The organism is Terrimonas alba, from assembly GCF_042434975.1.
Classification (GTDB): Bacteria; Bacteroidota; Bacteroidia; order Chitinophagales; family Chitinophagaceae; genus Terrimonas_B; species Terrimonas_B alba.
In genome coordinates, this window is the sequence record NZ_JBHMQM010000001.1 from 837009 (window position 1) to 1067694 (window position 230686).

Below are 230686 nucleotides of genomic sequence, written 5' to 3' on the forward strand. Positions count from 1 at the left end.
TTACCGATGCCAAATGCAAGCAGGATAAAAATAATGATCCCCACAAATCGGAGGGTGTATATCGGTGTCATAAAAAAAATTTGAACCCTGTTCCCTTTTCTCAGGCCCTTTGTCGTTCATGGCCGTTGATCAGTTTTACATAGCGTTTATTCGCCTTCAGCATTTCAAGACCATCTGTCATTTTCATATAGGGCTTTTCCAGGAGACGGTGATTGATACGGCTGATCCGGGATAAGATGTTCCAATGTCGGATAATTTCTTTCCAGGCAAAAAAGATGCTATGCCCCGGGTCATACATATGTGTAGGTTCGCTACCGGCGCCGTTTAGTTCTATGATTGAAAAATTTTTTCCTTCCCTCAATTCTTCCAGGGTATTGTAACGAATATCCAGGCGACCAAAATAAAAGCCCTCTACCTGTTGACAAACTTCGTCAATCACTCCGCGGAGTTTCTCGTCTGCCAGGTGACTTGAATCCAAAAATTTAGCACCCCGAACGTGGTTGCCATAGGGCACCAGCAGGAATTTTTCGCCATGTGGCAACACCTCATTTAATTTTCCACCATAGGTTTTTCGCAGCACATCCAGTTGGAGCACATATCGTTTTTCTTTTCGTAGTAATGTTTCAATACTCGAAATGCCGTCACCGGTAACAGATAAAAATTCTTTTTCTACAATGCCGGAAATATGACCCCGGGTTTGGTCCGGATACCGATAATAAAAAATCCCCAACTCATTTTCATACGGTACAAACTCCTGAACCAAAAAATCAACTTTTGAATACGATGCATAAGCAAAGAGTTCGCTGGCATTGTGCAACTTTTTGACGGCCTTACCCTGCATGCCAATATCGGGTTTACCTACCAGTGGAAACCGGAGCTGCTGTTCGCTGATCGTAAGTAAAATATTTTCTTCGCTGGCACCAGCCTTAAACAATATGGTTTTAGGATAATAATTCCCTGGTATCAGATCGTAGATCGCCTTTTTAGATTCCATCAGGAAGCCCCCATTGATGATCGATGGATTTGCCGTATTGAAAAAAAAGAAAGAGCGGGACCTGGCGCAAAGCATCAGCCAGTAAACATAAATGGGTCCATACACCACATGAAAGGGCCAATATTCCCAATGCATCAGGCGTATAAAAAAAGGCCGGTGTAAAATTTTTCGGATCATACCATTTCCATTGTGTTGAGAAGTTCAATCTTGCGTTCTGTTGTACGATTGTTTTTTATGTCAATATATTTCATGCTGGCCCGGTCGCTTGTTAATAAAATATTGGTGATACTTACTGTTGAAAACATACCATCTCTTTCCATCAGCAGGTTATTATCCGAATCTCCATCACCGGCAAAATGATGAAACTCCAGGATATCTTTCTGTGTTGGCTCTCTATGACGTTTTAAAAAATCAGCGAACCATTTTTCTCTTTTCCTTATTGTATCACCGTCGTATAAAGTCACAGAAGACCAGATATAGGGCCGGTGTTTTTTTAACTGCTTGCTGTACTTGTCAGTGCCATCCCACCTGCATTCGTGTAAATGATGCTTGTCGAGAATAATAATAGTAAACGGCTCGATTCCTGATAAATCAACCTCCTGGAAATGTAAAACCGGTTTTTGGGCAGCAACAATGGTCAAAAAAGCCTGGCCACGACTCTGCCTGTAGGGCGGAGCTGGCTCATGCTTCTCAAATGCACCGTTCAATAAAACGGCGGTACTACCATTTTCATCCAGAGCAATCCAGCTTCCACCGGCATCCGCATCTTTGGGAAAGATGAGTTTTCGCTGGTTGATCTCATAAACCACTGGTGCTATCGCGGTGCTGCGGCTATATTTCTCATCCCGGTTAGAAGTGATGAAATATGTTTCCCTGCACGGTATATAGGTCACTGTGCACATTGTTTCCTGAATTTTATAGTCGAGTAAGCAACACCAAAATCCTGTGGCAGTTGAATCGCTGAAACTTCGTTGATGCCTACCCGGATCAGTGCCATGTGATGGATGGTATGTTCCAGGTTATAGGCTATTTCCCTGTAATAGTTGCTGGGGATAGCAATCACTGTTTCGCTATCCTCATAGTCTTCCGCTTCCATCACCAGGTCAATATTCGGTCTGTCGATCCGGTGATAAATGTCTTTCAGCAATTCGGCCGCGATACCCTTATTCGTTTCGATCTGGTAATCTCTTTTCCTTTTTTCATAATTCACCACGCCGGTTTCGTAACCTTTTTCCAGGCAAAGAAACAGTTCAATAATGTGCCGCACATGTTGCCCGATGCTGGCATTAAATAATATTTTGCTCGGTTGTGAATATTCGGCATCCGATAATTGGTGCAGCGATTCTGACAACTGGACAAATACATTTTGGATGGGTTGTTTTAGCAGCATACCAGGAAGTTTTTGGTTTAAGTTTTTTTGTTTGCCTCTCGCAAAACTGATTTTTTTATTTGTCGATTCTTCATCTTTGCTACTTCAACTCTGCACTGCCGAACAGATGATTATATCGTTTGCAATGAATCAATGCATATTTAAACTGAGTAAAATCGGGACTTCCCGGAATGAGGTACAATTGATTGCCCCTGGTGGATTGCAAACCTCCCAGGTCAATGAAATTTACCGGTTGCACTTCTTTTGAGATATAAACATGAAGGTCGGGTCCATTGGAGATAGACATATTGGTTAAAGCAAGCACCAGGGAATCATTCTTTCTATAGACAGTTGCCATACCCGATACAGAACCATACGGCCCGTTCATGAAGTTACCGTTATTCTGTGGTATTGCAATCGTAGTGTCCACGTTATTATCCAAAGGAATCTCGGGTGTATTTTCTTTTACACAGGCACCTAAAAAAAGGACTGTACACAGTATCGTCATTAAAATCCACTTCATATATTCATATATTAATTGTCCTATTAAAAACTATTTTCAAAATATTATTCAGCTCTTTTTTGTAAATGATCATTAAAGCAATACAGCTTATAAAAACCAGCAATGCATAAATAAATAACTGGCCGCCGTCGCCTCGTACCGCAATACCCAACTTTGCCAGGTGAAAGAACAGGGCGCCTGCCATCAGTCCTGCGCCCAGGGCCGCTCCAATAAAAGTTGTCCTGGGATACAAAATGAGCACGGAAGCTATCAGCTCCAGTACGCCCGTGCCAATTCGGCCCCATGGTTCCATGCCCAGCGTAGAAAAAATATATATTGATTCTTCAGCACCGGAAAACTTAAAAAATAATGTTTGTAAAAGGATCAGGGAGGCAAGTATTCGCAAAGCCCATATCCCGGCGATAGTCCAGTTCATTGATTGTGGTATTGAATGATTAATGATAGATTTTTTTCCAGTTCTTATCCGCTTCGGTCTTCAGGTGTGCTTCATCCTTATTCCAGCTCTTCAGCGTATTGTTGAGAAAGCTATTGTAAAAAAGATAAAGCTTACCGTTGACGATCTTATATGTGGCGGGGTCTACACTTACTTTTTCTCCCTTTGCACCCATAGCATAGGCGCACCAGCCGCCATATTCCGGTTCGTAACGTCCTGGTATTTTTTTAAACTCCTCTTTGTTTTCAGCGGAAGCAAAATAATAGATCACTCCCTGGTGGCTGACCGCAAATTCTTTTTTGCCTTTAACAGCCTTGTTGTTTTTGAAATAAGCTACAGGATCATAACCCTCTATTGCAATGTTATCCTCCAGGTTAAACTGCTTTTTACGCAGCGCAGAGGGATCCTGGCCAAAAATGGAAGAAAAAATGGCTGCCAGGATCAGTGTGAAATAAATTCGTTTGTTCATGTCTGATTTTTATTTCTCAAAACTAGCAATCGTTGTTCCCGTCTGCTGTCGGCTGATTGACAAGCCCCGGATTTTTAGTTGTTAAATGAATTAAGAGCTGAAAGACAAATCATATATCTAATACGATTTTTTTAGTCCCCGGGATTTCCGGTTGTAGAACTAAAAAAAATCCTCCCAACAGGGGCTCCCAATATTTCAGGACAAATCCCAAAATGTTGGGAAAAACAGGGCGTAGTTGGCCTGGATAAATTTTCCGGAAAAAATCCTGAAATCATTTGCAGTAAAGGATTTCAGGAAATCTGTCGAAGCATACATTTTTTTCTGGCACGCCGGTTGGCTAATAGCCATAGTCAAAACAAAAACGCATGAATAAAATGATCACCAGGAAAGCCTTCAAACAGGAAGTAGTCAACAGCACCGGATTAACATTGGTACAATTTAAAATAGAATGGAACGGCGCCTGCCAAATCATTTCCCCGATCTATGAAGAGCTGGCAAAATCTTATAAGGGACAAGCTGATTTTTATACCGTGGATGTAGAAAAAGAAACCGGTATCGATCGTGAATATGGTGTAATGGAATTTCCCACCATTCTTTTTTTCCGCCGTGGCGAAGTAATCGACCATGTAACGGGTCTTACACCCAAAAATGTAATGATCTCTAAAATTGAAAATGCATTAACCACTTACTAAATATTTATTGAAAATCTTAAAACCACTTTACCATGTCTGACGAATTGAAATATTTTTATCTGAAGAATCATCCATTACTGGCTTCTTTACCAGAACAAAAATTACAGGCTGCCGCCTCGCTGGCAAAAATGAAAATCGTGTACCGCGGTGAGGTCATCGGCTATGGCGAAACAGGTTTTACCAAAATACATTTCCTCGTAAAGGGAAAAGTCAAGATCACTGATAGCGGCGCTATGGAAAATGAATTGATAAAAGATATCCTTACTGAGCCGGACATCTTTGGTGATCTTGGACTGGAAGGTCATCTTAGCAGCGATGAGTGTGCTGAAGCATTAACTGCTAATACAGTCATTTGCACGTTTCATGTCAGCGACTTCAGGCGCATACTGGAAGACAACCCACAGATGGTACTGAACTATGCTAAAAAAGTAACCAGTAAATTACAACGCCTGGAAACCCGTCATGCCGACCTGGTTTTCCTTGATACAAAAGACAGGCTGATACGCTTTATAAAAAACTGGGCCCGCACCGATGGCAACCGCAAGGGCGATAAGATCATCCTCAACAATTATCTTACACATAGCGATATCGCCGGCTTTATTGCTACTTCCCGACAAAGCGTAAATATGCTGTTGAATGAACTCCGCAGTTCCGGTCTTTTGTGCTACAATCGCAAATCAATTGAATTGAATAACCCTGTTGCGTGGAACTAAAAGGGAGATGTGAATAGTGAGAAGTGAGAAAAATTAGCAAGCAATATTGTTAGGAATGTAAATAACACGACAGCGGATCTGTTCATATGGTATTAGTTTTACGTTGACAAGTGATGAGAAAAAAGAAGGTAGTAAGTAACATCCCTGCCCCAAAAATTACACCCCGTGATCCCGTTTACTACACTATCGAATGAGTGAGCAGATTTTCAGGTAAAGAACTTCCCTGTTCTCAGCATTCACTACTCAACACTCACAATTCCTATTTCGTAGTTAAAATAAATCGAATGACCCCGGTATGCTTATACTTCAAAGTGCATCAACCTTATCGTCTTAAAAAATACGAGGCGAAGGATATTGATGCCTGTCATTGCTATGAAGACGCCGCCGCAGACGAGGAAAACATCAACCGGCTGGCTGATGAATGTTGGCTGCCGGCCAATGAAATTATCTATGATCAAATCATAAATCACAATGGCAGGTTTCGCTGCAGCTTTTCAATCAGCGGTACGGTGCTGGAACTTACTCATAAGTACAGACCCGATGTAATAGACTCGTTTAAGCAACTTGCCACTACCCGGTGCGTGGAATTTACTGCAGAAACCTATTATCATTCTTTAAGTTCGCTTTATTCCATGGCTGAGTTTCAACGCCAGGTTCAAAAACACTGTAACCTTATCAATGAACTGTTTGATATCGACCCAATAATTTTCAGAAACACAGAGTTGATCCATAATAACCGGATCGCCGCTTTGGTAGCCAGCATGGGATTCAAGGCTATTTTATGTGAGGGAGTGGAAAGAATATTGAAGGGTCGTGACTGCAACCAGGTATATGCAGCTCCGGGTAGTGAAGACCTGTACCTGTTGTTGCGCAATGCAACATTATCCGATGATATTGCTTTTCGTTTTGGCGATCCAAACTGGTCAGAACATCCACTGACCGCCGATAAATTTGCTGAATGGCTGCATCATCATCCTGAGGATACCCGTGTGATCAATCTTTTTATGGATTATGAAACGTTTGGCATTCATAAAAAAAAGGAAACGGGCATATTTGATTTCCTGGCTTCATTGCCGGCCGCGGTATTAGCAAACGACAATTTTATTTTCTCCACTCCTGCCGGGATAGTCGAAGAAAAATTCCCCGGGGGATTGTATGATGTTCCGCAAACCATATCCTGGGAAGATCGTGCGGATAACAGTTGCATATGGTGCGAGAATGTGATGCAAAATAATACACTGAAGAAAATTTACAGTATCGAAAACCTGGTACTGCAGTCAACCGATAAACAGGCGGCTGACACCTGGGGCCGTTTGCAATCGGCAGACTATTTCTATTATATGGCTGATGACAGCCGCAAGGAAGGTGCTGCCAAATATGTTACCGACTGCAGTGCCAAAGAAGTATTTCAACATTATACCAACCTGGTAGCAGATTTTGAAATCTCATTGATCAAAAAAGTAATCGAAGGAAAAAAGAATTCCTCCAGGCATATTCCTTTCAACATTCTAAGCAATTAAAGTCAATAAAAATAAAATGAAACAAAAACTAGACGGACAGGTAGCGATCGTAACAGGCGCCAGCAGCGGCATTGGTGCGGGCTGTGCCAAAGAGTTGGCAAAAGCCGGCGCTACAGTCGTAGTAAACTACCCGGTTGCTTCTACCAAAGCAATGGCGCAACAGGTGGTGGATGAGATAGCCGCCAATGGCGGAGTGGCTATCAGCTACCAGGCAGATGTGAGTAAAGAAGCAGATGTTCAACAAATGTTTGCCGATGTGATCGGCCAGTTTGGAACGGTAGATATACTGGTGAACAATGCCGGCTTACAAAAAGATGCGCCATTTACGGAAATGACATTGGATCAATGGAACTTTGTGCTGGGCGTTAACCTTACGGGGCAATTCTTATGTGCGAGGGAAGCCATCAAAGAATTTTTGCGCCGCGGGGTCAATGGTAAATCAAAAAGCGCCGGAAAAATTATTTGTATGAGCAGTGTGCACGAAGTAATTCCCTGGGCGGGTCATGCCAACTACGCCGCCAGCAAAGGCGGTGTAAACCTGATGATGAAAACCATTGCACAGGAATTTGCCCCGAAGAAAATCCGTATCAATTCCATTGCTCCGGGTGCTATCGCAACACCCATCAATCATGATGCATGGGATACCGCGGAGCATTTACAAAATTTGCTAAAGCTGATCCCGCAAAAAAGAGTGGGGCAAGTGGAAGATATTGGTAAAGCGGCCGTGTGGCTGGCCAGTGATGATGCTGATTATGTAAATGGCACTACGTTGTTTGTTGATGGTGGTATGACATTGTATCCGGGGTTTGAGGATAATGGGTGAAGCGGCCCCTCTAAATCTCTCCGCCGCGGCGGAAGACTTGCAAAACACAGCCCCTGCCTACCGGACAGGCAGGCTTGCTTTTCGGCGACTTAAAAAATTATCCGGGTCTTCGAAAATGTTGAATAGAGAGATAATGATGATGTGGTAGCTATAAAGTTTGGATTAGTAATGAAGTTCCGCTCCCTCTCTTTGGGAGAGGGAGAAGGAGGGTGAGGCCGAATAGCGAACAGGAAGTACAAGTGTGCGACCCCGAGTTCCGTCGCTTCGCTCCTCGTCGGCAGGCGCAACTAAACTGAATAGAATAACTGAAGCCGGCTCCATAAAAATAAAAAATCATTTATCATGAATGCCGAAGAAAAAAGATTGAGCGAGGTTTACTCCTCCCACACTGGGGGAGGTCGGGAGGGGGCCTGGAAAAAATGGGGACCCTATCTCAGCGAACGTCAATGGGGTACCGTACGGGAAGATTATAGTGAATATGGAAATGCATGGGGCCATTTTCCGCATGACCATGCAAGGTCGAGAGTATATCGCTGGGGCGAAGACGGCATTGCCGGTATCAGCGATGAAATGCAGCGCATTTGTTTTGCACTGACCTTGTGGAATGGAAAAGATCCCATATTGAAAGAAAGATTGTTTGGACTGACGGGCAATGAAGGTAATCACGGCGAGGATGTGAAAGAGCTCTATTATTATTTGGATAGCACACCGACCCATTCCTATATGAAGCACCTGTACAAATATCCGCAGGCTGAATATCCCTATGCAGACCTGGTAAACACCAACCGCAACCGGTCACGGTATGAACCGGAATATGAATTGTTGGATACCGGCGTTTTTAACGGAGGCAAATACTTTGATGTATTTACAGAATATGCAAAAAATAATGCAGAAGATATTGGCATCCGCATTACTGTTCACAACCGCGGTAGCGAAGATGCTTATATAGCTTTGTTGCCCACTTTGTGGCTGCGCAACCTGTGGAGTTTTGGGTTGATGAAAAAGAAACCATCAATCCGGTTAGCTGAGTTAACGAATGAACATGGTACAGTAACTATTACGCATGAACAAAGTGGTCACTACCACTTTTATTTTGAAAAGACTGATCATTGCCTGTTTACGGATAATGAAACCAACACGGAGCGATTATACGGTCAGCCCAATCCGTCTCCTTTTGTAAAAGATGCTTTTCATCATGCTGTCATCCATAAAAATTTCGATTGGTTGCAGGAAAGAAAAGAAGGCACCAAATTTTCTCCTGTTTATGAATTCAATATTCCCGGCCACTCATCCGCTTCTATTCATTTGCGTTTGACAAAAGAAGAATTAAAAGAATCACCGTTTGGAAAAAAATTTGATGAGCTGTTTCAACAACGAATGGAGGAAGCGGATGAGTTTTATGCAGGCATTACGACAGCGAGCGACAAAGACCTCATCAATATCCAGCGGCAGGCTTTTGCCGGTATGCTTTGGAGCAAACAGTATTTTAATATTGATATACCCCGATGGTTAAATGGCGATCCCGGCCAGCCAGCACCACCGGAGTCAAGAAAGACAGGTCGCAATCATCACTGGCACACCCTCAATAATGAAGACATTATTTCAATGCCCGACAAATGGGAATATCCCTGGTACGCGGCATGGGACCTGGCTTTTCATTGCGTGCCACTCAGCATGATCGATCCGCAATTTGCCAAAGAACAGTTGATTCTTTTTTTGCGGGAATGGTATATGCATCCCAATGGTCAACTACCCGCTTACGAATGGGCCTTTAGTGATGTGAATCCGCCGGTACATGCCTGGAGTTGTTTGCAGGTGTATAAAATGGATAAGACAAAAACAGGAAAGCCCGATATTGAATTTTTAGAAAGAGTATTTCAAAAACTGCTGATCAATTTTACCTGGTGGGTGAATCGAAAGGATCATAAGGGCAATAATGTTTTTGAAGGCGGATTTTTAGGCCTGGATAATATTGGTGTGTTTGACCGCAGCAATATGATACCCGGTGGTGGCACACTGGAGCAGGCAGACGGAACCAGTTGGATGGCGATGTACTGCCTGAATATGCTGGAGATGGCGTTGGAAATTGCGCAGCACAATCCCAGCTATGAAGACGTGACCACCAAATTCTTTGAGCACTTCGTTTACATTGCAGAATCGCTTAACCGCATTGGAGAGAATTGGACCGGCGCCTGGGATGAAGACGAAGGATTTTTCTATGATGTGCTTTCATTACCGAATGGACGGTATGTTCCATTAAAAGTGCGAAGCCTGGTAGGCCTGTCAACTTTGTTTGCTGGAATGGTGCTCAAAAAAGATTTGCTGGAAAAACTACCCGATTTTCATCGCCGGTTGAAATGGTTTCAACGTTACCGGCGGGACAATGACCAATATCTCGTCATTGAAGAATTAAAAAATCATGATGACATCTTGTTATCCCTGGTACCAAGGCAAAGACTGGAAAAATTATTGAAAGCATTATTAGATGAGCAGGAGTTTTTGAGCAAAGCAGGCATTCGCTCCATTTCCAAACTGCATGAAACACCCTACTCCATAGATATCGATGGACAACAGTTTGGCCTGAATTACCAGCCGGCTGAAGGCAACAGCAATTTATTTGGTGGCAACAGCAACTGGCGCGGCCCTGTATGGATGCCCATGAATTATCTACTAGTCAACGCTATTAACCATTATGCTGAGTATTACAAAGATGAGCTGACAGTTGAGTTGCCAACCGGGTCAGGCAATCAAATGAATTTGCAAAAAGTGGCGGACGACATTTCAAAACGCCTGGTTTCTATTTTCCGTCAAGATGAAACAGGACACCGACCGGTTAATGACTATTTCACTATTTATCGTGATGATCCGCATTTCAAGGACCTCGTCCTTTTCTATGAATATTTCCATGGTGACACGGCAAGGGGTGTGGGAGCTTCGCATCAAACAGGATGGACCGGTGTGGTAGCTGAGTTAATCAATAGGATCAGTGAACCTCTCCCTCGTTCTTTGTCCGAAGGAGAGGGAGGCCAGGCAGCGGTTAAACAATCATCTGTTGTCCTAACACATCAACTGTAGTTCTCTTCTCATCGTTAAAATTTAAAAAATGAAATCCTTTGGTGATTTTCAAAAAGGTTTGGAGGCGGCCGAGTGGCTGGAAACAAACGGGCTTGGTGGCTGGTCGGGATCATCCATTACCGGCTGCAATACCCGCCGCTATCATGGCTTACTGGTAGCTGCCATCGTGCCGCCCACAGAAAGGATGGTTTTACTTTCCAAACTGGATGAAACTATTGTTACCGGTGACAACAGAATTGAATTAGGAACAAATCTTTACGCCGGTGATATTATTCATCCAAACGGTCATCATTATCTCGTCAGCTTCAGCAAAGAAATTTTTCCCGAATGGATGTACGAGGTAAATGGTATTCGTTTGAAAAAGACAATCGGGATGATACGCGACGAGAATACTATCGTTATTCGTTATGAAGTGTTGGAAGCAACAGATCCGTTCACCATGGAACTCTTACCGCTTGTTGCAGCAAGAGGATACCATTCACTGCAGCAAGCCGGTCCCCAAATGCATTGGGATGCTGACTTTAATAATGGATTGTTGCATGTAATGCCCGATGGCAAAACAAATTTATATCTTCAATTATCCGGTTCTGTTTACCAGCATTCACCACGATGGTTCAACCATTTTCAATACAGCGTAGAGCAATACCGCGGACTGGATTACACCGAAGATCTTTTCAATCATGGAATTCTTTCCGTCTCATTACAGCAGGGTGATTCGGTGAGTATTATTGTATCAACTGAAAATCCAACAGATCGTAATGCAGATGAAATGATGGAAAAAGAAAAGCAGCGAAGAGAATTACTACTCACTAATCAACCGCATGACGAAACAATAAAGCAACTGGTCCTTGCTGCTGATCAATTCATTGTAAGACGCAAAATACAAATAGCGGAGTCTTCGCAAGTCCCCTCCACGGGAGGGGATTTAGAGGAGGCCGCCACCATCATCGCCGGTTATCATTGGTTTACTGATTGGGGACGTGATACCATGATCAGCCTGCCAGGCCTTTGCCTCAGTACCGGACGTTATGAAGATGCCAGGAAAATTTTATTGGCCTTTGCCAGGAATACAAGCCGTGGCATGCTGCCCAACCGCTTCCAGGATAATGGTGAAGAGCCGGAATACAACAACGTAGATGGAACGCTGTGGTATTTTGTAGCCATCTACAAATACCTGCAGGCTGCCGGGGACAAGGAGTTTATCTTAAAAGAAATATTACCGGTACTAAAAGAGATCATTGACTGGCATTTCAAAGGCACGAGGTATAATATTAAAGTGGACACCGATGGTTTGTTGTATGCAGGAGAAGAGGGACAACAATTAACCTGGATGGATGCGAGGATCGGCGACTGGGTAGTGACCCCAAGAATGGGCAAAGCCGTGGAGATACAGGCCCTCTGGTACAATGCCTTAAAAATATTTGCGGAATTATTACGACTCAATCAACAGGAGCATGACGCCTTTGTGGTAAACGGTAGCGCTGAAAAAGCCAAAGACAGTTTTATCCGTCAATTCTGGAACGAAACAGGAAATTACTTGTACGATGTCATTGATGAAAACGGTGAAGCAGATGCAACTTTAAGACCCAATCAACTATTGGCGATCAGCCTGCCCTTTGCTTTGATCGAAGGAGAAAAAGCCAGGTCAGTACTACAGGTGGTGGAAGAAAAATTGTACACGCCTGTTGGTTTAAGAAGTTTACCGGCTGAAGATATTCATTACGTACCGAAATATGGCGGCGACCAATGGCACAGGGATTCAGCGTATCACCAGGGTACTGTGTGGAGCTGGTTGCTGGGGCCTTACGTAGATGCATTGATGTCTGAACCGGGATTTGTGGGATTAGATGGATTGATGGGAAAAAGCAAGGCCAAAAAAATAATCGCAGACTTTAGTCATCACCTGGCGGAAGGATGTATTGGTTCCGTGTCTGAAATATTTGATGCTGAACCGCCGCATCATCCAAGGGGCTGTGTGGCCCAGGCCTGGGGTGTGGCAGAAGTGCTGAGAGTGATAAAGGAATATGGATTGTATAAAATGGAAGAAATAAAAAAGAAAATGGAATTGGAGGGAGCATAAAAGTAAACTATTGCCATACATAAAGTTGCATAAATAATCGTTGTTACTGGGTTAGCGAGCAATTATTTTACTTTTGTCCACCATTCACCATTCACGTACTGATAGGCAACAATACCTTGATCGTCGGTCATGAAAATTTTTGCAATAGAGTTAGAATCTTCTTGCTCTGCATAATTATAAGGTCGAAACGAGTAATAATTTGAAAATGAAAAGTCGTTAACAATCACCGTATCCTTGTTATGGCGAAAGGGTTCACCTGGGTTTATCCCGTAAAAGTCTTTTAGTCTTAAATTGAAATATATTGAATCTTCATCAGGATATTTCGTTATCAAAATCAGGTTATAGTCATCATATCCTCTTCTTGAATTTGTTATTTCATGACAAGCGATTGAAATGTCTTTATACTCTCTTGCATTCATAAAGAAGCCTCGCTCATTATGTAATGAAGAATCGATCCGCAAAATCAGGTAGAGAGCAAGATTTCTTTTGCTGTCCTTGAATTTCAATGTATCGCCCGCTTTGTAAGAAGCTATTAAATCTCTGTGGAGTTTGGGAATTGCGTACCTCTCTGCTGGATATTTCCTCCAACCGCATGAGCACAAGAAACAGATAACTGAAATTATGATGGCTGATCGCATATCCAAACTTAACAATTATCGAATATCATTCATAAAGAAACAAACTCATTCCGTCCACAATGTTCCCATCGAATACGTTCTCGCATGCCCGGCAATCAATACCCGGTCTCCCTTATCCTCACAAAATAATTTGCCGCCCCGCTCAGAGAGCTGGCGGGCTATCATTTTTGTCTTGCCCAATCTCTTGCTCCAATAAGGTATCAGGCTACAATGCGACGAACCCGTAACCGGGTCTTCAAAAATGGAAGCCTGTGGTGTAAAAAAACGGGATACAAAATCGCATTGCTCACCTTTGGCCGTAATGATGATTCCACCAGGATCGAGGTTAACCTGGTCCAACACCTGCCTGTTTATTTGAATCTCCCGGATCGCCTGTTCGCTTTCATATACGAGCATATAATCCCTCGACAACCAGGTTTCCGTAGGTTGTATACTCAACGAAGCTTGAATGATAGCCGGCAATGCTACCCGCGCCGGCATCCGCGACGGAAAATCCATCGTGTACAGTTCATTTGCTATCGTCACCTGCAATTCACCGCTTTTCGACTGAAAAATAATATTGTCACTCTCCGGCGAAAGATGTTGTTTTAAAACATGAGCGGTCGCCAGTGTGGCATGGCCGCAGAGATCCATTTCGATCTCCGGGGTAAACCATCTTAATTCAAATGCATCGCCAGAAGGTATAAAAAAAGCGGTTTCCGGAACAGCGTTTTCTTTTGCAATCTTTAGCAGCAGTTCATCAGGCAACCATTCATCCAGCGGTACGACGCAAGCTGGATTACCGCCAAAGATGGCATCCGTAAAAGCGTCAACCTGGTAGTAATTTAGTTTCACGTTCTATTTGTTTATCGTTCCTTTTTGATTGCTCAAACAATATTATTCAACTTCGCATATTGTAAAAGCATAATCGTTTTCCCGTCTTTGATCTCACCGTTACCGATCATGTCAAAGGCCTCGTCCATCGGCAGCTCCAGCACTTCAATATCTTCCTGCTCATGTCCCATCCCGCCGCCATCATGCACTTTCATCTGCGGTGAATATTCCGCGATGAAAAAATAGATCAGCTCCGTTACCGAACCCGGCGACATATAGGCTTCAAATATTTTGCGGACGTCCGATACTTTATAACCTGTTTCCTCTTCGGTTTCCCGGCGGATGCAATCTTCCGGGTTATCCTGGTCCAGCAAACCGGCACAGGCTTCGATCAGCATGCCGGTTTCATTGCCATTGATAAAAGTAGGCAGGCGAAACTGGCGGGTCAGTATCACCGTTTTCTTTTCTTTATTATAAAGCAGGATGGTGGCGCCATTGCCACGGTCATAAGCTTCCCGTTGCTGTGTTTGCAGGTCGCCATTGGTTTTTTGAATTTGATAAGTGAGTTTTTTGAGCGTATACCAGTTGCTGGAAAGAATTTCAGTGCTAATGATCTTTACTTTTTCATTCATCAGGAAGGTTTATTTATAGTTGCAGGGTTAAGCAGTGCATTTAAAAGTTTCACTAACTGCCAATCTATGTTTTCTCTATGCCTATGTGGCAACAAATTTGAACCACAATAGAAACACAGGCACATAGATATAAACACATAGCTATTCTTATAACGAAAATTGGAAATGCGTCAATCAAAATTTACAACCATGTAATTTATGATTTTGTTCTAACCTTTCACGCTATAAACCCGCCATCCGGGAAAATTAAATTGACAGTTGCTTTTAAGCCTATCCCTTATCCTTTTTATCCTTTACACCCGGCCAGTTCCTGTCAGCCTTTTCAATTCTTTGTTGCCGGTCCTTGTTCCACTCCTCTCTTACTTTTAAATTATAATTGAGATAAAGTTTTCCCTTCTCAATAGTCCATGCATCAGCAGAAGTAGGCGCCTTATAGCCATTCGATAAACCATAGGCGCAATAACCACCGTATTGCGGCGCATATTTTCCAGGATCTGCTTTAAACAACTCCAGGTTTTCCGCCGAAGAAAAATACCAGTTGGCATTGTTCCATTGGTAAACGAGTTTATCATTTCCTTTCACGGCTTTGCTTTGGGTAAAATAAGCAACAGGATCATAACCGCGGATCGCTTTTCCGGATTCAATAAACGTAGCAGATGTCTGGGCTTTCAATGAAAGATTAGACATAAGGGCAAGGATGAGTAACCATTTAATCTTCTTCATACAAACGAATTTTGGTCAAAGTTGTCACCCGCTCCCGGCGCTAACTGTAAAGCCACCGACAGATTTTCTATTTTCTATTATTAAAAAAACCGCAAGTAATAGCTTGCGTCATTTTCCCGACAAAGATTTTCTTGTTTTCACCTTCTCTTTGTATCACAAACATTGAACATGGTCAATCATTATGATATCATCATCATCGGTACCGGCAGCGGTGGCAGCACCATGGCTTATAAACTGGCGCCGACCGGCAAAAAAATATTAATACTGGAAAGAGGTGGCTTTATTCCCAAAGAAAAACAAAACTGGGATCCGCATGAAGTGGTAACACTCGGCCGCTATCGTCCCAAAGAAGATTGGTATGACAAAGATGGAAAGCCTTTCAAACCCTATATCCATTATAATGTTGGTGGCAACAGCAAAATGTATGGCGCTGCTTTATTCCGCTTCCGTGAATCCGACTTTGAAGAAGTACAACATTATGGCGGCTCTTCACCGGCCTGGCCATTCGGTTATCCTACTCTGGAAAATTATTATACCCAGGCCGAGCAGTTATACAGTGTTCATGGCAAAAGAGGTGTTGATCCCAGCGAGCCACCTGCCAATAGTGAATATCCCTTGCCGCCGCTGCCCTATGAGCCATTGATCATGGACCTGGAAGAAAAAATGAAAACCCTGGGATTAAAACCATTTCCCCTGCCAATGGGTGTGCGGTTACCACAGGACTATACCGAAACGGAAGCGCCATTGGTATTGGAAAATTTTGATGGCTTTCCTGATCTCACCGACAGCAAAGCCGATGGACAGGTAAGATGCCTGCGTCCCGCACTGATGAATAAAAATGTTACGCTGCTTACGCATGCCTATGTAGAAAAACTGGATACGAATGAGGAGGGAACTAAAATAACCAGGGTGATTGCCGATGTAAAAGGCGAACGCATTGTATTTAATGCCGGCATGGTGATCGTGGCTTGCGGCGCAGTAAACTCAGCTGCATTGTTATTGCGTAGTGCCAATGCAAAACATCCAACGGGACTGGCCAATTCATCTGACCAGGTGGGAAGAAACCTGATGTTGCATCACAATGGCTGCCTCGTGGCTTTTACCAAAAAGAAAAATGATTGTGTCTTTCAAAAAAGTTTAGGGCTCGCCGATTTTTATCACGGCGCTGATGACAGCGAGTATCCGCTGGGCGAAATACAATTGATGGGAAGAAACGATCCCGATACTATTTTATGGATGGGTGAAACATTATTCCCGGGAAAAACTTATGAGGAACTCAAAGAGATGAGTATTGATTTTTGGTTAACTGCGGAAGATCTTCCCAACAGGGATAATCGTGTCACTCTTCGGGATGATGGAAGCATCCAGGTGAATTACGCCCGGAATAACTACACCGCTTATGAACGATTAAAAGAAAAATTGAAAATCATTTTTGAAAAACTGGGTGAAAAAGATGCGGATTATAAAGATGTCAAATGGGGTGGCTATGACCTGGACATTAGCGGCATGAGCCATCAGAATGGAACACTTCGCTTCGGCACCGACCCCTCGTCATCTGTATTGGATATAAATTGCAAAGCGCATGACCTGGAAAATCTCTATGTCGTAGATGCGAGTTTTTTCCCAAGCTGCGGTGCTTTTAACCCGGCCCTCACGATTGCGGCCAATGCACTAAGAGTCGGTGATCATATCATCAACAATGTACTTAACAAACATGCAAACAAAACAGAAAAGCAGACGGCCTTTAAACGAGTCCTTTCTTAACGCTCTCTCATAACAGTTGGTTTGGTTTGGTTAATCGCCCCTGTCCCACCGAGGGATATGGGGCTTTCTTAAAAAATGATGGAAGAAATTGCAAAAACAATAACGGTTTGTATCAGTCATGGACTGGAAATAATGGCAGCGGCAATAATTGGCATCGCTGTTTTAAAATTATTATACCATTATGTGGGTTTTAATTTTAAAAAAAAGTTTTTCAATAATCCTCCTCAGCGGGCAGGTTTAGAGGGGCTTAGAGTAAGATTTGGCAGTGCAGTGGCTGTATCCCTGGAATTGTTGTTGGGCGCTGACGTATTAGCCACTGCTATTGCACCAAGCTGGGATGATATCGGCAAATTGGCGGCCATCGCTATATTGAGAACCGCATTGAATTATTTTTTGGGGAAAGAATTAAAAGAGATCGGGATAGCAGGTAGTGAACAGCGAGTGCTAAGTGGACAGAAATAGTCCCGAAATAATCTTCACTTTTGAATTTTCACTTTTCACTAATTCGACATTTACAACGCTCCTCTCACAACTTCCTTTAACCAGATTCAAGTACAAAGAACATAGTCTTAAAAGCTTCAATGCTAAAATTGTCTATCTTTTCAAGGCCATGCGTTTATTTGAATTTGAAGACCTCGATTGGTTTCCCAATTTTTTAAGGGAGAGCATGACCGACTACTTACGGTTCATTCTTAATGCTGTTAATTTTTATTATCCTGCCACAACGCTTATCAAAGAAGGCCTTGAAAATGCCGAACATTTTACAATTATTGATTTATGTTCCGGGGGTGGCGGCGCAATTAAAAAAGTTCAAGAAAATTTCTACAACACTTATTCCCTCAGTTTACCGGTAATCTTAACCGATAAATTTCCAAACGTTGAAGCATTCTATTTGCTTAAAAAAGAAAGTAACGGAGATATTGGCTTTGCCGATCACCCCGTTGACGCCATGAACGTGCCACCGGAGTTAAAAGGATTAAGGACCATTTTCTCAGCTTTCCATCATTTCGATAGAGACCAGGCAGGGTTGGTGTTGCAGGATGCTGTAAAAGCCCGCCAACCCATTGCTGTTTTTGACGGTGGTGATAAAAATATTTTTGCGGCATTGGGGATTATCATTTTTCACCCGGTTATTTTTTTTCTTTTTACTCCATTTTTCAGGCCATTCAGATTTTCCAGGATCATATTCACTTACCTGGTTCCGCTTATCCCACTTTGCACCATTTGGGATGGAGTAGTTTCTATCATGCGGTTATACAAACCGGCTGAGCTGTTAAGGATTGCCAATTCTGTCAATAATCATTCTTTTACATGGAAGGCGGGGAACCTCAAAAACAAATTTGGAATGAAAGTGACTTATTTGTTGGGCTATCCCAAAATGAGAACTTAAGTCAATTACCCGACAGCATCGCCCTTTACTATTTCTTCTCTTTGCATCATGAGAGCAATGCCCATACAGGTGTTGACCGGCACAACCGGCATGAAGCAGCTAAAAGCCGCTTTCCGGAAAAACCGGAAGCATTACCTGCAGGAGGCATTAGGCCTCGCCATCTTTATGGTCTTGGCTTGCTTTTTTAATGCGATGATCTTTTCAGAAAAAAGTAAATGGCATAATGCTATCCCTGGTGAAATGGCGAAGAATGTGTTGATGGGATTGATCATGGGATGTACGGCACTGTTTATTTTTTATTCTCCCTGGACAGCGCCAAGCGGTTCGCAGATCAATCCTGCCGTTACGCTTACTTTTTTACGACTGGATAAAATGTGCCGCTACGATGCCATGTTCTTTGTCATCTTTCAATTCATTGGTGGCTTGGCAGCAGTTTTTATCATGCAGGCATTGATGGGAACTATTTTAACCGATCCGCCGGTGAATTCATCCGTTACCATTCCGGGCAAATGGGGACCAGGCTATGCATTGCTCACAGAATACATCATTGCCTTTATCACGATGAGCATGGTACTATTCACTTCGCATCATGAAAAGTTGAAAAGATATACCCGGATCGTTTCCGCTATCCTGGTTTGCTGCTGGGTAATAATTGCCGGACCCATCAGCGGCTTTGGTATGAACCCGGCCCGCAGTTTTGCAACGGCACTGCCTTCCGGCATTTGGACATCTTTTTGGATCTATCTCTTTATTCCTTTTGCAGGCATGTTAGCAGCCGCCGAAGTTTTTCTCTTCATCCGGCGAAGAAAGAACCCTACAAAACCTTCCGCCGCCGAGGAAAGGCTTAACAAGAGTCATTACGAAATGAGTCACTAAATAATATTGAAATGAACCGAAGAATATTATGCGTCTTTGCTTTAATCAAAGCTATTCTTATTTCCATTGTTTCTCTTTCACAGGTGAGCAAAGTGGAAGCGATTGGAATGACGGTAAAGGACATGGATCGTTCTGTGCAATTTTATACTGAAGTATTGGGTTTTAAAAAAATCAGTGATACGGAGCGGAGTGGCGAAAAAGTTGAAAAGCTAAATGGCCTGTTTGGGTTAAATGCAAGAGTGGTTCGCCTGCAGTTGGGAGATGAATTCCTTGAGCTGACAGATTACCTGACCACCGGTGGCCGCAGCATTCCCGAAGATGCCAAAAGCAATGATCTTTTTTTTCAGCATATCGCTATCGTGGTAAGTGATATGGAAAAAGCATATCAGCAATTAAAGAAATATAAGGTGGAACATGTATCCACTTCGCCGCAAACATTACCCAAATCTATACCTGCGGCTGAGGGCATCAAAGCATTTTACTTTCATGACCCCGATAAGCACAATCTGGAACTGATATTTTTTCCAAAAGGAAAAGGTCTTGCAAAATGGCAACAAAGAAACGGTAAACTATTTCTCGGCATCGACCATACTGCCATCGGGGTAAGCAATACCGAAAACAGTCATGTCTTTTACAGGGACATCCTGGGCATTGAACGAAAAGGTGATAGCTGGAACAAGGGTGTAGAACAGGAGCACCTCAACAATGTAGAAGGAGCATCATTGCATATTACCGGTTACCGTGCCGCACAAGGACCGGGCATTGAGTTTTTGCAATACCTCGTGCCTGGACCCGGCAAGCCTTATCCCGCAGATTCAAGAACCGATGATGCCTGGCATTGGCAAACTGAGCTGATCGTGATGGATGCAGAAGCATTGTACAATAAATTCAAAACCATCCATGCAAAATTTGTTTCAGAAGAATTGATACAACAGCATGTCAATGGTGTACAAAGCAAATCCTTTATTGTCCGTGATCCGGATGGACACGCCATTCAAATAAAGGAATATTTCTCTAACAATTGAACATTGAAAATTGAACATTGAGCATTCATTTAGTAGAAAAAGAAATGTTCTCCCGATAGCTATCGGGATCAATGCTCAACGCTCAATGTCCAATTAAAAAAACGACAACAATGAAAAGAATATTCTCGCTACTGACTCTTGTAACCATCATTTCAATCCAATCAAATGCCCAGGGCTGCAGCGATGCCGGTGTTTGTACACTGCATTCTATCAAAAACAATGCGGAAGCCCATAAATCAAAAGAGGGAAAGAAAAATGATATTTCAATTGGCTTTGCCTTTGGCAAGGGTGAACGGTCAACCGATAACTATACCGGCTACGTTGAGTATACCAGGAGTATAACCGACCAAACATCCGTAACGGGAAAACTGGGCTATTCATTTATCAATGGAGAATTAGCCAATACCAATGGCTGGACCGACTTGTTTCTTTCCGTGAACCATGCTTTTGACCAGCAGGCCGGCAAGAAAGACGCCAATAAAAAATGGCAGAAATCTTTTGTAGTAGGTTTGAAATTGCCCTTAGATGGCGCTGATATGGTAAAGAATGGTATTCACTTACCCATGCCCTATCAAACCAGCCTGGGTACGATTGACCTGGTGCTGGCGTTGAATTATAACCGGAAAAATTTTGGCGCCACCCTGGCATTGCAACAGCCGCTGAAAGCAAGCAATGAAAATAAATTCCTGCCGGGTGATTACCCGGCTACACCACTCACCTTAAAGTATTGGCCAACCAATGAATTTGAACGAAGAGGAGATATTGTTGGAAGAGTTTCTTATAGCTTTGAAATAAACGAACGATTTTCGATACGGCCAAGCCTGTTGGGCATTTATCATTTGGGCAATGACAGCTATGCGGATGACAATAAAACCAGGCGGAAGATTTATAATTCTCTCGGGCTTACGCTGAATGGAAATGTATTCGTTGATTACCACCTGAAAAATGGAAATGGTTTTGAACTTTCAATTGGTGCGCCATTTGTCATAAGAGATCAACGCCCTGATGGGTTGACAAGATCGTTTGTGGCAAGTTTGGAGTACCAGTTTAGCTTTTGAAATCAATCAGGCGACATCGTCTTTCAAGGTCTTTATTGAATTGACTAGAAATGCTTTTGCTTTTTGCTCCTCTTATATGTCAAAATCGTCCTGAAGACCCGGTCAGAATTTGGCAGTTTCTGCTAACGAACAGGTATTGCTGTACTTCTGCTGTATCGCCAAATAAAATACCATGTAATTAAAATTTGAAAAAGAACAATTGATGGAAGGATAAAAGGATATTGTTCAAAAGGCTTCAGCATATCGCCATGAGCTAACATTATGGGCAAGTCACTAATATTAAACACAACAATGACTGTGAGTAATGCTTTGCTGCCTCTAAAATACCACCAACAAAATATTCCATACATAAACTCAATCGTAAAATTCAAAAGCGGATAATCAATAATTCCCAAACCCCAAACGGGTGTATCTGAAAATGGTGAAAGGCGAATGTCCTTTTCGTGAAATATCATGTCAATGATGATATGCGATAAGACACCAATTGAAAAAGCAATTGCAAGTTTTTGGTTTTTGTAGGCCCAATTGATAATGGCAAATGAAATGAATGCTGCCACTACACCTGAAAATACAGAGTGGGAATAAGGCAGAAAATCAAGATGCAGTTTTCCGTTTGAAACGGAAAAATGCTCCCAACCGAGGTAATTAAAAATTACCCAAAATATTTCTACCAACTGAACAGAAACCAGCAATAGTAATACAGGGGCTGTTGGCTGCTTTTTCTTAATTAACAAGGCTGTTGCCGCATGATTTATTGCATACATAAAGTGTGATTTTTTATGTGCAAAGATGCAACGGCTATTTTCTGTATGCTTGTATGATTTGGCTATTCTTTAAAAGTGTGGAAGGGTTGAGACCAAACATTCTCTTGAAAGTTCTGTTAAAGTGGGGTGCGTCGGAGAAACCTCCTTCTAATGCCGCCTGTGTAATATTTTTTGTAGTAATCATTTCTTGCAATGCAATTAAAAGCTTTCTCCACAAAATATATTTCCGGATTGGTATTCCAACCTGGTCAGTAAATAAATGAATGAGACGGTTGGGTGAAATAAACACTTTGCTTGCAAGGTCATTAATTTTTATGGGAACATCATTTTGCTGATTCAATAGTTTGAGGACATCTAAAATACGGTCATCAAAAATTCTTGTTTCTTCTGTGTAAGAAAGTGCATGAAGAAATTGCTGTGTGATTGAAAAAATTTCATTGCTGTGTTGTGTCCCTTTCAATTCATTTTTTAATTTGCCAATAAATTCAGAAGCTTTTTCAGCTGACAATTCTGCAATTTTTTGATTTGCGAGATAAATTTTTTTTAAAGCGATTCCAATTTTAGTTTCAGGAGCAATGTTTAAGAGCAGAAATGTATTGTCATAAGTTCTGCACTCATGCGGTTGGTCTGAATCAATAATTGCAGCTTTGAATTTGAATGATGAATCAGGCAGGTTTATTTCAATTGCTTCATCAAAACTAATAGTAATTTGAACTGCATGGTGGTCGTGTATGGAAGTATCAACGGCTTTACCAATGTACATAAACTGTCCTGTCCAGAAGAAAAGGGAAGCATTTTTTTGATTTCTGCCCGTAATAGTTGCTCTATCAATACTCACTTTTGTAAAGTTAGTTTTTTGCTAAGGAGTACGGATTCGGTTTTGCTCAAATTGTTCAGTCGCCTCATTGTATGTCTGTTAGCTCGGATTAACACTGTCGCCAATAAGGTCGCCGATAATGTCCAGAAAACTTGGCGAAGTGCCGGTAGTCCGTGTTACTTCTACTCGGCCTGATGTTGAATAAAGATATAAAGCTGAAGTTATATTCCAAAGCTCATCCGTGATTCTAAAGCCGGAACTAAAGCCGAGCAGCGATATGACCCGAGCATTTATTCTGAAGCCGGCATTTCGCCAAACTCAATGTTAGCGGTTCGGCATTTGCTGCTTACGTGTTTGAACTGTGTCGTCCTATTCTATTGTGTCGCCAAACAGCAATGACCTTTGTGTCTGCATGATGTTCTCCTGGATTATTTTCGAACAGTCTCTTCTTAACATCGTAGGCATAATCATAGTCATCTATAAGCCCAAATTTGTTAAGGTTTGTAGGCAAAAAGGTTTCATCAAACCCGCCGCAATTAACCAAGGCACTTATAGAGTAATCTCTATCCAACAGGTCATATCCAATAAAGTCAAATTCATCAAGTATGATATTTTTACAGTTCTCTGTTGGTTCAATAGTAACTGCGAGAAGATTGAACCTCGTTGTGAGATTTACTCTATTTAAAACATATTCAAGAGTCCGAAAGAAACCAGTTTCATATTGATCATCTGTTATTATTTCGTACCAGTCGTCCGCGTTTGTACGATCTGGTTCGATTAGAACTTCGTTTAGCATGCCGTCGAGCGATACAAGTTCTATCAATTGTTTTAGTCTACTCCAATCAATGTAGCTGTCCCAAGACATTACCTCAGACTGATAGTTCTTATCAAATGGCCTTCTTGGAGTGTAATAAAACGTCATTTGAAATGGATAACTGTTGCTGTGCTGACCGCTAACGTGTGTATTGTCGAATATACGAACTAAATGATTTTCGCAAATACAACCCATAAAGACTGATTTGCGAAGTCTTGTACTTCTTTTCACCCCATCCGTCACCCACCCGACACCCAAAATTTTCAATCCATCGTTGCTTTGCATTAGCATGAGCCAAACTGCTACCATACGATGCCCGCTTTGCAACGACCAGGTCGATAAATTGCTCTACCGTTATCATTTCGATAATGAAAGAGCAGTGCTGGAAAAGATCAAAGCGAATAATCCCGGCTGGACGGTGAACGATGGCGCTTGCAGCCGCTGCGTAGATTATTATCATGCAGAGCTGGTGATGCAGCAAAGAATACTGCCGGAGATCGGCCCGCATTTCCCCATTAAATCGGCCGATGATTTTATCATCCTGCCAACAGGTTTGCGCTTGAATGCTGATCCCCGTTTTACCGGCAAAGGCGTCACCATCTGTTTTATCGACAGCGGCTTCTACCCGCACCCTGATTTGACTGCACATAAAAACCGCATCAAAGCAATCATAGACATCCCCAACAATAAGACTCTTTCTCAAGTCTCTCCGCCAACTGGCGGAGGAGGTTTGGAGGGGGCCGCCTGGCACGGCACCATGACCTCTGTCGTTTGCGCCGGCGATGGTTATCTCAGCAAAGGTTTATACAAAGGCATTGCCAGCGATGCAGAACTTGTATTGCTGAAGGTATCTGAAGCCTCTCCGCCAGCCGGCGGAGGAGGTTTGGAGGGAGCTATCACAACAGAAAATATGGTAAAGGCTTTTCGATGGGTTCTGCAGCATCACCGCGAATATGATATCCGCATTGTCAATATCAGCCTTGGCGATGATGAAGCCCTCTCCTACAAGCAAAGCCCGGTGGATCAGCTGGCGGAACAACTCATTGAAGAAGGCATCGTGGTAGTAGCAGCCGTGGGCAATGATGAAAACGGCCAGGTCAAAGCACCGGCCAACTCACCCAATGTTATCGCCGTGGGTGGTATGGATGATGACAATCAACTGGCCGTTCCCGCCGGCAAGCTCTATCATTCTACGTTTGGAAAAACTGCCGACGACATCATGAAACCCGAGCTGGTAGCGCCGGCCATCTGGATAGCAGCGCCGATACTACCCGAAACAAGGGAGCAACGGGAAGCTGAAGCGCTGCATTGCATCCTGCAAACAGGCGACATATACACAGCCTTTGAAAAATTATCCGGCGATATACAAATCAATCCGGCAATTTTGCAATCAGGTGATGCAGGTTTAATAAAAGACTCCGTACTGCAGCGCATCCAAACGGGCAAGTATATTTCTCCGCATTATATGCATGTTGACGGAACATCCTTTGCCGCACCCATTGTCAGTTCCATCATTGCTCAATTGCTGGAGACCGATCCAACGCTAACGCCGGTTATGATCCGTCACCTTCTATTCAGTACCGCGAAACGGATACATAATTTTCCTGCCGAACGGCAGGGATTTGGAACAGTGCAGCCGAAAAAAGCAATCCTGAAAATCGTAAACAAACCAGTCATGATCAAGCCGGAAATTTCGCCGCTTATCAACAGCCAGCAAAAGACGATCGGTTTCTATGTGCAGCATAGCTGTGCCTCACAGATCTCGCTGGCAGGTTCGTTTAATCATTGGGAGCAGGATTCACTGCTGCTCGAACCCGGCACTAATGGCGTCTGGAAAATTGAGATTCCCATGCTGCCGGCTGGCCGCTATCTCTACAAATTTTTTGTAGACGACCGGTCGTGGATGGAAGACATTAACAACCCGTACCGCGAGCCTGATGGCTTCAGCGGTTTCAACAGCATCTTAATCGTCGACAATCAATGACCATTGTTTATATCATATTGATCATCGTCGCCATTTATCTTTTTGCGGGCCTGGTATTTGCCATTCCGTTTGTGATAAAAGGTGTTACGCAAATTGATGAAGGCGCCATCGGTTCCAAATGGGGTTTCAGGGTGATCATCATACCGGGAGTGATTGTGTTCTGGCCGGTATTATTAAAGAAGTGGAGAGAAGAGATATCACGCAAAAGCACAAGGGAGCAGTGAACGCAAAGTATCGTTGCATCTTTGCCTCTTAGCATTCTTTGCGTGAAATGACCTGGATCTAAAAAAATAACAGGCTGTCAAAATGATCAAACCATTACGAAAAAGACATTTACAAATCTGGACGACACTCGCTGTAGTGTTGCCATTAGGAATTATTTTCTCCTGGCTGGTAATATCCAATCCTGTACCGGTAAAAATAATAGAAACAGAAGGGCCTGCGCTATTACCGGTTATCCAGGCAAAGAAAGAAACACTTTCTTATTGCATTAATATCCGAACCGATGAAACAAAAACCAACTGGCAACTGGAATGGAAAAATAAACTGGCCTTAACGGTACCGTCCGCCGTTATTTATAAAGCCCTCCTAAATCCCCCCGGTGCGGGAACTTTTGGGTCATTTACCCCAGGTAGTTCAGAATTGGTTGGCAGAATAGAAGCAAGAGGTGATTATATATTTCCATTGAAACATGATACATCAGAAAATAAAGAATTGAATCTTGTAGTATACGATTTCATTCATGATAAGATAATTGATTCTCTAAACTTTAAAATTCTCCGCCTTTCGGCGGATTAGGGTATGAGTGCATCTTATTCGGCCGTAGGCTGGAACCGGCAAAAGAAAATATATGACTGGCTGATCGCAGGATTTTGTACCAGCTACCTGGCTTTGTTCATTTCATTGACATTATTGTTCAATGAAGAAGTAACGTTTGAAACATTGCTGATTCGCAGCACTTCTACCTTAGCGATACTCATCCTGCATGTGATATTAGCCATCGGGCCCTTATGCCGGTTGAATAAAAAATTCCTTCCGCTTTTATACAATCGTCGTCATCTGGGAGTAACGATGTTTTGCTTTGCAGCAATCCATGGGATATTCAGCATCATCCAGTTTCATTCGTTGAGTAATACCAATCCCATTGTATCGCTATTTACCTCCAATACCAACTTCGGTTCATTGCCGGCCTTTCCGTTCCAGGCACTGGGATTTTTTGCGTTGATTATTTTTTTCCTGATGGCTATTACCAGTCATGATTTCTGGCTGCATAACCTGTCGCCGGGGGTTTGGAAAACGCTGCACATGTTTGTTTACCTCGCTTATTTGCTGGTGGTAATGCATGTGATGCTGGGCGTGATACAATATGAAAAAAATCCTGTTTTTGTCATCATTCTTTTTGCCGGCACTACGACACTCGTCACTCTTCATCTATTAGCCGCTTTTAAAGAAAGAAAGGTTGATAATGCAAATTTCAATTTGACAAAAGATGGTTTTGTGATCGTATGCGATGTGAATGAGATGGAAGAAAACCGGGCGAAAATATTTTGTATAGATAAAGAAAGAATTGCTGTGTACCGGCATGAGAACAAACTCTATGCAATCCATAATGTCTGCAAGCACCAGGGCGGACCGCTGGGCGAAGGGAAAATTATTGATGGTTGTATCACCTGCCCCTGGCATGGTTATCAATACCTGCCGCATAACGGCCAATCTCCCCCACCCTTCAAAGAAAAAGTAAGTACCTACGATGTAAAAGTAATAGACAATAAAGTGTGGCTGAATCCAACACCGTACCCGGAGGGAACAGTGAGAACCCCTCCAAACCTAACCTGAAGGGAAGGCTTACCAGCTCACAAACCAGATGATTGAAAAATATATAATTGATATGTCAGAACAGAAGATGAATACAAACGAGTTTTATATAGGCTGGATGCCAAATGCACCGGATGGTTTTGTAAAACATATCCGCAAAGCGATCATTGCATTGATCATTCTTGTCATCGTGGGGGGAGTTGTATTGTCATTGCAACAAAAAAAATTCTCCACCTCCAATTTTGAATTTGGCCAATCAACAGAAGTAAAAGGAATTTATCAACAGTTCCCTGTTCCTTCGTTGAAAGTAATGACAAAACAGGATGCATCTGGAAACGCATCCTATATCACTATGCCATTGGTGGGCTATGGAAAATTCGGCGCCGAAGGAGTGATAGCTGACCTGGAAAAAGAAAAAAATATTGTCCTGGATAAAAAAGAAATAATGCTGAAGGGAAGCCTCATTTATAACGACGGAAAAACATTGTTGCAAATTGATAAAAATGATCAGCCGTTGTTGGCTATTGGATCCGCTACCGCTGTAAAAAACGAGATAAAAGAATTAGGTACGGTTCAATTAACCGGCGAAATACTCGATCCCAAATGTTATTTCGGTGTCATGAAACCCGGTCATGGTAAACCACATCGTGATTGCGCCATTCGTTGTATTGCCGGAGGCATGAGCCCTGTTTTTTGGGTACGCAATGAAAATGGGGAAACAAATTATTACCTGCTGCTGGATGAAAATGGCAGCAAAATGAATGAAGCCATAAAAGATCATATTGCCGAACCGGTATCACTCACCGCCAGGGCTGTACAGCATGATGACTGGATCGTGTTATACGTTAATAAAACAAGTATCAAAAGAACCGGCGGCTTAAGCTGGTTTAAGCAGCAGGACAAAACTATTTCCTGCGGGACTTCCGCCCGATAACTTCGAATTTTAAAAAAATGAGAGTAGTACTTGCCAATAGAAAGTCTGATAAACTTAAAACTACTAGATAGACATATAGAACACATAGAAAAAACATTGATAAATAGGAATAATTTCTATATGCCGCCGTCGCTATGATCCTATATGGTGAAAAAACAAACGGGCAACCATTATTGCCCGCCGTTCTTTAGTCACCGTCCAGTTATTATTTTGTATGCAATAAACTAAACACATTTTGTCCCACTTTTTTTCCCTGCACATTTCCTGTCTCCGTGGAGAGCTTAAAGTGTATTCCTCCATACACCCGGAAAATACCCGCTTCTTTTCCTGCAGCATCAAAACTTGCAAAGGTTCTCGGGCTCATCCCAATTGCATCATACGTGTGATCGGTAAAAGAATAGTTTTTGCCAAATACCGATTCCAGTGCAAAAGCCGCTGAAGAAGAAATGGTCGCATGAGCGGCAGAATATTCCGGGTGTGGCGGAGTGGTGATGAATGAATTCCATTCCGGGTGCCCCATGTATTTACGGATATAAGTTATGGGGCGCAACTGGTGATAATTGTACTTTGCTTTCCAGCAACTGATCGTAGCATCATTCATGGTAATGCCCAGGAGCAGGTAAGCTTCTGCTGCATCCATCAACTTTGTTTTTTCTTTCAGCAACACCTGCCGGAGTATATTGAACCAATGCCCGAAGACAGTAACGTACTTTCCATTGGGGGCATCGTCCCAAAAATTGGCGATTGCTTTTTGTTCATCCGTGAGTGCCTGCGACACGTCATACAGCTCTTTTGCCATGGCATAAAATGGAGAGCCGGCCTCTTTCGAAAAACTTAACGGCGCAATGGGCATAGTACCTTCTGTACTACCTGCAAAAAAAGTCCTGTTGTTTTTCCATCCCGGAACATTGGCAGCAGCCAATGCAGGAGGTGTCGGCTCCCAATAGCCTTCACCCAAGGGGGTATAAGCAATGGCAGCATCGGCGGCGCCATCCAGTTTGCTCCATTCAATAACAGCTGAGGCCATTTGTTTGCCATAAGCAATGGCAGCATCCAAATCCGTTTTGCTTTTGATCGCCAGTTCAAATTTTGTTTCATAAATTCTTTCCAGCGAATCAATACTGGCAATACCCGCAGGCTTATTGTAAAAGAAGCGTAGCATGGCTGCAATGGCTGCATTAGCTGATGCAGGATAAAAAACCTTGTTGCCTTTGTTTAATACCGGCAATTGAGGACTACCGTTCAAATGTGTCGCTATGCTTCTATACTTCGAATCGCCGCTGGCAAGCGTTTCATACAATGCCACACCCGTATACGAGAAGTGACGTGAAAAAGCTACATGTGTCACCCCGGTTGTGCTCCTGATGAGTTGTAGTTGCAGGTTTATCCAGTCAGTGATCAACCGGCTGTCCTGTTGGTCGGAATGAATAAATGAATCATTTTTTTTACAGGACATTGACACCAATGCAATAAGGATTATACTATGAAATATACTTTTCATTTTGATTAAGGTTTAACAGTTAATAATTTAATTGATTATTTCTCTGCAATAAAGAGAAGGAACTGGTTTTGCAGGTGGTAAAAGTCGTCCGCCACATGAAAGGCCTGGATGGCTTCGGCAATAACTTCTCTTACCGTTATTTCATCGGCATAGTTGCAGGCGGCTGCGGCGGGACCGGTACCCATAAAGCTCTTAATGCCTTCAGACAAATTGTGATAAAGGATCGGGCATCCTATAGTTGTTTTATAAACCAGGTTTAATCCGACCTTTTGAAGAATAGCTTCTATAGCACCATCTTCTGATAGGGCAAACGGACCTGGCGTACCCGGCGGCGGCGGTGGCAGCAGGCTGCTGATCGCTTTGAGAACGGTAGTGGCTTCACTCCATTCTGGTTTATCCCAAATACCAATGACGAGCCGGCCATCTTTCTTTAATACTCTTTTGGCTTCACGGATTGCATTTTCAAAATTGCCGGCATACTGAAAGGAATTAAAACCTGTCACGATATCAAAACTTTCACCCGTGAAGGGCAATGCCTCCAGGTCTTCTTCCAAAAAATTGTTGGCAGGGTTTCTCTGGCGGGCCACTTTCAATAATCCCGGCGCTGCATCAACACCAATAACCTGCGCTCCGCTACGAATCGCCATGGAACTGAAGAGGCCGGCGCCACAACCGGCGTCCAGCAACATGGTAGTTTCTGAAAGCTTCAACTGCTCCAATGTTTTTTTATACATCGGCAGAAAATAGGGTTCGAAATGTTGCGACCAATAGGTTGGTGCTACGCTCCATAATTTACCCTGGATTTGTTTTGTACTCATTTGAATTAAGGTTTGAAATGATTAAATGATTAACAACACAAATCTATTCGTGCCTTTCAAAAGAGCTTTTGCTGAAACGTCCAGAGATATGACTAAAAAGTTCAGACAGCAGATTGCAGCCTGGCGGAACCGGGAGCCACGCCAAAATGCTGGCGAAATGCCCGGCTGAAATGAGAAGGATTTTCAAAGCCACTTTCAAAGGCGGCTTCGCTTACAGTTTTATTCATATTGGAAAGAAGGTGCATGGCATGATTGAGTCTTTTTTCCAACAGCCATTTACCCGGTGTGGTATCAAATTGTTTTTGAAAATCTCTTTTGAAAGCAGAGAGACTCCGGTTGGTCAATTGCGCATACTCCTCCAACCGCAAGTTGTAACAATAATTATCATTCATGATTTGTTGGAGCGATACTGCCTGTGGCTGATTGAGCAGGGAACTAAAAAATGATTGCAGCTCTGAATTGCCGGGATTGTCGGCTATTGTAAGGATGATCTCACGAAATTTCAATTCAAGCAGTGAAGGATCAGGATGTTTGGCACTCCCGAAATAAGGCATCATGGAATAAAAGAAAGCATCGATAGCTTCATTCCTTTCCACTGGCATAATGGTTTCAAATTTCCTGCCTGCTTTGGTTAAAGGTGTGGCTTTACTTTTAAGCACATCGCACACAAATTCATCGGAAACAAAAAATAAAACAATACAGAAAACCGACTCAAAAAATTGTTCAACAATACAGGCTCCTTTCCGGACAAAAACACAGGACCCTTTTCGCAAATCATAAGAACCATGTGCCGTGTGCCAGATCTTTCTGCCCTCCATTACGTATGCAATGTAATTGTGCTGGCTCCAAATACCCTGCATTTTATTATCCAGCGGACAATTATACTTTGTGATCAACCGATCACCACAGCTTAGCTGCCGATGATAAATAGGGTCGCTTACTATTTTTTCATAAAAGTTGAACATGGCTGCAATTTTCAGGCGTTCAAGCTAACAAAAACAGACCCGTCTAAAATAGGCAACCTCGCGAAGTATATGAGATCTTGATTTAACAGGCGGTTTTCTTGAGTAGGACCAAATACCTCCCACCCACTGATCAGGCATTGCCGTACACCTTGATTATTGGTTCGCGGAGTGCTTTTGCTTCGGCTGAACAATGGTAGCTGATAATATTAGCGATATCTTCCGCTTTTACCCAGTTATCAAAATTGGCATCGGGCATTGACTTACGATTTTGTGGTGTATCAATCGTGCTGGGAACAATCACATTGGTAACCACGTTATGACCCTTTGCTTCGTCATTCATTAATTCAGCTAATCGGAAAATTAGAGACTTGGCCAAGCCATAGGCAACCATTCCTTTACCACTCTTTGCATCCAAACCGGGACGGGAACCTATCAAAAAAATGCGGCCATACCCCTGCTGTAACATTTGGGTAAATACGGGCCGGGCAATATTATAAGCCGTTTCAAAATTGAGTTGATATTGTTTTAAAATATCAGCCGTTGGTGTATCGACGATCTTACCTGCCGCAAAACCACCGACCGTCAAAACAGCCGCATCAACCGATTTATTTTTTTCCAGTACGGACTGCACAAAAGTAGCAGCACCAGCTTCACTGGACAGGTCAACTACTTTCGCTTCAAAACGGCCGGCTGGAAAGTCCATTACCGAAGCATCATTATGCAAAATCGTACCTGTCACATAGAAACCATTTTCAATAAATTTTTTCACCACGGCTTGTCCTAAATTACCCGAGGCTCCGGTCACGATAGCTGTTTGCATACTTATGATTTTATTATCAATTTACGTAAATAGAATTTGCTGAAACTGCCGGAGCTCATTTCATGGTCATACGAAGCCCCAGGAACAATGACACACCACTCAATTTTGATCCCTGTACAGTTAATGGTGAACGCCAATATGATCCGTCAAAATAGATTGTTTGCAACAATTTCAATTTTGTTTTGTAAGCGATCCTCGTTCCTGCCTTACCAAAAACTGATCCTTTGCGGCTCACTTCCTGCCGGATGGTGGTCTCATTATCCTGCAATAATCTTGGCTCACCAATATTTAAATAGCCGGCGCCGGTATACAGGGAGGCAAACCATTTTCTCTCGTTCCAATAGAAGTTTTTGCCACCATTTATTGCCAGCATGATCAATGAGCTGCTCGTATTTTTAAACAAGTAGGGTGATCCATCTTCCTTAATGCGCTGATTATACTTTAGCGAATTAAAATCAACGGTGCCCTGCACAAACCAACCTCCTTTATTCACGAGCTCCAAACCGGAATTGAAAGCAATGGAAGGATGTAGAACATGACTCAAAGCCCCGGGGGATTTTATTATTCCTGCCCCGGTTGTAACAAAAACTTTGGTACTATCCTGGGCATTGACCGAATGTACAGCTGCACTAACTGTGACCAGTAACAAATATTTTACTATCTGCATGATACTATTTTTTGTAAGAATTATAGATAAGTATTACTGCCATGAAAATTTACCGCCCGTATTAATCCTGATTTTGTATAAGCTGGTGTGAGCAGTCATATACAATGTTTTTCCATCTTTATCACCCCAGGCCATATTGGCCGGCCGCTCCGGCGTTACAATCTTACCCACTATTTTTCCTTCGCTGCTTAATATCCACAACCCACCCGGCGCTGATACAAAAAGATTTCCTTCTTTGTCCACTTTTATTCCGTCTAATGCTTCATCGTCTTCTGTAAAATTGAAATCGAAGAATATTTTTCCATTCTTTAGTGTGCCATCAGCCTGCACTTCATAACGCCATAATGTTTTTGTATGATGGATATCACGGATGTCCCAGTTGGTAACGTAGAGATATTTTTCGTCGGGAGAAAAAGCCAGCCCGTTGGGCCCGCCCAAATCTTTTGATACAACCTGTGTCTTTCCCTGCCCGTCCGGCAGGCGGGCATTTTTTATCATAAACACTCCCTGGTAATCCAATTCTTTTTTCGGATCATTAAAAAAGCCGGGCAGACCATAAGGCGGGTCGGTAAAATAAATCGTGCCATCACTTTTCAGCACAAGATCATTGGGACTATTGAATCGCTTACCATCAATTTTATCAGCAAGTACGGTAACAGGCCCTTTCTTCTCAATACGAACCACCCGCCTGTTACCATGCTGATCAATGATCAATCTACCCTCGTTATCGATCACTAAGCCATTACTGCCCGGCTGTCCATATTCACCAATGTCAGCACCGGTGTACCCACTATGACTCATGTACACTGTTACATTATGACTGGCGGGATTGTAGCGATAAATAGTATTGGTATTCGGGTCGCTGAACAGTAAATACCCATCGGGATGCCACACAGGACCTTCGGTAAAAGAAAAACCGTCGGCTACTTTTTCAACCGTTGTACCGGGAGCAATGATGGCGTTTAATTTTTCATCGAGTGTATAGATCTTGCCGATATTCTTCCAGGAAGCATTAACGGGTAATCCATTTTTATAAAAATCAACTACAGCATTTCTTACCCAGATATAATTATCAGGCAACTTGCCGACCGGACCATTTATTCCCAATATATAAACCAGGAATTTTTCACCGGCTTTGGCATGATCAGTAAGTATAACACGATTTCTTGTGTTGTACCCGCTGATCAATCCATTGCCAGTTTGTCCAAAACCTGACTGTTGTTTACCATTTACCCATATCTCGCTGTAATCATCTACGACTATTTCAAAAACGGCCGTTGTCCCATCCGTCTTCAATTTTCCTATTGCTTCCGGAATAGTGAGTTCAACTTTGTACCAAACGAAGGAAAGCAAACCAGTGCCCTGGCGGCTCTCCAGTTCGTTTGGATTTAATGATACAAATCCTTTTTCAAAATCGGCGGCGCCGGGTTGCGGATACAGGTTTTGTGTTTGAATCGTCTTTCCGGTCGGATACAATAACAAAGCATCGCCACCACCTTTTTCAGGACCCGGCCGGTAAAATTCTTTATCCCTGATATGCGCGGGTTGCACATACCATTTTGCATTCACAAGGGTCGCTCCTTCTATTGTTTTCAAATCGGCGATGGCCTGTGGTTTATCAACTGCCAGTTGTCTTGTTTCCTGGCTGAAGACCGCTACTGCCAACAGCAATGCCAGCAATACCAGTAAATACAGTTTCAAAAAATCATATATCCTGCTCATGACTTCTATTTTTATGTCCGCTTTTATAACTTCCCTTTAGGGGTTGGGGGTTTCAAATTTTGCCTTACTGCCGGCGATGGCAATTTCTTCATCTTGCTGTGCACTTGACGCACCGCTCACACCAATAGCACCAATCACCTGTCCGTCTACTATGATGGGAATACCGCCTTGCAAAAAAGTATGGCCCACGGTAATCAAAGCCTGTCGCCCACCATTGATAGAATTTTCGAGTTTCACCGAAGGTGCTTTGAATAAGGCAGCCGTATTGGCTTTTTTAATGGACACTTCGGCTGAGGCTGCGAAGGTGCCATCCAGTCTTTCGAGATAAACCAGGTTGCCGCCATTGTCTACTACTGCTATGGCGCCGCCCGGGGCATTATTTTCTTTTGCATACTTAAGAGCAGCACCCACTACTTTTTTGGCGCCCTCGAGTGAAATACTTTTGGTTGCGATGGTCTGTGATTTAGCACACGTGGCCATCATGATCATAGCGGCAACTGATAAGGCAGCGGCTATTTTATTTGTTTGCATATTTTTTGTTTTTATTGTGTCAGCTTCAGTAATTCTGTTCGGCTTAGTTGCGCCTGCCCCGACGAGGAGCGAAGCGACGGAACCCGGGTCGCACTCTTGTACTTCCTGTTCGCTGTTCGGCCTCACCCTCCGACGCTTCGGTCGGAGTCAGACATTTATCGTCTGACCTCCTGCTACCTCTCCGATCCTTCGACAAGCTCAGGACGAGGGAGCGGTGCTGCATCTCTTTACTCAACTTCCGATCTACCACATCTGCATCATACCTCTATTTAGCATTTTCGGAGTTACTGATTGCTATCAACGTTTCCGAAAAGCGAGCCTGCCTGTCCGGTAGGCAGGGGCTGTGCTCTGATGGCCCCGACATTTCGTCGGGATCGGGAGGAGGTCTTACTCTGCATTTTCGAAGACTCCGAATTATTTGCGAGACTACAAAAGTCAAGGCTTGTGTGTTGGCGGTCCCGACATTTTCGTCGGGATCGGGAGGAGGCCGGCTTTTTAATTAGCAGCAACCGTCTCCATTGGCTTCGCCGGTTTATCAAACTTTACTCTCTTGCCCGCATGTTTCTTTACCTGGCCCGGCCAATTGCGATCAGCCCTGGCAGTTAAACCCGCAACATCTTTGTGAAATCTGTCATAAGCATCTTTTGAATGTTGTAATATCAACCGGCCATCTATTACATCAAATATTTCGGGGTCGATCGGCCGGAGTTTATTCAAAGCCATGGCATAGCCACAGAAAGCGCCATATTGTGGTGCAAACATTTCGGGATGATCTTTAAACATACCGGCATTGTCCCCGGAAGAAAACCAATACGTAGCACCATTGTAGCGGGCAGCATATTTAGGATCTCCTTTTACCGCTTTCATTTGGGTGAAATAAGCTACTGCGTCATATCCCTGCAAAGTGACACCATCCGGATCGGTGTTATTTAGAAATGATTTTTCTGCATCGGTAGTTATTTGTTTGCCTCCTTTCTCTGCCACCTTTGGCCAATACTTATCGGCTAAAGCCAGGTTGCCCTGTACATCCTTTTTCCAGCCATTCACTGCCCTTTGATTATGTTGAATTACCAACCGGTCATTCACAATTGAAAATGTATTGACATCAATCGGCGCCACTCGTCCCAACGATACCGCATAAGCACACCAGGCGCCAAATTGCGGCTTGTATTTCTCCGGCATTGCCTTGAAAAGATCGAGATGTTCCTGCGATGCAAACTGGTAGATAGCATCTTCATACTTATACTGAAACTTCGCATCACCTTTTACCGGCTTATTATCGGTGAAGAATGCCACCGCATCATAACCATCGAGTATTACACCGTTTGCATCTACATTATTAAAAACTATTTTTCCATTTCCCTGTGCAAAAGATCCCGTTGTCATCAGCATTGCAAAAAACAACAGCATGGCGGCAAATGTGCAGATGAATAATCTTTTCTCACCGGCTTTCCTTTTTTTAATTTGCTCTATCCGCAGAGCTTTTATTCTTGTATCCATTTTTATTTTTTTTTGAATAACAAAGAAACCCATGCTCATGACGACCAGGTGTCTGGTTTTTTACAAATACAGGCATATCAAAATAAAAAAGAGGGCCATGTGTCGGGCTGTTTACAAAAAGCCGGGCTGTGTATGCCGGGCGCATACAAATTGATGGAATCAGTAATTGAGTGGTACCAGCTATAGTGTTGCTTTCTTCCTCTCCTGGCATGTTATTATCGTCAGGGAGTCGAAGGGTCCTTGCTCCTGGCTTAATAATGAATATAACCGCACAGCCTTGTAAACAGTTCAGGTGAATTTCATTCTGCTACCTGCTGTTTATTTTGTTCATACTCATGGACCAAAAGTGTTTAACACCTATTCACCCGTGCAGCAGCGATCAGTATGTATGCTCTAAAGAAGTATTGATGAAATGAGCCGTAAAAATTATCGGGCAATTTATGCCAACCGCGATGATAATTTTTATGGCGAACCTGTCGGCCGACAGCTAATCGTTACCCAAATTTTTATCCATGCTTATTACATTATAGTTTGATCATGTATCTGTTTCTCGATTATTTCTTTCGGATAAGCAGACTCCGTTTACTTTCTTTTTCTTAAAAAAAAGAAAGTAACAAAGAAAATTCAAGGCCAATTCCCTGTCTGCCGTCAGGCAGGTATGCGGTACATTTCCTTATGTCAAAATTTCCGCTGCAGAATTGGCCGATGAGAACAACATGAAATTTGAAAAACCTACAGAAACAAGACTCCGCTGCGTGCTATAAGTAGCCGCTGGAGGCGGCTGTGTTTTTCGCTTGCAGTCTTTTGAAATTAGGTGACCAATAAATCGGCGAAAAACAAGGCGCTGGAATATTCCCTATACCGGTCTATTAAAGCAAAAACCTAAGGGAGAGATTTGGGTAACGATTAGCTGCCGACAGGCAAGATTCCATTGGGTCCAAAAAAACAGAAAACATACAAATGAAAATAATAAGATGTTCTTATTGTAAATGATTTACCTTGCCGGAGCTGTATGCTTTTTTCGTTTAGAATTTTAGACCTGCTCAATTGAACTCACTTTTAATGAACACAAAATATTCCAACTATTACACTAAGCATGAGCAGAAATCATTTCCTGACTCAAAACAAATGATTACGTACAGTTTCAACGAAGAGGAACGAACCATCATTGGAATAATGGAAGAAAAAGAAGGCCTTATTTACCTTTATGAATACCGTGGAAAATTTGTTGGAATTGAATTTTTTATATCCTTTTCAAAACAATCTATTTCTTATAAACTCCTGAAAGTGAACGACGAAAATTCAGACGTATAAATGGTGGTTTTTTTTATTCCATTTTTATATCTCAACCATTTTCTCTGCCCCTCCTATGTCATCTGCCATTATGTAACTGTTATATTTCTACCACCACAGAGTCCCCTCCTACTCCCAAGTCAGATAGAATCTTTTGCACGGCATCCATCATAGGCGGAGGACCACAGAGATAATATTTCCGACCAGCAGCCGGAAGATGTTGCTTTATAAAATCTTCCGTGATAAATCCGTGGGCATAACCTTCCACCGCTTCATCGGATAGAATATTGACAAACCGGTCACCTAACATTTTTTTAAATTCATCTTCATGGATGATATCGGCCTTTCTTTTATTGGCAAAAACCAGTTTGTTGTTCCCAACCCGGCCGGTGGAATTCAAATAACGGAAAATAGAAAGAAAAGGAGTAATGCCGGCACCGCCTGCGATAAATAGTCCTTCACCTTTATAGGAAATGGCGCCCCACACATCGTGCAATATTAATTCATCACCTGGTACCAAAGACAATAACTCGTTGGTAACTCCATGGCGTGATGGATATGTTTTGATCGTAAACTCGAGATAATCATCAGTAGGTAAACAGGTAAAAGTAAACGGTCTTCTTTCCTCCTTCCATTTTTCTTTGTTAATCGCTACCTCGGTTGCCTGCCCGGGAACAAAATTATAGTTATCCGGCTTTGGCAAAACTATCCTTACTACATCATGTGTTACTTTACCAATTGATTCTATCTTCAATATATGCGATTCCATTTTTCAATCTTGAAAAAGTGAAGATGATGTTTATTGCTTATTAAAGCTACTAAGGCTGCATAAGATGGCAAAAAGCTTATTGCCATTCCTTGTTTATAAACTTCTGCTTATCGCATATTCCACACCACGCAATTCGGCAAGTCCACGCAGCCTTCCAATAGCCGAATAACCGGGGTAAGTTGTTTTCTTCAGATCATCCAGCATTTGATGACCATGATCGGGACGCATGGGTATGGAAATATTTCTGCGTCTCATTAACAAAACAATTTCTTTGATCACAGCGTACATATCTACATCGCCATCGAGATGATCGGCTTCAAAGAAGTTACCTTCCGCATCACGTTTGGTACTTCTTAAATGAATAAAATGAATATGATCACCCAACCTTTTGACCATGCCCGGCAAATCATTATCAGGCCTCACACCATATGAACCGGTGCAGTAACATAACCCATTAGCAAGTGACGGAGCAGCCGCCAGCAATTCATTCGCATCCTGCTCGGTGCTGACAATTCTCGGCAACCCTAACAATGGGAATGGAGGATCATCGGGGTGAATGGCCATCTTTAACCCACATTCTTCAGCCACCGGTACTACCTGCTGTAAAAAATAAAACAAATGTTGCTTCAGTCTAGCTGCATCAATATTTTCATAAGTCTTTAATGCGGCCAATATCTGCTCGGGTGTAAATCTTTCTTCGCTTCCCGGTAAGCCTAATAAGGCATTGCGGTAAAGAATTTCCTCTTCTTCATCCGTCATTGACTTTAAGCGTTGTTGCGCTTTTTTTATTTCTTCAGCGGTATAATCTTTTTCAGCGCCGGGACGCTTCAATAAATAAAGATCGAAGGCGATAAAAGCAGATTTCTCAAATCGCAGTGCTTTGCTTCCATCCGCCACCGTATAATAAATATCCGTTCTCATCCAATCGAGAATGGGCATAAAGTTATACGTCACCACCTTTAATCCACAGGCGGCAACATTGCGCAGGCTTTGCTTATAATTTTCGATGTATTCAGGATATTTCCCGGTTTGCTTTTTTATGTCTTCATGAACGGGTAAACTTTCGATCACGGTCCATGTCATACCGGCTTCCTCTACCACCGCCTTCCTCTTATTGATTTCATCGACAGTCCATACCTCACCTACCGGAACATGATGGAGAGCGGTCACTACACCCTCACAGCCTGCCTGGCGTATATCTGATAAACTAACGGGGTCATTGGGTCCGAACCATCGCATAGTTTGATGCATCAACATAGATCTTCGCTATTTTTTTGTAAATGAATTAATAAGGCCACCCATCGTGACGACATATCTCACTGATCGGATCGCTCCACCAGGACTGTTAGCCGGCAAAACTAATCATTACAAAGGCTACTATTGCAATAACAGCCAATGAAAGAATAATGTCCCAAACATTATAGCTGGCCCGGTTGGCAGCTTTTTGCTCCGGAGATAGTGTTGCGTAGGTAAGACCGTTAACATGCTCAGGTGATGGCGGTTTTGTGAAAAGGCTCACAGATACGCATAACCCCACGCAAAACAGGAAGAACCAGGCAGCAAAAGTGAGAAAGTTGGTCGTTGCAATACTGTGTAATGCAGTCCCCGGCTCCAATGAATTGCGGCTCAGCTCCAACGCTATCCTCACTATTGCCATGATTAATCCTACTATCAAGGTAGTGATAGCACCTTTGCTGTTAATTCGTTTACTAAAGATCCCCAATAGGAAAACCGCTGTAATCGGTGGCGCAATATAGGCCTGTACAGATTGCAGGTACTCATACAAGACCCCGGAAATATTCTGCATGATCGGTATCCATAAAATGCCAAGGATCACGACCACCGTTGTGGCCACCCGACCTATTCTCAACAGTTTTTCTTCGGGATCATTCGGCCGGAGCTTTTTATAAATATCTACCGTAAACAAAGTAGAACAGGAATTGAATACGGAGGCAAGCGAACTCATTAATGCCGCTAATAAACCCGCAGCTACCAAACCCCTGAGACCAGCAGGCATTTTATTCATCAACAAAGAAGCAAATGCCTGGTCAGCGGTATCCCAGCTTAATTCACCCTTATTTTTTAAGGCCAACGCTACGACACCGGGTATTAAAAAAAGAAATACAGGTAATAATTTCAGCAAGCCGCCGAAGATGGTTCCCCTTCTTCCCTCTTTAATATTTTTTGCAGCCAGCACTCTCTGTACGATATACTGGTCAGTGCACCAGTACCAGGTGCCGACGATAGAACTTGTAATCACCAGTGGTAACCAGGGAAAATCTGGATCACTGTTGGGCCGCCACATATTTAAATACCCCGGTGCAAGATTTGCTTTTACTTCACTCCACCCACCTGCTGCATCAATTCCAACAAAGGTCAACGTAGCAGCACCCAGTACTAATATTACCGTTTGAATGGCTTCGGTATAGGCGACAGCTCTCATTCCACCCAATACGGTATATACACCTGTTATTACCACCGTAACCAAGGCACCTGTCCAGAAATCAATATGCAATAAAGATGAAATAACAATGCCTCCCGCATATACAGTAACAGACACTTTTGTTAATATATAAGCCAATAAAGAAAACACACTTAAAAACCAACGTGTACCCGAGCTGAAGCGTTTTTCTAAAAATTCTGGCATCGTAAATACACCGCTTCGTAAATAAAATGGAAGAAACACCCAACCGAGGGTAATCACCAGCCAGGCATGTAATTCATAAATCAATAAAGGCATCTTTCCCCCGGCCCCGGCACCTGCCAGGCCGACGACATGTTCTGACCCAATGTTAGAAGCAAAAATCGATGCCCCGATTACAAACCAGCCCAGGCTACGACCTGCAAGGAAATAATCTTCGGTATTCTTTTGTTTGCGGGTAACAACCCAGATGGCTACACCTATCAATACTGCGAAATAGCAGGCGATCACTACCCAGTCGAGCGTTGCAAATCTTTCCATTTATATAAATTTTAATCAGCTTAGATATATCTGTTAACAATATTCTCCAGGTATTCCTGCCTGCCACTTTTCGTTGCAGGTTCACCATTGTCAATAGCAAACGAACGCAAATCTTCCAATGATAATTTTCCTTCTTCAAACTCTTTGCCCTTACCACTGTCATAAGACGCATATCGCTCCTTCCTGATTTTTTTGTAGTCAGATTTCTGCAAAATATTATCGGCAGTGATCAACGCCCTGGCAAATGTATCCATGCCGCCGATATGTGCGTGGAACAGATCTTCGGGATCAGTAGAGTTGCGGCGAATCTTTGCATCGAAATTGATACCACCTCCTTTGAAACCACCTGCCTCCAATATTATCAGCATAGCTTCTGTCAGTTCATTGATATCATTGGGAAATTGGTCAGTGTCCCAGCCATTCTGGTAATCACCCCTGTTAGCATCGATGCTTCCAAGCAAACCTGCATCAGCTGCCACCTGCAACTCATGGGTGAATGTATGACCGGCCAGCGTAGCATGATTGACTTCAATATTCAAACTAAAATCATTCAGCAGGTCATGTTGTCTCAGAAAGCCCATCACTGTTTCGCAATCATAATCATATTGATGCTTGGATGGTTCGCAAGGTTTTGGTTCAATAAAGAATTTTCCTTTAAAGCCATTCTTTCTTGCATAATCTTTTGCAGCATGTAAAAATTTAGCAAGATGCTCTTTTTCTCTTTTCATGTTGGTGTTGAGCAAACTCATATACCCTTCACGGCCGCCCCAGAAAACATAATTTTCTCCGCCTAAAGCTATCGTGGCGTCCAATGCAGCTTTTACCTGGGCCGCACCATGTGCCAATACATGAAAATCAGGATTAGTGGCCGCCCCATTCATATAGCGGCGATTGGAGAAAAGATTCGCTGTTCCCCACAACAATTTTACACCACTCTCTTTTTGCTTATCAGCGAGATAAGACGTCATAGCATGCAAGCGACTGTCATTCTCTGTGACATTATTGGAGTAATCCACTACATCCACATCATGAAAACAATAGTACGGCAGCCCAAGCTTTGTAATAAATTCGAAAGCGGCATCGGCCTTATCTTTTGCCCGTTCTACCGCATCACCTTTATCATTCCATGCAAATAAATGCGTTGATTCGCCAAAAGGATCAGCACCGCTGCCACAGAAGGAATGCCAGTAAGCACACGCAAAACGCAAATATTCTTTCATCGTTTTACCGGCAACCATTTTATTTTCATCGTACCATTTAAATGCAAGCGGGTTATCACTTTCTCTTCCCTCAAATTTTATTTGAGAGATCCCTTTAAAAAACTCTTTTTGACCTGTTGTAACTGGCATTTTTTTCGTTGTTAGGTTAAATAATTAAGATAAACTCAAGGACAAACTGTTCGGTTGATTTATTTTTCGCAACTGATCATTCAGTCGTTCTTTCCATTGTTGATAGAACTCCTCGTATTGACTGGAGCTTTCAGGTGAAACTACGCCGACGGGCTTCCTGTTCTGCAACGCCGTTTCTGCCGATTGATAAATACCGGCTCCAATACCGGCACCGATCGCCGCCCCAAAACTTCCATCGCCCTCATAAAATTCAAGCGACACATCATTCACATTGGTAAATGTCCGGGCGAATACGTCACTTAAAAAAAGATTGGCCCGGCCGGCACGTACTACTGTTGGGTTGATACCATTTTCCCGCATGATGTCCAATCCATACCGGAAGGAGAAAGCAATACCTTCCTGCACCGCTCTTACCATATGTGCTGCACCATGAATATTAAAATCCAAATTGTGAAAATGGGCACCGATAATTTTATTATTGAGCATCCGCTCTGCACCATTGCCAAAAGGCAAGCTTAAAAGGCCGGCAGACCCAACCGGGACTTTAGCAGCGGCTTCATTCAAGGCCTGGTAGGATTGATTGGGTCCGACCATGTTTTTTATCCACCGGTTAAAAATGCCCGTGCCATTTATACAAAGCAAGATTCCAATCCTTCTTTTATGGCTATCATGATTGAGATGAGCGAAGCTATTGATGCGGGATTGCTGATCATACGATAATTCATCACTCACTCCATAAATGACACCGGATGTGCCAGCTGTAGTAGCTACTTCACCGGGGTTCAGCACATTTAATGATAAGGCATTGTTGAGCTGGTCACCAGCTTTGTAGGCAACAGGAATCCCTTTCTTTAATGATAAAGCTGATGCTACATCTTCTTTCAACTCACCGTGTGGTGAAAACAAAGAATGTATTGCCGGAAACAAGTCACTGTGAAATCCAAACTGATTGATGATATCATCAGAAATTTTATCCTGGCCAAAATCCCAAAATACACCTTCTGATAAAGCAGAGCTTGTTGTTGTAATACTGCCTGTCATTTTCATGGCGATAAAATCGCCGGGCAGCATCACCTTATCTATTTTTTCATACAAGGCCGGTTCATTTTCTTTTACCCAGGCTAGTTTGCTTGCTGTGAAATTACCGGGTGAGTTTAACAAGCATGACAGGCATCTCTCCTCACCAATAGCATGAAATGCTTTTTCACCGATTTCTACCGCACGGCTGTCACACCAGATAATAGAATGACGAAGAACCTGTTGTTGCCGGTCAACCAGTACCAATCCATGCATCTGGTAAGCAATACCAATAGCAGCAATCTCCTTTGGATTATACTTGCCGGTTGCATTACATTTTAATATGGCTTGTTGCACATATTCCCACCAGCCATTAGGATCCTGCTCTGCCCAGCCGGGTTGTAGGGAAATAATATCGGCTTCCGTTTCGGGATAGGCAGCGGAAGCAATGCACTGTTGAGATTGTGCATCGAGAATGGAAATCTTTATCGAGGAAGTGCCAAGATCAATACCCATCAAAAGCATACGGCAAAAAATTTTCGTTAGTTAAAAACTGCACCGAAGGTATTAGTGATTTAAACAAAAAACTTCCACTTTATTTTCAAAAACATAAACTATTTTAATAAAAACAGTAATTTGAACCCTCCTAAAAGGTTAAAATAGTATTTTATGAAGCCCATGATTGAAAAACTGCCCCGCAACCGGAATAACTCTTTCCTGGCCTGCACCTTCCGTACCCCTGACTTTGAAGTGCCCTGGCACCAGCACGAGGAGTACGAACTCATACTTTTTAAGGAGGGTGAAGGAAGTAGTTTCATTGGGAATTACGTGGGTGACTTTAAAACCGATGATATATTTTTCCTGGGCGCCAACCTGCCGCATACATTTCAGAAAGCCGGGAAAAACATGATGACCAGTGCCGTGGTAGTCCAGTTCAAAGAAGATTTCTGGGGTAACGATTTTCTCGGGATGCCTGAATGCCGGTCTATCTGCCGCTTGTTCGATAGGTCCGTAAAGGGACTTAAACTACTCGGTAACACCAAAAAAAAATTAGCTCCCCTGATCTGCCGGCTGGAAACATTAACGGGCCTTCGCCGTATTACCTGCCTGTGCGATTGCCTGCAGCTCATAGCTGATAGTAAAGAATTTGAAACTCTTTCGACACACGAGGTAAAATCATTCACACCCAAAACACAGGAACGCATTGATAAAATCTTTCGCTACACCATTGATCATTTCCAGGATACCATTTCATTGAACACCATCGCTGACTATGCTGGCATGAGTGTGCCGGCTTTTTGCAATTACTTTCGAAAGAGTACAAAAAAAACCTATATCGATTTTTTAAACGAAATCCGTATCAGCCATGCCTGCCAGTTGTTAATTGACACACAAAAAACAATCCTGGATATTTGCTTTGAAAGCGGATTTAATACCGTGGCTAATTTTAATAAGCAATTTTTAAAATTGAAAAACACAACTCCCTCTTCCTTCCGCAAAAATTTTACTGCCGAGCTTTGGAAACCGGTAAAAGTTTAGTCGTTTGGTACTATCTATCTATTTGCTTTTTATTTCCATTGTCGCCATTTTCAAACCCTCTGATGATGCGCTGATTTTTATTGTACCAGGCTTGCCTTTTTGGGATCGAACAATCGCCAATACCAGTCCGAAATAAGCCTCACGTTGTTTTGATGCAAAAGATTCCAGGTTCGCAGGGTCGCCATTATCGGTGGCTACAATTTCTCCCGGACCTTCAATAGTAAAGCTTACTTTATTGTTTGCTTCCGGTACTGTTAACCCATTTTTATCTGTGACACCAACTGTTATAAAGGAAAGGTCTTCGCCATCTGCATTAATCACATTTCGGTCTGCACTTATTTTTAATTGTGCGGCATTATCGGTAGTTCGTACAATTTGCTCTGCCCATCGTTTCCCCCGTCCGACCAGGTCGTCCGGGCGGGCGTTTTTGTAAGCAATAACTTTCAATTCGCCGGGTTCATATTTCACGTCATCCCAACGCAGCCTGTATTCAAATGCTGCTTTTTTCTTTTTGCCCAATGAACGGCCATTTAAAAAAAGCTCCGCTTCATCACCCGAGGTGAAAACATGTACGGGTGTAATTTTCCCAATACGATCAGGCCAGTTCCATTGCGGCAGAATATGCACCATTGGAAAACCAGGTCGCCAACGTGATTGATACAGGTAAAAACGATCTTTCCTAAACCCGGCCAAATCGATAATGCCAGAATAGGAACTACGTGCAGAATAATACGGGGTAGGCTCACCCAAATAATCCCATCCCGACCAAACAAATTCCCCTGCTACATAAGGATGCTTGTCCTGTGAAGCAAATACTTTATCAGCGGATGATCCGAACGCAGCCGTATACAATTCATAGGCACTGACATATTTTTTTTGCGGATCACCTCCGGTACTGTCGCTTACAGGAGCACTTATACCATCATATACCGGGAAGATATAACTGCCACGGGTGCTCAGTGCTGATGCTGTTTCGCTGCTAACAATTAATTTACCAGGAAATGCTTTTTGAAATGCCGGATACAGCGGCGATGTTCTGATTCCTTTGAGATGTGCATAAGCCGGTGCATCACGTATGCCTTCGCCCTGGTAATTCAAATTTAAAATATCCATCACTTTCGGAAAAGGCATATCCGGTTTAGCAAAATTCATAGATGCGGTAGCGGGTCTGCTATTGTCTTCTTCGTCAACAATATCTTTTAGTCTTTTTGCGAGTACTGCACCCGTGTCAGCCGTATATTGTTCTCCTACTTCATTACCAAAACTCCAGGCGATGATAGATGGATGATTTCTATCCCTTCTGATAAAAGATCTTGTATCCGCTTCATGCCAATCGGGAAAAATCAAATGAAAATCAAGCGGCGTTTTTTTTCTTTCCCAGTTGTCAAATATTTCATCAATTACGAGGAAGCCCATGCGATCAGTTAAATCCAGCAATTCAGGCGCAGGCGGATTGTGCGCCATACGAATGGCATTGCATCCCATTTCAGCTAAAATTTCGAGTTGTCTTTCCGCAGCCCTGGTATTAAATGCAGCGCCTAATGCTCCCAGATCATGATGCTGATTCACGCCCTGCATACGCACAGGCTCACCATTAACCAATAAGCCTTTCAAAGGATCAAATTGCAATGAACGGATTCCGAAGCGGGTTTCATATTCATCAATAGGTTTTCCATCTGCATACAACCGGGTAACAGCTACATAGAGATTGGGTTTTTGAGAAGGCGGCGGTCCCCAGAGCAATGGATTTTTTATAATCATTGAGTCTTCAAGTTTCATTTTTTTTCCGGCCTGTATAGTTGAAACTGATTTAGGGAAAGTCGCTACATTTTTTCCTGTTCTATTGGGTTGATCATCTAAAGCAAAAACTTCAGTAACAACTTCAATGTTCTGATCAGTCTTTGATTTGTTTTCAATATTAACCTTAATATCAATGGTGGCTGATGATGCGGATACATTTTTCGTGGTAATAAATGTTCCCCACTGTGCTACATGGACGGGATTTACTTTTGTAAGCCATACATTCCGGTAAATACCACCACCCGGATACCAACGTGATGAATTAGTTGGATTGTCCAGTCTTATAGCTAATTGATTATCGCCGCCAGGTTTTATATAAGGAGTAAGATCAAGACGAAAAGAATTATAACCATATGGCCATCCGCCAACGAGATTACCATTCAGCCAAACCATAGCGTATGACATAGCGCCATCTATATCGAGATAAATTTGTCTATCCTTATCAGCAGGAGCTATATCCAGTTTCCTTCGATACCATGCCACGCCATGAACGGGAAGTCGTCCCATTCCGCCGCCAACTATTGCATTGTCTTCTTTATAAAACGGGCCTTGGATGGCCCAGTCATGCGGCAGGTTCACTTGCTCCCATGCCTTGTCATTGAAATTGTTTTGTACAAAAGGAAAATCACTCCCGGGATTGCCAACAGGGCGTTGATGATGCTTTGGCGGATCTTTGATAAAATCATTGGCTGTTGGTAAAATCCATTTCTTTAAAACTTTCTCTGAAGAACCTACGACTACAGCTTCCGTAGGCTTGGTATCTGCCACAACGTTATCATTTCGGTCAGTAACCTCGGGTCGTATATCGTACATCAATTTGTCCGGCTCCGAATTATATCGCATAAACTTCCAGCCTTCATTGATGCTGATACGCTGCCTGTAGGACAATCCTGTTTGTTTTATATTTCCGGAGTTTGCAGACGATTTGGAACTCTTACAACCCATCTGCATGAATGAACTCAGCAGGGTCAGTAAACATATACTCCCGTATGAAAAACGAGTCACTGAGTTAAATAAACAAACAGGCATGTATCTCATCACTATCGGTTTCTAAATTTTTTTGACACAAAAAGTCATTAAATGTTGTATTATTCTTTAAAAATAAGGAGAGATGATTGCATCTCTCCTTTTGTCTGCCTAACTGCTGGTGTAACTGCCTTGCTATGTCAAAAAGAAATTATTCGAATTTATTTTACCCGGATCAATAACCCGGATTTTGGTCAAGTACTGCGCCCCGGTTTCTTTCAATTTCTGACTGAGGTATTGGCCAAAGATTATATTTGGGATCTGCCGATGATGCATAAAAAGGATTGCATTTTATAATCCTGTCATACCATTTTCCTAAGCGCATTAGTGTCAATAGCCTTTTTTCCTCTGTACCCAGTTCCCTGATTCTTTCATCGAGAATATAATCAATATTAACATCACCTGCAGAAACCGGTGCTGCGCCAGACCTTGATCTCACTGCATTAATATCGTCAGCCGCAGCGGCTGCATTTCCGGCACCTAATTGAGCCTCTGCCCTCAGCAAATAAGTTTCAGCCAGTCTAAACATGTACTGATCCTGGTAGGTAAATCCTGCACCGCCCTTTAACGCCATTGGATAAGCACCTGAATAAAGATTTGCAGGATGATTTCCAGGGTCAGTGCATTTTGTCTGGTAGGGGTAAAGCGCCCTGCTTGGTACACCCGAGGTTAAAACAGCTCCGCTTGTACCCTTTGTTCCGGCAGGCAGATTATGAAAATCAATCTCCGTATTGTAATAAGGGCTTGCAGGGTTACTAGCCTTGAATTTCCTTACAAAATTGTGATTAGCATTCCTGATATCATTAACCGGATCAGATGCATAAACGCTGTCAATAAAGTATTTTGAAGGAGCAAAAAATCCTACTCCTCTTCCACCTGTATAATCACTGGTTGGCCACCGGAACGCAGCTATATTATCAATAGTTAAATCGCGTACAAGAGGTGCATGCACCCTTTCCAGCGAGAAACCATCGCCGCTTGCAAAACTGGTTGCTGTAGTTGCTGCTCCACCAGGTACATCAGCCTCAATCTGGACTACCCAGATAGCTTCCGTATTACCAGCTTTCCTGTTCTGATTGCCCCGGCGGAATAAATCCCAATAAACATCACCAGGGTTTTCATTCTTACGGGTACCGAACCTTGCTTTCATAAGATCTGTAGCAGGGTCATCAATGACAGCGGATGCGGCAGTTATCGCATTCTGAAATTGTCCGTCGGCCAGGTAAACTTCCGCCAGCAGATGTTGTGCAGCAAGGTTGGAAATTTCTCCGTCGAGTTTTACTGTTGTAATGCCTGGTAAATTGGCTACAGCGAAAGTCAGGTCTTCAATCACCTGTGTATATACGTCCTTACGGCTTGCTCTTACATAATCAACTTTTGGCTCTGTTACCTCTTCGGTTACCAATGGAACGCCGCCCCATATATAGGCCAGGCTTCTATAGGCAAAAGCCCTGAAGAAACGTCCCCTTGCTTCAAACAATGTTTTGTCTGCATCTGACATTTCTGATGCCGGAATACGACTTATAACTGTATTAGCTTCTGACACTATTTTATAAAGTGCCCGCCAATGCCGCTCCATGATACCTGAGGTTGGGCTGATTTCGCCGGAAAGATTCGCCGGAAAAGCAGCCGGAACATAAAATGCGATATCTGTTCTGTACTGGTATTCCATCGGATCATTATCATTTACTGTATAGAATTCGGCACGCACTAACCGGTACAGGTTATTAACTGACGCATTAAAATCGGCGGCTGTTTTAAAAGCATTTGTTGAACTTAAAAAGTCAAGCGGCGTTTCATCTAAAAATTCTTTCTTACACGAAAATGTTCCGGTAAGGAGTAAAGACAGTATTAAAAATGATTTTATTTTTTCCATATAGTAATTTTTACCGGTGTTTTAATTAAAAGGTTATATGAGCTCCGACCGTAATTGCCCTTAGCGCCGGCCTTCCGTCTAATAAAAGCCCGTCTGGAACATCAATAGTCCTGCCATCCCTGAAAACAGGAACAAGGGATTCCGGATCCCAACCTTCCCAATCGGTCCATGTCGCAAGGTTTTTTCCGCTCACATAAATATTGATCGCCTGTGCTTTGATTTTGTCAAGAATTTTAGGAGATAAGCTATAAGAAAGAGAAACATCCTGTAATCTTACAAAGCTTCTGCTTTCATAATTATTACCAGCTACTTTAGTCCGGCCGCCTGAGATGTTCCTGGGATATTTGCCGCCAGGATTCCGGGGTGACCAGAAATCAACTCCATTCAGTTCATTATTACGAACCGAATTGTCTTCACGAAAATACTCCCGTGTATTATCACCCAGGTATCCATCTTTTCCTCCCTGTATTGAGTTGAAGAAAAAGCTTAAAGAAAAATTCTTATAGGAAAGTGTATTGTACCAGCTCATCCGGTAAGCAGGCTCCTGCCGGCCAAGAAACATCCGGTCGGCAGCAGTAATGTCATTGTTTTTATCAAGATCAACGATCCTGTTACTACCAACCGGGAAGCCTGGTAATCTCGTATCATTTAGCTGGTAAATGTCATCAACCTTGTAATTAAAAATAGTTTGGATGGACTTACCAATGAACAGACCAGTTGACACAAGATCATCTTCTATGCCATCACCGTTTGCATCCACGCCGGTAAGTTTTTTGATTTTGTTTGTATTGGTCCAGAAATTAAATGTGGAAGACCATGTAAAATCTTTTTTGTCTATTATTTTATAAGTGAGTCCGGCCTCAAACCCCTGGTTATTAATTTTTCCAACGTTTGAAGCTATAAGGAGAAAACCTGTAACGGAAGGAATAGACACATCAAATAATAAGTCTTTGGTGTTATTATTATAATAATCCAGGGTACCTGTTACGCGGTTGTTCAAAAGGGTAAAGTCCAGGCCAAAATTCATACCTTCTGTTTTTTCCCATTTTAGGTTCGGGTTCTCAAGGGAATTTACTTGTTGACCAAATGCTGTACCACCACCATCACCAAAAACATAGGAAGAATTTGTACCAACACGGGAAAGTGACTGATACCTTTGGGTTTGGTTGCCAATTGCTCCATAACCGGCTCTTAACTTAAGAAAGTTCACAGCATTTACATTGGCCATAAACTTCTCACTTGAAATAATCCAGCCAAGAGCCACAGTAGGAAAAACCGCACTCTTAAAGTTTTCGGCAAAGCCAGAATATCCGTCCCTGCGTACCGTGGCTGTTAACAGGTACTTGTCATTATATTTATAGTTCACCCTTCCCATTTGATAGTTCAGGGATTCAGTATTTGCATTGGTAGTTATATTCTTGGTGGTGGCGCTTGAAAGATCGTTATAACTAAGGTTAAGCCGTGAAAAGCCTATCCCTTCAGCAAAAGTTCTGCTGTATTTTCTTTCAATGGCACCGTATAAGGCTGTAGCAGTTATATCGTGCCTGCCAAAACTTTTGGTATAAGTAAGGATGTTATCAAATGTATAATCATAATAACTCTGGTTTTCTTTATAGGCACGGCCCTGCAATCCGCCATCAAATTTGCTGGCGAAATAATGCTGGTCAGTCCTGTAGTTGTTTCCAAAATTCATTCTATAGTTTAACCCCTTAATAAAAGGAATATCCAGGTCAGAATAAATATTGGCAAAATAGTATTGGTGCCTGTCGTAATCATCCACATAATAAGTATTAAAGGGATTGGGCACTACGGTATTGGTTGGAAATGGTATTACATTGCCTGCTGAATCAAATGGCACCAGTACCGGCGATGCAATAGTCAAATTACCTAACGAAGGCTCTGCCCCATCCTGGTTAACGAAAGAACCGGATGATACCAACCCCACTTTCCACCAGTTCACCGGCCTCACTTCCAGGTTGGCCCGGATTGATTTTCTTTTAAACTTATCATTGATTATATGGCCTTTCTGATCTACCAGGCCACCAGAAAGGAGATAGGTAACCTTATCACCACCGCCTGAAAAGCTAAGGGTGTTTTCAAAAATAGATCCAGTATTAACTCCGGCATCCCACCAATCAAAATCATTGGGCAGTACTTCTGTTCTTGTTGCATTAACCATTGTTGGATCCATTACGGAAGCAACATTAAAGCCTGGATTGGGTGTTGTATAATCGGGACCCTGAAAAGCCTGGGTATAAAATGCATCTTTAAATTGTTCCAAATACTCGTCATGGTTTAACGGTCTCAGATCAACAGTTGGGTTTTGAGTAGTATAAGCAGTTGAAAAAGCTATACGCGGTTTTTGATTATACTTGCCTTTTCTGGAAGTAATAAGAATAACCCCGTTTGCCGCCTGTGCGCCATATACGGCTGTTGAACTGGCGTCTTTCAGCACATCAATTGATGCAATATCATCGGGGTTGATGGAAGATAATGAACCGGTGTATTGAACACCGTCAATGATGATTAAAACATTCTGACTGCCATTAATTGTAACCCGGCCACGAATGGAAATAGGAGGAGTGCCGCCTGCAAACGTTGATAACCCTACATTGAGACCAGGTACCGTTCCCTGGAGAAACTGGCCGATATTAGTATTAGGTGCATTGCCCATTGCTTCAAGATTAACTCTTGTAACGGAACCAGTAACATCTATTTTCTTCTGGGTTCCATAACCGACAACGATTACTTCAGTTTCTGTTTTTGCCAGGCTTACGAGGCTTACATCCAACGTTTGCCTGTTATTAATTCCGATCTCTTGTGGGGTATAATTAATAGCGGTAATTATTAATGTACCATTGGAAGGTACCGTGATCTCATAGTTACCATTCTCATTGGTTGTGGTGCCGGTCTTACTTCCTTTAACAGTAACAGAAGTATTTGGTACAGACTCACCACTCTCATTGGTAATCCGGCCCTTAACACGAATGTTGCTTTGGGCTGACAGAGGCATCGACTCAAAAGCAAAAAGGATACATAATAACCAAGTTATTGTTCTTTCGAATAACCGGCTTTTCTGCAGGCAGATTTGTTTTAAATTCTCTTTGAATAAAACTTTCATAAACAGCAATTTTTTTTGAGTTTAAGTTTGGAAAGTTGGTAACCAACTTGTCAAAATTTTTACTGGTAGCTCTTTTTCATCGGGATGGAATCATTTCAGCCAACCATTAGCGGCCTAAGCCGTCGCAGCGGGTAACTGAGCTGTAGCCGCTCAAGTCCGGCGATTGCGCTAAAAACAAGTAAGAAAAAAAGGAAAAGACCCCGGATGAAAATGGGGAGAGGAACGAAACCCTGTTTCGGAAAGGGTTTCAGCTCATTCAACAGATTTCTCTTTGTAGTTATGGCAAGCATGAAATTGAATTGGCAATCCGAATGTAAAGACATTTTTTTAAAAATTGCAACCGATTGCAATTTTTTTTTCAAATAATGCTTCCGTTATTTGTAAAACAATGGACTAAGCATGGCGGATGAAAGAGAAATAACGATCTATGATATTGCAAAACACCTGAACATTTCGGCTACCACCGTTAGTCGTGGTCTAAAAGATCATCCTGCCATTAATAAGCATACAAGAAAGAAAATAGCCGATGCCGCCAGCTTTTTAGGCTATCGCTCCAATACATTTGCCAGCAGTTTGCGTAGCAAGAAAACCCACACTATCGGGGTAATAGTACCGAGGCTAAACAGTTATTTCATGTCGTCTGTATTGGCGGGTATGGAAAATGCAGCAAGCCAGGAAAACTATAACCTCATCATCAGCCAGTCGCTTGAAAAACTGGAAAAAGAAGTATCAAATGTGCAGACCATGTTCAACAACCGGGTGGATGGATTGCTGGCATCATTGGCTTATGACACAAAGAATATCGATCATTTTGAGCCTTTCTTTAAGAAAGGCATCCCGGTTGTTTTCTTCGACCGGGTCTACCCACACAATGACAGTACCAGCGTAGTAATTGACAACTATAAAGCGGCCTACGATGTCACGAAACACCTGATAGATCAGGGTTGCAGCCGACTAATGCATCTTGGCGGCAATACGTTGCGCAATGTGTATGCCGACAGGCTTCGTGGCTTTAAACAAGCCCTGGCTGATCACCACCTGCCCTTCGATGAAAAGAAATCGGTTTTTATCAGTACCCTGAGTGAGGATGCCGGTAATAAAGCGGCGGAACTGATTTTGAAAATGGCGAAGAAACCCGATGCTGTTTTCTCTGCCAATGATACGGCTGCTGTTTTTTGTATGAAGAGATTGAAGGAAGCTGGTATAAAAATACCGGCTGATATCGCTTTTGCCGGCTTTAACAATGACCCCATCAGCAAAATCATCGAACCCAACCTTACTACGGTTAATTACTCCGGTTATGATATAGGCCAGGCAGCTGTTACCAGTTTGATAGGTCATCTTGCCGGCATCTCCAATGTAAAAACAACTAATACCATCATCCTCCGTGCGGATCTTATCATCCGTGCCTCATCATTAAAAAATAAAAATTTGTAATTGATCATTTTTTTTCGATTTTTATGCAACCGATTGCAAAATGAAACCAAAGAAAGACGTTACTATTTATGATATTGCCCAACAGCTCGACCTTTCATCAGCAACCGTAAGCCGTGCTTTACAGGATCATCCCGCTATTAATAAAAACACCCGCAAAAAAATAAAAGACACCGCTAAGGAGCTGGGTTACCGGCATAATAATTTTGCCAGCAACCTGCGCAAACAAAAAACAAACACCATCGGTGTTATTGTACACGAATTGAACAGTAACTTCATTACCTCTGTACTCGCCGGTATTGAAAAAGTGACAACAGATGCAGGTTATGATTTGATCATCGCCCATTCATCAGAAAGCTATGAGAAAGAAGCCGCCAACGCATTGAATCTTTTTCATAAACGGGTTGATGGGGTGATCGCTTCGCTGGCATTTGATACAACCGGACTTGATCATTTCAAGCCGCTTGAAGACAAAGGCATTCCCGTTATCTTTTTTGACCGCGTGGAAGAAAGCAGTGAAACAACCAAAGTCGTCATTGACAATTATAAATGCGGCTATGAAGCCACACAGCATTTAATTGATCAGGGTTGTAAAAGAATAATATTGGTCACTGCAAACCTGAAGCGAAATGTGTATGCGCAGCGGCACAGGGGATATATGGAAGCTCTGCTTGATAATGGCATCAGCTATGAAAAAGACCTGGTGCTGATAAAAGACCTTAGCGAACAATGCGGCGTTGAGGCAGCCCTGCAAATTTTAAAAATGAAACCAATGCCCGACGGAGCTTTTATCACCAACGACTTTTCAGCAGCGGTTTGCATGCAGACATTGAAAGATCATGGTGTACGCATCCCGGGGGATATAGCAATAGCAGGCTTTAACAATGATGCGATCAGCAAAATCGTGGAACCGCAGCTTACCACCATTCACTATCCGGGTATGGATATGGGAGAAATAGCGGCCCGCAATTTAATTAGTCACTTAACAGGACGATCCAATATCAGGCATACACAAACCATCGTGGTGAGATCGGAACTGATCATCCGGAAGTCATCGTTAAAAAAGCAAAACCATTTTAAACATAGCTGTTCACTATGAAAAAAACATTTCTTTTCATATGGTTGCTTTGTACTATCACTGTCAATGCAGAGGATGGTTACCGGCTATGGCTTCGCTATGATAAAATAGATAATGCTGCACTGCTTCAACAATACCGGAATACGATTTCAGGAGTTTTGATCAATGCCACTACTGCTACTTTAAAAGCGGCCAAAGAAGAATTATACAATGGCTTGAGTGGCTTGCTGGCAAAAAAAACGATTGGCTTGTCATCAATAACAGATAAATGCATTCTAGCCGGAACGCCGGCCTCATCTCCTGCCCTTCAATCACTCGTATCCGCTAATGACTTACAAAAACTCACTGGTGAAGGATTTCTTGTTCAAACTAAACTAGCAGGCAGGAAAAAAATAATTGTTATCGCGGGGAATACTGATAAAGCCGTTTTATACGGCATATTTCATTTTCTACGCCTTCTACAAACACAACAGTCAATCACCCAACTTGCTATTGTAAGCATACCTAAAATAAAAAACAGGATATTAAATCACTGGGACAATCTGGATCGCACCGTAGAAAGAGGTTATGCCGGTTTTTCCATTTGGAACTGGCATACCTTACCAGGGTATATTGATCAACGCTATATTGATTATGCAAGAGCTAATGCATCCATCGGCATCAATGGAACAGTGCTTACCAATGTAAATGCCAATGCCTATCTATTAAAAAAACCATGGCTCGAAAAAGTGAAAGCACTGGCGGATGTGTTCCGGGTATATGGTATCAAAGTTTATCTCACTGCCCGCTTTAGTGCACCGATAGAAATAGGCGGCTTAAAAACAGCTGATCCATTAAATGATACGGTGCAGCAATGGTGGAACAATAAGGTGAAAGAAATTTATGAACTCATCCCCGACTTCGGTGGTTTCCTGGTAAAGGCAAATTCCGAAGGACAACCAGGCCCGCAAAACTATCACCGCACACATGCTGACGGCGCCAATATGCTGGCCGATGCTTTGGAGCCATTTAACGGTATCGTGATGTGGCGTGCATTTGTGTATGGAGAACAATCGGATGATCGTTTCAAACAGGCTTACGAAGAGTTTCAACCCCTGGATGGAAAGTTTAAACAAAACGTATTGGTGCAGGTAAAAAATGGCCCGATAGATTTTCAACCTCGGGAACCTTTCTCTCCATTATTCGGCGCGATGAAAAAGACACCCGTGATGATGGAATTCCAAATCACGCAGGAATATCTAGGGCAGGGAACGCACCTGGTGTATGAAGCACCGATGTTTAAAGAAGTGCTGGATGCCGATACCTGGTCAAAGGGCAAAGGTTCACTGGTTTCACGGATAGTAGATGGAAGTTTATATACCTTCTCGTTGAATGGAATAGCAGGGGTTGCTAATATTGGCAACGACAGGAATTGGACCGGTCACCTGTTTGGTCAGTCTAACTGGTATACCTTTGGCCGGCTTGCCTGGGATTATACACTCAGCGGCGAAACAATAGCGGATGAATGGATACGACAGACTTTCAATAACAATGCAGATTTCATTGCAGCAACAAAAAAAATCATGTTAGCCTCGCATGAAACCATGGTAAACTATATGACGCCATTGGGCCTCCATCATATCATGGGTAACGGCCATCATTATGGGCCGGCACCCTGGAGCAATAATTTACCCAGGCCCGACTGGAATCCTGTTTATTATCATAAAGCAGATTCCACCGGAATAGGCTTTGATCGTACGGCTAAAGGTTCTAATGCTTTAGCGCAATATGCCCCGGAAGTAAGAAAACAATTCGAAGACCTTAACACCTGTGATGAAAAATACCTGTTATGGTTTCATCATGTGAGCTGGAAACATCCGATGAAATCCGGCAGGTCGCTGTGGGAAGAACTCTGCTATCATTATTATAAAGGAGTTAACGATATCCGAAACATGCAGCAGCAATGGAACTTATTGGAAAAATATCTTGACGCCGAACGATTCCGCCAGGTGAAAATGTTACTGGCTATACAGGAACAGGAAGCAGTATGGTGGCGAAATGCCTGCCTGCTTTACTTTCAATCATTCAGCGGCATGCCAATACCTGGCAAATATGAACAACCTGGCAAAACATTAGAGTATTATAAAAAATTGAAATTTCCTTATGCACCGGGAAACTGATTCTATCCAGAACAGTCCGGCTACAATTAGAAATGTATGAGTACAGAAAATAACAAGGTCGCTGTTATTACCGGGGGTGGCTCCGGGCTTGGTTTTGCTATGACGAAAAAGTTTGTTGAAGAAAACATTCATACCATCATCATTGGCCGCGATGAAAAAAAATTGAACGCCGCAAAAAATGAGTTGGGAAATAAGTGTTACCCGATGATATGTGATATCACTGATCTAAAATCCATTCCAGGTTTGGTCGCGGATATTATTAAGAATTTTGGCCATATCGACATTCTCGTTAACAATGCGGGCATCAACATGAAAAAGGCTTTTACAGAAGTAAGCGATGAAGAATTTCAACGAGTGCTTACCACCAATCTTTGTTCCGTGTTTGCTATTTCCAGAGAAGTGAGTAAGCACATGCTGACCAAAGGAAAAGGTTCTATCATCAATATCAGTTCTATGGCGGCACAGTACGGCATACCACTGGTAGTAGCTTATAGTGCCAGCAAAACAGCCATCGAAGGAATGACAAGAGCCATGGCAGTGGAACTTTCGCCGAAAGGTATTCGGGTTAATGCCATTGCTCCGGGCTTTATCGTAACGGCAATGACGGATGCAGCCCTAAACGCGGACCCGGAAAGAAAAGCAAAAGTATTCAGCCGGACACCGATGGGCCATATGGGCCAGCCAGCTGATATAGCAGAAACAGCTTTTTTCCTGGCCAGCGACTCGGCAAAATATATCACCGGCGTGGTATTGCCCGTAGATGGCGGCAATAGTATCGGGTTTTAAAAAAAACCCGCCCCTAAAGGGGAGTCATGGAAACAATACTTAATTGAAAAACGCTTAATAAAACAACAAAAATGAAACCAACATTCCGATTGCTGTCAATTATCGTCGCTGCCTCGCTGGCAAGCTGCAATAACGAATCAAAAGAAAATAAGGAACAAACTGCTGCTGATACAACAAAGCAGCAAACGAAGAAAGAATATCTTTCTCAGCCATTGGTATCGCATATCTATACTGCTGATCCATCAGCCCATGTATTCAATGGCCGCATTTATATTTACCCTTCGCATGATACGGCTACCGGCACCAAAGAAGATGATTTAGGAAGTCATTTTGATATGCGGGATTATCATGTGTTGTCAATGGACTCAATTGGCGGGTCGATAACGGATCATGGCGTAGCGTTGGATATTAAAGATGTTTCCTGGGCGGGCCGGCAAATGTGGGCTCCTGACGCAGCTTTTGCCAACGGAAAATATTATTTGTATTTCCCGGTAAAAAACAAACAGGATGTTTTTCAAATTGGCGTGGCTGTCGGCGACAAACCCGAAGGGCCATTTACTGCAGAGAAGGAGCCTATCAAAAATAGTTACAGTATCGACCCAACCGTGTTTAAAGATGACAACGGAAAATATTATATGTACTTCGGCGGCATCTGGGGCGGCCAACTGCAACGCTGGAACAATAATAAATATGATTCAGCTGCCGGCAACCGGAAACCAGAAGAGCCAGCCATCTTACCAAGAATAGCAAGGCTGAATACAGATATGAAAAGTTTTGCTGAACCCGTAAAAGAAATCAAGATCGTTGATAAAGATGGCAAACCTTTTACAGAGAAAGATAATGATAAACGTTTCTTTGAAGCAGCCTGGATGCATAAGTATAACGGCAAATATTATTTATCATATTCAACCGGTGATACACATTTTCTTTGTTATGCCACCGGTGACAATCCTTACGGACCTTTCACTTACCAGGGTGTGATTTTAAATCCTGTAGAAGGATGGACCAATCACCATTCCATTATTGAGTTCAACGGCAAATGGTATTTGTTTTATCATGACACGCAATTATCAGGCAAGACTCATCTGCGAAATGTGAAGGTAACTGAATTAAGATATAATGCAGACGGAAGCATACAGCCATTGACAGCACAGAAATAGTTTCTACCGCAAAAATTAAAGCAAATGAAAAAGGTTTTTTCAACATCCCTTTTGATTACGCAATTCATTTTCTGCTTCGCACAGCAGCAGGAAAAAGGATTAAAAGATTATTACAAAGACTATTTCACCACAGGTGTGGCGGTATCTCCCCGGGCCTTGCAAACGGATGAAGCTTCGCTGATTGTGCAGCAATTCGGGAGCATGACTCCTGAAAATGCGATGAAGATGGGCCCGATTCACCCCGAGGAAAATAAATATAACTGGGCAGGCGGCGATTCGATCGCTGCCTTTGCCAAAAGAAACAACATGAAGTTGCGTGGACATACTCTGTGCTGGCACAACCAAACACCACGCTGGTTTTTCACCACTGCAACTGGCGATACCGTTACCAAAGAAGTTTTGTTGCAGCGGCTTAAAGAGCATATTACTACTGTTGTAACAAGGTACAAAGATGTGATCTACGCCTGGGATGTAGTAAATGAAGTTATCTCTGATAACCCCAATGAGTTTTACAGAAATTCTGCCTTGTACCGGATATGCGGTGAAGAGTTTATTGCCAAAGCATTCGAATATGCACATACAGCTGATCCAAAAGCTTTGCTTTTCTACAATGATTACAATGAAATCAACCCCGTAAAACGAGACAAGATTTTTAAACTGGTAAAAGGTCTGAAGGATAAAGGTGTCCCTATTCATGGCGTCGGGTTGCAGGGACATTGGTCCATCTATGAACCAACGGAAGAAGTGCTGACAGCCACGCTGGAAAAATTCAAAGGACTCGGCTTACAGGCACAGGTAACAGAGCTCGATATTTCTGTTTACCCCAAAGAGCATAGCCGCAGGGAAAGAAAGTCGGAGGATGCCGATGCAAACTATACTGCAGAGCGGGAAGCCAAACAGGTGGAAATGTATAAGATGTTATTCCGCGTATTCAGGAATTATAAAAATGTATTGACCAGTGTTACGTTCTGGAATATCAGCGACCGTACCAGTTGGCTGGATAATTTTCCCGTGCCGCAAAGAAAGGATTATCCATTATTGTTTGATAAAGAGTTGAAACCGAAGAAAGCTTTTTGGGAAGTAGTGAAGTTTTGAGTGCATTGAAATAAAATTATTCAACTAATAAGAAGTGTCAATTGCCAGGCTTAAAAAATACTTTGATGAAAAAAAACCTTTTTCTTTTTTTGTTTAGTTTTTCGCTGCTCATTGCAAGATCACAGTCATTCCAAAATCCAATACTGGCAGGCTACTACCCCGACCCCAGTATATGCCGTGCCGGCGAAGACTATTATATTGTCAATTCTTCCTTTGCCTATTACCCGGGTTTACCGATTTTCCACAGTAACGACTTATTGAATTGGAAACAGGTTGGCTATGCCATGGACCGGCCGGAGCAATTGAATCTTGATGGCGCAGGTGTATCAAGAGGTTTGTTTGCCCCTGCTATTACCTATCACAACGGCACCTTTTATATTGTTTGTACCGAAGTGAGCAAGCTGGGCAATTTTGTCATTACAGCAAAAGATCCCAAAGGACCATGGAGTAACCCGGTAAAACTGCCACAGGTAAATGGCATCGATCCCTCCATTTTTTTTGATGATAACGGCAAAACCTACATCGTATTCAACAGTATTCCGCCGAATAACATTTCACTGCACAATGGGCACCGTACTATCCGCATGTTTGAATTTGACCCTGTAAACCTCAAAACAATTGGTGAAGAAAAGTTATTGATAAACGGCGGCACAGATATGGCCAAAAAACCGGTATGGATAGAAGCACCGCATATCATAAAAAAAGATGATTGGTATTACCTGATCTGCGCAGAAGGCGGCACCGGTTACAATCACTCTGAAGTAGTATTCAGAAGTAAGTCGCCGGAAGGCCCATTTGTTTCTTATGAAAATAATCCAATACTTACCCAACGCCAGCTTGATCCTAACAGAAAAAATCTGGTGACCACAGCCGGGCATGCCGATTTTGTGGAAGGAAAAGATGGCAAATGGTGGGCCGTGTTTTTAGCTTGTCGTCCCTATGAAGGGGATTATTATAATACAGGCAGGGAAACATTTATGGCGCCAGTTATATGGAAAGATGGCTGGCCAGTATTTGACCTTGGCGGTGAAGAGGTAAAATACTCTTACCCCATCAATGCTGTTGCAGACCCTAAAGGAGAACTATTCAATGGCAATTATCTTTTCCATGATGAGTTCAATAGCAATAACCTCAACATCCGCTACCAGTTTTTAAGAACAGTGCGGGAACAATGGTATAACCTCACCGACAAACCAGGTTCCCTGACGTTGAAGCTTCGTCCCGAAACCTGCGATGGAAAAGACAATCCTTCCTTCGTCGGCTTTCACCAACCGCATCTGAAAGGTTATGCTGCCACCTCGTTGAGCTTTGTTCCGAAAGCGGAAAACGAAAAGGCGGGCCTGTTACTTTTTCAAAATGAACAAACCTATTACTACCTGTGCAAATCAATAAGAGATGGAAAGCCGGCAGTGGAGCTATATAAAGGAACAGAACTGGTAAGCAGCAAAATTCTTGATGAGAAGGATAAGGATATTGATTTTAAGATAGAGGCAAAAGGACACCAGTATGCCTTTTATTATGCACTGAAAAAAGATAAATGGCAATTACTGTTGGATAATGTCGATGCAAAATACCTGAGTACGAAATCGGCTGGAGGTTTTGTAGGCTGCCTTTACAGTATGTATACAACATCCAATGGCAAAACTTCCGATAATGTTGCCGCGTACAATTGGTTTGAAATTAAAAATGATGATGACGTTTATAAATAATTTTCACTTCTGCATATGAAAAAAATTATAACGATTGCACTATTGCTGGTCTTTACCAAGGCCCGTACGCAGGATTACAAATCGTTCCCGATGTGGAATCACCGGCTGCCTGTTGAACAGCGGGTGAATGATTTGGTCGGCAGGCTAACCTTAGAAGAAAAGGTGGCGCAAATGATGAACCATGCACCGGCCATTGAAAAACTTGGCATACCGGCATACGACTGGTGGAATGAAGTATTGCACGGGGTGGCCAGAACACCGTACCGGGTCACTGTCTTTCCGCAGGCCATTGGCATGGCTGCAACCTGGGATACAACATCCTTTTTTAAGATGGCTGATTACGCAGCATTGGAAGGAAGAGCCGTTTATAATAAAGCCGTACAACAGGGCCGTGCAGGTGAACGTTACCTTGGATTGACTTACTGGACTCCGAACATCAATATATTCCGTGACCCCCGCTGGGGCCGCGGACAGGAAACATATGGAGAAGATCCTTTTTTAACAGCTAAGCTCGGTGCAGCATTTGTTCGTGGATTGCAGGGCGATGATCCGAAATACTTAAAAGCGGCTGCCTGCGCCAAACACTATGCTGTGCATAGCGGGCCGGAGCCCTTACGGCATGTGTTCAATGCAGATGTGAGTGATTATGACCTGTGGGATACTTACCTGCCTGCGTTCAAGGAATTGGTAACAAAGGCAAATGTGGCGGGTGTAATGTGTGCTTATAATGCATGGAAAAAACAACCCTGCTGCGGAAGTGACCAGTTAATGGTTGATATCCTCCGCAAACAATGGAAGTTTACCGGCTATGTTACATCTGACTGCTGGGCAATAGATGATTTTTATAAAAATCATAAAACACATCCCGATGCCGCAACAGCAAGTGCAGATGCGGTGATGCATGGCACCGACGTGGATTGCGGCACTGCTTCATTCCTTGCTCTGGTGGATGCAGTAAAAAAAGGTTTGATAAAAGAAGAACAGATAGATATCAGCATCAAACGACTTTTTATTATTCGTTATCGCCTTGGTTTGTTTGATCCTGTCAGCGAAGTGAAGTATGCGCAAACACCACAACGTGTATTAGAGAGTGCGCCACACAAAGCACATGCACTGAAGATGGCGCGGCAAAGTATTGTACTCCTGAAGAATTCAAACAATACTTTACCATTGTCAAAGAAAATAAAAAAGATAGCCATCATTGGGCCGAACGCCGACAATAAGATAGCGGTACTGGGAAATTACAATGGTATCCCTTCTGAAATAACAACCGTGCTCGAGGGGATAAAACAGAAGTTGGGGAATGAAGTCGAAATCGTTTATGAAAAGGCACTCAATTTTACCAATGATACGCTATTGGCTTATGCGGATGTCAACAACCAATACTCCATCGATGGCAAAAAAGGTTTTAAAGCAGAATACTACAATAATGTCAACCTGCAGGGCGAAGCCATCACGACGATGGAAAACAATCTAGATAAATCCTGGCAGGAAGGTGAAGCAGTAACCGGCAATATAAGAGCCAATAATTTTTCTGCAAGATATACTTCGCATTACACCGCTGATAAAGACGGTGAAATTAGTTTTGAGATAGAAGCCGATGATGGTTACAGAGTTTTTATTGATGATAAAGAAGTATTGAATGCCTGGCTGCGTAATCGCTGGGGTGCCCGTACACATCGCCAGCCTATACAAAAAGGAAAACAATACAAAATTGTAGTAGAATACTGGCAGGGCGAGGGCAAAGGCAATGTAAGATTGAGCGCAGGGAATTTTGAACGTTTTGATCTAAGCAGCTTCATCAACCGCATTAACGATGCAGATGCGATCATCTATGTCGGCGGCATCAGCCCGCAACTGGAAGGCGAAGAAATGCAGGTAAATTATCCGGGTTTTAATGGTGGCGACAGAACTTCTATTTTATTGCCGCAGATACAAACCGATGTGATGAAGGCATTGCATGCAACAGGTCGTCCAGTTGTATTTGTGATGATGACCGGCAGTGCAATAGCGATCCCTTGGGAGAATGAAAATATTCCCGCCATTATCAATGCATGGTACGGCGGGCAAAGTGCCGGCACTGCCGTTGCCGATGTATTGTTTGGCGATTATAATCCTGCAGGACGTTTGTCGGTGACATTTTATAAAAGCGACAGCGACCTTCCTGATTTCAACAGCTACAATATGGCCAATCGCACCTATCGTTATTTTAAAGGTGAAGCATTGTATCCGTTTGGTTACGGATTGAGTTATACAAATTTTACCTACAGTAATCTAACGGTTCCTTCGACAAGTAAAACAGGAAAAAATATTACAGTCAGTGTCAGGGTTACCAATACCGGCAAACTAAACGGAGAAGAAGTAATACAACTTTATGTTTCCAACCAACCCAATACTATTCAGGCACCCCTGAAAGCACTCAAAGGATTTAAAAGAATTTCATTGCAAGCCGGCGAAAGCAGGATAGTTCAATTTCAACTAACGCCTGAAGACATTTCCGTCACGGATGGCAAAGGCGGATTGAAACCATTAAAGGGAAAAATTTCTATCAGCGTTGGTGGCGGGCAACCGGGAGTAAAAAATAAAACAACCAGCAATGTACTTGTCAAAACCATTTCAGTTTTATAACCATGATGAACCGAATTACCTTACTATCACTAATTATTACCTGCTTTTTAACCCCAAAAAGCCTGGCTCAAAAAATGGAGCTGAATGATAACAATGGCACCCTCACCTTTCGTACAGGCAATAAAGATCTGCTGAGCTACCAGTATAAAACTGTGTATCCGCCTGCGGGCCAGGATACCAATTATAAGCGAAGTGGTTTTATCCATCCGCTTTATACGCCGCATGGCCAGGTGCTGACAAGAATACAGCCACCAGATCATTATCACCACTATGGTATATGGAATCCCTGGACACATACCCTGTTTGAAAATGACACCGTTGATTTCTGGAACATAAAAGGCCGGCAAGGAACTGTTCGCTTTGCAAAATTTATTTCGAAAACGAGGGCATTGGAATTTTCTGAGTTTACGGCTTTACATGAACATGTGGTATTTAAAAAAGATGGTTCCGAAAAAGTTGCTTTAAATGAATTGCAAACAGTACGGGTTTATAATCCGAAACCCGACAGTAATTATTATATCGTTGATATTACTTCTAAAATGAGTTGCGCTTCACAAAGTCCTTTGTTGATCCTTGCTTACCGTTATGCCGGTTTGGGATGGAGAGCCACGGAATATTGGGATAAAAACAATTCGGAAATGCTCACGTCTGAAGGAAAAACGAGAGACAGTACGGATAACACAAAAGGGAGATGGATCGTAGTGTATGGCGCCTTACCGGGTAACGATGAAGGTGGTATCGTAATGGTATCGCATCCTTCGAATTATAATCATCCCGAGCCCTTGCGTATCTGGGACAAGAAAGCAAATGGCGGAAGGGGCGATGTGTTTGCCAATTTTGCACCGACAAAAGATAAGGATTGGTTATTGGAACCGGGAAAGACTTATACGTTGAAATATAGATTGATTGTATTTAATGGAAAGATGACAAAAGAAAAAGCGGAAAATGCATGGAGGAGTTTTGCAAACCCCCAAACCCCCTAAAAGGGGCTTGCTGTGCACAGGCCTCGCTTTTCGACGATTCAAAACGTCATCAGAGTCTTTGAAAACGTTGAGTGGCGACCTCACCTAACCTCTCCAAAGGAGAGGAACAACGCACAAACCTCGCTTTTCGAAAACTTCGAAATTAATCGGAGTTTTCAAAAGTGTTGAGTAGAAAGATAAAGTTGATGTGGTAGTTATGAAGATTGGATTAGTAATGCAGCACCGTCCCTTCTCTTTGGGAGAAGGGATAAGAGGGATGAGGCCGAATAGCGAATAGGAAGTACAAGTGTGCGACCCCGAGTTCCGTCGCTTCGCCCCTCGTCGGGGCAGGCGCAACGAACGATGAGCAGAATTACTGACGCTGGCTACATAAAATAATTCATCACATAAAATAACAGGATGAAAAAAAGCAAACAAACCCGCAGGCAATTTCTTAGTAATACGGCAAAGACTGCTTTAGGCACTTCCATTGCCATGAGTCTTCCATCAATTGTTCCCGCCAGCGTATTTGGCAAAAATGCACCAAGCAATCGCATCAATATAGCAGCAATCGGTACTGGTCGCATATCCCGCGGCCATGACATGCCGGGTGTATGGCGGCATGATTATGCACAGTTGATGGCTGTATGCGACGTTGATTCCAAAAGAGCTGAAGAAGGCAAAATTTTAGTGAATGAATATTACAGCAAAAGAGATGGCAAATCCTACGATGGTGTAAAGGTGTATACCGACTACCGTGAACTGCTGCGCAATAAAGACATCGATGCCGTGCTCATCAGTACACCGGATCATACGCATGCCCTGATTGGTGTGGCAGCGGCCAATGCCAAAAAACATATCTATCTGCAAAAGCCTGCGTCATTAACGATCCAGGAAGGAAGAGTGATCAGTGATGTAGTGCAGCGCAGCGGAGTGAAATTCCAGATCGGGAGTCAGCAACGTTCCGCAGAACAATTTCGCTATGGTGCAGAACTGGTGCGCAACGGACGAATTGGTAAATTGAAAACGGTGTATGTTGGTTTACCCGGTGATCCGCCCGGCGGCAAAACAGCAGAGATGCCTGTGCCGAAAAATCTGAACTATGATATGTGGCTGGCGGGCACACCGATGGTATATTACACCGAAGATAGGGTGCATCCGCAAGAGGGATATGGACGGCCCGGTTGGTTGCGTTGCGAACAGTTTGGAGCAGGTATGATCACGGGCTGGGGTGCTCATCATATCGACTCGGCGCATTGGGGCATGGGGATGGAACGCAGCGGCCCTGTGGAAATATGGTGTGATAAAGCCGAGTTTGCAACCGGTGGTTTATGGGATGTGCATGGTATCTTTAAAACCCAGGCTTTATATGCCGATGGTGTAAAGATGATTGTAAGTAATGAATTTCCAAACGGGATAAAGTTTGAAGGCACGGATGGCTGGATCTTTGTTTCGAGAGGTGACTACCAGGCAACGAGCAGCGATCCCGGTGCCGGTGCTGCGCAGGCAAAAAAGATTGACACCAGCGACCCGAAGATTCTTACTTCGGTGATTGGTGAGAAAGAATTTCATCTTCCTGTTAGCAAAGATCATCATGGCAATTGGCTGGAAGCTATTCGTGATAATAAAGCAACGATCGCACCAGCCGAGGAAGCCCATCGTTCCTGTTCGGCCTGCCTGTTACATCACATATCGATGAAGCTGAAAAGAAAAATATATTGGGACCCGGTAAAAGAGCAATTTAAAAATGATGAGGAGGCAAATAAAATGCTGAGCCGTACGCAACGAAAGGGATATGAAGTGAAGAGTTAGAATTCTTATGTTGCCAGCGAAAGTGCTGCTATCATCACCTGTTGTTAAGCGCAGCGAAATCCCGCAGAATTGCGGGACGACGCTCTTTCATCGTACTGTTCGTTATTGAGCTTTTATAATGCAGGGACTAAAAATTGTGAGGAGTTGAATAAGCTAATAAGGTTGATTTCTTTTAATAATTGTTGTTACTAAGGTAATAAGGTTTTAAATCGATCGTAATCAACCTTATTACCTTAGTAAATGGAACGAAAAGCAACACTAACCTTATTACCTTAAATGAACTATACCCGTTTTCAAATTATCGTGGAGTGATTTCTATAAGTCACAATTTTATCGCTTGCCCCAAAGAAAAATTCTTCAAACGCTTAAAAAATAATTAATCCCAAAATGAAAGCTTTAAAAAAAATCATTGTTCCCGTACCCTTCCGTATTATAAGCTGTGTCATAAGCATTCTATTTTTAGCTTCCTGTACAAATAACAAAATGACCACAACCAAACCTGTTCAGCTCATCACACTCGATCCCGGGCATTTTCATGCGGCGTTGGTTCAAAAGACAATGTATACAGATGTAGATTCCGTTGTCCAGGTGTATGCCCCGGAAGGCAACGACCTGAAACTGCATCTTGACAGGATCAACGCTTACAATACAAGAAGCGAATCACCCACCCGCTGGAAGGAAAAAGTGAATACCGGCAATGATTTTTTTGAAAAGATGATTGCGGAAAAGAAAGGGAATGTGGTAGTCTTATCAGGCAATAATCAAAAAAAGACCGATTATATTTTAAAATCTTTGCAAAATGGGTTGAATGTATTTGCCGACAAACCTATGGTGATCGATGGTAAAGGCTTTGACCAATTGAAAGAAGCATTCAACGTGGCAAAGAAAAACAATTTGCTGCTCTATGATATCATGACCGAACGGTTCGAGATCACGACCCTGTTGCAGCGGGAACTTTCCATGGTACCGGAAATATTTGGCCAGCTTGAAAAAGGATCACCGGACAATCCTGCTATCACCAAAGAAAGTGTGCATCATTTTTACAAATATGTTTCCGGCAATGTATTGACACGGCCAGGCTGGTTCATGGATGTATCGCAGCAGGGCGAAGGTATCGTGGATGTAATGACGCATTTGGTGGACCTGGTACAATGGGAATGTTTCCCCGAAGAGGCCATCGATTACATAAAAGATATTTCCATCAGTACAGCTAAGAGATGGACAACAGCAATGAACCTTTCCGAATTTAACGCCATCACAAAACTGGATAGCTTTCCCTCCTACCTGGCTAAAAATATTTCCAGCGATTCAATATTACAAGTGTATTGTAACGGCGAGATTGACTATACCATCAAAGGCGTGCACGCAAAAACATCTGTTATCTGGAACTATAAAGCTCCGGAAGGAACCGGCGACACCCATTACTCCATCATGCGGGGAACCAAATCCAATTTGGTGATACGACAAGGCAAAGAGGAAAATTACAAACCTGTACTCTACATTGAACCCGTAAGCAGCGATGGATCGTATGCAGCAATACTGGAAGAACATTTCAAAAAAATAAGTGCAAAATATCCCGGCGTTGAATTATACAAGACTGCGAAAGGATGGAGTATTAAATTGCCGGCACAATTGATAGAAGGACACGAGGCGCATTTTGCCAGAGTGACTGAAAAGTACCTGGATTATCTTAAGAACAAAAACATGCCGGCCTGGGAAGTGCCGAATATGCTGGCGAAATATTATACGACGACGAAAGCTTTGGAGCTTGCTTTAAAAAATAAATAATGAAATATTCCCTTCCGGCTGTATTGTTACTGACTGTCTTTTCAACAGAGGCGCAGCAAAAAGACTCTTTAACCCCAGCCGTATATCAATGGAACGATTTAATATTGCAGAAAGAGGGTGATGATCTGAAACGTTCAATATTTAAAGGGAGTACAACCACACTTAGTAATTTCGAAGTAGCATCTTATATATTACCACCCGATAAAGGCTTAGCTTCTTATTTCAAACATGATGACCTGGAAGAATTGATGATCCTTAAAGAGGGAAACTTTAGGATTACGATCAATGGAAAGAGCAGAACGCTTGGTCCGGGCAGCGTTGCATTTGTAATGCCAGGCGATGAACATGCCATCGAGAATATAGGAAATACAGATGCTGTTTATTATATTTTGAAATATAAAGGCAAATCGCCTGATCATGAGAGAGGAAAAAATAAGGGTGGCTCCTTTATGCTCGACTGGAATGACCTAAAAACAAACAATACCGGTAAAGGCTATCGCAGGGACTTTTTCAATCGGGCCACATCGCAACTGGCGCAGTTTGAAATGCACAGCACGGCATTGAATGCCGATTCGGTAAGTCATTCGCCGCATACCCATGTGCAGGAAGAAATTATTTTGATACTGCGGGGTAATGTAACCATGCATATTGATGGAAAATTATTTCCTGCATCACCGGGTGATTTGGTATTTCTTCCTTCCCGCATTCCGCATGCTTTGCTGAATACAGGGAAAGAACAATGCGAATATTTCGCTTTTCAATGGAGAAACTAATTGCCAGACTTTAATATAGATGGTATGAAAAAAACAGTTTTACTTTTTATCACAGTTATCTGCATGTTGCATTGCTTTGCACAAAAGATGGGCGTTTTCGAAAACCATGAAGATGTAGGCAATCCCAAAAATCCGGGCAGTGTCGTATACAACACCTACACACAGGAATACATCATGCGTGGCGCCGGAATCAACATGTGGGCCGCGGCAGACCAGTTTCATTTCTTATGGAAAAAGGTCAAAGGTGATTTTATTATCTCGGCCACCATTCGCTTTATCGGCAAAGGCACTGATGCGCATCGCAAGATTGGCATCATTGCAAGAGATAAACTCACAACCGATTCACGCTATGCAGATGCCTGTGTACATGGCGACGGGTTGACATCATTGCAATACAGGCAAGCCGATGGAGCAGAGACAGAGCAGGTCACCCTAACATCCAACAATCCTGTTCATATCGAATTACAGCGTACTGGAAATGTATTTAACTTTTCCGCAGCCACGCCCGGAGAAAATTATAAGTCTGCTTCCAAAGAAATTGAATTGAATGAAGAAGTGTATGCTGGCCTGTTTATCTGTTCTCATAATGAAGATATAACCGAAGAAGCCGTTTTCAGCAATGTCCGCATCATCATACCTGCTCCAAAAGACTTCAAGCCTTACAGTGATTATATCGGCAGTCATATGGAAGTAATGGAGGTGTTTACCGGTCTCCGGAAAATTTTGTACAGCGCATCCAATTCATTACAGGCGCCCAACTGGACAAAAGATGGCAAGCATCTCATTTATAACTCCGAAGGCTTGTTGTACAAACTCGATCTTTCCACCAATACGGTAAGTAAACTAAATACCGGTTTTGCCAACCAGAATAACAATGATCATGTTCTTTCATTCGACGGAAAGCAATTGGCCATCAGTCACCATGTCGGTGAAAAAAGAACTTCAACCTTATTTACATTACCCGTAACCGGTTCAGATAATCCCGCACAAATTACTTCACCTGAGTCGGGTCATTCCTATTTGCATAGCTGGTCACCGGATGGAAAAAAACTAATTTTTACTGGACAAAGAAAAAATCAATTCGATATCTGGGCCGTTGATATTGCAACCAAAAAGGAAACACAATTGACCAATACACCCACACTGGATGATTCGCCGGAGTATGGCCCTGATGGCAAGTGGATTTATTTTAATTCAGCCAGAACAGGAACGATGAAACTCTGGCGTATGAAACCGGATGGCAGCAACCAGGAACAGGTAACTTTTGATGAATACAACGATTGGTTCCCGCATTTCTCACCGGATGGCAAATGGATTGTTTATCTGTCTTATCCGAAGGATGTCAGTGCAACGGACCATCCCTGGTACCAGAAAGTTTATTTGCGGCTAATGCCTGCCAGTGGTGGTGTTCCAAAAACCATTGCTTATGTCTATGGCGGGCAGGGTACCATCAATGTACCATCCTGGTCACCGGACAGTAAGCGAATTGCATTTGTAAGTAATAGCCAATATCCCTAACCCAAAAGAAGGTGCGTTTAGATAGATAACATTATAGCCACGTAGTGGCGTCCTGTTTATTAGGAAAACATTGTTTCATTTCTAAGAGACTCCGTAAGAGTCACCTAAAATAAAACAGGAGGCTCCGATGGAGCCTATGCCGGCTAAATAAAATATTTTTTTCTAATAAACAGGAAGCTCCTGGTGGAGCTTAACTAAATGACATTACCTAAAAGAGAATAATTAATTCCACTTTATGAAGCTTGTCATAATAAATACAACTATTGTCTTCTTCCTGCTCAACTCCTCTTTAACTTTTTCGCAGGCAAGGCTGCCGCAAATCGTAAGGGATAGCATGATCCTGCAAAGGGATACCAAAGTAAATATCTGGGGCTGGGCTGCTGTCAATGAAAAAGTAAATGTTAAGTTCAATGGCAAAACTTATAAAACAAAGGCGGGTGCAGATGGTAAATGGTCAGTGATACTTCCACCAACAAAAGCAGGCGGCCCTTATACCATTGATATTGCTGCCAGCAACAAGATCACATTAAAAGAAATTCTTTTCGGCGATGTATGGTTTTGCAGTGGCCAGTCGAATATGGTGCACCAGCTGAATATTCATGATGTGACCTATGCAAAGGATATAGCCGAAGCGAACTATCCGCAAATAAGACATTTTTGGATTCCCACATTGACCAACCTGCAAACACCGCAAAATGATTTGCCTTTTGGCTATTGGAAGCCTGCAGTGGGTGAAGATGTAAGACCATTCTCAGCCGTTGCCTATTTTTTTGCAAAGTACCTTTATGATAAATACAAAGTGCCTATTGGCCTCATCAATGCCAGCGTAGGCGGCACACCCATTGAAGCATGGACCAGTGAAGAAGGATTGAAAGATTTTTCTTCGTTGATCAATACGATTCAAAAAAATAAAGACACCTCTTATGTTAATAGCACAACCAGAGCCGCGGCTGCCTATAATGCCGGCCGCCCTAAAGAAAATGACTTGGGAATGACCAGCGATAAAAAATGGTTTGATGGTTCTTATATTCCGCCGGCGGGCGGATGGAAAACAATAAATATTCCGGGTTATTGGGAAGACCAGGGAATAAAAGATCTGAATGGGATCGTTTGGTATAGACGAGAAATAGATATTCCGGCATCAATGGTTGGTAAACCGGCAAAAGTTTTTTTAGGAAGAATTGTTGACGCTGATGTTTTATACATCAACGGAAAAGAAGTTGGCAACACAACTTATCAATATCCGCAAAGAAGATACAATATACCGGCAGATGTGTTGAAAGCTGGCAAAAATCTTTTTGTCATACGTGTCATCAATACTGCAAACAAAGGCGGTTTTGTTCCTGATAAACCTTATTGCATTTTTTCAGGCAATGATACAATTGACTTAAAAGGGGCATGGAAGTATAGGGTTGGCGATGTTTTTGTTCCACGTTCACCGGGACCATTTGCTATTTCTGCACAAAATCAACCAGCAGCTTTATACAATGCAATGGTAGCACCTATTATCAATTATACTATCAAAGGAATATTATGGTACCAGGGCGAAAGCAATGCGGGCCGGCCGGACGAGTATGCAAAGTTGTTGCCGGCGCTGATACATGACTGGCGCAGCAAATGGAAACAGGGAGAGTTGCCTTTTCTCTATGTGCAGCTTCCGGGTTTTATGGATTACAACTATCTGCCTTCGGACAGTAAATGGGCTGTATTGAGAGAAGCACAACTGAAAGCATTATCTGTTCCCAATACAGCAATGGCTGTTGCCATTGATCTTGGCGAATGGAATGACATTCATCCCGACAATAAAAAAGATGTAGGTGAACGATTAGCATTGACTGCTTTGAAAATTGCTTATGGGGAAAACATTGTTCATTCCGGTCCCGTTCACCAGTCATCAGTCATCGAAGGAAATAAAATCATCATCAGCTTTACCAATACCGGGAGCGGACTGATTACAAATGACGGCGAAGACCTAAGCGAGTTTGCCATTGCAGGGGCAGATAAAAAATTTGTTTGGGCCAAAGCAACAATCGAAGGAGACAAAGTCATCGTATGGAATGATGACGTGCCCGATCCATTATATGTTCGTTATGCATGGGCTGATAATCCTGTGAATCCGAATTTGTATAATAAAGAAGGATTACCGGCATCGCCATTCAGGACAGATGACTAACAATTACTACCTATCATAAAACAAAAAAATGAAGCGACTTTCTTCACAAATTTTGTATATGTCAATAAGTGTTAAGTTGACAAGTATTCCAAATTTAGAAATGGATGCTTGTCCACTTTTTATATCCCATTATAAACTTTTAAAAGAACAGCTAAGATGAAACCGATTGCCTCCCTATTTTTAATTACATTATCCTTATCTGCCAACTCACAAAATTCTACCAAAACAGCCCCGAGCGGTTTTGACTCGCTGCGGGCAGACATACCACATGGCAAAGTTGATACAATCACTTATGCATCAAAAACAGTTGGTACCAATCGGAGGGCAATAATTTATACGCCGCCGGGTTTTTCAAAAAAGAAAAAATATCCCGTTTTATATCTATTGCATGGGATCGGTGGAGATGAAAAGGAATGGCTCAATGGTGGTAAACCGCAGGTGATTCTTGATAATTTGTATGCACAGAATAAAATAGCGCCGATGATTGTGGTAATGCCCAATGGCAGAGCCATGAAAGATGACCGGGCTGTCGGAAATATTTTTGACAGCGTTAAAGTAAAGGCATTTGCCACTTTTGAACAGGACTTACTGAATGACCTGGTACCTCATATCGAAAAAAAATTTCCTGTTTTAAAAGACCGTGAGAGCCGTGCCATTGCAGGTTTATCTATGGGTGGCGGGCAATCCCTGAATTTCGGTCTGGGCAATCTAGACAAGTTTGCATGGGTAGGCGGCTTCTCCTCTGCGCCTAATACCAAAAGACCGGAAGAATTGGTTCCTGATCCTGAAGCAGCAAAAAACAAATTGAAATTGCTTTGGATTTCCTGTGGTGATAACGATGGGTTGATCAGATTTAGCCAACGCACCCATGATTATCTCTACGAAAAAAATGTTCCGCATATTTATTATATCGAACCCGGAGTACATGATTTTAAAGTTTGGAAAAACGGGTTATATATGTTCTCTCAACTCCTATTTAAGCCGGTTGATGTTTCGTCGTTTTCCAAATACACGATCCTGGGCGCACCTGCATCTACCAACGTAAGACCGGCTAAGTATCCTCAAATTCTGCCTGATCACCGGGTGATATTTCGTGTGAAAGCACCCGATGCACAAAAGCTGCAGATTGATTTAGTCAAAAAATATGACATGGCAAGAGACACGGGCGGATATTGGACAGTGACCACCGATTCAATAGGTGAAGGGTTTCATTATTATTCGCTGCTGATAGATGGTGTTGCTGTTGCAGACCCTGCCAGCGAAACATTTTATGGTATGGGCCGGATGGCAAGCGGTATCGAAATACCATTTGCCGGTGGCGGCTACTATGCGCTTAAAGATATTCCGCATGGAGAGATAAGAATAAAAAGATATTATTCATCGGTCACCAACTCGTGGCGAAGGTTTTATATCTATACGCCTCCGGGTTACGACATAAATACAAATGAAAAATATCCGGTACTGTACATATTGCATGGCGGCGGCGAAGATGAACGGGGCTGGGCCACGCAGGGCAAAACAGATCTGATTCTTGACAATCTTATTGCAGAAAAAAAAGCGAAACCCATGCTTGTCGTCATGCCTGATGGAAATATGGGCACCGGCGGTCTCGCTGGATTTAATGAAAATGTTCTAAGGTCTTTTGAAAATGAGTTGAAGCAAGCTGTTATCCCTTTTGTTGAAAATAATTACCGGGTAGAAACGGATGCAAAACACAGGGCACTTGCCGGGCTGTCAATGGGCGGTTTACAAACATTGTATGCAGGAATAAAGAATACAAATATGTTTTCTTATCTCGGTGTATTTAGTTCGGGTTGGTTTGCCAACCGGGTCGAACTTTCCAACCCTCAGTATGAATTTATGAAAGTCAATGCGGCAATGATTAACAGCAATCTGAAATCCCTCTGGATTGCCATGGGTGGCAAAGAAGACATAGCATATCCCAATTGTAAAGCCATGCTTGCAAAATTTGATGAAATGGGAATAAAATACACTTATAGCGAGTATCCCGGTGGTCATACCTGGCCGGTATGGAGGAACAACCTTTACAATTTTGCCGGTTTGATTTTTAAAGACTAAAAAAGACTAACATGAAAAAAATATTACAGGCAATTACATTACTGTTTTCAATCGGTACAACGTGTCTTGCTCAAACTCCTGACACAGCCGGAACAATACGTCCTTTCTCCAACACACCGGGATATGATTTTCCCCGGATTGATAAAGAGAACAGGGCTATCTTTTTGTTAAAAGCGCCTAACGCTCAAAACGTGCAGGCTGACCTGGGCAAGCGGTACGACATGACTAAATTAAATGACAGTATGTGGACAGTGACCACCCAACCACTGATGCCCGGCTTTCATTATTATTTCTTGTTTATTGATGGTGTGAGAGTGGCAGATCCTGCCAGCGAATCATATTTCGGAACTGGCAAATGGACCAGCGGAATTGAAGTACCAACTCCCGGGGAAGATTTTTATATGCCAAAGCAGGTACCACATGGGGAAGTGAGGGGAGTTTATTATTACTCTAATACGATGAAAGAAACACGTCGTTGTTTTGTTTATACACCTCCCGGGTACGATGCTGATACAAAAAAAAGATACCCGGTTCTTTATTTACAACATGGCATGGCCGAAGATGAAACAGGCTGGTCAAACCAGGGACACATGAATTATATTCTTGACAACTTGGTTGCCGAAGGAAAAGCAAAGCCAATGATTGTAGTAATGGAAAGCGGAAACATTGAAGTGGCATTCAGGCCGAAACCGGGTGAAGATGTAGCAAAGGCCCGAAGTGAATATGGTTCTTCGTTTACGCCAATGCTGTTGAATGATGTGATACCCATGATTGATTCCAAATTCCGCACACTTACTAACCGCGAAGGCAGGGCGATGGCCGGATTGTCGTGGGGCGGATTTCAAACCTTTACTATTACACTCAACAACCTGGATAAATTCGCCTATATCGGCGGGTTTAGCGGAGCAGGTATGTTTAATCCTCAAACAGATTTGAAAACAGTATATAACGGTGTGTTCAGCGACAGCGCAGCTTTCAATAAAAAAGTAAAAGCATTTTTTTTAGGTATTGGTACAGCTGAAGGCCAACGGATGAAAGGATTGAGCGATGCATTAAATGGAGCAGGAATCAAACATGTGTATTATGAGTCGCCGGGTACTGCACATGAATGGCATACCTGGCGCAGATGCCTTTACCAGTTTGCACCATTGCTTTTCAAATAACTCTTTACTCCGTTAAAGACATTGGTCAAGGCAAAAACACAATTAACGGAAAGACCCATGCTTTTAAAACGAAATAGAAATATCATCATTCACCATAAAAAATATGAAAGTAAAAAATCAGTTATGCAGAAAAAACTTCTGACAGGCTTTGCAACATTTTCCTTCACGTTTTTTGTCATTCAAATTTCTGCCCAAGTAAACCAGGCACATAACCCGGTTATTTACGCAGATGTTCCGGATATGGCTATGATCCGTGTGGGTGATACTTATTATATGAGCAGCACCACTATGCACATGAGCCCCGGTGTTCCTATCATGAAATCAAAAGACCTGGTGAACTGGCAACTGGTTAACTATTGTTACGATACTTTGGTCAGCAATGATGAAATGAACCTTGAGAACGGAAAATCTACCTACGGAAGAGGCTCGTGGGCCAGCAGCATTCGTTACCATAATGGCATCTATTATGTAACCACATTTGCTTCAACAACTGGCAAAACTCATATCTATACCACAAAAAATATTGAGAAAGGCCCATGGAAAGCAATTTCCTTCCGTCCCAGTCTGCACGACCATTCTCTTTTTTTTGATGATGACGGAAAAGTGTACATGCTTTATGGCAACCGGAAATTAACTCTTGTTGAATTGAATGCAGATCTGTCCGGTATAAAAGAAGGCGGCATCAACCAGGTGGTCGTTGAAAATTCAACACTGCCTACACAGCATGTTGGCAACAGCGGTTTAGGCGAAGGTTCGCAACTGTTTAAAGTAAATGGCAGGTATTATCTTTTTAATATCACATGGCCGAAAGATGGCATGCGTACTGTTGTTATTCATCGTGCTGATAAAATAACAGGCCCCTACGAAGGAAGAATTGGGTTGCAGGATTTAGGCGTGGCACAGGGCGGATTGATTGATACACCCGATGGCAAATGGTATGCATACCTGTTTCGTGATTTTGGCGCTGTTGGCCGCATTCCTTACCTGGTTCCTGTTAAGTGGGAAGATGGCTGGCCTGTTTTAGGCGTTAACGGTAAAGTTCCAGAAACACTGAATCTTCCTGTAAACAAAAGCCTGCTTACCGGTATTGTTGCATCAGATGAATTTAATCGAAAGAGAAATGAAGCTGCATTACCATTGGTTTGGCAATGGAATCACAATCCGGATAATAAACTTTGGTCTGTTACTGAAAGAAAGGGCTATCTCCGTCTTAAAACCGGGAGAATTGATACATCTGTTTTACTAGCAAAAAATACATTGACACAACGAACCATCGGTCCTGTATGTACAGGCAGCACTTCACTTGATGTGTCGAACATGAAAGATGGTGACTTTGCAGGCTTATGTTTGTTGCAAAAAAATTATGGATTGATTGGCGTGAAGGTGAACGGTAGCAATAAAACTATCGTCATGATCAATGCAAGCACAGGAAAACCGGAAGAAGTGCAATCTGTTCCGCTGGATCAAAATGTGGTTTACTTTAAAGCTGAATGTGATTTTACAGATAAAAAAGATATTGCTAATTTCTTTTACAGCCTTGATGGTAAAAATTGGAATGCCATCGGCACACAGCTTAGGATGGCATATACCCTACCTCATTTTATGGGTTACCGGTTTGGCCTATTCAATTATGCCATTAAAACAATTGGCGGTTACACTGACTTTGATTTTTTTCATATAGAAGACAAAATACCCAAATAAAATAAGTAACGGACGGATTAAATGAAAGATCATTTTAAAAGCAAGCTAGTAAACAACGCTCCCGTAGAAACTATTTTTAATCTGTTCCTTCAGAGAACCAACTCCTGTAAAAAAACAGGAGTTGGTTGAATAATCTTATTTTACTTCAGAGAGGTCGCTATGGATCAGGTTAAATGAATTCAACTTTTAATACTAATGATGTCCTCCGTGACCATGTCCATGTCCATGCCAGCCGGCATAACCATTAAATTTTTCTACACCTCTTACATTCATCTTCAGCGAAAATATTTTGTCTATTGCCGTAATAAATAATGTTTTTTCATTGGGGCCTCCAAATACAACATTGGTGGCGCCACTGCCGGTAGGAACATTGAATATCTTATTGCCCTCCGGATCAAAGGCAGTTATCCCTAATCCATTGGCTATATAAACATTTCCGCGTTCATCCATTGCCATCCCATCGCCGCCCATATCGGAAAACTTTTTCATGTTATGAAGCGTTCCGTCATGTTTAACATCAAACACCCAGGTACCGCCCATGTTGTCATAATACCATTTATTTACATAGAGTTTTTTCCCATCCGGAGTACCGACCACACCATTTGGCCATGAATCGGCATCCCACTCAGGCATCGTTGTCACTCTCACCAGTTGTTGACTTCCGGGAGCAAGATAATATACATGCCCGCCTTTACCGGTTGCCGCCTGTTCGGACCGTGTTGGTTCCCACGGTTGCTGCCGGGGATCGCCGGGATCCCAATATCCTCTTGGAAATATCGGATCAGTAATATACATGCCGCCATTCTTTGGATTGATCCATACGTCATTGGGCCCATTCAAAAGTTTTCCGTTGTAATTATTGATAAGTACTTCGTGACTGCCATCCGGGAATATTTTTCTGAGTTCACCATACATATCAGCACAGGCGATAAGGTTTCCCTTTTTGTCAAAAAACGTTCCGTTGGCCCGACCCGTTCCCGTTAAAAAGGTAGTGATGGCCCCCGTGTTTGCCGACCATTTATATATCTTATCATTAGGCTGATCTGTAAAAAAAACATTGCCGCGTTTATCAACAGCGGGACCCTCTGTGAAACTAAAGCCCTCTCCTAATGTTTTCAATTGCGCATGAGGCGCAACAAGGTAAGTGGGATCAAAAATAGAAGTGCCACCCTGCTTTGCACCCCTTAATGCAAAAACACATTGTTCACCGGATTCAACAACTGATTGGTCTGAATTCTTAGCTATATCTTTTTTGCAGGAATAATACAAGAAAGTACATAGCATTGCCCAAAGAAATGGTAAAACTCTTTTTTTCATGACAAGCGGTTTTAGATTTTTTAAAATAAAATGCAAACACCATTCGTTCCGTCAGGCAAAAAAATGCCCACGGAAGTTTTCCTGCTATAGCAATATTTTATCAGTTTAAGTTAATTCCTGCGGGTAAGAGACTTTTTAAAAAGGCTGTCGAAAGTATTTTAAATTCTCAACCAAAACTTCCAAAAAAACAAACCGTAGAATATTATACAAATTCCTGAACCTTCCTTAGTAATATAGCCGAAAGAAAAGTTGAGATCCGCAATGAGTGTATCCACGAAGCTCCTGTGTTGAACGGCAGATTAAAGATCTCAGCCTCTCCGTAAATCATGGCGCTGCCTATTTTGTATTTCGTTTTATATTGCGACAGCTTTTTGGACGTGTTTGCAAATGGAAATAGACTTAACACAGAAAGTATAAGTGAATTTTCAAAAGAAATAATGAAAAATAAAATCATACTCACCTGGGGCCTTTAGCTTGCATTGCTGACAAACGCCACCAGGCTAAATGTACAGGCCAAAATAAATGAAAATGAAAAATGCATTTCTTTTCTTCGCCTTGTTTGTTTCTCAGTTTAGCTACGCTCAATTCAATGCTGCATGGCGTGGAAAAAAAGCCGCGGTTGTCCTTACTTACGATGATGCATTGAATGTTCATCTCGATAATGCTATTCCCCTGCTCGATTCGTTGGGTTTGAAAGGAACTTTTTATCTCACCGCTTTTGCGCCCGGAAGTAAAAACAGGATCATTGACTGGAGAAAAGCAGCAGCTAACGGCCATGAACTGGGCAATCACACTTTGTTTCATCCCTGCATTGGCGGCAAAGGAAGAGAATGGGTTAATGCTGAAAACGATATGAACAATTACTCTCTACCCCGAATGATGAATGAAGTAAGAATGACAAATGTTTTTCTAAATGCTATTGATGGAAAAACCAAAAGAACATTTGCCTTTACCTGTGGTGACATGAAGATCGGCGATTCATTATTTATTAATGGAATGAAAAATGATTTTATAGCAGCAAGAGCGGTAAGGCATGAGATGCATAAGATCGGAGAAATTAATTTATACAATGTGGACTGTTATGCTGTAAATGGCCAAACTGGTGAACAAATGATTGAATGGGCAAAGAAAGCAGTTGAAACAAATTCATTACTGGTTATATTATTTCACGGAGTTGGTGGTGAGCACAATATTGATGTTTCCCTGCAGGCACACAGGGAGCTATTGCAATACCTGAAGAAAAATGAAAATGATTTAATGATTGCCACTATGCTGGATATAGCAGAGCATATCAATGAGTGGAAAACAAGAGACAAACAGGCAAGAGTTATACAACAAGCCACGCAGGCAGATTATTAAAATATGTTTGCCCGGTTAAGATTGATTCTATACGAAGAGGGCCCTTCTGGAAATCCATCGGCACCCAATGCAGCCAATACAGATGAATCAAAACACCAAGCGTCCGCCGCGGCGGACGCATCCTGCTTGTTTACATTGATTTTTACCCACGAATCATCCGCTGCGGCGGATGTTAGAATGTTAGAACATCCAAAACTCATGTTAAGCAAATTACATCTTCATCAGTTTGCACATTGACTGATGCGACAAAGAATTTGCATCGCAAAAAGAATCAAGAATAGAAAAATGATTCAGCCCCGGCAATACCATTAGTTGGGTAGAACTGTTTTTATTTTTCCATTTATTATCGAGTTCCATGCTTTGATCTAAAAACTCATTCGTTTCTTCGCCGCCCACTGCAATTAGTAACGGACATTGTTCAACAGGTTCTTTGAAAACCGGGCTGTTTCTGGTCGCAGTCTCCTTATCCATCTTCAACACTTCATTAATATTGGAAAGCTGAACAGGTGTCAAATTAAACAAACCGCTAAGGGCGCAGACTCCTTTAATAGATGTTTTGTGGTTTTGCTTTTCTTCAACTGTCATTAACATAGCGGCAAGATGTGCCCCGGCACTATGCCCGGCAATGTAAATCTGGTCAGCATCTCCATTGAATGATGCAATGTTTTTGTTTATCCAACCAATGGCTTCAGAGCATGATGTTACTATCTGATCTATAGTAACATCAGGGGCCAAAGGATAATTTATCAGCACCGTTGTAATTCCGTAACCCGCAAAAGCCCCGGCAATAAAATGAAATAAAGTTTTATCGAACCTTTGCCAATATCCACCATGAATAAAGACCAATGTTTTTGAAAACGGCTTGGGTGAAGAAAAAATATCCAAACACTCACGGGGTTTATCGCCATAAGGAATGTTCTGAATAACCTTATACTTTTCCAAAACATCACTGCTTAGCTTTTCCCATCGCTGCAGGTAATCTTCAAAATCGGGAACATGAAACCGGTTATTGTATTGAAGGTCCAGCTCCTGCCGATTGTATTTCTTGTAAACAATCATTTAATAAAAGCGGGCCGGGCTATGCTTTCATTGGATTCCTGCAGGCAGCTAAAAACAATTTTGTAAAATTCCGGGTGCGACTGCCAGGTTTTTCCTGTAACAATTTTACCATCTTTTACCGCTTCATCAGGCGTTATATATTGCCCGCCGCATGATTCCACTTCAAACTTTACATGCTCATAGCAAGCGATCTTTCTTTTGTTAACCAATCCGGCAGTTACCAATAGTTGTACTCCATGGCAAATAGCAAATACGTATTTATCACTTGCTGAAAACTCCTGCACGATTTTTATGGCTCTTATATCATTACGCAAATATTCCGGCGCCCTGCCTCCCGGTATTAACACTGCTTCGTAATCTGCCGGGTCTACATCATCAAATGAAATATCTGATTCCACCAGGTAACCCTTTCTTTCTACATAGGTATCCCATCCCGGTTCAAAATCATGCATCACCAGGTTCAATTTTTTTACAGCAGGTGCAGCTATCACAGGAACAAAACCTGCTTCTTTTAACCGGTGCGATGCATAAAGAATTTCAAAACTTTCACCTGCATCACCGGTAATGATTAATATTTTCTTTTCTGATCTCATAACAATAATTCTATTAAAGTTTAAAATATAAAAGACAATCTCAACTATGCTTTACGTTTCTTTGAAAATTCTATGTCACAATTTTAAACCAACCTTTTTGCCCGACTTAACCGCTTCATAGATCGCATCAATAATTTTCAGATCCTTTAGTCCTTCTTCACCATCTACAGGCACGACAGGTTGTTTATTATTTAAAATGATCTCCGCCATCTCATCCATCTGTACGGTTTGATGTGTTTTATGTTCCTGTGTCAGTTCTCCCTTATTTGTTCTTCCCTTAATCGGCCCGTATCCGGTTGACGGCTGCATTTCAGCAAAGCCTTTTTCTCCATTCAAATAAAATTTATCAAGACCATTCATGTTGTAAGTAGATAAACAGGATGATATGGCACCGCTCGGAAAGCCCAGTTGAAATGTTATTGTTTCATCCACTCCTTCTTTGAATTTTACTGTATCCGTTTTGACCTCTTGTGCTGTTACCCAAACAGGTTCTTCCCCTACCATGTATCTTGCACCATTTACTGAATAAATTCCGATGTCCATCATGGCGCCTCCACCAGCTAATGCTTTATTCAGCCGCCATTGAGTAGGATCGCCGATCCTGAAACCAGTCAGGCCCTGGAAAAACATGATTTTCCCCAGCTCACCATCTTTTCTCATACGAATTACTTCCAGTGTTTTCGCTTCAAAGTGCATACGATAACCTACCAGCAATTTCACATTTGCTTTTTTACAGGCAGCTACCATCTCTTCCCCTTCTTTGGCGTTCAGCGCCATCGGCTTTTCACAGATCACATGTTTGCCCGCCTTTGCTACCCGTATAGATTGATCCTTGTGCAGTGCATTGGGAGTAATAACATAAACGGCATCAATGTCAGGATTGTCCTTTATCGCATCAAAGTTTTCATAATTGTAACAATTCTTTTCCGGAATGCCATATTTACTTTGCCAGGCTGTAATCTTGGATGGTGTACCGCTAATCACTCCTACCAGTTTTGCTTTGGTGCAATCTTTCATGGCCTCAGCCACACGGGTACCATAGCTGCCCAATCCCATAATAGCCACTCTTAATACGGGCCTATCATAGGCTTTGGTTTTGTCATCGTTACTGCAAAGAACATTCTCCACTGATAAAACAGGTAAGGCGATCAAAGAACCAGTAATCTTTTGTAAAAAATCACGACGAGTATTCATAACAATAGGCTTTTAAAAATGATATGATCAAAATTTATTCAAAAAATGGAATACCGGGAATCGCATATTTTTTCATTCCCTCCTCATTTATTTCAACACCAATACCCGGCTTTTCGGAAAGCGTAATAAAACTGTTCTTTACCCATTCTCCGTCATAATTTACTATTTCTTTAAACATGGGTTGTGTATGAAAATAAGATTGCCATTCTAAAATTAAAAAGTTGGGGACGGATGCGCATACATGTGCTGCTGCCATTGCACCCAAAAACGAAGCCACCATATGCGGAGCAAAAGGCGTGTAATACAAATTGGCCAGGTTAGCGATACGCTGCCCCTCGCCCAACCCACCGGCTTTCTGCAGATCAGGCATCACAATATCAACAGCGCCGATCTCGAGCAATCGCCGGAATCCATAAGCGAGATAATGATTCTCGCCAGCGCATATCGGTGTGCTGGTTGATTCAGTAATGAGTTTATATGCTTCCACATTTTCTGCAGGTATCGGCTCTTCCAGCCACATCAGGTTCAATGGTTCTAATCTTTTGGCAACTGCCTGCCCTGTAACCGCATCATATCTTCCATGCATGTCCACACATATATCAATATTGGGACCAACGGCTTCCCTTGCTGCTGCCACCTGGTCATACATTCGTTGTAATTCCGCAGGGCTTGCCGTCCAGTTATAAAAATCATATTTATTCGGATCATTGGCCTGGTCAAGATCAAACTTGATTGCATTAAAGCCCATATCTTTTGCTTTTTTTGCCGCTTCAGCAAAATCTTTCGGCTGCGGCAGGTTGCGTTGATACAATGCCGTATCGCAATACACTCTTATTTTATCTCTGAACTTTCCGCCCAGCAATTGATAAACAGGAACATTCAACGCCTTACCTGCAATATCCCACAGCGCTGATTCAATAGCCGACAATACAGCGACATACATTCCAGATTGTGCTCCCTGGAAAAATCCCGATTTACGGATGTTTTCAAAAAGCCGATGAACGTTTAAAGGGTTTTGATTCTTTATCCTGTTGCCAAAATTTTTTACCAAATGATAAGTGCCGGGCACAGCATCCACTCCTTCGCCGCAACCCCATATATCCTGGTTGGTAAAAATTTTCACAAATACACTTCCCCTGATGTATCCGCATTTTACATCCGTAATTTTTAAATCAGATGGTGCGGATGGCTTGGATGTTTTATCAATTGCTTCCTCATATCCTTTTCCAAAACTGGCTAATGGTGCCAGGGGGCTCATTGCTGCTGCAATGGCTGCTTTCGTTATAAATGATCTTCGTGAATTTGTCATTATAGTAGTTATTTTAGGTTTAAAAGGTTTAAAGGGTTCAGGAAGTTTAAGAAGCTGAGCAACCTTTTAAACTTCTTAAATTTTTAAACTTCCTGAACTACCACCTACCACGTTCTTCCTTTCAGCAATTCCTGTATCTGCGAACGGGGCACAGGCAACTTATCTATATGCTCATTAAGCCACCTTGAAAAATCTTTTTCAATTTCATCGCTCCATCTTGTATCAATTTGTCCCGGCGTATATTTTCCTTCCCGTAAACGCTGATGACCAAACATATCTCTCAGCCTTACGATCTCTGCCGTCTTCACAACTCTTTCTAAAAGATGCGGAGGAATAAACAGCACACCACCGTCTCTTCCCAATACAACATCGCCCGGCATTACGGTTGCATTCCCAATTCTTGTCGGCTGATTAATGGCCACAAGCGTTGTGTTGAGTTGCCCTGCAGGATTATTCAAATGATGCGATGGATGATAACTGCGGAAAAATGAAGTGAATGATCCTAATTCTTTTAATCCGTTAATATCCCTGACAGCACCATTGTACACGATGCCATTACCTGTTTTTGCAAAAATGGAATTACCAAGATTATCACCGATAGTGGGTCCGTCGTTATGAGCGCCAAACTGATCCGCTACATAAACATCACGTTTCACCAACAGATCAAGCGGCCATGAGTTTTGCGATTTTATTCTGCCGCCTTTTGAATGCCCAAAGCTGTCAATAACACGATGTATATCCGGCCGGCCGGGCATGAACATGGCTGTAACGGCACGGCCTACCAATACACTATCAGGATTGATAGTTTGCCATCCATCTTCATATTGAAACTTATAATTTTCATTGCGCAACACGGCCCATGCTTCTTCCAGCGTTACCTGCTTCAGCCGGTCAAGCAAACTATCAGCAACTTTTGGTCGTCCATCTGCAAAGCGTTCACCTTTCCATTCGGGTGTTAATGCAATGAGCTGCTCTTTTGAAATTTGTATCTGCTGCCCTGTAGACTGGCAGTAAAAAACAATCAGCGATAAAAAAGAAAATAAATATTTCAGGCAACGCATGAGAATTAAGTTTATTGATGAAACATTTTAATTAGCTTCCAGAACCTGGTTTTCTTCCGTCTCCTTCACTTCATCTTCAGGCTGGCGGTTATGCCACCAGCTTGCCAATGCAGAACCGGTAATATTCATTAATGGCCCAAACACTGCTGGCGCCAAACCAACTGTTGCGATCTTGCCCATTTCTTTGGCAATACCGGATGCAAGACCACCGTTTTGCATACCTACTTCAATGGCAATAGTGCGGCAATCCCTTTCCGGCATTTTAAACAATCTTGCCGACCAGTAACCCAAAAAATATCCAAACAAATTATGAATGGCCACAACACCAATCAGTGCAGGGCCGATGGTTAAAAGACTTTCTCTTCCTGCGGCCGTAATAATGGTGATGATAAATGCAATACCAAACATGGACACAAGCGGCATGGCCTTATCGAGCCATTGTGATTTTCCACTGAGCAGTTTATTAAAAATCAATCCGGCTCCGATGGGAATGATGATCATCTTCATAATATCCCACATCATCTTCAGCACGTCAATTTCCACCAATGCGCCTGCCAGCAGTTTCATCAGCAGCGGTGTTACAAACGGAGCGAGCAAGGTGGTGATGGAGGTTACTGTAATGGATAAAGCAAGATTGGCTTTTGCGAGATACGACATAACGTTAGAAGCAAGACCACTGGGCGAACAACCGATCAATACAATTCCGGCAGCTATTTCAGGAGAGAAATTGGTTATGGATGCAAGCGTAAATCCCATCATTGGCATAATGACAAACTGGCTCAATACTCCTATTACTACGCCTTTGGGGGTTTTGATCACGCCGGCGAAATCATTTACACTCATCGAAGTGCCCATGCCAAACATGATCAGTTGAATTAATGGAATGATCAGGCCGCTTAACTTAAATCCGCCCCATTGCTGAAAGTATTCCGGATGATATAAGGCTAACGTAACAGCAGCAAAAATGATCAGCGTAAATGAAAGGCCTTTTAATAATTTCTTACTGCGAAATGCTATGGCAAGACCCGCGAAGAATAACATCAGCAACCAACCAGCCACTTCATGTTTATCCAATACAGTAAGGATAATATACAAGACCAAACAAACCGCTGCAAGGCTGTAAAAAATAATAGCGTTTCTTTTTGGAGCCATAAAACAGGTTAAAGGTTCAATACAGTTTTTTTATTCATCAACAGGAAGAAGCATCTCACTAGCTGAATATCCTGTCGTGCGAACGTCTTTCATCCCATTGCGTGGTTGGTTCAAAATAACTTTTATCGGAAGGATGAAGATGTTGTTTTATTACCTCCTCATTCAACTCAATACCCAGGCCAGGTGCAGTGAGCGGAAGATTTGCAAAACCCTTTGTGATCAATTTTCTTCCATCGGTAGTTTTTACCAGGCTATCCCACCAGGGCACATCTACTGAGTGATGTTCCAGCGCCAAAAAATTTTGCGTGGCAGCAGCGCTGTGTACACAAGCCATAAACGAAACAGGTGTACCTGCCTGGTGAATAGCCATCGCTATACCGGCTTCTTCGGCATAATCGCCTATTCTTTTTGTTTCTAACAAACCACCGGCAGAGGCCAGGTCAGGATGAACAATGTCCACGGCACGGGCATCTATTAATGGCTTAAAATATTTCAACAAATAAATGTCTTCGCCGGTAAGTACGGGTGTTTCCAATGCGTCGGACATTTTTTTGTACTGGTCTGTATATTCCCAGGATACAATATCTTCCAGCCAGGCCAGCCTGTATTTTTCCAAAGCCCTTCCGAGGCGGATACCATTGTTATAATCAAAATGCCCGTAGTGATCTGTTGAAAGTGGAACTTCATAGCCAACCATGCTGCGTACATTATGCACAAGCTCTTGCAATTTCTCTAAACCTTTATCGGTGATTTGTATTTGTGTAAACGGATGCAGCGTATTACCATAAGACATATAGTTACTCTGATCACCCCATTGTGCCAGGTTCCCTTGTGCATTTTCCCAGAATTTATTATTGACCATCGTATCGGGTATGCCTTTTAACTTAGCTATAGAAACGTCCATCTTCAGCCAGGTATAACCCTGCTCCTCCATACGGTATTTGATTAATTTTTTTTGTTCTTCAGGAGAAGAGGATTCAGGCGTATCGGCATAAATTCTTACTTTATCACGATACCTGCCACCCAGCAATTGCCAACAGGGAACATTATAAGCTTTGCCACATATATCCCAAAGCGCCGTTTCAACAGCACATACACCACCCGCCTGTCTCGCCTGTCCGCCAAACTGTTTTATTGATTTAAATATTTGTTCCACATTGCAGGGATTCTTTCCCAGTATCCTGCTTTTTAAAAACAATGCATACCGAACATCGGCTGCATCTCTCACTTCGCCCAATCCATAAATACCCTGGTTTGTATGAATGCGAATGATGGCTGTTCCACCCATAACTGCTGTAAGACAGTAGCGCATATCCGTTATTTTTAAATCGGAGGGTGCGCCGTAACGATTTACTTTTTGAGTGCTTTGTGCAATTAGATCTTCAATGGGCGAAAACATAAAGGCGCCACCCAATGCAATACCGCCCAGGGTTGATTTTTTTAAAAAAGAACGACGGCTGTTTTCACTCATTTGAGTACTATCCTTCAGACTCGCATCTGTATCAACCGGGTTTCTTAATCCAAGTTTCTTTTCGATTTGTTGTGAGGGAGTCATGTCAGTAAGTTTTAATTGTTATAATAATTTTTGTTGCCAGTTACCGGTTACCTGTAACTTGTAACCGGCAACCTGTAACCCTTTACCAGGTACGATCTTTCATAAATTTATCCAGCTCTGCTCTCGACATGGGCAGCCTGGCTGGATTTTCATCAATCCATTTCAGGAAATCTTTTTTGATCTCATCGGTCCATTGCGTATCAATTTGTCCCGGCGTATATTTTCCTTCTTTCAACCGCTGATGACCGAAAGCATCCCGCAATGAAATAAACTCGGCATTCAGCACCACCTCTTCCACCAGGTGAGCAGGTATAAAAACAACACCGCCTTTTTTTGCCAGCACCACATCACCGGGCAACACCGTAGCACGGCCAATACGAATAGGAACATTGATACCACCGAGCATCATCTGTTGTATATAAGAAGGATCGTAACCTTTTATCCATGCATTGAAACCATCGATCTCTTCCAACCCTTCGGCATCACGCACCGCACCATAAAAGATCACTCCTCTGTGTGACTTGGCATAGATCGCATTACCCAGGTTATCGCCAATCAGTGTTCCGTCAACCACCTTTCCATAACTATCGGCTACATATACATCGCCATCTTTCAGCACATCAATCGGCCATGAATTGGTAGCGCCAATTCTTTTTTCTGTTTTACCTATGTCCTTTATTATTTTATCCATATCCGGCCGCAGCGGCAGGTATTGTGCCGTTACCACCCTGCCTGTCATAGCTGAGTCCGGCTCCAGTACCATCCAATCGCCTTCAAACTGGTTATGATATCCTTTGTTGCGTAAGATGCCCCAGCCCTCTTCAAGACGTATCTTCTTCAAGCGTTCCAAAAATTTATCTGGTACTTTTGGCCGGCCATCAGGAAAGCGTTCACCTTTCCATTCCGGCGAATAACCTTTTATTTGATCCGGTGTCAGTGTTACCTGTTGTGCAGGGAGTGCTGTCGCAATGAACCAGATGTTCATTAAGAGGAAGAAAAATCTTTTCATACCGCTGAATAGTTTTATCGTTTTAAAATCAGGTGACGGGTTTATTTTTTAATTGGCGTTTTGTTTTTCCGTTGTGCCGCCACATCCTTATGCTGCAGGTTGGCAATGGCTTCAAACTCATCAGAGAGACTGTTGCTTAATTTTTCGAATACGCTGAAGTAGCCAGCATACACGGCATGATTTTGTTTTTGCGGTTTAAATGTATCCGGCATCTCCACTCTTGTTGCCGCCTCATCCAGTGATTGATAAATTCCCATTTCAATCGCACTTAAAAGAAATGCACCAAAACTTACGCTGTGAAAATTTTGCCGCAGTCTCACCGGCTTATTGAACATATCTGCAATCATCTGCGAACAAAAAGGAATGGTTGCAAAACTGCCGTTGATGGAAAGGCTTTTAATAGTACGGTGTTCTTCCAATATTTTCCCGATGCTGTATATCTCGTATAATATTCCTTCAATAGTAGCTCTTACAAAATGTTTTTTCTCATGTTTGATATTTAAACCGAAATAAGCTCCTCTTGCATTGGCATTCCAGATAGGAGCTCTTTCCCCTAACAGGTAAGGAAGAAACAATAAACCGTCAGAGCCAACGGCAACTTTCGAAGCTTCGGCAATGAGTTCCTGCATGCTTTGCTCTACATCAAACGGATTTTTAAAATCACCAAACTGGCGGGCAAACCATTCAAAAATCACACCGCCATTATTGGTAGGTCCACCCGATACATAACAGTTTTCCGTAAGCAGGTAATTGAAGAAACGCTGTTTCTCATCCTGCAACACCCTATTGCCCATCACTCTTACCGCACCGCTGTCTTCAATGGTAATGGTCGCTTTGCCCTCCCCTTTTACACCATCACCCAGCGTTGCCATGCATCCATCACTGGAGCCAACAATAATTTTTGTATCGACGGTAAGACCGAGAGAATTCTGATAAGCCTTTTTCAATTTTCCCGCTGGTGTATAAACACTCACTAACTCGGGTAGCATAGCTTCGGATATACCAGCAAATTTCAAAGCATCAGGTTCCCATTTTATTGTATGAATATTGAGCAGGCCGGTAGCTGAAGCAATGCTGTAATCTATAATATATTCACCCGTCAGTTGATGAATGATATAACTTTTTATAGATAAAAATTTAGCGGTTTGACGGAATCTTTCTTTGTCACTATTTTTTATCCACGATATTTTAACCAAAGGTGACATGGGATGTAGCGGCGTTCCGGTGGCATTATAAATAGCCTTTCCGGCAGCGGAGCTTTTCAATTCCTGCGCCTCTTTGTTCGCCCTGTTATCGGCCCAGGTGATGGCATTGCCGATCGGGTTACCGTTTTTATCCACCGCCAGCACACTGTGCATGGAGGAACTAAAGCAGATGGTAGCCACCTTGTATTTTTTTGGATGAATTTTTTCATTCAGCAAATTTTTCAGCACATATAACATGGTAATAAAAATTTGCTCGGGGTCCTGCTCACTATGATCCGGCTCGGTATGAAAAGTTGGGCAATAACCTTTTGAAGAACCGATCACATTACCTTTCAGGTCAAAAGCAAATACCCGCACGGCATTTGTTCCTAATTCTATTGTGATTATACTCTTCATGCTGTTAAAAATTATTTTTCATTTAAATGATTTTTTCTGAATTCACTGGGTGTGTAGCCAGTTAGTTTTTTAAAGGTGGTGGAGAAATGTTGTGACGAATAAAACCCTGTATCGAGTGCGATATCGGTAAGGCTGATATCGGGACGCTTTAATAATTTGATGGCTTCCGAAATACGGATATTGATCAGGTAATTGATCGGCGAAAAGCCAGAATAATTTTTTACTTTTTCATTGAACAGTGTTGTACCCAATCCCACCATTGCCGCCATTTCCTCCACTGTCCACTGGTGCGAAAGATTTTGACGCAGTGCCTGCTCCAGGTTCATAAAGGTTTTAGGAAAGTCACGACCAGGATTGCTTTGGCGGGTAAGATGTCTTGTCAGCTGTATAAACAATTCATCCAGCTGGTGATTGACACTGGCATGGAAACCGATCTCCTGGCTAAACAATTCTGTTTGAATAGACTTCAAAATTCTCCCCGCTTCATTACATTTCAACAACACGGGTGAATTATTTAACTGCAACATTTTCCCGATGGCCAGCCCTTCGCTTTCGGACAGGCTGCTCCACTTGCCGGCGATCATTTCGCCTGTTTCTAATTTTTGTACGCTGAGATGTATCCAGCCAAAAGAACCAATCTCCAGCACAGCATTGTCACTCCCGAATGGCTGATCGGGCAACACCAATGCGACATCGCCGGGATAAAGTGTAAATGATTGTTGTTGAATGGTCCATTCAAATTTCCCTTCCATCACGTAGTAGATCCTGATACCGCCTGTTGCTGTTACCGGAAATGAGTTAAGCTGGATAGAGATATTTTTTTTAATACCCAATTCGAGAATATGCGGAAACAACCGCAACTCTTTGCAACTTCCCTGCTGAAGTACAAATTGGTTCATGCAAGCTTCGCTGATTAGTAATTGTATAACCTCTGAACAGTCAATACCATTTTATCAGTATAAAGAAAGGGAATTTATTTTACCGGCGAGTACAAAATTCACCGCTGTATTTTTTTGGAAGTTTTTATTTGAGACTATAAATACTTTGGACGAGGATTGCGAACCCTGGAACGATAAAAAAAGTTCCAGAACGCTACTATTCCATCACTAAACAACTTGCGATATGAAAGAACATGCAAAGCCTGTTGCAACAGGTTTTATCAAACTACTGCTTTCTTTTTCCCTTTTACTTTGTTTATCTGCCGCCAATGCGCAGACCGTCACAGGAACGGTATCCGATGAAAGTGGGAAAAAACTTTCTTCAATCTCAGTAACAGTAAAAGGAACTACTACTGGTACTACTACTGACGCCAACGGGCAATATTCGGTCAATGCCCCCTCCAATGCTACACTGACAATTAGTTCAGTTGGCTATGCTACAATGGATGTGCCTGTTGGTGGACGAAGCGTTGTAGATGTAACATTACTGACAAATGCACAGAGCCTCGATGCGGTGGTGATCACTGCGCTCGGTATCAGCAAACAGGCAAGGGGCATTGGTTACTCTGCGACCAATGTAAAACCGGAAGAGCTTACTGTTAACAGAACATCTAATCCATTGAATGCACTGCAGGGCAAAGTTGCCGGAGTTAATATTTCTACACTGGGTACAGGTCCTGCCGGTAGCTCTAAAATCCGTATCCGCGGACAATCGGCTATTACAGGTGGTGGCAACCCGCTTGTGGTGATCAACGGCGTTCCGATTGATAACACGAATTTTAATGGTAACACTGTCGGCGTTACAGGCGGTGGTGTATTTGCAGATGGTGGCGATGGATTGTCAAGCATCAATCCCGATGATATAGAAAGCATGACTGTTTTAAAAGGAGCTCCTGCCGCAGCTCTTTATGGCAACCGGGCTTCAAATGGAGTTATCATGATCACCACAAAAACAAAAGGTAAAGGCCGTGGTATTGGTGTAAGTATCAATTCTAACTATACCAATGAAACACCTTTGGATTTTACAGATTATCAAAAGGAATACGGACAGGGCGAAGGTGGTGTGAGACCGACAGCGCCTAATCCCACATCCGGGCAATGGTCATTTGGCGAAAAAATACAGCCGGGTATGACGCATATTTTATTCAATAACCTCACTGTTCCGTATGTAGCGCAAGGCAGCCGCATAAAAGAGTTTTATAGAAATGGACAAAACTTTTCCAATACAGTAACAATGGAAAGTTTGAATGATAAAGGCGGAATACACCTTTCCCTGAATAACACAGACAACTTAGGAATTACACCTAACAATAAGTTCAATCGCAAGATCATGAACCTGGGATTCAATTATGATCTTTCCGAAAAGTTCAGTTTTGCCGGCAATGTTAACTACTCACGGGAGTATATCAAAAATCCGCCGAACATCGCCAACCAGGATAATTCAATGCCTACAACCTTAATGGCGTTGGCTAATACCATGCCGCTGCAGGTGATGAATGAAAACAAATACAATGCACAGGGAAATGAATACATCTATTCCCGGTTTATGAACCGTACCAATCCTTATTGGGTGTTGGCAGAACAGTTTTATAACATAAAAAAAGACCGCATTTTTGGAAATATATCTGTCAAGTATGACATCCTTCCGTGGTGGTGGATACAGGGACGTTTCGGACAGGACTACTGGAGCCGCGACGAAGATGTAAACAACTTTCCTACAGGGCATGCGTCAAGAGGTCCGGCGCAAGCAGGATTTGTAAACGGTGTTTATACACAGGAATCCCGACGCAACAGGGAAACCAATCTCGACTTCTTAACGGTCGCTACTAAATCGTTTGGAGATTTTGAAGCTACGCTTACAGCAGGCGGCAACCAAAGACGCAATCGTACTGATATCAACAATGTACAGGTCACTGACTTTGTGGTAAGAGGTCTCTATACGGTACAAAACGGAAGAGCAAAAAATCCGACTTATAATCTTTTTGAATTTGGTGTTAATTCACTGTATGGTTCTGCGGAAGTAGGATGGCAAAGGACACTTTATTTGAATGGAACGGTAAGAAAAGACTGGTTCTCCACCCTTTCTAAGGAAAATATGGGTATTATTTATCCGTCGGTTTCCGGATCCTATGTTTTTTCCGAAACCATAAAAGGCGCAATCCCATGGTTGACCTTTGGAAAAGTCAGGGTAGGATATGCCGAGGTAGGTAGCGATGGCGACGTAGGTCCTTATGCCGACCAGTTGTTTTACTCTATTAATTCCAACACAATTAATAACCCATCAGGTACGGCAGTCACTGTTGGAACCAGCGGCACTACGTTGCCCAATCCTAATTTGAAACCCATGAGGGTGAAAGAAGTGGAAGCAGGTTTAGAATTAAGGTTATTTAAAAACAAAGTTGGTTTAGATGTAGCAGTTTATAAGAAAACAACAATTGATCAAATCTTCTCTGTGCAAATATCCGACGCATCAGGCTTTTTGAATACACGTATCAACAGCGGCGAAAGTTATAATAAGGGATTTGAAGGTTTGCTGACTGTATCACCGATAGAAACAAAAAATTTCAAATGGGATTTTACAGCCAATACTTCTTACAACATCACAAAAGTCATCAGTATAAGCACCAAGACGCCGGGTGAGAGAGCTACTATTGGCAGCCACCCGTTTAATGGTGAAGTGAGAGTAGTTGTAGGTGAAGAAATGGGACAAATAGCCGGGTTTGGTTATTCAAGAGATGCTAAAGGGCAAATGATTTTTCAAAGCAGTGGCTTACCCTTGCGTACTCCAAGTTTTGTTTTATTCGGCAGTGGTTTACCTAAATGGACCGGTGGCTTCCTCAATACTTTTAATTACAAAGGAATCAACTTGTCGGTACTTATTGATTATAAGTTAGGCAATAAGATGCTGTCAGGAACTAACTTCAATGCTATTCGTCATGGTTTGCATAAAATGACGCTTGAAGGTCGTGAAACAGGCTTTGTTACCGGCAAAGGCGTAGATCAATCGGGAGGAAACAATACGGCACAGGCCGCAGTACAAACCTATTGGGAACATTTGCGTACACAACAAATTGTTGAATCTGTCATCTACAATGCCGGTTATTGGAAACTGCGCCAGATCACCCTCGGCTATGACTTTACAAAATTCGTTCCTGCCAAATGGCCCATTAAAGGAGTTAAACTTGATTTTGTAGCAAACAATGTAGCGATCATCAAAAAATGGGTGGATAATATAGATCCGGAAACGGTGGGCTATGGCGGTGATAACATGATTGGTTTGGAATCGCCTGGAGTGCCCAGCACAAGAGGATTAGGTGTGAATTTAAACATCAAATTTTAATGCTATAACTCATGAAAAAGATACTTAACTATTTTTTATTAATACTATCACTGGGCGTTATTGCTTCATGTGATAAAGGATTAGAAGATCTCAATGTAAATAAGGTAAACCCTACTACATTGGATCCGGTGCTTCTTTTAAATAATGCCGTCATCAATACTTCTTATCCTACAAAGACACAGATCTACGAAATGGCTATTGTTCAACAAATGGTGACACCTAATGGCGGTGTATTGGCCGGTGGCAATTTTAACCAGGACAGCCGTGATGTCGTCGGCGCTCCCACATGGGCAGTGTATTATCAGAATGTGATTAAATATACCCACGATGCCATAGACAAAACAAAAGATGAACCGGCACGGTCTAATCTTCACAATATGGCCCGCATCTGGCAGGCGTACACATTCATGATATTGACAGATACCTACGGAGCTATTCCCTACACAGAAGGCGGCGCCGGCAGGACCGACCTCATCAATTTTCCAAAATATGATCAGCAGGAGGATATTTATCCAAAGCTCATACAGGAATTAACGGAGGCATCGGCTGCATTGGATGCTGCCGGCACGGTGGAAGGTTCGGATGTTTTATACGCCGGCAATATTGCTAAATGGAAAAAACTTGGGTACTCTTTATTGCTGAGAGCTGGCATGCGTCTTAGTAAAATAGATGCATCAAAAGCACAAGCAACCGTGCAGGCTGCTTTTGCAGGCGGTGTGATCACTGATAACGCAGACAATGCATATTTGCGACACGATGCCAACTATCTGAATCCTGCGGGAAATATGCTTAACAGTACCGAGGCTAACAATTTTTATCTTGCAAAACCTTTTGTTGATGAATTGAAGAATAATGACGATCCCCGTTTATCTTCTATCGCCATTCGTTATAAAGGTGCAAAGAGCGGAGGTGATTTATCAAGTGCAAATGCTAATCCTCCGGCTCCTCCCGCATATGTAACAGTAACAACCAATCCTGCTGACCAGGTCGGGATGCCAATGGGCTACGATAATGGGACTATCGTTGGCCGGGCTACCGCAGATGGACTTGCCAGTTTTTATGATTATAGCCAGGCCGATCGTAAGAGAATTGTAAAGCCATCTTCGCCTATGTTTTTTGTTACTGCCGCCCAAACAAATCTGCTACTGGCAGAAGCTGCATTCAGGGGATGGATAACCGGGGGCAACAGCGCGGCTCAATATTTCTCCGATGGCATAAAAGCTCACATGGATCAAATGGCTACTTATGATGCTGGTTGTGCTGTACCAGCCGCTGCCAGGGATGCTTACGTTGCTGCCAATCCATTGGGTGCAGGTACTGAATTGGAACAAATAAACACACAATACTGGATAGCATCTTTCCTAAATGGCCCCGAGGCTTTCGCTAACTTCCGGCGTTCAGGTTATCCGGCATTAACGCCTAACCCTTACGGACAGCCGAACAACCCGGATGTGCCCAATGGAACATTTATCAGGCGGATCGGTTATCCAACATCAGAATTATCAGTAAATGCTGAAAATGTAAATGCTGCTATTGCAATCATGGGACCTGACAAACTAAGCACCCCTCTATGGTGGGACAAACAGTAAAAAAATAAATGTTATTGGCTATAGATAAAAGAAGTTTAAAAGGTTCAATAAGTTTAAGAGGTTTCAAAGGTTTATACATGCGAACCGTTTGTAACAATGTTCTCAAAAAGATAGCTGTACTGATAGTTTGAGATGAATCACAAATTTTCGCAATGTTAGGTTCTTAACCCCGGCGATTATTGAACTTTGCATCCCTTCGCCGGTCCGAAGGACTCCGGACTCTTTCGGAGAGGGGCCGAAGTGATTTCGCATAGAGAAAATTCAATTGGGCCTGACGATAAATGTCAGGCTCCGACCCAAATGCCGGCGGTAGGTTTTGGATTAGCGAAAATTTGGAATTCACCAATAGTATGTTATCAAAAGTTTTTTTCCTGCTATTGCCTTACCTTGAGACCCGTTATTTAAGAATATAAATTAGACCACCGTGTTACACTTTTCGTCCCGGCAAGGGCGGTAATATTATAGCAATTATGCAATGAAAGAACAAAGAAAACTACGCAGCCACGATTGGTTTGGCCGCAAGGATAAAGATGGTATCATTTACCGAAGCTGGATGAAAAACCAGGGCATGCCTACCGATCTGTTTGATGGCCGCCCGGTCATTGGCATTTGTAATACATTCAGTGAACTGACACCCTGCAATGCGCATTTCCGCGACATGGCTGAAATGGTAAAGCGGGGCGTATTGGAAGCCGGTGGATTTCCACTGGAATTTCCCATCATGAGCCTGGGTGAAACATTGTTGAAACCAACAGCCATGTTGTTCCGCAATCTCGCCAGCATGGATGCAGAGGAATCGATAAGAGGCAATCCTATTGATGGTGTTGTATTGCTTACCGGTTGTGATAAAACAACACCTTCTACGGTAATGGGTGCAGCCAGTGTAGGCCTTCCAACAATTGTAGTCCCCGGAGGCCCCATGCTTAACGGAAGATACAAAGGACAGACCATCGGCTCCGGCACACATGTCTGGAAGTTTGATGAGGACATGAAGACGGGAAAAATGACGCAGGAAGATTGCGAGTATGCGGAGAGTTGTATGAGCCGCAGCATTGGTCATTGTATGACGATGGGCACTGCGAGTACCATGGCCTGCATGGTGGAATCATTGGGACTTACTTTATCAGGAGCCGCTGCTATACCTGCTGCCGATTCAAGAAAAAAAGTAATGGCACAACTGAGCGGCAGAAGAATTGTGGAAATGGTAAAAGAAAATTTAACCATTGATAAGATATTAACGAGAGAGGCATTTGAAAATGCCATCATGGTCAATGCCGCGGTTGGAGGCTCTTCCAATTTCATTATTCACTTAACAGCTATTGCCGGAAGGATCGGTGTTGATCTGAAACTGGATGATTTTGATACGGTAGGAAGCAAAATACCATTACTATTAAACCTTATGCCTTCCGGCAAATACCTGATGGAAGATTTCTTCTATGCAGGCGGACTGCCCGTTGTATTGAATGAATTAAAAGAGCATTTACATAAAAAAGCTGTTACGGTAACAGGCAAAAATCATCAGGATAATATTGTTGGTAGTACTGATTGTTATAATGACGATGTAATTGCCAGTGTCAAAAAACCTTTTATACCGGAAGCCGGCTGCGTTGTGGTAAAAGGAAATCTTGCATTAAATGGTGCTGTGATGAAACCGTCTGCTGCTACGCCGGCATTGATGAAGCACACCGGCCGGGCCGTTGTATTCGAAAATATAGAAGACTATCATGCACGGATTGACGACCCCAATTTGGATATCGATGAAAACTGTGTGATGGTGTTAAAGTATGTCGGCCCCGTTGGTTATCCCGGCATGCCCGAGGTAGGCAACATGGCATTGCCCAAAAAGATTTTGGAAAAAGGAATAAAAGATATGGTTCGTATCAGTGACGGCCGAATGAGCGGCACAGCTTACGGTACCGTGGTGTTACATGTGTCACCCGAATCCGCTATTGGTGGCAATCTTGCCCTGGTACAAAACGGCGATATGATCGAACTGGATGTTGAAAAAAGAAAATTGCATTTGCATGTTTCAGACGAAGAGCTGGCAAAACGCCGTGCAGCATGGGTAGCCCCACAACTTGCGGTCAGGCGGGGTTATGTAAGCATGTATGTAAAACATGTGCTGGGTGCAGATAAAGGCGCCGATCTTGATTTCTTACAGGGAGGCTCAGGCTCGGTGGTGACAAGAGATTCACATTAGAGACCCTGGAAACTTAAGTTGAATAAATGTCGCAGTTTGAATTTAAACCACAAAGGCACCAAGACACAAAGGCACGAAGATCAATTCCCCCTTTTGTGACTTCGTGCCTCCGTGTCTTGGCGGTTCAAAATATTAAATTGACCACTATTCAAGTTTCAAACTGATGTACTACCTAAGGCTGATATACAAAAGTCGTTTGGAATATTTTCCTGAAATTTTTATTTATGTGTCCAGCCGTTGTACTACTATCATCACCTGTTGCATCGCACTCCCGATAGCTATAGGAATCATCGTTCTGTAATTCTATTGAGCAAAATAAAAAACCAAAGAAACCTGCATGCCAATGAAACCAGCTCTGCTAATTTTTACTTCATTGATCCTTTTTGCCTGTAATAATAACCCGCAAAACAAAAAACAAGAATCAACTTTGAAAACGATGGGAACAGTTGAACGCATCGATGCTTCGCTGGACAATATTATTCCGGCCGGCGCACAGCCTGAAATTATTGCGGATGGTTTTGAATGGAGCGAAGGTCCCTTATGGATAGAGCAACACAATATGCTTTTATTCTCGGATGTGCCCACCAACACTGTGTACAAATGGACCGAAGAAAAAGGAAAAGAAATTTACCTCAATCCTTCCGGCTATACTGATTCCGTAAAACGTGGCGGCGAAATGGGATCAAACGGTTTGACATTGGATACAAAAGGCAACCTGGTTTTATGCCAGCATGGCAACCGGCAAATGGCAAGGATGGATGCGCCATTGAATCAACCCGCCGCTAAGTTTGTAACGCTTGCTGATAGATATAAGGGCAAAAGATTCAGCAGTCCGAATGACGCCGTCTATAACTCCGCGGGTGAATTATTTTTTACCGATCCACCCTATGGTTTGGAATCGCAAAGTGATGATGATCCCAAAAAAGAAATTAGCTGGAACGGCGTGTACAAACTAAAAACAAATGGTGAAGTGATCTTGCTGGTAGATAGTATTACCCGTCCCAACGGCCTTGCCTTTTTACCTGGTGAAAAGCAATTGATCGTCGCCTGTTCTGATCCCGAAAAACCAAACTGGTACATCTATGATATCAGCGGCGATTCACTGATCAATGGAAAAATATTTTACAGCACGGCTAACGAAAGACAAGGAGTAAAAGGACTGCCTGATGGATTAAAAATAGATAAGGCCGGAAACATCTTTGCAACAGGTCCCGGCGGCGTTTGGATATTCAATAGCAACGGAAAAGTGGCGGGTAAAATAAAATTAGAAGAATCCGCTTCGAATGTGGCGTTATCCGCTGACGAAAAAGCTTTATACATCACTAATGATATGTATGTGCTGCGATTGAAAATGAAAGCTCCCTGACATTCAGATCCTTTATAATTTGGCTCTATAAAAGACTTACTAATGAAACTATACAAAACCAACAGCGGCATTGTCATTGAATCGGCAGAAAAATTTTTTCTTGTCAACGAAGACTGGGAATCGTTTATCAACGACGATAAGCTTTATGAAAAACTGCAACAACTTATCTCCGTATTACAGCCAACCGATAAAAGGGTATTGAATGGGATACTGGCGCCAATCGGCAATAACCAGGAGCTATGGGCATGTGGTGTCACTTACCTGCGCAGCAAAGTAGGCAGGCAGGAAGAATCAAAAGCAACGGGTGGCGCTGATTTTTATGCAAGAGTATACGAAGCCGAAAGACCGGAGGTTTTTTTTAAATCCACCCCACATCGGGTAGTTGGACATTTGGGAAAAGTTGCCATACGCAAAGATTCAACCTGGGATGTACCCGAACCGGAATTGACATTGGTCGTTACTTCATCCGGGAAAATAATTGGCTATACCATCGGCAATGATATGAGCAGCCGTAGTATTGAAGGTGAAAATCCATTGTACCTGCCGCAGGCCAAGACCTATGATGCCTGCGCTGCGCTGGGCCCCTGCGTCTATGTACCCGGCAAATCCATTGATAGTAATTCGATGATCCATTTGCTGATCAACCGGCAAAATCAAAAAGTATTTGAAGGAAGCATTGCGATCAATCAAATGCGGAGGTCATTGGAAGAGCTGGTGTCATTTGTATACAGGGAATGTTCTTTTCCAAAAGGATGCCTGGTAATGACCGGTACAGGTATTGTACCCGGTCATGATTTCACCTTGCAAAGCGGTGATGAAATTCAAATCAGCATTGACAATATCGGCACACTCATCAACACGGTGCGTTAAACGATGACTTTTTTAATAATCTTGTTTGCCATCGCTCTGCAGGTGTTTCTAACTGTCAAAAAGGTCAGCCCTTTCCTGTCATTGTTGATTGTTGCCATCATTGCCGGTTTACTGTTGGGGATGCAACCGGCCGCCCTGCTTAAATCAGTAGAGCAAGGAGTAGGCAGCACACTCGGTGGCCTGGCACTTATCATTTGCCTCGGGGCTATACTGGGAAAAATATTAGAAGAAGGCGGCGCTGCTGAAAAGATCTCTGCCACACTCATCAAGAGCTTTGGAGAAAAAAACATTCAATGGGCTGTATTGCTGACAGGCTTTTTGATCGGTATTCCATTGTATTATAACGCAGGATTTGTCATACTCGTTCCGCTGGTATTTTCGATTGCAAGAAAAACAGGTTTACCACTATTATATATCGCCATACCGATGGCAGCGGCTTTATCTACCACGCATTGTTTTCTGCCACCGCATCCCGGACCCGTGGTGCTTGTCAACGCCTTTAAAGCTGATATGGGAAAAACATTGATCTATGGACTCATCATCACCATCCCGGTAGTGATATTGGCGGGGCCGGTATTAGGACGACTGTTGAAGGGAGTTAACGTAGATGTCAAAACTATTTTCTCAAAAAATGATACAACGGATAAAAAATTACCTCCTGCCCTGCCAAGTTTTTTAATTGCGCTGTTACCGGTCATACTGATCACACTGGCGGTGATCGGCAATGCTTTTTTACCAGAAGGAAACGTATTGAGAAAAATAGTATCGTTTATTGGCGACTCTACCATCGCCTTATTACTAGCCGTATTACTGGCAAGCTGGCAATTTGGTTTAAGGGCCGGCAAATCTATCGACACCACGATGAAATGGCTGGGTGATGCGATAGCGGGTATTGCCATGATACTGCTGATCATTACAGCAGGCGGTGTGTTCAAACAAGTATTGACTGATAGCGGCACGGGGCAATACATTGCTTCATTCAGCAGCGAGTGGAAAATGCCACCACTATTATTTGCCTGGATCATCACGGCCTTGCTGCGGGTGACGATAGGGTCGGCCACGGTAGCGGGCATTACAGCCGCGGGTGTGGTAGCACCCCTGGTTATATCAGGATCGGCTTCACCAGAATTGATGGTACTGGCCGTAGGCACCGGAAGTGTCTTTGGTTCACATGTCAACGATACCGGTTTCTGGATGTTTAAAGAGTTTTTCAAACTTTCATTGCCACAAACATTTTTATCCTGGACAGTGATGGAAACAACCATTTCTATTTTGGGATTGGCTGGGGTGTTGATCCTTGATGCGTTTGTTTAAGTAAATCCGCAGCTGATGAAGCGCTTACTGGTTGTTTATCAAATACAAAACCATATTACCTCCGTTACTTTCTGGCAGTTGGCTGGATAATTTCCCGGTGCAGGGAAGAAAGATTATCCTTTGTTGTTTGATAAGGAGCTTAAGCCGAAGAAGGCTTATTGGGAGGTGGTGAGGTTTTAAGTGGAAGCAATCGAGATTCAAACCATATCTCTGACCTTCACGGTAAACTCTTTTCCTATTCAATTCTACAATTTGTTTGTGTTTCTTACTTGATTATTTGGGCCCTTAGCTTCAGTACAAATCCCAGCCTCAGTTCCGACCGTTCGCTTTACTCTAGCCCAAAGCCAACATACAAATATTCGCCGGGGTAATTGCTTCTGTCCGGCAGCCTTCAGGGAGCCAACTTCTATTATTTTGAAAAAGTTTACAAAAAATACAAAGTATTACTTTTTATTTTCGTAACACTTTACTACTTTTAAGCCACTAAACTAAAAACGTATGGAAACTTCAGTTTTAACATCCAAAGGCCAATTATTAATCCCAAAACGGCTACGCAATAAATATGGCATTAAGTCAGGTGTAAAAGTGCTTTTCGAAGAAACGGAAGGAGGAGTTATAATACGGCCTATCAATGAGCAATATTTTAAATCCTTCCGCGGTATGTTATCGACAGGAAAGCTTAAGGAAGAAATGAAGGCACACAAAATCGAGGAGAAAAAAATGGAAGAAAGAAAAGTAAATCTCCATAGAAGCAAATAATCAATATGGCAAAATTTGTATTAGACAGCTACGCCTTACTTGCTTTTTTCCGTGATGAGCCTGGTGCCGATGATGTAGAAAAATTATTAAATGAAGCGGCAGAGGATAAACATGAATTATATATTACCGTTGTTAATGCGGGTGAAGTATATTATATGAGTTGTCGAAAAGACAGTGTTTCAAAGGCAAATCAAGTTTGGGAGGCGATGAAGAAATTCCCTTTACATTTTATAGCGGCCGATATGGATCTTTCTCTTGCTGCTGCGAAAATTAAAGCTAACTATAAGTTATCATACGCAGATGCGTTTGCCGCAGCACTTACTATTCAGAAAAAAGCAACATTAGTCACTGGGGACGATGAATACCAAAATTTAGTTGGCGAAACTGGATTTAAAGTAAAGTATATTTAAAATGCATGAGGAACTCAAAGAGAAATTCCTGCGCAGAGTAGGTCACCTGAGTACAAGGGCAAAGTTTGTTTTGGCCTATCTTACTGTACAGAGAACCATCTGTTAATTGTATTAGTGGAAGCCAGGCATGATTTGTGAAAGTGATAAAATATATACCTGGTTGGATTATTTTCTGATGTATGGACATGAAAGGAAGATAAAGCATTCCGACGAGTCCCTCCGCTGATTTTCCTATATCCCGAAGTTTCTGCCGGAGGAGACTCCTCGGGAAAGAAGCCTGATTGCGTGTCACCAATCAATCAAACAAATAGACAATGGAATCCTATCAGGCTTCAGAAACCTTGTAGTTTAAATTCTACAATGCCTCTCCATTCTTTTATTACAGCAAAAGCATAACCTGTACTATTGTCTTCACTTACGGGAGGTTTTACCTTCAGGTAGTCATTATAATTCATCAACCATTAAAGCCTTTACAATGAAAAAGCCAAACACCAATCAACCCGGTCAACGTAAATCATCATTTGTTGCTGTTACTGCCTCGCTTTGTGATTTTGCCCCGTTGCAAAGGCTTGTGGAAAGATTAGCTTTTCGTCCAACCGATAACAATCGTTTAGAAGAAATCCAGCCGGGCTGGGCGCCGTTTCATATTTCGTCTATTGAGGTATTGACAGGTGGCCAGCTTCAACTCGCCAATGAAAAGGAAACAGTGGATATCACATTTACCAGCAATTTTATGTTTACTTGTACACAGTGCAATGATAATTACAAGCTAACCTGGGTCAATTCGCTTTCATAAGCTACGCTTTGCATTCTTCAACTTTATCACTTTTCTCATATTCACCGCTGTGGTTCCCCCTGGTTCGTGCCCATAACCCCGACCCTGCGAATGTGATACATCCCGTATTCTTCCATCTGATACATCTTCTGTTTGCCAGCTTTGGGTATTTTGCGTTACTGTATTTTAAACATGATTGACATAACTACATACAGGGATAAATATTTATCTCAGATTATCGAACTGATACTGACCATTCAGCAAAAAGAATTCAATATACCCGTAACCCTGGAAGCGCAGCCTGACCTTCAGCAAATCCCGGAAATATATCAAACAGGAAAAGGAAATTTCTGGGTAGCCTTGCACGATGATCAGCCTGTGGGTACGATAGGACTGATAGATATCGGCGACAATACAGGCGTAATAAGGAAAATGTTTGTGCAGGCTGAGTACAGGGGAAAAGTTTATAAAGTAGCTTACCAGCTTCTGCAGGCTTTGATGGAATGGGCAACACGAAACGAAATGAAAAACCTCTTTCTCGGAACAGTTGAACAACTGCAGGCATCACACCGCTTCTATGAAAAAAATGGCTTTACCCGGATCCCAATGGAAGAACTGCCCGGACAATTTCCCCGGATGAAAGTGGATACCATTTTTTATCAATACGCAATCAATTAATCTTATGATGATTCAAATATTGTATGGCAGCTTTCCTAAGCAGTGTTAACTACACACCCGGGCAATGGATTAGATTCTTTGTTTCGTCTGCAGGCAAAAAAGACAAACTGAAAAAAATTATCGGAGTGTTTGCCAGATATGAAAGATGCCGAAGTAAGTAATAAAACGGTTTATAATAATTACCGATTTTGTCTTGATGGTATTAAGTAAACCGGCAGAATATTAATTATTGAACTGAAATGGAAACAATGCTATTAAAAGATCCAACGATTTCTCCAACTAAAGATGTTTTGGAGAATGCTCTTGGAAGAAGTTTTAAAGCTTACGAAGATTTGATGGATACAATTGCCGGCAAAAACTATGGGCTTTTACCCGACTGGAATTATTATAATGACGGCAAAGCCTGGCTTTGCAAGGTTCAACACAAAAAGAAAACGGTTTTCTGGCTCTCCGTTTGGGATAAGTATTTTAAACTAAGCTTTTATTTTACCGTGAAAACTTCCAAAGGCATCAATGCATTGGCTATTGATAGCAGTATTAAAAATAGTTTCAAAGCCAGTAAACCGGTTGGGCGCCTGCTTCCTCTTGTGATTAACGTAAGTAAAAAGGGACAATTGAAAGATGTATTGAAAATTATCGAATATAAAATAAGCCTGTTATAGCTATAATCACAACCTGTTCCTTCAAAATGCATCGGCGCTTAACCTTCCCCAATTTTTACAAGGTTCATTGTTCATTTCATTGCCCTGGTCGCCTGGGTAGCGATGGAATTTTTTTTACCGGCATTGTACCTTTTTGCGACGGGACTATGGGTTTATACACCGGCAACTTATCAATATTTTTCTTTTGCTCAACTTTTGGCAGTGCGGGTCGTTGATGATCATTGCGAATAGGACTGATCCTTTCATTTTCCACCCGTTTATATTCTCTTGGCGTTGGATACTGCCTTATCACGGGTCTGAACACTTTCTTTTCGTCTTTCATTTCGACAGCAGGGTTTACTTTCCGGACTGTCTTCAGCGACACTACTTCCACTTTGCGGTTGGTGTATTTTTCTACTTCAACCGGCTCGGGTCCTTTTGAATAAAATTGTTTGTTGGTGCGGGTCGGGTTGAAATTTTCAATAACGGAAACACGGCGATCAAAATCCTGAAAGCGGTCGGGCCGTTCTATCCTCGCTGGCAAATCCCGGTCATAAATATGTCTTCGCGGACATACATTCCAGTAAAAATTATTAGGTCTCCATAAGTGAAAATGTATATACACATCCACATCTGGCATTAGTGGTGCCCAGGCAAAATAATCATCAATGTATCCCCAGGTAACCCACGCCGGCGACCATTCATAGCCCGGTATCCATAACCAGCCGTACAAATCATCATAGAGCCAGCGGCCGTAGTGAAAAGGCCCCCATCCCCAGCTGTAACCAGACACCCATGTCCATCCTTCCGAAGAATAGATCCAGTAGCCGTTGGTAGCATACGGCCTGAAATCATCAACCCTTGGATGCCATACCTGCCCATACCCCGGGTAATCTATCCATATGCCAAATTCCAGCAAGTCATCATAAAAGGATTGAAATGTTACGTTCGCTGATACCGTAGTCAATGTGGAATAAGGTCGCGGCGCACAGCCGGAAAATGTTATCATCATTACAACTGCTACACAACCGGAAATTGTTACCTTTTTCATCTTTGTTCACTTTAGTATTTGCGAAGTTTTATCAACTTCATTTATATACAGATGATTGCAATCAGCACAAAGGATGATTATCATTGACATCAACTTGTCTGTGACAATTATGCTCCAGGGATCAGATGTATTTGGGAGGTACAAGTATGACAAACGATAGCAAAAAAAATTAAGAAAATGGAATTGCGCCTTTTTTGCAACCGGGCCTGTGGATTGATGTTGTGTGCAGGCAGCGATTCGGCATTCAACCAGGTATGGGTTTTCGTTACCACAAACTTTTCCATTCCAATCTAACTTACCTCCTGAATCTGCGGGATGGAACTGGTCGCTTTTAAATCAAACGTCTTTATTCGTTACTCCGGCGACCTTTTAAACAAAGCCGGCTGATTGTATTTGATTCGATTTTTACCCCAACAAAAACAAAATAAAATGGGACAAAACAATTACCAGGGAGTCTTACAGAAGCCGAAAGGTTCCGGCTTTAACGCAACATCAACAGCCAGTGAAGTAATCAACGGCATTTTTTCAGCACCCCTAAGATGAATTAACCTCATTCACTTTGTCTTTGTTTTATTTTTACTTCGCCGCTGTTGCTAATGACTGTTCCAAACGGTGAGGATAATTGCTGCACCCGCTTCATACTCCACTCATAACTTTCTTTTTCAGCCAGGTTTACCTGGTAATTGCTTATCAGCACGGGGATCAGCGCCAGGTTTTCAATACCCTCACTGCTTATTTCTACTTTGTAAAAAAATGAATGGTTGTTTTTCAATACCGGGTGCACGACGTAATCATCAACAAAATCTCCCGTATCATACAATATCAGTTTGTTTTTATAAACTTCTATTGCCTGGAAAATATGGGCGCTGTGCCCGTGAATAATATCGGCTCCATGTTCAATCATTTCATGTGCAAAGGCAACAAATGGTTTGGATGGCGCTTCCCGAATATTCGGTCCCCAGTGAAGGCTTACAATCACTATATCCACCTGCTTTCTCAGTTTCTCAACGGCCTCAAGTGCTCTTTGCCTGTGCGTTTCGTTTGATATGTTTATATAATTGATACCGCTCTTGTCAGTGCCTGCTTCCCATCCCGGTTCATTATCCGTAAAACCCAGCAATCCTATCCTGAATTTCTTTTTCTCCAGTATTACGGGCTTCGCGGCTTCGTCGCTATTCATGCCGGCGCCTGCATACAGGATGCCTGCTTTTTTCAGCGTCTGTATGGTTTCTATCATCCCTTCTTCCGAGTAATCGAGAATATGATTATTGGCGAGATTAGCAACAGTGATGCGTGCCTCAGTGAGTGATTTCACTTTATCAGGAGCGGCTTTAAAATTAAAAACCTTCGGTACTTTCTTTTTGTTTGTAGTTAAGGTGGTTTCCAGGTTGATGATGTTCACATCGGTGCTGCGCAATACAGGCAATACATCACCCCATACATATAAATAACCTTCACGGGAAATGACAGGGTCCACCGTTCTGCCGATCATCACATCTCCTGCAAATCCTATAACCACTTTTTCTTTTTCCATCCTGAAGTTTATAAAATTTAACGCCAAAATCAATAAAAGAATGTAAATGACAGGACGGTTCCGGCGCAAGCTTGAATAATTGATAACTATCCGAAACATATTTACTTAAGTTACGAATATTAATTGTGTTGCCCCCGTCCTTGCCGGTGTCACCGTCCTTTCACAGGTGATGTCTCAGAACATAGTTAAGTGTATGCTGTCGATACGCTTGAAAGCATTGCTACACCTTATTCAGTAAAAGCCATAGGTTTATATCTTGTACCGCCCCAACTTGAGGTGACAACCTGGCTCCTCACGTTTTAAACTCTCCTTCCCCGCGGCAACTCTTTACTTCCTTCCCTCTCATTTTACTAATTTCATACTGCCATGAATGTCATGTTCGAAACCTTGTTTGAATACCTGGAAAAGGTTTTGCCGTTATCGCCAGCCGATAAGGAGATCATACACGCTGTCTTTATTCCAAAACAAATAATGAAAGGAGAAGTTTTGCTACGTGAAGGTGACCTGTTAAAGTATGGCGCTTTCGTATGCAAAGGCTTTTTGCGCAGCTATGTAATAGATAATAAAGGCAGGGAGCATATCATCCAGTTTGCACCTGAAAACTGGTGGATCTCCGATAAAGGCGCCGGGGCAGAAGGCAGCAAAGCATCTTGTTTTATAGATGCTATTGAAGATTCAGCTATACTGCTGATAGACCAGGCAGGGCATTTTAAAATGCTGGAGAAAGTGGCTGCTTACAACAAATCGTTCCAGGCGGGCATGCAAAAAAGATCCGAAGCAAAAGATAAGCGCATTGTTCACTCGCTTGTTGCCGACGCTGAAGAACGCTATACTGATTTTATACAGACTTATCCATCTATTGCACAACGGGTGCCGCAACATATGCTGGCTTCCTACCTCGGCATTGCTCCCGAAACACTGAGTCGTGTTCGCAGAAAGTCTATGCGCAAAAAATAACAGCTTAGTTTTTTGATTTTGACTTATGTCAACGTGCAGGCCGAAACCGCCTGATAGTTTTGCTTTATCAAAAACCTTAAAAATGAAAAGTAAAACAAACAAAATCCTTAAGTGGACACCTTCCATCCTTGTAGCATTGATCATTGCCTTAGGTGCATTTATGAAATTGACGGCTCAGCCCCAACTGGTTGAACTGTTTTCAAAAACCGGCCTCCTTCCCTATATGAAACTGCTGGGAATAGCAGAGCTGCTATTTGTCTCCTTATTTCTTTGGCCCCGCAGTATAAGAATCGGCCTCTTTTTACTCACCGGGTATTTTGGCGGCGCTATGGCGGTTGAATTATCACAACATGCTTTTTTCATCATGCCTGCTGCAATCCTTGCATTGATATGGCTGGCTGCCTGGCTGCGTGACAACTCCCTGTTTAGTGCTGTACAGCCACAACAGGAAACCGCGGCTGCATTATAAATTATCATCCTCCTTTTTATTTATTAAACCTCTTTTATGAAAAATACAATAGAATTGAAAATTGAAAACGAAGCTCCCTGGTATAAACAATGGTTTGATTCCGTTTTTTATCACCAACTTTATTCGAACCGGAGCGAAAAAGAAGCCACGGAGTTTATTGATGCCTTAATCGATGAATTAACACCGGCCGCCAATTCAACAATGCTTGACCTGGGTTGCGGTGCAGGGCGGCATGCAAAACACCTGGCTTCAAAAGGATTTGATGTAACAGGCTTAGATCTCGCCGCTTCCAGTATAAGGAATGCAAAGAAATACGGGAAAGAAAACCTTCGCTTTGCAAAACATGATATGCGGGATCCGTTTGGCAAAAACCGTTTTGATTATGTTTTTAACTTCTTTACCAGTTTTGGTTACTTTCAAAATGATGAAGAGAATCACCAGGTGGTCCGCAATATTTATCATGCTTTAAAACCCGGCGGATTGTTGATACTGGATTATTTGAATGCGGCATGGTGTGAAGAACGGCTGGTTGCTGAAGAGTCAAAAGAAATCGATGGCATTGTTTATCATATTTCGCGATGGACGAATGATCGGTTTTTTTATAAAAAAATAGCAATTGAAAACATGCCTGGGGAGCAGGCTGAGTTTATTGAGCAGGTTGCTAAGTTTAACCTGGGTGATTTTGACTGCCTGTTTGAACGGAATGGATTACAGATCAAAAAGGTTTACGGTGATTATGATTTAGGGGAGTATAACAGTAGAACATCACCAAGAATGATCCTGGTAGCTGGAAAAGCCAGGGCAAAATGATCAATATACCGTCAACTGACGGTTAAGCTTTTTTGAACCACCAAGCACAAAGACAAGTGACACAAAGATTAATTGCTTTGGGATCCTTCGTGCCTCTGTGCCTTTGTGGTTCAACTATTCTATGCGCTGGATTTGCCACGTATGCCTTGCGTTACTTCGCGGTTAAGCTTTTTTGAACCACCGAGCCACAAAGACAAGTGATACACAAAGATTAATTGCTTTGGGATCCTCCGTGCCTGTGTGGTTCAATTATTTTATTGCGCTGAATTTTTACCTGAAAATATCTTTTGTTGGTAGAAGGCTCATAAATGCCTGCAGGCTTTTCGAATATTTTTTTTTGTCCAGCTTATAATAAAAAGCTCCTTTTTTGGAAGTATGTTTCTCTTTGTCTTTTTGCCGGATCAATATGCCGGTGGCAGCCAGCTTGCGGACAAAATTTCTTTTATCCAACTCTTTTTCATACACGGCCTTATAAAGCGTCAGCAAATTGGGGATCGTAAACTTTGTTGACAGCAATTCAAACAAGATAGGATGCAAAGCAGCTTTGTACTTTAACCGCTCATGCGCTGTCTCTACCATTTCAGCATGATCGAATATGAGATGGGGCAGTTCCTTTAAATAAAACCATTCGGGCTTATAATTATCGCTTAATTGTTTTTCGTATTGATGAATGTCAATTAAAGCAAAGTAGACGATTGATATTGTTCTTTCCACCGGGTCCCGTTTTGGATCACCGAAGGCATGCAGTTGTTCCATGTATACTCCTTCCAGTCCTGTTAGTTGTTTTAATACCCGTGAAGCGGCATCATCCAGGCTTTCGTCCTTTTGTACAAAGCCTCCCATCAGGCTCCATTTACCTTTTTGCGGTTCAAATCCGCGATGAATGAGTAATAATTTTATATCCTGTCCATCAAATCCGAAGATGACACAGTCAACGGCGACAAGCGAAGGCGTTTCGTTATATTTTTTTAAAGGCATAGCGAGCAAAATTGGAAGTTAGATACTCACTATCTTTCTCAATTCAGCATACCGTTCAATCCTTTTTCATACGAACTAATAAACTTAATGATGTTAGCCGTGTTAAAATCCCCCGGCTCATGCATGGTCGTGATAGCCACACATTTCATTCCTGCATGCAGCGCTGCTTCGGCTCCTTTGGGTGAATCTTCAAACACAAGACATTCTTCGGGCAACACTCCCAACTGCACTGCACCTTTTAAAAAAGTTTCCGGGTCAGGTTTACTGTTGATGACATCATCAGCCGTAACAATTGAATCAAAATAATGATGCAGTCGCAACCCATCCAGCACAAAATCCACATTGAACCGTATAGCAGCGGTACCGATTCCCATCTTTATACCGGTATCTTTATTTTCCTGCAAAAATTCATCCAGACCCGCTATGAGTTTTAAATGAGGCCGGAAAGTTTGCTGGTATTTTCTTTCCTTTTCCATGCTCATCGTTTCCATTTCCTTTTCAGAAAACCGGCCAGGAAAAATTCTCTCCAGCAACTCCTGGTTTTTGCCATAACACTGCAGCTTTGTTTCTTCCATACTGAGCCCGGCACCCAGTTCATTCAACAGGTTATACCATGCTTTGATATGGTATTCCATATCATTGATCATCGTTCCATTCAGGTCGAATAAAATTGCTTTGAACATATTCTGGCAAAATTAAGCGCCGGCAGCAGGTTTACCAACCAAACCTCACACCCGTTTGTTTGAAAGAGCTTATTTGAACACACAAAGATTAATTGCTTCGTGTTTGCATCCTTCGGTTAGGCTTTTTTGAACCACGAGGACACAAAGACACAGTGATACACAAAGATTAATCCTTCGTGACCCTTTCTGCCTTTGTGCCTTTGCGGTTCAACGATTCCATGACGCCGAACTTTGCCACCTGTGCTTTGCGTTACATCCTGTCTTTACTATCAGTTGATTTTAATTGGCAGCAACGGCATGTTTTGCCTGGTAATTGCCCGGTACCGTGCCAAACGACCTGGTCAATCGGTTCCAGGAATTGATTTGTGCAATGGCAAGGGTGAGATTGGCGATCTCTTCTTTGGTGAAATGTTTTTCCAGCTCATCATGAATGTCATCACTATGTTGCTCTTCGGGTAATCTTGTTAAAACTTCTGCAAATGCCAGGGCAGCTTGTTCCTTCAATGAATAGTATGGTGTTTCCCGCCATGCTGAAACGGATACCAAACGAAGTGGCGTTTCACCGGCTGCGATACCTTCTTTAAAATGCATATCCAAACAATAAGCGCAGCTATTAATTTGTGATACCCGCATCCGGACAAGCTCCAATAATTTGAAATCCAGGCCAGCGTTGTCGATATAATGTTGTACCTGCAACATTGATTGCATCAGCTCTTTGGGTAAATCCCTGTGAGAAATTCTTTCCATGATTAAAAAATTTTGATTTGTATAAAAACAACCGAAGGCAACAAAACGTGACAGGTTTCAGGAAATATTTTCCAGCGCCTTCAATTTATCGGGATTACGCATGAAGTATATCTTATCTATATGCCCATCGGTAATGGAAAATACCTGGCAGTTGACAAGTTTATCTTTGTCATAATAAAACAATGCCGGCTGATGATTGATCCATTTTTGTTCCAGCCGGATCCCGGAGTAGAATTTTTTATTAATGCCCATTAACAGGGCCACAACAGATTCCCTGCCCCTGACAGGTTTCATAAATGCGGCCACCTTACCACCGCCATCGGAAACAATCGTTATTTCATCTGTCAGCAAACGTTCCAGACCCTGCATATCTCCGGCATGAATGACCTGCATGTATTTATTCAAATAATCCAGTGAAACGGTTTTTTCTTCGGTGGGTTGAGCCTGTTGCAGCAGTGCTTTAGACCGGCTCAATAATTTCCTGGAATTTTCGACCGATATATCCAGTACATCGGCGATCTCTTCATGGTCATAATTAAACCCCTCTTTTAAAATAAATACGGCTCTTTGTTTCGGGTTTAATTTTTCCAGCAACACCATTAATGAGTACGACAGAATTTCCTTCCTGTTGAGGTTGGTATCGGCATAGTCTGTAGCCACGGGTTCGGGCAACCATTGACCGGGATATTCAGCTACCAGTTTGCGTTGACGTTTTTTCTGGTTGATGGAAAGATTGATAACCGTGCGGATAAGGTAGGCTCTTTCATTCTCAATTTTACTGGAGTCAATTTCCATAAATTTCAGAAAGGCATCCTGCACTATATCCCTGGCTTCATCGAGTGAACCAAGGATGTTATAAGCATAAGTAGTAAGCAAGGGACGCAGCGATTCCATACAAACAGTAATAACAATGCTACAGCAAGATGGATTAAAAAATGGAAAATAAAAAAAGTGCAAAAAGCATAATCATAATTATACTTTTTGCACTTCCGGATCGTAATCCTTATTAAAGCTATAACTACCTCGTCTTACCAGAACCTGATATAGAGGGCAGCCAATATCAACAAGGTCACTACTATCATTACAATATGTGCAGGACTAACCTTAAACATTTGCTTATCCAATATGAAAGCGTGAGGGTTAACCTTTGGTCCGCGAAGACTGATCGCAATCATGGTCAATACGGTAAAAAAGAATGACCAGCCCATGTTGATAAGGAAGGGTATTCTCCAAACCTCTTTACCCCCTTCAACTGTTTTATAGGCTGTATACAACCATGTTTCGTGTCCCAGTACGGTAGGTGCATAGTTGTTGAAGAAAATCGCCAGCACGAGGCCAAGGATAACGCCGACCACAGCAGCCGTACCCGTTGTTCTTTTCCAAAACATACCTAAGATAAACATCGCAAATACACCCGGGCTGATAAAGCCGGTATATTTTTGAATGAACGTGAAACCACCTTCACCGCCAATTCCCAACAGATCTTCCCATGTAAATATTAATGCAATAATCATCGCCACCCACACAGTGATCCTTCCGGTCCAAACCTGTCTCGTTTCATCTGCGCCTTTGCTAATATATTTTTTATGAATGTCCAGGGTGTAAATAGTTGAAATACTATTTAGCTTGCCTGCCAGTGATGCCACAATAGCTGCGGTTAAAGCCGCTATCGACAAACCTTTTAATCCACTTGGCAGAAACGTCAGGATGGCTGAGTAAGCAGTATCTTTTGAGCCACTGAAATTTTCCAGGTGATTCCCTTTGTGCAACACATAGGCTGCAATTCCCGGCAACATTACGATCACCGGCATCATCAATTTCAAAAAGCCGGCAAAGAGAATACCGGTACGGGCTGTCTTCAGGTCAGCACCCAGGGCTCTTTGCGTGATGTACTGGTTACATCCCCAATAGTTGAGGTTAACGATCCATTGCCCTGCAAAATACATCGCAATACCCGGCAACACGAGATAACGGTCAATTTGTATTTGAGGCGCATCCTGTGCCGGCTTATTAAAGATCATATGAAAATGATCCGGGGCTTCCTTTAATAATACATTAAAACCGGCCAGCGCATCTTTACCAAAACCAAATCTCTCACTCACAATGGTCAGCGCCAAATAAGTTGTAGCTAATCCACCAATGATCAATACGGCTACTTGTATTACGTCGGTATAACCAATTACTTTCATCCCTCCCAATGTGATGATCAAAGCAAATAGAGCCAATACAATCATGATAGTATGCAGGTGACCACCGCCGAGTAATCCGTCAATGGCTACGGCACCCAGGTACAGAATGGATGTAAGGTTAACAAATACATACAGGAACAGCCAGAACACCGTCATGATCATAGCTACTGTACCGTTATAACGTTGTTTGAGAAACTGCGGCATCGTGAAGATCTTATTCTTCAGGTATACCGGCATGAACCAAACGGCGATAATAATTAAAGCGACCGCCGCAATCCATTCATAGGCCGCCACGGCTATACCGGCAAAAAAACCTTCGCCACTCATACCAATAAACTGCTCGGCAGAAATATTGGAAGCAATGAGTGAAGCACCGATAGCCCACCATGTCAATGAGCCTTCGGCTAAAAAAAAGTCGTGTGTGTCAGTAACTGCTTTTTTCTTTTTCCGATAGATCCAGTAACCATAACCTGCTACTATAAAAAAGTAAGTGACAAAAACCAGGATGTCCGCCGTTGAGAGATTCTTCATACGTATTGATCGTTATGTTTTGATGATTGTGTGGGTTTTATTTTTTTGTTTTGGTATTAGCCGTTAACCTTGTAATATACTTCACTCCATTTTAATTCATTCTTAAACCGGCTCAAATCGGTTTTTTTATCGATCAACACACATTCAATCTTTGCCATGGCTGCAAAATCCTGTAAATATTCTGCAGTCAGGTTTTGACTATAACAAGTGTGATGAGCGCCACCTGCATAGATCCAGGCAGCTAATCCATCAAGCATGTCAGGATGTGGCTTCCACAATACTCTTGCCACCGGTAGCTTTGGAAGATCGTATTTGGGTGAAACAGCCGTTACATCATTTACTAATAAACGGAAACGATTGCCCATATCAATAATAGAAGCATTCAATGCGGCACCACCTGCTACATTGAAAACAAGTCGTACAGGATCGGCTTTGCCGCCAATGCCTAATGGATGTATTTCGCAGGAAGGTTTTCCTTCTGCTATGCTTTCACAGATTTCCAGCATGTGTGAACCGAGTACCATATTATTATTTGGCTCGAAGTGATACGTATAATCTTCCATGAAGGAATTACCGCCGGGCAAACCAGTACCCATCACTTTCATCGCTCTTACCAATGCTGATGTTTTCCAGTCACCTTCACCTCCAAATCCATAACCCTCACCCATCAATCGCTGGGAAGCAATGCCCGGCAACTGTACCATGCCATGCAGGTCTTCAAATGTATCGGTAAAACCTTTGTAGTTACCGGCTACTAAAAAATTGCGCAGGCCAATCTCAATCTTAGCGGCTTCCCGTAATGAAGCATGCTTCTCGCCTGCTTTACGCAATGAAGTAACGACATTGTATTTCTCTTCATATTCCTTAACAAGCTGATCAGTTTCCGCATCCGTTGTTTCATTGATCACTTTTACCAAATCACCAACACCATGCGTGTTGACGGAGTAGCCAAACTTTAATTCTGCTTCTACTTTATCGCCATCCGTAACGGCCACGTAACGCATGTTATCACCAAAACGGACAAACTTCGCTCCCTGCCAATCGTGCCATGCCGCAGCTGCACGACACCAAACGCTGATTTCATGTGCTACTTTCTCATTCTTCCAATGACCCACTACCACTTTTCGCTCCAACCGCATTCTCGTCATGATAAATCCAAACTCCCTGTCACCATGCGCCGATTGGTTCAGGTTCATAAAGTCCATGTCAATTTCTTTCCAGGGAATATCGCGGTTGAATTGGGTATGTAAATGCAATAAAGGCTTTTGTAAAATTTTTAACCCGGTGATCCACATTTTAGCCGGGGAAAATGTATGCATCCAGGTGATAATGCCAATACAATTCTTTGCATTGTTGGCTTCTGCACACAAGGCATAAACTTCTTCGGTTGATTTAACCGTTGGTTTGAAAACAACGGTGACAGGGATCACCTCCGTATTATTCAGTGACGAGGCTATTTCTTGTGAATGTTGCGCCACTTGCTTTAATGTTTCTTCACCATATAAATGCTGGCTGCCCGTAACAAACCAAACCTCGAGTGATTGTAAACTTTTCATTATTATAAGCTGTTGTAAATTGTTTTGTAGTAAGTGTGAAAAAAAATATTACCGCGTTGAAAATTTATAGACGGCTGTTTGCCGGTATGTTTCGCCTGGTTTCAATATTGTGGTAGGAAATGAAGGCTGATTGGGGCTGTCAGGAAAATGTTGTGTTTCCAAACAAAGTGCGGCATGCTTCACGTACTTAGCACCGCCTTTTGTATTGGTTAATGTGCCGTCTAAAAAATTGCCGGAATAAAACTGCAAGCCTGGTTCTGTGGTCCACACTTCCATCAGGCGGCCACTGCCAGCATGATAGAGTGTTGCCACCTTTTCTAAATCACTTCCTTTTTTATTTAATACCCAGTTATGATCATATCCGCCACTTACCTGCTGAATATCTTTGCCAATCACTTTTTCGGTATTAAAATCCATTGGCCCACCCTTTACTTCCGGTAATTTGCCCGTTGGAATTAATTTGTCGTTTACTTCGGTAAACTTGTCTGCGCTGATCATCAACTGGTGATCCAGTATGGTTGAATCTTTGCCGGCTGATAAATTGTAATAAGCATGATTGGTAAGATTGACAGGCGTTGCTTTATCTGTAGTGGCGGTGTAATCGATTTTCAGTGCATTGTCTGACGTTAATGTGTACACAACTTTTATCGAAAGATTGCCTGGATAACCCTCTTCGCCGTCTTTACTGGTGTAGTTTAATTGCAAACTGCTGTCACCGGGTAATTTTTCTGCTTGCCAAACTACTTTATCAAAACCCTTATTTCCGCCATGCAGCGAGTTGCCATTATTATTACCAGCTAACGTGTATGGCTTACCATCCAATGTAAACTTTCCATTAGCAATACGATTACCGTAACGACCGATCAAAGAACCGAAATAGGGATTACCTTTTTGTAAATAACCGCTGAGGGAGTCAAATCCTAAGATTACATCTCCCTTGTTTCCTTCTTTATCCGGTGTGATGATATCGGTAAGCGTTCCCCCGTAATTGAGTATGCTAACCTGCATACCCGCCGGGTTTGTAATCGTGTACCTGGTAATAGCCTGGCCTTCGTAAGAACCAAAGGCAGTTTCCTGGCTGCTGAATTGCATGGAGTCTTTTGTTTGCTGTTCTTCTTCCTTTTTGGTTTGGCTTTCGTTATTACAAGCTGCCAAAAATAGGACGAATAAGGCTGATAATAACTGGATTTGTTTTTTCATATAGCTCTTTTATTTGCTGAGAAATTTATTGGCCGTAGTAAGAATCGGGTCCGTGTTTGCGTTCAAAATGCTTTTTGATCAGGGCTTCTTTCAGGCGTGGTGCGGAGGGATTGATTTGTTCGGTGAGTAAAGCCATATGCGCCACCTGCTCCAGCACAGCACTGTTGTAAACAGCTTTGTCGGCCGTTTTTCCCCAGGTAAATGGTGCATGGTTACCTACCAGTATCATTTCCACCTCTTCGTAACTCAAGCCCTTTTCTTTAAAACAATTCATGATCTGGAAACCGGTCTCGTATTCATAATTTCCCCTGATCATTTCATCACTCATCGACGGCGCACAGGGAATATCAACCGTATTATGATCTGCATGGGTGGTCCCAAAAATGGGTATATCCCGCTGCGATTGGGCCCAGGCCGTGGCATAAGTAGAATGTGTGTGTACGATGCCGCCGATCTTTTCCCAGTGCTTGTACAAAACGGCATGCGTTTTTGTATCCGATGACGGACGCAACGATCCTTCCACCGTGTTGCCATCAAAATCTACGATCACCATTTTTTCCGGTGATAACTCTTCGTATGGAACACCACTGGGTTTGATAGCAAAAACACCGAGACTCCTGTCTGCTGCGCTGACATTGCCAAACGTAAATAAAACAAGACCTAATTTGGGCAATTGCATATTTGCTGCAAATGCCTCCTGTTGTATATGACTGTATCGACTCATGATGTTTGTAGTTCTACTGCTGATTTTTCAGCGTTGGACATTTTATTTACCTGTTGTTCCATAAAATAGCCCAGCTCTTTATAATGCCCGTATCTTTTTTGATATACTGCTGCCTTCTGCTCATCGGGATAATATTCTGTATCGAAACCGGGGCCCATGGCATTCATCGCATCTTCTACTTTGGCATAAATACCAGCGGCTGTTGCAGCGAACATAGCAGCACCCAGGGCACAGGTTTGTTCGGAGCGATGTATGCGAATCGGCATATTGATGACATCGGCCATCATCTGCATGATGAATGGCGATTTCTTTGCTACACCACCCAAACCAATCAATCCTTTTACCGGCACTCCCTGTTCAACAAAACGTTCGACGATGGCTTTGGCGCCGAAACAAGTAGCTTCAACGATTGACCGGAACACTTTTACCGCATCACTTCCTAAATCAAGACCGGTAATTGAACCAGTGAGTAACTGGTTGGCATCAGGTGTGCGGCGGCCATTGAACCAATCAAGTGCCAGCTCATTGTGTTCATCAAGCGGTAATAATGCAGCCTGCCTGCTTAATTCGGGGATGATTTTATCAGCAGTTTCTTCTATTAATTGCTTTGCCGTTACAGCATTGACCACCGATGATTTGGAAAGAATAGAATACAAAGGCCAGGTCAGTAATTTTTTAAACCAGGCATAGCAGTCACCAAAAGCTGACTGGCCGGCTTCCATTCCCAGCATGCCCGGAATAATTGAACCAGGCACCTGGCCACAAATTCCTTTTACCAATTTATCTCCCACTTCCTCTGTCGGGGCTACCAACATATCACAAGTAGAGGTACCCATTACCTTACTTAAGTGATAAGGCTCGATCTGGCCGCCTACTGCTCCCATGTGGGCATCAAAAGCTCCAACGCCTATTACCACGTCTTCCGGCAACCCGAGCCGTGTGGCCCATTCTTTACTGATGATTCCCGCTTGTTGATCGGACGCACAAGTTTCCTTAAAAAGTCTTGCAGTAAATCCCTTCAACAATGGATCGAGAGAACTAAAGAAATCATCCGGTGGAAGGCCGCCCCATTCTTTTGCCCATAATATTTTATGACCTGCTGAGCAAACTCCTCTTTTCATTTGGTGCACATCATTTCCGCCGGTCAATAAAAACGGGATCCAGTCGCAATGTTCAACGAATGAATAAATGGACTGGCGAACCTGCTCATCTTCTCTCAAAACATGTAACAGTTTTGCCCAAAACCATTCCGAAGAATAAATACCGCCTACAAATTGCAGGTAGTTGGTTTCAAACTTTTCTGCGTGTGCGTTGATCTCCGCAGCTTCGCCTACCCCCGTGTGATCTTTCCACAATACGAACATCGCATTGGGATTATTTTCAAAACCCGGCAACAAAGCCAGCGGTGTTCCTGCTTTGTCAACTGCTACAGGCGTAGAACCTGTGGTGTCAACCGCAATTGCTTTTACATTGGCAGCTACAGATGGACCCGCCTGTAATAAACAGCGCCTGATAGTATCTTCCAGACCCTCCACATAATCAAGCGGGTGTTGACGAAACTGGTTTTCTCCCGCATCACAATACAATTGGTCTCTCCAACGGGGATAATAAAAAACGGCGGAGGCAACTTCCTTACCATTTGACGCATCAGCGATAATGGTTCGCACCGAATCAGAACCATAGTCCACCCCAATTACATATGCACCGGCAGCACTCATAAAAATTGTTTTATACTTGTTAAGCAGACAAATTATTGCATTTTTTTGGCGTCCTCTAAAAACTTAACGAGCCCAAGATCGGTCAAAGGATGTTTTAATAAACCGAGAATGGAGTCAAGCGGGCAAGTGCAAACATGAGCTCCTGATTCTGCCGCCCGGATAATATGATTGGCATTGCGGATAGACGCAGCGAGAATTTCTGTTTTAAATCCCTGGATAGAGTAGATGGCCGATATCTGTTGTATTAACTCCATTCCATCCCAACCACTGTCATCAATTCTACCAATAAACGGAGAAACATAAGCCGCCCCGGCTTTTGCCGCCAAAATAGCCTGGCCCGCAGAAAAAACTAATGTACAATTGGTACGGATCCCGTTATCTGTAAACCATTTTATCGCCTTCACTCCTTCGCGGATCATAGGAACTTTCACGACGATATTGGGATGAATAGCAGCAAGGGCCTTCCCCTCTTTTACAATGCCATCAAAGTCAGTTGCCAAAACTTCCGCACTGATGTCGCCATCTACCAACTCGCAGATAGTTTGATAATGTTTAAAAATAGCGGTGCCGCCTGCAATACCCTCTTTAGCCATCAGGGAGGGATTGGTAGTAACGCCGTCCAATATGCCTAATTCATTTGCTTCTTTGATTTGCGCAAGATTGGCGGTATCAATAAAAAATTTCATGCTGATTTTAATTTATAAAGTCTTTATTGTGTGATGAAATGATAAAAAATAGCTTGCCTGCTGGGGATTACGAACTGACTGGTTTGTTTGAGCACAAACAGGATTGATATTGGTAACTATTTTGAGCGGGATATTCATACCGGCAAGACAATTAGTGTCAAATTAACACTTATAATTTGACATAAAAAAATTTTTTGGTCAAAAGAATTACAAAAGGTGCGAATTCGGAATGATGTTCAGGAAGGCCTGGAAGTTTTGTTTGTAATTTTTGGTGTTGAGTTTATAATAAAATGCCCCTTTCCTGGAACTCCCCTTGTCTTTCTCTCCCAGCTTGATTAACAGCGAGGTGGAGAGCACTTTGCGGCTGAAATTTCGCTTATCAAATTCTGTATCATATACCGATTCATAAAGGCTTTGCAACTGCGGAAGTGTAAACTTTTTGGGCAGCAATTCAAATAACAACGGATGAAGTGCCGCTTTATAACGCAGCTTCTCCCGGGCCATTTTCACCATTTGTTTATGGTCAAATATCAGATCGGGTATTTTGTTCAGGGGAAACCATTCGGCATGGTATTCTTCGCTCAGCTGCTTTTCATACTGATGAATATCGATTAGCGCAAAATAGGCTATCGATAAAGTTCTTTCCATAGGATCCCTTGATGGGTCGCCGAATGTAAACAGTTGTTCAAGATACACTCCCTCCAACCCCGTCAATGCTTTCAAAATACGGGTTGCGGCATTATCCGGACTTTCGTTTGGCTGGATAAATCCGCCCATCAGGCTCCACTTACCTCTCTCCGGTTCAAAGTCACGTTGTATAAGCAATAATTTAAGAGCTTCCCCATCAAATCCGAAAATGATACAATCCACAGCCGCCAGTATTCTGGTTTGCTTTTGATATTTCGTCATAGTCTTGGTTTATTTGTTGGTTTATTATTTTTCTTTGCCTCTTACATGTTTAAATAATCTGACGGCGTCATGCCAAACTGTTTTAAAAATTTCTACCAAAATTGGTTTGTTATGCATAACCTACCAAATCGGCCACCTTATATATTTTTATTCCCCTCTACTAACAGTTCCGCTGCTTTCTTCTAATCTCGTTATATTAATCAATTCATTAGGCGAAAGATCAGGCAGGGATTTGATTTTAGGGTATAAAGTTGGCTTCATAATCATGTGATGACGGAAATAGCTGGATTGCGCCATTGCAGCGCTACCGATAGAGCACGATAGGACAACAAAGGTTGTTTTAAAAGTCACTATGGCAACAATTCTGTTAGTTAAATAAACGAATTATTCATTTACCCGGCCGGCAATTATCAAAATTGAGCTTATTGGATGAAAAACTGAGACGATTTGATGAAACCTTGAAAAAAAATTGTCCCAATTTCACATTACCTATTTTTACGGTTGCTAAAACGAAATATTGTATGCTTTCTATTTGCCATTACAACAGCCCGGCTGGCTATACATTGTTGCCAATTTTATCTTTTTCCTGTAACAGCAAACGCCACCTCTTCTTCCCAATCACCTATTCATTATTAACCGCTCCTGACAAGCCAAATTTTTTTGGACCTTTTTAATATTTGTAAAATTGACACTTATTTGCTAAAAACCAAAATGACGTTATATGAAAAAATCAAAACAACGATTTTCTGGTAACTGGTTTGCCCACTTATTCACGCTGCCACATGCTATACTGATGGCTACTATTGCCTTTGGCCAGAGGCCATGCGAAATTGACCTGGATCCGGGTTATGATTGATCAATCTATTCCGGCGGACCGGGTTAACAAGCATTCGTTGAAAACCGGGCTTGCCGGATCTTTAAAAAAATTCCGGTATCACTTATTTCAATAAAAGAGTAAGTTGCTCCTCTAAAAAAATATTTCATGAAAAAATTTGCGATTGGTTGTTTTATTCTACTGACAGGTTCTGGCTTATTAGCCCAGAACAAAATTATTTTGCAGGCTGATCTTGGTAAAGACAAAATAAGCAAGCATATCTATGGTCATTTTGCCGAGCATTTAGGCAATTGTATTTATAATGGATTCTATGTTGGCGACACCAATAAGGTCATACCCAATACGGATGGTGTCCGCAATGATATCATTGCAGCCTTAAAAAAATTAAAAGTGCCGAATCTTCGCTGGCCCGGCGGCTGTTTTGCGGATACCTATCATTGGAAAGATGGCGTAGGTCCCAAAGCCAACAGGCCATCCATTGTTAACCGCTGGTGGGGCGGCGTCACAGAAGACAATAGTTTTGGCACCCATGATTTTTTAAACATGTGCGAAGCTATCGGTTCAGAGCCATATCTCGCCGGTAATGTTGGAAGTGGAACAGTGCAGGAACTTACCGATTGGGTTCAATACGTAAACTTCGATGGCAAAGCAAGCCCGATGAGTAAATGGCGGGTACAAAACGGAAGAGAAAAACCATGGAACGTAAAGATCTGGGGTGTGGGCAATGAAGCATGGGGCTGCGGTGGAAATATGAAACCCGAGTATTATGCTAATATATATCGGTTGTACGCCACCTTCATGCCCGATGGGGGCAACAATGACAAAATGTTCCGGGTGGCATCAGGCGCCAATGGTGATGATTACAACTGGACAGAAGTATTGATGCGTGACATTCCCCGCAATATGGTGGAAGGAGTAGCACTACATCACTATTCCGTTATCAATTGGAACCAAAAGGGTCCGGCGAAGGATTTTAGCGAACAGCAATATTTCGCCACCATGAAGTCGGCCCTTAAAATGGAAGAGCTGGTGACAAGACATTCCAATATCATGGATAAATACGACCCGGCAAAAAAAACTGCATTGGTTGTGGATGAATGGGGAGGTTGGTATGAAGTAGAACCTGGTACTAATCCCGGGTTTCTTTTCCAGCAAAACACTATTCGTGATGCGATGATCGCAGGCGCTACCCTGAATATTTTTAATAATCACTGTGAAAGAGTAAGAATGGCTAACCTGGCTCAAACGGTGAATGTGTTGCAAGCTGTCATCCTGACGAATAAAGAAAAGATGATCCTCACTCCCACTTATCATGTGATGGAAATGTACAATGTTCACCAGGATGCAACCTTACTACCGGTGGATGTAAAATCGAATGACTATGTAGTGGGCACTGAAAAATTACCAGCCGTTTCCGCTTCCGCTTCCAGGGACCAGGCAGGCGTCACCCATATTTCATTGGTAAATATTGACGCTGCTAAACAACAGGAAATTTCGATAGACATAAGAGGTTCTAAATACAATTCGGTTTCCGGCAGAATTCTAACATCAAAAAAACTGCAGGATTATAATTCATTTGAAAATCCCGGTAAAATTCAGCCTGCAACTTTTAATGAGGCAAAACTGACTGGCAATTCGTTACAGGTAAAGCTTCCTCCTGCTTCGGTAGTAGTGCTGGCCCTTAAATAATAAAGATGACGAAACGATTTCTATTGAAAGAAACAGGATTAGTACACAAAATGACCTGGTGGGTGAATGGGAACAAATTGTATTGGGCTATAACATAGTTCCGGGTTACTCCGCCGAACAACCCCGGCTGATTTTCAAAATTCCATTTCATTAAATATGGCTACGAATGGAACATTGAATGGAAGCAGGCGCCGGAGCGATTTCGCATAAGGAAATTTTCGACAGAGGTGGGTTTAAGGATGCAAGAATCCCAGATATGCGCACAAGTAAAAAGAGAAAGACTAAAACAATAAAAACTAATAGTGCAATGAACTTTAAGAACATTCTATTTGCTGCATTTGCAGGTTGTGTATTCTCAACTTCTGCAATTGCCCAGAAGAAAGATAAATGCATCATCAGCATCAAAGCTGATAAGCCCACGGCGGAAATACAACCGACGATGTGGGGTGTTTTTTTTGAAGACATCAATATGGGAGCTGATGGTGGCATCTATGCGGAACTGGTGAAGAACCGTTCCTTTGAATTTTACAAACCGCTGATGGGCTGGAAAGTGGAACAAACCAAATTTGAAGAAGGAACGGTGACGGTGCTAAACAGGAATGAAAAAAATACAGCCAATCCAAGATTTATCCGGGTAAAGGTCAACCATACTGGCAAAAATTTGGGATTGACCAATGAAGGTTTCAGGGGAATGGGAATTAAAAAAGGATTGCGCTATGATTTTTCAATAATGTATCGCCAGCCTGCTGCCGGTATACAAATGCATATTGAACTGATCAATGATAAAAACGAAATCATTGGCAGTGCTTCATTGAGCCCTTCGTCTGCCGGCAATGATTGGAAAAAAGAGGCCGTAAGTTTTAATGCTACCGCTACCGAACCAAAAGCCAAAATGAATATTTGGTTTGAAGGCAATGGTGTGATCGATCTCGATATGATCTCATTGTTTCCTGAAGATACCTGGAAAAAAAGACCAGGTGGCATGCGGGCCGATATGGTTCAAATGCTGGCTGATTTAAAACCCGGGTTTATTCGCTTTCCCGGCGGCTGCATCGTAGAAGGACATGAACTGGAAACCCGTTATCAATGGAAGAAAACAATTGGCCCCATTGAAGAACGTCAACTCATCGTCAACCGGTGGAACACAGAATTTGCCCACCGCTCCACACCTGATTATTTTCAGACATTCGGCCTTGGCTTCTTTGAATATTTTCAATTGGCTGAAGATATCGGCGCATCACCATTGCCTATACTGAATTGCGGCATGGCCTGTCAATTTAATACTGCTGAATTAGTCCCGGTAGATCAGCTCGATCCTTATGTACAGGATGCGTTGGACCTGATTGAATTTGCCAATGGAGATGTCAATACCAAATGGGGCAAGGTTCGGGCAGAAATGGGCCATCCTGCTCCCTTTAATCTAAAAATGATGGGTGTTGGCAATGAAAACTGGGGACCGCAATATGTGGAACGACTAAAAGTTTTTCAAAAAGCTATTAAGGAAAAATATCCCACTATCAAATTGATAGCAAGTTCCGGTACCGATCCCAATGGAGAAAGATTTGACTATCTAAATAGCGAACTCAGAAAAATGCAAGCAGACCTGATTGACGAACACTATTACCGTCGTCCCGAATGGTTTTTACAAAATGCTTCTCGGTATGATAATTATGACAGAAACGGAGCTAAAATATTTGCCGGCGAATATGCCGCACACAGTGACAGAACAACAGATGCAAAAAAGAAAAATAACCTGCAATCAGCAATTGCAGAGGCAGCTTTTCTTACCGGACTGGAGCGTAATGCTGATGTGGTAAATATGGCGTCTTATGCACCTTTATTCGCCAATGTGGACGGCTGGCAATGGTCGCCTGACCTGATATGGGTTGACAACCTTCATATTTATGGCACGCCCAATTACTATGTACAGAAATTGTATTCTACCAACAAAGGCACACATGTTGTTCCTGCATTATGGAATAATAAGCCGGTAACCGGCCAGGACAGTTTATACGCCTCAGCCGTGACTGATAAAAACAACAATGACCTTATCATTAAAGTCGTTAACAGTTCATCCGTCGAAAAGACAACCTGTTTTGCATTGGAAGGAGTAAAAAAGATTGTTGCAACTGCTACCGTTACAGTGCTGACAGGCGGCTCCCCTGATGACATCAATACTGTTGATAGTCCGCTCACTGTTGGTCCCGTTTCGCAAACAATCAATTTAAAAGGGAAAAAAATCGACCTTACTCTTAAACCAAATTCTTTAACCGTGCTACGGGTATCAATGAAATAATTGCAATTAAAGAATAAAATTCAACGAACAACGAATCCTGATGGCGATCCTGTTTATCGGATCGTCACCAGTGATGGATTGTATAATTTTTGGTGTAACTCCTTTAGTTTTTCTACCGGCATTTTGATTTGTTTCCGGTCGTATGTCATCAGGCCATTGGTTTCCACTTCTACATCTGTTGTTTGCGTGTACACTGCCGCCGACAATCCCATGGAAATAAGATGGGGTATTTGATCGATAAACTCTGAATACCTGTTGAGCAGTTCCGTATTATTTTTAAAACTTTGATAGCCCCAATTATTTTTTTCCTGCCATGTATGATCTTCAACCGGCAATCCCAGTCCACCAAACTCACCCAATACCAATACACGTTTTTGACCAAACAAATCCGGTTGTGGCATCAATGGCTCAGGATAGTTGTGTAAGTCAATGATATGACCTACATCTTCAAAGTTTCCGCCGCTTGCTGTATTCACCAGTCTTGATGGATCTTTTTGCATGGTCCATTCTACAATTTCTTTTGTCTTAAACTGGCCCCATGCTTCATTGAACGGCACCCAAACAATGATACTTGGAAAATTGTGTAAGTCCTGCATGATCTCTTTCCATTCTGTGCGGAACATAGATTCCGATTCCTGTGTTCTGTCCTTGTCAGTCGCACGACCATAAATACCGGGACGTGATTCCCAATGATTGCCCAGGTCACCACTCGGCATATCCTGCCAAACTAACATTCCCAATACATCACAGTAATAATACCAGCGGGCCGGCTCCACTTTCACATGTTTACGAATCATGTTGAAGCCCATGTCCTTTGTTTTCTCAATATCAAACTTCAACGCTTCGTCTGTGGGAGCGGTGTACAAACCATCGGGCCACCAGCCCTGGTCAAGCGGACCGTATTGAAACACAAACTGATCATTCAGCAACATCCGTTGAATGCCTTTACTATCCGGCTTCATGGATATTTTGCGCATAGCAAAATAACTTTTCACTTCATCGATCGTTTTTCCCTTGCGCTGAACAGTATATTTCAAATCGTATAAAAACGGATTTTCAGTGGACCATATTTTCGGGTTCGCAATAGTCAATGAAGTTTCATTATTACCACTAACACTCTGTTCTGCTACTTTTGTTTCACCATCCCAGGCAGTGGCTATAACCTGGTCACCCGGCTGGAGGTTTTCAATCCTGGCATTGACAAGAACCCGCTTATTATCCAGGTCGGGAGTTTGTTTTGTTTCAGCGATACAGGTTTTGGGCACTGCTTCTACCCAAACTGTTTGCCAGATGCCGGTTACCGGTGTGTACCAGATGCCATGAGGATTTTTGATTTGTTTTCCTCTTGGTTGAGGTCCGTCGTCTGAAGGGTCCCATACACGGATAGCAATATCCTGTTTCGTTCCTTTTTTCAGTGCGTTGGTAATGTCGACGGAAAATGGATCATACCCGCCCTCATGGCTCCCCACTTCTTTTCCATTTACAAATACAGTGCATTGCCAATCCACGGCGCCAAAGTGGAGCAATACAGTCTTGTTTTTTGCAGCGGGAACATTTACTGTTTTTTTGTACCAAAGTATGCTGTCCTTACCAACCGTTTTTCCAACACCGGACAAAGCCGATTCTACTGCGAATGGTACCAGTATCGATCCCTGGGTGTTAGCAGGAATGGATTGTTGATCTTTTGGCTGAATTGCATACTGCCAAAGCCCGTTCAGGTTTGTCCAGTCTTTTCTTACCATTTGTGGTCTTGGGTAATCAGGCAGTGCATTATCGGGGTTCAATTTCTCAGCCCACGGTGATGTGATCTTGCCTTTTACCATTTGCCAATCCTGAGCTTGCGACGCTGAGTGAAAAAGAATGAAGGAAAAAAACAAGTAACGAAGCTGTTTCATATGCCGGTAATTTTTATACGATAAAGGTTAAGTTTTTTTCTTGAAAAAAGCCGCTCCCAAATTACAACCGGAGCGGCCTGTCTGACTGCTTAAATAAGAGGGTGCTTATTTGTTTTCGGAACATTATTCATTTAAAATCGTCTATAGCTATTTCTTCAAAAGCAATTCCTTCATAGGGACGTTGAATTCCTGCTTCGTAAAATAAGCCCAGGTTGCCATTGGGCAAAACCGTTAAACATGAATAGGCAGAAGGTCCTTCATAGATCAGCTTTTTGAATGGCCAGGTTTTCCCGTCATCCTCGCTTACCCTCACGGTCATTCTTGTACGGGAAGTTGTACTCGCAGGATTTGAAAAAACAAGAAGGTGCTTTTTTCCCGGGAACTTGTACTGAATCAGGTTGGCTTCACAAACGGGTTCAATCAATACTGTATCAGGATGTATGGCTGACCATTTCTTCCCGGCATTCTTACTGATGGCAATTTGCCGATGTCTCGATTTGCCTGCATTGCGCATATTTAATAAAAGTCGCCCATTTGAAAGTTCGGCAACAGTAGATTCATTCACACCTTCCTGCCGGATCACACCGCCCAATTTCCATGCATTGCCGCCATTGTCGGAATAAATCACATGCGAATAATTCTCTTTTGTTTTTGTTACGATATGATTCGAGGGAATAACCAGGCGACCTTTATGCTTTCCTTTACTCAATTGTATTCCCCGCCCGGGGCCCGTTGCATACCAGGTCCAGTTGTTCTTCTTCACATTGTTTGTTATCTCTGTCGCTTGCGACCATGTTTTACCATCATCCGTTGATCTCAGCACAAACACCCGCCTTGTATCCTTGCTTGAACTATTAATGATTTCTTTCTCATGATCAGCACCCAAATTCCAGGTGCCTAGTAATATAATGTTACCTGTTCTTTCATCCACAACCGGAGCGGGATTGCCACAAGTATTGGTTGAATCATTCCAAATCACCTGCAACGGGCCCCAGGTTTTGCCGCCATCTTCCGAACGTTTTACCACCATGTCAATATCTCCCGCATCACCACAATTGATTTTCCTTGCTTCAGCAAAAGCCAGTACTGTGCCTTTGCTGGTAGTAACCAGGGATGGAATCCGGAAACAGTTGTATCCCTCCTCCCCTCCTTTGTAAATATGATTGAGTTGCTGCGCCAATAAATTATTCCCGGTTGTTAGCGTACAGATCAACATGGCAAATATCAAAGACAAATTGTTTCGGGAGACTATCATTATTGCTTCAGTTTTCTAACTATTTAAATTATTTGTTGACGGTATCAAAATCATTTACCCTTGGCCGGAGAAATGATAATTGAATGATCAATGCAGCCAAAACAATAGCAGCAAGCATCGCAAAACTCTTTCCCAGGTTACCCGCATCCGTTGATTTGCCCAGCCAATCCGTAACAAATGCACCGGCGAATACACCTACCATATTCATCAGGCCATAGGCTGTGGCTCTGTATTTGGAAGAAACAAATTGGCAAAGGATCGGCATATTGTTGGCATCGAACATACCAAAGCCAAAACCAAAACAAAACGCTGAACCGATGACGTGAAACAACGAATGACCATAGCCAATCAATAATAAAGCAGGTATAGTCAGGCCAAGACCGATAGCACTGGTATAAATTCTACCTTTTATATTTTTCTGAACCCATCTGTCGGATAAGACTCCACCGAATAGTACTCCTAAGAATGAAGAAGCAGCAATCGTGATGGTTGATAAAGGTCCCGCTTTGCTCATATCAATATCCAGATTATCAGCAAACAGCGTCGGCAACCAGTTTTTAATTCCCCACCCGGGCAAACTTGGCACGGCAAAATAAAATACGATGATCCAAAACGCGATATTACTAAACAGCAAACCCAGCCCTTTGAAAAACCCGGGTTTTTCAATAGTTATTTTATCAGTTACTTCGACAGAAGATTTTTTTTCCCGCAGAAAAAGAATTAAGACTACTGAATAAATAATACCGATGATACCAAATGAATGAAAGGCTGACTGCCACGAAAAGCTGGCAGCAATGGTAGCGCCAAAGCCGCCCAATGCCTGTCCCATGTATAAGCCCGTCATGTGAATACCAATAGCCAGTGATCGGGTTTTGGAAGAATGAAAATCGGCGATCAATGATAAGCCTGCCGGTATATATAACGCTTCACTTACTCCCATCAATGCACGAAGCCAGTACAACTGCTCAAAATTCTGCGCATAGCCCATAGCCAGTGTAACAGCACTCCAAACAAACAAACTTCCAACGATCAGCCATTTGCGGTTTACCCTGTCACCAATCATTCCAGCCAATGGACTCATGAATCCGTATATCCATAAAAAAATAGCCATCAACCTTCCAAAGTTGGTGGCTGTTTGTAGTTCAGCAATATCGATCATCATGGAAGGTCTCATGGTGCTGAGCATTTGCCTGTCCATATAATTAAGCAATGCCACCACCCACAACAAGCTAACTAAAATCCAGGGATAATATTTTGACTGTTTCATTGATTGTTCTCCATAAAATGTTGCAATATTTTTTTTGTTCCCAGCTATTGAATTTCTATTAAACGCCCGTTGCGTCGCACTATTCATCGCTTTGTCCGCTACCAGGCAACCCACCCAGTCGTTTAAATTTTATATAGTCTTTAATTCGCCCCTCCAAGGAGGAGATGGTTACCTTATAGCCTGTTTCTTTTATCTTCAACTTTTAGAAACTCATTTATGCTAAGTATCTCCGAAAAGCGAGCCTGCCTGTCCGGTAGGCAGGGGCTGTGCTCAGCATCCCCTCCTTGGAGGGGCCGGGGTGGGTTACTCCCGCTTTCCTGATCCTGGATTATATATCTCCTATCTCTTTCTCTTCGCAAAATCTATCTTTCAATTTCATTTATAGCATATCGAATAATTTTTCCTATCAATATTTGAGGCGTTCTCACCCCCGCTTTTATTTCACCACTTGGAATAATAATATCAGCTCCCCATTTTATAGCTGTTGTAGTAACAGGATTACCCGCAGGTAAAGAATTTAATTTTTCCCATTCGTCGCTGATCGTATTGTACAATAACACATCACCTGCAAAACCGGGATGTGCTTCTAACAACGCAATTCTTTCTTTCGTAAGTTGTTTTATCTTCTGTTCATTGGTTTCTGATTTTATCGCTGCATTTAGTTTCTCTTCTTTACCGAAGGTTTCGCCTTTATCACCACCCAATATCAATATTTGATCCGAATCATCAGCAATGCCCGTTCCGGCAGAAACAGCAAATGGCATAGATTTTTTTTGTGACCAATGATTGTTTTTCATATCAAACTGGTACACCGTACTAAAAATATCACTGATGCCATTACCGTTTTTTCTCCGACCGCCTACCAGGTAGATGCAATCATGATCGCCATTGGATTGAACTACCATTACTGCAAAAGAAATTTTTACGGGGATATCAGGCAACGACTCCCATTTTGCACCGGGCATTGCAAGATTGAGACAAAAAAATTTATCGGAAGGCCCGTTTTTGGAATTACCGCCTGCTACATAAATTGTATGATTATAAAAGGTAGCAGAAAGATTGGTAAGCGAAAAAGGCAAAGCAGGAAGATCAGAAAATACAAGTTCATTGGCTATTGGATTGTATTCGACCAAAATAACTTTATCGGACAAGCCCTGTTCATTTTCCCCACCTATATAGACAAGGCCTTTTGGCGTCGTCACGTTGGCACAATAAGCAACGGGATTTAGTAACTTTTGTTTACTTACAGATGCATTTACAATTTTGCCCTCCTTTTTTTCAAAAAGATATATTTCATCGTGGTACTGTTTTTTATTTCCATACCATGGAAGTCCATCGGGAAAGTTGGCGCCACCACCTACGAGTAAATAATCATTAATAATTCCAGCTACCGGTCCCGCCAAACCGGGTTGTTTTTCTCCATTGACTGATGGCAGAACGGCTGCTACCGACCAGTCAATTTGCTTTATCTTCTCTTCTCCCCCAACCGCTTTGCTGTTTACACAGTTTAATCCTGTCATTACGATCATTATTATGAAAACAATTCTTTTCACTTGTACAAAAAACTTTTTTCTACTAATTACTCCTCTCTTCAACGCTTAACTGCTTCTAATGTAACAGAAGAAACTTTTTCAAAGAAAGCCAGATCATCCAACTCTTTATAAAACTTCTCAAAGTTTTCCGTACTGAGAGTCGTAAGCGGAAGACGGCAAGGGCCGAGATCCCAACCCAGCATTTTCATGATAGCTTTTTGACCAGGAATAGGTGGATATTTCAATAATACCCGGATCACTTCTACCATGTAAGCATGCTGTTCCCTGGCCGTTAAGAGGTCGCCCCGTTTAAAAGCATCAACAATTTTTAAATAGAGCGGCGCTGCAAATGTGTATGTGCTGCCAATAGCTCCTTTGGCGCCTACGGAAAGCGCAGGCACCAACAATTCATCCAATCCATACAAAATGTCAAACCTTCCATTGTCAAAAGTCACGCAAGCCTGGTATTCCTGTATAGTAGACGAAGTATATTTTATTCCCGCCAGATTGGGAATGCGGTCTCCGGCTAATTGAAGAAATTCGATCATATCCATGCCCACTCCCGTGAGATGAGGTATATGATAATAATAAAAAGGAAGAGTCGGCGCGGCGCTGGCAATATCCGTCATGCAGTCCACCAGGTTCTGAACGGATACGGGTTTGAAATAAAACGCAGCGACAGAGGAAAAAGCATCTGCTCCAATCGCCGCTGCATGCGCAGACAAAATTTTTGATTCTGCGATACTGCTGTGTCCCACATGTACAATTATCAATAAACGACCCCTGGCAGCCTTTACAAATTCTTCCGCTACTTTCATTCTTTCTTCCGTGGTCATATTGGGTCCTTCGCCATTACTGCCGCAAACGAATATCCCCTTCAATCCATCGTTAACAAGTTTGTCAACGAGAGAAGGGATCAAATCCAAATTTAATGAACCATCTTCCTGAAAAGGTGTAAATGCCGCTGCTATTAGTCCTTCAATTTTTTGCATTTTTTTTATTTTACTTATTTTATTCTACTATTATTAATAACCCTGCGTTTGTACAAGTAAATTATTATTGGCCAGTACAGTTGTATTCAATGGCCAGAACAATGGAGTTGTTTTACCGATTAATTGCGGAACATAGTTATACACATCAATTGTTCCTCCTTTATGAAAACGAACGAGATCATACCAGCGTTTATTTTCAAAGAACAATTCTCTTCCCCTTTCGTCAAGAATTTCTTTTTCCACCGAAACTTTATCAGCTGCGCCTGCATAGTCACCAATACCGGCACGGTTTCTAACTTTATTTAAATTTTCAATGGCCATTGTAATATTATCCAAAGCGGCATAGGCCTCCGCTTTCATTAACAACAAATCGGCCAAACGATAAATAATAATATCATTATCAGAAATTCTGTCGTCGGAATATTTGGTACCGGGGTATTTGGTAATCCATGAAATCTTTGACCCTGAATTCTGCCTTTCTGTTACCCAGGTAAAAGGGATGCGTTTATCGCTGCTGTTGGTAAACAATCCTTTTGACAAAGCACTGATCTGGTAAGCTCCCTGGCCATTGCCGGATGTTTGTGCATAGGGTAAGCTATCCAGATTTAATGCTCCCTGCACGATAGATAAGAAAGGTAACGCATTCAAACCATAGTTGGCCCCGGTTTCATCTCTTTGGTAATACGCAGCGAGAATAATTTCTTTGTTAGTAGCTGCTCTTGTAGTAGTCACTGTTTTGAAATCAGTATTCAATGTAACGCCAGACAATTCAACTTCATCAATAGCAGCAATAGCCACCGTAAGATCAGCATCGCCACCTTCCAATACTTTTGCACTCCAAAGCTTGGCATCGGCCTTTAACGCTTGTGCTGCGCCATAGGAAAAACGGTACCGGGAAGGATAACTGGTGGCAACAAAATTGCTCATGGATTTGAAGCCGTTAATTGCTTCATCCAGGTCGGCCTGTATTTGTTTCATTACATCTGCAGCAGAAGAACGGGGTAGTAATGGAACATTTTCGTCCATAATAGCCTGCAACATCAGTGGTGCATCGCCAATGATGCGGGTGAGATGAAAATAAAAATAGGCACGGAGGCAATGCGTTTCAGCAATGATTCTTTTTTTATTGTCTTCCGAAGAAAAAGGAAAATCAGCGATCCGGGCCAGCAATAAATTACAATGACCAATTGCCTTGTACCAGTCGTTATAATTAATAGCCCCTGATGAAGGTGTGATGATCTGCGACCAGGCCACTCCAAATCTTGAGTTGGAGCCGGCTATCAACTCTTCACTACGTTCTGTGCCATAAGTAATATTATTGGCAAAGCTGCGCATGAAAGTATAAATACCGGTAACATAAGGTTCAAAATCACCTTCATTTTTAAAATAGTTTTCTTCGGTAATGCTCGATTCAGTTTTTACCTCCAGTATCTTTTTACAACCGGGTAAAATTGAAATAAAAAAAAGGGATGCGATTAATGATACTATTATCTTTTGCATAGTATAAATCTTTTAGTGTTCACAGATCATTTAAAATTTCAACGTAGCGCCCAATGAGAATTGTCTTGGCCGGGGATAACCACCGGGATCAAAACCGCTGTAGATCTCGGGGTTCAATCCTTTGTATTTTGTGAGATAACCCAGGTTATATACGCTGGCAAAAACATTCAGGCCGGTAGAATGAATTTTGCGAAGCAGGTTTTGAGGAAGATCATATGAAATGGATACTTCACGGAAAGCAAGAAAATCTCCTTTTTCGATCATAGCTGATACATCAGAAGAATAGCCGCCACCATTACCCAATGTAGCGCCACGCAAATAATTCCGTTGGCCAAAATCAAAATCGGCAAATGAGAAGCGGGCATATTTTTTATTCATATCGCCTTCTTTCTGCCAGATGTCTGATCCCAACGCTTCGGTAGGTGCACCTTCATTGAAAGCTCTTCCCTGTCCCAATGATCTGGCCAATGCACCATTGCTAATGATATGACCCATTGCATAGTCCATCGTGAATCTTACTGAAATACCTTTATAAGTAAATGTGTTTTGCATGCCTCCGATCTTATCAGGATTCCTGTAGCCCATAAACACCTGGTCCTTGGTATCGATGACGCCATCATTGTTTACATCATCAAAAATGAAATCACCTGCATGTTTTTTGGCGATAATTCCTTGTGGCGAAGCAAGATTATCTTTCTTAGTGGCATTCCATGCTGCGGCTTCAGATTCGGTGGCAAATACACCGATTACATTATAGGCCCAGAGTCCATAAGGACGTTCACCTTCGGCAAATCCACCAGCTTCCACTAATTCTTTTTTAGAAAGATCATATACCAGGTCACCACCCTGCCTATTTTTTTCACGGCCGTTTTCAGGAAGTTCGGTGATCACTGTTCTGTTGAAGGCAAAAGAGAAATTGGTTCTCCAGGTAAACGATTTTGTATTGACGACGGTAGCTCCCAGTTCAACTTCCACGCCACGATTACGCAATACACCATTATTAAATGTAATGGAAGAAAAAGGCGATTCAGAGGGTAATGGTTTTGAAGCAAGCCTGTCTTTTGTCAACTTATTATAAAAGTCAACTGTCAAATTGACCCTGTCTTTAAAAAATGATGCATCAAACGCAACATCCATTGTTTCGGTTGATTCCCATCTCAGGTTGGGATTTGAAAGATTGGCACGAAGGATGCCCGAACCCAACGCATATTGTGTGGAAGAATAACCGCCATAAGTATCCGTAATGCTCAGATCACTGGAACCCGCCGTACCCCAGCTGGCCCTTAATTTCAATGCATTTACAAAACTTACATTCCAGAAATTTTCCCGGTGGATATTCCAGCCGACAGACGCTGAAGGGAACATCGCATATTTGTTCTCAGGGGCAAAATTGGAAAAGCCATCATAACGCAAAGCGCCGCTAACTAAATACTTCGCCTTATAATCGTAGTTAAGCTGTCCAAAATAGCTGGCCGATCTTGACTCGCCTAATGAAGTGCTGAAATTGGTAACATTGGTCGTTACCACTCCATTGATAACTGTGGTAGAAGGTTCATTGATGGTATAGATATAATCGTTGGTAGCTCTTTGCGATCCAATACTGATAATATTATTCGTGTTCCTGGTAAAATTGAACCCTGCCAGGGTAGTGAAATGATGATCGGCAGCTACATTGAAATCATATTGCAATACCTGGTCAATCATTAACTGGCGTGAGTTATTGGTATATTCTGTTTTTTGACGTTTGGTAGAAGGTTGCACCTCATTAGCAGGTGTACCCTTTCTCATGAACAGTTCCGTGTAATCGTTTATGACATACGAAAAGGAAGGCTTGAAGTGTAATCCTTTTATAATTGCAAGATCCCCCGCTACTCTTGACACCAATCGTTCTGTGTTTGTTCGTGTATCATCATACTTCAATGTATGAAAGCGGTTACGGACAGTATATAATTCACCGGGTGTTGGATTTCCATCATCTTTAAAAGTGCGGATCAGCGGCGTGATGCGTACGCCTCTGACCAACTCATTCTGGTAAGCATCTACATAGTTTGGTTTTACATTCTGGTAATTGAGCATTACATCGATCTTGAAATTATCAGTGGCTTTGAAGCTGAAATTGCCCAGCGCATCATATCGTTTATAACGAGTGCCAACAAAGACACCTTTTTGATCCGTGTAACCAACTGCTACATTATAATTGGCTCTTTCACTTCCGCCGCTAATGGCCACATTTTCATTTTGACTGATGCCGGTGTTCCAGAGCATGTCCTGGTAATGATTATCGGCAAACAATAATTTGGTACCGGGATTGATTGGATCATCCATCGTTTGCCAGCCTCTTGCAATCAGGTTGTCGACATAAGCCTGTCCTTCTATAGCAACAATATTATCATACAAAGCTGTGAGGTTTATATTATTTCCATATTGCCCCTTGGTAGTATACACTCTTGTTCCGGCAGAGAAGCCACCATTGTTTAATAAATTATTTTTATCAATTCGGTCAAATGTGTTTTGAACTGTCGTTCTCGCCAGCCGCAGGTATTGTTCGGCATTCAAATAATCATAATCTCTCGCTTGTGTTTCCCAGGTAGTACGATGGTTCAGCGTAATGTTCATTTTGCTGTTGAACTTTCCACCTTTTGTTTTAATGACAATAACACCATTGGCGCCACGGGCACCATAAATAGCAGTAGACGCCGCATCTTTCATCACCTGCAGCGATTCAATATTATCAGGATTGATATCATTCATCGACCGAAACACACCGTCAATAATTACCAACGGGCTGCTTCCATCAGCAGATCCCACTGCACTCCCATTGTTATTACCCAGGCCCGAACCATATACATTCAGCTTGGTACCGCCACGAATAATGATGTTGGTAGCGCCGCCGCCAGGTTGACCAGCCGTAATAGGAATGGAAACACCTGCAATCTTTCCCTGCAATGCCTGCACCGGGTTGGGGTTGGAGGTATTCTTCAACTCGTCAGGATTGAGTTTTGAAACAGCAGCCGTAATTTTTGTTTTTGACTGCTGCGTATAACCAATCACTACAATATCACTTAATGTTTCGCTGACCCGTTGTAATGAAATGCTGAGGTTAGTTTGTGAACCGGCTTTTACTTCCTGTGGAATAAAGCCTACACTGGAAAATACAAGTGTAGCTTTTGCAGAAGGCACTGCGATGGCGAAACTGCCATCGGCTGAAGTAGTAGTGCCGGTTGAAGTTCCTTTTACGTTTACACTCACTTTTTCAATGCCTGCACCGGTGCTGTCGGTTACTTTTCCATTGACCGTATAGGTTTGTGCTATTGCAAAAAGTGGTAAAAGAAATACAGTTGCAGAAACGAGTGGTATCCGCAGTTTCCGCCAGAAGATCATTTTTTTCATAAGCAAATAATCGTTTTAAAACAGTAAACAAAAAAGTTGATTAGGGTTCTGTTGCTCCATTCAATATCCAGGGAAGATTGAATTTGTGAAACTCAATCGATTTATGACTGGAATCGCTGTTATGTACATCTTCGTTTATCTCGATCAAAGCAGCCACGGCATAATCAGCTGTCTTGATCATGCTGGAGTATCCGCCTTTAGCAATAGTAATGGCTGCATAATCACAAGTATTCCAATCAAAGATTGGCCGGCTGATGGGCCATGTATTACCATCGTCATAACTGATCCGCACCGTCATATTGCAGCGCTTCGATTCATGATTGGGATTGAGAAAAATGATCCGTGCCGGGTCATCGGTATTGTAGCGAATGATGGAGGCTTCACATTTTGGATCTAATAAAGTATTATCCGATGTCCATGCTGTAAAACCATTTTCGATGGAACCGGTAGATTTTCTTCTTCGTTTCGAAAGATTCCACTCGCCAGTTTGTGGCCGGTCATTGCGTAGTAAGCTACCGTCCATTCTTTCCACGATAGTGCCCTCATCAGTGCCCGAAGGAATAAGCTGGTAATGCCAGGTGGTTCCGTTATCGTCGCTGTAAATATTTCTGCCTTTGGCAGGAATGATGAGCCTGCCGGGATGATCATATTTTGTTTGAATGCCAATGCCCGGGCCCATGGCATCCCAGGTATAATTGGGAGGAAGCAGTGTGTTGGTAAGATCCTGTGGAGTCGACCATGTTACCCCATGATCATCACTATAAGAGGCATACACTTTTCTTTCACCCCAGGTATCAATCGTACTCATGGAAGTGTGGTCGCCACTATTCCATGACATAAAAAGCCAAACTCTTCCATTGGTTCCTTTGTTCCAGTCATACACAGCAGTGGGATTACCCCAGGTGCCATTGCCTGAGCCAACTACTTCACCCAATGCGGACCAGGTCGAGCCGTTGTTGGTGGAGCGTTTATAGACAAGATTGATATCACCCCAATCACCGGGGTTCCATCGTCTGCCTTCGGCAAATGCGATCAATGTTCCATTGTTGGTTTTGATAATAGAGGGGATACGAAAAGAATGATAAATACTTTCATTACCGCCATTGAAAATAACAGCACTGGTATGGTAAGGAGCAGCGGCTCTTGTTTCAATGGCTTCTTCTTTCTCAGTGGAGGCAAGAGGCTGGGTTTTCTTGGCGCAACTGCCGACGCAAAGAAGCAAGACACTTACTGTAAAAAGTTTCAGGAAGACACCGAGAAATTGGCGACCCGGTTTGGCAAGCAGGCAAGTCATTTCGTTAAGTTTGTTGTTTTGTCCTTTTGTAGGACATATCAAATGTAGGAATAAATGCTTTTTGCTGCCAAATTTTTTTTAACCCTTTTTATTTTATTGTTTTAGGAGAAGAGATTAATTGCCTCTACTAAAACGTCATTAAAAAATATTCTGAGGCAGAATCCGAGGGCTTGTTTGGCAAGGAGAATGGACACAAAAAATTTCGTATCCCTTTGTGTAAGGTTCATTCCTTGGAGGTGGGTATTCCATGTATCATCCAGCCCGAACGAACAATGTAAATACATAGATGATATTTTGCAATCAGTTGGAGCTTTATTTTGTTGGTGGAACTAAAGTTCATCTGGTTAATACGCATGATAATTTATTCGTCATCTTGTAATATTGCCAATGTGCTGCTGGCTGCAGTATTATTTAGGACGATTGTTCAGCAAAATGTTTTGAAGTTCCGATAAATACATTCCGCTTTGATATGACATTTTAAAGCTCACCGGTTTATCTTCAGTATAAAAATAATAAGCCGGGCATTGGGGATCCAGGCTAAAATCTATTACAAATCCGTCTTCAGAACTATTTAGAAAAGTGATTGTTCCCGATAAATGATAGCATGTGTCTCTTTCACCAGTCTGTACAATAAAGTTTTTGATCTTTTCAACTTCAGACATTTTGGAAATTGTCGTATCGATAATAATTTGACTAGTATCTAGCCTATTTCCATATGCAATATTTACCTTGGTGCTGTTACTTATAAAAGCAGAAAACATCTCAATCATTCGATCTTTCCTTTTACAAGAAAAGTGGATCACTAAAAAAAGTACAGCTGCTGTTAAGAAATTTATTTTCCCGGTCAAATTCATTTATTCCAAAAAAGTACTTTACTAAATAGAATCTTTTTAAAACTGAGGCAACTCAAATTGCCGCTAACGATTTGCTAAAGTTATTTTTTAAGTTTATCGAAATGATGTTGTAAGTGCTGCAACATTCCCTGCCGAAACTCTTCCTTGGTCCCGGTTTTTAAAATATTCACCAGGTCCATATGGGTGACCTTGCCGACGATGGGAACTTTCTCCAATGAAACAAGATAACCGAAAACAGGAAGTAACATATTTTGAAACCGCATGAGTGTTTCATTACCGGTCATCTGGTATATTTTGCTATGGAAGGCAATTTCGTTTTTAACCCGGAAGGCCTGTTTGCCAGTGTCCACTTTTTGATTTTTAGCGATCTGCTCCAGTTCTTCCACGTCTTTTTTGGTCTTGCGCAGGTACAGGAGATCTGCCAATCCCAACTCGAGTGTAAGTCTTATTTCAAAAATATCCTGCAGCGTATTGTCATCAATGATCAGTGGATCGAGTACCCGTTCAAAAGAACCTAAAATATCCGGCCGGGATAAAATCATTCCCCTTTTCTTCTTTGTCTCTACCATGCCTAACATCCGCAAACGGCTCAATGCCTCCCGAACTACATTGCGGCTTACACCCAATGATTCCGCCAACTGCATTTCATTAGGAAGTGGATCGCCGGGCTTAAACGATTTTTTCTTCAGGTATTCACGCAATCTCACCTCCACGATGTCTGCCATAGTTTTTTGTGTGATCCGGCCAATTCCTAATTCATCGGGGTGGGTGTTGCGCATACATTAAAAGGATTACGTTCTGTTTAAATGTAGTACAAATATCAGCGTTATTTTTAGATTCTACTGCTGTAATATCTTCAACTGCCCGCGGATCAACGCTTCATCTGCGTCCTTGTATTGCGTCTGATCATTCAAGCCAAGAACAGGAAGAGCCTGCCTATATAATTTTTGCAACTCACCGCTTCCAACAATGGTAACAGGAACAGGTTTCATTGCAATGTCTTTTAACTCATACCCTATTAACAAGCCGCTGAGATAATAATAATTTTCTTCTTTCGATAGCTTATCAAACAGGTTGTTCACTCTCACCTGGAAAATACTGTTTAACAGGTTTGCTGCTTTTCCTTTGTTTACACCTGCCGCAAAAGATTCAGCATACTTTTCCACAAAACTATGTTGCTGAACAGAACCTGAAAGAACGCTGTGCCGTGCCAGTAAACTGAACAGTTCACCTGTCAGGTAAGTGCTTACCGAATGTGCTTGTCCGTTGTTTATCCTGACATGTTTGGAATGTGTACCCGGGAAAATAAACAGGTCTTCCCTATTTGCTTTTTTAATATCACAACCTACCAGGATTGTTTCCTCGCCCCGCATTACATCCAACCCTGAGCTTACACCCGAAATCATTACCAAATTCGAAGAAAAAGCCGGCACAACCCAAGGAATTATTTTCACCAAAAGATCCGATCCATCCGAATGAACCGGCAATTGTTTATAGGGAAGTTCCTGCATGCCAATACTGGAAGAGGCCATACCCGATAGCACAACAGGAATATTGCCTACATCCTTATTAAGCTGCTTTGATATTGTTTGTATTTGATCAAAAAGATAAGACTGGTAAAATGCCAATCTTTCTGCATCGTTACCTCCGGCTTCTTTCCATAACTTATAGGTTGCCGCGATTCCCTGGCCTGTTTTTCGTTCTGCCAATGTCCTGATATTCCCTGGTGACGACTCGATCAATCTTAACCTGAATGCCGAGGTACCCCAATCGCAGCTAAAAAAAATCATATACTAGATTGTCGCTTGTTAATGGATTCATGGTTCAACTGCCCGCATAAATTTTTGCGCATTGGACACTATCTCCTGCAAATATTTATCATTGACCTTTTGACTGGTATCTACCAGTGATTTTCCAATGCCAAATGCAACAGCTCCCGCTTTTTTGAATGTTTCAATATTATCAATGCTGATACCGCCGGTTGGCATCAAAGGAATATGCGGTAATGGAGCCAATACTTCTTTTATAAATCCTGGTCCTGCGGAACCTGGAAAAACCTTGATGATATCGCCACCACTTGTAAAAGCATTGAATATTTCAGTAGGGGTATATGCACCGGGAATACTTACAGCACCGGCCTGCCTCGTTGCTTCAATCACTTCAGCACTTAAAATGGGAGAAATAATAAACTTGGCACCGGCGTTGATAGCTGCGTGGGCCTCTACTGCCGTTAACACAGTGCCGGCGCCTACTAATAAACGACCTTCCATTTTTTTAGCAATACTTTCAATAGCATACAGGGCATTCGGAGAATTCAGGGTTACCTCCAGACATTTAACGCCTCCTTCATAAAGCGCATTTGCAATTTTCACCACATCTTCCGGCAATGCTCCCCTAATGATCGCTACAATTTTACCGGAAAGAATTTGCGACAGTACCGCATCCTTATTCATCAAAAAAAAATTTTACTGGTTTTATCAAATGATCTAATCTTTATTGTCTCACCTTTTTATATATTGGTCGTCGCTGGCTGTTAATACTGAGTGTATTAAATTTTCATGTGTCAATTTTTATGGCTCATTTCATCTTAACTTCAATTGTTAGTGCTAAACGACAGAGATATATAAAGATCGTTTTGGTGCGTCCGAAGATAAACAGAATTGCTTAAGCTCAACCACCCTCAAATGAAGAAGATTTCCAGACTATCATGGCATACCAATTGTGTTATTTAATAAACTTGATGCATGAAAAATAAGGTAATTGAATACGGTTTGGCAGGTGCCGTAGCAGGCATTACCATTTACGTGTTACTGTGGTGGTGGAACGATCATAAAAGAAAGTCAGCAAGGGAAGAGGAGGAGTTAGCAAAACTTTACCGAAAAAAATACCCGCATGAATTTGGCGAGTATACTTTATAATCGTTCGTTTACCAGGCCCCATTCATCTTTTATAATAAAATAAAACATTCATTATGCGTTGGAAAGGAAGAAGAGGAAGTTCAAACGTTGACGACCGCCGGGGAATTTCCGGTGGCGGTATTGCCGCTGGCGGCGGCATCATAGGCGTCATCGTTTATTTATTGTATACCTTTTTAGGTGGCAGCAGTGATACGGCGCCTCCACCGCCAAATTTTCCGGGAAGCGCAACTACTACTGAAATGACGGCGGAAGAAAAAGCCGCCGATGACGAGCGGGCAGAATTTGTAAAAGTTGTGCTTGCCGAAACCGAAGACGTCTGGAACAAATTGTATGCAGAGCAGGGATCTGACTATCCTGAACCTACCCTTGTCTTATTCAGGGATGGTATCGAATCAGCCTGCGGTATGGCAAGCGCCGCAATGGGACCGTTTTATTGTCCGACCGATCAAAAAGTATATATCGATCTTTCGTTTTACGAGGATTTACAAACCAAACTTAATGCGCCGGGTGATTTTGCAATGGCCTATGTTGTGGCACATGAAGTAGGCCATCATATCCAAAATTTAAATGGCACGGCAGGCAAGGTAAGCCAGCTTCGCCGACAGGTGAGCGAGGCCGAATACAATCGTTATTCAGTGATGCTGGAGTTGCAGGCCGATTTTTTAGCCGGCGTTTGGGCTCATTATACACAAAAGAAAAATATCCTGGAAAGCGGCGATATTGAAGAAGCATTGAATGCTGCTAATGCTATTGGCGATGACCGCCTGCAAAAAAGATCGCAAGGCTATGTTGTTCCCGATGCATTTACCCACGGCACCTCTGCACAACGCATGTACTGGTTTAAAAAAGGCTATGAAACGGGTGATCCGAACCAGGGAGATACGTTTAAATCGAGTGATCTTTAAATAGGAACAATCTTATCTGGCTTATGCGCTGAAGTTGTGAGTAAAAATTGCCCCTTCATTCTTCCTAAAATGCGGTAAAAGGCAAATTTCACTAACAAGTCAAACAGTAACTGGCAAAGCTTTTGGAAAAAAAGAAAAGCGGGAGAAACCATTCTAAAATGGTTTCTCCCGCTTCTGTGGAGGTTACCGGAGTCGAACCGGTGACCTTTTACATGCCCTGCGCTTTTATAATAAAAGTAATCAACACTAACAACGATTCTATCAATTTGATTCAGTTAGGATTTGCTTACAATTCAGGTCTGTAGTTTTAAATAAGTTTTAAAAAGTAAAAAAAATTGCATCTGTATGCAAGTGGTCTTTGGAAGTAGATTCTAATATATTGCCAGTAGCAACGGAATGCCTAAAAACTATGTGTTGAAGTTGTGCTTTTGTCTCCATTACCGCCCCGTTAACTTCTCATGATCTGCCCATCCTTTAAAATGGAATTTTAATATCACTTGCTGCCAAATTGGAACTGGCCTGAGCAACTAATCTCTGTTTGTTATTAAAAACATCTGCTTTAATGTTGATAATTGATTTTCCTTGCTTAATTACTTGTGTGCGGACAATAACTATTTCACTTTCTTTAGCGGCAGTAAAAAAATCAACATTTAAATTAATGCTTGGAAAAATGCATTCTAACCCTAAGTAAAAAAAATTAATACCCATACATTCATCAATCATTCCACAGATTACCCCACCATGAAGCATTCCGACAGGATTCGTCATTTCTTTCCTTACCGTAAACTCTAACTCAACCGATTTTTCATCTACAGAAACGACCTTTCCAGAAAGCCAATGCCCATATGGCGAGGGGCTACCTGAAAATTGTTTCCCTATAAAACCCTGAACAAATTTCAGTCTTTGGTTTTCCATTCTCATATCTTCGTTTTGTTTACACTTTTCAGAATTGCACCTTCAAATGCATTATATGCAAACCGTTGTAGCGTTAGGAAAAGCGATGTTCCTTTTCCAATTGGATAACTGAACCTGGGCTTTTTTTCATTTACAATTTTTATCACCGTATCTATCACTGCGCCAGGCTCTGGTGAATTTTTAATTGCATTGCTGGTATAAACATCTACCTTTTGCCGGAATGTATCGTATTCTGCGATTTCTTCATTGGATACTGTTGCATGATCACCAAGATTGGTTTTAAAATATGTAGGTTCAATCATACTAACCCTGATGTTAAATTGGTTTAACTCAAATCGAAGAGATTTAAAATATCCTTCCAACGCATGTTTTGAGGCTGAATAATAGGAAACATTCGGGTGACCGATTAAACCCAAAAAAGAACCCGTAGTAATTATTTTTCCCTGTTTTTGTTTTCTGAAATACGGTAATAATTCCTTTGTGAGTTTTACAGTTCCCCAAAAGTTTGTTTCAAATTGCTCTTTACCCAAATCAACAGGAGTTTCCTCGGCAAGCCCAGCCAGCAAGTAGCCTGCGTTATTTATCAACACATCTAATTGTGAGATTTGATTGAATAGTTGTCTAACAAAAGATTCAACAGAGTTGTCATCGACAATATCCAGGGCTAGTAATTTGAATGGTAATGTAGTTTGATACTTCCCTGGATTTCGGCTTGTTCCAATTACGGTATGACCAGCTTCGTGAAGCTTGCTGGCAATTAAGAGTCCGAAACCTGAAGAAGCTCCGGTCACTAAGATTGTTTGTTTCATTTCTGTTTTTTAAATTATTTGTTTGCACACAACATGAACGACTTCATGTTTTAAAGTGCATGAAAGGTTATTTATCTTGAATGGAAGGCGGAATAAGTTTATACATTACCGGTGTCACAATTCTGGCAAGTATTGTAGAGCTTATTAGTCCTCCAATTAATACAATTGCCAATGGCGCTATAAGTGGATTGGGGTTCCAGGCAAGAGGAATTAATCCGCAGATGGCGGTTATGGACGTAAGCACAACCGGCAAAAAGCGGGTTTCACCTGCTATATTAATTGCCTCATCTATGCTATATCCGTCAGCCCGCAACTGGTTGGTAAAATCAACAAGTAATAGCGAATTCTTGACTTGTATGCCGGACAAGCCGATGAAGCCAATAATAGAAACCAATGACATCGGATGACCAGTGATCAATAGCATTACCACACCACCCAGAATTCCCAATGGAATAATAGACAGCACAATAATGATTCCCTTAAAGGTTTTAAATTGCAATAATAACACTCCAACAAAAAGGAATGCACTTAACAGAATAACCGAAAGGAAGTTTCCACCCAATGTATCACCTTCCGATTCCGCTTCCCCGGATAGCTTATAATAGCAGCCTGGCGGCATTTCAAGTTTGTTCAGTTGCGGAACAATGTCCTTTAATATATCGTTCGCATATACATTTTCTTTGGTCAAGGAGGTAACCTTTGCGAAACGGGATTTATTAAAATGATTTATGGTTGTAGGCGATGTTTCAAAAGAAATGGTTGCAATTTGACTAACCAATACTGGAACACCTTGTATGTTGTTTACGTATAAGTTTTTGAATGCATCTAAATTTGAAAATTTATCTCTGGCAAGTGTTATAACGACATTGCGTGAATCGCCTCTGTCATCTATATAATCACCAACGGTTAATCCCGCTACCGCCATTCGAATTACTTTATCAATATCGCTTGTAAGCACACCCAATGTGCGGGCTTTTTCTTTATTTATTTCTACTTTAACATCCGATTTGTAGGTGTTCAATTCGTTATTAATGTAAACAGTTCCTGGATGTTTGCGTAACAGATCTTCCACCTTAAAGGAAAGTTCACGCAACTTATTTGGGTCATCACCAAACACCCTGACTACTATGTTGGCCTCTATAGGCGTACCCTGTTCAAAATCTTTTACCTCGATTTTGGCATATGGAAAATCTTTAAACCTTTGCCGTAGCTGCTTGATCAGATCTATTTTTGAGTCCGGACTAGCCTCATCATCCATCTGTACAAAAACCTGGGCAAAGTCGGGTTTAACATCCTGTTGATGTACGTTATAATATATCTGTGGGTTTCCTTTACCTACATTGCTTGTATAATATACAATCTCTTTGTGTTGCTTTAATTCATTTTCTACTAGTTTAGTCACACGATCACTTTCAGGAATATCAGCCTGCAAGGGCATTTTTATATTGACCAGGAACATCGGCTTTTCGGAGGTGGGAAAAAGTTTAAATCCCGCTTTTGTAAATAAGAAAAAAGCCAGAACACTAAGTATTAATGATATCCCAATGGTCGTTTTTGGCCATTTTAAAGCGAGAGGCATAATACCCCGATAACAGTAGGTCAGGAATTTTTGCAAATACTTAAGGAAAACATTGCCTTCCCCATGTGTGTGCGTTTTCAATATCCGGCTGCCTATGAATGGAACAAGCGTCAAAGCCACGATCATTGATGCCAATACACTGGTTATAACAGCCATAGGTAAGCTGCGTATAAATTCACCAGCTGTATCCGGCAGGAAGGCGAGTGGTAAAAACGCAATTACTAAAGTGGCTGTACATCCTATTACTGCTATACCGATTTGTTTTGTGCCTTTTAGAATAGCGTCCATTCGTGAATGTCCTTCCCTAAGCCATCGTTCTATATTTTCTACAACTACAATACTGTCATCCACCAACAATCCCAAAGCCACAACGAGTCCGACAATACTTAGTTGGTTCAATGAATACCCTAATAAATTCAATGCTATAAGACCTAATGCTAAAGAAAGTGGAATAGAAATCATTACGATGAGTGATGCCCTGAATCCTAGAGGCAATAAGGTAATGACTACCAAAAGAATGGCTAATGCAAAATCAAAACCCAGATGTCCCAAACGTTGTGAAACCATAGTAGCCTGGTCAAAAGTTTTGACAAGCTGGATATTAGAAGGCAGTCCTTTGGAAAACTCCTCCAATACCGGAAGAAACTCCTCCTGCACATTCGCTATATTGACATTTTCTTTCATTGCTGCCGTAACCAGTACACAGCGATGTCTATTTACACGGGTAATATGGTTGACCATTTCGTCTTTATAACTTACTTCAGCCACATCCTTCAGATAGATAATTTTTCCACTGGCATTATAGATGACGGTATTGGCAACGTCTTCAATATTTTTAAACTTACCACTGGTCTTTACATTAAAAATCTTACTCTCAAGGTTGATGCTTCCTCCTGGAATGTCTGCCGCTTCACTTTGTAAACTACCTGTAACTATGTTGAGCGGGATTTTCAGTTGAGCCAGTTTATCCAATTGTACATCGATACGGATCTCCTGTTCCGGCATTCCGAAATATTTGACTTCTTTAAGGTTTGTTATTTTCTCCAGGTGGGTTTTAAGTATATCAGCTTCATCTCGCAACAATTTACCGGAAGCATTATCCGAAACCAATGCAACCTGTAAAATTTTAACATCGGAAGAAGAAATTTTTTCTGTTTTGATCAGATAGATATCCTTAGGAAGTTCACTGTTTTTTAAAGCATTTATTTCTGTAGATATTTCCTGATATTTATTATCTACATCAACACCATATTTGAATTTTGGCTGGATGACCGCCACACCATCCTCAACTGTGGTAAGTATTTTGTCAATGCTTTCCAAACCATAAATTTTGTTTTCAATGGGCTTTACCACTTGCTCTTCCATATCTTTAGGACTTGTGCCCGGATATATGACAGTTATGACATATTCCGGTGGATGTATGGTCGGGTCTTCAGAACGGGGCATTGTAAACAAGGTAAGCACACCAACTACTGCAAACAGCAGGAATATAACAAGCGTGAACTGATAGTTCTTAACGGCAAAGTTTGTAATTTTCATGTCTGCTATTATTACCTGATGATTTTTATTGTAGATTTTTCGTTGAGATAGGCACTATTCGATATCACAATTTCTTTCACTCCATCAAGTCCTTGCTTTAGATAAACCTGTTGATTGTCGAACCTTGAAATAGTTACCGGAATTTTCCTGACCTTATTGGCTCCGTCAGGGCTAAATACGAATGCCTTATCGCCATCCGCCTCCACCAAAGATCCATATGGAATGACCTTGACATTTTCGTCCTGGTTTGTAGATATTTCCGCTTTACCAAACATACCTACCGCCGGTTTTATATCGTCTAATTTCAATTTCAATTCTATCTGAAAGGAGCCAAGTGTTCGATCTGCTGCCTGCGACTTACGAAACACGAAAGCATCAATTTTTTTATCAGCATATCCATCCAGCGTCACTGTTGCCGTTTGCCCTGGATTAACAATAGCCCATTCACGGTCTGTTACACCGACTTTAAGTAAGTAGTTATTATTTTGCTGTGTTTCGTTAATAGCAAGGACGGGCATTCCTGGTCCGATTACTTCCCCTTCATTGGCGATTTTCTGACTTACAAAACCATCAGAGGCTGCATATATTTTTGAATAATGAGCATTAAAGGCAACAGCCTCTTTTGCTTTGTGAGCAATATCCAGGGCGGTCTTTGTGTTTTGCAACTGCTCTAATGTAAAAACGCTGTCCTTGTAAAGATTAGCCGCTCGTTCATAATCACGCTGCGCTTTGTCTGCATTTAAACTGGATTGAGTTAAGCCAGCGGAAATTTCAGTTGAATTGAGTGTAGCGAGCAACTGGCCTTTTCGAAAGAACTGTCCTTCATTTACTAGTATCCGACTAATGACTCCGCCTATCTTAAATGAATAATTTGCTTCGTTTTCAGTACTGACCAGGCCGGTAGCCTGTATTATGTTGGGCACTTGCAATGCTGAGACAGGAGCAATCTTAACAGATATAATGTCTGGCTCGCCAAGGGGATTTGTGTTGTTGTGCTTTTCTTTGCAAGACAGCAACAAAAGTGTACATGTAACGATTGTTAATTGAATTTTTTTCATCTGTATATTTTTTATTTGATTTTGGCCAGATGGAACTTACCATGATAAAATTTTCATTCCCCTGTGTGATATAATGAAAATTTTATCATGGACGTTTCATGTTATTTTATTTGCAGATTAAAGCTGGCATTAGCACGTTCAATAGCTGTAAATGATATCCACGTGTCGAATAATGCAATATTGGCCTGGAGTTGAGCATCTATCCACTGATTCTGGGCATCTAATAGTTCGATGTAGATAGCCATTCCTTCTTTATACAGGCGGAACATATCATTGTAATATTTTTGAGAAGAACCTACCTGGGATTGGGCTGCATTGTATTGGGCAATAGCAGCTTTGAACGAATTAGTGGAGGTAGTTAACTGCAATCTTAGTTGCTGTTCTACATAACTTGTTTGCGATTGCAGAACTTTCCCATCTGTTTCAGCCTGCCGTATTTTGTATTTATTTTTATTACCGGAAAAAATATTCCACTCCAGGGATATTCCAGCCAGGTAGTAGAATGATTTGTTGTTCACTTTAAAATCAAATGCTTGTGTGCCGAGGTCAACAAACGAATTTAGTTTTGGACGTTTGTACGATTTAGCAAGGGCTGTGATGTTTTGATTGATGGCAATAGCCTCCTTTAATTTTCCAAGCTCTTCTCTTTTAGTAACGGAGGTATCAGTTAAAAGCAAATCAGCAGGAACAGTGATAATGCTGTCTGTGATTATTTCAGTATTCAAATCAGTATTCAACAGAAAGTTGAAATATGCCTTTGCATTATTTTGTGTTTGTATTGAAGACTCAAGCAGGGCATTGTATTTGCTCACTTCATTATCGCTTCTTACTACTGCTGTCCGGTTTACTTTTTGATTATTGAAAAGAGAAGTATTTACCCGCAGGTTTTCCTTTACAAGAGATAAAGCTGTTTGATAAATATCAACCGCTGCACCAGCCTGTAAATATTTGTAATAGGCTTGTTTTACCTCTTTTACCAATTCTCTTTTATACAGGTTGATCTCAATTTTCTGCAGGCCGTATTGCTGTTTTTTTATTTTACGATTGTATTCAATTTCTGCATTCAAAATGGGGTATGTTGTTCTTATTTTGACATCATAGAAATTGTCGGGGTTAAGCAATATGCTTTGGTTTTGTACTTGCGGAAAATTATTGGCGCCGGTCATTTGATTGAGCGTTTTGTAAACAGGGTTTAATAAATCCCCAACCGGAAAGTCCACGGTACGCCCACCACCTGCAACTGTGTAGGTGGCGTTAAATCCAACTGTCGGAAGGAACAATGACTTCGCCTCCTTTAAAGCATACAAACTTTTGGTAAGTAAGAATTGCTGTTGTTTGATTGTTTCATTGTTGTTTAATGCAATTTTGATATAGGCATCTAAATTGGTTTGTGCGTATGCCCCAATAACACGAAACAACAACAATGTGATAAAAACTTTTTTCATTTTAGCGATTTTTGAACTACAATATTTTAATGAACAATGTTCATTATTAGAGAAAAAAATTTACTTTTTCTCTAGCAATTTTAAAAACTCGTTATAAGCATCCGAAACGATAGTATCTGGATTCTTTAAAAGAACTCCTTTTGTACGAGCCCGTATTTCAAGACTGCATATGCCATGCATACAGCTCCATATCAGATATGAAAGCGGCTCCAGATTATGTCCTTTGAAATACCCGGCACTAATACATTCCTTCACTGTAGTTAGCAATACATCAAACGTTGCTGCACCCTCATCCCATTCTTTTGCCTGGATGTCATTCAGAAATGCCATTGGTTCCTTTAAACTGAACATCAGGTCGTATTTATCGGGATTGTCCATTGCATACTGGATATAAACCTTGCCCATCGCTTTTAACCGCTCCATTGGGTCTTTTACATTATACAGCACCCTGAATTGCCCACCCAGTTCAGTAAAGCATTGTGTGTGCAGGGCATGAAGAATGGCATTCTTATCTCTAAAATAAACATATACAGTACCGATACTGTAATCAATGGCATCGGCAATATTGCGGATGGTGGTCTGCTCTATACCTTTTTCCACAAACAACTTCATGGATGCTTTTAATATCAGGGCCTTCAGTTCTTCCTTTTCCCTTGCCTTGCGTTCTGCACTGCTCATTGTTTAATAATTAGAGTGCAAAGAAAATGAACATTGTTCAATTTTCAAAATAAATTTGTTATCATTTAATCATCTGTTATCAGTCAAACTTTTGGGGTTATTTATTGCCCCAATACATCAGAATAAAGTATATAAACAGTAAATAACATAAAAAAGGCTCTGAATTATCAAAACCTTTTGTGGAGGTTACCGGACAAAAGTCGAACCACCATATTGAAGATATTAATGTACTGGCAGATCCTCCATGTGTTTCAAATTTATCCGGACAAATTTTTCTCCGGCAAGCATGCCGCTGAAAAAGGTTACAGTAAAAAAACCATACCAGGCTTATTGAACCTCATACCTGATTGCACACTGATTGCAAATCTCATTAACGACTCTCGCCATCATAAGGCTGAAATCTAATGGCATCAATGTACTTTCTGTCGTGCCTTGTTCCAGGCAGCTCATTACCTCATTAATTTCAAACTCAAACCCGTTATCTCCATAAGGCATAGAAATATTCTTTTCTGTTCCATCCGGTTTACGAAGTACAATAGCCGAAGCTTTGTACCAGGGCTGTTGAATCGTGATAGATCCTTTAGTACCTGTTATCTCCGCTGTAGTGGGTGTGGTTGCCAATATTGTTGAATAGAGCGAAGCCATTTCCCCATTTTTATAAGATAGCATTATGTTCATTGATTCATCTGCACCAGTTGTAGATAAGTGAGCAAACGTCTTTACCGAATCAGGCTCTCCCAGCAAAGACAACGCAAGAAATAAAGGATAAACGCCAATGTCAAGCAAAGCCCCCCCTCCCAACTTCATATTGAAAATCCGGCTCTCTGTGTCATAGGGAAAAGAATATCCAAAATCAGCTTTTATGAATATTATTCCCCCGATCTCACCTTGTTTTATCAATCGAAAAACCTCCTGAATTACCGGAAGAAACCTCGTCCACATGGCTTCCATCAAGAAGACATTTTTTTCTTTTGCCAATGTTATCATTTCAAAGGCACTCTGGTAATTGACCGAAAGCGGCTTTTCACATAAAACAGGCTTTTTGTTGTTCAGGCAAAGTAATACATGCCTGTAATGAAAGGTATGAGGTGTGGCAACATATACCACATCTATCTCTTCGTCATTAATGAGAGCTTCGTATTGATCATAATATTTTGCCGCTCTATATCTTTTTCCAAATGATTCCGCCCGTTCTTTATCCCTGGAAGCGACTGCCCATAATTCCGCATTTGGGCAATTTAGCAGAGCTTCTGCAAATTTCTCTGCTATTTTCCCGGGACCTATTATTCCCCATTTGAATATTTTCATTATTAGAAAATTGAAACCCAGCTGAATATTGATCTTTTCTATACTTAAGATCTATGTTTCATTATTTGCTTATGATTGGAGTTATATTTTCATTGGAAAGCAGATCAACATCCTTCACAGCTACAGGGAACCAAAGCATCATCTCGCCTTTTCCCCTATTGGCCCATGCATAGTAAGGTATGGCAGTAAATATTTTTCTTACAGTAGTGATGTTCTCTCCTTTGTTGTCGATTGACACAGCCGGAACCTGAGATTGTAAAATGGTTACGCCATTCAGTAAACCAGCTTTATATTCTTTTGAAAATACCGCATCCGCAGTCAGTATAAAATTGCTTGCCCTTCCCCCGTTGTCGATCCACTCCGCACAATACATGAGGGGACCAACCTGCAGCGCTGTTTTACCAATATCGTCCCTTACTTTTTCGTTTGCAATAACTCTTCTTACTTCCATCGGGAGATTCATTTCAATTACATCTCCTTTTTTCCATTTCCTGTTCAACACAGCATAACCTTTTTCAATTGTATAATCAACCGGTTCGCCATTGATTTTAATCGATATTTTTTGTCCGCTTGAAGATGAAAAAGAATAAAGATCAGAAGGCATAGCCTGGTTTTGTGCCCAGCCCGGAATACGCATCAACATTTTAAATGACTCAGCTGATTTTGGTGAGACAGTAAATTTCAAATTACCATCCCAGGGATAATTATTCTCCTGCACGATAGTCACCGGCTTTTGGTGAACCTTGATAAAAGCACTGCTGCTTACAAAAAGATTGACATACACATTATCGTCTTTCTGTGCATATACATAGCCGGGAATAGAAGGAATTAATCTTGCGACATTGGTTGGGCAACAGGAACAATCAAACCAGCCTGCCCGCTCAGGCTCCATGGCGGAGTGAGAAAAACTATTTTTGATCTGCATGGCATTGGTATAAAAAAATGATTTGCCATCCAGACCTACACCGGAGATCAGCCCGTTGTATAAACTTTTTTCCAGCACATCAATATATTTTGATTCGCCGTGCAACTGAAACATACGCTGGTTCCAGTAAACATTTGCTATGGCAGCGCAGGTCTCATTGTAAGCGGTGGCGTTGGGCAGTTCATAATTTTCGCCAAACCGTTCTCCATGCGGAATAGCGCCAAGGCCGCCTTGTACGTAAAACTTTTTGCTTACCATATTTTCCCAGATCCTGTCAACAGCTTGCAGGTATTTTTCATCACCTGTCAACGCTGCTATATCAGCCACCCCAGCATATAAATAACAAGCTCTCACGGCATGACCGATAGCTTCGTCCTGGTCAACGACAGGCTTATGATCCTGCCAGTATGAACCGTTTTTCCAGGGATCTTTATTTGCCGCGTCATATCCTTTAAAATGGCCTCTTTCATCAATAAAATATTTGGCCGTTTGCAGGTACTCTTTTTTACCTGTAATGCGATATAGTTTTACCAACCCCATCTCCACGATTTCGTGACCCGGAGCTACATGCATTTTATCAGGACCAAATACGGAGCAAATAAGATCTGCATTTTTCAACGCGATATTGAGCAACGATTTTTTTCCTGTAGCATAATAATGCGCTGCGGCGGCTTCATACAAATGACCGGCATTATAAAGTTCATGGCTAAGCTCTCTTTCTTTTACCCATCTTTCTGTACCAGCCCATTTATGCGGATCGGCAGGATTGATTGTTCTTGCCGTATACAAATAACCATCAGGTTCCTGCGCCTTTGCTACTTTTTCAATCAGGGTGTCGATGTATAAATCCAGTTTTTTATCGGGGAAAAGGCTCATTGAAAAGGAAGCACCTTCAATTGTCTTATAAATATCTGTGTCGTCAAAAGGAAAAATGGTACAGAACTTACCGCTTTTTGCAGCGGCCATTTCAAAGTTTTTTACACGTCCTGTTCGTTCACAACGCTCAAAGGATGCAGGAATAGTAACTGTATGATTCGTACGCATCCTGGGCATCCAGAAATTGTCCATAAATTTCACCGACGTAAAATTGATAGCCTGGATGGCATAATCAGCATTTTGCCCGTATGATATTGTTGATGCTAAAACAAAACTGGCAAAGCAAATCTTTTTCATGGCTCAAATTTTAAACAAAACTATCAATTCAGAAAATGAAATGTAGCTTACAAAATTCTTACCCAAATATTGCGAAAACTAATTGGCTCGCTGGGATCTCCATGTGATTGTAGCTTGATAGGTAGTGGCCCATGTTTATGATATTCCGGTGTACCTATCCAACGGGTGTCGCCTTTTACTTCCACATTATTCTGAACCAATGCACCATTTAACAAGGCAGTTACCCTGGCGGGTGACTTCAGTGATCCATTTTCATTGAAACGCGGCGCCGTCCATATAATATCATATGCATTCCACTCACCCGGCGGTCTGTTTATATTTACCAATGGAATATGTTGCTTATAGATACTTCCTGCCTGGCCATTTACATAGGTTTCATTTTTATAAGAATCCAACACCTGTATTTCATAACCTGCATCACCGCCACCCCAGCCGGCGAGAAACACGCCACTGTTTCCTCTCGCTTGTCCTGACCCGGTTATATTTTTTGGAATACGCCATTCTATATGAAGCTGGTAGTCGGTAAATGATCTTTTGGTCTGAATACTTCCGGCAGGTTTGTTAACGGTAAAGATATCACCAGCAACCATCCATCCTGCAGGTTTGCTGGTATCCCTGGAAGATACCCATTCCGAAAGCGAATCGCCGCTGAATAAGATCAACGCATCCGAAGGAGCACCACCTGGTTTTTCAGACGCTGTTATTATTGGCGGAACAGGTTTCCATACCTCCGTTTTTTTAGCTTGTTGCTCTCGTGTTTCGGTTTGCGCAATAGAAATATGTACTGTTAAAAATAGACTGACAAAACAGAAGATATTTTTTTTCATTACAGGATTGATTAATACTTGTTAAAGATTTTGTATTGCTGAAATGGCGCAACGCTGCGTTTATTTTTTTTCAAGAGATTTTATCCAGGCAACTATTTTCCGGGCTTCACTCCGCGGTAATTGCGTCATGGGTGGCATAGACACCGCATAACCCGGCCAGTTTTGTGGCTGTGGATTATAAATGAGCTGTACCATTTTTTCGGTCGAATACCTGCGTTTTGCGATCTCTGAGAACGAGGGACCGACCTGCTTTTTATTTGGATCATGACATGAAATACAGGTGTACTGGGTAAGTAACGGTTTTATCCCGCTATAAGTTAACAGCTTGCCTGTAGTAGCAGTAGCTGATTTAGCCGCAGTTAATGCAGAGTTTTTAGTACTCAATTCGGCTAACGCAAGTTTTTTCCCCTCGGGAATATTGTTCAATGTATAATAAACTGTCGGATGAATTAATGAGTAGGCATTTTCTTTATCCCTTATTCCTTCGAGGCTTATCACATGAATATAATGCTGGCGCAAATTCTCGACCACGATGCGTGCATGCATACCATCAGCCGACACTTTTACTCCCTTTATTTTATGTTTCAGCCTGTTTACTTCCGGGCTGCCATACACGGCATGATATTTATAGGTAAAACTATTGACGGAGTAGGATGCAATATCGTTTGCAAATTTCTTGTCTACTGGCTTGGTAAACTCTATTTCAAATCCATCGGGCATTGCTTTAACTGTGCGCATTTCAAAAGGCAGACGTTTGTTCCATACGAGTCGTTGCAGTCCCTGGTTAGCATCACCCACGGATCCCCAGCCTCTATTGGTTTCGCCTACGAAAAGCGATCCGTCTTTGCCCCAGCTAAGTCTTACCGTGCCGGACTGAAAACCGCTTCTAAACAACCAGGCAGCACCCTGCCATTCGCCATTTACTTTTTCTAAAAACACTCTGCTGAGATTACTTTGACCCTGGTCGCCTACCAATAGCTGCCCTTCAAAAGGCCCAAATACTCCTTCAGGTATCTTAACAATCTCCGAAGTAGAAATGCCCAGCACACCATGCGGTAGCCAAACCAACGGCAATTGTAATTCAGGAATACTTTTTTTCATGTCGGCCAGCGTAAAAAATTTTTCATTTACAATATTCTGCGGTTTTACAGGCCTCCCATCCCGGTCAAACTCGATTCTTTGACTGATTTTAGAAAATATCTGGTCCTGTTTAACTTTCAAGGGAGAATTAGCTGCTGTATCCCATACAAGACTTGCAGGGTGCCCGGCAAATGTTCCTTTCTTCAATGGAACGATGCTTCCTGATGCCATCCAGTCGCCCTGGTTATCGGTGTAGTACAATTCGCCATCAATCATGCTGATACCACAAGGCGATCGTAATCCTGCAGCCCATGGTTCCATCGTGCCATCTTCCTGGATGCGCAAGGCCCAACCACGCCAGGGAACCATGCTTTTGGGATGCCACCAGGCATCAGGGAAACCCAAATTCAATGTCACAAAAAAAGAGCCATCCGGTGCGATCTTCGGTCCAAAACTATATTCATGATAGTTGCCGGATAAAGGCCATTGGTAAATGGTTTCATACACATCGGCTTTGCCATCCATGTTCTTATCAACTAATTTGGTCAACTCACCCCGCTGCACACAATACAAAGCACCATTCTTATAAGCCACGCCTAAAACTTCGTGAAGACCGGTGGCAAATTTTCTAAAATAGGGACGCTGGCTCGTCGGATTTTCAACGATGAATACATCACCTCTTCTTGTAGTCACGGCCAAATCACCATTTGGTAATGTACAAAGTCCACCTACTTCAAGCAATGTGCCTTCAGGAGAACTAACACGCATGATCCTGAAAAAGTCTTCTTCCTTTGCCGACTCCTGGCCCTGCACAGCATGGCTGCCAATCAGCAACGCAGCCGCGAGGCAAACTTTTGCGATCCAGTTAATATTATGGTTTCTTCGTTTTATCATCAGAACAGGATTATATATTTTATTTTATTTTTTATTGGTACCACTAACTCTTTCTTTTCCCCGGCATCACGAATCATCGGTTTTGCTTCACTCCCATCATCTATCTTCAAATAGTATGATTTATCATCCAGCAGGTATAAGCCATTACCCAAATCTTCAATGTTCTTACTTGCAGCCAGCCTGACGTATAGATTCTCTGACGGGTTCAAAACGGATATTTCACGGCTGACACCCTGCCGGTTTTCCAATACCTGTGAAGCGTCTTTTACTGCGGCGCCATAAATGAAATATTGAAAAATGGGGCGATCTTTTTCATCCAGTTCATATCCTTTTGGCCGAAACCCCGTTCCTGAGGTATCTGTTTTCCACGGTGAATTAGCTGATGGAAGCTTGCCAATATTCAATACAGGTTTTCCAAAAAGTTGTTTGCTACCGGTTGCTCTTGAAGAACCATCTCCCCGCTCATGCCACATAGGTGTTGCATCTAAAAAACCACCGCGCCACACCTGCACGATGGCACCATTATCCATATCATAAGTGTAGTGCAATCCTTCCGGGCTTCCCACGGACACCGCATGAACAACTCTTGTTGTGGGGATATCAATAAAACTTCTCAGCACCGTGTTGACAGGAGCATCCACCAGGATTGGATCAGTTTGCTCACTACTTAAATTATTCATATCACTCAACGTGTAGTCCCTAATGCCTGGTCCGGCCACAGTCAGGCCCAACGCAGGCTGTCCCCAATCCATCGTTTTGAAATAAGATAATTCAAAAGGCAACTCAGCTGCCGGCAATGAAATTTTGACCGGGCTTCTTCCTCTTGCAATGGAAAGTTGCTGATTGTTGATCACCAATGACCCTCTGCCAGCCACCGTGAAAAGACTGAAATTATACTCCCCTGCTTCATCCACTGTTAATTTTCCTGTATACCTTAAAATAAAACTATCGGGCAGATTATTAATATTGGTAGTAAGCGTTTCCGATGATCCTTTTATAACGGGTTTCAATTTTGCGTAGTCAGGCTGTTTATTAAATGGACCTTTATATACCGCATATTGCAGATTCGATAACCGAGGCTTGGGTTTATCGAAAGCTGTTATTTTAATATTGCGAAAAGCGACGGCCCCATGATCGCCCTGGAAACGCAACGGCCCTTTTGGTTTTTCATCGTTTAATCCATTGCGGGTGGGTCCAAAGAGTTCGACATTTTCGTGTATGACCACGCCATTCAATTCTACCCGAAGCATTTTAGCATTTTCCGTTTTTACAGCATTTGTAAAGCGGGGAGCTTGAAACGATATCTTGAGATGCTGCCACAGGCCTGGTGCTTTACTTACATTTTGCCGGGGCGCATGGCCCTCAAATCCTTTTTGTGCGGCAGCGCTGCTATCATCCCATCTTTCATAAATACCACCATTGTCACTTGACTTTGGCATCAGAATACCCCAGCTATCCAACAACTGAATTTCATACCGGCCTGATAAATAAATTCCGGAATTAGATCCCTTCGCCATCATATAGTCCAGCTCGATATCAACATCGCCGTAATCTTCCGCAGAAAATAAATCCGCCCGGGCACTTTCATCAGTAAATGTGTTAACCAAAATTCCCGTGCCGTTTGTGTAAGTTAAACGACCAGCGCTATTCAGATCAGCATTCACATCACCGCCGATGCGCCAATTGGCCGAAGGTGATTTGAAGAAAGAAAGATCCGTGAGTGGCAAGGCTGTTTGCGCAAATGCCACAGACAGTATCAATAAAAGCGGCACGGCACAAATAAACTTTTTATGCCGGGCTGAAAGTTCAGCAGGTTTTGTAATCATTCTTTGATAAAATTGTAAAATCATTTAGTATATGAACTGTTCCAGGGGTGCAAAGTGTAAGATCAACTTAATCGTTAAACCCGTATCTCAAAATTCACCTCACAAGCAACCATCCCCAAAAAGGAAAAATCGGTTAAAAGTCAGGAAAAATTCTTTTTTACCTCCTCTCATCTGTATCATTCTTTGGGTTAATCGTCTCAAAAAAACTTACGAAGAGCCGGGGATTAATTTCCGTAAAAAAGAAGGCTGTCATTATTTCTGGCTATAATAAGAAAATCCTTTCCGCGGATCTTAATTTTTTTTATATCCCTCACCTGGCCATCCAGTTGCAAACCTGATTGCAGTGAAGGCAACGAAATAAATGAAGATGATTGATTGAGTAAAAGATTACCGTAACTGGCATCATATCTGCCTTCGAAAGGTAATACGCCAAAAAAATTGCCGGCGGTAATAATATCGTCAGCGCCATCCCTATTGAAGTCGCCGGTCACAAATGCAAAAACAGGCGACCACTGCACAGGGAAAGGAAGTTTAGTCACCTGTAAATTTCCTTTATTGTTTTTTACCAGGACGGATGAAAGGTTGCTTACGGTTAGTTTAGACATTTCATTAAGCTTATCGCCCAGAATTCCGTCCACAGTTAAGCCGGCCATAGTTTTGTAATCGAGGAATTTCTTTTTGATCATGCCGGGCAATACCCTTTCAATCTCTTCCTTTCCCAAAAAAAAGTAATATCGCCCGTCTTTTTCAATTGACATCAACTGGTCCAGATCACCGTTTTTATCAAGGTCACCGGTATATAGTTGCAAAGGAAAACCATTTTTTACCTGCAGCTTCGAATTCTCTCCCCAATTACCAACTAAAAGATCTTCATAACCATCTTTGTCTATATCCGAGGCATACACAGACGTCCATAGACCTGTTGCCTCCTGCAAACCAAGTTGGCTTGTAGCATTCTGCAGTTTGCCGGAAGTATTTTTATAAACCACTATCGGCATCCATTCTCCCACTATCACAAGGTCCTTCCAGCCGTCTTTATCCAAATCCGCCCAGGCTGCATCAGTAACCATACCGATCTTCTGCAAGCCCGGAGCCAACCGCTCATCTGCAACCGTAAAAGAAGCTTTGCCATTGTTTACTAAAATGTAGGATTGCGGCGTCTCACCATAACGATTTGTCACGACTCTTCCGCCTACAAATAAATCGAGATCGCCATCATGATCTATATCCGCCGGGATAGCCACCGACTTGTTTCCATAAACCAACGGCAAACTGTCTTTTGTAAAACGGCCCTTGCCATTATTAATATAAAGCCGGTCTAACAGGGCCGGGTTATTACCTGACATTTCATTACCACCGCTTACAACATAGAGATCTTCATCTCTGTCACCATCGGCATCAAAGAAAACTGCGTTTATATCTTCACACAAAGAGTCGGGTCTGAACAAATCTTCATTGGTGCTGATAAATTTCCCCTGGACAGTTTGCTGAAATAATTTGCATACCTGCCCTTTAGCACCGCCAACAAAGAAATCGTCTAAGCCATCGCCATTCACATCGGCCACCGCTAGTTTAGGTCCCATAGCAGAAACCCCGTGAGGTATCAATTGCTGGCTATTAAAATCAAAAAAAAGATTCTCCTGGTGCCTGTAGTCAACCTGAAACGAATCAGTAACATTTTTAAAAAAGCTATTTGCTGTAACTGCAGGTTGTAAAATTCTATTTGCTACTTCCGACGATTTTTGTTCTATGATTAACAATTGCCCGCCTTTGATATTTGTCATCGTCTGCAGGCTACCATCCGGCCATGTGATCTGAAGTGAATCTACCTTATCGGTTTTTCCAAGACCAAAGTGCAATACAGGAGATGAGGAGCTTTCGAATCCTCTTGTAGCCGTTAAATAGTTTAGTTGTATGCCCTCCTTTGTTTTAATAACAACTTTACTACCATATGCCAGTTTATTATTACCTGCGGACCGCAATTGAATATCCAAATAATGATTCTCAGATTGCTGGTTTGAATTGTTACGGTAGATACCTGCCGGTGAATTGATATTATTTACCACCAAGTCAAGGTTGCCGTCATTGTCGAGATCGCCGTAAGCAGCGCCATTTGACAAGTTGGGCATATCTATTCCCCAGTTTCGTGTCTGATCGGTAAATTTCAATTCAGCCGTGCCTCTAAAAATATAATTACTGACCTTGCCTTCCGGCATTTTACTAATTGCTAACCTATCTGCTGATTTATCTTTTTGTATCTGCGCCGCAATATCAGCCGCGGAAATAAACTTTAAAAAGTCAAGGTCGTTTGGCCTCCTCAATATTCCGTTCGTTACAAAAAGATCTTTTATCCCGTCATTATCGAAATCGGCCAAAAGTGGTGACCAGCTCCAATCGGTAGCTGCTATCCCGGCATACAAACCGATGTCGCTAAACTTTTTTCCTCCCGCTACATTTAACTGCAGGCAATTTCTTGCATTCTGGTGATGATATCCCTTACTCATTTTAAAATCATAAACATCGGGATTATCATCACTTACCGAAGATTTTAACACTTTCTCATCAGCAGGCAGCATGTCCAGGGTTATAATGTCGAGCCAACCATCATTGTTTACATCGCCGGCATCACTACCCATCGAAAACCGGCTTTCGTGCCCAAAAGCTTTGCGGTTTATTTCAGAGAAAGTGCCGTTTTGATTGTTGAGATAGTAATAATCATTTTCATGAAAATCATTACTTACATAAATATCATCCCAATTATCATTGTTAAAATCAGCGATAACGACATTTAAACCATAACCGATGATACTGCTGTAAATGCCGGCCTGTTCTGTTACCTCATGGTATACAATTTTGTCACCTTCTTTATCACATCTAAATAGTTTGTCACCACTTACCTCATTCCTTCTTCTGCGTGCAGCCGTATCTACATAAGTATCTGTTGAATGAACAGAATGATTAACAAGAAACATATCCAGGTCGCCATCCTTGTCGTAGTCAAAAAAGGAAGCCTGGGTATTAAAGCCTTCTATATCCAGTCCATATTCAGCTGCACGTTCTGTGAAGGAAACTTTACTGTTTTTTCCATCTGAGGAGCCATTGTTTATGAAAAGCTCATTCCGGCCCTGAAGGCTTTTGTACTTTCCCACCTCGCAAACATAAATATCCAATAAGCCATCATTGTTGACATCAGCCATTGTAACACCGGTCTTCCAATTTCCTTTTCCAGCTATACCGGCTGCATCAGTAATATCTTCGAACCCGAAATTGCCTTTATTAAGATAAAGCCTGTTGCTCTCCCGGTTTGATGTAAAATAAATATCCTGCAGGCCGTCATTATTCACATCACCTATTGCCACGCCGCCGCCATTGTAGAAGTAGAGATAGTCAAGTATATTGAAGCTGTCGGCTTCACTGATCGTATTCTGAAAATAAATACCTGTTACATCCGGAGATAAAACAGTAAAAAACTTCTCTTCACGATTACAGGAGAAGAAAACAAGTAACCCTGTTGCAATCAACGCCAAAGAAAACCTTTTGTTAAAAAAACAATGCATATAGTAATGAAGTCGACAGGGCTTCTACTTAAAATTCAGCTATTTCTATTTTCCGGTAATAAATTTCAGCGCCTTCGGACTGAACAAGAATTTTTCCCTTTTGCTCACTCGGATCTTCAAATTCATTTACTACTTTACCATTTACAATATAAGTAACCTTTCCCCTGTTGGCGATAATTTCTACCCTGTTCCATTCACCCGTCGGATTTTCGGCATCTTCTTTCTTATATACTCTTGTATAATCATTGGGTTTTGTTCGTTCACCGTTAATTTTTACGGTAGTGCTGTCAATCAGCCATAGATCCCCCACATCTCCTTCCTGTATCTGGCACTCGATTGATTTTGGCCAAACGGTATCTCTTTCCGCTGCCGGAAAATAGAAACAAATACCATTGTCACGTTTAACATCAGCGCCATCTCTTGGCGGATATTTTTTTACACCCCATTTAAATTCTGCAACCAAATGAAAATTTGTATAGATTTTTTCTGTGGCCATATACCCGAATTCCTTACCTGAGATGTGCAGTATATTGTCTTCAACCAGGAATATTTTTTCGGGATCATTATTTCTTCGTTTCCTGTTCAGGAAGGTATACCAGCCATCTAAATTTTTTCCGTTAAACAATTTTGTTTTTTTCACAGCCGGAGACGAGTTCTTTTTAGTGTCATTCTGCGCATCAGCACACACAAAAAGAAAGAAGCATCCGGCTGTTAGTAAAAATTTCATGATTATATTTTTATTTAATAATAAATCATCATTCAATTCTTTTTCAATTCTTTTGTTTCCGCCTGCGCATTATTCCTGGCAGCAAGCAGCAGCGTTTTGTTGTTTGTCCTTACCAGCGTCATATCTCTTACCGCACCCCGAATATGCAAACCACTGTCTGTTCCCTTTATTACTTTGAAGTTTCCCTTTCCATCGCCTTTCAGCATCACGCCATATGATGCATCATAGATTCCCACCTCGGGTTTGGATTCATAAAAATTGCCCCCCATCACTATATCCATATTTCCATCTCCATCCACATCGCCGGTTGCTATTCCATACACCGGTGATAGCTGCGCTTCACTGCTTAATGCCTGCTTGATAAAACCTCCTTTCTTATCATTGATAAATACACAGCTCCGCAGCTCATATGCCTCCAGTTTCACTGCCTTACTTAGCTGTGCTTCTGTAAAAATATCTTCCACTCCCTGCAATTTATAGTCTTCATACTTCAGGTATTTTTTCTTCAGATAGGGAAGCACCGATACCAGATCATGCCGCAACGACATCGGGTATGCATTATCTCCATTATAACAGCTCACCACCTGTTCTGTCGATCCGTTCTCATCAAAATCACTCACATACATACTCACCGGTTTGGTGTCACTGGCTTTAAATCTTGAGTTCAATCCATGATTGCCGCCTACCATGTCCGGATATCCATCGCCGTTTATATCTGCTATTATCAGTCTGTTCCACCAGCCATTGCTTTTTTGTAGTCCCGCCGCTGCTGTCACTTCTTTAAACTTTCCATTTTCATTGTGATACAATCTTACCGGCATGTATTCGCCTGTCACCGCCAAATCCATTTTCCCATCTTTATCATAGTCCAGCCACTGCGCATCGGTAATCATCCCGGCTTTTACAAGTGACAGTGCTACCTGGCCGGTTATATCTTTAAAAATTCCTTGGCCATTGTTTTGAAGTATATAGCCTTTGCAGGGGTAGCCATATTGCATTGGTTTTAGTCTGGTTCCCACAAACAGGTCCATATCGCCATCACCATCATAGTCTGCTGCTCTTACACAGGAGGAGCCTTCAAAATTATAAGAGGGAAGTACCGGTGCTGATCTTGTGAGTTTCCCTTTGCCATCATTGATATATAGCCGGTCGATCAGTTCCAGTGATTTGGCCGGAAATTCATTGCCGCCACTGCATACATACAAATCCTGGTCACCATCTCCGTCGCAATCAAAGAATAGGGCATCGGTGTCTTCACTTCCTTTATCTGCTGCCAGCAACGATTCATTGGTTTTGATAAATCTTCCTTCATTTGTTTGCTGATATAAAACTCCCGGCTGGTCTTTGGCGCCGCAGATGTAAATATCTTCCAGCCCGTCTTTATTGATATCGCCTTTAGCTATTCGCGGGCCCTGTGTGGACAGCATATGGAATGTCAATTTATCCCGGTTAAAATCTACAAACGGATTCTCCGTATGTACAAAGTCAAGCCCATAGTTATTATCGCTTGTTGTAAACAATTTATTCTTCTCCAAAGCCGGCGTATTATCCATTGCTGGTGATAATGATTCACTTTGCTTGACAACAAGGTGCTGGTTGGGCTTTACATTTTTTATTACACTCATTTTCCCATCATTCCATTCCACTACCACCGAATCGATCATCGTGCATTTTCCCAATCCAAAGTTCAGGCAACAGTCCACCGTTGATTCAAAGCCCCGCATCGGCATCTGCTCCTGGTAGGCTAACGTGTTGTTATACCAAACCGTTACTTTGCTGCCAACACCATAACGGTTCTTTCCTTCTCCCTGCAATGACACTTTTAAATATTTATTCTCGGGGTGCTGCTGTACACTCTCATTGCGGTATACAAAGCAAGGCATGTTTACATTATTGACTACTAAATCCAAATCACCATCGCCATCCAGGTCACCATAAGCCGAGCCATTGGAAAATGATGGCTCGTCCAGGCCCCATTCTTTCGCTTTATTACTAAATGTCAGATCGCCATTATTGGCAAAGGCATAATTAGGAATCGCATGAGAAGGTATTAAATCTATCAGCTTACTATAGTCAGCTTTGCCGGAAACAACCTCATTAAAAAAATTTTCGTTGGCTATATATTGAATATAATCCTGGTTGATGAGGTCCTGGTAAATGCCATTGGCTACAAAAATATCTTTGAAGCCATCGTTATCCAGGTCTGCAATTAACGCACCCCAACTCCAGTCAGTGGCAGCTACGCCTGAAAAACGTCCTATTTCGCTAAAGCTGTTATCACCATTGTTCAACTGCAGCATGTTGCGGGTAAACTGGTGATAATAATCATACTGCAAATTCAGTTGATATTTATCCCAGTTTTCAAATGTGATATTGGTTTTGATCCTTGTTTCATCTTCAGGAAGCATTTCAGTAACAAAAATATCCGGGTGTGCATCATTGTTTATATCCGCCATGTCGGCCCCCATCGATGCATTGCTGATACTCATCATTTCATCTTCCAGTGTTTCTTTAAATGTGCCGTCATGATTATTGATGTACAAATAATCTCTTTCAAAAAAATCATTGGATACATATATATCCTGCCAGCCGTCATGGTTGATATCGCCCACAGTAACACCTAAACCAAAACCAATTACACTTCCGTATATACCCGCCTGCTCACTGATGTCGGTAAAGTGATTTCCATCATTTCTGAAAAACTTATGTCCTCCAATTGAATCACGGATATTTCTTTCGTTGTGCTGAAGATTAAAACTCCCGATTGCTTTAAAGGAATTATTCAGCAAAAACATATCCAGATCACCATCCTTATCATAATCAAAGAAAGCTGCATGGGTTGAAAGGCCCCGGTCATCTAATCCATATTCATGGGCTTTTTCTGTAAAAGTTACATGGCCACCCGGCGCCCCGTTATTGATGTATAATTCATTTTCCTTCTTATCGCCTTTTATATCGCCACTGTTGCATACATAAATATCCAACAGGCCATCGCCGTTTACATCTGCCATGCTTACGCCTGTTGACCATTTTCCTTTTTTTCCTATGCCCGCCTTCTCCGTAACATCTTCAAACTGAAAATTGCCTTTGTTCAAAAATAATTTACTTGATTCCATGTTGGCTGTAAAGAACAGATCAGGAAGGCTGTCATTATTTACATCACCAATAGCTACACCGCCTCCATTATAAAAGTTCCGGTAAGTATAAATATTAAAATTACGGTCGTAGGAAAGTGTATTGCTGAAATGAATATTTGTTTGTTCCGGTGTCATCTTTTGGAATAAAACCTTTTGTCTGGAATTACTTCCGCATGAACAGAACAGCAATAACAGGAGCAAACAGGCAATCCCGGAAATTTCTTTTATACAATAATTTCTGATAAGCATATTACTTTTTTACTTCTTCCACACTCAAATCAGTATATTCCGCCTTAACATCTGTGTCATCAAAGATGCCAATGATGATCAGGCGGTTACCATCAATTTTTACATAAGTTCTTCCCCGCTTTGCATCCTGAACCGTGATAAAAGGATTCCCTCCCGGATACCATTTCTTATAAAGATTTACGACATCAGGCAGGAGTTTATCGGAACCAAGTTCTTTATTCCACGGCATCCACCCTTTATACCTGAATTTTGTCCACAGTTTATGAATTTTGCCATTTTTAAATTCCGGGTAAAAATTCATCTCGGCAGGATGATTCAATTCTTTATTTTCCAATTCATGTAAAACACTTGTATTGCCCGGCCCATCCCTGAACATTCCTTTTTTATTCAGATTCCAGCAATGCACATAAAAATCTTTATTGGCCATTCCCAAATTAATTCCCCAAAAAATTTCATTTACCTTTTTATTACTGCTTAACTCTTTTTTGACAAGTGAATCATATTCATCCACTGTTGAATGCTGACAAGCATACAGTCCTATCGCCAAAAACAGTAAATAATATTTCAACTCACTCCTCATTTGTAAACCGTGTTTAGCTATTTTAAATAATCTATTACCTGCAATGATGCATTGTTCTTAGCAACCAACAGCAGTTTTTTATTTCCTGCCTTTAACCAAACCGCATCTCTCACTGCTCCCTGTATTTGCAAACCACTGTCTGTTCCCTTTATTACTTTGAAGTTTCCCTTTCCATCGCCTTTCAGCATCACGCCATATGATGCATCATAGATTCCCACCTCGGGTTTGGATTCATAAAAATTGCCCCCCATCACTATATCCATATTTCCATCTCCATCCACATCGCCGGTTGCTATTCCATACACCGGTGATAGCTGCGCTTCACTGCTTAATGCCTGCTTGATAAAACCTCCTTTCTTATCATTGATAAATACACAGCTCCGCAGCTCATATGCCTCCAGTTTCACTGCCTTACTTAGCTGTGCTTCTGTAAAAATATCTTCCACTCCCTGCAATTTATAGTCTTCATACTTCAGGTATTTTTTCTTCAGATAGGGAAGCACCGATACCAGATCATGCCGCAACGACATCGGGTATGCATTATCTCCATTATAACAGCTCACCACCTGTTCTGTCGATCCGTTCTCATCAAAATCACTCACATACATACTCACCGGTTTGGTGTCACTGGCTTTAAATCTTGAGTTCAATCCATGATTGCCGCCTACCATGTCCGGATATCCATCGCCGTTTATATCTGCTATTATCAGTCTGTTCCACCAGCCATTGCTTTTTTGTAGTCCCGCCGCTGCTGTCACTTCTTTAAACTTTCCATTTTCATTGTGATACAATCTTACCGGCATGTATTCGCCTGTCACCGCCAAATCCATTTTCCCATCTTTATCATAGTCCAGCCACTGCGCATCGGTAATCATCCCGGCTTTTACAAGTGACAGTGCTACCTGGCCGGTTATATCTTTAAAAATTCCTTGGCCATTGTTTTGAAGTATATAGCCTTTGCAGGGGTAGCCATATTGCATTGGTTTTAGTCTGGTTCCCACAAACAGGTCCATATCGCCATCACCATCATAGTCTGCTGCTCTTACACAGGAGGAGCCTTCAAAATTATAAGAGGGAAGTACCGGTGCTGATCTTGTGAGTTTCCCTTTGCCATCATTGATATATAGCCGGTCGATCAGTTCCAGTGATTTGGCCGGAAATTCATTGCCGCCACTGCATACATACAAATCCTGGTCACCATCTCCGTCGCAATCAAAGAATAGGGCATCGGTGTCTTCACTTCCTTTATCTGCTGCCAGCAACGATTCATTGGTTTTGATAAATCTTCCTTCATTTGTTTGCTGATATAAAACTCCCGGCTGGTCTTTGGCGCCGCAGATGTAAATATCTTCCAGCCCGTCTTTATTGATATCGCCTTTAGCTATTCGCGGGCCCTGTGTGGACAGCATATGGAATGTCAATTTATCCCGGTTAAAATCTACAAACGGATTCTCCGTATGTACAAAGTCAAGCCCATAGTTATTATCGCTTGTTGTAAACAATTTATTCTTCTCCAAAGCCGGCGTATTATCCATTGCTGGTGATAATGATTCACTTTGCTTGACAACAAGGTGCTGGTTGGGCTTTACATTTTTTATTACACTCATTTTCCCATCATTCCATTCCACTACCACCGAATCGATCATCGTGCATTTTCCCAATCCAAAGTTCAGGCAACAGTCCACCGTTGATTCAAAGCCCCGCATCGGCATCTGCTCCTGGTAGGCTAACGTGTTGTTATACCAAACCGTTACTTTGCTGCCAACACCATAACGGTTCTTTCCTTCTCCCTGCAATGACACTTTTAAATATTTATTCTCGGGGTGCTGCTGTACACTCTCATTGCGGTATACAAAGCAAGGCATGTTTACATTATTGACTACTAAATCCAAATCACCATCGCCATCCAGGTCACCATAAGCCGAGCCATTGGAAAATGATGGCTCGTCCAGGCCCCATTCTTTCGCTTTATTACTAAATGTCAGATCGCCATTATTGGCAAAGGCATAATTAGGAATCGCATGAGAAGGTATTAAATCTATGAGGCGGGTAATTACATTTTTCTCTTTATTGAGTATTTGCTGTCTTATTTCGTTATACGCACCGCTGGTATATTGAATATAATCCTGGTCAGTGATATCTTTAGCAATACCATTTGCTACAAAAATATCTTTGAAGCCATCGTTATCAAAGTCCGTTATTAAAGCTCCCCAGCTCCAGTCAGTGGCTGATACGTTGGCAAAACGGCTGATCTCGCTGAAATATGTTTCCTTCCTGTTTTCTTTGTTTACAATGCTTCCCTGGTTTAACTGCAGCGAATTCCGAACAAATTGCCTGTAGTACCCGCTGGTAAGATTAGCCTGGTACTTATCCCAATTTTCAAAAACAGTTTTTGTTTTTACTCTTTCTTCGTTTTCCGGAAACATATCCGTCACATAAATATCAGCATAGCCGTCATTATTTATATCCGCAATATCAGCTCCCATCGAGTTCATACTAAGCTCACGGATATATTTTTCAGCAGCTTCCTGAAATTTCCCGTTTTGCTGATTGATATAGAAATAATCTCTCTCAAAAAAATCATTGGATACATAAATGTCTTGCCAGCCGTCTTTATTAATGTCTGTAATAGTAACTCCCAGGCCAAATCCTATTTTACTGCTAAAGATGCCTGACGCCGATGTAACATCGGTAAAATGATCGTCATCATTTCTATACAATTTATTTCCGCCCAATGAATCCACATATGCTCTCTCATCTTTTACTAAATCATAATTACCGACAGACCGAAAAGAATTATTAAGCAGGTAACAATCCAAATCGCCATCCCTGTCATAATCAAAGAAAGCAGCATGGGTAGATAAGCCACGATTATCCAAACCGTATTCTTTGGCTTTTGGCACAAACTTTAAATTTCCCTGGTTAATAAATAACTCATTGCTCCTGTTGCGGCTTGTTATGTCACCGGATTTACAAACATAAATATCCAGCAAGCCGTCGCCGTTCACATCAGCCATCGTAACACCTGTTGACCAAACACCATCCGAAACAATACCGGCTTGACTGGTAATATCTTCAAACTGAAAATTGCCTTTGTTCAGGTAAAGCTTATTGGAGTGTTGGTTGGAGCAGAAAAACAGATCAGGTAGTCCGTCATTATTAATATCACCAACGGCTACACCACCACCGTTAAAAAAATTTCTGAATGTATAAGGATTGAATTCTTCGGTATAAGAAACTGAGTTGGTAAAATTGATACCGGTATGTCCGGATGATAACTTTGTAAAAAGAGGATCAGCGTTTTTCTTAGCCGTGCAGGAAATGATAAGCAACACCATGCTATACCAAAAAAAATGTAAGCTCCTAACCCGCATTATACATTGTTCACAATTCATAATACACTGATTCAAACTTTTCCATTAGCACTCTTAACAAGCAATCATTTCGAAAAATAAATAGACCTTAATGTTAAACAGCAAAGTAATGTTTTTCCAAAAACAATCCATTTCTCTATTAATTGAAGAAACAGGCGAAAAAATTCGCCTGTTTTGATTGCTAAACTTACTGCTTATGGAATGAGAAAAATTAATATCCGGGGTTCTGTGTTAAATTTTTATTTGCGTTTAATACACTTTCGGGTATCGGGAAAATGTTCACATGTGTGCTGCCATCAGCAGGATGGAATCTGAAAGCGGCATTATATGTTCCAAAACGTATCATATCCTGTCTTCTCGTTGTTTCAAAAAACATTTCTCTGCCTCTTTCTGCCAAAAATGTGCCTGCCGTCATGGTTACATAAGGATCAACACCGCCATGCATTGTTCTTATCTCATTAACGATCGCCAGGGCGGCAGGATCATTCCAGTTAGTAGCTTTTCTCGCCACAGCTTCCGCCTTAGTCAGGAGTATATCAGCATAGCGGAATAAAACCCAATCATTGCTTAACTGACCTGTCATTCCCCTATAAAATTCGTATTTCCCGATACGAGCACCGGATTGCCGCCAGGCTCCGGGGAATAATTCATTGATATAGGGAGTATAGGTAACAGGAGTACCATTAGGGTCTGTAACATCAGCGGCATTATCTGTAAGGAGTGTAACGCCATCAGACTTATATTGTGGTCCTACGATAAAATTGCTTAACCTTTTATCCACTGTACCTAACACTTTTGAACCTTTGGGATCCACACCGATAACGGAGTCTTGTGGGCCTGGATTTTGTACAGGATCAATGTAGGAATTATAAAATTCCTGAACCGATGCCCAGCCATTCCATGGTTGTGCCGTCATTTTATATGTTTCCTGGCTTTCCATGTGTAAAGTCATATGTGGAAGCTGAAAGCCTCTTGCCTGCACTTCATCATAGGGTATTACCCAGATAAATTCTGTAGATCCTTTATTGTCTTTCTTGAAATTATCTCTATAGTTGGGCATTAAAGCATACTTGCCGGAATTAATAATATCATCGCATGCTGCAATACATTTATCCCATTGAGCTGTACCCGTATAGATTTCAGCATTCAAGTATAACTTAGCAAGCACAGCCTTAGCGGTATAATAATTTACCCTTCCGTAAGTGGCATTATCATTAGGTCCTGTTTGTTGTAAATCCGGCAGTGCATCGGTTAGTTCCTTTTCCACAAAATCATACACTTCTTTACGGGTATTATTTGGTGGCGGATCTGTTTTTGTAAAATCGGTACTGATCGGAACATTGCCAAATAAATCAAGCAGCCAATAATAATAAATGGCCCTTAACGCTTTTATTTCTGATATAAACTTTTCAGAAGAAGGAGTACCTATTGGCTCCAGTATTGTCAACACCCGGTTGCAGGTATTTACTCCTTTGAAAAGAAAACCCCATGTGTTTTCAGGTCCACCATCATTAGGTCTATAGGTATGCAATTTTAAACGTACCCAGTGACCACCATCTCCCCAGTCTGGCCCTCTTGTCGGTACCACTACTTCATCAGAAGGTACTTCCTGCAAACGCATAATGTTGCCATCGCTGCCAAAGCTGCCATAAAGATTTGTATAAGCTGCCGCCAAAAGAGAGACTACTTCTGCGTCGGTCTGACCAAAGTTCTGGTTAGTAGCCAAACCATAAACCAGTTCTTTTTCATCAAGCTTGGTACAGGAAGCAGATATCAGAAACAAGCCTATGAACGAATATTTTGCAACAGATAAAATTTTCATATCAAAGTAATTTTGACAAAATGATTCAAAAAGTTAAAATTTCAGATTCACACCGAGGGTATATGACCGGGTACGCACCCATGTATCTCTTGCATCAACACCCGGAGCCAGGATATTACCGCCATAAGCATATCTCACCTCAGGATCAACACCGGTATAATCAGTTATCACAAATAAATTTTGTCCGTTAATATATGCTCTTAATCCCTTGATAGCACCATCTCCTTTAAAATTAAAGGTATATCCAAGGGTGGCATTATCCAGTTTAACAAAAGAAGCATTTTCTACAAAGAGGTCGCTGAATGTTTGAGAATCGTTCAATTTAGGATTAAAGTACTTTGTTTTTACAACGTTATAACTGGCAATAATGGTAGGTGCTGAACTTTCAAAGAAGGCACGATAGGTATTTACCATGTCATGTCCAAATGAACCTCTCAGGAAGAAGTTTAAATCCCAATTGTTATAGCGGAATGTGTTGGTCCAACCTAATTCAAACTTAGGCAGACCATTACCAATTTTTGTTTTGAACGTGTCAAGCGGTGTCGTCTTTCCGGCTCCATCGTCAAACAAAAATTTTCCATTATCGTCAACTCCTCTAAAAATGGACCCCCAAAGAATGCCAATTTTTTCACCTTCTACAGCACGGGTAATTTGAGTTTGTTCCTGGCCGGGAGAACCAAGGTTACTTGCTCCAATTATGTTACCAGCAAGTTCTTTATTCAGTTTGGTAAGTTCAACACTAAAAGTTGAAAAATTTACTGAAGTATTCCAGTTAAAGATTTTATTTTTAAATACATCATATGCCAACAAGACTTCTATTCCTTTATTCTCCATTGTCCCGATGTTCATCCACCTCCTGTTAGTTGGAAAGGGTGGTACTGGTACATTAGCGTTAAACAACAAATCAGAGGTTTTACGATTGTAGTAGTCAACAGTACCTGTTAAACGACTATTAAATAATGCAAAGTCAAGCCCGATATCAAATTCCGCTTTTCTTTCCCATTTTAAGTCTGGATTGGCGTTTTGCGTTGGCTCATAAGAAGGAATATAAGTGCCATTGTACAAAAAGTTATTGGCTGTTGGGCCATACAAAAAGAGCGAAAGATAAGAGTTTGGAGGTAAGGCACCAGTTATACCATAGCTTGCTCTGAGTTTAAGAGAGTTTACACGGGCTATATCTGTAAGCTTACTAATGTCAAGACCGGCACTAACGGCAGGAAAATTACCCCACTTGTTATTTTCACCGAATGTTGTCGAACCTTCCCTTCTCAAACTAGCGGATAAGAACGCCAAATCTCTATAGTTAAGGTTCACTCTACCGAAAAATGCAATTAATCTTGAAGCGTTTTTATAACTGGTGGCTTCGGCTTTATTATTTTTGAAATCAGCAGCACTGCTAAAGTTTTCTGATGTAATATCTGTAAGAAAATCGCCGGCACGCACCAGAAAGCCATTATTCACAAAGTCCTGATAAGAATAACCTACTACAGCCGCAAGGTTAAAGTCATTAAATACTCTTTTATCATAAGAAAGAGTTGTTTCAAATAGCTTATTGTAATTTTCATCATCTTGCTTTTGGGCCAACCCGTTACGGGTATAGCCACTACCACCAGAAATTAAACGTGTGTCAAATGAGGTCTTTGGAAGATATACCCACCTAAAATTGCTGGTGTTCTCCTGAGCGTAACGTCCAAGGAGTTTTAATCCCTTAATAATCTCGAAGCTTGCGGAGGCATTAATGTTCATTCTTTTAAGAACGCCTTCGTTAGTATTTTGCTCGAGCACAGCCAATGGATTTGCATATTCCACAAAGTTTTGTTCTACATATCCACTACCTGTATAGTTGAGGCCGGTGGTAGCAGAATCAGTAGTGCGACGCGGAGCTGTTGGATTAAAAATCGTTGCATATTGAAATGCTCTGTCAAAACCAAACTTAGAAGTACGTCTTGTAGCGTTTGCATCCAACGTAAAAGTAACCCTGTCCTTCAAAGCCTTTTGCGTAAGACCAAAATGACCATTGATCTGATCGAAGCCCGTTCTTATAGCAACACCCTGCACATCACGATAGTTAAATGAGGCAATGTAATTTGTTCCATTACCTCCGCTACCAGCAAGAGACAGATTGTGAACATGTGAATATGCAGTTCTTGTGATTTCTTTATTCCAGTCGGTTTCTGCACCAAGGTCCCGACCGCCGGCGGCTTTAAACTCCGCAGCTGTCATATGAGGAGTAAACTTACCGGGCACCTCTGCAGTTACTGTTCCATTATATGTTACAGTTGGTATTCTCCCCCCTCTTTTTGTAGTAATAATAATTACGCCAGATGAACCCCGCGTACCATAGATAGCTGCTGATGCTGCATCTTTTAACACGTCTATACTTTGAATATCATTTGGATCTACCGTGTTGATATCAGCACCAACCTGACCATCCACTACGATTAATGGAGAGCTATTGGCGCCTAAAGTAGATAAACCTCTTAAACGCATGGTAAATCCACCATTAGGATTGCCTCCGGGCCTTGAGATAGACAAGCCTGCAACTTTACCTTGCAGCAATTGAGCAACATTGCCGATGTTTCCCTTATTAAATTGCTCAGCGTTTACTGTAGCAACAGCACTGGTTACCTCTTTTCTTCTTTGTGTACCATAACCCACCACAACCACTTCATTTAAAGTGCCGGCCTGGGGAGTCAGTTGAAGATCGATAGTCGTTCTATTACCGACCGGCACTTCCTGTGTCATGTAACCTACGGATGAAAAAACAAGGACAGTTTGTTGATTCGGTACAGAAATGGTGAAATTACCCTCAGCATTGGTACTGGTACCGCTGGCGGTTCCCTTGACGGTGACAGTGGCACCAGGCAGGGGAACATTATTGTTATCAGTTACTTTTCCCTGTACCGAAACCTGTGCAAAAATTGTAGTACTCAAAAAAAGCAGAACAACAAATACAGCAGCCCGTATAAGCCGGGCAGGCGAAAGTTCAATAAAACAGTAACTCATAAGTTTAGTTGAAGTTGTTAGAAAAACAATTAGCAAACTGGAAGGAAAATGGTTTTAAGGCAATTGAAAATGTCTTTGCGCTGCTTAAACAAGCTAGCCGCTATTAAAACTTCTGCCCGGCGCGGAAAAAAAATAAAAAAAAGATTTTTTTTGGCGGGCCCTTTCCAAAGGAATCCCGGATAAGAGTGGGGTTACTTTCATCATACAGCATTCATTATAGATAAACAACAATCGCGGCAATTAAGTGTCACACAAACACTTATGTGAAGTAACTATTTATCCTTCGTTTTTCAAGCTTTATTTGTCTCGCAATTTGTCCAAATCGTCTCAAATTCATTTTCCCATATGCTCAAACCAACCCGCCATCATCCCGGCTTGCCCGCTTAGAAATTTCAGTTACTTTTAGGTAACCAAACTTGCCATACTTGTCAATCAGGCTATTACTATCGCTGCTACTGTTTTCATTGGTCCTTTTACCAGCTACTGCAGGCGGACAGTCTCCTTATTATTTCAGGCATTACGAGGTAGAACATGGTCTTTCGAATAATACCGTGCTTTGCAGTGTCATGGATAAAAAAGGCTTTATGTGGTTTGGAACGATCGATGGCTTAAACCGGTTTGATGGCTATACATTTAAAGTCTTTAGAAATGATCCTGCCAACCCCAAAAGCCTTGGCAATAATTCTGTCTTTTCGCTGCTTACTACTGACGATGGCAAAATCCTGGCTGGAACTGCAAAAGGGCTATACTACTACGATCCGGTGGATCAAAGCTTTGAGCTTATACCCTTTACTTCAAACAAAGAGGTCGGCGACCTTTGTAAAGACAACAGTGGAAATATTTGGTTTACTATTGACAAAACACTTAACTCCTATAGTGAGCATAGCAAAACGGTTCGTTCTTATCCACCGGAAGTCCTGGCGACATCTATTTGCAAGGATCAGGATGGGAACGTTTGGGTTGGGACGGCCAATGGTTTTATCAATAAATATGACAAAGCCACTGACCGTTTTACATCCTATGATCTTTTTTCAAAATCCCGGGCAACTTCCGGCAAGTACATAACAAAGATTTTCAATACCAATAAAGGTTCATTACTGGTAGGTACATTAAACCAGGGAATAAAACTTTTTGATATTAAAACAAAAGACTACAAAGACCTTCTCATCTACAATCACGACAAAACTGAAATATTCGCTAAAGATTTTATCCAGTATTCGGAAGATGAATATTGGGTGGCTACTGAATACGGGCTGTTTATCTATAACATCAATGGTGGAAAATTTACCACTCTCCGTATGCAGTATAACAATAGCTATTCCATTTCTGATAACGCAATTAATACGTTATACAGGGATCGGGAAGGAGGCATATGGGCCGGCACAAGATTCGGAGGTATCAGTTATTACCCTTATCCGTACACTTCTTTCGAAAAATATTTTTCACAAAATGGTATCAACTCCATTAAAGGGAATGGTGTACATGAAATTTGTCCCGATGGCCGGGGTAATCTATGGATTGGTACCGAAGATGCCGGGTTGAATAAGCTCAACGTAAAAACAAAGGTATTTGAGCATTTTGTTCCTGACGGAAAAAAAGGAAGCATTTCCTACTCAAACATACATGGTCTTCTTATAGTGGACAATGAGCTGTGGATAGGAACTTATCAATATGGCCTTGACCGGATGAACCTGAAAACAGGCAAAATAATAAAGCATTATACTGCAGGTAAAAATTCGTTTGCCAGCAATTTCATCGTTCACCTCTATAAAACAAAATCAGGAAATATACTGGTGGGCACCTGGGAAGGGCTTTTCCAATATAACAAACTGACTGATTCATTTTCACCCGTTGCCGGATTTCCATTCCAGACCCAATCAATTTTAGAAGATGAAAATGGATTGCTGTGGATCTGTACGCTCGGCAATGGTGTTTTTACACTCAATCAAAAAACCGGATTGATCAGCAATTTCAGGGCAAATTTTAAAAGCACGGACTCACTGGCTAATAATATGGTGAATGGACAATTCAGGGACAGCCGTGGCAATTTATGGTTTGCTACCGAAGGGGGGCTGAGCAAGTATGATCCCCGGGTAAGAAAATTTAAAACCTACAGCATTACAAACGGGCTGCCCAGTAATTTTCTTTTTAAAATACTGGAAGACAAAAAAAATAATTTATGGATCAGCTCTACTAAAGGGCTTATATGTTTTAACCCGATTTCAGAATCGATAAAAATTTATACCGTTGCTGACGGATTATTGAATGACCAGTTCAACTGGAATTCTGCATATAAGGATTCAACCGGAAGAATGTATTTTGGAAGCGTAAAAGGCATGATCAGTTTTGTTCCGGAGAAATTTACCATCAACACTATAACACCACCCGTTTACATCACAGGGATACAGTTATACGATAAGGAGTTGGTTGTAAACGGGAAAAAATCACCACTCAAAAAGTCAATTACTTACACGGACCAAATTACGTTAAGACATGATCAGTCAACGCTCAGTATTGATTTTGCCGCCTTAAGTTACACATCTCCCGAAATGAATGAATATGCCTATAAGATGGAAGGGCTTGACGCCGATTGGACACCACTGAAGACATACCGAAAGGCTTATTTCACCGAATTACCGCCCGGAGTTTATACGTTCAAAGTAAAAGCCGCAAACAGTAGCGGTATATGGAATAAAGAAGAAACAAGTTTAAGAATAGAAATATTGCCTCCTTTTTGGAAAAGCAAACTGGCCTATTTACTATATTCAGTTTTGGCCATCGCCATCGTGTATGTTGTTTTTCGTATTTATCACAACAGGATTAATGAAAAGCATGAGCGAAAAATTGAACTTCTTGCACACGAGAATGAAAAAGCGTTATATCAAAATAAGATTGACTTTTTTACCAATATTGCCCATGAGATAAGAACGCCACTAACATTAATTCAGGGGCCAATGGAAAATATCATGAACCATGCAGATAAGGTTCCGGAAATAAAGAACAACCTCAGGATTATGGAGCGGAACACCAACCGTTTGCTTGATATCTCTAACCAGTTACTGGATTTTAGAAAAATAGAAGCAAAAGGGTTCAGCCTGAATTTTGAAAAAATCAATATCCCTGAATTAGTAGAGGACATGCACGCAAGTTTTCAGCCATTAGCTGACCACCGGTACCTGTCCTACTCTCTCCAGACACCCTCCAACGATTTTTATGCGATGGTTGACAATGATTCTTTTCAGAAGATCTTAAGTAATTTATACAGCAATGCTATTAAATATGCAGAGAATACTGTCCAGGTAAGGTTAGCCTGGCTGGAAAAGGAAAATGAATTTCTTATTGAATTTAAAAATGATGGTCTATTAATCCCTGCCGACAGTAAAGAGAAGATTTTTGAACCTTTTTTCAGAATAAAAGAAACCAATTATCAAAACGGTACAGGTATAGGGTTGGCTATTTCCCGTGCTCTTACTGAATTACACAAAGGCACTCTGGAATTAAAAGAACCACGGGATGGCTTTAACATTTTTGTTCTTACACTCCCGATAAATACCAGTAATGAGCCGGATTATAAAATACCCATTTTAGAACTTAACGACGAAAATTTTAACTAATGGAATCAGTAGTTTTAATTGTGGATGATAACGCGGAGATCATTGAATTTCTTGCAGACAGCCTAAGACCAAAGTACGCGGTTTTAACTGCTCTTAATGGACAGAAAGCCATGCAGATTGTTGAAAACGAAACAGTGCACCTGATTATCAGTGATATCATGATGCCGGTAATGGATGGTTTTGAAATTTGTAACAGGATTAAATCCAGTATTAACTATTGTCATATTCCTGTTATTTTGCTGACCGCCAGGAAAACATTGGATTCGCGTATCGAGGGATTGGAAAAAGGAGCAGACGCCTATATTGAAAAACCTTTTTCACCTAAACATTTGATGGCACAGATCGACAACCTTCTAACAAACCGTAATAAGCTAAAGGATTTTTTTGCAAGCTCTCCGCTTACTCATATTAAGAGCATAGCGTATTCAAAAGCAGATGAAGAATTCCTGGAAAAGATTACTGATATCATTTCGAACAATCTCAAAAACCCGGATCTCGATGTTGAGTTTCTTGCCCGTGAAATGTTTATGAGTCGTGCCACGCTTTATAGAAAAATCAATGATATCTGTAACCTGCCGCCTAATGAATTAATAAAAGTTAACCGGCTCAAACAAGCTGCCAAACTTTTAACAGAAGGTAAGTTTAAACTGTATGAGATTTCGGATATGGTGGGCTTCACCTCGCAACATCATTTCGGAAGGTGTTTTTTCAAACAATTCAATATGACTCCTTCAGAATTCCAGGCAAAAAGTCATAACTGAAACGTGAAATAAGCAGCCCAATTATTTTGACGCGGCACCTACTCTGAATACCCGTAGTGAATCATTATTGACTGCAGCAAGGACTATTTTTTCCCCATTTGATAAGCGAATAAGTGACATGTCTTTTACATCACCGGTCAGCATAAAACCGCTTTGAACTGCCGGAACCGGTGTAAAAGATTTATTACTTCCGCCCCGGAGAAAACAACCATAGGATGCATCATATCTTCCCGTTGTCACTTCTGCCTGGTATTCATTGCCTGCGAGCAACAGATCTTTAAAACCATCGTTGTCCAGGTCATCGCAAATGATCGCATTTACCGGTGCAAACTGCGCCTCCACAGGCAATGGATGTTTGATAAATTTCCCATTGCCTGTATTTTCAAAATAACAGGTTCTTGTTTCGTCACACTGCAGTTGTAACATATTTTCCCTGGCCTTGCCTTTGAAAATTTCATTATAGGTTGCCCGGGAATAATCCTTGTACAACAGGAATTGTTTTTTGATGGCAGGTACCTGGTCCGAAAAACGATTTCGGCTGATAGCAGGAAACGAATGGTTCCGTCCATCCGCAGCTTTTATATAATAGAAAAAAACGGGGTCGATACTTCCGTTGCCATCCAGGTCGGTAGCGTATAGTTGCATAGGCCCTGCCTCATTGACTTTGTATTCACAATTCAAACCGAGGTTGCCGGCTACCAGGTCAATATCTCCATCATTATCCATATCGTTTGCAACCAAACTTCGCCACATTCCATTCATCCGGGTTAACCCGGTGGATGAAGTTGCTTCCATTAAATTGCCATGATTATTCTTAAAAAATTGTACTGGCATCCATTCCCCTGCGATGATGAGGTCGGTTTGTTTATCATTATCAAAATCGGTCCATACCGCCGACGTAACCATACCAACCTTTTGCAAAGCGGGACAAACTTTTGCGGTAACATCTGTGAACACGCCGTTATTATTCTGCAATAAAAAACTGCGGGGAGGCAGCGGATACTTTTTTGACACCCTTCCACCAACGAATAAATCAGCGTCACCATCGCCATCATAATCACCGGCGCTTACACATCCGGCAATTGTTTTTACCGAATCGGGAATCGCATTTGCCTGCAAACTGAAATGAGCTTTCCCGTCATTGATGTACAAACGGGGTTTATAATAGGTTGAACTTTCATCGTACTGCATATCACCGCCGGTAACGAGCAGATCGGAATCGCCATCTTTATCAGCATCAAATAAAATACAATCCATGTCTTCCTCAAACTTAATGCTGTCTATAAGATCTTTTGAAGTAAATACCTGATCTTGCCGCTGCGTGAAAATTTTACCGGAAAAATTAAATCCGCCGCCAACGAAAAAATCAGTGGTCCCATCATTATTGATATCGCCGGAAGTAATAAAGGGCCCTAGCTGCGAATACTTTTGCGGCAACAACCGCTGAATGGTGTAATCATTAAATGGATTATCCCGGTGCCTGTATGAAAGACCGGCCAATGAGGTAATATCCGAAAAAAGAAACGAAGGCTTCGCTGTCTCAACTATTCGACCGGCAGTAGCATTATTCCATGAAAGAACCAACGTAGTATCGGCAACAACATTTTTTATTACTTGTCTTTTACCATCCGGCCAAACAATTTCCAACGAATCCGCATGATCACTTTTTCCCAATCCAAAAATCATTTGCTGATCTACCGAAGAAAAATAACCCCTCACGGGGTTTTGTTCCTGTAGTTGTGCTTTACCATCATTATACACAAAAACTTTTGCACCGAAACCATGATTGTTCAGGCTATCCCCTTTCAATTGAAGGCTTAAAAAATGAGTAGTGACCGGTTTGTTTTTTTGATTGGTGTTATTGATAAAAACAAATGCTCCCTTGTTGATATTATTGACCACCATGTCCAGATCGCCATCATTATCCAGGTCGGCGTAGGCGGCACCATTGGACATAGAAGGTTCGTTGATCCCACCGGCGTCCGAGTGATCGGCAAACGTTAAATCACGTTGGTTGAGGTATAAATAATTCGGAAGGTTAACATGATCCAACGAAGCAAGTTTTTGCCTAATGGCTTTTTCCTGTTCTTCCCTGCTGCGGCCACTATTGAAGATATTGCTACTGAATTCCAGGAAATCGGCATCAATAAAATCTCTTCCGATACCATTGGTTACATGAATATCCTTCCATCCATCGTTATTAAAATCAGCCAACAGCACACTCCAACTCCAATCGGTTGCCTGTATGCCGCTCAACTGCCCTATCTCACTGAAAAAAGGCAGGCTGGTATCTCCCCGCCGTTGGCTGCCAATATTTAATTGAAGCGTGTTGCGCATAAATTCCGGCTCATATCCCATGGCCCGTTCCGCTTCATATCGTTCATAATTCATAAAAGAGAAAGAGGTCTTCTTTCGATCATTGTATTCAGGCAACATATCCAATGTAAGAATGTCCGGCAACGCATCATTATTAATATCTGCGGCATCCGTGCCCATACTTGAATAACTCTGGTGTTGAATCGATTTTGCGATACAATTGGCAAATGTGCCGTTGCGGTTGTTCAGCCATAATTCATCATTAGATACAAAATCATTAGCGACATAAATATCCGGCCATCCATCATTATTAAAATCACTTGCCACTACGCCCAGACCATACCCATCTTCCGTAATACCCGCCTGCATTGAAACATCGATAAAAACAGGATGTCCTGCCTGCGCACTGTCGCCATCATTCCGATAAAGTTTATCATTGGCAGCGGACCGGCCACTTTTGTCACGGGGAAAAATGGTATTGGTATTTCTTGCACTTAATAAATAATTAGCGAGATACATATCAAGGTCGCCGTCTTTATCATAATCAAAAAACACAGCTTGGGTTGAATACCCGGTATCTGCAAGACCATATGCTTCCGCTTCTTCTTTGAAAGAAAGATCATGTTGATTAATGAATAAAAGATTTTTTGCAGGCTGCAATAGATCCTTTCCAAAAACGCAAACATAAATATCATCGTACCCGTCATGATTGATATCGACAATGCTAACACCCGTACACCAAACATCGGTGCCAATCCCTGCTTTTTCCGTTATATCATCAAATTGATTATCCCCTTTATTAATATACAGGCGACTACTTACCTGGTTGCCGGTAAAAAAAATATCCTTCAGGCCATCATTATTAAAATCGCCAATCCCTACTCCACCACCCATATAACCAAACTCGTTGATAAAAGAATGCGAAGAGTCATTGTCGTGAATATCGTTACTAAAAAAAACACCTGATTCTGTTGGACTGAGCTGCGTGAACAACCTGTCTTGTTGTTTATGACTACACGAATTCAAAAAAAGGATAGCCACAATAAAAAAATAAGAACTCCGATGGATAAATCTTTTTTTCATACTGGTTGCAAGTTACTTCGGGAGAGAGATTCAGTATCCCTAATAAAGGAATTTGGAATATATACTAAAAAATTGGGGCCGTCAATAATGACAGCCCCTGATTACTGCTTAACGAGAGAAAAGAACTAAAACTTAAACTATTGTACAACTATTAGTAAAGAGCGATAGCGATGATTATTTTATCAAGGGGTTTGTTGAAGTTTCACTCGCCGGAATCGGCAATAAATCAACTTGTCCCGGTACCCGGTCAGGAATAATAGAAGGAAAATATCCTTTTTTCCTCCAACGCAGGATATCGATATTGCTAACCTGCTCAGCGCTCAATTCAACGGATCTTTCATGCATCACCGCTTTTAATGCGTCGTTCTTTGATGTCAATGTAACGTCAGGCATATTTACACCCGGCCGGCTACGAACTTCATTGATATAACTGGCGGCCTGTGCTGGTGTTCCTACTTCAGCTTCACATTCAGCCAGCATCAGCAATACATCAGCATAACGAATTAAACGATGATTGAGACCGCCGGGATGAAAACCGGAATTAACCCAATCGTAAATGCCATACTTGCGGAAAAATCTTTTCTTGGTAACACCATTCTTTGTGCTGGTGCCAACATTCATATCAGCAGCGGTCAATGTTTTTGGCCCAAGAGGAGATTGAGTTAATATCTGATCTCCTTCCTCGAAAACGGTGAATTTATACCTCGGGTCATTGGCCTCAAATTCATTTAGCAACCGATCAGATGGAATGATATTTCCCCAGGTAATACCATACTCCTGGTTGCGAACCGTACTCAATGGACTTGTTGAACCTTCACCATTGTAACCCCAGTTAAAATTGTTATCTCCCCTGTCAACAAATACCACTTCAAAAATAGACTCCGCATTAAACTCATGCCCTGATGTAATCAAAGTACCACCGTCATCTCTTACATCGCCATCAAAATTCCATAAGTAATTCACCAGCGAATATTTGCCATACACTTCCAGCAGAGCCGTTTTTGCCGCAGCATAGTCGCCTTTCTGCATTTGCACTCTTCCCAACAAAGCATTGGCGGCGCCTTTTGTCGCTCTTCCATTATCAGAAGCGCCATAGGTTGCCGGTAATTTTTGAACGGCGTCGGCCAAATCAGCGATGATAAAGGCATAAATATCTGCAGCAGGTGATTTTCCCTGGAAGCCAGTAGCGGAAGTGACTGTTTCTGTATAAAGCGGAACATCACCCCACTGCGATACTAATTCAAAATAGGCCCAGGCTCTCAAGAACTTAGCTTCCCCAACCAGCCGATCTCTAAGTGCTGTATCATCGCTGACATCCGGTGCTTTCGAAAGAACCAGGTTTGCCCGGTTGATCATTTGATAAGAACCCGTCCACACATTCGACATGACTGAATTAGATGGTGCTGGTGAAGGCTGTTTAAGCAACTCTGCTCTTGGCGCTTCCAATTGTGCACCGCCGGGAGAGCATTCACCACTTCTCATATCATGCGTAAAGAACCATTCCCGGCCGACCAATTGTGCTGAACGCAAAGTAGAATAGATTGCATTTACACCATTCTGCAATTCCAAAGCAGTTTTAAAATAACTTTCGGTTGTCGGATTGTTTTCATCGAGAACATCCAGTTTATCGGTACAGGCAGCTATTCCGGTAAATACCAGGAAAACAGCCAAACACCATTTACTTATATTTTGTTTCATACTATTTTATTTTATAAGAGTTGACTTAATCGTTGCTGTTAAAAACCTACCTGGATACCCAGCAGGTAAGCTTTTGGCTGGGGATAAACAGCGAAGTCAATTCCATTGGTTAATGATGAATTAGGTGTTCTGTTACCCACTTCCGGATCATATCCACTGTAGTCCGTAAAGGTCAGGAGATTTTGAGCCGATACATAAATACGGAAGTTCTTCACCACTCCTTTTGTCAGCGATTGCAATGAAGCAGCCGGAAGATTGTAACCGAGCATTATATTTTTCAAACGCAGATAAGACCCATCTTCCAGGAAACGGGTAGAAGGGCGGGCGTTCTGATTGGGATCAGAAGAAATAGCCCGGGGAATATTGGTATTGGTGTTCGACGGTGTCCACGCATTTAATACCTGCGTACCTGCATTAAAGAAACGAACCATTCCTTCGCTTATAACCCGTGTAGCGTTGTATATTTTGTTGCCTTGCACACCCTGGAAGAAAATAGATAAATCAAAATTCTTATAGTTGACTCCCGCGGTTAAAGCATACGTTGCCTTGGGAATAAAGCTGCCCAAAAATACCCGGTCATCAATGTCAATGACACCATCCTTGTTTTGATCCCGGAATTTAAGATCCCCGGCCGCAGTTCCGGCCGTTTGGGTCGCATGATCCGCAACCTCTGCAGCATTCTGAAAAATACCTTCCACTTCCCAGCCATAAAAAGACTGGATAGCTTCGCCAACGGCTGTATTGGTAATATTGTAAGCACCAAAATCCTGGTCTCCGCCTGCCTCAATATTCTTAACCCCCTCAGCTAATCTTGTTACTTCATTTGTCACAAAACTCAAATTACCAGTAGCGTTCCATTTCAACTCCCCCTCTCTGTCGTTATACCCTAATTGCAGTTCAAAGCCGCTGTTTTTCATTTCACCAACGTTTTGCGGCACCGTACTACTTATAAAACCAAACGAAGGAGGAAGAGGTACGTTTAGAATAAGGTTATCAGTTTTCCGTTGATAATATTCAGCCGATAAGGTGAATTTGTTTTTCAAAAATCCCAGGTCCAAACCGATATTTAGTTGTTTTGTGGTTTCCCATTCCAGTTCCGTATTTCCTAAACGCTGAATAGAAGATGCGGGACCATTGGCGGCTGTACCCCCGAAAGGGTAATAAGCACTGTTAGAATTTACACTAACCAGCCAGGGTGTATTGCCCAAAACCAGGGCATTAAGACCAGTAACACCATAGCCGGCTCTTAATTTTAGCTCAGAAATCTTTTCCTGTCCTTTCATAAATTCTTCTTCGTCTATTCTCCAGCCAATAGAAGCTGAAGGAAAAGTAGCCCATTTCTTACCCGGTGCCCACACTGAAAGACCATCACGACGAACCGCAACACTCGCCAGGTACTTACCTTTAAAATCATAATTCAACCGGCCGAGGTAGGAGAGCAATGTATTCTCACCAACCAGCGTTTGCACGCCTACATTGGTAGCATTATTTAACGTTCTAAGGTCATTAGATGACTGGTTGCCAGTTGCATTTTCCTGTCGTGTTTTTTGACTCTGCCGCTCATACACCGCAATCGCATTGATATGATGGTCGCCAAAAGTTTTGTCGAATGACAGTTGCTCCGTAAATAATAATACAGTAGAAACATTGCGATTATTTGTAATAGTAGCCTGGGTAGCACTAGAACCCGCAATGGTTCCATTGTCATTAAAAATAGGTGAAAAGCGATAGTCCAGTCCATTGGCATAATCCACACCAAAAGTGGAACGGAATTTCAACCATTTTGTAAAACTAACCTCAAGGAATGCAGTTCCTAAAATCTTCGCCGTTGTCCTGGTACCCGGATTTTTTAACGTTGCATCCTCTACAGGATTGGTCGGGTCGCCGCCATCTAACACGGAGTTTACACCTCTAAACCCGCCATTCGAAGTTGGATCGTATACAGGAATATGCGGCATCATCCTGATCACATTTACCAAGTTTGTTCTGGAACCGGTTTCATTATTATCATAGTCCTGCTCGCCGGAAGCCACATATAAATTCTCACCGAAAGTGAAGATTTTACTAATGACATGATCTGAATTGAGACGGAAATTATAACGGCGATAACCAACACTTGGAGCAATACCTTCCTGGTCCATAAAACCAGCAGATGCATAAAAACGGGATACATCATTTCCCCCGCTTAAACCGACGTTATGCTGGGTCATGTTCCCTTTTTTGAAATAAGCATCCTGCCAGTCGGTATTGGTTTGTCCGTAGGTTTGTGTAGCCCCGGCATGAGTAGGCTGATCCACCATTGGTGCAGTTAATCTTTCTACCTGGCTACCCCTGTATGCAAGCGCATATTGTTTAAATCCTTCTGTATCTAACAAGTCAAGCCTCTCTGTAACCTCCTGTGTACCGTAATAGGAATCAAGAGTCACCCGTATTTTGTTGTCTCTTCTACCCTTTTTAGTGGTAATCATGATTACACCATTCGTAGCTCTTGAACCATAGATAGCAGCAGCAGAGGCGTCTTTCAATACATCGACAGACTCGATATCTCTTGTATCAATAGTTGACAGGTTGCCTGTTGGAAATCCATCAACAACATACAAAGGATCGGAAGCAAAGCTGATCGAACTGATACCCCTGATCCGTACAATGGGCTCTGCCCCCGGGCTTCCATTATTAGTAACCGTCAACCCGGCAACACGACCTTGTAATGCCTGGGAAACGCTTAGCACCGGCAGTTCGTTCAACGTTTTACTGTTTACACTAGAGACAGCTCCGGTAACTGAAGCTCTTCTTTGTGTACCATAACCTACTACGACCACTTCATCCATTGCCCTGTTATTGGATTGAAGAACTACCTGTACCGAGGTTTTCCCTTCAATACTCACTTCCCTGGTTATCATACCCACAAAAGAAAACACCAGGATTTTGGCATTATCGTCCACATCAAGGGAGAAAAAACCTTTGGCATTGGTTGTAGTAGCAGTAGTCGTGCCTTTTATCTGCACCGACACATCGGCAAGTGGCTCGCCGGTCTCATCGGTCACCGTACCGGTAATAGTACGTAACACGGGCGCCTCTGGCTCGTCAAAAGCGCCATCACTTTTTTCGGAAATAATAAAAATGCCGGATTCTTCAACAAACCGGTATTTAAGTTTTGTTGCCGACATTATTTCATTCATCACCCGGGATACTGGCGTCGCCCGTACATTGACTGTAAAGACCCGGCCTTCCGGAATAATATCGTTGCAAAACGTAAATCGGTACTTTGTTTCTTTTTCGATCTCCTTAAAGACCTTCGTCAGTTTTACCCCGGTAAGCGAAAGATTGACCTTCACATCCTGGGAGTACCCGCCTGCGTTCACCGACATAGCGCAGACAAATAGCAGAATTGAAGTTAGTTTCATGATTTTAAGCAGCTTCGTTAGTGATAGGTTTGTAAAACTCCACCTACAAGCATGATTTTTTTTCATACCTTTATTTTGGTTTTTTTTAAAAAATAGAAACAACTTTTTTTAGAAAAAGTGTTTCAAAATTTTACTACAGGGGGAATGTTGCCGCATTCTTCCCTGTATTTTTATTTAGACAAGTTTATTTGTAAAGGCTCCCCCTCTTCTATTCTATACTTAAAACTCCTGGATTCTTTTAAAAAGTCAAGCACTGTATTTATATCCTCTTTTTCAAAAACTCCGGTAAACCGGTAATTGCGAATTGCCTCATCATTGAATTTAATTTCTACACCGTACCACCTTTCCAGTAATGCCGCTATATCACCAAACAACTCATCTTCAAACATCAGCTTGTTGTCTTTCCAGGCTACCTCTTTTATATTGCCGTAATCCGTTACCTGCAGTTTTTTTACGAGGCTGTCTGTGGCAGTTAAATTATCTCCGCTTTTTACTACGGTCGGACTAACATCACCAAAGGGGTGTTCCCATTTTATTTTCTGATTAGGATGAAGCAACATGGTAAGATTATTATTTTCTTTAAGTGTCACTTCTATCAATCCCCTTATTAGTGAAGTTTCAGTGATCCTTTCATCCAGGTAAGCCTTTACATTGAAAGCGGTGCCTAATGCCTTTACATCCATGGCAGGGGTATGAACAATAAAAGGAAGTTTTTCATTATGCTTTACATCAAAAAATGCCTCCCCTTCCAAATAAACATCACGGGTGGAAACGCCAAAATTTTCATTGATTTCTATTTTACTTCCGGCATTTAACGTAACATCCGAACCATCGGGCAGTTGAATATTCTTTCTTTCACCGTATGCCGCCAGGAATGTTTTACTGTTTTTGCTCCGGTCATTGTTATAGTAATTAATGGTAAGAAAGAGTCCTATCAACAATACGGCGGCAGCCGAGAGTTTAACCAGCAATGAAATGTTGCTGGATTTTTTCTTTTCAAATCTCTCCATCTGAACAACGGGTGCAGGCTCCGTTAAATCCAGTAGATCTAACCTGCTTTTTAAGCGGGCTGCCTGTTCTTCCATATCTGCTTCTCCCAAAGCATTGAATAGTTGAATAAATTTTTCATTTGCATATTCCACCACCAGCCGGCGATCAGGATTTTCCCTGACATGATTTTCCCAAAATGCCACATCCTCCGGTGAAGACCTCTTGCAATAATTAATAAACGACTCATCCGCCAATAAATCCGTAACATCCATTTTATCAGGCTCCATAATGTGTTTTAATAACCATTTTTAAAACAGAGTATCCTATGGGCATTTTTTACCCGTTAATTGAAAAAAAATGTCTTTTTTGTAAAAATTGTAAGAGTAGTACTAAAAAAATGGCCGGTAGCGGGCAGATTAGTGATAGTTTTCAATGATAGAAGAGGAAGAAGCCAAAACTGAAACTAATAACATTAGTGCGGCGTCATGAACATGTTGGCTGGTAGCCATATCCAATTTTAGCTTCTTTAGTGCTTCATGGATTTTATTATAGACCGTGCGATGGGATAAGCCTGTTTTTTGCACAATTTCCTCGTAGGTGAGACCTTCATAAAACTTAAGAACAATGAGCTCCCGCTGCCGGTTGGGGAGATCACTAATATGATGCATCAGTAGTTTAAACAGGTGATGTTGCTCGTCCTTCCTTATCAGGTTTTCTTCGGGGTTAGGCTGCGGATCTTCGGAGTAATGGTTCCAAACCACTTGTAAACTGCCTGTCTTTTCGGATTTTTTCCAATCGCCGGTAAGCTTTCTTAAAAAGGAAGTAATGATATAGGTTTTAACATTTTTTGCTTCGTCTATCGTACTCCTTTTTTCCCACAGGTATAAAAACAATTGCTGAATGGTGTCTTTCACCAATTGGGCATCTTTGATCTCCTTTAGCCCAATAAATAAAAGACTATGGTAATACTTTTTGTATAAGGCCAAAAACATTTCCTTATCTCCTTGTTTAAGCCCTTTCCACAATGTTTCATCGTTGTTCATCATAAGCAATCGTAAACCAATATTAGCAAAATATCCGGTAACAACTTAAAATTAAAAATACAGCCGGCAAGCGGTTGGCTGGCAGTTATTTGTTAAAACGTTATAAATGGATTGTCGCCAAATAATATACCCGGTTTGGGACTCCCGTGCCTGGTCCGGCACTTGTAGCCATGTATAGTGGAGACTTGGGACCAATGTTGTTCCCGCCCGTTAAACGAGGTTTATATGTCGTTGTTATGCTACAAAAAGATTGTTAATACGCTTACGAAAAATCGATACAAGAGTCTATTTTTTTCGGCTGCCGGGTGTCTTTACTTTGACAGTAAATCAACAGCTCATGAAAAACAAAAAAAGAGTGATTGAAGTGATCACAGAATTTCCCGTGATCCTCTACACGCTGAAGACCCAACGGCAGGAAGAACTTGCCGATTACATCCTGGATGCCTCCAATTATGGTCAGCCCACCAACCTGCTGACTGTTGCCAACCCGGATAGTTTGTTGTTGAACCTTAAGCTCCCTTTTACAGCCGCCATTGAACTGGTAAATTCTGCCATGGAACAAAGTGACCGCCTGAAAGTAGGTATGATCACCCGTGAACCCAGTACCTTTTATGCACGACTTTGCGCCAGTTTTGCCGAGGAATATCTGGTTCATCCTTTAGTAGATATGAAACAAATGCCGGATGCGATCGCCTTTCGACAGTTGAACTGATTGCAGAACCCTATGCACTCAAAAGCGATCAGCTTACCTTATTCCTGTATTCGCCATTTCTAACGCCCGGCTTAATTGTGCATTTAAAATTCCCTGCGCCTTTTCGTGCAAGCCGTAGTTATAGTTACCACTTTCAACAATGATATTTACGCCTGTTACCTTTTCTTTTTTTAAAAGCGGAAGATCATCCGGATGAAGCTTAAAATGCAGAATTGATTCCTGGCCGGTTGGTGCTTCCAAAAAATCAGTCATTGTCCCGCTGACGATCTGTAGTGTTATTCTTTTCCCGCCGGTTGTTTTTAATATGGCCTTGCTTTCTTCATCTGCGGTCACTGATTTTTCCCTGCTCATGGTAATACCAAAGGAAACGATGGTGCCGGGCTTACCTGTTGAAACAGCAGAACGTAATTGCGTTGTTACCTTGTTGCCAATGGTTTGGCTGGAAAAAAGTGTTTGCAACCCGGTGGTCCAGATAGTGTCGTTCAAACGTTGATTGACGACCCGCCTTTGGTCTACCTGCGAAAACAACATCACGGGTAACAGTAGAAAGAACAGATTGAAATATTTTAGAACTATGTTCACGCAATTGAATTGTGCACATTTCTATGTGCCAATCCAGTGCCAAAAATTTCATGCTATTGTCAAAGCCCGGAAATAGGGTGAGCACCAGAGCTTTAAGTCGTTGTATTGTTGCCGACCAACCGGAAATTATCAACCGACTTTCCATTCAGTTGCTTTTGCCATCGTTCCAATAAAGGTTGTTCCAATTTAAATTCACGATATTCATCAGGACTCATAATAGGTATTCCTTTTACAATAGGGTATACACGTTTACATTCATCACAGATCAGCAATCCTTCGATTATATTTTCATTGAGATCCTTTGCAATGGTTGTTAACGCCAATTCAGACTTATCAAAAGGGCAACAAAGTTTTTTTATCGTTTCAATTCTCATGTTCTATTTTTTAATTTTTCGCGGTATTCTTTTATTGACTCATCCGGCCTGTTTGTATTCATGATGCCGGAGACTACAGCAATACCTGCATAATCCAGTCCGTCCAGTTTATCCATATTTCCGGGATTTATACCTCCCGCCAAAAAAACAGGTAAGGAAGAAATTTTTTTTGCCTCACGGATCGTGTTGAAATGCACCAATTCGCAACTGTTGCTCGTGCGGGAAGGAAACATTGAACAGAAAGAAAGATAATCCAACTGCTGCTCATTTGCCCAATGCACCACTGATAAATCATTATTACAGGTAACGCCGCTTATAAAAGACCTTTTTACGATTTCTTTTATCAATTGATAATTTCCGGGGATTTGATCAAAATGGACGCCATCCAATGGGATATCTTCTAACAATTGCCACCTGTTATTAATGATGACAGGAATATCTCTTGCATAGCACAGCTCACAGATTTTGTGCAGCAGCTTATGTATGTTTTGGCCAGGTAAAAAATTGTCCCACACTTGCAGCGCCGCTATTTCCTCCTGCGCACATCGTTCTATTTTATCCAGCAGCGCAGTTTCCGCTATGGAAGGATCAACTACTACATAAATACCGGGTTTTATATGTTTTTTAAATGCTGTCGTCATTTCCATCCTGAATTAAATGCGGTAAAGAAAGCTGTCCAGTAAGGATCTTCTTCAAAATAAACTACATCCCTCGCTGTTCCGTTTTCAATCAATTTGATGCCCTTGTTTTTCGCTGCCAATTCTCCCACTTCCACGCAAGCAATGTTTTCCCGGGCCAGGCGATTGATCACAGCGGTAGCTGTTTCTTTTTTACAGGCAATAATCATGGAACCGGCGCCAATACAATGCTGCGGATCTAACGAAAATAATTTGCAGACTTCCTGTTGCAGGCGACCGACAGGTAATCTTTCATTATAAACGATCGCACCATTATCCGAAGCCCTGGCCAATTCGTATATCGCACCCAGTACACCGCCTTCTGTTACATCATGCATGGCAGTTATATCGTCATATTCCCTGTTTTTTCCGGCAGCCGTCAAAGCATCTTTCAAGGAAGATGTATCATAAAAGCTATCGCAGGCTTTTTGAAAAAGTTCCGTTCCCAATTTGTTGCGAACGGTTTCGGGAAAGCTCATCGCAAGAATAGCTGCCGAAGAGATCGCACATGTCTTAGTAACTAAAATGGAGTCTCCCGGGTTGGCATATTTGGATACAAGCATTTTATTTTTAGGTGCAACAGTAATAAACGTACCGCCACCGGCGATGGTAGAATTTTGGCCTTCAATAAAACCAGTATGCCCGCCTGTTACGGCTACTCCAATCTTAGAACAAAACTGATGAATATAGTCCCAGTAAATTTTAAAATCGCTTTTTGAAAACCCAGAAGGGAGATTCAATACAAACTGTCCATACATAGGTGCATACCCTGTAGTTGCCATATCATTGGCCATCAGCTGTACGGATAACCAGGCAGATTCTTGCAGGCCTAATGTTGGAATAAGAGATAAAGGATCGCTGGTCAACGCCATAGCCATTTCACCCGGCAGATCAATGAGAGCGACATCTACACCAAATTGGGGCCCGGCGATGACTTCAGCACGATGTCGCCCGCATTTGTTGCTGATAAACTGTTCAAATAAATGATGATCTATTTTCCCAAGCTTCTCATTTATCTCATTCATGCCACGTCATTTAGTTGTATGTATAGGCCGAAGAAATCTCCCAGCGGTAAGCTCCATTGCTGAACTGGAAACCATTTGGGAAGACCGGTACATGTCCATTCAATGGAATAGTCTCTTCCTTCAAGTGCCTGGTGAATGATCTTCGTAAGCTGTGCAGGTGTGTAAAAAGTAGCGGTAATATAAAAAGGATTTTTACCGAACAATTGCTGCACCCTTCTTCTGACCACTTTGGTGGAGTTTCGGTTCATCATTCCCATGGCTATTCCATACTTGGCAACCCGTGCGGCCTCCCTGATCACCTGTACGGGATCTTTGTAATATTCAAAAGTGGTAATAAATGCCAGGGCGTCAAACACATGGTCTTTGAATGGCATATAATGTGAGTCCGCCATTACCAAATCACCTTCGAAAAGTTCAATGGCCTGCGATAACATGAGTGGCGAGATATCGCCACCGGTCGCTTCAATGCCTATCTCTTTCCACCAACGGGTAAAGCGGGTAGTGCCGCAGCCAAATTCAAGCAGCGTTTTTATCCGTTTGTCTTTTGAAACAAGCTGCTCCATTATTTTCTTTTGCCAGATCTCGGCCCGTTTGTAGCGGCCTTCATACCACTGCTCGTATGTGTCAGTATGTTCACGGTTGAAAAACCACTCCGGCCTGTTTTGCCAGTTTTGCTGGCTGCGGGGAATCAGTTCAGCGTTTGCTTTTTGTATTTCCATTTCATGTTGTTGTTTAAAACAAAAACTCCATTCGATTGGATAAACAACAGAATGGAACATCAAATGAAAATATTTTCAGTTGCATCCCTACGTTGGCATTATCCAAATCAGGTTCCGGGTATAATCTCAGCCTGGCTTCTACGAGGCACCCCGTGCTTTTGCGTTTGCAAATATATTTAAATCGTTTTCAGGAGAAAATTTAAAAAGCGGTGATCATCGTTCTTCAAATTCTATCAATACTCAATAATGATTAAGGTGATGTTATTTTAAAGATTGTCAAACGTAAATAATCATAGTTTGTCATGCATGGCTTAAGCCTGTGCAGCTTTAGTTGATTCTGCCGGAAAGTTTATGAAAGCGTTTGATTGATGTCGTTATTCAGAAGCAACAGGGATCACCCGAATAGAGTTGCAGATGACAGCACTTCTTACTTCGCTAGTTTAATTGCGGTGTTTAACCGATCTGCCACATTATCCCAATTGATTATTTGCAGCATTGTATCCACAAAATCCGCTCTCTTGTTTTTGTATTTAAGATAATAGGCATGCTCCCAAACATCTACCACCAGCAAAGGAATGACACCCCATTGCGTAAGTCTTTCATGATTTTCACATTGCAGTATGGTAAGTTTATCCGAATAAGGCTGGTAGCCTAAAATACCCCAGCCATTGCCATCAACATCTTTGGATGTTTTTGCCAAATACATTTTCAATTTGTCGTAACTGCCAAAATCTTTTTCAATTCGCTTTAGCAATTCGCCGCCAGGGTCAGTCTTCTTATTTGTTAAGTTTGTCCAGAAGATGGTATGCAGCACATGCGAGGAAAAATGATAGGACAGTTTTTTGGTCCAGTAATCAACCGTCTCCAGGTTATTTTCATCCATTGCTTTGCGGATTTTTTGCAGATCAACGTTTGCCGCTTTTACAGCCCCGCCATGATGAAAAGTATGATGCAGGTAAACGGTTTCTTCATCCATATGGGGTTCGAGAAAATTTTTGTTATAAGGCAGCGACAGGTGCTGAAAATTGCCGTTCGCATCTGTCAATTTATCCAGGCCATTTTCTTCATAATGCTGCGCCAATACAGAATTAGTGGGTAAAATGCTGGTAGCTGCTAAAACACCTGAAGCTGAAATAAATTGTTTTCTATTCATATCATTTGTTTAAAAAGGATACCCAGGGCTGCACCAATCAGTATGATGTACGGCTCCCGGATTCTGGTAATGTAAATTAAAACAAATACCGTGGCAGTCGCTATTAAAGCCGTGGGAATGTCGACAATAGTTCTTGTAGCCATTACTACTACTGCACCCGCCAATGCACCGATTACCGTTGCCGTAATTCCATCTACAAAGGCTTTAATACTTTTATTGCCGGCTATCTTTTTAAAATACGGGGCGGGCAAAATCGTAAACAGATAGCAGGGAAGAAATGTTGCCAATGCTGCGACACAGGCGCCAGGAAAGCCAGCCACTAAATAACCAATAAAACCAACGGTGATAACCACAGGGCCAGGTGTGATCATCGCTACTGCCACAGCATCCAGGAACTGTTGCTCGGTGAGCCAGTGATTTTCCGCTACCACTCCGCTGTGAAGAAATGGAACGATAGCCAACCCACTTCCAAAAACAAAAGCTCCCGCCTTTGTAAAAAAGAGGGCTATTTTACCAAGCACACCCATTTCATAATCCCAAAATCCAATTTGCAGGAGAACGATTGAATTAGCTGTTTTATTGGTCAACCATTTTGGCGGCGCCTTCATCAACATATAGAATAAACCCGCACCTACGAATAAGAGGATTTCTTCCCTTTCTATTGCAATGGTTATAATTGCCGACACTATAAAAAAGAGCCATAACAAATAGTTCTCTTTTAAAGATTGCAGGTTAAACCTTCCCACTGATTTTGTCGTGAGTTTGTAGCAACTCATGGAAATAATACCGATTACCGCTGCGCCGACTCCATAAAAAACAGCCTGCATCCAGGGCAACCCGCCATACAATTTATAAGCAATGCCCAACACCACCACCATCAAAAATGAAGGCAATACAAATGCAAGCCCCGCCAATGTTGCCCCGGCAACCCGGTAATGAACAAAGCCAAGATAAATTGCTAATTGTGCTGCCAGTGGGCCCGGCGCTAATTGGGCCAACGCCAAACCTTGTTTATACTCGTCTTCGGAAATCCAGTTGCAATCTTCAACCAAATCGCGGTGCATATAGCCTACCAGGGCCACCGGTCCTCCAAAACCATTGGTGCCGAGTTTCAGAAAATAGATTATCAAATCCTTCAGCGAATAGTTGGGTGTACCGGTGTTCATACTTTTAAATCAGGGTTCCAGCTGTGACGTTCATCAGAAACATATTTTGCCCAACTGTACAGGGCGTCATACATTTTCATTCCGATTCTTAACATTTCGTGATCATCAGGTATGTTATAAGAGAGGCCTGCTGAAATGGCCCATAATCCTGCAGCTTGCGGTGCCAGATCAAAACGATCAGTATCCGCTCCACGTACAATAATGGCCAACCGCAACAAAGCCGGATCGGCCAGTTGATGCTTTTTAATAAAAAAATCAAAAGTGCAAAACTCTCCGTCGTGTGAATATTCCACGTTTGGAATGTCATAGGGTATTGCGTCCAGTTCTTTTGACCTTGCCAGCACTTCGTTTACCGGCACATAGACAAATTCAGCGTCCTTGTCTACAAAATTTTTAATGAGCCAGGGACAGGCAATCCTGTCTATTTTAGGTCTTGCTCTTGTTATCCATTTCATGTCAGCCAGTTTAGAAAGCAAATATGCTTTGGAATTAAGGCCTGGAAATAGAATGCATTTAACCTTTTGTACGTGATTGATCTTTTGCTAAATCTTTTTTATATGCTGAAGGGCTTTTCTCAAAATGCTGTTTGAAAATTCTTGTAAAATGACTTTGGTCGGAGAAACCCGTGAGGTAAGCTATTTCGGTCAAAGAATAGCTCGTTGTCTTCATTAACTCAACGGCTTTTTCAATACGCAACTTTCTTATGTATTCGCCAAATGAAAGGTTGTTGAAATACCTTGAAAATTCCCGGGATAGATAGGAAGGATGTATATCCAGGCTTTTTGAGATGTCAGTTAAAGTTAAATTAGTATCCACCTGGTCCTGTATTATTTGTTTCAGCTCTTTTACCCAATCAGGTGTTTTTCTTTGCGCAGCTTTTTGTTTGATGAATTTATTGAAGACCTCAATGAACAAATGGTCAACAGGGTTCTGTGTATGCTTTTCTTTTTGCAGATGCCTGGCCCAACTGTACAAGGCATCATAAATCATCATTCCCTTTTCAAGTAATTGGTAATCGTCTTTGATGTTGTAAGCCAAACCCGCCGAAATGGCCCACAGGCCGGAAGCCTGGCTGGCGATATCGTGCCTGTCAGTGTCTGCACCTCTTACAATTACTGCTAAAGTATGTAAGGCTGCATCTGTGAGTTGATGTTTTTCAAGAATATAATCAAATGTGCATTTGTCCGCATGATGCGAGTACTCTACGCCGGGAATGTCAAAAGGTATTGCTGACAATGCATGGGCCCTTTCTGCTACCTTATCTGCCGGCACATAGATGAATTCAGCTTCTTTATCAACAAAGTTTCGGATCAGCCAGGGACAAGCTATCCTGTCGACCTTTGGTCGCTCTCTCGTAATCCATTTCATAATAGCCGATTAAACTTTGAAATTACGACAGGCTGGAGACATAGACCCTAAAAACAAATGACCATTAAATAAACAAAATAATTTTTCCGCGGATCCAACTCTGTAAAAGCCCTTTGTTAATCTTTCAAAATATCGGACAGCGAAATAGAAGAGACAACTTCAAAATGTAATCCCTTTTAAAATGTATAACAATCCATACAGCCATTTCAGTTTAAAGATTACCCACGCCACAAGTGCCACCGCAAGTAACCAGGCCAGGATGACCAGCAGCATGGATAGTATTTTATCATCCTGCTTTTTCATTAATCCTCCACTCTTTTTAGCCTGAGGGTCGTAACCGGTGAGACGATGAGCGGAAATTTTTCCACCACAACATTGCCTGGATCCAGGCCGAAGCCCCGCTCTTCGGAAAGACTTATCTCCTTGATATTAAAATGAAGCTTCATCATTACCCTTTCCCAAAAGGGCAATTCATTATCCTGGCTCAGGTATTTTTCCAGCACGACGAACTGGAAATCGCCGATTACGTTCATTTTCTCCAATGACTCATATCGGCTGGCGACGTTGACCTCCTTATTCATGACAAGGTCCTCTACGACCTTTCGAAACATAAGATTGATGCGCGGCTGTACCCGAAAGCCCAGTCTAAATTCCACCCGGATGATATCATTGGGAATGATATGCGTCACCACATATTCGGATGTATAAGGATCATCCAGCGTATCCACATGCACGAACCAATAAATATCGGCTCTTTTGGGCTTCTTGTTTAAAATGGAATAAATAATCTTGTGTTCAATCTCCTTCGGATTATCGGCACTGGTGAGATAAACCAGGTGCGTGGCGTATTTAGGTACCGAACGGTCATTACTCAATTCCTGGATCTTCGGAATGTAGTGCTCAAGACGCACAAACTCCACATAACGGTTCTTAATTTTCCGGGCCTTGTACCAATTATACATCACCAGGAACAAAAGACCTCCAACCAGCAGGGTCACATATCCGCCATGAGAAAATTTATCCATATTGGCGTATAAAAAGCTGAATTCGATAGTGAAGTAAACAGCGAGATAGAGATAGATTAAACCCGACCTGACCCGGTGAACAACCAGGTAATTGGCAAAAAGAATAGAAGTAGCGATCATAGTTACTGTAATGGCCAGACCATAGGCGGCTTCCATATTGGAAGCTTTCTGGAAATACAGCACAATGCCTATACAACCCGCAAATAATAAAAGATTAGCGGCAGGCACATACAATTGCCCTTTTGCTTCCGTCGGATAATTGATCTTCATCTTTGGCCATAAGTTCAAACGCATGGCTTCACTGACCAGCGTAAATGAACCCGAAATAAGGGCCTGGCTGGCAATGATGGTGGCAGCAGTAGCAATGGCGATCCCAAAAAAGATAAACCAATGCGGCATGACGCCATAAAACGGGTTAAAGCCTGATTCGATCATATCCGCACTGATCAGTTTGCCGCTGTGGTTTTTCAGCAACCATGCGCCCTGCCCGAGATAATTAATAATAAGACAGGATTTTACAAATATCCACGAGTAACGTATGTTCCATTTGCCGCAATGTCCCAGGTCAGAATACAGCGCTTCAGCACCCGTTGTACACAGGAATACACCTCCCAGGATATAGAATCCTTGCGGATAGGTGATCAACAGTTTAATGCCATAATAAGGATTGAAAGACTTCAAAATGGATAAATCATCAAAGAAATGCACAACTCCCAATGTGGCAAGCATAACAAACCATACTGTCATTACCGGTCCGAAAGATCTTCCGATAAATGCTGTCCCGAATTGCTGGACAAAAAATAATACCGACAAAATCCCGATCACTATATAAATAACCGTCCACTGACTGATATCGTGCAGCGCAGGCACCTGTTTTAATCCTTCGATAGCTGATGTAACAGATATAGGAGGAGTGATCATTCCATCCGCCAGCAAAGCGGCACCTCCCATCATGGCGGGTATGACCAGCCATTTCCTTCGTCTCCTGACTAATGCAAACAGCGAAAAAATGCCGCCTTCTCCCCTGTTATCCGCCCGCAGGGTGAGAATCACATATTTTATGGTGGTCTGGAGTGTAAGTGTCCAGATGATAAGGGAAAGAGCCCCCGTGATCAATTCTTCTGTAATCGTTTTCCCGCTGGTAATAGCATTCAGCACATAAAGAGGAGATGTGCCTATATCGCCATAAATAATTCCCAGCGCAATTAAAAGACCAGCCAGTGTAACACGATTATGCGAAGACATCTGTTTTTAAATTTGGCGCCAAATGTAGAGCCGGTTGTGATGGCTGGCTGCAATGAGTCATAAATCTTTATAAAATCTTTATGCCGCCGGAAAACAGACTTGAACAGTAAGCAGGGATGACTTTACTTTTGTACATTGATTTCCATGAACAGATTTTTATTTCCGACGTTTAGCAAGAAGCAACAGTATTTGTACAGCATTGCTTTTATTGTTTTAGTTTCTGTCGTATGTTTCGGATTGTCGGAATGGGTGGGCTATAGAGTGATAGCTTTTATCCTGTTGCTTTCGGTATCATTGCTGGCCATCATTTTTGATATCCTGCCCGTCTTGGTTTCAGCAGCGCTGAGCGCCTTTATCTGGAATTTCTTTTTTATACCGCCCCGCTTTACCATTCATGTGCATGCGACCGAAGATGGCATCCTGCTGATCATGTATTTTGTGATTGCTATCATCAATGGCGTACTCACGTATAAGATCAGGCAAATTGAAAAGATGGCACGGTTAAAAGAAGAGAAGGCCAACAGTGTCAAACTATATAATACCATTCTGAATTCTCTCTCACATGAGCTTCGGACACCGATTGCTGCCATCATCGGGGCAACGGATAATTTGCAATCGAATCCTTACCTCACAAAAGATAATAAGGAAGAATTGATCGGGGAAATTTCGAAAGCCGCATTACGATTAAATGCGCAGGTTGAAAACCTGCTCAATATCTCACGGCTTGAATCGGGTCATATACAACCGAAGTATGATTGGTGTGATGTAGTGGAGCTGGTTTTTGCCACCGTAAAAATAGTAGAGGAAAATAACCGGGGACGAAAGATTGCCATTCACATTAATCCTGACCTGCCACTATGCAAAACAGATAAAGGCATGCTCGAACAGGTGATTTACAACCTGCTCAATAATGCAGCCATCCATACAGCTTCTCATTGCCAGATCAGCATAGCAGCCAGTTGCCATGCCGACCTGTTGCAACTAATCATTGAAGACAATGGCGAAGGATTTACTGCAATTGCGATGAAAGATGCTTTCGATAAATTATCCCGTTATAAAAACCCTAAGACATCCGGTTCCGGTCTTGGGCTTTCTATTGTAAAAGGATTTACCGAGGCATTAGAGGGAACGGTTGACCTGGAAAAACCCGCGGGCGGTGGTGCTCGATTTATCCTTTGCTTTCCTGTAAAAACAAACTATTTTAACGTACCCGCAAATGAATAAAGCCGAGATATTAATCATTGACGATGAACCACAGATCAGGAAGCTGCTGGAAATTACTTTGCAGAGCAATGGTTATACCTGCAGGCCTTCAAGCACTGCCAAAGAAGGACAAATACTTGCAGCCAATCATCCGCCAGCCCTGATATTGCTGGATCTCGGGTTGCCTGACGAAAACGGCCATATTGTTTTGCAAAAATTGCGGATGTGGTACACCAATCCGATTATTATACTTTCTGTTCAAAAGAATGAACAGGACATTATCAAAGCACTGGATAATGGAGCCAATGATTACTTATCGAAACCTTTCCGCACCGGAGAACTGTTGGCCCGGATACGTTCAGCTCTGAGAAATGCAGCAACAGAGGATGGCGACACGGTGCTGAATTACCAGGGACTCGAAATAGACCTCAACGCCAGGACGGTTAAAAAAAATAAGCAATTGGTTAAACTGACCTCCACCGAATATAACCTGCTTGCTTTGCTCGTTAAGAATGAAGGAAAAGTATTGACACATCAGTACCTCCTGAGAGCCATCTGGGGACCAGGTTTTATTAATCAATCACAATATTTAAGAGTGTTTATCGCACAATTGAGAAAGAAAATTGAAGATGATCCCAATCGTCCCGAATTTATATTAACAGAGTCGGGAGTAGGTTATCGATTCTTTGTGAATGCAGCGATGTAAATTCCTGGTCTGCGTCAGCCTTTTGCTACGAAAAAAGAGCCAGCTTGTGCTGACTCTTACGCAAGAGTTGACTTGAAAAACTTCAGCTTGATTTTTAAGATTCGTTATTTTCGGTTTCCAGCTCAGCTTCCCAATTAATATCATTTTCAGCCAGCGAGGAAAGACCGGCATCGGTTGCTTCTTCTTCTTCCAGTGTTGTCTTTAAAATATCGGCTACTTCGGGCTGACCCATCGCATTGGCAAGTGTAACCAGGCCTCCATAAGTAGCGATTTCGTAATGTTCCACTTTTTGTGCAGCGATAATGATGGCAGCATCCCGCGTCATACTGCCTTCTTCTGTTTCTTCTAAAACGGAGTGCCCTTCTTTTATTAGTCCTTCCATAGCATCGCATTTTTTTGCCTGGGGTTTTTTCCCCATCAGTTCGAATATCTGTTCGAGCCGTGTAACGTGTTCTTCGGTCTGAGTTGTATGGACGCCTATTGCATCCTTCAACTGTTGAGTGGTAGCGGCCTTATTCATTTTAGGCAGTTCCTTGCTGAGATGTTTTTCGGCCCAATAAATGTCTTTTAAACTGTCCGTGAAATATTTTTCCAATTGTGAGCCGGGTTGAATAGCGGATTCGCTATTCGTTCTTTTCTTCGCAACCACCGGCCGGGCTTGTGTTTTTGTATTAGGCATAGCATTTTGTTTTTGAGAGTAAGAAAAATTATAACAACAAGGAATCAAAGCATATGCCATGTATAATGGAGTTTAAAACAAATAGCTCTTTGTGCTATGGGGTGGTTATTACCCAGTACGAAATAAGTGACTGTGAATTTTGTTACTGGCAGCCGGCAAAGCGGATATCGCTCAATAATCCGACCGGTCTTAAACTATTGGCGGCTGGATCGCTTATTCCATGACAGTTGAACTCCCGTCCCGCCATCTTACGGCCCTGTTTTATCGTCGGCCAGAGGCCTGCCGTGTAAAATATTGTTATATCCTGTGTTGTTCAATTCTTAACGTTTTTCCCCAGAAGGGTTGCAATGATCGCATCATATTCCTTACGGGTAATTTCTCTGAGCGTAGTGAGGTCAGGTTCAAAATCCACATTCCTGCATTTTTCCATGAATGCGATTTTAGCGCTGTCTCTTCCAGTAGCTTCCAGTGTAATTTTTCTTCTTCTTTTTGCTCCATTCTTTTTATCCATTGCAGTAACAACAAAGTAAGGCATAATTAAGGGGTAGTGGTTTTAGCGGCGCAAGGTAAAAAGCACTACGCTAAAATGAAATCGGATTTTTACGTAGTGAGATTAATTTTACATCAATGAAAGAACACTTTAGCGCATGTTGCCTTCTTATATCGTAGTGGACTCGTGAGGCACGAGGCCGGGAGACAGCGTGTTAATAAGGTTACATTACATGCAATGCAGATTATTCTATTGGCAAATAAATCAAAGAATATGTCAAGTATTGCAGATGTTGTTGTGGCCGACAAAAATCTCAGCACTATGTTGAGAGGCATAAAAGCGGCAGGACTGGAAAAATTAGCCAGCGGCGAACTGAACTGCTGAAGCCGGAGAATAAAGCTAAACTAAGGGAATTCTCAACTAAAATCTTGTCTTTAGAGCTTTGTTGTTTGTTTTATTTTCCTTCAATGTGATAGCAAAAGCGGTCATATTGAATTAATGGCTTATTAAATTATTCCGTTGTCACGCCGTCAAATTCTGCCCCTTTAGTTTCAGCTTCTTTTTTGGTAGAGCGGATTATTCCGTCTTTGTGATGAGCAGGAGAATAAATAGTATACATTTTTAGCTCTGCAGCCCGATCAATATTACTGATATTGTGTTTTGCACCAGCCGGGACAACAATGGCATCCCCTTCTTTTATTTCGTATTCATTACCATCGATGATACATTTTCCATGCCCGGACTCAATGCGAAAAAACTGATCATTATCAGGATGAGTTTCTTCGCCGATCTCTTCGCTTGGCTTTAGACTCATGAGCACAAGCTGGCTGTGTTTGGACGTATACAACACTTTGCGGAAATTGGAATTGCTCAAGGTCGCTTTATCGATACTGATTCTGAACCCCTTCATGGTTTATTTTTTTGATTATTAGGACTAGCAAACACAGACGAAATATGACGATTTCACCTACCTGATCAACCAGGTGGTAATCTTCTCATAAAAAGGCATTCCAACATTCATCCATTAGAAAAGCAACATTTCATGCAACCAAAAACTATCCCGGATTTTTATAGCACTTTTCTACCCTGGATAATCCTTGCTAATATTGCAATAACGGCAATAACAAGCAGGACATGAATGAACCCACCGGCATTAAATACGAAGAATCCCAATAGCCATCCAATAATGAGGATAACCGCCATGATATAAAGTAAATTAGTCATAAACTTTATTTTAATAGTAAGGTATGCTATAATCAGCCGGATTATAATGATAGATTTCCTGGTCTGCCATGATTGAAATCATCATGCTGCTGAGATAAAATAAATATGGTCAACCTTCAGGACTGCTCTTAAAACTTTTATTGCCGAAAATTACATTCGCTATAGTGCCTCGCTTTCTTACTATGCTATTTTTTCGCTGGCTCCCCTGCTGATTATCACTATTTCGTTATGCGGATATTTTTTCGGCAGGCAGGCGATGGAAGGAAAAATATTTTCAGAAATACGCACTATTGTCGGTGATGTTGTCGCCATGCAGATTCAGCAAATGATTCAGCATATTGTTTCGGCTCAGGATTCTTTTGTTGTAAAGGCTATAGGAGTCATTGCCATTGTGCTTGGTATTACAGGCGTTTTTACAGAAGTGCAAAACTCTATCAATCGTATCTGGAACCTTAAAGCCAAGCCGAAACTTGACCGGGGAAAATATCTTATTAAAAGAGCTATTTCTTTTGCGATCTTCAGCATCATTGGTTTTATGCTTGTTTTATCATTAATAATCAACTGGCTGATTGATATATTTGGCAATTACCTGGTTCATTTCTTTGCAGGTGCCAGTGTTTATATGGTATTTGCCATTAACCGGGTTGTTGTAATCGCTATTGTAGCGATCTTGTTTACTTTCATGTTCAAATATCTTCCTGACGGTAAAGTGAAATGGAAAGATGCGATAAGAGGAGCTGTGTTTACTTCAATCTTCTTTATGCTCGGCAAAGCGGGCATCGGTTATTATCTTGGTTATTCTCATATAGCTTCCATGTATGGAGCCGCAGGAAGCCTGGTTGTTCTTCTTCTTTGGACATATTACTCGAGTGTCATCATATATTTCGGGGCTACATTTACGAAAGTGTATGCGTCTCTGTATGGAGGAAAAATTATTCCCCGGTCCTATGCTATTTATTTAGATACGAAAGAGGCTGCCAGCTGAAGCCCGGGCTTTTTTACCGGCAGACTTTCTGAAACTAAGATAAGATTATAATGAGCCTCCATTATGAAGAGTTTTTAATCGTCAATTACCTGATGAAGTAAAAGTATTTTAGCCAAAAAACGATCACCAGTTGTTACCGCCTGCAAAGAATAAGCTGATCTTCAGGAAATGGAGGCATGCACAATTTGTTCAATATCCAATTTTCGCATAGCCATAAAGGCTTGCGCTGCCTTGCCTGCTTTGGCCGGATCACTCATGATCTTGTTCAATACGGTGGGGATGATTTGCCAGGATACACCGAATTGATCTTTCAGCCATCCGCACATGCTTTCTTCCCCGCTTTCAGTCAGCTTTTCCCAGTAATAATCTATTTGCTCCTGTGTTTCGCAATGGATGGTTAATGATACACCTTCGCTAAAACTAAAGTTGTGTGACCCGGCACTTTCCATCAGCATAAATTTCTGGCCATTTAAAGTGATCTGCGCATGTTTTACCTTGCCTTCCTCATCCGGCGATTCATTAGCGCCATAGCGAAGGACGCCGTCAACCCCGGTGTTTTTGAAAATAGAAGAGTAATGTGCTATGGCTTCGTCCACCCGTCCATATTGTTTCCCGGCAAATAGCAGGCAAGCTGTTATCTTCTGACCCACGTCACTTATTTTACCGAGGGCAAGCTGCCATGAAATGCCGTACTTATCGGATATCCATCCATACTTTTCGCTCCAGGGATATTTGTCCAAAGGCATCAACACCTTTCCTTCCTTACTAAATGCATTCCAGATGCGGTCAAGTTCCGTTGCGTTTTCGCAGATATAATAAAACGAAATGGAAGGATTGGGTTTGTACATAGGCCCTCCATCCAAAAGCGTGAAGCTTTGTCCAGAAATTTCAACGCTTGTTACGATGGGCGACTGGCTTGTAATTTTTGCATTGGCAAAAACAGAGCAGTACAATGCAGCGGCTTCTTTTGCCTGCCCGTCGAACCAAAGACAGGAAGTTATTTTCTCATTCATTTTTTATGATTTGATAGCAAAGAAATAAAAGTATAGGATCGGTGAATAGAATAAAAACGACATTATGGCTTTTTTTTCAAACCTGACCTGAGATAATCATTGGGTGTGGTTTGTGTGAACTCTTTGAATGAACGGATAAAATGGCTTTGATCGGCAAAATCGTTATCGTAAGCAACATCTGAAAGCTTATCAAACTTCTTGCTCCTGAGTTGCGCAAAGGAAAGTTGAAACTGGCAGATGCGCCTGTACTGGTTTGGGCTGACACCTGTATATTTTTTAAAGATCCTTTGAAAGGTCCTTTCATTAAGATTCAATTTATTCCGTATGGCGGATAAGATTTCCGTATCCGGGTTGCACAGGATCTCATCCGTGGCATATTTAATTATTTCGCATTCCCTGCCCTGTTGCTGCAACTGGTGAATTAATAAACTATCGAGCACCTCCACCTTGCTCTGCGTTGATCCTGCATAAATCAATTGCGTTCTCAGCGCATTTGTTTTATGAGGATTCCAGGTGCAAAGGTCAACAGGGACCTTCACTAATTTCATGGCAGGTATATTAAATATACTCGCCAGTACAAATGGTTTAAAGAAACAGGCGATAATGGTTGTATTGTTATTAATCGTCCAGCAATCTGGCGGGATAGATTTTCCAAACAGGGTTAATTGCCTGACGTGTTCATTTCCTGCCTGATCTTTTTCCGTCCGGCAGAGTAAAGCAGGCATGCCATTGGTGAAAAGCGGCAGTCCGGGCGGGCCTGCTTCAGCAAATCCTTCCAGTATCAAAACCGTTCTGACATATGCTGACAGTAACTGAGGTGGTTGTTGGTACCAGTATTTCATTTTGCCTGATGTATGTTGTTTATATGCTGCCTGGCTTTAGATTGTTGATCAGGGAGAAGTTTTATTTTGAAGCCATAAAATTGCGAATAATATCCAACACTTCATTGAAGTTCGTTTCCAATGCCATATGTCCACCATCCAGAATATGAATCTGTGCTTCGGGCAAGTCTCTTTTGTAACAAGAGGCTTCTGCGACATCAAAAAACACATCATGCTTACCCCATATAATAAGGGCCGGCGGTTGGTGTGTACGGAAATATTTTTGAAATACAGGGAACATTTCAATATGGTTTTTATAATCAAAATTCAGTTCAAACTGCATGTTAATATTGCCGGGTCTGCTCATGCGTTCCCAATCAAGTATCCAGGCTTCGGGACTCACACGGGTAAGAAGTTCTTCAGATAATCCAGCTGCGTACTGCTTCTTTACACCTTCCTCGCTTAAAAATGCAACTACCTTTTTCTTTTTCTCTTCAGTAGGGTTTTCCCAATAATCTCTTGTTTCATCCCATTGTGGTCCGATGCCTTCAATATACACATTGCCGTTTTGAACAATAATCCGTTCTATCTTTTGCGGGTGATTCACACATATTCGAAGTCCAACAGGACAACCGTAGTCATGCAGGTAAATAGTAAAAGATTTTAAATTGATTGCTTCAGTAAATTTGTTGGTATATGTTGATATATTTTCAAACGAATATTCGAAGTCACTCATATCTGGAAAATCGCTGAATCCAAAACCGGGATAATCAGGAGCAATGAGATAAAACTTATCAGAAAGTGCAATCATTAAGTTTTTAAACATTACCGATGATGTTGGGAATCCATGCAGCAGTAATAATGCTGGATTTTTTCTTTCCCCGGCTTCCCGATAAAAAATATTAACTCCGTCAACTGTAATTGTTTTATTGTAAATCTGTCTATTCATATTTCACTTTTACATCTGCTGCCTTTAAGTTGCATCTTTAAAACGTCGGTGGTGCTGCGTTGAGGTCGGAATCCAGGAAATCAGTGATCATCGGTATCAGCCAATCCGTTCGCTGCATCATACCTATATGGGTGGTACCCGGTATAATAGCCAGCCGGGATTTGGGCAGCCCATGTATATCGCCCATTTTTCCACCGCCTTTGGCCCGAAACAGTTCCAGTGCATGGTCATATCGCACACCGTCAGCATCGCCAATGGCCATGAATATCGGGACCTGTATGTTTTTTACATCTCTGGACCAATCATAAGGCTTTAAGTCTATACTAATAACCTTTTTCACAAATTCCGGAAAATGGGCCGGATCGTTCCCAAGGCTATCGTATTGTTTTTGTATCGGGGTGCCCTTGAACATATCTGCGGTGAAAGTAGGATACATAGCCTCTGCCTCGGGCCACCACCCGTCATGCGTATAGGTACCCGACAACACCACCAGCCTGCGTACCTGCTCAGGATGGCGCACAGCTACCTGGAAGGCTACTCCGCCACCCATGCTATATCCTAATATGTCTGCACTATCTGTTTTGAGGTGCTTAAGCAGGCCCGATACATCATCTGCCATAGCTTCGTAACTAAACTCCCGGGGTATATCTCTTGTGCGGCCGTGGCCTTGCATTTCCGTTACTATTACTTTCCGGTCTTTGGCCAACAGGGGTATGATGTGCGACCAATTCAGTGGTATATTCATATAAGAGCCATGCAGCAGTACGATGGGTTTACCTTTACCGTACACCTCATAGTACATTTTTAACCCGTTTACATCTGCATAGCCACTTTCAGCCGGCTTTAGGTTCTGGTTGACAACAGTGTCTTTCGACGCAGTTGAAGTTGCCTGGTTTTCCTTTTGCTGAGGTTGGCAGGATGCCATTACTGCCACAACAATGGCAACCCGGAGACCTGTCATAAAATGCTTACTCATATCGTGCCCTTTTGTTAGATACAAATCTCGGCAACAATACCATGCCACTTGCAGTGTGTATGCGACAATTATAGCGCTAAATGCGACATGTATTTACGCCGGGTTGGTGTGATATTTTTTGGAAGACCAACAGGGGTGAATCGTTCTATTGTAAATCTGTCTATTCATATTTCACTTTTATCGTTGGGGTAGCTACTTTCCTACGGTAGTGTGGTTGGTGAGTACTTCGACGGGCTCGCACACCAACCTCGGTGTTCGGCGTGATATTTTTTGGAAGACCAACAGGAGCGAAAAGCTGCTGGTGTTAGCAATAGCTTCATTTTGGCGATAAAACTTCATATCCAAATCTGACTTCATCATCAATCTCGCCGAATAGCCCGAACATTGTAGATTTTTTTCCATGCCCCCGATCCCCGAAACCTGGTAATAAATGCTTTATAAACTGGTTAAAAACTTGTAGTAGAATAATTGGTTTTTCGTATTTAATGGTTTTTTAAAAACGGAAACATTGAGGGGGCGGATATTTATCTGCCTCCTGCTTTTAATACAAAAAATTTAACTATTGATCCCAATAAAATAATGACCACCGCATCAAACGATGGTCACCTAAGAAATAAATAGCGTAATCCTTTTTGCTAAAAAGTGTGTAACAGGCAGCAAAGATTTCAGCTAATAAAAACAACGGGCAAAAGGATTCTCCGCCCGGGGTTTTTGCTAATTGATTATAGCCATTTGCTCCCAAAATAGAGCTTGCATTTTCAAATAAGCAGAGAACTTTGCCTGCGATAAAAATGCTTCATTGCTTTTACCCCAGCCGGCATAGAACCGAAACACTAGCGGTTGTTCCCCGGCTATTTTCAGGCGCACACCGTAAGTGTTTTGAATATCTGTTCCTTCGCCGGGAGTGTTGAAGTAGTTGCTAAAGCTGTTCGCCGGTAACACTATTCCCATTCCTAATTCGTCCTGGTTCTCAGATTGCCTATCGAAAGTAAAAAGGATCTTATGATTGGCGGTATCAACCTGGTAAAATTCCCTGCTATGGAGATTGACAATTCCGGTTACCAGTTTAGCATTGCCGGGTGCTCCGTTAATTGTTACTTTACTCTCATAAAAATATTGTCCACCCCAGATGCTAATCTCATCGGTAAGACTTACCGGGTTCAGGCTGTCCAATAACTTCCACGCGGGATAATGCAAACGGATGACGGCCCTGACAGGCCCATCGGCAATTTTTTCATAAACTACCTTTCCCATATTAACGCCGCCCAATCTTATCAAACTATCCTTACCATTCTCCATTGGAACAGATAATGCCAATGCGCCTGCTCCCAATGATTTTCCAACCTTCAAGACATCCATTCCCCAATCTGCCTGCAGGTGATAATTCTTTGAGGTATCCAGCCCTATTTCATCCATCATCATCCGGCTGGTTGTCTTTCCCCAAATATCCTTTCCATTTCGTGTATCAAAATATAACCTGAAACCGACTTTATCATTCTCCCATGCAGGGCCCTCCGTCAAAAAAGGCGGATAGGCCTGCTTCGCAAAATCTGTCGCAGGCTGACCTGCAGGTATAGAATCCCTTTGCAGATCATTACCAAAGCTATTGTCAGCATTTTTTCGCCTATGTCTCGCATGTGCCCGAACAACGGCTTTAATGTTGGCTGGCGCATCAGCAACCGACAAAGACAAATCAACTTTCTCCCCCGGCTTGAAGGAATATAAAAAAGCCAGCTCATCCCAGTTACCATCCCTGTCCATATCATCGTATTGAACCAATACAGGTTTGTGGTCTGCAGTATTCAGCAGGACAAACTTTCCGGGAGCTATTGTTCCAATCTTTGCTTCAATAACTGACTTCGTCAACACTATTAATTCATCTGGCCGCTCTGCCGCTAATGGGTTTGTTATCGTAATGTCTTTGCCTGCAGGTGAGTTACAGGCTAAAAACAAAAAAAACAAACCGGAAATGGCAACAGTAAATCTTGCCGGAAAACTTCTTTGCATCATTATTTTTTTGCAGTAAATAAAATAGCTTGATAAAAAATTTGTATTATAGGTTAAAGTCTACCGGGCCATCCATCCCCCGTCCACAAACAAGACCGTTCCGTTTACATAATCTGATGCAGGCGATGCCAGGAATACTACCGGTCCCTTGAAATCGGCAGGCACCCCCCAGCGACCTACAGGAATACGGTCAAGTATAGATTTACTTCTTTCCGGATCTTCACGCAAAGCTTTTGTATTGTTGGTAGCAATATAGCCCGGAGCTATTCCATTTACACAAACACCCTTGCTGCCCCATTCGTTACCAAATGCCCGTACCAAACCAGCAACTGCAGATTTTGTTGCTGTATAACCGGGTACATTAATGCCGCCCTGGAAGCTGAGCAATGAACAGGTGAAAATGATCTTACCACCGCCTTTTTCAATCATGTGTTTCCCGAACTCACGACCAAGGATAAACTGGGCGTTGAGATTAATATCAACTACTTTATCCCAATATTCGTCAGGATGTTCGGCCGCTGGCTTGCGCATAATGATCCCTGCATTGTTTACCAAAATATCAATTCGCTTATTATCCGTTTTTACTTTGTTGATTAACGCATAAAGTTGTTGCCTGTCAGAAATATCAACCCGGTGATAAGTAAATTTTCTTCCCGCAGCTTCCACAGCGGTTTTTGTTTCAGCAGCATCTTCAACCACCGAAGCACCCACAATATCAGCACCGGCCTCAGCCAACGCTATTGCCATGCCTTGTCCCAGTCCTGTATCACATCCTGTAACCAAAGCCGTCTTGCCTTCCAGATCAAATAACTCTAAAGTTTGCATAATTCAATGTCCGTTTATTTATTGATAAAAAAAGATTGTTCAATTGGCTTCGCCGACTGCAGTTTTCCCGCAACACCGTACTGCCACGCAACAACTGTGATCTTTACCGGGAACTTTGCGCGGGGAGGAATTTTTGTAAAACGCAATTGCTGATCCCTTACAAAAGCAGGGCCTGCTTTTACATAGTAAGATACCCGGGCACCTGCAGATGAAACAGCCTTCAGCCTGACCTGTTTTATTCCAGCCTTTTGATTTTGTATTTGGGGAAATTCAATTTGTTGTTCCACTCCTTCTTTATTGAACAGAGGAAACCGCATATTCAGTTGCTGAACGCTACTCTTGTATTGATCATCCCCTTTGTTATGCGCCAGCAGCCAGATATCATTGCTACGTTTTGGATTGTTAAATCCAAGCCTGTTAAAACTGATCTGGAAAGTAGTGTCGTTGATTTTCTTTACCGGCCCGCAGATTCTGTCAATCAACAGCGGTGTTTTCGCAAACTCGGCCACCGGTTTTATTCTTGATGTATCGGCAAAAAAAGCACGAAGCTTAAAGCTGATCCCATCTTCCAGCGGGATAAATTTCAGTTGATAATTGGCATGTGTTTTTACCGGTTGCAGTATCTCTCCATTTTGCATAAACCCGGTATGCCGCACCTTCTTTCCTCTTGCGGCTGCATAAAATTTCTCTGTAGCATCGGCCATCTGCCGGTCAAATATCCATGACGCAAATTGACGATTCCCTTTGTATAAAGCATAAGGAGCTGCTATTGCCATTGGCAAACTATCCTTATGCCAGCGATCCATCAGCCAACCTTGTTGTGGTTTTACAGGTATCAGCACATTCGGTTTGTCTACGGACATTGATTTCGGCAATCGTTTGGCCGCAGCTTTTTTGATGAACATACACACATATCCAATCATCTCATCGCTGTAATCGAAATGTCCGTGACCGGCGTCGCAAAATAAACTGACAACACTGTTAGGATGTTTGGCGCTATACTCAAATGCTGGTTTAATCCTGTCTTCCCACCATTCATATTCTCCCATAATAAACAAAGAAGGAACTCCGTCGATATTCCTGTTTCCCCAATCTACATTTGCGCCTCCATAACCTGTCAGGTTCGTTTGCGGGGCATCACCATGTACGGAAACCAGTGCCAATGTTCTTCCGGGATTCCAGGCAGCAAAATTCCAGGGGAAAGTAGCATAAGCTGAATGTCCGAGAGGTATAATCGGCGCATGTTCCAGCTCTTTATATCCCGAAACATCCGCCAGTAATTTCATCATATAACTAAAATCCTCACCTGCATCTTTTGTAAAATCGAAAGGCATATTGATACCGGGTGTTACCCATACTTCTGCAATACCCAGTTCCTGCATGGTTTTACGAAACAACTGGTGTTCCAACATCCCCTCCTCCACCATATTATGCTGTGCAAACACAACAGCTTTCACCTGCCCGCAATTTTCCGGTATCCATAAATAAGCCTGCGGGTGATCCTTTGTTTCACCAGAAACAACACTATCTACTGCAACACTCCATTGCCATATTTGTGCATGAACAGATGAAACGAAAAAGAACAGAAGGAGTAATAGCATGTTTTGTTTCTTCATAACAATTTTCACTGGGGACGTACCGCCTGGCGTGCAACCATTTTCCATTGATTGTTTTGTTTATTCCATACTGTGAGTATTGACAACTTTACCGTACCCGGTTTCCCGTTGTCATTCGTTGTGGCATTCAGTATATGCGTCACTACTGCGGTGTTTTGATAAATCCGTATTTTTTGTTCGGTTAAATCAATCGTAACAAAATCAGAACTGCCACTTACAAATGCCCGGATAAAAGCGGGTTTGTCTTCTATTTTTCCGCCGGAGTGTCCATAACTAAGATCATCCGAAACAATGGCAGCAAGCTTTGCTGAGTCAGCAGAGATCATCGCTTCTTTAAGATCATTTACAGCTTTTGCTACCTGTTTTATTTTTTTGCTTTGTGCAGAGCTTATTCCGGCAGTAAATAAACCGGCAATCATTAGTGTCAATACTTTCTTCATATTTTCATTTTGTTATTCTGAACCAATCCACATCTGCATAACCACCATTTCTTATTCCCGGTACGCCTGTACAAAACAATCCCACTTTAGCGCCAATCCATTTATCAGGTTTAGCTGTGAAAGATTTTCCAATGGTTTTATAGTTAATACCATCTTCACTGTAACTGAATGTGCATTGCGCATCAGGTGATGATACAGTGACCCGCAAATAAACCGCTGAATCTTTCAATGGCTTTTGCTCAACTATATTTTCTTCATTTCCCGATAACGCATCTGTACATACTACCTGTGATACAAGATAGCCGTTCTCATTTTTTGAAATGGACAGATAAGCATAATCGTTGCCCATTACCAGCAAACCCACTTTCTTTTTCTGCCATACATCCCATTCAATATTCCATTCAAGTTTTGTTGTGGCGGTAAAATCCGGCGCAGGAAATTTTTGTAACAGCAGGTTGGGAACTGTCCATAAATTTTTTGACGAATCAGAGGGATAAGCAAAGAGCCTGAGATATCCTGACTTCCTTATCAGGGCCGACCATTGAATTTTAGGATTGGCATGCCATTGCCACTGCAGTCCCAACGTATCAATATTAAACTCGTCGCTTTCTGCAGGTGTTGTTACGGGATATATCTTTCCAGCATTCGGCTTCCTGAACACTGAAACCGGTTCTCCTTTTCCATCCCCATCTTTATCCACGCCAATCACCGGCCAGTCGTTTTTCCATTGAACCGGCTGCAGATGCAGAATTCTTCCATATACACCCTTATCCTGGAAATGATAAAACCAATATTCGCCTGTCTGCGTTTGAACCAACGCTCCCTGGTGTGGGCCGTTGATAGCAGTACTGCCCTGGTCCATTACTACTCTCCGTTCATAAGGCCCATAGATATTTTTGGCCCGCAATGCCAGTTGCCAGCCTGTAGCAACTCCGCCCGCCGGGGGAAATAAATAATAATATCCTTTGCGTTTAAAAAACTTAGGTCCTTCTACCGTATGGTCCTGGTCATGACCGTCATATACATGCTTACCATCATCAATTACTTTGGTCCCCTCTTTATTCATTTTAAAAACGGTAAGCAGACTGTTGACGCCTGCCCGGCTTCCCGCCCAGGCAACTGCTAAATATGCCTGGCCATCATCATCCCAAAATGAAGAAGGGTCAATAATGCCTTTGCCGGGTAATACCAAAACAGGCTGGCTCCATTCTTTTGCAGGATCTTTGGTTTTGATCATATAAATACCAAAATCCGGATCGGGATAATAGATATAAAATTCACCGTTGCGATAATTCATCGAAGGAGCCCATACGCCTTTGCCATGCTGAGGTGTATCAAATACAGTTTCCGGTATTTGTTTTTTTAAGGCATAATTAATCAGTCGCCAGTTTACTAAATCTTTTGAGTGAAGGATTGGCAAACCGGGAGTGCAATTAAAACTGGAAGCTGTCATGTAATAATCATTACCCACACGTATTACATCAGGATCTGAGTAATCAGCATACAGTACCGGGTTTTTATAAGTGCCGTCGCCGTTGTCGGCCACCCATACCTGCGACCTATAGTTTGTTTGGGCGGAAGTATGCGTCAGAAAAAATAAACTAACTATCACAGCGAACAACTTCTCATTATGCTTCATACAATAAAAGAATTTTGTGTAAGACGTTTGATCTTTCAGGAAAAAATGATGTAAGGCGGGTTAACCGCCGGTCTTTAACTGCATCATTTTCCTATCCGAATACACGGCCTTTATCACCTGGCCATTCAGTTTCACGTTTGCAGCTTTCTTATTGACAAAAAGTTCTGCACGAATCAATGGCTGTCCCTGTAATAAAATCCGTGGCGTTTCTTCGTCCAGGCTTGCGTGCAGAAATACTTTTGAAAGTGAATGCAGGATCACCTCACTCTTCGTTCTGATATAACTTCCATTAGCAACAAACCAACTGTCGATATTCTCAACTGCTGAAGGGTTGGTTCCTTCTCTGTAAGTCATACCTAATAAGTAAGCATCTGTTTCCCACCCATTAATTTCATTGTGGCTGTTCCGGTGCATGATCCTGCCATCGGCCATCAGGTTGAAGTACACATCGGTTGTTATACCATTATCTGTGATTCGCACACCGATATAATTATTACCTTCCAGTTTTTCAATCCTGGGCAAAGCAGTTCTCATTTCCCTCGCACTGGCCATGCCCGACAACGAAGGACCCTCAATAGGCTTATTCTTATCATCCAGTAAAATAATAGCGGTAATAAATTTCGTTTGCTTCAATTCTTCTGCGGGGGAAATGGAATAGTAGGTAACTTTTGTGTTGGGTTCATGATCTTTCACACCTTGTTTTTCTTCCAATCGCATTTTTTCAGGAAAATCATGCGGATATCCATTTGGTAAGGTTTCAGGAAATAAGGGCCTTACCAAAACAGATGCGTTACCATCTGTTATATCCAGGTCGATCCCTTTCTTTTTGGCGTCAACAGCGGTATGCAATAACCATTCAAACTTTCCCGGATCATAGGTTTTCACATCATCTAAAATCAGTATCACATTACCCACCCAAACCACGTTTCGATAATTGCGTAAAAAATAGCGGGATGTAGGTCCTGTAGCATCGGCAAGAATATATTTAAAATTGTCTGCGTCCATCAGGTTATATAAATGGCCAGTGTTTTTTACAGCATGGTACTGATCCTGCGGTTCCTGCGCCTTCCCATTGAACAAGATAACGTTGTGTGCATCACTGCGAACAGAATAACTGCTATACAGCGGGTTGCCGTAGTTGACATTACCACCATCGATCAATAAATTTTTGCCATTGTGATAAAGTATAAACGAACCTGCATCTGCATGTGCATGGTTCCACGTATAACCCGATTTGATGGCAAGCATACTTGCATTTTCCTTCCATGAAGAACGCATAGAAGCCCAACCCATATTTTCATAAATGGCAGAAGTTGGCAGATCAGGAGCAGGCTCTGACGGGCTGATAACAGGACTGTACAATAAACCCAACGGTGTGTTGATGCCAAGATCTTCTCTTATGTGAACCCGTTTGGTTTTGCTCAAATACCATTCGTATCTCTTTTTTGTAAAACCCAAAGCCATCATCAGCTTCACCGGTCTGTCGCCGTTGGCATAAGGATTGGTATCCCCAAAATTGGCAGATTGAAGTTTACCGGATGTAGGATAAGACATCTGTATAAACCATTCCAGTGTTTTTTCTAACAACGGATCATAAGGCCTCAAAATTTTTGATACCGCATTTGTCCATGCCACCCTGAACAACAGGTATTCAGAAAAACCAAAGTTGGCATAACTAATGCTTTCATAAAAACCACCTGCCGGATCAAAGCTGGAAGGTTTGTTTTCTAAAACACTTCCTGAAAAAGCAATCCATTCATCCGCAGATTGCATCACATCTTGAGCCCATTTTTTAGCCTCCGGTACTTCGTTCATGATGGCAAGTGAAGCTATCCCCGCCTGGTAGACAATTGAACTCCACCAGTTGTGACCCATCGAGTTTAAAGTGTGTAATCTTTTATCAGCCGAAATCCAGTCGTTTAGAGATGGCTCTATACCCAATATTACAATACGCTGAGCCATCTGTTTTCTTTCGCCTGGTGTGAGTATATCATAAATGGCATCAAAGGTGATAGCACTCACACCATTGTAACGAGCTGTACCCAATGCCGAGTTCCATCTTGGGCTGCGGTCATCCAATCCATCCCATGCGTCTCGCTTCAACAGATCCTGCAACAGTGTTTTTGCCTGAAGTGCATATTTTTTATCACCTGTCATACGATAGGCAAAACTCAGTTCTTCCATGCTGCCGCCTTTTCCCGCGGCTACTGCCACGTCTGCATTAGCAAGCATTTCACGCCAGGCTTTTTCCATAGCAGTATCTTTCCTTAGCTTTTCCTTTATTGCTTTGATATTGTCAGCTGTATAGAAAAGGTAAGGGTGAGTTTTTACCTTACCGACCTCTTGCTGTGAAAATGCACAGACGCATATAAGTATTAATGTAAAAACGAAAACTATTTTTTTATACCACATTCAGAATAGGATTTATGTATTATAGTTATTTCTTTAGACATACTTACCTTATATCCCAATATACCACATAGCGTTCCCGGTGCGTATTATACAATGGTTTCAGCGTTATTCCTTCTTTAACTGTCTTAAATGTTAATGGCTTTCCGGCAACAGGCTTTAGATATTCATGCAATTTGTTCTTGTCCAGTTTTAATTCACTGCTGATGCCTGCCGGCACCTTGTAATCGTAACTGTAATAGTCATTATACTTTTTGGGGTCGGAAAAAGGCGCAGGGCTTATCATTTCGTCTGTTCCCATTTCACCAGCCAGCACTATCGGGCCATAAGCAATGGCTAATTTGTTCGGATCATCATTGGTTGGAATAACCCTTAATGACATCGGGAAATTTATTTCAACAACATCACCCTTACTCCATTTACGATTGATGACGATATAACCGCCGGGTTTGCTTTTTACAGCAACCTTTTTACCATTCACTTTCATTGTTGCTGCATCAGCCCATGAAGGATAACGAATATTCAATGCGATGCTTATTGCATCTCCTGATTCAACCATTAATCTTACTGCTCCTTCTTCGGGAAAACTTGTTTCCTGTTTGAGCGTTAAACCTTTTTCTTTCCAGCTTAGCTCCGAAGGGATGAACAGGTTTACATATAGATCATTGTTACAGTGATAATAAATTGCTTCGCCATATTTGGCCTGGTTTTCAAATCCACTGCCTACGCAACACCAGAATGAGCTGTCTGCTGTGCTATAAACTTTATAAGCGCCTGGCAACATCGGGAGGAAATAGGCAATCATCCCCGTCTGTGGATCCTGTTGCCCAAGTATATGATTGAACAAAGCCTTTTCATAATAATCCGCATACTGAACGTTTGCATTCAGAGAAAAAAGATGCCTTGTCAGCTTCAACATGTTGTAAACATTGCAGCTTTCACCGGTTAAACCTGTAAGATGTTTTGAAATACTATCGGGCTTAAAAAAATGTTCTTTGTCGCTATTACTTCCTGTACAAAAGCTGTGATGGTCGACAACCGTTTTCCAGAAGAACGAAGCAATGCCCTGCCCGTTACCTGCTCCTTCTAATTCATAATTCCTTACCAGTCCAAGGATTTTTGGAATGAATGTATTTGCATGTTTTGCATTTAAATTATCTTTCCCCTGTTCCAGCGGATCAAGCACTTCATTGTGATAGAAGAAATCGCCAAGCCATTTGTAATTCTCTTTGCCGGTAATAGCATATAAATTGTAAAAAGATTCATTGATACCGCCGAACTCTACCCGCAGCATTTTGATTCGCTGCTCCGCAGATACCGGCTGCAATTTTTTATATGCCCAGTCGCCCATCCTGGTCACCACTTCCAGGGCCCGCTTATTATCGCAATACAGGTATTGATCTATCAAACCGGAAAAGATTTTATGCAAGGTGTACCAGGGAACCCAAACTCTTGTGCCCGCAATATTCCGGTTAATGAGTTCTTCAGGAAAAGCTCCCAGGTAACCGTCCTGGTTTAATGCCTGCTGTACTTCGGCCAATCCTTTTACAAGACTATCGGCTTTTGTTTTAAACTTTTCATCATGAGTAGATGCATATAATAAGGCCAGGCCAGAAAGAATATGCCCGGTTGTATGCCCGCGGATCTCACAATCCAACGACTCCCATCCTGCCAGTTTTTTTACGGTCATATAACCGCCATCCTGCCCGCTGTACACTCCTGCACTGGTGCGAAAGCTGTGCAGCAGCCTGTTTACATCAATACTCATCAGCCATTGCACTTCCCTTTCCCTATTTTTTGTAAAACGGCTTTCAAGCAACTTCACATCCTGCAAATCGAAGCTGTAAACCGCAGGCTTCAGTTTATCTTCCAATACAAATTTGCTGGCATGCTGACCGGGGTAATGTGACTGGGCATGAGCGATACAGCCATGCAGAAACAAACACGCAATAAAAATTTTCCTCATCACTTAATTTCTTTTGTCTTTAAAATATTCCGCACCATTATGGCAAAAACAGGACTTGATAAAAAAGAATTGAACCCGCTTTTCGCTTGTACAATATGTGTCATGAAAAATCCATACACATTACTCTTCTTATCAATCCACGGATAAGCTCCTGCCCATGAAGGACTACTGATAAGTGTTGCTTCTCCCTTCTCATTTACTTCTTCTCTCCATTCTCCCAATCCATAAATATCCTTTCGCAAACTGCCTCTTGCATGTTCAACAAATTCATTGGGATTTACTGTTGCATTCATCACATGATCGGCCTGCATTACTTTAATTGCATTTACAGATAAAACTCTCTTTCCATTAAACATTCCATCATTATTAATCATGGAAAGAAAGTTGGCATAATCCTGCAAAGTTGTCCTGGCACCTCCGCCCAGCATCGGCGCATGACCGCCTGATGAATCAACCGGAGTAAAATGAGTGGATGACATCTTCAATGGCTGTGCAATCTTTTGCTGAAACAATGTTTCCCAGTCTTTTCCTGCTGCAAGCTCTGCCATTCTTCCGGCTACCTGCATGCTTAACCCACCGTATTTGAATTTTGTTCCCGGTAATGTATCTGCAGGAAGATTGACAATATGCGCAACAGATTCTTTTAAATTTTGATAAATATCTATTGGTTGATTATCCGGCTGATAGTCTGGATAGCCTGCTGTATGAGATAACAGTTGCGCCAATGTAGCTTCGCCTTTTACATCAGTAAATTCAGGTAGCCATTTCTTTACTTTATCATTCCAGTTGAGTTTTCCTTCATCAACAACCGCTGCTATTGTTGCAGCGGCCAGCCATTTACCTGCCGATGCGATAAAGACAACTGTTTCAGGTTTGTAACTCCCGAAATAATTTTTATAAATGACTTTGTTATCTTTTGCAATGAGAATGGAAGCGCCATTGTAATAACCACTGTCAACCCAACCTTGTATTTTTTTACTTAAAAAAGAAAAATCATATTCCGGCTTTTTGTTTTTTTTCGACTGGGCAAATGAATCGGAGAAAGCCAAGGGCAGTAAAAAAACAAGCAATACTGTTATAAAAATTTTTTTCATCCTTTTAAGCTGTTCAGTAACCAATATTGAATTCATTTTCGCTTTCTGCTCATATTCGCTATTTATAAATCCTCCACACCGTAAATGAATAGGGCGGCAATACTTCTTTAAACTCAGATTGTACTGAAACAGCTGTGACGATGACAGGCACCAACTTATCTTCCGGCCGACCCTGCAGCGCTGATTTCTCCATTTTACTTCCAACACCCAAATTGTTCAGATCCAGGTTCACCGACGTAGCAATTGGTAACAGGTTAACCATTTTTATAATCAAGCTTCCATCAACGGTATTGCGTACAATTGAAATAGCAAAGCGCTTACTCGCAGCTTCATCGTTATTTGAAAGTTGAATGTTTACCGGCAAATATTCATTACCGGCATTGTTGCCGAATAATTTCTGTACTTCATAGTTCACGGTTGGTTTTACTTCTGTATTGTTGAAATAAATCAGGTCGGAATTCCATTGAGTATGTTTTTCTTTTGCAAGCAATGGTGCATAAGAAGTCATTTGCACAACATCGCCGTTGCGTTCCACATTGATCAAATACAAAGCTTCGGCAAGTGCATTGTATAAGGCATTGCCACGTGAAGCATATTCTCCCAGGTAAACCTTTGGTTTATTCCGGTCGTAACGATCGTAATAATTTTGATTATTGATAAACCAGCCCGGGCTTTCGTAATAATGCTCATCAACCAAAGGAACTTTCAATTTGCTGGCCAATGACCACCCTTGCTCGTAGTCAGTTCCATTATGAAATGGTCCGGAAGTTCCGATCACAGATATTTCAGGATGCTTTTGTTGAAGGGCATTATAGATTAACTTAAACCGCTCTTCAAAAACATCTGTGATCTGATCTTCGTTGCCGATGCCGATATATTTAAGATTGAACGGAGCCGGATGGCCCGCTGCTGCTCTTAGCTTTCCCCATTTAGAATTGACAGGTCCGTTAGCCCATTCAACCAAATCAAGAATATCCTGCACATATTCATCCATTTCGCTCATTGGTATACCTCCTTGTTGGCCGCCTCCATTTATACCCACGCCAGAGTTTTGGCAAGAAACGCCAGCGGCAATTACAGGCAAGGGCTCTGCTCCTATATCTTCACAATACTGAAAATATTCAAAGTATCCCAAACCAACGCTTTGATGATAGCGCCAGATATTTGGTTGTGGCTTCCTGGTTTCAATCGGGCCAATGGTATTTTTCCAGCGATAAATATTTTCAAGTCCATCGCCATGCGTTACACAGCCACCCGGAAAGCGGATGAACCTGGGACGGATGGCAGCAACGGTTTCTGCAAGATCTGCACGCAAGCCATTTTTTCTTCCCTTAAATGTTTTTTGAGGAAAAAGAGAAATCATATCAAGCATAATATTTCCTGCAAACTGCGGGTGCAGTTCCAATCTTGCATTATTACTATTTTCTGTTGATATGAATTGAGCCGTATATTTTTTCCAATTCGACTCGCCAATATTCACTTTCGTTTGGGCAATTAATTTTCCCTCTTCAGATACAAGTTTTACCAATATCGTTTTCTTTATTTTATTGGTATTTTTTGCAAACAGCGAAAACTCATAAGCATCAGCTTTTTTCAACGAAATGCCATCATAACCACTATTGATGAAAGCGCCGCCGGGTTGTGCTACCTGCAGCACTGCATAGTGTGGGTTATTTGGATGAAGAGGTGCTACACTGTCAATCACAAAGCTTATGTTCTTCCCCTCGGTTGTCCAGGCGTGTTTGCTATTCCATGTTGTGTCACGATAAAATTTTTCGGCGGGCATGTATTCAAAATCCCGGTTCTGCAAAAGCTCTGCATACAGGCCACCATCAGCAGAATAATTGATATCCTCAAAGAAAACTCCTATCAGCAAGTTGGATATGGCTGTGCGGTTTTCAGGTTTTAGGGTAATGGTTGCCGTTAGTTGTTTTAATGCTGCAAACCTGGTACTGTCATCTTTAAAGGATTCTGCTGCCTGTTTATTTTTGAACTGCTTCAATTCCCATGATTCGGTAAGCCGGGTAATAACCTGCGATGCCACTTTGCAAACATTGCCGGTTGTTGGGCCTGCCGGCAGGTTGACTGTAATCCGGTCATCTTTATATTCGGAAGCAGGAATGGCTATGGCTGAATCAAATACGTTGAAATCCCTTGTGCTGATCTTATAGTACTGGTTGCCGGAGATAAAAGCAATTGTATATTGCCTGTTGCTTTTATCATAACGTACAACAGGCTGCTGAAAGCTTAAATTTTGTTGCAGGTAAGGATAACTCTGTCTTCCCCAATTCACCAGGTTAGCTGAAGAGGTATGAGCAAACTGGTTGAGTGTTTCATTGTGGCTCCAAACACATTGCCACTCCCCGGAAGCATCCTGGAACAGGTAAGGGCTGTTCATTTGTTTCAGGTTTGCATAGTCACTTCTTACATAGCCGTATTCATTGCCAACCATGTTCCATTTTTTCCCATCAGCACTCCACGCAAAATGCAAACCGCTACGTCCTTTATCTTTAACTGTGGCATAAGAAAACAAGTAAACAGAATCAGGTTCGTTTGCTAAAACTGTTTGATTGATTCCAACTACCAAAAACAATATCAAAAAAAGTATCCCTGTATTATTTTTTTGCATAACCCGAAACATTATTATTAAGCTATTTCTTACATGTATTAAAGTGTTGGAACAACTTTAATTATGTTGCCATCCCCGTTAAATTCCATTTTGTCGATGCATACTTCCCTGTTGTAACCGGCTTCCTGTCCCATATAAATTCCGCCGGGTCGTTTAAAGCGATGGTAAATAATATACCATTCGTCTTTGCCTGGAACCTGCAACACGGAATGATGGCCGGTAGCAAAGATTCCTTTGTTTGCATCCTTGCTCAGAATAATTTCTCCTTTTGATGGATCGATCGGCTCAACAGGAGAAGCAGATTTCAAATAACGCACCTGGTAATCGGGACTACGGGTATCGTTTTTCGACCACATGAAATAATAAAATCCATCACGGTAAAAAACGTGTGTGCCTTCGCTGTAATACTGATCATTTGAAATAAGAATCCTGGTAGTGTTTGGTTTAATCGAAACCATGTCATCATTCAATTCACAAACGGCCATAAAAGCATTGCCCCAATACAGGTAAGTTTTTCCAGTTTTAGGATCAGCAAATACATCAGGATCTATATTCTGACCACGCTTTATTCCTTCAGGTAATTTGTCAATCAAAGGTTTTCCAGAATCTTTAAATGGTCCTGTTGGATTATCGGCAACAGCAACTCCAATTTTTTGCCCTGCCGTATAGTAATAATAGTATTTGTAATTCCCGGCCTTATCTTTTTTTTCAATGATACTTGGGGCCCATGCATTACGCTGCGTCCACGACACATCCTTTTTTAAATCAAGTATTACCCCTTCATCTTTCCAGTTCTTCAGATCACTGGAAGAAAAAGTTTTGAAATAAGTACCGCTCCAATTGGTAAAACCATCGCTTGTTGGATAGATATAATACTTCTTGTTTTTTTCAGCATAAAGAATTTCCGGATCAGCATAACTTCCTTTTAATACCGGATTATTTTTATTTGGTTCCGTTAATGTATCATAAGAAAGCCCCCAATGCTGAGCGAGTTTTGCAGCTTCTTCTTTTTTGAGATGAATAATAGCACCATGTTTAGAAGCTGTAAAGTTTGTGGTCTTCATTACACCTTCATTAAAGTGGCCGATATCAGTAAAGTTTACAAAATCACTGGTTTCGCTGAAACCAAAATTATGTGGCGTTAGCCCATACACATCATACATTAATACCCATTTCTTTTCACCGATACGCTTCCAAACATTTGGCGCTTCACAGGCTACTTTTTCCGGGTCATACCAACGGGTATCAAACTGGTAGTCGCTATTGATCTTATCAGATACAGCCTGCCTGATACCTGCCTGCCCATCGTGTGAAACATAAAACATCCGATACTTATCACCAACCTTTGTTATATCGGCATCAATGGAAGAAACTTTCGGATCAGGATATTGAAACAATAACTGTGGCATTGTTTCAATTTTATCGAAAGCATCATTAACATACACATAGTATAGTTTGTTTGCCTCGTTTTTGAAACGCATGGTAAAGTAAATCATCAACTTTCCTTTCTTCTCATCGTATATGGTTTCGGGTGCCCAGGCACATCCTATTTCACTAAATGCTCCTGACAATGTATCAAAGCGGATATTGGTGCGTTTCCAATTGATAAGATCCCATGATTTCATCAGCACCAATCCACGATTATTTCCCCAACCATATTGTTTACCGTCTCGCTCCCATTCTGTGTCCCTCAGACCATCTCTTTTTGCAAAAACATGCAGATCGGTCATTGCTAAATAAAAGCCACCATCAGGTCCTCTGAAAATATGCGGATCACGAATACCTTTTTGCATGGCGATGGTATCACCGGCAATCACAGGTTTTCCATTATTCAATGCTGTAAAATTGTAACCATCCGGGCTCAACGCCATATACAATCCATGCGTTTCATCTTTATGAAAAACCATCAGGTAAGCACTCATGTCTTTTTCCTGCGGCACAGCATTTCTATAACGGAATTGATTAAAACGTGCAGTTCCTTTTCCTGCTGAAAGCAAGCCAATACGCAATGCATAAAATCCATGATAGTTGTTATGATGCAAACTTGAAACATCCAGATCTTCTATT

General features: G+C 42.0%; 180 protein-coding genes and 1 riboswitch (1 of these 181 running past the window's edge). Of the genes, 62 read left to right on the forward strand and 118 right to left on the reverse strand.

Translation table 11 applies throughout. The features are described 5' to 3' along the window. Nucleotides 1-100: 100 nt before the first annotated feature. The 6 genes from ACFEL9_RS03375 to ACFEL9_RS03400 all read right to left on the reverse strand — a co-directional run bounded on the left by ACFEL9_RS03375 (nt 101) and on the right by ACFEL9_RS03400 (nt 3788). Entirely contained in the window at nt 101-1171 is a 1071-nt protein-coding gene (locus ACFEL9_RS03375) for an ATP-grasp domain-containing protein (RefSeq protein ID WP_385886123.1), read from the reverse strand. Continuing rightward, a complete protein-coding gene (locus ACFEL9_RS03380; RefSeq protein ID WP_385886125.1) occupies nt 1168-1896 on the reverse strand; it encodes an NRDE family protein in 729 nt (242 codons plus the stop codon). Before ACFEL9_RS03380 ends, ACFEL9_RS03375 begins: the two co-directional genes overlap by 4 nt. Further along, a complete protein-coding gene (locus ACFEL9_RS03385) occupies nt 1884-2384 on the reverse strand; it encodes a DinB family protein (RefSeq protein WP_385886126.1) in 501 nt (166 codons plus the stop codon). Before ACFEL9_RS03385 ends, ACFEL9_RS03380 begins: the two co-directional genes overlap by 13 nt. A gap of 79 nt (nt 2385-2463) precedes the next feature. Then, nucleotides 2464-2886 (reverse strand): DM13 domain-containing protein, encoded by a 423-nt coding sequence (locus tag ACFEL9_RS03390; protein WP_385886128.1) that lies wholly within the window; start codon nt 2884-2886, stop codon nt 2464-2466. Between the two features lie 4 nt (nt 2887-2890). Further along, nucleotides 2891-3301 carry a DoxX family protein gene (locus tag ACFEL9_RS03395; protein WP_385886130.1) on the reverse strand — a complete coding sequence of 137 codons (411 nt, stop codon included), beginning with the start codon at nt 3299-3301 and terminating at the stop codon, nt 2891-2893. 19 nt (nt 3302-3320) lie between these two features. Beyond that, a complete protein-coding gene (locus tag ACFEL9_RS03400; RefSeq protein WP_385886131.1) occupies nt 3321-3788 on the reverse strand; it encodes a YHS domain-containing (seleno)protein in 468 nt (155 codons plus the stop codon). 365 nt (nt 3789-4153) lie between these two features. On the opposite strand from ACFEL9_RS03400, the gene ACFEL9_RS03405 reads away from it, so the two are divergent. The 6 genes from ACFEL9_RS03405 to ACFEL9_RS03430 all read left to right on the forward strand — a co-directional run bounded on the left by ACFEL9_RS03405 (nt 4154) and on the right by ACFEL9_RS03430 (nt 12691). Then, on the forward strand, nt 4154-4480 hold the full coding sequence (locus ACFEL9_RS03405; RefSeq protein ID WP_385886133.1) for a thioredoxin family protein: 327 nt from the start codon (nt 4154-4156) through the stop codon (nt 4478-4480). 32 nt (nt 4481-4512) lie between these two features. Next, complete coding sequence (locus ACFEL9_RS03410; RefSeq protein ID WP_385886135.1) at nt 4513-5193, forward strand: Crp/Fnr family transcriptional regulator; 681 nt, start codon at nt 4513-4515, stop codon at nt 5191-5193. A gap of 284 nt (nt 5194-5477) precedes the next feature. Next, nucleotides 5478-6713 (forward strand): glycoside hydrolase family 57 protein, encoded by a 1236-nt coding sequence (locus ACFEL9_RS03415; protein ID WP_385886137.1) that lies wholly within the window; start codon nt 5478-5480, stop codon nt 6711-6713. Nucleotides 6714-6729: 16 nt separating this feature from the next. After that, nucleotides 6730-7536, forward strand: coding sequence for an SDR family oxidoreductase (locus ACFEL9_RS03420; RefSeq protein ID WP_385886138.1), 807 nt, complete (start codon nt 6730-6732; stop codon nt 7534-7536). Nucleotides 7537-7878: 342 nt separating this feature from the next. Beyond that, the gene (locus ACFEL9_RS03425) at nt 7879-10611 is read left to right on the forward strand and encodes an MGH1-like glycoside hydrolase domain-containing protein (RefSeq protein WP_385886140.1); all 2733 of its coding nucleotides are present in this window, start codon (nt 7879-7881) and stop codon (nt 10609-10611) included. Between the two features lie 28 nt (nt 10612-10639). Continuing rightward, the gene (locus tag ACFEL9_RS03430; protein ID WP_385886142.1) at nt 10640-12691 is read left to right on the forward strand and encodes an amylo-alpha-1,6-glucosidase; all 2052 of its coding nucleotides are present in this window, start codon (nt 10640-10642) and stop codon (nt 12689-12691) included. Between the two features lie 62 nt (nt 12692-12753). Here the strand turns inward: ACFEL9_RS03430 and ACFEL9_RS03435 are convergent, their stop codons facing one another. The 4 genes from ACFEL9_RS03435 to ACFEL9_RS03450 all read right to left on the reverse strand — a co-directional run bounded on the left by ACFEL9_RS03435 (nt 12754) and on the right by ACFEL9_RS03450 (nt 15497). Next, nucleotides 12754-13197 (reverse strand): hypothetical protein, encoded by a 444-nt coding sequence (locus tag ACFEL9_RS03435; RefSeq protein ID WP_385886144.1) that lies wholly within the window; start codon nt 13195-13197, stop codon nt 12754-12756. A gap of 177 nt (nt 13198-13374) precedes the next feature. Further along, nucleotides 13375-14163: a PhzF family protein gene (locus ACFEL9_RS03440; protein ID WP_385886145.1), complete on the reverse strand. Its 789-nt coding sequence runs from the start codon at nt 14161-14163 to the stop codon at nt 13375-13377. 32 nt (nt 14164-14195) lie between these two features. Further along, a complete protein-coding gene (gene nudK / locus ACFEL9_RS03445) occupies nt 14196-14774 on the reverse strand; it encodes a GDP-mannose pyrophosphatase NudK (protein WP_385886147.1) in 579 nt (192 codons plus the stop codon). A gap of 270 nt (nt 14775-15044) precedes the next feature. Beyond that, nucleotides 15045-15497 carry a YHS domain-containing (seleno)protein gene (locus ACFEL9_RS03450; protein ID WP_385886149.1) on the reverse strand — a complete coding sequence of 151 codons (453 nt, stop codon included), beginning with the start codon at nt 15495-15497 and terminating at the stop codon, nt 15045-15047. Nucleotides 15498-15665: 168 nt separating this feature from the next. On the opposite strand from ACFEL9_RS03450, the gene ACFEL9_RS03455 reads away from it, so the two are divergent. The 6 genes from ACFEL9_RS03455 (at nt 15666) to ACFEL9_RS03480 (ending at nt 21610) form a co-directional block, all read left to right on the forward strand. Beyond that, nucleotides 15666-17261 (forward strand): GMC oxidoreductase, encoded by a 1596-nt coding sequence (locus ACFEL9_RS03455; RefSeq protein WP_385886151.1) that lies wholly within the window; start codon nt 15666-15668, stop codon nt 17259-17261. Nucleotides 17262-17336: 75 nt separating this feature from the next. Next, the gene (locus ACFEL9_RS03460) at nt 17337-17723 is read left to right on the forward strand and encodes a DUF1622 domain-containing protein (protein WP_385886153.1); all 387 of its coding nucleotides are present in this window, start codon (nt 17337-17339) and stop codon (nt 17721-17723) included. A 148-nt stretch (nt 17724-17871) separates the two neighbouring features. Beyond that, on the forward strand, nt 17872-18651 hold the full coding sequence (locus ACFEL9_RS03465) for a hypothetical protein (RefSeq protein ID WP_385886155.1): 780 nt from the start codon (nt 17872-17874) through the stop codon (nt 18649-18651). Nucleotides 18652-18699: 48 nt separating this feature from the next. Next, entirely contained in the window at nt 18700-19527 is an 828-nt protein-coding gene (locus tag ACFEL9_RS03470) for an aquaporin (RefSeq protein ID WP_385886157.1), read from the forward strand. A gap of 11 nt (nt 19528-19538) precedes the next feature. Next, complete coding sequence (locus tag ACFEL9_RS03475; protein WP_385886159.1) at nt 19539-20552, forward strand: VOC family protein; 1014 nt, start codon at nt 19539-19541, stop codon at nt 20550-20552. A gap of 110 nt (nt 20553-20662) precedes the next feature. Beyond that, a complete protein-coding gene (locus ACFEL9_RS03480; protein WP_385886161.1) occupies nt 20663-21610 on the forward strand; it encodes a hypothetical protein in 948 nt (315 codons plus the stop codon). Nucleotides 21611-21732: 122 nt separating this feature from the next. Here ACFEL9_RS03480 and ACFEL9_RS03485 read toward each other — a convergent pair whose 3' ends face one another. From ACFEL9_RS03485 to ACFEL9_RS03495, 3 genes are all read right to left on the reverse strand, one after another. After that, the gene (locus ACFEL9_RS03485) at nt 21733-22374 is read right to left on the reverse strand and encodes a hypothetical protein (protein ID WP_385886163.1); all 642 of its coding nucleotides are present in this window, start codon (nt 22372-22374) and stop codon (nt 21733-21735) included. 34 nt (nt 22375-22408) lie between these two features. Continuing rightward, entirely contained in the window at nt 22409-23137 is a 729-nt protein-coding gene (locus tag ACFEL9_RS03490) for a helix-turn-helix transcriptional regulator (protein ID WP_385886164.1), read from the reverse strand. 400 nt (nt 23138-23537) lie between these two features. Next, nucleotides 23538-24113, reverse strand: a complete 576-nt coding sequence (locus ACFEL9_RS03495) for a hypothetical protein (protein ID WP_385886165.1) — start codon at nt 24111-24113, stop codon at nt 23538-23540. A gap of 97 nt (nt 24114-24210) precedes the next feature. Between ACFEL9_RS03495 and ACFEL9_RS03500 the strand changes: the two genes are divergently transcribed. From ACFEL9_RS03500 to ACFEL9_RS03520, 5 genes are all read left to right on the forward strand, one after another. Then, nucleotides 24211-25989 carry a S8 family serine peptidase gene (locus ACFEL9_RS03500; RefSeq protein ID WP_385886166.1) on the forward strand — a complete coding sequence of 593 codons (1779 nt, stop codon included), beginning with the start codon at nt 24211-24213 and terminating at the stop codon, nt 25987-25989. Continuing rightward, nucleotides 25986-26213 carry a hypothetical protein gene (locus ACFEL9_RS03505; RefSeq protein WP_385886168.1) on the forward strand — a complete coding sequence of 76 codons (228 nt, stop codon included), beginning with the start codon at nt 25986-25988 and terminating at the stop codon, nt 26211-26213. Before ACFEL9_RS03500 ends, ACFEL9_RS03505 begins: the two co-directional genes overlap by 4 nt. Before the next feature lie 82 nt (nt 26214-26295). Then, nucleotides 26296-26787 (forward strand): hypothetical protein, encoded by a 492-nt coding sequence (locus tag ACFEL9_RS03510; protein WP_385886170.1) that lies wholly within the window; start codon nt 26296-26298, stop codon nt 26785-26787. Between the two features lie 3 nt (nt 26788-26790). Beyond that, nucleotides 26791-27825, forward strand: a complete 1035-nt coding sequence (locus ACFEL9_RS03515) for a Rieske 2Fe-2S domain-containing protein (RefSeq protein WP_385886171.1) — start codon at nt 26791-26793, stop codon at nt 27823-27825. Between the two features lie 52 nt (nt 27826-27877). Further along, complete coding sequence (locus ACFEL9_RS03520) at nt 27878-28738, forward strand: hypothetical protein (RefSeq protein WP_385886173.1); 861 nt, start codon at nt 27878-27880, stop codon at nt 28736-28738. A gap of 205 nt (nt 28739-28943) precedes the next feature. Here ACFEL9_RS03520 and ACFEL9_RS03525 read toward each other — a convergent pair whose 3' ends face one another. The 8 genes from ACFEL9_RS03525 to ACFEL9_RS03560 all read right to left on the reverse strand — a co-directional run bounded on the left by ACFEL9_RS03525 (nt 28944) and on the right by ACFEL9_RS03560 (nt 37262). Further along, the gene (locus ACFEL9_RS03525) at nt 28944-30239 is read right to left on the reverse strand and encodes a vanadium-dependent haloperoxidase (RefSeq protein WP_385886174.1); all 1296 of its coding nucleotides are present in this window, start codon (nt 30237-30239) and stop codon (nt 28944-28946) included. A 35-nt stretch (nt 30240-30274) separates the two neighbouring features. After that, nucleotides 30275-31057 carry a class I SAM-dependent methyltransferase gene (locus tag ACFEL9_RS03530; RefSeq protein WP_385886176.1) on the reverse strand — a complete coding sequence of 261 codons (783 nt, stop codon included), beginning with the start codon at nt 31055-31057 and terminating at the stop codon, nt 30275-30277. A gap of 101 nt (nt 31058-31158) precedes the next feature. Further along, nucleotides 31159-32022, reverse strand: a complete 864-nt coding sequence (locus ACFEL9_RS03535) for a helix-turn-helix domain-containing protein (protein WP_385886178.1) — start codon at nt 32020-32022, stop codon at nt 31159-31161. 130 nt (nt 32023-32152) lie between these two features. Continuing rightward, a complete protein-coding gene (locus tag ACFEL9_RS03540; protein ID WP_385886180.1) occupies nt 32153-32842 on the reverse strand; it encodes an SDR family NAD(P)-dependent oxidoreductase in 690 nt (229 codons plus the stop codon). Nucleotides 32843-32897: 55 nt separating this feature from the next. After that, a complete protein-coding gene (locus ACFEL9_RS03545) occupies nt 32898-33509 on the reverse strand; it encodes a hypothetical protein (RefSeq protein WP_385886182.1) in 612 nt (203 codons plus the stop codon). Between the two features lie 33 nt (nt 33510-33542). After that, nucleotides 33543-35231: an SMP-30/gluconolactonase/LRE family protein gene (locus ACFEL9_RS03550; protein ID WP_385886183.1), complete on the reverse strand. Its 1689-nt coding sequence runs from the start codon at nt 35229-35231 to the stop codon at nt 33543-33545. 36 nt (nt 35232-35267) lie between these two features. After that, a complete protein-coding gene (locus ACFEL9_RS03555; RefSeq protein WP_385886185.1) occupies nt 35268-35762 on the reverse strand; it encodes a GlcG/HbpS family heme-binding protein in 495 nt (164 codons plus the stop codon). 495 nt (nt 35763-36257) lie between these two features. Next, on the reverse strand, nt 36258-37262 hold the full coding sequence (locus ACFEL9_RS03560) for a YHS domain-containing (seleno)protein (RefSeq protein ID WP_385886187.1): 1005 nt from the start codon (nt 37260-37262) through the stop codon (nt 36258-36260). Between the two features lie 1062 nt (nt 37263-38324). On the opposite strand from ACFEL9_RS03560, the gene ACFEL9_RS03565 reads away from it, so the two are divergent. Further along, entirely contained in the window at nt 38325-38576 is a 252-nt protein-coding gene (locus ACFEL9_RS03565; protein ID WP_385886189.1) for a hypothetical protein, read from the forward strand. A 79-nt stretch (nt 38577-38655) separates the two neighbouring features. Here the strand turns inward: ACFEL9_RS03565 and ACFEL9_RS03570 are convergent, their stop codons facing one another. From ACFEL9_RS03570 to ACFEL9_RS03590, 5 genes are all read right to left on the reverse strand, one after another. Further along, on the reverse strand, nt 38656-39324 hold the full coding sequence (locus ACFEL9_RS03570; protein ID WP_385886190.1) for a ferredoxin reductase domain-containing protein: 669 nt from the start codon (nt 39322-39324) through the stop codon (nt 38656-38658). A 93-nt stretch (nt 39325-39417) separates the two neighbouring features. Then, the gene (uxuA, locus tag ACFEL9_RS03575; RefSeq protein WP_385886192.1) at nt 39418-40563 is read right to left on the reverse strand and encodes a mannonate dehydratase; all 1146 of its coding nucleotides are present in this window, start codon (nt 40561-40563) and stop codon (nt 39418-39420) included. Between the two features lie 106 nt (nt 40564-40669). Then, nucleotides 40670-42286, reverse strand: coding sequence for a sodium:solute symporter (locus ACFEL9_RS03580; RefSeq protein ID WP_385886194.1), 1617 nt, complete (start codon nt 42284-42286; stop codon nt 40670-40672). A gap of 20 nt (nt 42287-42306) precedes the next feature. After that, nucleotides 42307-43635, reverse strand: coding sequence for a xylose isomerase (xylA, locus tag ACFEL9_RS03585; RefSeq protein WP_385886195.1), 1329 nt, complete (start codon nt 43633-43635; stop codon nt 42307-42309). Nucleotides 43636-43659: 24 nt separating this feature from the next. Next, entirely contained in the window at nt 43660-45177 is a 1518-nt protein-coding gene (locus tag ACFEL9_RS03590; RefSeq protein WP_385886197.1) for a xylulokinase, read from the reverse strand. A gap of 144 nt (nt 45178-45321) precedes the next feature. Here ACFEL9_RS03590 and ACFEL9_RS03595 point away from each other — a divergent pair, with 144 nt between their 5' ends. Next, the gene (locus ACFEL9_RS03595) at nt 45322-46191 is read left to right on the forward strand and encodes an AraC family transcriptional regulator (protein ID WP_385886199.1); all 870 of its coding nucleotides are present in this window, start codon (nt 45322-45324) and stop codon (nt 46189-46191) included. Nucleotides 46192-46209: 18 nt separating this feature from the next. On the opposite strand, the gene galB is transcribed toward ACFEL9_RS03595, so the two are convergent. From galB to ACFEL9_RS03610, 3 genes are all read right to left on the reverse strand, one after another. Next, entirely contained in the window at nt 46210-48879 is a 2670-nt protein-coding gene (gene galB / locus ACFEL9_RS03600; protein WP_385886201.1) for a beta-galactosidase GalB, read from the reverse strand. Nucleotides 48880-49192: 313 nt separating this feature from the next. Further along, complete coding sequence (locus tag ACFEL9_RS03605; RefSeq protein ID WP_385886203.1) at nt 49193-50893, reverse strand: RagB/SusD family nutrient uptake outer membrane protein; 1701 nt, start codon at nt 50891-50893, stop codon at nt 49193-49195. A gap of 25 nt (nt 50894-50918) precedes the next feature. Then, on the reverse strand, nt 50919-54014 hold the full coding sequence (locus ACFEL9_RS03610) for a SusC/RagA family TonB-linked outer membrane protein (RefSeq protein WP_385886205.1): 3096 nt from the start codon (nt 54012-54014) through the stop codon (nt 50919-50921). Nucleotides 54015-54413: 399 nt separating this feature from the next. Here ACFEL9_RS03610 and ACFEL9_RS03615 point away from each other — a divergent pair, with 399 nt between their 5' ends. The 17 genes from ACFEL9_RS03615 to ACFEL9_RS03695 all read left to right on the forward strand — a co-directional run bounded on the left by ACFEL9_RS03615 (nt 54414) and on the right by ACFEL9_RS03695 (nt 80032). Next, the gene (locus ACFEL9_RS03615) at nt 54414-55451 is read left to right on the forward strand and encodes a LacI family DNA-binding transcriptional regulator (protein ID WP_385886207.1); all 1038 of its coding nucleotides are present in this window, start codon (nt 54414-54416) and stop codon (nt 55449-55451) included. A 40-nt stretch (nt 55452-55491) separates the two neighbouring features. Beyond that, entirely contained in the window at nt 55492-56547 is a 1056-nt protein-coding gene (locus ACFEL9_RS03620) for a LacI family DNA-binding transcriptional regulator (RefSeq protein ID WP_385886208.1), read from the forward strand. Beyond that, complete coding sequence (locus ACFEL9_RS03625) at nt 56544-58685, forward strand: alpha-glucuronidase family glycosyl hydrolase (RefSeq protein WP_385886210.1); 2142 nt, start codon at nt 56544-56546, stop codon at nt 58683-58685. Before ACFEL9_RS03620 ends, ACFEL9_RS03625 begins: the two co-directional genes overlap by 4 nt. Before the next feature lie 36 nt (nt 58686-58721). Further along, on the forward strand, nt 58722-59471 hold the full coding sequence (locus ACFEL9_RS03630; RefSeq protein ID WP_385886211.1) for an SDR family NAD(P)-dependent oxidoreductase: 750 nt from the start codon (nt 58722-58724) through the stop codon (nt 59469-59471). 71 nt (nt 59472-59542) lie between these two features. Continuing rightward, the gene (locus ACFEL9_RS03635) at nt 59543-60631 is read left to right on the forward strand and encodes a glycoside hydrolase family 43 protein (protein WP_385886212.1); all 1089 of its coding nucleotides are present in this window, start codon (nt 59543-59545) and stop codon (nt 60629-60631) included. 24 nt (nt 60632-60655) lie between these two features. Next, the gene (locus tag ACFEL9_RS03640) at nt 60656-61726 is read left to right on the forward strand and encodes an endo-1,4-beta-xylanase (protein ID WP_385886214.1); all 1071 of its coding nucleotides are present in this window, start codon (nt 60656-60658) and stop codon (nt 61724-61726) included. Between the two features lie 65 nt (nt 61727-61791). Then, complete coding sequence (locus tag ACFEL9_RS03645; RefSeq protein WP_385886216.1) at nt 61792-63435, forward strand: glycoside hydrolase family 43 protein; 1644 nt, start codon at nt 61792-61794, stop codon at nt 63433-63435. 15 nt (nt 63436-63450) lie between these two features. Further along, entirely contained in the window at nt 63451-66063 is a 2613-nt protein-coding gene (locus ACFEL9_RS03650) for a glycoside hydrolase family 3 C-terminal domain-containing protein (protein WP_385886218.1), read from the forward strand. 2 nt (nt 66064-66065) lie between these two features. Further along, a complete protein-coding gene (locus ACFEL9_RS03655; RefSeq protein WP_385886220.1) occupies nt 66066-67046 on the forward strand; it encodes a DUF6807 domain-containing protein in 981 nt (326 codons plus the stop codon). 399 nt (nt 67047-67445) lie between these two features. Continuing rightward, on the forward strand, nt 67446-68837 hold the full coding sequence (locus ACFEL9_RS03660) for a Gfo/Idh/MocA family protein (RefSeq protein ID WP_385886222.1): 1392 nt from the start codon (nt 67446-67448) through the stop codon (nt 68835-68837). A 483-nt stretch (nt 68838-69320) separates the two neighbouring features. Beyond that, nucleotides 69321-70625, forward strand: a complete 1305-nt coding sequence (locus ACFEL9_RS03665; protein WP_385886223.1) for a putative oxidoreductase C-terminal domain-containing protein — start codon at nt 69321-69323, stop codon at nt 70623-70625. Then, complete coding sequence (locus ACFEL9_RS03670; protein WP_385886224.1) at nt 70625-71398, forward strand: cupin domain-containing protein; 774 nt, start codon at nt 70625-70627, stop codon at nt 71396-71398. The genes ACFEL9_RS03665 and ACFEL9_RS03670 overlap by 1 nt, the downstream gene beginning before the upstream one ends. A gap of 24 nt (nt 71399-71422) precedes the next feature. Continuing rightward, complete coding sequence (locus tag ACFEL9_RS03675; protein ID WP_385886225.1) at nt 71423-72916, forward strand: TolB family protein; 1494 nt, start codon at nt 71423-71425, stop codon at nt 72914-72916. A gap of 235 nt (nt 72917-73151) precedes the next feature. After that, nucleotides 73152-75089, forward strand: a complete 1938-nt coding sequence (locus ACFEL9_RS03680) for a sialate O-acetylesterase (RefSeq protein ID WP_385886227.1) — start codon at nt 73152-73154, stop codon at nt 75087-75089. Between the two features lie 156 nt (nt 75090-75245). Continuing rightward, the gene (locus ACFEL9_RS03685) at nt 75246-77168 is read left to right on the forward strand and encodes an alpha/beta hydrolase-fold protein (protein WP_385886228.1); all 1923 of its coding nucleotides are present in this window, start codon (nt 75246-75248) and stop codon (nt 77166-77168) included. Between the two features lie 11 nt (nt 77169-77179). Beyond that, a complete protein-coding gene (locus ACFEL9_RS03690; RefSeq protein ID WP_385886230.1) occupies nt 77180-78331 on the forward strand; it encodes an alpha/beta hydrolase-fold protein in 1152 nt (383 codons plus the stop codon). A 123-nt stretch (nt 78332-78454) separates the two neighbouring features. Further along, a complete protein-coding gene (locus ACFEL9_RS03695) occupies nt 78455-80032 on the forward strand; it encodes a glycoside hydrolase family 43 protein (RefSeq protein ID WP_385886232.1) in 1578 nt (525 codons plus the stop codon). 192 nt (nt 80033-80224) lie between these two features. Here the strand turns inward: ACFEL9_RS03695 and ACFEL9_RS03700 are convergent, their stop codons facing one another. After that, nucleotides 80225-81349 carry an SMP-30/gluconolactonase/LRE family protein gene (locus tag ACFEL9_RS03700; RefSeq protein WP_385886234.1) on the reverse strand — a complete coding sequence of 375 codons (1125 nt, stop codon included), beginning with the start codon at nt 81347-81349 and terminating at the stop codon, nt 80225-80227. 528 nt (nt 81350-81877) lie between these two features. On the opposite strand from ACFEL9_RS03700, the gene ACFEL9_RS03705 reads away from it, so the two are divergent. Then, the gene (locus tag ACFEL9_RS03705; RefSeq protein ID WP_385886236.1) at nt 81878-82708 is read left to right on the forward strand and encodes a polysaccharide deacetylase family protein; all 831 of its coding nucleotides are present in this window, start codon (nt 81878-81880) and stop codon (nt 82706-82708) included. Between the two features lie 210 nt (nt 82709-82918). Here ACFEL9_RS03705 and ACFEL9_RS03710 read toward each other — a convergent pair whose 3' ends face one another. The 10 genes from ACFEL9_RS03710 to ACFEL9_RS03755 form a co-directional block, all read right to left on the reverse strand. Further along, complete coding sequence (locus tag ACFEL9_RS03710; protein ID WP_385886238.1) at nt 82919-83767, reverse strand: alpha/beta hydrolase; 849 nt, start codon at nt 83765-83767, stop codon at nt 82919-82921. Beyond that, nucleotides 83764-84360: a DJ-1/PfpI family protein gene (locus ACFEL9_RS03715; protein ID WP_385886240.1), complete on the reverse strand. Its 597-nt coding sequence runs from the start codon at nt 84358-84360 to the stop codon at nt 83764-83766. The genes ACFEL9_RS03710 and ACFEL9_RS03715 overlap by 4 nt, the downstream gene beginning before the upstream one ends. 75 nt (nt 84361-84435) lie before the next feature. Next, nucleotides 84436-85554 carry a Gfo/Idh/MocA family protein gene (locus ACFEL9_RS03720; RefSeq protein WP_385886242.1) on the reverse strand — a complete coding sequence of 373 codons (1119 nt, stop codon included), beginning with the start codon at nt 85552-85554 and terminating at the stop codon, nt 84436-84438. Nucleotides 85555-85588: 34 nt separating this feature from the next. Further along, entirely contained in the window at nt 85589-86863 is a 1275-nt protein-coding gene (locus ACFEL9_RS03725; RefSeq protein WP_385886244.1) for a mandelate racemase/muconate lactonizing enzyme family protein, read from the reverse strand. A gap of 104 nt (nt 86864-86967) precedes the next feature. Beyond that, complete coding sequence (locus tag ACFEL9_RS03730) at nt 86968-87924, reverse strand: RraA family protein (RefSeq protein ID WP_385886246.1); 957 nt, start codon at nt 87922-87924, stop codon at nt 86968-86970. Between the two features lie 27 nt (nt 87925-87951). Then, nucleotides 87952-89076 carry a bile acid:sodium symporter family protein gene (locus ACFEL9_RS03735; RefSeq protein ID WP_385886248.1) on the reverse strand — a complete coding sequence of 375 codons (1125 nt, stop codon included), beginning with the start codon at nt 89074-89076 and terminating at the stop codon, nt 87952-87954. 58 nt (nt 89077-89134) lie between these two features. After that, complete coding sequence (locus tag ACFEL9_RS03740; protein WP_385886250.1) at nt 89135-90631, reverse strand: mandelate racemase/muconate lactonizing enzyme family protein; 1497 nt, start codon at nt 90629-90631, stop codon at nt 89135-89137. An 82-nt stretch (nt 90632-90713) separates the two neighbouring features. Next, complete coding sequence (locus ACFEL9_RS03745; RefSeq protein WP_385886251.1) at nt 90714-91640, reverse strand: RraA family protein; 927 nt, start codon at nt 91638-91640, stop codon at nt 90714-90716. A 41-nt stretch (nt 91641-91681) separates the two neighbouring features. Further along, nucleotides 91682-93241 carry a gluconokinase gene (locus ACFEL9_RS03750; RefSeq protein WP_385886253.1) on the reverse strand — a complete coding sequence of 520 codons (1560 nt, stop codon included), beginning with the start codon at nt 93239-93241 and terminating at the stop codon, nt 91682-91684. 11 nt (nt 93242-93252) lie between these two features. Continuing rightward, nucleotides 93253-94140, reverse strand: coding sequence for a helix-turn-helix domain-containing protein (locus tag ACFEL9_RS03755; RefSeq protein WP_385886255.1), 888 nt, complete (start codon nt 94138-94140; stop codon nt 93253-93255). Between the two features lie 223 nt (nt 94141-94363). On the opposite strand from ACFEL9_RS03755, the gene ACFEL9_RS03760 reads away from it, so the two are divergent. The 8 genes from ACFEL9_RS03760 to ACFEL9_RS03795 all read left to right on the forward strand — a co-directional run bounded on the left by ACFEL9_RS03760 (nt 94364) and on the right by ACFEL9_RS03795 (nt 106027). Continuing rightward, entirely contained in the window at nt 94364-97519 is a 3156-nt protein-coding gene (locus ACFEL9_RS03760; protein ID WP_385886257.1) for a SusC/RagA family TonB-linked outer membrane protein, read from the forward strand. 11 nt (nt 97520-97530) lie between these two features. After that, nucleotides 97531-99108: a SusD/RagB family nutrient-binding outer membrane lipoprotein gene (locus ACFEL9_RS03765; protein WP_385886258.1), complete on the forward strand. Its 1578-nt coding sequence runs from the start codon at nt 97531-97533 to the stop codon at nt 99106-99108. Between the two features lie 475 nt (nt 99109-99583). Further along, complete coding sequence (locus ACFEL9_RS03770) at nt 99584-101308, forward strand: IlvD/Edd family dehydratase (protein ID WP_385886260.1); 1725 nt, start codon at nt 99584-99586, stop codon at nt 101306-101308. 343 nt (nt 101309-101651) lie between these two features. After that, nucleotides 101652-102674 (forward strand): SMP-30/gluconolactonase/LRE family protein, encoded by a 1023-nt coding sequence (locus ACFEL9_RS03775; protein WP_385886262.1) that lies wholly within the window; start codon nt 101652-101654, stop codon nt 102672-102674. A gap of 42 nt (nt 102675-102716) precedes the next feature. Beyond that, nucleotides 102717-103544, forward strand: coding sequence for a fumarylacetoacetate hydrolase family protein (locus ACFEL9_RS03780; protein ID WP_385886264.1), 828 nt, complete (start codon nt 102717-102719; stop codon nt 103542-103544). Nucleotides 103545-103547: 3 nt separating this feature from the next. Continuing rightward, nucleotides 103548-104858, forward strand: coding sequence for a gluconate:H+ symporter (locus ACFEL9_RS03785; RefSeq protein ID WP_385886265.1), 1311 nt, complete (start codon nt 103548-103550; stop codon nt 104856-104858). A gap of 498 nt (nt 104859-105356) precedes the next feature. Continuing rightward, a complete protein-coding gene (locus tag ACFEL9_RS03790; protein ID WP_385886266.1) occupies nt 105357-105617 on the forward strand; it encodes an AbrB/MazE/SpoVT family DNA-binding domain-containing protein in 261 nt (86 codons plus the stop codon). A 5-nt stretch (nt 105618-105622) separates the two neighbouring features. Beyond that, a complete protein-coding gene (locus ACFEL9_RS03795) occupies nt 105623-106027 on the forward strand; it encodes a type II toxin-antitoxin system VapC family toxin (RefSeq protein WP_385886268.1) in 405 nt (134 codons plus the stop codon). Nucleotides 106028-106359: 332 nt separating this feature from the next. Here ACFEL9_RS03795 and ACFEL9_RS03800 read toward each other — a convergent pair whose 3' ends face one another. Then, the gene (locus ACFEL9_RS03800) at nt 106360-106482 is read right to left on the reverse strand and encodes a hypothetical protein (RefSeq protein ID WP_385886269.1); all 123 of its coding nucleotides are present in this window, start codon (nt 106480-106482) and stop codon (nt 106360-106362) included. Between the two features lie 20 nt (nt 106483-106502). Between ACFEL9_RS03800 and ACFEL9_RS03805 the strand changes: the two genes are divergently transcribed. The 3 genes from ACFEL9_RS03805 (at nt 106503) to ACFEL9_RS03815 (ending at nt 108142) form a co-directional block, all read left to right on the forward strand. Then, nucleotides 106503-106823, forward strand: a complete 321-nt coding sequence (locus ACFEL9_RS03805; RefSeq protein ID WP_385886271.1) for a hypothetical protein — start codon at nt 106503-106505, stop codon at nt 106821-106823. A gap of 171 nt (nt 106824-106994) precedes the next feature. After that, the gene (locus ACFEL9_RS03810; RefSeq protein ID WP_385886273.1) at nt 106995-107480 is read left to right on the forward strand and encodes a GNAT family N-acetyltransferase; all 486 of its coding nucleotides are present in this window, start codon (nt 106995-106997) and stop codon (nt 107478-107480) included. Nucleotides 107481-107719: 239 nt separating this feature from the next. Continuing rightward, nucleotides 107720-108142: a DUF3788 family protein gene (locus ACFEL9_RS03815; RefSeq protein WP_385886274.1), complete on the forward strand. Its 423-nt coding sequence runs from the start codon at nt 107720-107722 to the stop codon at nt 108140-108142. Nucleotides 108143-108218: 76 nt separating this feature from the next. Here the strand turns inward: ACFEL9_RS03815 and ACFEL9_RS03820 are convergent, their stop codons facing one another. After that, the gene (locus ACFEL9_RS03820; protein ID WP_385886276.1) at nt 108219-109172 is read right to left on the reverse strand and encodes a DUF6600 domain-containing protein; all 954 of its coding nucleotides are present in this window, start codon (nt 109170-109172) and stop codon (nt 108219-108221) included. 550 nt (nt 109173-109722) lie between these two features. After that, entirely contained in the window at nt 109723-110706 is a 984-nt protein-coding gene (locus tag ACFEL9_RS03825; protein ID WP_385886278.1) for a CapA family protein, read from the reverse strand. A 366-nt stretch (nt 110707-111072) separates the two neighbouring features. Here ACFEL9_RS03825 and ACFEL9_RS03830 point away from each other — a divergent pair, with 366 nt between their 5' ends. The 3 genes from ACFEL9_RS03830 (at nt 111073) to ACFEL9_RS03840 (ending at nt 112942) form a co-directional block, all read left to right on the forward strand. Then, a complete protein-coding gene (locus ACFEL9_RS03830; RefSeq protein WP_385886280.1) occupies nt 111073-111663 on the forward strand; it encodes a Crp/Fnr family transcriptional regulator in 591 nt (196 codons plus the stop codon). An 82-nt stretch (nt 111664-111745) separates the two neighbouring features. Then, nucleotides 111746-112132 carry a DoxX family protein gene (locus tag ACFEL9_RS03835; RefSeq protein ID WP_385886282.1) on the forward strand — a complete coding sequence of 129 codons (387 nt, stop codon included), beginning with the start codon at nt 111746-111748 and terminating at the stop codon, nt 112130-112132. 36 nt (nt 112133-112168) lie between these two features. Then, nucleotides 112169-112942 (forward strand): class I SAM-dependent methyltransferase, encoded by a 774-nt coding sequence (locus ACFEL9_RS03840; protein WP_385886284.1) that lies wholly within the window; start codon nt 112169-112171, stop codon nt 112940-112942. Nucleotides 112943-113212: 270 nt separating this feature from the next. Here ACFEL9_RS03840 and ACFEL9_RS03845 read toward each other — a convergent pair whose 3' ends face one another. From ACFEL9_RS03845 to ACFEL9_RS03895, 11 genes are all read right to left on the reverse strand, one after another. Continuing rightward, the gene (locus tag ACFEL9_RS03845) at nt 113213-113920 is read right to left on the reverse strand and encodes an NUDIX hydrolase (RefSeq protein ID WP_385886286.1); all 708 of its coding nucleotides are present in this window, start codon (nt 113918-113920) and stop codon (nt 113213-113215) included. Between the two features lie 38 nt (nt 113921-113958). Then, the gene (locus ACFEL9_RS03850; RefSeq protein ID WP_385886288.1) at nt 113959-114603 is read right to left on the reverse strand and encodes an HAD family hydrolase; all 645 of its coding nucleotides are present in this window, start codon (nt 114601-114603) and stop codon (nt 113959-113961) included. 279 nt (nt 114604-114882) lie between these two features. Further along, a complete protein-coding gene (locus tag ACFEL9_RS03855; RefSeq protein ID WP_385886289.1) occupies nt 114883-115350 on the reverse strand; it encodes a carboxymuconolactone decarboxylase family protein in 468 nt (155 codons plus the stop codon). Nucleotides 115351-115407: 57 nt separating this feature from the next. After that, nucleotides 115408-116244, reverse strand: coding sequence for a sigma-70 family RNA polymerase sigma factor (locus ACFEL9_RS03860; protein ID WP_385886290.1), 837 nt, complete (start codon nt 116242-116244; stop codon nt 115408-115410). A gap of 134 nt (nt 116245-116378) precedes the next feature. Next, on the reverse strand, nt 116379-118070 hold the full coding sequence (locus ACFEL9_RS03865; protein ID WP_385886292.1) for a sodium:solute symporter family transporter: 1692 nt from the start codon (nt 118068-118070) through the stop codon (nt 116379-116381). 56 nt (nt 118071-118126) lie between these two features. Next, the gene (araA, locus tag ACFEL9_RS03870) at nt 118127-119626 is read right to left on the reverse strand and encodes an L-arabinose isomerase (RefSeq protein WP_385886294.1); all 1500 of its coding nucleotides are present in this window, start codon (nt 119624-119626) and stop codon (nt 118127-118129) included. 48 nt (nt 119627-119674) lie between these two features. After that, nucleotides 119675-120826, reverse strand: a complete 1152-nt coding sequence (locus ACFEL9_RS03875; protein ID WP_385886296.1) for an aldose epimerase family protein — start codon at nt 120824-120826, stop codon at nt 119675-119677. 25 nt (nt 120827-120851) lie between these two features. Next, complete coding sequence (locus ACFEL9_RS03880) at nt 120852-121550, reverse strand: L-ribulose-5-phosphate 4-epimerase (protein WP_385886298.1); 699 nt, start codon at nt 121548-121550, stop codon at nt 120852-120854. Beyond that, on the reverse strand, nt 121547-123268 hold the full coding sequence (locus ACFEL9_RS03885) for a ribulokinase (protein ID WP_385886300.1): 1722 nt from the start codon (nt 123266-123268) through the stop codon (nt 121547-121549). Before ACFEL9_RS03885 ends, ACFEL9_RS03880 begins: the two co-directional genes overlap by 4 nt. 32 nt (nt 123269-123300) lie before the next feature. Next, nucleotides 123301-123954 (reverse strand): fructose-6-phosphate aldolase, encoded by a 654-nt coding sequence (gene fsa, locus ACFEL9_RS03890; protein ID WP_385886302.1) that lies wholly within the window; start codon nt 123952-123954, stop codon nt 123301-123303. Nucleotides 123955-124161: 207 nt separating this feature from the next. Beyond that, complete coding sequence (locus ACFEL9_RS03895) at nt 124162-124863, reverse strand: NUDIX hydrolase (RefSeq protein ID WP_385886304.1); 702 nt, start codon at nt 124861-124863, stop codon at nt 124162-124164. 721 nt (nt 124864-125584) lie between these two features. Between ACFEL9_RS03895 and ACFEL9_RS03900 the strand changes: the two genes are divergently transcribed. The 3 genes from ACFEL9_RS03900 (at nt 125585) to ACFEL9_RS03910 (ending at nt 129683) form a co-directional block, all read left to right on the forward strand. Further along, on the forward strand, nt 125585-125719 hold the full coding sequence (locus ACFEL9_RS03900) for a hypothetical protein (RefSeq protein ID WP_385886305.1): 135 nt from the start codon (nt 125585-125587) through the stop codon (nt 125717-125719). A gap of 126 nt (nt 125720-125845) precedes the next feature. Beyond that, nucleotides 125846-127387, forward strand: a complete 1542-nt coding sequence (locus ACFEL9_RS03905) for an alpha-N-arabinofuranosidase (RefSeq protein ID WP_385886307.1) — start codon at nt 125846-125848, stop codon at nt 127385-127387. A 307-nt stretch (nt 127388-127694) separates the two neighbouring features. Beyond that, entirely contained in the window at nt 127695-129683 is a 1989-nt protein-coding gene (locus ACFEL9_RS03910) for an alpha-L-arabinofuranosidase family protein (protein ID WP_385886308.1), read from the forward strand. A 53-nt stretch (nt 129684-129736) separates the two neighbouring features. Here ACFEL9_RS03910 and ACFEL9_RS03915 read toward each other — a convergent pair whose 3' ends face one another. The 12 genes from ACFEL9_RS03915 to ACFEL9_RS03970 all read right to left on the reverse strand — a co-directional run bounded on the left by ACFEL9_RS03915 (nt 129737) and on the right by ACFEL9_RS03970 (nt 146115). After that, nucleotides 129737-131578 (reverse strand): glycoside hydrolase family 2 protein, encoded by a 1842-nt coding sequence (locus tag ACFEL9_RS03915; protein WP_385886310.1) that lies wholly within the window; start codon nt 131576-131578, stop codon nt 129737-129739. 127 nt (nt 131579-131705) lie between these two features. Then, a complete protein-coding gene (locus tag ACFEL9_RS03920; protein WP_385886311.1) occupies nt 131706-132833 on the reverse strand; it encodes a sialidase family protein in 1128 nt (375 codons plus the stop codon). Nucleotides 132834-132861: 28 nt separating this feature from the next. After that, the gene (locus ACFEL9_RS03925; RefSeq protein ID WP_385886312.1) at nt 132862-134100 is read right to left on the reverse strand and encodes an MFS transporter; all 1239 of its coding nucleotides are present in this window, start codon (nt 134098-134100) and stop codon (nt 132862-132864) included. Nucleotides 134101-134462: 362 nt separating this feature from the next. After that, nucleotides 134463-135620, reverse strand: a complete 1158-nt coding sequence (locus ACFEL9_RS03930) for a tRNA wybutosine-synthesizing protein 4 beta-propeller domain-containing protein (RefSeq protein WP_385886314.1) — start codon at nt 135618-135620, stop codon at nt 134463-134465. A gap of 71 nt (nt 135621-135691) precedes the next feature. Next, nucleotides 135692-136624, reverse strand: coding sequence for a dihydrodipicolinate synthase family protein (locus tag ACFEL9_RS03935; RefSeq protein ID WP_385886316.1), 933 nt, complete (start codon nt 136622-136624; stop codon nt 135692-135694). A gap of 33 nt (nt 136625-136657) precedes the next feature. Next, nucleotides 136658-138124 carry a RagB/SusD family nutrient uptake outer membrane protein gene (locus ACFEL9_RS03940; protein ID WP_385886318.1) on the reverse strand — a complete coding sequence of 489 codons (1467 nt, stop codon included), beginning with the start codon at nt 138122-138124 and terminating at the stop codon, nt 136658-136660. Between the two features lie 30 nt (nt 138125-138154). Then, the gene (locus ACFEL9_RS03945) at nt 138155-141514 is read right to left on the reverse strand and encodes a SusC/RagA family TonB-linked outer membrane protein (protein ID WP_385886320.1); all 3360 of its coding nucleotides are present in this window, start codon (nt 141512-141514) and stop codon (nt 138155-138157) included. 40 nt (nt 141515-141554) lie between these two features. Further along, complete coding sequence (locus ACFEL9_RS03950; RefSeq protein WP_385886321.1) at nt 141555-142808, reverse strand: sialidase family protein; 1254 nt, start codon at nt 142806-142808, stop codon at nt 141555-141557. Between the two features lie 407 nt (nt 142809-143215). Then, nucleotides 143216-143578 (reverse strand): hypothetical protein, encoded by a 363-nt coding sequence (locus ACFEL9_RS03955; RefSeq protein ID WP_385886323.1) that lies wholly within the window; start codon nt 143576-143578, stop codon nt 143216-143218. A gap of 164 nt (nt 143579-143742) precedes the next feature. Continuing rightward, entirely contained in the window at nt 143743-144441 is a 699-nt protein-coding gene (locus tag ACFEL9_RS03960; RefSeq protein ID WP_385886324.1) for a FadR/GntR family transcriptional regulator, read from the reverse strand. 60 nt (nt 144442-144501) lie between these two features. Continuing rightward, nucleotides 144502-145452, reverse strand: a complete 951-nt coding sequence (locus tag ACFEL9_RS03965; protein WP_385886326.1) for a 2-dehydro-3-deoxygalactonokinase — start codon at nt 145450-145452, stop codon at nt 144502-144504. A gap of 27 nt (nt 145453-145479) precedes the next feature. Beyond that, nucleotides 145480-146115, reverse strand: a complete 636-nt coding sequence (locus ACFEL9_RS03970; RefSeq protein WP_385886327.1) for a bifunctional 4-hydroxy-2-oxoglutarate aldolase/2-dehydro-3-deoxy-phosphogluconate aldolase — start codon at nt 146113-146115, stop codon at nt 145480-145482. A gap of 291 nt (nt 146116-146406) precedes the next feature. Here ACFEL9_RS03970 and ACFEL9_RS03975 point away from each other — a divergent pair, with 291 nt between their 5' ends. Together ACFEL9_RS03975 and ypfJ are read left to right on the forward strand one after the other, a co-directional pair. Next, nucleotides 146407-146580, forward strand: coding sequence for a hypothetical protein (locus ACFEL9_RS03975; protein ID WP_385886328.1), 174 nt, complete (start codon nt 146407-146409; stop codon nt 146578-146580). Nucleotides 146581-146633: 53 nt separating this feature from the next. Then, nucleotides 146634-147485 carry a KPN_02809 family neutral zinc metallopeptidase gene (ypfJ, locus tag ACFEL9_RS03980; protein ID WP_385886330.1) on the forward strand — a complete coding sequence of 284 codons (852 nt, stop codon included), beginning with the start codon at nt 146634-146636 and terminating at the stop codon, nt 147483-147485. A gap of 474 nt (nt 147486-147959) precedes the next feature. Here the strand turns inward: ypfJ and ACFEL9_RS03985 are convergent, their stop codons facing one another. The 18 genes from ACFEL9_RS03985 to ACFEL9_RS04070 form a co-directional block, all read right to left on the reverse strand. Next, on the reverse strand, nt 147960-148406 hold the full coding sequence (locus ACFEL9_RS03985; protein ID WP_385886331.1) for a PaaI family thioesterase: 447 nt from the start codon (nt 148404-148406) through the stop codon (nt 147960-147962). After that, entirely contained in the window at nt 148403-149209 is an 807-nt protein-coding gene (locus ACFEL9_RS03990; RefSeq protein WP_385886333.1) for an SDR family NAD(P)-dependent oxidoreductase, read from the reverse strand. The genes ACFEL9_RS03985 and ACFEL9_RS03990 overlap by 4 nt, the downstream gene beginning before the upstream one ends. Nucleotides 149210-149276: 67 nt before the next feature. After that, nucleotides 149277-152327, reverse strand: coding sequence for an efflux RND transporter permease subunit (locus ACFEL9_RS03995; protein WP_385886334.1), 3051 nt, complete (start codon nt 152325-152327; stop codon nt 149277-149279). Between the two features lie 11 nt (nt 152328-152338). Further along, nucleotides 152339-153385, reverse strand: coding sequence for an efflux RND transporter periplasmic adaptor subunit (locus ACFEL9_RS04000; RefSeq protein ID WP_385886335.1), 1047 nt, complete (start codon nt 153383-153385; stop codon nt 152339-152341). A gap of 101 nt (nt 153386-153486) precedes the next feature. Next, entirely contained in the window at nt 153487-154830 is a 1344-nt protein-coding gene (locus tag ACFEL9_RS04005; RefSeq protein ID WP_385886336.1) for a TolC family protein, read from the reverse strand. 60 nt (nt 154831-154890) lie between these two features. Beyond that, nucleotides 154891-155508: a TetR/AcrR family transcriptional regulator gene (locus tag ACFEL9_RS04010; protein WP_385886338.1), complete on the reverse strand. Its 618-nt coding sequence runs from the start codon at nt 155506-155508 to the stop codon at nt 154891-154893. Nucleotides 155509-155835: 327 nt separating this feature from the next. Then, on the reverse strand, nt 155836-156816 hold the full coding sequence (locus tag ACFEL9_RS04015; RefSeq protein ID WP_385886340.1) for a Gfo/Idh/MocA family protein: 981 nt from the start codon (nt 156814-156816) through the stop codon (nt 155836-155838). Nucleotides 156817-156877: 61 nt separating this feature from the next. After that, a complete protein-coding gene (locus tag ACFEL9_RS04020; RefSeq protein ID WP_385886342.1) occupies nt 156878-158914 on the reverse strand; it encodes a glycoside hydrolase family 127 protein in 2037 nt (678 codons plus the stop codon). 47 nt (nt 158915-158961) lie between these two features. After that, on the reverse strand, nt 158962-159741 hold the full coding sequence (locus tag ACFEL9_RS04025) for a 3-keto-disaccharide hydrolase (RefSeq protein ID WP_385886344.1): 780 nt from the start codon (nt 159739-159741) through the stop codon (nt 158962-158964). A gap of 60 nt (nt 159742-159801) precedes the next feature. Further along, nucleotides 159802-161715, reverse strand: a complete 1914-nt coding sequence (locus ACFEL9_RS04030) for a c-type cytochrome (RefSeq protein WP_385886346.1) — start codon at nt 161713-161715, stop codon at nt 159802-159804. Continuing rightward, nucleotides 161715-163541, reverse strand: coding sequence for a 3-keto-alpha-glucoside-1,2-lyase-like domain-containing protein (locus ACFEL9_RS04035; protein ID WP_385886348.1), 1827 nt, complete (start codon nt 163539-163541; stop codon nt 161715-161717). The genes ACFEL9_RS04030 and ACFEL9_RS04035 overlap by 1 nt, the downstream gene beginning before the upstream one ends. 224 nt (nt 163542-163765) lie before the next feature. Then, nucleotides 163766-167068, reverse strand: coding sequence for a VCBS repeat-containing protein (locus ACFEL9_RS04040; protein ID WP_385886350.1), 3303 nt, complete (start codon nt 167066-167068; stop codon nt 163766-163768). A gap of 58 nt (nt 167069-167126) precedes the next feature. Then, a complete protein-coding gene (locus ACFEL9_RS04045) occupies nt 167127-167825 on the reverse strand; it encodes a 3-keto-disaccharide hydrolase (protein WP_385886352.1) in 699 nt (232 codons plus the stop codon). A 32-nt stretch (nt 167826-167857) separates the two neighbouring features. Further along, entirely contained in the window at nt 167858-171097 is a 3240-nt protein-coding gene (locus tag ACFEL9_RS04050; protein ID WP_385886354.1) for a VCBS repeat-containing protein, read from the reverse strand. A gap of 115 nt (nt 171098-171212) precedes the next feature. After that, entirely contained in the window at nt 171213-171791 is a 579-nt protein-coding gene (locus ACFEL9_RS04055; RefSeq protein ID WP_385886356.1) for a hypothetical protein, read from the reverse strand. 17 nt (nt 171792-171808) lie between these two features. Further along, the gene (locus tag ACFEL9_RS04060; protein ID WP_385886358.1) at nt 171809-175129 is read right to left on the reverse strand and encodes a VCBS repeat-containing protein; all 3321 of its coding nucleotides are present in this window, start codon (nt 175127-175129) and stop codon (nt 171809-171811) included. A 247-nt stretch (nt 175130-175376) separates the two neighbouring features. Continuing rightward, the gene (locus ACFEL9_RS04065; RefSeq protein WP_385886360.1) at nt 175377-176987 is read right to left on the reverse strand and encodes a RagB/SusD family nutrient uptake outer membrane protein; all 1611 of its coding nucleotides are present in this window, start codon (nt 176985-176987) and stop codon (nt 175377-175379) included. Between the two features lie 33 nt (nt 176988-177020). After that, nucleotides 177021-179993 carry a SusC/RagA family TonB-linked outer membrane protein gene (locus ACFEL9_RS04070; protein WP_385886362.1) on the reverse strand — a complete coding sequence of 991 codons (2973 nt, stop codon included), beginning with the start codon at nt 179991-179993 and terminating at the stop codon, nt 177021-177023. A 425-nt stretch (nt 179994-180418) separates the two neighbouring features. Here ACFEL9_RS04070 and ACFEL9_RS04075 point away from each other — a divergent pair, with 425 nt between their 5' ends. Both ACFEL9_RS04075 and ACFEL9_RS04080 read left to right on the forward strand, forming a co-directional pair. Further along, nucleotides 180419-183607 carry a ligand-binding sensor domain-containing protein gene (locus tag ACFEL9_RS04075; protein ID WP_385886364.1) on the forward strand — a complete coding sequence of 1063 codons (3189 nt, stop codon included), beginning with the start codon at nt 180419-180421 and terminating at the stop codon, nt 183605-183607. Beyond that, the gene (locus ACFEL9_RS04080; RefSeq protein WP_385886366.1) at nt 183607-184368 is read left to right on the forward strand and encodes a response regulator transcription factor; all 762 of its coding nucleotides are present in this window, start codon (nt 183607-183609) and stop codon (nt 184366-184368) included. Before ACFEL9_RS04075 ends, ACFEL9_RS04080 begins: the two co-directional genes overlap by 1 nt. Nucleotides 184369-184389: 21 nt before the next feature. Here ACFEL9_RS04080 and ACFEL9_RS04085 read toward each other — a convergent pair whose 3' ends face one another. The 5 genes from ACFEL9_RS04085 to ACFEL9_RS04105 form a co-directional block, all read right to left on the reverse strand. Then, nucleotides 184390-187767 carry a VCBS repeat-containing protein gene (locus ACFEL9_RS04085; protein WP_385886368.1) on the reverse strand — a complete coding sequence of 1126 codons (3378 nt, stop codon included), beginning with the start codon at nt 187765-187767 and terminating at the stop codon, nt 184390-184392. A 174-nt stretch (nt 187768-187941) separates the two neighbouring features. Then, a complete protein-coding gene (locus ACFEL9_RS04090) occupies nt 187942-189465 on the reverse strand; it encodes a RagB/SusD family nutrient uptake outer membrane protein (protein ID WP_385886370.1) in 1524 nt (507 codons plus the stop codon). 38 nt (nt 189466-189503) lie between these two features. Further along, on the reverse strand, nt 189504-192869 hold the full coding sequence (locus ACFEL9_RS04095; protein WP_385886372.1) for a SusC/RagA family TonB-linked outer membrane protein: 3366 nt from the start codon (nt 192867-192869) through the stop codon (nt 189504-189506). A gap of 170 nt (nt 192870-193039) precedes the next feature. Continuing rightward, the gene (locus ACFEL9_RS04100; RefSeq protein WP_385886374.1) at nt 193040-194146 is read right to left on the reverse strand and encodes a FecR family protein; all 1107 of its coding nucleotides are present in this window, start codon (nt 194144-194146) and stop codon (nt 193040-193042) included. A 129-nt stretch (nt 194147-194275) separates the two neighbouring features. Next, a complete protein-coding gene (locus ACFEL9_RS04105; protein WP_385886375.1) occupies nt 194276-194905 on the reverse strand; it encodes an RNA polymerase sigma factor in 630 nt (209 codons plus the stop codon). A gap of 334 nt (nt 194906-195239) precedes the next feature. Between ACFEL9_RS04105 and ACFEL9_RS04110 the strand changes: the two genes are divergently transcribed. After that, nucleotides 195240-195614 (forward strand): hypothetical protein, encoded by a 375-nt coding sequence (locus ACFEL9_RS04110; protein WP_385886376.1) that lies wholly within the window; start codon nt 195240-195242, stop codon nt 195612-195614. A gap of 33 nt (nt 195615-195647) precedes the next feature. Here ACFEL9_RS04110 and ACFEL9_RS04115 read toward each other — a convergent pair whose 3' ends face one another. The 11 genes from ACFEL9_RS04115 to ACFEL9_RS04165 form a co-directional block, all read right to left on the reverse strand. Beyond that, nucleotides 195648-196196 (reverse strand): hypothetical protein, encoded by a 549-nt coding sequence (locus ACFEL9_RS04115; protein ID WP_385886378.1) that lies wholly within the window; start codon nt 196194-196196, stop codon nt 195648-195650. A 92-nt stretch (nt 196197-196288) separates the two neighbouring features. Next, on the reverse strand, nt 196289-196570 hold the full coding sequence (locus ACFEL9_RS04120) for a Trm112 family protein (RefSeq protein WP_385886380.1): 282 nt from the start codon (nt 196568-196570) through the stop codon (nt 196289-196291). Next, nucleotides 196567-197211, reverse strand: a complete 645-nt coding sequence (locus ACFEL9_RS04125; RefSeq protein ID WP_385886382.1) for a thiamine phosphate synthase — start codon at nt 197209-197211, stop codon at nt 196567-196569. Before ACFEL9_RS04125 ends, ACFEL9_RS04120 begins: the two co-directional genes overlap by 4 nt. Continuing rightward, nucleotides 197208-198272, reverse strand: coding sequence for an AIR synthase family protein (locus tag ACFEL9_RS04130; RefSeq protein WP_385886383.1), 1065 nt, complete (start codon nt 198270-198272; stop codon nt 197208-197210). The genes ACFEL9_RS04125 and ACFEL9_RS04130 overlap by 4 nt, the downstream gene beginning before the upstream one ends. Continuing rightward, on the reverse strand, nt 198269-198991 hold the full coding sequence (locus tag ACFEL9_RS04135; protein WP_385886385.1) for a class I SAM-dependent methyltransferase: 723 nt from the start codon (nt 198989-198991) through the stop codon (nt 198269-198271). The genes ACFEL9_RS04130 and ACFEL9_RS04135 overlap by 4 nt, the downstream gene beginning before the upstream one ends. A 67-nt stretch (nt 198992-199058) precedes the next feature. Continuing rightward, a riboswitch (TPP riboswitch) is annotated at nt 199059-199154 on the reverse strand. 264 nt (nt 199155-199418) lie between these two features. Continuing rightward, the gene (locus ACFEL9_RS04140; protein WP_385886386.1) at nt 199419-200144 is read right to left on the reverse strand and encodes a superoxide dismutase; all 726 of its coding nucleotides are present in this window, start codon (nt 200142-200144) and stop codon (nt 199419-199421) included. Next, on the reverse strand, nt 200141-201310 hold the full coding sequence (locus tag ACFEL9_RS04145) for a chromate transporter (protein ID WP_385886388.1): 1170 nt from the start codon (nt 201308-201310) through the stop codon (nt 200141-200143). Before ACFEL9_RS04145 ends, ACFEL9_RS04140 begins: the two co-directional genes overlap by 4 nt. Then, entirely contained in the window at nt 201307-201765 is a 459-nt protein-coding gene (locus tag ACFEL9_RS04150) for a chromate resistance protein ChrB domain-containing protein (RefSeq protein ID WP_385886390.1), read from the reverse strand. The genes ACFEL9_RS04145 and ACFEL9_RS04150 overlap by 4 nt, the downstream gene beginning before the upstream one ends. Nucleotides 201766-201823: 58 nt before the next feature. Then, nucleotides 201824-202678, reverse strand: coding sequence for a chromate resistance protein ChrB domain-containing protein (locus ACFEL9_RS04155; RefSeq protein ID WP_385886392.1), 855 nt, complete (start codon nt 202676-202678; stop codon nt 201824-201826). A gap of 159 nt (nt 202679-202837) precedes the next feature. Beyond that, entirely contained in the window at nt 202838-202981 is a 144-nt protein-coding gene (locus tag ACFEL9_RS04160; RefSeq protein WP_385886394.1) for a hypothetical protein, read from the reverse strand. Beyond that, entirely contained in the window at nt 202981-204948 is a 1968-nt protein-coding gene (locus tag ACFEL9_RS04165) for a KUP/HAK/KT family potassium transporter (RefSeq protein WP_385886395.1), read from the reverse strand. The genes ACFEL9_RS04160 and ACFEL9_RS04165 overlap by 1 nt, the downstream gene beginning before the upstream one ends. A gap of 144 nt (nt 204949-205092) precedes the next feature. Between ACFEL9_RS04165 and ACFEL9_RS04170 the strand changes: the two genes are divergently transcribed. Together ACFEL9_RS04170 and ACFEL9_RS04175 are read left to right on the forward strand one after the other, a co-directional pair. Continuing rightward, nucleotides 205093-206172 carry a sensor histidine kinase gene (locus ACFEL9_RS04170; RefSeq protein ID WP_385886397.1) on the forward strand — a complete coding sequence of 360 codons (1080 nt, stop codon included), beginning with the start codon at nt 205093-205095 and terminating at the stop codon, nt 206170-206172. Beyond that, entirely contained in the window at nt 206165-206857 is a 693-nt protein-coding gene (locus ACFEL9_RS04175; RefSeq protein ID WP_385886399.1) for a response regulator, read from the forward strand. Before ACFEL9_RS04170 ends, ACFEL9_RS04175 begins: the two co-directional genes overlap by 8 nt. A gap of 94 nt (nt 206858-206951) precedes the next feature. Here ACFEL9_RS04175 and ACFEL9_RS04180 read toward each other — a convergent pair whose 3' ends face one another. The 4 genes from ACFEL9_RS04180 to ACFEL9_RS04195 form a co-directional block, all read right to left on the reverse strand. After that, on the reverse strand, nt 206952-207536 hold the full coding sequence (locus ACFEL9_RS04180) for a YciE/YciF ferroxidase family protein (protein WP_385886401.1): 585 nt from the start codon (nt 207534-207536) through the stop codon (nt 206952-206954). Nucleotides 207537-207849: 313 nt separating this feature from the next. Next, the gene (locus ACFEL9_RS04185; RefSeq protein WP_385886403.1) at nt 207850-208071 is read right to left on the reverse strand and encodes a hypothetical protein; all 222 of its coding nucleotides are present in this window, start codon (nt 208069-208071) and stop codon (nt 207850-207852) included. A gap of 466 nt (nt 208072-208537) precedes the next feature. Next, nucleotides 208538-208936, reverse strand: coding sequence for a cupin domain-containing protein (locus ACFEL9_RS04190; RefSeq protein WP_385886404.1), 399 nt, complete (start codon nt 208934-208936; stop codon nt 208538-208540). A gap of 158 nt (nt 208937-209094) precedes the next feature. Then, nucleotides 209095-209250 carry a lmo0937 family membrane protein gene (locus ACFEL9_RS04195; RefSeq protein WP_385886406.1) on the reverse strand — a complete coding sequence of 52 codons (156 nt, stop codon included), beginning with the start codon at nt 209248-209250 and terminating at the stop codon, nt 209095-209097. Between the two features lie 139 nt (nt 209251-209389). Here ACFEL9_RS04195 and ACFEL9_RS04200 point away from each other — a divergent pair, with 139 nt between their 5' ends. Next, nucleotides 209390-210235: a YihY/virulence factor BrkB family protein gene (locus ACFEL9_RS04200; RefSeq protein WP_385886606.1), complete on the forward strand. Its 846-nt coding sequence runs from the start codon at nt 209390-209392 to the stop codon at nt 210233-210235. A gap of 161 nt (nt 210236-210396) precedes the next feature. Here ACFEL9_RS04200 and ACFEL9_RS04205 read toward each other — a convergent pair whose 3' ends face one another. The 14 genes from ACFEL9_RS04205 to ACFEL9_RS04270 form a co-directional block, all read right to left on the reverse strand. After that, a complete protein-coding gene (locus ACFEL9_RS04205; RefSeq protein ID WP_385886408.1) occupies nt 210397-211248 on the reverse strand; it encodes a VOC family protein in 852 nt (283 codons plus the stop codon). 62 nt (nt 211249-211310) lie between these two features. Next, the gene (locus tag ACFEL9_RS04210) at nt 211311-212090 is read right to left on the reverse strand and encodes a helix-turn-helix domain-containing protein (RefSeq protein WP_385886409.1); all 780 of its coding nucleotides are present in this window, start codon (nt 212088-212090) and stop codon (nt 211311-211313) included. A gap of 61 nt (nt 212091-212151) precedes the next feature. Then, on the reverse strand, nt 212152-213018 hold the full coding sequence (locus tag ACFEL9_RS04215) for an alpha/beta fold hydrolase (RefSeq protein WP_385886411.1): 867 nt from the start codon (nt 213016-213018) through the stop codon (nt 212152-212154). Between the two features lie 37 nt (nt 213019-213055). Continuing rightward, the gene (locus ACFEL9_RS04220; protein ID WP_385886413.1) at nt 213056-213994 is read right to left on the reverse strand and encodes an alpha/beta fold hydrolase; all 939 of its coding nucleotides are present in this window, start codon (nt 213992-213994) and stop codon (nt 213056-213058) included. Between the two features lie 714 nt (nt 213995-214708). Continuing rightward, nucleotides 214709-216001 (reverse strand): DUF4861 domain-containing protein, encoded by a 1293-nt coding sequence (locus ACFEL9_RS04225; protein ID WP_385886415.1) that lies wholly within the window; start codon nt 215999-216001, stop codon nt 214709-214711. 60 nt (nt 216002-216061) lie between these two features. Next, a complete protein-coding gene (gene kduD, locus ACFEL9_RS04230) occupies nt 216062-216826 on the reverse strand; it encodes a 2-dehydro-3-deoxy-D-gluconate 5-dehydrogenase KduD (RefSeq protein ID WP_385886417.1) in 765 nt (254 codons plus the stop codon). Between the two features lie 14 nt (nt 216827-216840). Then, nucleotides 216841-218427 (reverse strand): hypothetical protein, encoded by a 1587-nt coding sequence (locus ACFEL9_RS04235; RefSeq protein WP_385886418.1) that lies wholly within the window; start codon nt 218425-218427, stop codon nt 216841-216843. Between the two features lie 23 nt (nt 218428-218450). Next, nucleotides 218451-218882: a nuclear transport factor 2 family protein gene (locus tag ACFEL9_RS04240; RefSeq protein WP_385886420.1), complete on the reverse strand. Its 432-nt coding sequence runs from the start codon at nt 218880-218882 to the stop codon at nt 218451-218453. Nucleotides 218883-218886: 4 nt separating this feature from the next. Further along, nucleotides 218887-220521 (reverse strand): glycoside hydrolase family 43 protein, encoded by a 1635-nt coding sequence (locus tag ACFEL9_RS04245; RefSeq protein WP_385886422.1) that lies wholly within the window; start codon nt 220519-220521, stop codon nt 218887-218889. A gap of 60 nt (nt 220522-220581) precedes the next feature. Further along, the gene (locus ACFEL9_RS04250) at nt 220582-222774 is read right to left on the reverse strand and encodes a heparinase II/III domain-containing protein (protein WP_512701500.1); all 2193 of its coding nucleotides are present in this window, start codon (nt 222772-222774) and stop codon (nt 220582-220584) included. A 202-nt stretch (nt 222775-222976) separates the two neighbouring features. Beyond that, entirely contained in the window at nt 222977-224896 is a 1920-nt protein-coding gene (locus ACFEL9_RS04255; protein WP_385886424.1) for a glycoside hydrolase family 127 protein, read from the reverse strand. Continuing rightward, nucleotides 224896-225990: a serine hydrolase domain-containing protein gene (locus ACFEL9_RS04260; RefSeq protein WP_385886426.1), complete on the reverse strand. Its 1095-nt coding sequence runs from the start codon at nt 225988-225990 to the stop codon at nt 224896-224898. The genes ACFEL9_RS04255 and ACFEL9_RS04260 overlap by 1 nt, the downstream gene beginning before the upstream one ends. Nucleotides 225991-226048: 58 nt before the next feature. Next, the gene (locus tag ACFEL9_RS04265; protein WP_385886428.1) at nt 226049-228619 is read right to left on the reverse strand and encodes an alpha-L-arabinofuranosidase family protein; all 2571 of its coding nucleotides are present in this window, start codon (nt 228617-228619) and stop codon (nt 226049-226051) included. Between the two features lie 38 nt (nt 228620-228657). After that, on the reverse strand, nt 228658-230686 hold the 3' portion of the coding sequence (locus ACFEL9_RS04270; protein WP_385886430.1) for a family 43 glycosylhydrolase. Its footprint extends 1355 nt past the window's final position; only the last 2029 of its 3384 coding nucleotides appear in the window; the start codon falls outside the window, past its right edge — the gene reads right to left on this strand; it ends in the stop codon at nt 228658-228660.

Coding starts and splice junctions, on each gene's coding strand:
- ACFEL9_RS04255 (WP_385886424.1), bottom strand. CDS start 224,896: ATGAGGAAAATTTTTATTGCGTGTTTGTTTCTGCATGGCTGTATCGCT.
- ACFEL9_RS04045 (WP_385886352.1), bottom strand. CDS start 167,825: ATGAAATTTTTACTAACAGCCGGATGCTTCTTTCTTTTTGTGTGTGCT.
- ACFEL9_RS03845 (WP_385886286.1), bottom strand. CDS start 113,920: ATGCCTTTAAAAAAATATAACGAAACGCCTTCGCTTGTCGCCGTTGAC.
- ACFEL9_RS03630 (WP_385886211.1), top strand. CDS start 58,722: ATGAGTACAGAAAATAACAAGGTCGCTGTTATTACCGGGGGTGGCTCC.
- ACFEL9_RS03805 (WP_385886271.1), top strand. CDS start 106,503: ATGAAAAAGCCAAACACCAATCAACCCGGTCAACGTAAATCATCATTT.
- ACFEL9_RS04180 (WP_385886401.1), bottom strand. CDS start 207,536: ATGCCTAATACAAAAACACAAGCCCGGCCGGTGGTTGCGAAGAAAAGA.
- ACFEL9_RS03595 (WP_385886199.1), top strand. CDS start 45,322: ATGAAGCCCATGATTGAAAAACTGCCCCGCAACCGGAATAACTCTTTC.
- ACFEL9_RS03615 (WP_385886207.1), top strand. CDS start 54,414: ATGGCGGATGAAAGAGAAATAACGATCTATGATATTGCAAAACACCTG.
- ACFEL9_RS03415 (WP_385886137.1), top strand. CDS start 5,478: ATGACCCCGGTATGCTTATACTTCAAAGTGCATCAACCTTATCGTCTT.
- ACFEL9_RS03385 (WP_385886126.1), bottom strand. CDS start 2,384: ATGCTGCTAAAACAACCCATCCAAAATGTATTTGTCCAGTTGTCAGAA.
- ACFEL9_RS04190 (WP_385886404.1), bottom strand. CDS start 208,936: ATGAAGGGGTTCAGAATCAGTATCGATAAAGCGACCTTGAGCAATTCC.
- ACFEL9_RS03835 (WP_385886282.1), top strand. CDS start 111,746: ATGAAAAGTAAAACAAACAAAATCCTTAAGTGGACACCTTCCATCCTT.
- ACFEL9_RS03960 (WP_385886324.1), bottom strand. CDS start 144,441: ATGCGCAACACCCACCCCGATGAATTAGGAATTGGCCGGATCACACAA.
- ACFEL9_RS04120 (WP_385886380.1), bottom strand. CDS start 196,570: ATGAGAATTGAAACGATAAAAAAACTTTGTTGCCCTTTTGATAAGTCT.
- ACFEL9_RS03985 (WP_385886331.1), bottom strand. CDS start 148,406: ATGAGAATGGAAAACCAAAGACTGAAATTTGTTCAGGGTTTTATAGGG.
- ACFEL9_RS04060 (WP_385886358.1), bottom strand. CDS start 175,129: ATGGTGTTGCTTATCATTTCCTGCACGGCTAAGAAAAACGCTGATCCT.
- ACFEL9_RS03790 (WP_385886266.1), top strand. CDS start 105,357: ATGGAAACTTCAGTTTTAACATCCAAAGGCCAATTATTAATCCCAAAA.
- ACFEL9_RS03665 (WP_385886223.1), top strand. CDS start 69,321: ATGACCACAACCAAACCTGTTCAGCTCATCACACTCGATCCCGGGCAT.
- ACFEL9_RS03420 (WP_385886138.1), top strand. CDS start 6,730: ATGAAACAAAAACTAGACGGACAGGTAGCGATCGTAACAGGCGCCAGC.
- ypfJ (WP_385886330.1), top strand. CDS start 146,634: ATGCGTTGGAAAGGAAGAAGAGGAAGTTCAAACGTTGACGACCGCCGG.
- ACFEL9_RS03785 (WP_385886265.1), top strand. CDS start 103,548: ATGACTTTTTTAATAATCTTGTTTGCCATCGCTCTGCAGGTGTTTCTA.
- ACFEL9_RS03925 (WP_385886312.1), bottom strand. CDS start 134,100: ATGAAACAGTCAAAATATTATCCCTGGATTTTAGTTAGCTTGTTGTGG.
- ACFEL9_RS03940 (WP_385886318.1), bottom strand. CDS start 138,124: ATGCAAAAGATAATAGTATCATTAATCGCATCCCTTTTTTTTATTTCA.
- ACFEL9_RS03860 (WP_385886290.1), bottom strand. CDS start 116,244: ATGGAATCGCTGCGTCCCTTGCTTACTACTTATGCTTATAACATCCTT.
- ACFEL9_RS04055 (WP_385886356.1), bottom strand. CDS start 171,791: ATGAGGAGTGAGTTGAAATATTATTTACTGTTTTTGGCGATAGGACTG.
- ACFEL9_RS04020 (WP_385886342.1), bottom strand. CDS start 158,914: ATGAAAAAGATTTGCTTTGCCAGTTTTGTTTTAGCATCAACAATATCA.
- ACFEL9_RS04070 (WP_385886362.1), bottom strand. CDS start 179,993: ATGAGTTACTGTTTTATTGAACTTTCGCCTGCCCGGCTTATACGGGCT.
- ACFEL9_RS03505 (WP_385886168.1), top strand. CDS start 25,986: ATGACCATTGTTTATATCATATTGATCATCGTCGCCATTTATCTTTTT.
- ACFEL9_RS03915 (WP_385886310.1), bottom strand. CDS start 131,578: ATGAAACAGCTTCGTTACTTGTTTTTTTCCTTCATTCTTTTTCACTCA.
- ACFEL9_RS03525 (WP_385886174.1), bottom strand. CDS start 30,239: ATGAAAAGTATATTTCATAGTATAATCCTTATTGCATTGGTGTCAATG.
- ACFEL9_RS03555 (WP_385886185.1), bottom strand. CDS start 35,762: ATGCAAACAAATAAAATAGCCGCTGCCTTATCAGTTGCCGCTATGATC.
- ACFEL9_RS03490 (WP_385886164.1), bottom strand. CDS start 23,137: ATGTACATTGGTAAAGCCGTTGATACTTCCATACACGACCACCATGCA.
- ACFEL9_RS03775 (WP_385886262.1), top strand. CDS start 101,652: ATGAAACCAGCTCTGCTAATTTTTACTTCATTGATCCTTTTTGCCTGT.
- ACFEL9_RS04105 (WP_385886375.1), bottom strand. CDS start 194,905: ATGATGAACAACGATGAAACATTGTGGAAAGGGCTTAAACAAGGAGAT.
- ACFEL9_RS03815 (WP_385886274.1), top strand. CDS start 107,720: ATGGAAACAATGCTATTAAAAGATCCAACGATTTCTCCAACTAAAGAT.
- ACFEL9_RS03735 (WP_385886248.1), bottom strand. CDS start 89,076: ATGGCTCCAAAAAGAAACGCTATTATTTTTTACAGCCTTGCAGCGGTT.
- ACFEL9_RS03885 (WP_385886300.1), bottom strand. CDS start 123,268: ATGAGTGCTGCCGGTGCATATGTAATTGGGGTGGACTATGGTTCTGAT.
- ACFEL9_RS03875 (WP_385886296.1), bottom strand. CDS start 120,826: ATGAAAAAACAAATCCAGTTATTATCAGCCTTATTCGTCCTATTTTTG.
- ACFEL9_RS03545 (WP_385886182.1), bottom strand. CDS start 33,509: ATGCAGATAGTAAAATATTTGTTACTGGTCACAGTTAGTGCAGCTGTA.
- ACFEL9_RS04170 (WP_385886397.1), top strand. CDS start 205,093: ATGAACAGATTTTTATTTCCGACGTTTAGCAAGAAGCAACAGTATTTG.
- ACFEL9_RS03740 (WP_385886250.1), bottom strand. CDS start 90,631: ATGACTCCCTCACAACAAATCGAAAAGAAACTTGGATTAAGAAACCCG.
- ACFEL9_RS04080 (WP_385886366.1), top strand. CDS start 183,607: ATGGAATCAGTAGTTTTAATTGTGGATGATAACGCGGAGATCATTGAA.
- ACFEL9_RS03670 (WP_385886224.1), top strand. CDS start 70,625: ATGAAATATTCCCTTCCGGCTGTATTGTTACTGACTGTCTTTTCAACA.
- ACFEL9_RS03945 (WP_385886320.1), bottom strand. CDS start 141,514: ATGAAAAAAATGATCTTCTGGCGGAAACTGCGGATACCACTCGTTTCT.
- ACFEL9_RS04030 (WP_385886346.1), bottom strand. CDS start 161,715: ATGATAAAACGAAGAAACCATAATATTAACTGGATCGCAAAAGTTTGC.
- ACFEL9_RS03745 (WP_385886251.1), bottom strand. CDS start 91,640: ATGAAAAGATTTTTCTTCCTCTTAATGAACATCTGGTTCATTGCGACA.
- ACFEL9_RS04175 (WP_385886399.1), top strand. CDS start 206,165: ATGAATAAAGCCGAGATATTAATCATTGACGATGAACCACAGATCAGG.
- ACFEL9_RS03520 (WP_385886173.1), top strand. CDS start 27,878: ATGTCAGAACAGAAGATGAATACAAACGAGTTTTATATAGGCTGGATG.
- fsa (WP_385886302.1), bottom strand. CDS start 123,954: ATGAAATTTTTTATTGATACCGCCAATCTTGCGCAAATCAAAGAAGCA.
- araA (WP_385886294.1), bottom strand. CDS start 119,626: ATGAAAAGTTTACAATCACTCGAGGTTTGGTTTGTTACGGGCAGCCAG.
- ACFEL9_RS03990 (WP_385886333.1), bottom strand. CDS start 149,209: ATGAAACAAACAATCTTAGTGACCGGAGCTTCTTCAGGTTTCGGACTC.
- ACFEL9_RS03955 (WP_385886323.1), bottom strand. CDS start 143,578: ATGATTGAGATGTTTTCTGCTTTTATAAGTAACAGCACCAAGGTAAAT.
- ACFEL9_RS03375 (WP_385886123.1), bottom strand. CDS start 1,171: ATGATCCGAAAAATTTTACACCGGCCTTTTTTTATACGCCTGATGCAT.
- kduD (WP_385886417.1), bottom strand. CDS start 216,826: ATGCAAACTTTAGAGTTATTTGATCTGGAAGGCAAGACGGCTTTGGTT.
- ACFEL9_RS04220 (WP_385886413.1), bottom strand. CDS start 213,994: ATGAGTAAGCATTTTATGACAGGTCTCCGGGTTGCCATTGTTGTGGCA.
- ACFEL9_RS04150 (WP_385886390.1), bottom strand. CDS start 201,765: ATGAAATGGATAACAAGAGCAAGACCTAAAATAGACAGGATTGCCTGT.
- ACFEL9_RS04000 (WP_385886335.1), bottom strand. CDS start 153,385: ATGAAAAAAATTCAATTAACAATCGTTACATGTACACTTTTGTTGCTG.
- ACFEL9_RS04195 (WP_385886406.1), bottom strand. CDS start 209,250: ATGACTAATTTACTTTATATCATGGCGGTTATCCTCATTATTGGATGG.
- xylA (WP_385886195.1), bottom strand. CDS start 43,635: ATGCCAGTTACAACAGGTCAAAAAGAGTTTTTTAAAGGGATCTCTCAA.
- ACFEL9_RS03760 (WP_385886257.1), top strand. CDS start 94,364: ATGAAAGAACATGCAAAGCCTGTTGCAACAGGTTTTATCAAACTACTG.
- ACFEL9_RS04015 (WP_385886340.1), bottom strand. CDS start 156,816: ATGAAAATATTCAAATGGGGAATAATAGGTCCCGGGAAAATAGCAGAG.
- ACFEL9_RS04235 (WP_385886418.1), bottom strand. CDS start 218,427: ATGCTATTACTCCTTCTGTTCTTTTTCGTTTCATCTGTTCATGCACAA.
- ACFEL9_RS03920 (WP_385886311.1), bottom strand. CDS start 132,833: ATGATAGTCTCCCGAAACAATTTGTCTTTGATATTTGCCATGTTGATC.
- ACFEL9_RS03810 (WP_385886273.1), top strand. CDS start 106,995: ATGATTGACATAACTACATACAGGGATAAATATTTATCTCAGATTATC.
- ACFEL9_RS03825 (WP_385886278.1), bottom strand. CDS start 110,706: ATGGAAAAAGAAAAAGTGGTTATAGGATTTGCAGGAGATGTGATGATC.
- ACFEL9_RS03640 (WP_385886214.1), top strand. CDS start 60,656: ATGAAAAAGGTTTTTTCAACATCCCTTTTGATTACGCAATTCATTTTC.
- ACFEL9_RS03910 (WP_385886308.1), top strand. CDS start 127,695: ATGAACTTTAAGAACATTCTATTTGCTGCATTTGCAGGTTGTGTATTC.
- ACFEL9_RS04185 (WP_385886403.1), bottom strand. CDS start 208,071: ATGCCTTACTTTGTTGTTACTGCAATGGATAAAAAGAATGGAGCAAAA.
- ACFEL9_RS03850 (WP_385886288.1), bottom strand. CDS start 114,603: ATGTTCAAAGCAATTTTATTCGACCTGAATGGAACGATGATCAATGAT.
- ACFEL9_RS04205 (WP_385886408.1), bottom strand. CDS start 211,248: ATGAATGAGAAAATAACTTCCTGTCTTTGGTTCGACGGGCAGGCAAAA.
- ACFEL9_RS03650 (WP_385886218.1), top strand. CDS start 63,451: ATGAAAAAAATTATAACGATTGCACTATTGCTGGTCTTTACCAAGGCC.
- ACFEL9_RS04165 (WP_385886395.1), bottom strand. CDS start 204,948: ATGTCTTCGCATAATCGTGTTACACTGGCTGGTCTTTTAATTGCGCTG.
- ACFEL9_RS04240 (WP_385886420.1), bottom strand. CDS start 218,882: ATGAAGAAAGTATTGACACTAATGATTGCCGGTTTATTTACTGCCGGA.
- ACFEL9_RS04085 (WP_385886368.1), bottom strand. CDS start 187,767: ATGAAAAAAAGATTTATCCATCGGAGTTCTTATTTTTTTATTGTGGCT.
- ACFEL9_RS03840 (WP_385886284.1), top strand. CDS start 112,169: ATGAAAAATACAATAGAATTGAAAATTGAAAACGAAGCTCCCTGGTAT.
- ACFEL9_RS03730 (WP_385886246.1), bottom strand. CDS start 87,924: ATGCGTTGCCTGAAATATTTATTTTCTTTTTTATCGCTGATTGTTTTT.
- ACFEL9_RS03995 (WP_385886334.1), bottom strand. CDS start 152,327: ATGAAAATTACAAACTTTGCCGTTAAGAACTATCAGTTCACGCTTGTT.
- ACFEL9_RS04245 (WP_385886422.1), bottom strand. CDS start 220,521: ATGAAGCATAATGAGAAGTTGTTCGCTGTGATAGTTAGTTTATTTTTT.
- ACFEL9_RS03725 (WP_385886244.1), bottom strand. CDS start 86,863: ATGACAAATTCACGAAGATCATTTATAACGAAAGCAGCCATTGCAGCA.
- ACFEL9_RS03895 (WP_385886304.1), bottom strand. CDS start 124,863: ATGACGAAATATCAAAAGCAAACCAGAATACTGGCGGCTGTGGATTGT.
- ACFEL9_RS03480 (WP_385886161.1), top strand. CDS start 20,663: ATGAAAAGAATATTCTCGCTACTGACTCTTGTAACCATCATTTCAATC.
- ACFEL9_RS03935 (WP_385886316.1), bottom strand. CDS start 136,624: ATGCAAAAAATTGAAGGACTAATAGCAGCGGCATTTACACCTTTTCAG.
- ACFEL9_RS03455 (WP_385886151.1), top strand. CDS start 15,666: ATGGTCAATCATTATGATATCATCATCATCGGTACCGGCAGCGGTGGC.
- ACFEL9_RS03405 (WP_385886133.1), top strand. CDS start 4,154: ATGAATAAAATGATCACCAGGAAAGCCTTCAAACAGGAAGTAGTCAAC.
- ACFEL9_RS04140 (WP_385886386.1), bottom strand. CDS start 200,144: ATGAATAGAAAACAATTTATTTCAGCTTCAGGTGTTTTAGCAGCTACC.
- ACFEL9_RS03930 (WP_385886314.1), bottom strand. CDS start 135,620: ATGACAGGATTAAACTGTGTAAACAGCAAAGCGGTTGGGGGAGAAGAG.
- ACFEL9_RS03590 (WP_385886197.1), bottom strand. CDS start 45,177: ATGCTTTTGATGGGTATTGATCTTGGCACTTCCTCGATAAAGATTTCC.
- ACFEL9_RS03560 (WP_385886187.1), bottom strand. CDS start 37,262: ATGGATACAAGAATAAAAGCTCTGCGGATAGAGCAAATTAAAAAAAGG.
- ACFEL9_RS04145 (WP_385886388.1), bottom strand. CDS start 201,310: ATGAACACCGGTACACCCAACTATTCGCTGAAGGATTTGATAATCTAT.
- ACFEL9_RS04010 (WP_385886338.1), bottom strand. CDS start 155,508: ATGAGCAGTGCAGAACGCAAGGCAAGGGAAAAGGAAGAACTGAAGGCC.
- ACFEL9_RS03765 (WP_385886258.1), top strand. CDS start 97,531: ATGAAAAAGATACTTAACTATTTTTTATTAATACTATCACTGGGCGTT.
- ACFEL9_RS03625 (WP_385886210.1), top strand. CDS start 56,544: ATGAAAAAAACATTTCTTTTCATATGGTTGCTTTGTACTATCACTGTC.
- ACFEL9_RS03540 (WP_385886180.1), bottom strand. CDS start 32,842: ATGCAAACAGCTATCGTGACCGGAGCCTCGGGTAATTTAGGACAAGCC.
- ACFEL9_RS03700 (WP_385886234.1), bottom strand. CDS start 81,349: ATGAAAAAAAGAGTTTTACCATTTCTTTGGGCAATGCTATGTACTTTC.
- ACFEL9_RS04225 (WP_385886415.1), bottom strand. CDS start 216,001: ATGCAAAGAAGTTTTCCGGCAAGATTTACTGTTGCCATTTCCGGTTTG.
- ACFEL9_RS04025 (WP_385886344.1), bottom strand. CDS start 159,741: ATGAAAAAAAATATCTTCTGTTTTGTCAGTCTATTTTTAACAGTACAT.
- ACFEL9_RS03620 (WP_385886208.1), top strand. CDS start 55,492: ATGAAACCAAAGAAAGACGTTACTATTTATGATATTGCCCAACAGCTC.
- ACFEL9_RS04265 (WP_385886428.1), bottom strand. CDS start 228,619: ATGCAAAAAAATAATACAGGGATACTTTTTTTGATATTGTTTTTGGTA.
- ACFEL9_RS03605 (WP_385886203.1), bottom strand. CDS start 50,893: ATGGAAAAAATAAAATCATTTTTAATACTGTCTTTACTCCTTACCGGA.
- ACFEL9_RS03570 (WP_385886190.1), bottom strand. CDS start 39,324: ATGGAATCGCATATATTGAAGATAGAATCAATTGGTAAAGTAACACAT.
- ACFEL9_RS04100 (WP_385886374.1), bottom strand. CDS start 194,146: ATGGAGCCTGATAAAATGGATGTTACGGATTTATTGGCGGATGAGTCG.
- ACFEL9_RS03430 (WP_385886142.1), top strand. CDS start 10,640: ATGAAATCCTTTGGTGATTTTCAAAAAGGTTTGGAGGCGGCCGAGTGG.
- ACFEL9_RS04215 (WP_385886411.1), bottom strand. CDS start 213,018: ATGAATAGACAGATTTACAATAAAACAATTACAGTTGACGGAGTTAAT.
- ACFEL9_RS03465 (WP_385886155.1), top strand. CDS start 17,872: ATGCGTTTATTTGAATTTGAAGACCTCGATTGGTTTCCCAATTTTTTA.
- ACFEL9_RS03380 (WP_385886125.1), bottom strand. CDS start 1,896: ATGTGCACAGTGACCTATATACCGTGCAGGGAAACATATTTCATCACT.
- ACFEL9_RS03830 (WP_385886280.1), top strand. CDS start 111,073: ATGAATGTCATGTTCGAAACCTTGTTTGAATACCTGGAAAAGGTTTTG.
- ACFEL9_RS03905 (WP_385886307.1), top strand. CDS start 125,846: ATGAAAAAATTTGCGATTGGTTGTTTTATTCTACTGACAGGTTCTGGC.
- ACFEL9_RS03395 (WP_385886130.1), bottom strand. CDS start 3,301: ATGAACTGGACTATCGCCGGGATATGGGCTTTGCGAATACTTGCCTCC.
- ACFEL9_RS04125 (WP_385886382.1), bottom strand. CDS start 197,211: ATGACGACAGCATTTAAAAAACATATAAAACCCGGTATTTATGTAGTA.
- ACFEL9_RS04160 (WP_385886394.1), bottom strand. CDS start 202,981: ATGAAAAAGCAGGATGATAAAATACTATCCATGCTGCTGGTCATCCTG.
- ACFEL9_RS03970 (WP_385886327.1), bottom strand. CDS start 146,115: ATGAATAAGGATGCGGTACTGTCGCAAATTCTTTCCGGTAAAATTGTA.
- ACFEL9_RS04155 (WP_385886392.1), bottom strand. CDS start 202,678: ATGAAATGGATTACGAGAGAGCGACCAAAGGTCGACAGGATAGCTTGT.
- ACFEL9_RS03900 (WP_385886305.1), top strand. CDS start 125,585: ATGAAAAAATCAAAACAACGATTTTCTGGTAACTGGTTTGCCCACTTA.
- ACFEL9_RS04210 (WP_385886409.1), bottom strand. CDS start 212,090: ATGAAATACTGGTACCAACAACCACCTCAGTTACTGTCAGCATATGTC.
- ACFEL9_RS04005 (WP_385886336.1), bottom strand. CDS start 154,830: ATGAAAAAAGTTTTTATCACATTGTTGTTGTTTCGTGTTATTGGGGCA.
- ACFEL9_RS03865 (WP_385886292.1), bottom strand. CDS start 118,070: ATGAAGAATCTCTCAACGGCGGACATCCTGGTTTTTGTCACTTACTTT.
- ACFEL9_RS04065 (WP_385886360.1), bottom strand. CDS start 176,987: ATGAAAATTTTATCTGTTGCAAAATATTCGTTCATAGGCTTGTTTCTG.
- ACFEL9_RS03635 (WP_385886212.1), top strand. CDS start 59,543: ATGAAACCAACATTCCGATTGCTGTCAATTATCGTCGCTGCCTCGCTG.
- ACFEL9_RS03705 (WP_385886236.1), top strand. CDS start 81,878: ATGAAAAATGCATTTCTTTTCTTCGCCTTGTTTGTTTCTCAGTTTAGC.
- ACFEL9_RS03795 (WP_385886268.1), top strand. CDS start 105,623: ATGGCAAAATTTGTATTAGACAGCTACGCCTTACTTGCTTTTTTCCGT.
- ACFEL9_RS03550 (WP_385886183.1), bottom strand. CDS start 35,231: ATGAGCAGGATATATGATTTTTTGAAACTGTATTTACTGGTATTGCTG.
- ACFEL9_RS03685 (WP_385886228.1), top strand. CDS start 75,246: ATGAAACCGATTGCCTCCCTATTTTTAATTACATTATCCTTATCTGCC.
- ACFEL9_RS03425 (WP_385886140.1), top strand. CDS start 7,879: ATGAATGCCGAAGAAAAAAGATTGAGCGAGGTTTACTCCTCCCACACT.
- ACFEL9_RS03660 (WP_385886222.1), top strand. CDS start 67,446: ATGAAAAAAAGCAAACAAACCCGCAGGCAATTTCTTAGTAATACGGCA.
- ACFEL9_RS03770 (WP_385886260.1), top strand. CDS start 99,584: ATGAAAGAACAAAGAAAACTACGCAGCCACGATTGGTTTGGCCGCAAG.
- ACFEL9_RS03470 (WP_385886157.1), top strand. CDS start 18,700: ATGAGAGCAATGCCCATACAGGTGTTGACCGGCACAACCGGCATGAAG.
- ACFEL9_RS03855 (WP_385886289.1), bottom strand. CDS start 115,350: ATGGAAAGAATTTCTCACAGGGATTTACCCAAAGAGCTGATGCAATCA.
- ACFEL9_RS03460 (WP_385886153.1), top strand. CDS start 17,337: ATGATGGAAGAAATTGCAAAAACAATAACGGTTTGTATCAGTCATGGA.
- ACFEL9_RS03390 (WP_385886128.1), bottom strand. CDS start 2,886: ATGAAGTGGATTTTAATGACGATACTGTGTACAGTCCTTTTTTTAGGT.
- ACFEL9_RS03820 (WP_385886276.1), bottom strand. CDS start 109,172: ATGAAAAAGGTAACAATTTCCGGTTGTGTAGCAGTTGTAATGATGATA.
- ACFEL9_RS04035 (WP_385886348.1), bottom strand. CDS start 163,541: ATGATTACAAAACCTGCTGAACTTTCAGCCCGGCATAAAAAGTTTATT.
- ACFEL9_RS04050 (WP_385886354.1), bottom strand. CDS start 171,097: ATGACACCGGAACAAACAAATATTCATTTCAGCAATACACTTTCCTAC.
- ACFEL9_RS04110 (WP_385886376.1), top strand. CDS start 195,240: ATGAAAAACAAAAAAAGAGTGATTGAAGTGATCACAGAATTTCCCGTG.
- ACFEL9_RS03645 (WP_385886216.1), top strand. CDS start 61,792: ATGAAAAAAAACCTTTTTCTTTTTTTGTTTAGTTTTTCGCTGCTCATT.
- ACFEL9_RS04250 (WP_512701500.1), bottom strand. CDS start 222,774: ATGGAAAAAGCCTGGCGTGAAATGCTTGCTAATGCAGACGTGGCAGTA.
- ACFEL9_RS03610 (WP_385886205.1), bottom strand. CDS start 54,014: ATGAAAGTTTTATTCAAAGAGAATTTAAAACAAATCTGCCTGCAGAAA.
- ACFEL9_RS03400 (WP_385886131.1), bottom strand. CDS start 3,788: ATGAACAAACGAATTTATTTCACACTGATCCTGGCAGCCATTTTTTCT.
- ACFEL9_RS03450 (WP_385886149.1), bottom strand. CDS start 15,497: ATGAAGAAGATTAAATGGTTACTCATCCTTGCCCTTATGTCTAATCTT.
- ACFEL9_RS04135 (WP_385886385.1), bottom strand. CDS start 198,991: ATGGAAATACAAAAAGCAAACGCTGAACTGATTCCCCGCAGCCAGCAA.
- uxuA (WP_385886192.1), bottom strand. CDS start 40,563: ATGCGATGGTTCGGACCCAATGACCCCGTTAGTTTATCAGATATACGC.
- ACFEL9_RS03680 (WP_385886227.1), top strand. CDS start 73,152: ATGAAGCTTGTCATAATAAATACAACTATTGTCTTCTTCCTGCTCAAC.
- ACFEL9_RS03410 (WP_385886135.1), top strand. CDS start 4,513: ATGTCTGACGAATTGAAATATTTTTATCTGAAGAATCATCCATTACTG.
- ACFEL9_RS03535 (WP_385886178.1), bottom strand. CDS start 32,022: ATGTTCAACTTTTATGAAAAAATAGTAAGCGACCCTATTTATCATCGG.
- ACFEL9_RS03975 (WP_385886328.1), top strand. CDS start 146,407: ATGAAAAATAAGGTAATTGAATACGGTTTGGCAGGTGCCGTAGCAGGC.
- ACFEL9_RS04130 (WP_385886383.1), bottom strand. CDS start 198,272: ATGAATGAGATAAATGAGAAGCTTGGGAAAATAGATCATCATTTATTT.
- ACFEL9_RS03720 (WP_385886242.1), bottom strand. CDS start 85,554: ATGAATACTCGTCGTGATTTTTTACAAAAGATTACTGGTTCTTTGATC.
- ACFEL9_RS03800 (WP_385886269.1), bottom strand. CDS start 106,482: ATGAATTATAATGACTACCTGAAGGTAAAACCTCCCGTAAGTGAAGAC.
- ACFEL9_RS03515 (WP_385886171.1), top strand. CDS start 26,791: ATGAGTGCATCTTATTCGGCCGTAGGCTGGAACCGGCAAAAGAAAATA.
- ACFEL9_RS03695 (WP_385886232.1), top strand. CDS start 78,455: ATGCAGAAAAAACTTCTGACAGGCTTTGCAACATTTTCCTTCACGTTT.
- ACFEL9_RS03675 (WP_385886225.1), top strand. CDS start 71,423: ATGAAAAAAACAGTTTTACTTTTTATCACAGTTATCTGCATGTTGCAT.
- ACFEL9_RS03475 (WP_385886159.1), top strand. CDS start 19,539: ATGAACCGAAGAATATTATGCGTCTTTGCTTTAATCAAAGCTATTCTT.
- ACFEL9_RS03495 (WP_385886165.1), bottom strand. CDS start 24,113: ATGACGTTTTATTACACTCCAAGAAGGCCATTTGATAAGAACTATCAG.
- ACFEL9_RS03780 (WP_385886264.1), top strand. CDS start 102,717: ATGAAACTATACAAAACCAACAGCGGCATTGTCATTGAATCGGCAGAA.
- ACFEL9_RS03485 (WP_385886163.1), bottom strand. CDS start 22,374: ATGTATGCAATAAATCATGCGGCAACAGCCTTGTTAATTAAGAAAAAG.
- ACFEL9_RS03965 (WP_385886326.1), bottom strand. CDS start 145,452: ATGATTTTTTTTAGCTGCGATTGGGGTACCTCGGCATTCAGGTTAAGA.
- nudK (WP_385886147.1), bottom strand. CDS start 14,774: ATGAATGAAAAAGTAAAGATCATTAGCACTGAAATTCTTTCCAGCAAC.
- ACFEL9_RS03880 (WP_385886298.1), bottom strand. CDS start 121,550: ATGAGTCGATACAGTCATATACAACAGGAGGCATTTGCAGCAAATATG.
- ACFEL9_RS04260 (WP_385886426.1), bottom strand. CDS start 225,990: ATGAAAAAAATTTTTATAACAGTATTGCTTGTTTTTTTACTGCCCTTG.
- ACFEL9_RS03710 (WP_385886238.1), bottom strand. CDS start 83,767: ATGATTGTTTACAAGAAATACAATCGGCAGGAGCTGGACCTTCAATAC.
- ACFEL9_RS03715 (WP_385886240.1), bottom strand. CDS start 84,360: ATGAGATCAGAAAAGAAAATATTAATCATTACCGGTGATGCAGGTGAA.
- ACFEL9_RS04090 (WP_385886370.1), bottom strand. CDS start 189,465: ATGAAACAAAATATAAGTAAATGGTGTTTGGCTGTTTTCCTGGTATTT.
- ACFEL9_RS03510 (WP_385886170.1), top strand. CDS start 26,296: ATGATCAAACCATTACGAAAAAGACATTTACAAATCTGGACGACACTC.
- ACFEL9_RS03690 (WP_385886230.1), top strand. CDS start 77,180: ATGAAAAAAATATTACAGGCAATTACATTACTGTTTTCAATCGGTACA.
- ACFEL9_RS03580 (WP_385886194.1), bottom strand. CDS start 42,286: ATGGAAAGATTTGCAACGCTCGACTGGGTAGTGATCGCCTGCTATTTC.
- ACFEL9_RS03755 (WP_385886255.1), bottom strand. CDS start 94,140: ATGAACCAATTTGTACTTCAGCAGGGAAGTTGCAAAGAGTTGCGGTTG.
- ACFEL9_RS04095 (WP_385886372.1), bottom strand. CDS start 192,869: ATGAAACTAACTTCAATTCTGCTATTTGTCTGCGCTATGTCGGTGAAC.
- ACFEL9_RS03750 (WP_385886253.1), bottom strand. CDS start 93,241: ATGAAGAGTATAATCACAATAGAATTAGGAACAAATGCCGTGCGGGTA.
- ACFEL9_RS03655 (WP_385886220.1), top strand. CDS start 66,066: ATGATGAACCGAATTACCTTACTATCACTAATTATTACCTGCTTTTTA.
- ACFEL9_RS03530 (WP_385886176.1), bottom strand. CDS start 31,057: ATGAGTACAAAACAAATCCAGGGTAAATTATGGAGCGTAGCACCAACC.
- ACFEL9_RS03950 (WP_385886321.1), bottom strand. CDS start 142,808: ATGACTTGCCTGCTTGCCAAACCGGGTCGCCAATTTCTCGGTGTCTTC.
- ACFEL9_RS03565 (WP_385886189.1), top strand. CDS start 38,325: ATGAACACAAAATATTCCAACTATTACACTAAGCATGAGCAGAAATCA.